The following is a 223397-nucleotide window of genomic DNA, read 5'->3' on the forward strand; positions in this document are numbered from 1 at the left end:
CAGATATCGGCGGGCATCTAACGCAGCGTGTGCAGGGGCGTGTCGAACTGGAGGCGGGGCAAGCCATTCGGCATCGGACCAAAGTTTATGAAATCCGTGCGGCCGATGTTCTGGAGGTCAAAGGCCCGGGCGGCACCGTGCGCATTGACGGCGGCGGGATCACGCTGGAAGGCGTGACGATTCGTACCAAGGGGCCGATCACTCAGCAGACCAGGGGAGCGAGCAATCCCTTCGCCATCACGAGCGCACCGGCGGCCGGCAAGCCGCTTGATCGGCAGTGCGGCCGTCGCCCGGATGGCACCTGCCCACTCGGCGATTGCACGTGTTTGGGAGGTCGAGCGAAATGATCGATCTACCTGTGTCGCCGTTGCTCACATGGCAGCTCCAAGACCTTCCTGCCGATGCATTGCCCGATAGCGCCTTCCACCATCTTCTGCTGATGACCGTGCCCTTGCAGAACTCGGTCTACCGCCCACCTCCGCAGGAGGGGGAGTGGCAGCCGGCCTACGCACCCGGTGCACTGGATCTGGTCCAGGCATGGGACCCGTTTCCGCATCGCGCCTGGCTTTGGCAGCGCGGTTCGCTCGACGATATCTACGACCAGGGCCCCTTGTTGGTGGATGCGACCGCTCAGCCCGCGCTGATGCAGCACGCGCTGTCGGAATGGGCGCCCATTGGCTGTGCCGTGGTCATCGGCGCCGAAGCCGATCTGGATACACTCGCCACCCATCTCAGCAGCCTCGTGCAGATAGACTTGCCGGACCAAAGTCAGGCGAATCTCGACGTCCAGCCTCACCACCTTTTAGCGTGGCTTGATGCCCTCGACGAGGATCAGCGCAACGTATGGCTCGGTCCCGTGACCAGTCTGTTATGGCGTACCCACTGGGGGCCGGTCCAGGCATGGATGCGCCTGGATCGCACGGCCGCGCCCAGCCGTGATGGCAACGACGCGCCGTTCACCTTGCGGTCGCACGAATGGGCCCGCTTCGATGCAAACACCCGCGAGCACTTCCTGCTCAGCCGCAGCTACGACGTCCAGGCGCTGCCGCAGCACGCGCATCGCTCCCTTGGCGATATCCGACAATGGGTAGCCCAACTGCTGGAGGTCGGTGCCCAGCTCTACATCAGCGACGACGAGGTGGCGACACGTTACGTCGACCTGATGGCGCGCCATCCCTGGTTGCTCCAAGACAGACAAGCCGTCGCCATCCTCAACGACCTCACCGAATCCCCGCAGGCGCGGGTGCGCCAGCTCACCGCCTTGGCGAACACCAGGGAGTCCTCCCATGACTAAGCCCACTGCCGGCGGTTCGTCCTCAGCCCCTTCGTGCAGCTCGCGCGTGCCCATCCTGCCGATTCGCTATGCCGTTGTGCCGCGTAACGACAAAGAGCCGCTCTATCGCTATGCCGATGCCGGCTTCACCCTGGAAAAGGAATTCAAGCCGCTCAGACGCTCGGCATACACCTTGCGTGCCCTGCGGCCCGGCTACGTCTACGTGTTCATGAAAGGGGCGAAGGGCGAACAACTGGTCATCCACGAATACGATGGCGAAGGGCACTACAAGGAACTCAAGTACCGCAGCCTCGAGCAGTACCACCGCAAGGACCGCTACAAAACCGGCAACAGCATGGGTTGGGTCTGGGCCGACACCTGCGCGGACACCGCCGAAGAAGTCTGGATCAGCTACAGCCCGCACCTGTGGACCAACGCCATGACTACCAAGGTCTCGTCCGACCTGGCCACACGCAAGCGCCACATGCGCCGACTGGACATGGCTGAACTCACCTCGGGACAGAAGTCACCTTCGCGCCAGCCACATGTGCTGCCCGCCAGCGCGCTGAGCGAGTGGGTGGAAGACTGCAAGCGCAAGAGCAAGCGCTGCGACCTGAACTGGAGCAGCCACGCCAGCAAGGACGACCTGCCCATCAGCACCTTCCTGGCGCAGGGACAGCACTATCGCTTTACCCAGCCGCGGGTGCCCGTGGCGGTCGCGCTCAACGACGCCGAGGGCATCAGTCTGGATCTTGGGTTGTCCGTCGCTGCCTATCAGCATCAACTGCGCGACATTCTGCCGACGCAGCAGCCCCAGGGCGCCAAGGGGCAGGGCAAGGATCAGCCCCAAGCGCCCAGCGTGCCCGCCTGCTTCCGCCTGGATGTGGAAAAACTCAGTGCACAAAGCAAGGACTTCCACGAAAAGAACCTGATCGCCTCGCTGCTGGAGCAAACGCTTCGGGCCATGTACCCCGCCAACAAGCCCAAGCTGGACGACTTGGTCAAGCTGCGCGAGGAGCATCAAAGCAAGCAGGTGGGTGGCAAGCCCCGGGCGACGCCCGCTGAGCTGCGTTACCAGGTGCTCACCGACAAGGGCGTATCGCCCATCGGCCATCGCCTGGACGATCGCATCGATACCACACGGTACTTCGCATTCCTGGCCCAACGCGACGAGCGCGAAAAGGTATTGCGCACGCACCTGGGCACCGCGCTCGAAGCCTGCGACGACCACGACCAATGGCTGGCTACCGCAGAACCACGTCACCGCGACGAGCCCGCCAGCTTGGCGGCCGCTTTGGCCGCCTACGACCGTGACGAGAAGTCGTCCGCCCTGGGTCTGGAAATCACCTTGGCCCTGATGCTCCATCCCATGAGCCAGCCTCTGCCGGGTACAGATGACCATGATGCGCGCTTCAAGCGGTTGAGCGCTTGGCTAGACCAGCGCGACAGTCCCCTCTATCTTGCGCTTGCCCCTTACAACCCGCTCAAGGACAAGGCCGATGCGGTCGGCGTGCTCCTGAGCGGTGCCAACTCCGCCATCGAAGATTTGGCAGGGCGCTTCCCGGCTGCCGCTGGCATCACCGATCTCACTGCCGAAGTGGTCACCACCGTGACGCTCAAGCGCCTGCAGGGCAAGACCCGCTGGGACGCCAGCCGCAACCTGCGTCAGCAGGTGTTGGCCGCCGCTGGCGAAGCCAATGCCGAGAAGGCCCTGGGCCTGCTTGCTGCACGCTATGGCATCACCAAGTCGAAGCCGCTCGAAGACCCCCTCAGCAAAGAGGTGGACAAGTTCGTGAAGTCCGGCATGGCCGACTTCGAAGAGGTCAAGCGAGTGCGAGTCAAGGGCAGCCGCACTGTCACGGTAGAGGAGACGTTAATCCAGCGGGTACGCCCGAACCTGGCGTCGCTGAGGACCACGGCCGCCGGTGGTGGCGTGAACGTCGCCATGCTCTGCTTCAACGTTATTGCCCTCAAGGCTGTTTACGCGCAACTGCGCGATGATCCGTCCTTCGAAAATGCGGCGGGCTTCGCTTCCGCCATTTTGGGTGTGACTGGAGCATTGGTGGCATCGGGTGCCAGCGCGCGCTCCGCATACAAGATCATCGTGCTGCGCTACACCGCTAACGCACCTGGCATGGCGTTCGGTAACGGTGTGATGAGCTTTATTACTGGCAATCTGTTCAGTCGTTTGTTGGGGTATCCGACGATTGTCTCCGGGTTCCTTTCGGACTCTGCGAAGATGGTCCGACAGATCCAGAACGGTGATAGTACCGCTGGCTTCTATACCGCTACAGGTGGAATAGCAGTGGCGGCAGGATCTGCCTTAATCCTAGAGGCCGGTTTGGCTATCGCTGCCCCGACAGCGGTGATTCCGGTAGCTGGCTGGGCCGCTGCCGCGATTGTGCTTTTTGGGGCAGGTGTTTTTGCCGGCGGGATTTGGCTCCACGCGCAAGCAGCGGCGCGCATTCATAGCCCCATCGAACTCTGGGCGGCACGCGGCATTTTTGGAAAGCGCTTGAACGATGGTGAAAAACGCGATGGCATCAATCTGGACGCCAACGGGAAACTGCCGCCGTTTCTCAACGTCCACGAAGAAATCAAGGCCTGGTACGTCACCTATTACGCCCCTGTGCTGCTGACCAAGAAAGACGCCGAGGCCATTGGGATCAAAGGCATCGACAGCATCTGGCATCGCAAACTGTTGGAGTGGTCATATCCGGATTGGGGCAGGCTTGCGACCAATCAGGTACCACAAACCACGACCACTGTGGAATTCGCGGTCCTGCTACGTGGCTATGTCATGGGGCAAAGCCATTGGTCCGAGACCCTGGAGCAAGGCAACATCTGCGTTGTCGGTAACCCGACCTGCTATGACACACGCAGCGGCTTGGTCATCCATTTCAAGAAGGAAGTAACAGAGGTCCACCGGATGGCTTTGCGCATCTACTACAAGCCTAATCAGAGCCTGGATGAAAGCGCGCAGGCCACCGGGCAATTTCAATTGGAGCGTTGAACCGATGGCGATGACATGGCGATGACATGGCGATTTTCCGGACAAACGCGAACCGGTGTGGCGCCGGCTATCCGTGATCAGTTGGTCAGCGTTGATCGGGATGTTCTCTGTCTACGGAATCCGTCGGTGGCGGATTCCGTATTCATGGGAAAGATGTATATCTCAATGACCTTGGCTGGTGTTTTTGTCATTACGTACTTGGTATTTTTTACGGGGAATGTCAGTTCCGACCTGTTGATAGGTTACTCGATACTCATGGTGTTTCCCGCGTTTGTTTGTATTCTTGTTTGGTACCGAATCTTCTTCATCAAGCGGTTGTCCGACTTCTACTTTAACCGCAAGACGCGCAAGGTCTACTACCAGCGCAACAAGACGCTGATCGTATTCGACTGGGCACGGACCGAAGGTGCCGAATTCGTGCGTAACGAGTTCGGCGGCCGATCATTCAGCACGAATTTCGCATTGGCCTTCGGTCCACGGCCGGCGCCCGGGGATGAGAAAGATAGCACCGCCCTTTGGGTCGACAGCAATGCACCCAACGACCCGGACCCGCGCTACATCGCCCAGGTGTGGGAATACATCTGCCAGTTCATGGAGAAGGGCCCCGATCAGTTGCCGCCGCCCGGCGAACCCAACTGGTGGTATGTGCCACTGCACCGCATCTGCTTGACCCCGGCCGAAGCCTGGCGCCACTACGCGCCATGGCGCACAGGTGAGCCGGGCGAGCGGCAGGGTAAGAAGAAGTGGCTGTTGCCCATGTGGCTGATTCTGTTCCCCTACAACCTGTTCTCCGCCTTGTGCTGGTACGTGGTGTGCCGCGTGTTCAACGTGCGCAGCGCACCGCCGCCGGCAGAAGCCTTGGAGCGTTGAACCGATGGCGATGACATGGCGATTTTCCGAACAGACGCGAACCGGCGTGGCGCCGGCCATCCGCGATCAGTTGGTCAGCGTTGACCGAGATATGCTGTGTTTGCGGAATCCGTGGGCGGCAGATTCAGTATTCACATCTAAAATGTATGCATCCCTTAACATTCTGATGTTCGGCTATTTGTGCTGGTTGCTAATAGGGAGAGAAAGGTTCGGGGTACTTTTCTGGACCATGTTGGCTTGCACCATTGGATTTGGTTTATTTGCAATCTTGCTTTCTGGGTACCGCATATTCTTTATCAAGCGGCTATCCAACTTCTACTTTAACCGCAAGACGCGCAAGGTCTACTACCAGCGCAACAAGACGCTGATCGTATTCGACTGGGCACGGACAGAAGGTGCCGAATTCGTGCGTAACGAGTTCGGTGGTCGCTCCTTCAGCACGAATTTCGCGTTGGCCTTCGGCCCGCGGCCCGCGCCCGGTGACGAGCAGGAACGAATTGTTCTGTGGGTCGACAGCAATGCCCCCAACGACCCGGACCCGCGCTACATCGCCCAAGTGTGGGAGTACATCTGCCAGTTCATGGAGAAGGGCCCCGACCAGTTGCCGCCGCCGGGCGAACCCAACTGGTGGTACGTGCCACTGCACCGCATCTGCCTGACCCCGGCCGAAGCGTGGTGCCACTACGCACCATGGCGTACCGGCGAGCCGGGCGAGCGACAGGGTAAGAAGAACTGGCTTCTGCCGATGTGGCTGATTCTGTTCCCCTACAACCTGTTCTCCGCCCTGTGCTGGTATGTGGTATGCCGTCTCTTCAACGTGCGCGGCGCCCCACCACCGGCGGAAGCACTGACGCAGTGAGCGTCAACGTGCTGCGCCGGATGAGACAACGCGGTCATCCTGATTGGAATTCACCATCACCCCATCGGTCTCTAAGCGGCCGACTCACTATGTTAAGGAGTGCGCTGGCATGAATAGCTCCAGCCCCAAAGCGACGACCCATGAAGTCGATGATCGACCTAGCGTGGTTGGCTTTGGCGATCGGCATCTTTGCTGGTATTCGCCTGTTCGCCAGTAAGCGTGAAGAGAGTCAGTCGTAGTCCACATCAAAAGGAGCTTGATATGCGCCCTGTCGTACTCGTCGGTCATCGACACAGCTGTCCCATCCACGGTGAGGGCACCGTCGTGAGCGGTGCATCGTCTGCCACCGTTGGCGGTCGTGCAGTTGCGCGTGTGACTGATCGCGTCAGTTGTGGCGCCGTCATCGAATCCGGCTCGCCTGGCACCAGCATCGAGGGGCAACCCGTGGCGCGCCAGGGCGACACCACGAGCCATGGCGGTACCCTGATCGAAGGCGAAGAGGGTTGGACGGTGGAGTGACTGCCACCGACAACGCAGTCATGGCAAGAGATTGCCTTGCCGTGATCGAAGTCTCTCAAAGAAAGACGAATCGCCCTGCGGTGATGTAGGCAAGGAGACGCAATGAAAAACGATGATAAGCCATCGGTGGGAATGACGCAGTCTGGTGCCGACGGCCCTAAGGACGACCACACCGGCGGCACCAGCTTTCGGCGTATCAGATTTCCAGACGGCAGCTCCGTGTTCGAAGGTCTGAATGGCCTGCAGGTGCTCGTGTCTGAGTCGGGCAGCATGAGCTGGAATGCCACGGAGGCAACGTGGATCCGGGAAGGTAAGGTTGGCATTCTTGGTTTTTTCGATAGTGCCCCCATGTGCATCGCACGCGGCACCGGGCGGCACCGCGCAATCGGCGCATACCGCCGCTCAGCGCATGTACAACCCGCCGTTGATGTCCCAGCACGCGCCGTTCGCGAAGTGCGCGTCGCCCGACGCGAGCAATACGGCTGCATCCGCAACGAATGCCGCCGATCCGAGCTTGCCGCCCGGCAGGCTCGCCAGCACCTGACGCAGCTTTTCCGGCGCGACGCTTTCATACACGATCGGCAGGTCGAGCGGGCCCGGCGAGATCGCGTTGACGGTCACGCCCTGCGCAGCGAGATCGCGTGCGAATACCTTGGTCAGCGTCAGCGTGCCGCCTTTCGCGGCCGCGTAGTGCGCGCCGGTCGCCGAGCCGCCGTTCTGCCCGGCGAGCGATGCGATGTTGACGATGCGGCCCGCGCCACGCTCCGCGAAATACCGGCCGAACACCTGGCAGCCGAACAGCACGCTGCGCAGGTTCACGTCGATCACCTGGTCGAACTGTTCGGCCGTGATCTCCATTGCCGGCACGACCTTCGAGGCGCCCGCGTTGTTGACGAGCACGTCGATCGTGCCCCAGCGCGCGACGAGCGCATCGCGCGCGGCTTCGAAATCGCGTTTCGACGTGACGTCGAGCGGTAGCGCGATCGCGCGTTCGCCACTCGGGTCGAGGTCGCGCGCATGCGCGTGAATGGCGTCGGCGGCGATATCGGCCAGCGCGACGCGGTAGCCGGCCGCATGAAAGCGCTCGGCGATGACGGCGCCGAGCCCGCGCGCGGCGCCGGTGACGAGGACGACTCGATCTGACATGGTGCGTAGTTCCCTGGTTCGCGGGTGCGCGCCGGAGGACGCGGCACCCGCATCGTGATTCATGCGGCGAGTGCCGCCTCGAAGTGCGCCGCGATCGCGCAGACCCGTTCGTCCGCGCCCTTGCGCCCGACGATCTGCAGGCCGGCTTTCAGCGGCGAACCGGCCAGCGGTAGCGGCAGGCTGAGCGCCGGATGGCCGCTCAGGTTGAACGGCCGGATCAGCGACGACATCGCAATGACCGACACGCCGTCGCGTGCCTGTTGCAGCGTGATCGGCAGCGCGGGTAGCGTCGGCAGCACCAGCACGTCCGCGTGTTCGAGCGCGGCATCGACCTGCGCGGTGAAGCGTGCGCGAACGGCTTCGGCTTCCGCGAGTGCCGCGGGTGTCGTCGCCGCGGCCGCGCGCAGGCGCGCATCGAGATCGGCGCCGAGCCGGCCGGTTTCGACCAGATGGCCGAACGCGCGCGACGTTTCCGCGTTGATCACGGTGAGCCCGGCCGCGAACGAGGCCGGCATGTCGTCGAGTACGACGGCGTGCGAATGCAGGCCCGACGCGCGCACGGCCGCATCGAGCGCGGCGGCGATCGCCGGATCGGCTTCAACGGTGACGTGCGCGACGGTACAGCCTGCCGCGGACGCCGCCGCTTGCGCACGATCGAAACCCGGCGCGATCGCGGCCATCACCGCGACGAGCGTGCGGATATCGCGCGCGAACGGCCCGACGCAATCGAGCGTCGTGTCGGCGGGCGCGACACCGCGCCGCGACACGCGGCCGAATGTCGGCTTCAGCCCGGCCACGCCGCAGCACGCGGCCGGCCCGCGAATCGAGCCGCCGGTATCGGTGCCGAGCGCCGCGTCGACCGCGCCGAGTCCGACGAGCGACGCGGACCCGCTCGACGAGCCGCCGGGAATGCGCGTGGCATCTTGCGGATTGACGGGCGTGCCGGTGTAGTCGTTGATGCCCGTCATGCCGAACGCGAGTTCATGCATGTTCGCCTTGCCGGCGATCTGCCAGCCGGCGTCGAGCAACAGGCGGACCACGTCCGCGTGTCGGGCGGCCGGCGGCGCGTCGGCGAGCGAGCGGCTCGCCGCGCGGGTCGGATGGCCCGCGATGTCGATCGTGTCCTTGATCGCGATCGTGGGGCCGGGGCCGCCGAGCGTGAAGGTGTCGATGAAGCCTGTCATGGTCGGTATCGTGCGAAAGCGGTGGAATGCATCAGGACCGTGGCGCGGCGGCGAGCGGCCACGGGCCGTCGAGCACGCGTTCGGTGCGGAAATGACGGATCAGCCATGCGCAGCCGCTGGCGGCCGGCGCGAAATCGACGGTCAGCCGCGCGGCGATCAGTTCGGCCGTGCCGTCCGCGTAGCGCGACGCCTGCAGCATGATCCAGCGGCCGCGCGCGCTTGCGTTGCCGGTGCCGATCTCGATCGACTCCGACGTCAGGAAGTGCAGGTTCGCCGAGAAATGCGGGTCAGGCGGCAGGTAGCGTCCCAGCATCGCGACGATCGCGTCCGTGCCTTCGACGCGGCCGAACTTCTGCGCGTATTGCGGGCCGATGCCTTCCCACACGGCGTCGGCGGTGAACAGCCCGGCGAGCGACGGGCCGTCGCCGGCATTCTCGGGCACGTCGCACAGCGCCATGTAGCGCGTCATCGTCGCGCGCACCGCGCGCTCGGCGTCGAGCGCCGCCATGCGCTGCACGAGCGCGTCGATCGGATCCGGTGACAGGTCGGCCATCGCGTGCCTCACGCCGCGGGCTTCGCGGCCGGCGGCACGGTCAGCGCGCGGCCGACGCGTGCTTCGATCTTGCCGTAGCGCCACAGGTTGTATTCGCCGACCGGCGTCGTGCGGTACAGGTTGCACACGGCGACCGTCGTGTCGAAATCGGCGACGTCGGCCATGATGTAGAACGTCCACGGCGCGCCGTCGGCCTGGCCGACCACGAGGCGGTCGTCGTCCATCACGCCGAGCACGCGCACGCCGGGCATCGCTTCGACGGCCGCGAGCATCGCACCGTACGCCTGCCACACTTCGCCGATTTTCTCGCGCGGCAGGTCGAAGAAGTTCTGCGACACGCCGCAGCAGAACAGGACGCGCAGCGGCAGCGGATTCGAGTCGGACATATCAGGTTCTCCAGGGGAAAGGGTCAGGCGCATGAACCGGCCGGCGACGATGGTTCGGCATCGGCGTCATGCACGTTGAAAAACAATTCGGTCGACGCCGGTTACAGATAGCCGGGAAACGGCGTCACGCCGGTGAACACCGCGCCGGCGCCGTCGAAGTTGCCCTCGCCGAGAAACGCGTGCTGCGTGACGACCATCGCGTCGCGCAGCAGCCGCTGCAGCGGATGCGTGCGATAGATCGCCGCCGTGCCGCCGAGGCGGTACGCGCGTTCGACGACGCTCGCGCCTTCGCGTGCGATCTGCGTTGCCGCGAGCCGCAGCAGGCTGACCTGGTCGGGCGTCACCGGGTTGCCGGCGAGGATCGATTGCCATACGGTGTCGGTCGCATCGTAGAAGAACGCGCGTGCCGAGCGCAGTTGCGCCTCGGCCTTCGCGAGCTCGATGCGGTAGTACGCGCGATCGGCGAGACGCGGCGCACCGGTCGTCGTCTGCCGGCCACCGGACATCCGGTTCACGACGTCGAGCGCGGCACGCGCGAGGCCGAGGTTCACGACGGCCAGCACCTGCGCCGCATACGCGACGGTCGGGTAGCGGTACAGCGGCTCGTCGACGGTCGGTTCGCCGCCGCGCACGAAGGTCCACGCTTCGGGCACGAAGCGGTCGTTCACGCGCAGGTCATGGCTGCCGGTGCCCTGCATGCCGACCACGCTCCAGTTCTCGACGATCTCGACGTCGGCCGCGCGGAACACGGCCGTGCGCGGCTTGTTCGGTGCGGCGTCCTGCGCGCCCGGCACGGCGATGCCGACGCCGAGCCAGTCGGCGCCCTTGCAGCCGCTCGCGAATTTCCACGTGCCGTTCACGCGCCAGCCGCCCGGCGCGGCTGGCGCCGGCTGCACCGGAAACAGGCCGCCCGCGAACACCTGGTCGGGGCCGCTCGCGTACAGCTCGGCCTGGGTCTCGAGCGGCAGCGCGGCGAGATAGACGTTCGCGGAGCCGAAGCTCGCGACCCACGCAGCCGAGCCGTCGGCGGTCGCGATCCGTTCGATCATGTCGAGGAACGCGGTCGGCGCGAGCGCATCGCCGCCGAAGCGGCGCGGCGTGCCCGCGCGATAGATGCCGGCCTGCTTGAACAGCGCGATCACGTCGCGCGGCACGTGCGACAGGCGGTCGAATTCCTCGCGACGCAAGGCGACGGTTTCGAGCACCGCGTCGAGCGGCGACAACTGCGCGGCAGCGGCGCCTGCCACGGGCTGGGAGGACGGCGCGGGTTCGATCGCGAGGGCGGCTTGCGGCATGGTTGTCTCCTGGGCGGATAAGGGTTCGGATGCGGGGCGGCATGCGTGCTGTCCTGGGTGGCAACACGACGATGCGACCAGTCTAGAAACGCCGAAAACACGCAGCAATTGGTGCGTTGGGCCGCGCGACTGGTGAGGTTCCGTGCCGGCCTAAAGAAATCTTCAGATGCGATCGGCGTGCGCCGGTGCTATGTTGGGTTTCCGGCCGCGCGACGCCGCGCGCCTTCATCCGGATCCGATCATGAGTTTCCCCGACGAAGACGATTTCCACCGGCTGCTCGATGCGCTGACGACCTGCGTGCTGCTGCACGACGCGCAGACGAAGGCGATCGTGTGGGCGAATCGCGCCGCGTGCATCGCGCTCGGCTTTTCCGTCGAGGAATTGCTGCCGCTGAAGGCGCCGGACATGACGCGTCCCGAGCCGAAATACCAGCGCGAGATCGCGGTGAGCGCATGGGATCGCGCGCTCGTCGACGGGCCGCAGGTGTACGAATGGTGCTATCGATCGCGTACGGGCGTCGACATGCTGTCCGAGGCCACCGCGACCTACGTGCCGCTGCGCGGGCACGACGTCGTGATGGTGCAGTTTCGCGACATCAGCGCGGAAGAGGCGGTCCGCCAGCAGTTGCGCCGCTACGAGGCGCGGCTGCGCGAATTCATGCAGGATCTCGACGAAGGCATCGCGGTCGTGACGCCGCACGGCGGCGTGCAGTTCATCAGCGAGTCGGGGCGCCGCGTGCTCGGGCTCGCAGCCGACGAACCGCTCGGCGAGGTGCTCGACTACTGCTCCGCGGCCGATCGCGACCGCCTTGTCGCACAACTGCGCGATGCGCCGTCGGCGTACCCGTCCGCGCCGCAGCGCTACCGGATCGTGCGGCGCGACGGCTCGTCGTGCTGGCTGCGCATCCTGTGCCGGCAGGTCGAGATCGAAGGCGATCTCGACGGGCTGCTCGTGCAGTTCCGCGACGTGAGCGACGAAGTCGCGATCGAGGATGCACGCCGCGCCGAAGCGCGCCTGCTCGAACACGCGGGCCGCTACAACGCGATGGGCGAGATGGCGAGCGTGATCGCGCACGAGCTGAGCCAGCCGCTCGCGGCCGTGCGCAACTTTATCGAAGGGGCCGTAAGGCGGCTGAACGGCAATGGCACCATCGACGACGCGATCTGGGGGCTGCGCAGCGCCGACCGGCAGGCCGAGCATGCGGCGCTGATCATCAAGAGCGTGCGCGAGTTCATCGTGAAGCGCGAACCGGTCGTCGCGGTTGCCGACCTGCGGGACATCCTTGCCGATGTCGCTTACTTCATCGAGCTGCGCGCGAAGGAGGCCGGCGTGACGGTCGCGATCGTGCAGGCCGGCACGCCGCTGCCGATCCGCTGCGAGCGCGTGCTGATCGGGCAGGTGATCCTGAATCTCGCGTTCAATGCGATCGAGGCGTTCGCCAGTTGCGAGCGCACGCCGCGTACGTTGACGCTCGGTACGGCCGACATCGCCGGGCACGCGGAGCTGCGTGCGATCGATAACGGTCCGGGCATTGCCGACGGTGCGCACGACCGGCTGTTCGACGGATTCTCGTCGTCGAAGGCCGGCGGCAACGGCATCGGGTTGTCGCTGTGCAAGAGCATCGTCACGCGTCACGGCGGGCGGATCGCGGCGAGCCCGGCCGACGGCGGCGGGCTCGACTGCCGCGTGACGTTGCCGCTCGCCGGCACGCACGCGTAGCCGCTGTGTCGCGTCACGGCCGGGCAGCGACGCGCGGCGCACGATCAGCGCCCCAGCGCCCGCGCGGTCTGGCCGCCGATGCCGAAGTCGGTGTTCGGAATGTCCTTGATGATCACGCGCGTGGCCTGCAGCGGTGCATCGAGCACGTTCGCGCCCGCATCGGACAACGCGGCGATCAGCGCGCGCTTCTGTTCGTCGGTGCGGCCGGCGATCAGGATCGCGACGATCACCGGCAGCGACGGCGGCGCGCCGTTCGCGGCACTGCGGCCGCCGAGGCCGATATGCGTCGCGGGCAGTTCGGTGAGCAGCACGCGTACGGATTCGGTCGGTGCACCGATCGCGTCGACGGTCGCACCGGTCAGCCGCGCGATCAGCTCGGCCTTGCGCGCGTCGTCATGGCCGGCCGGCAGGAAAACTTCGAGTGTGGGCATGGTGGTCCGCAAAGGTGAAGGTCACCGGTTCACCTTTGCACGTGCAGCGGTGAACCGGCCACGGCTTACAGCAGGAAGCCGATCGCGCTGAGTGCTTCGGTCGAGTCGATCAGGCGCACGACCTTCTCGGCGATCCGCATCTCGCCTTCGGCATCGACGTGCAGCTTGTGCGTGACGTCGGCCGCGAACAGCGTCGCGACGCCGCGCTTGTACGCGACGACGACCTGCGCCGATTTCAGCTCGACGGTGTCGGCGCTGCCGCTTTCCAGCGTGAAGCGCGACACGGTACGCACCGTGCGTGCCGCGTCGGCGGCTGATGCCGAGTAGCCGGACACCATCCGCTGCACGCGCTTCTCGCGCATGTCCTGGTCGTCGAACACGTAGTTCAGTGTGGCGGCGAAATCGGTCGTGTCGGGATCGATCGGTACCACGTAGTGGCCGGCCGGATCCCACAGGTCGAGCCATGCGCGGTAGTCGCGGCGGTCGAGCATCTCTGCTTCGCGCCACACGAATTCGACCGCGCGGGCGAAGGTCTGCTCGGAAAAGAGGGCGTTGCGGTCGTCCATTATTGCTGCTCCATCATCTTGCGCCATTGCTGGTAGGCCTCGCGCATGCCGGTCTCGTCGGTCGCATGGGCGGTCTTTTCGCCGTTCGCGGCGGTCGTCTCGCGGTTCAGCCCGCGGTTCACGAGGATCGGCACGTCGGGGCCCGCATGCGCGCCGCGCTGCACGCGTTCCCACGCTTCCGCGTCGTCGGGGCTGCCGAAGCCGAACGGGCCCTGGAAGTGCTCGTGAATGCGCAGCCGCTCGCGGTTCGCCTCGTCGGGGCCGCCGTCCATCGCGAGCGCGACGTGGCGGATCTCGGTTTCGTTCGCGGCGATCGGCCGCAGCACGCGGAAGAACGCCATCGACAGCGCGAGGTTCGGGAACAGGTTCAGGTTGAAGCCGACGCCCATCAGCGAGCGCACGATACGGCGCACTTCCTCCGGCGAATGGCGCTCGGCGAGCTTCGCCGCGAGCGGTGCGAAGCGCTCGGGCAGCGGCGCGCCGTCGTCTTCGTCGAGGTCGATCAGCTCGGGCATCAGCACCGCGAGGCTGTGGCCGTTGCCGAGCCCGCGGCAGAATGCGTCCTCGCTCGTCATGAAGCTCGTGATCGCGGCTGCCGTCTCGTCGTCGATCGACTTCATCCACGATTTGTGCACGACCGGGAAGTGGTAGAGGTCGGTCGTGTTCTCGAGCTGGATCTTCCAGTTGCCCTTGAACTTGAACTTGTGCTCGCCGTTCGCCTTGATCGGGTAGCCGGCGCCCTGTTTCATGAACAGGTCGATCCACGGCTTCGCGCCGCCGAGGAAATCCTCGAGCGATTCGATCGCGTCGTTGAAGCTCGCGAAGATCAGCCCCTGGTACACGCCGACGCGCAGCTTCACGAGCGGCAGGTCGCCTTTCTCGCACACGCCTTCGTAGCCGTCGCCGTACGGCAGCGCGCGCAGCGTGCCGTCGAGCGCGTACGACCAGCTGTGATAGGGGCACGTGAAGCCCTTCGCGTTGCCCTTGTGCGATTCGCACACGGTCGCGCCGCGATGGCGGCAGCGGTTCTGCAGCACGTTGATCTCGCCGGTCTTGTCGCGCACGACGATCACCGGCTGGCGGCCGATCGTCGTCGTGATGAAGTCGCCCGGGTTCGGCAGCTCGCTCTCGTGCGCGACCCAGATCCAGGTGCGGTAGAAGATGCGGTCGAGCTCGGCTTCGAACAGCACGGGATCGTGATACATCGCCGATGCGATGCGGTCGGGTTGCGCGAGACCGTGCAACGCACTGGTGTCGATCGTCTGGTAGGAAATGTCGCTCATCGTCGTCGTGGGGAAAGAGTCGCGAAATCGGGCCGCGTCATGCGCGGTATCGAGTACCCAGTCTCGTCTCCCACTACATATCCGTCAAATTGATCTAAAATTAGCTGGTCAATAAATGCGGCAAATAATGGAGGCAACGATGACGTCGGTCGATCATCTCGATCTGAACCTGTTGCGCGTGTTCCAGGCGATCGTCGAGGAACGCAGCCTGACGAAGGCCGGTGAGCGGCTCGCGCTGTCGCAGCCGGCCGTCAGCTATTCGCTCGGCCGGCTGCGCACGCTGTTCGACGATCCGCTGTTCGTGCGCACGCGCTCGGGCATGCAGCCGACGCCGGTCGCGCTCGAACTCGCGGGGATCGTCGGCAAGGCGCTCGACATGGTGCGCGTCGCGTTGCGCTACGCGGAGCGCTTCGATCCGGCAACCAGCACGCGCACGTTCCGGCTGTCGCTGTCGGACGCGGGCGAGATGGCGTACCTGCCGGCGATCTGCCAGGCGCTGCGCGAGCGCGCGCCGCGCGTGACGCTGAGCGTGCAGCCGCTGCCGGTGGAGGAGATCGAGGAGGCGCTGCGCGCGAGCCGGCTGGATTTCGCGATCGGCAACTTGCCGGAGCTGATGCCGCGCACGCGCCACCAGGTGCTGTTCGAGGAAACCTACGTGTGCATGACGGGCCGTCGGCGCGGGTTGCCGAGCGGGGGCGCGCTGAGTCTCGACCAGTTCGTGCGCGCCGCGCACGTCAACGTGAAGTCGGTCGAGCACAGCCATCACGCGCTCGACGACGCATTGCGTGCACAGGGCGTGGGCCGCAACATTGCGCTGGAAGTACCGCACTTCGTCGCGCTGCCGAGCGTGTTGTCCGTCACGGATCTTTACGCGACGCTGCCGAAGCGGCTCGCGCAGATCCTGAACCGCGACAACGCATTCCGCCTGTACGACCTGCCTGTCACGCTGCCGCCCGCGCCGGTGACGATGCACTGGCACGAGCACTTCCATGAAGACGAAGGCAATGCGTGGATGCGCATGCTGCTGACCGAACTCGTCGAGCGTTTCGACAACGCTTGACCGATGAGGACGCGAGCAACGCGTGGATGCGCGCGTTGCCGGCTCGAACGCGTTGGGCGGTTCAGCGACACGGGACGTCCTGAACGGGCGCTGCTCGTGCAGACAGCATCAGAGATCGAGCACCAGCACCGCCGAGCGCGCCCGCGACACGCAGCAGCAGATCACCGTATTGCTCGCGCGTTCGGCCTTGCTGAGGCAATGGTCGCGATGATCGGGTTCGCCGTCGATGACGGGCACCATGCAGGTGCCGCACACGCCTTCGCCGCATGACGTATCGACTTCGATGCCGATCTGCGCGAGCGCGTCGACGATCGACGTGTCGGGCGTCACGCGCACCGATTGGCCGCTGCGCTGCAGCCGGACTTCGAAGCCGTCGGCCGGGCCGGCGCCGGCTTCGGCGTGGCCCGCATCGGCGGCGGCGGGTTCCGCAGCGAAACGTTCGAGATGGATCGAGTCTTCGGGCAAGCGCGTCGCGGCCGCCGCGACGACCGCGTCCATGAACGGTCCCGGGCCGCACGTATAGACATGCGCGTGCGCATCGATCGACGCGACGCAGCGGTCGAGTTCAACCGCGAGCGCATCGGGCTCGACGCCGTAGTGGAACGTCACGTGCGACGCGAACGGCTCGGCCGACAGTTCATCGATAAAGGCCGCATGCTCGCGGCTGCGTGCGAAGTAGTGCAGTCGGTAGCGCGCGCCGCGCTTGTGCAGCGCGTACGCCATCGACAGCAGCGGCGTGATGCCGATGCCAGCCGCGATCAGCACGTGCTCGCTCGCGTCATCCGTCAGACGAAACAGGTTGCGCGGCGCGCCGATCGACAGCTCGGCGCCGACGGCCACGTCGTCGTGCAGCGACCGCGAGCCGCCGCGCGACTGCGCTTCCTTCTTCACCGCGAACAGGTAGCTGCCACGTTCGTCGGGGTTGCCGCACAGCGAGTATTGGCGCGTGATGCCGGACGGGGCGGTGACGTCGATATGGGCGCCCGGTTCGTACGCATCGAACGGCTGGCCGTCGACGCGCGAAACCCGGAAACAGCGGATGTCCTGCGCCGCGTCGATCAGCGCGTCGATCCGGACCTGGTGGCGGTTCGCTTGCATGGGAAATTCCGTGGGGTACGAGGAAAGCGGCGCGGCAGACACCGCGCCGTCATGCGATCGAGAATAGGGATGGGCATCGCATAAATCAAATCGATTAAAAAGCGATACCTGAATCAGCGGGATGGATAGTGGTAGGATGGTGCAAGTGTGCTCAGCGCGCGGCGATCGCGTCGCCCGCACCGGCTGCCAGCGGTGCCGCTGCCGATGCGTGACCGCGTTCGCGATCGAGGCTGCGGCGATAGTGCCGGCAGCCGGCGGCGAGCAGCAGCGCGGCGAGCGTGGCTGCCGCGACGTTGACGATCGACATCGAATGGCCGACCGCGGCCGGTGCGCCGAATACGCGGTCGGTGAACAACGCGACGACGGTCGTGCCGATCCCGAGCGCGATCAGGTTCGACACGAGCAGGAACAGCGCGGAGATCTGCGCGCGCATCTGGTTCGGCGCGAGCGTTTGCATCGCGGCGGTCGACGTCGGCATCGGGAACGACGCGAAGAACATCGCGACCACGAGCATCGCGAGCGACGCGGGCAGCGAGTCGAGTTGCGTGAACAGCGTCGCGGGAATCACCATGCAGGCGGCGCCGATCGCGCCGGCGCGCATCGGCGCATCGGCACGGCCGCGCCGCAACAGCCAGTCGTTGAGCCAGCCGCCGCAGAACACGCCGGCCGTATTCGCGACCAGCAGCACGATACCGAGCGTGTAGCCGGCTTCGACGGCTGTCATCCCGAAATGTCGGATATAGAACGCGGGCGTCCAGCTCAGCAGGCAGTACAGCGTCATCGCGTAGAACGAGAAGCCGAGGTAGTGGCACGAGAAGGTCGCGCGATGCGTGCCGACGAAGCGCAGCGAATCGCGCATCGACACGCGCCGCACGGCGCCCGAGCGATCCTGCGCGAGCCCCTTGCGCTGCGGGTCGCGCACGGTCACGGCGAACAGCAGTGCAACGAGAATCCCCGGCAGCCCGACGATCAGGAACGTGACCTGCCACGCATGCACCTGCCCGACGACCGGCAGCGTGAACGCGCTCGCATGCTTGAGCAGCGCGATCACGTAGCCGCCGATCAGGAAGGCGACGCCGCCGCCGATGAACGAGCCGAGCGAATACACGGCGATCGCGCGCCCGAGCTTCTCCTTCGGGAAGTAGTCGGCGAGCATCGAATACGCGCCGGGCGACAGCGCGGCTTCGCCGACGCCCACACCCATCCGCGCGATGAACATCTGCACGAAATGCTGGCTGAGCCCGCACGCGGCCGTCGCGACGCTCCACAGCGCGATGCCGATCGAGATGATGCGCGGGCGCGCATAGCGGTCGGCGAGATACGCGACGGGCAGCCCCATCACCGCGTAGAACAGCGAGAACGCGAAGCCGTTGAGCAGGCTGAACTGCGTGTCGGACAGGTGCAGGTCGCGCTTGATCGGCTCGATCATCAGCACGAGGACCTGGCGGTCGACGAACGAAAAGACGTACGCGAGCATGCAGATGACGACGACATACCATTCGTACGTATAGCGCTTGCCGTCGGCAGCGCGGGCCGTGGATGCGGACATGCGGATTCTCCAGGAGCGGGCGGTTGAAAAGCGCGGCAGCGGCCTTGCGGGCCGGGCGCCGTCGCGGCGCGAAAGCGTGCGGGTGACACGATCGGAGACGCAGCGTAGTCGGCCAAATTCGGCCGCCATAGCCGGAGTGACAGCGGCGCCACACGGACATTTACCGACCCGGATAAAGAAAACACCGAGGCCGTGCGCACGGGCCGCCGCGCGGCGCGCGTGCGGCGGGGCGCGCGCGCATCATGCGGCGCATCTATAAGCGTTATAGAGCGCATTGCGTCGACGTCCGAAATTGTCGTTCCTAGACTCGGCCCGTTTTTGATCGGCAGCGTTGGCCGCTTGCGGCGAACGCGCATCACACCACGCGGCGCGACGCCGACCGGCGCCGGCATTTCTACGGGACGACGAAGATGAACCAACCGAACGGGCGGGCCGACCGGCTTGCCGTACCGCTTGCCGCGCTGCTCGCCTGCATCGCGCTGCCGGCCGCCGCGCAGTCGAGCGTGACGCTCTATGGGCGCATCGACACCGCGATCGAATACGCGAACGCCGGGCCGAACCACGTGACGCGCATGGGCAGCGGCAACCTGTGGGCATCGCAGTGGGGGCTGAAGGGTGTCGAGGATCTCGGCGGCGGCTACGCGACGATCTTCAAGCTCGAGGACGGCTTCAACGCCGGCAGCGGTGCGCTGTCGAACAGCAGCGCGCTGTTCGGCCGCGAAGCGTGGGTCGGCATCACGGGGCCGTTCGGCGGCGTGCAGTTCGGCGAGCTTTACACGATCCTGCATACGACGCTCGTCACGTACAGCCTGCCCGGCCTTGGCGCGGGGCTCGCATGGGGCAACGCGACCAACAACTTCGTCGGGCCCGCGTTCCTGCGCGTGCGCAATTCGATGCGCTACACGTCGCCGCGCTACGCAGGCTTCCTGCTGCGCGCGATGGCCGCGCGCGGCACCAACGGTGCGGCCGGGCAGCCGGCGGCGCTCGGCGATACGTACGGCGCGGGCGTCAACTACGTGCACGGCGGCCTGTCGGTCGACGTCGACTACATGCAGCAGAAGTTCAGCCCGGTGGCGGCGGCCACGCTCGGCGACACGAGCCCGGCCGCGAACGGCAACTACACGCTCGGCGCGGTTTCGTACGACTTCAACGTCGTGAAGGTCGCCGCGCTGTACATGCGCCATCGCGGCGGCCCCGACGTCGCGACCGCGATCGACAGCCAGAGCGCGTATCCGCACAGCGACATCATGGAACTGAGCGCGACGGTGCCGATCGGGCGCGCGTCGCTGCTGTTGAGCGTCGGCCATTACCGGAAGGTCGCGGACAGCGACGGCAATGCGGATTCGTACGGCATCCGCTTCGACTATCCGCTGTCGAAGCGCACGGTGCTGTACACGGGCGCCGCGATGGTGCGCAATGGCGCGCATGCGCGCTTCGTCGTCAACGGCGCGGCGGGCGGCGGCGTCGCGGTCGCGAAGCCTGGCGCGACCGCGAGCTCGATCGTCGCGGGCATCCTCACGTCGTTCTGAGCGTGCCGGCGGGCACGCGCCCGTGCGCGGGCCCGCTTGCGCCGCTACGCGCAGGCGGGCGGCTGCGGTGCGAGCCATGCGTCGAACGGCGCCTGCTGCCCGATATTGAACAGTTCGAGCAGCAACGCGCGCAGCCAGCGATGGCCGGGGTCCGCGTCAAAGCGCCGGTGCCAGTACGCGTTGACGGCCCATTCGCCGGCGCTCGCAATCTCGTACAGCACGCACGGCTGTCGCGCGGCGAACGTGATCGCGATCGTCTCCGGCAGGATCAGCGCGTAGTCGCCGTCCTGCAGCAGCGCGGGCACCACCATGAAATCGGGCAGTGCCGCACGCACGCGCGGCATCAGCGCGTGCCGTTCGAGCAGTTGCATCGACTGCGGATGCGACGTGACGGCGACGAAGCGCAGCGCGTCGGGCGCGGTACCGTCGAGCACGAAATCGTCGGACAACCCGACGCGCTGCGCGGTGCGTCGCGGCATCAGCAGCACGCAGCGCTCGTGCAGCAGCGCGGTGCGCTGGAAGTGGCTCGACGCATCGGCGAAATGCCCGAGCGCGAAATCGATGCGCCCCGATTCGAGCGCGACGTTGAGCTGGCACTCGTCGACGTGCAATGTCTCGATCACCGCACCCGGCGCGCGCCGGTCGAACGCGGCGAGCAGCGTCGGCAGGAATGCGCTCGCCGCGAAATCGCTCATGTGCAGGCGGAACACGCGCTGCGTGCTGTCGGGCGTGAAGCGCGACCCTTCGTCGAGCACGTCCTGCAGGATCGCGAGCGCCTTGTCGACCGAGATCGCGAGCCGCTGCGCACGCGGTGTCGGCTCGACGCCGGTGCCGGTACGCACGAACAGTGCGTCGCGGAACATCAGCCGCAACCGGCCGAGCGCATAGCTGACCGACGGCTGCGTGACGCCGAGCCGCAGCGCCGCGCGGCCGACGTGCCGCTCCTCGTAGACCGCGCGAAACGTCTTCAGCAAGTTGAGATCGAGATCCTGCACGCGCAGGCCGTCGAGCGAGTCGGCATCGTGCGCGGAAGGTTCGGGGCGGGCCGGCGTCGCCGGGCGGCCGGGAGCGGAGTGCGTCATCGTGGTTGCCTCGCGGTGACGGAAGGCGCGTGGCCGTAACGCCGCGCATACGCCTTCGCGAAATGGCCGAAGCCATGGATGCCGTGCGCGATCAACACGTCGGTCACGCTGCGTGCGTCGCCACGTTGCAGCGCCGCGTGCACGGCCGCAAGCCGGCGCTCGCGCACGTACGCGGCCGGCGTGGTGTGCAGGAACGCGCGGAATGCGTGCTGCAGCGTGCGCGGGGCGACACCGGCGACGGCCGCCAGTGCGGCCAGCGAAAGCGATTCGCCGAGATGCGCGTCGACGTGGCTGCATGCGCGGCGCACGTGCGCCGGCAACGGCGGCGTGCCGCGCGCGAGCGTGTCGCTGTACGAGTGCGGCAGGTGCGTGAGCAGCAGCGACATCAGCCACGCGGTGAGGTCCGCGCCGAATACGGGCGACGCGGCGCCGATGCCAGGCTGCACGCCGAGCCGGCACAGGTATTCGAAGGTCGGCAGTACGAGCGCGGCGCCCGTGCCGCCGCTTGCGAGTTCGAATTGCAGCGGCCGTGTGAGCGTTGCCTGCAGCAGGTCCTGCAGCTTGCGTTCGAGTGCGCCGCGTTCGAGGCGCAGCACGAGGTTGCGGCAATCGGGGCTCGTGCGCAGGCAGCTCGCGAGCGCGGGCGACGACACGGTCAGCTCGCCGGGCCCCGCGCGTGCGGCGATCCTGCCGGCCTGCAGCTCGCACGTGCCGGCGAGCGTGAGCCTGAACAGGAAGTGATCGGTGTCGTCGCCGAAATCGATACGCGTTTCGCGGCCGTAGCAGAGTTCGAGCAGCGCGCCGTGATGCAGCGGCACTTCATACAGCTCCGCATGAAACGGATCGCGGCCGTACGCGGCCATCCGGTGCGGCCCGAGCCGGTGCGCGACCGCGCGCTCGACTTCGTCGGGCGCCTGCAGCGCGCCGAGCCGGTTCGGCGCATGGCGGGAAAGGGCGATGTCCATCGATAGGCCTCGTAACGGATGCAGGGGCGTGGCGGCATGCGCGTCGCCGCGATTGCGTTGCGCGAACGGGTGTGTCGTTGCGCGTTTTGAAGCGACGCGGCGAAGTCGGCCGGGTAGTCTCGGAAACACTCAATCACCGGGAGAAAACGATGAAGGCATGTGTTCTGGGCGGCGGCCACGGCTGCCATGCGGCGGCGATCGACCTGCTCGAGAAAGGCCACGACGTGACGTGGTGGCGGCGCGACCGCGAGCCGCACGCGCGGCTGCGCGAGCTTGGTGTGCTGAACGTGACCGACTATCGTGGCAAGCGGACGGTGCCGCTCGGCGACGCGCCAGGCGCGATCCGCCTGACGGACGATCTCGCGGCCGCGCTGCGCGGCGCGCAGCTCGTCGTGGTGCCGCTGCCGTCCACGTCGCACGACGCGCTCGCCGCGCAGGTCGCCCCGCTGCTGGAGGACGGTCAGGTCGTCTTCCTGCCGCCCGGCACGTTCGGCAGCTTCGTGTTCGCGCGTGCGGCGGCCGATGCCGGCAATCGTTCGCGCGTCGCGTTCGCCGAAACGGGCACGCTGCCGTATCTCGTGCGCAAGCATGGCGACAACGATGTCGTGATCAGCGCATACGCGACACGTCTGCCGACCGGCGTGTTTCCGGCGAATGCGGCCGGCTGGGCGTTCGACGTGTTGCGCGCGGGCTATCCGTCGGTCGAGCCGGTCGACGACGCATTGTCCGGCGCGCTGATGAACGCGGGCCCCGTGATTCATCCGCCGCTGATCCTGATGAATGCCGGGCCGCTCGAACACTTCGATGCGTGGGACATCCACAACGAAGGCACGCAGCCGTCGATCCGCCGCGTGACGAACGCGCTCGACGCCGAACGCATCGCGGTGCGCGAAGCGCTCGGTTACCGGGCGCCGCATTTCCCGCTCGCCGATCACTACGCGACCGAGGGCGACGAATGGATGTACGGGCGCGGCGCGCACGGCAAGCTGACCGATAGCGGCGACTGGCGCGAGAAGATCGATCTGCGCACGCATCGCTACATGCTCGAAGACACCCGGCTCGGGCTGTCGTTCGTCGTGTCGTGCGGGCGCTGGGCCGGTGTGCCGACGCCGGTCGCGCAGGGGCTGCTGAGCATCGCGAGCGCGGTCGCGGTGCGCGACCTGTACGCGGAAGGTCGCACGCTGGAGCGGCTCGGGCTTGCCGCATTGTCGAAGGACGCGCTGCGCGCGCTGCTCGACGCGGGGTACACGGCATGAAGGCGGCCGCCGATGTGACGCGCATTCACGTGCTCGGCGCGGGACGCATGGGGCAGGGGATCGCACTCGTGTTCGCGTTCGCGGGGCTCGACGTGACGCTGGTCGACTTCAAGCGGCGCGATGTGGCCGGCTGGCAGGCATTCGAAGCGCGCACGCGCGACGAGATCGTGCGGCCGCTGCACGCGCAGGTCGCGCTCGGTCGCATCGATGCCGCGCAGGCCGATGCCGTCGTCGCGCGCATCGTGCTCGTCTCGCGTGACGGCGCGGCGGACGCGGTGCGCCACGCCGATATCGTGTTCGAAGCGCTGCCCGAAGTGCTGGACGCGAAGGCCGACGCACTGCGCTGGCTCGGCGAACACGTCGATACCCATGCCACGATCGCGTCGACCACGTCGACGTTCGTCGTCACCGAGTTGCAGCGTCATGTCGCGCACCCGGGGCGGATGCTGAACGCGCACTGGCTGAATCCCGCGCTGCTGATGCCGCTCGTCGAGATCAGCCGCAGCGACGCGACCGATCAAGCCGTCGTCGACATGCTTGCCGCACTGCTCGAACGCGTCGGCAAGAGGCCGGTGATCTGCGGGCCGGTGCCCGGCTATATCGTGCCGCGCATCCAGGCGCTCGCGATGAACGAAGCCGCGCGGATGGTCGAGGAGGGCGTGGCAAGCGCCGAGGACATCGACACGGCGATCCGCACCGGTTTCGGGCCGCGCTTCGCGGTGCTCGGGTTGCTCGAATTCATCGACTGGGGCGGCTGCGACATCCTGTACTACGCGTCGACGTACCTGGCCGGCGAGATCGGCCCGCGCTTCGCACCGGCCGCGAGCGTCGTGCGGAACATGGAAGCCGGGCGCGACGGCGTGCGTACGGGCGCCGGCTTCCACGACTATGCGGAGGTCGACGTGCCCGCGTACGTGCGGCAGCGGCTCGGCGAATTCGCGCGGCTGCTCGATCACCTGGGGCTGGCGCCGGCCTTCGACAGCGCGCGGCGCGACGCCGGGCGCTGACCGTCGCGCGGTCATGCGGCGTCGCCGCGCGAACCGTCGGCGTGCGTGGTGCACGTCTCGCGCATCACGCACAACGTCGCGACGGTCACGAGGCCGAGCGCGACGAGGAACAGCGAGACGGGCCACGACGCGTGATAGCGCGCGAGCAGCGCGGTCGCGATCAGCGGCGACATCCCGCCCGCGAAGATCGACGCGACTTCATGCCCGAGCGCGACACCCGAGTAACGCACCTCGGTGCTGAACAGCTCGCCGACGAGCGCGGGCAGCGTGCCGATCATCGCGCCGTGGCTCACGGCCGTGCCGACCGTCAGCGCGAGCCAGACGAGCGGCGTCACGCGCGTGTCGAGCAGCCAGAAGAACGGGAACGCGCACGCGACGAGGCTCAGCGCGCCGATCAGGTACACGGGCTTGCGGCCGATCCGGTCGGACAGCCGGCCCCACGCGAGCATCGCGCCCATCTCGACGATCATCGCGATCATCACGCCGGTCAGCATCACGCCGTTCGGGATGCCGACGTATTTGCCGTAGACGAGCGAGAACGCGAGGAAGATGTACGCCCCGCCGTTCTCGGCCACGCGCAGCCCCATCGCGAGCAGGATTTCCTTCGGATGACGGCGGATGCACTCGACGATCGGCAGATGCGTGTGCGCGCCGCGCTTGCCGGCCTGCTCGAAGTCACGGCTTTCCGGCAGATGGCGGCGGATGTAGATGCCGATCGCGAAGATGGCGATGCTCGCGAGGAACGGCAGCCGCCAGCCCCACGCGCGGAACATGTCGTCCGGCAGCGCCTGCGCGGCGAGGAACGCGGCCGACGACAGCACGAAGCCGCCGCCCACGCCGAGCTGGCTCCACGCCGCGTAGTAGCCGCGCTGCTCGGGCGGCGCGTTTTCGCTGATCATCAGCACGCCGCCGCCCCATTCGCCGCCGGATGCGACGCCTTGCAGCAGCCGCAGCACGACGAGCGCCGCCGGCGCCCACAGGCCGACCTGCGCATAGGTCGGCAGCAGGCCGATCGCGAAGGTCGACGCGCCCATGATCAGCAGCGTCCACACGAGCGACGCCTTGCGGCCGTAACGATCGCCGACGTGACCGAACACGATCCCGCCGAGCGGCCGCGCGACGAAACCGAGCGCGAACGCGGCGAACGCGGCGAGGCTGCCGGCGAGCGGCGATGCGCCGGGCGGAAAGAATACGTGGCCGAACACGAGCGCGGCGGCCGTGCCGTACACGAAAAAGTCGTACCACTCCATCGCGTTGCCGGCGACGGAGGCGATGACGATCCGGCGCAGTTGCCGGTCGGCGAGCGGCCGGGCGGCGCTCGGGGATTGCACGGTGTCGGTCGGGTACATGGCGGACTCTGAAGGGGAGGCGGGCGCGTGCCGTCTTGTGCAGCACTGCGGGCTAGTGTTGTCGGCACCGTGCCCCCGGTCAAATCCGCAGAAAAAGGGGAGGGTCATCACTCCCGCAAATGATGGTCCGCGCGCCGCTACGCGACGTTCTCCTGCAGCAGCGCGATCATCCGCTGCGCCAGCGGCGGCACGTACGCGCCCGCGCGGTGCATCGCGCCGATGCGGCGGTCCAGTTCGAGCTCGCCGGCCTTCAGGTCGAGCGCACGCAGCCCGGTCACCTGGTCGAGTGCATCGGCGCCGCCGACGCACAGCAGCGACGTGCCGTGCAGCAGCTGCAACAGCGACGTGTTGCCGAAATCCGTCTCGATGCGCAGGCGCGGCGCCGGCAGCCCGCGCGCGCGGAACGCGTCGTCGATCCGGTGTCGCACCGGGATCGTCGTTTCCGGCAGCAGCCATTCCTGGTCGGCGAGATCCGCGAGCGTGAGCGCGCGCTTGCGCTGCAGCGGGTGGGCGGCGTCGGCGAGCACCGTCAGGCGGTCGTCGAGCAACGCGATGGTGTCGAGTGCGGCGTCCGGTTGCTGCGGTTCGGGCGCGATCACGAGGTCGAGTTCGCCGGCCGCGAGCAGGTCGAGCAGTTCGCGCGCGAGCCGGCAGCGCAGCCGCAGCCGCGCGGCCGGCCGTTCGCGGATCAGCTGCCGGCACGCGCCGAGCACGAACGCGTTGGGCACGGTCGGCGAGTAGCCGATCCGCACGATGCCCTGTTCGCCGCCGCGGATCGCGCGCATCTCCTGCATCGCATCGTCGAATTCGAGCGCGATCCGCTGTGCGCGGGCGACGAAGCGCGCGCCGGCCGGCGTCGGCGTCATCCCGTTCGCGGTGCGCTCGAACAGCGTCACGCCGACCTGCGCCTCCAGCCGCTGCACGGCCTTGGTCAGCGCGGGCTGCGACAACCCCAGCGCCTCGGCCGCCTTGCCGATGCTGCCGTGCCGCTCCACGGCCAGCAGGTACTCCAGATCGCGTGTATCCATCGATGGGATTCCTGTTGGTTATGACTTTATATCCGGTAATGCATTGTGGTGATGCCTCGGCATCTTACAGACTGGCGGCACTGTTCGACCAGGAGATTCGTTTTGAGCTTCGCCTACTTCCTGCGGCGCGCGGCCCGCTACTGGGGCAGCCAGCCCGCCGTGATCCACCGCGACCGCGCCGTCACTTACCGTCAGCTCGACGAGCGTTCGACGCGGCTCGCGAACGCGCTGCGCGGCCTCGGCTTCGCGCGCGGCGAGCGCATCGCCGTGCAGTCGCGCAACTGCATCGAGCTCGTCGAGATCGAATGCGCGCTGTACAAGGCCGGTCTCGTGAAGGCCGCGTTGAACCCGCGCTTCACGGCGGCCGAGGCTGCCGACGTCGTCGGCAACTGCGCGCCCGTCGCGTTCATCGGCGGGCGCGGCTATACGGACTACACGCCCGATTCGCCAGGCTTTGGGGCGGTCGAGCGGTTCGTGTCGCTCGGCGGCGCGGTCGCCGGCTATCTCGACTACGAAACGCTGCTCGCGAAGGGCGGCGATACGCCGCCCGACTACACGCCGGCGGCCGACGATCTCGCGGTGCTGCACTTCTCGTCCGGCTCGACCGGGCGCATCAAGGCCGCGATGCAGAGCTATGGCAACCGGATCGCGTCGCTGCGCAAGATCGTGCTCGGGATGGATCGCCCCGCGCAGCCCGGCGACCGGCTCGCGCTGATCGGACCGATCACGCATGCGTCGGGGATGCTGATGCAGCCGTACCTGTTCTGCGGCGCGACGCTCGTGCTGTTCGACGCGTTCGAGCCCGCGCATTTCCTCGCCGAAGTTGCGCGCCAGCGCATCACGCACACGTTCATGGTGCCGGCGATGGTCAACATGCTGCTGAACGTGCCCGAGCTGGCACAGGCCGACCTGCGCAGCCTGAAGGTGCTCGGCTACGGCGCGGCGCCGATGGCGCCGGCGCGTATCGAGGAAGCCTGGGCGCGCATCGGCCCGGTGCTGTCGCAGGGCTATGGCGCGAGCGAATCGACGTCGGGCGTCACGCGGCTCGGCATCGCCGATCACGCGCATGCGCTGCTGTACGACCGCGAGCAGCTCGCGTCGTGTGGCCGGCCGCTCGGCGAGACCGAGGTGCGGGTGGTCGGCGCCGACGGGCGCGAAGTCGAAGGCGACGCGATCGGCGAGATCGTGATCCGCGGCGCGGACGTGTTCCAGGGCTACTGGAACGCGCCGGAGCTGACGCGCGAGGTGCTGGTCGACGGCTGGCTGTACACGGGCGACCTCGCGCGCACCGACCGCGACGGCTTCATCTACCTGGTCGACCGCAAGCACGACATGATCATTTCGGGCGGCTTCAACGTGTATCCGACCGAAGTCGAAGCGGCGCTGTATCGGCATGAAGACGTGCTCGAGGCGTGCGTCGTCGGCGTGCCCGACGACAAGTGGGGCGAGGCCGTGAAGGCCGTCGTCGTGCTGCGTTCGGGCCGCAGCGCGCAGGCGGCCGATCTTGTTGCGCACTGCCGCGAGCGGCTCGCCGACTACAAGGCGCCGCGCTCCATCGATTTCGTCGTGGAGCTGCCGAAGAACGCGAGCGGCAAGATCGCCCGCAAGCTCGTGCGCGAGCCGTACTGGCGCGGTGTTACGCGCCGCGTCAACTGAAGGAGCCCGCCATGTTCGATCATCTGCAACGCCCCGAATTCGTCGCGCTGCGCGCGGCCGTGCTGCGCTTCGTCGATGACGAACTGCGCCCGATCGAGCGCGAGCTGCGGCTCGACTCGGAAGGCGTCTGGCCGCGCGACGTGCTGCGCCGCGTGTGGCAACGTTCGGCCGCGCTCGGCTTCTACACCGCGAGCCTGCCCGTCGAGATCGGCGGCCAGGGGCTGTCGATCGCCGAGGTCTGCGCGCTGAAGGCCGACCTCGCCGCATGCGGCGCGGCGCTCGCGCCGCACGTGCTCGGCGAACTCGGCGGCCCGCCGCGCATCGGCAACATGCTGAAGTACGCGACGCCCGCGCAGCTCGAACGCTATTTCAAGCCGGTGATGCGCGGCGAAAAATCGACCTGCTTCGCGCTGACCGAGCCGCACTCGGGCTCGGACGCGATGAGCATCCGCACGACGGCGGTCGAGGATGGCGATTCGCTCGTCATCAACGGCACGAAGCACTACATCAGCGGCGCGCCGTTCGCCGATTTCGCGATCGTGATGTGCGTGACCGATGCGACCGCGACGCCGCCGCAGATCACGGCCGTGCTCGTCGATCTCGACCTGCCGGGCGTGAGCGTCGAGCACGAGTACGTGCCGATGTCCGGCCAGCACATCGACGCGGACATCCGTTTCGTCGACGTGCGCGTGCCGCGCGAGAACGTGTTCGGCGGGGTCGGTGACGGCTTCAAGCTCGGCATGTCGCGCATCAACGTGAACCGGCTGCTGCATTGCCCGACGATGCTCGGCCTCGCGATGTCCGCGTATCGCGCGTCGCTCGATCATGCGCGTACGCGCCGGCAGTTCGGCGGGCCGATCGCGCGCTTCCAGGCGATCCAGCACATGCTCGCCGACATGGCCGCCGCGCTGTGGGCGTGCGAAAGCATGATCGCGCACACGGCCGCGCTGGCCGACGCGGGAGCCGACCTGCGGATGACGGCATCGGCATGCAAGCTGTATGTGTCGGAGCGCTGCTTCGAAGTGGCGGACAAGGCTGTTCAGATCCACGGCAACGTCGGCGTGACGCGCGGCCACCCGGTCGAGCAGACGTTCCGCAAGCTGCGGATGTTCCGCATCCTGACCGGCACGAGCGAGATCCAGCGCAACGCGATCGCGAAGGCGATTCTCGAACCGGCCGGCGCGGGGCGCGAAGCATGACGGCGCGCGACGACAAGGAGCGCGCCACCGGCCTGCACGACCCGTGGCCGGCAGGCGACGACCACGCGCCCGCCTGGTCGTGCCTGCACGGCGTGCGGATCATCGATGCCGGCCAGTTGCTGCCCGGGCCGCATGCGTGCGCGCTGCTGCGCCAGCTCGGCGCCGACGTGATCAAGGTCGAGCCGCCGGGCGGCGACGCGCTTCGGCAGTTCGGCGCGGATACGTTCGCGCAGTTCAACCGCGGCAAGCGCTCGATCGTGCTCGATCTGAAAACGCCCGACGGCCGCGCGCGCTTTCTCGATCTCGTGCGCGATGCCGATGCGGTGGTCGAAGGCAACCGGCCGGGCGTGATGGCGCGGCTCGGGCTCGATTACGCCGCGCTGGCCGGCGTGAACCCGCGCATCGTGCTGTGTTCGATCACCGGCTACGGGCAGGACGGCCCGTATGCGAACCGCCCCGGCCACGACCTGAACTTTCTTGCCGACGCCGGCTACTGGTCGGTGCCCGCGCAACTGCATGACGCCGTCGCGCGGCCGCGCGTGCGGCTGGCCGATCATGCGGCCGCCATGCATGCGGCGCTCGCGCTCGCCGTTGCCGTGATGAGCGCACGCGCGAACGGGGTCGGCCAGCACCTGGACGTGTCGATCCACGATGCGATGTTCGCGTGGACCGCACCGGCCGCATGGGCACTGCGCACGGGCCGCGATACGCCCGACACCGCACGCTGGGTGATGCCCGACAACGACCTGTTCGAAACCGCCGACGGGCGGCACATCGTGCTCGCGACGTTCGAGGACAAGTTCTGGGCCGCGTTCGCCGATGCGCTCGGCGACGCGTATCCGGCGCTGCGCGACCCGCGCTACGCCCGGCGCGCAGGCCGGCAGCAGCATCGGCACGCACTCGGCGCGCTGCTGCGTACCACGTTCGCAACCCGCACGCTGGACGACTGGATGCGCGTGCTCGGTGCGCTCGGGTTGCCCGTGTCGCGCGTGCCGGTGGCCGGCGAGGTGTTCGACGATCCGCACGTGCGTGCACGCGGCGTCGCGCGCGAGGTGGCCGCGGACCACACGCTCGCGGTGCGCTTCCCGGTGAAGTTCTCGCTCGGCTTGCCGGACGGCGATGACCGTGTGCCGGCGCCCGGCGAGCACGGCGGCGGGTAGCGCGACGCACCCGGCCGCCGACGATAACGAAACAGGAGACAGCCATGACGAATGGCGCGCAATACCGCCCCGGACGGGCGTGGTCCATCGCGACGATGCTCGCGCTGATGATGCTGGTGAATTTTCTCGACAAGGTCGTGCTCGGCCTCGTGTCGGTGCCGATGATGCGCGACCTGCATCTGAGCCCGACGCAGTTCGGCGTGATCGGCGGCAGCCTCAACTGGCTGTTCGCGGTCGCGGCGGTCGCGGGCGGCATCGCCGCGAACCGCTGGCCCGCGAAATGGCTGCTGTTCGCGATGGCGGCCGCGTGGGCGCTGCTGCAACTGCCGATGCTCGCCGCGAGCTCGATCTGGGTCGTCATCGCGTGCCGCGTGCTGCTCGGCATCGGCGAAGGGCCGGCGTCGCCGGTCGCGACGCACGCGATCTACAAGTGGTTTCCCGATACGCGGCGCAACCTCCCCGTTGCGCTGCTGCACCAGGGCAGCGCACTCGGCCTGCTGATCGCGGGGCTCTCGATCCCGATCATCACGACGCACTGGGGCTGGCGCGCGAATTTCGCGGTGCTGGCGCTGCTCGGGATGGTGTGGTGCATCGCGTGGGCCGTGGCAGGCGAGGAGGGCACGCTGTCGCGGGCGCCACGCACGGCCGGCGGCGACCGCGTGCCGTACGGGCGGCTGCTGACCGACCGCACGGTGCTCGGCAACTTCCTCGGCCATTTCGCGGCGAACTGGATTCTCGCGATGACGCTCACGTGGATGCCGACCTACCTGCAGCTCGGGCTCGGCTTCGGGCCGCACGAGGCCGGCCGGATGTTCGCGTTGTTCGTCGCGGTCACGTCGCCGCTCAGCCTCGCGCTCGCGTGGCTGTCGCAAACCCTGCTCGCGCGCGGGATGCCGTCGCGGCACGGGCGCGGCACGTTCATCGCGGTCACGCTCGCGATCGCCGGCGCGATGCTGGCCCTGCTGCCGGTGCCGGAGATGCCGCGCGCGGCGAAGCTCGTGCTGCTGACGCTCGGCAGCGGGCTGACGCTGACGATGTACTCGATCGGCCCCGCGATGCTCGCCGAAGTGACGCCGGATGCGCAGCGCGGCGGCGTGCTCGCGCTCAGCAACGGCTTCGCATCACTCGCGGGCCTCGGCGCGCCGGTCATTACCGGGATGCTGATCGAGGGGGCCGTCGCGTCGGTCGCGCATGGCTTCGAGCAGGCGAGCATCGTGTGCGGCGTCGTGCTGATCGCATGCGGCGTGCTCGGCGCCTGGTGCCTCGATCCGCAACGCTCGCTGCGGCGCCTCGCCGGTGACGCGGAACACGCCGCGCCACCGGTCGGCGCGTGCGGCCGCTAGCGCCGCATATCGCATCACATCACATCGCTTTCGGCGTGCGACCCGCTTGCCGGGCGGCGGCGCCTTTCGACGGTAGCAGCACCACGATACGCCGCGCGACGACGCGGCAGGAGGAGACATGAAGAAGATGCTTGCAGCGGCGCTGGTCGGCGCGCTGTGCGGGAGCGCGCACGCGCAGTCGAGCGTGACGCTGTTCGGACGGATCGGCGGCGGCGTGCGCTGGGTCAACGGGCTGCCGGGCGGCAGCCAGGTCGGCTTCAACAACAACATCATCGCGGGCAACGAGTTCGGCATTCGCGGCCGGGAGGATCTCGGCAACGGGCTGAAGGCGCTGTTCGTGCTCGACGGCGCATTCAGCAGCGGCACCGGTGCGCTGAAGACGTCCGGCACGCTGTTCTCGCAGGCCGCGTATGTCGGCCTCACGGGCGATTTCGGCCGCGTGACGTTCGGCCGCCAGTTCAACGTCGCGGAGGATCTCGGCATCGCCCTCGATCCGCTCGGCGGGCGTGGGCAGTCGCTCGCGGTCGAGCCGGGCGTGCTGTTCGACGGCAACTTCTTCACGCTCGACTCGCGCTTCAACAACACGATCAAGTATCTCGGGCAGGTGGGCGGCCTGCGCTTCGGCGCGAACTATTCGCCCGGCGGCGTCGCGGGCAGCGCGCACGCGGGCACCAGCTATTCGACGGCCGCGATGTACACGTATTCGGACCTGATGGGCGGCGTGTCGTATGCGAAGACGTACAGCCCGGACGGCTCGCAATCCGCGCAGACGATCCAGGCGGGCGGCACGCTGCAGCTCGGCCGCGCGCGTTTCTACCTGAGCTATGCGTCGCTGAACGTGCGCGCGAACAAGGCCGGCGCGCCGTCGCGGCGCGACGACATCCCGTCGTTCGGCGTCGTCGTGCAGCCGCTGCCGTCGGTGCAGCTGAGCGCGGCCGCGTTCTACGACCGTGCGCGCAATCTCGGCAACGTATCGGGTGCGGACGGCCACAAGCTGACGACCTACGCGATCGCCGAGTACTTCCTGTCGAAGCGTACCGAGCTGTATGTCGAAGTCGATCGCAACGGGATGACCGGCGCGTACATGCGTGACCCGGCGACGATCGCGGCATTGAACCTGCGGCGCGGGGCGAGTGCGACGACCGGCGTGTCGATCGGGCTGATGACGCAGTTCTGAGGTGTTCTTTTCAATGGCTTTCAAGGAGCGTGACACGATTATGCGTACTTCATTCCGACTTGTCGCGGCGCTGCTGACGGCAGCATGCTGGAGCATCACGGCCTGCGCGCAACCCGACGCCTCGAGTGCGGCGGTTCCGTCATCGGCAGCCCCGGTTGCGCGGGAATCGGCGCAAGCGCCGGCATCGGCAAGCCTGTCGCCGGCGCAACGCAAGGCAGCCGACCGCAAGCTGAAGCGTCGCGTCAGCACGGCGCTGGCCCGTACGAAAAACCTGAACGTGACGCGCATCCTCGTGCGCGTGCGCGACGGGAGCGTGACGCTGTCCGGCTCGGTCATGGATACGACCCAGGTGAATCTCGCGGCGACGGTCGCGCGGGGCGTCGACGGCGTGACGTCGGTGTCGAACCTGTTGCGTATCGACGGCCAGCAGCCGTAATGTCCGGGCGTGCCGCCCATTCTCTTTCAACGACGAGGCACTTATCCGATGCGAATCCATCGACGCTTTACGGCTGACCGGCGTCCCCGCCGGCTCGCCGGCACCTTGATGCTGGCCGGCGGGCTCGCGCTCGCCGCGACCGCCGCACCCGCCACCGCGGCCGACGGCGCGACGCCGGCGGGCATGATGCAGGGCTTCCCGCCGCCGGCAGACCAGATCGTCAACAAGAAAAACGTGTTCACGCCGGCCAGCCTGCGCTGGGCGTTGAGCAACACGCGGTTGCTCGCGCCGACGGCCGGTATCCGGCACGCGGCCGCGCCGATGCCGCTCCCCGAGCAGCCGGCGCCCGGCCTCGACGCGCTGCCCGTGACGATCGGCGGCGAGACGCTGACGCTCGACGCGTATTTGCGCGCGACGCATACCGACGGCTTCATCGTGCTGCAGCGCGGCCGGATCGTCTACGAACGCTATTTCGACGGCTTCCGGCCCGACCAGACGCACGCCTGGGCGTCGATGACGAAATCGGTGACGGGGCTGTTGGCCGCGCAGATGATCGAATCGGGCGTGCTCGACGCGGGCGCACCGCTGTCGCGCACGGTGCCGGAACTCGCCGACACGCCGTTCGGCAGCGCGACGCTGCAGCAGAACCTCGACATGGAAGTGCCGACTGCCTATTCGCAGGGCATTGCGCCCGATATCGGCCTGTTCGGCGCGGTCGGGCTGGTGCCGCGCCACGATGGCGCGCCGGCCAGCATCGCCGACTACCTGCTGACCGTGCGGCGCGTGCCGGATGTGGCGCCCGGCAGCACATGGTTCTACCAGAACGGTTCGCCGGAAGCCGTCGCGTGGGCGATGCAGCGCGCGACGGGGCAGTCGTGGAGCGCGCTGGTCGAGCATTGGCTGTGGCGCGATTTCGCGGAAGACGATGCGTACGTCGCGGTCGACCGCAATGCGATGGCAATGGCCAGCGGCGGGCTGTACACGACGCTGCGCGACGCCGCGCGTTTCGCGGAGCGTGTGCGCACGGGGCTCGGCGGCGCGCGTGGCACACTGCCGGCCGCGACGGTTCGCGCGGCATTGCAGCCGGCGCACAACGCGGCGCTGTTCGCGCAGGGCAACGTGATTCCCGGCAAGGACGGTTATGCGTATCGCGACTACTGGTATCAGGTGAACGACGGTGACGGCTCGTTCGCCGCAGCGGGGCGGTTCGGCCAGTCGATCCTCGTCAACCCGAAGACCGCGCTGACGATCGTCAAGTTCTCGTCGTCGCCGGATTTCGCGCCGCGGGCGCTCGATGCGCAGGGCCAGACGACACGGCCGCGCGCGGCGCTCGAACGCGGCGACGCGCTGAGCATGGTGGCGCGCGCGGTCGCGGAGAAGCTGCGGTAACGCAACCTCACCCGCAACCGCACCTGCGCGGCGTTACCGCTCGATCTGCCGGTTCCAGCGCGTATCCCACTGCGCGCGGCGCGCGTTGATCGCGGTCCAGTCGACCACGGTCACCTTGCGCACGAGGTCGTCGACATTGCCGAGGCTCTGCTGCATCGCGGCGGGCATTTTCGCGACGCGGTTGGTCGGAATCTGCTTGCCGGCCTCGGCCGCCTTCGTTTGCGCGGGGGCGGACAGCAGGAACTGCGCGAGCTTCTGCGCGAGCTGCGGATCGGGATTGTTCGCGACCACGCACAGGTCGACGAGCAGCAGCACGGGGCCTTCCTTCGGGTTCGCGTATGCGACGGGGATGCCCTTGTCCTGCAGGTCGCCGACGCCGGTCGGCGTGAGCGGGAACAGGCCGGCTTCGCCGGTCTGCACCATCTCCGAGATCTTCGCCGAGTTCGGGATGTACTCGACGACGTTCGGCCCGACCGTGCTCGCCCACTTGCTGAAGCCGGGCTCGACGTTCTGCTCGCTGCCGCCGAGCAGCCGGTTGATCGCGAGGAAGCCGTGCAGCCCGAACGTGCTGCTCGACGCCGACTGGAACACGACCTTGCCCTTGTATTTCGGATCGGCGAAATCCATCCACGACGTCGGCGGCGTCCAGCCTTTCTCGGCGAACAGCTTCTTGTTGTACGCGATGCCGGTCATCCCGAGCTGCACGCCCGCGCCGACGTCGTCTTTCATCCGCGCGAACGGATACAACTCCTTCAGCACCGGCGAATCGTCGAGCTTCTGGCACACGCCGAGACTGACCGCGCGCGCCATCACGCCGTCATCGAGGAACGCGACGTGGATCTGCGGCTTGTTGCGGTTCGCGAGCAGTTTCGCGAGCACGTCCGACGACGTGCCGGGCACGACGACCACCTTCACGTTGTTCGCTTTCTCGAAGTCGGGCAGCACCTGGCTCGTGTAGGCCTTCTCCATCGGGCCGCCATTCATGCCGACGTAGATCGTCTTGGTTTGCGCGAACGCGGGCGCGCCCGCGCTTGCGACGCAGAGGGCGGCGGCGGCCGCGATCGTTCCGAGCAATTTCATCGTTGGGTCTCCTCTTGACGGAAAGGGGCGGTCGGCTCGGCTTCGCGGAAGAAGCGGCCGATCGAGAATGCATCGAGTGGCGTGGTGGTTTCGCCGGCCGTGACGAGATCGGCGAGCACGTCGCCGACACCCGGCGCGAGCAGGAAGCCGCCGCCGGAAAAGCCGAACGCATGCAGCAGGCGCGGCGTCGTGCGGCTCACGCCGATGATCGGGTTGTGGTCGGGCGTGCAGCCTTCGACGCCGCTCCACGTGCGGATCAGCAGTGCGTCACGCAGCGCGGGCAGCAGCGCGCACGCATCGCGCATCACCGCGCGCGTCGTATCGACCGACGGCTGGCCGAATTCGCCGTCGCCGCAGCCGCGCCCGCCGCCGATCACGCAATTGCCGCGCGCGACCTGCCGCGCATACACGCCGCCGCCGTACACGCCGAGGTTGTGCGTGATGAACGGCGGGAGCGGTTCGGTCACCCACATGTTCGGGTAGATCGGCTCCATCGGCACGGCTTCGCCGAAGCGCTCGGCGATCGTGTTCGCCCACGCGCCGGCCGAGTTGATCAGCCACGTCGCCGTGCAGGCGCGTCCGCCTGCCTGAAAGTGAAAACGTGTGCCGTCGTGGTGAACGTCGTCGACGGGGGTGTGCTCGAACACGTCCGCGCCCGCCGCGCGGGCCGCACGCGCGAACGCGGGCGACACGAGGCGCGGGTTGGCGTGACCGTCGGTCTCGCACAGCGAGCCGCCGAGCGCCGCGCGGCCGAGCCACGGGTAGCGGCGCCGGAACGCATCGCCGCGTATCACCTGCAGCGGCAGGCCGTGTTCGCCGGCGAGCGTCGCGTAGGCATCGAGCGCGTCGAGATCGGTGTTGCTGCGCGCGAGCCGCAGGTGGCCCGACACGACGAATTCGCCGTCGATGCCGATCAGTTCGGGCAGGCGATCCCAGATGCGCCGCGCACGCAGCGCGAGCGGCAGTTGCTCGGCAGGCCGGCCCTGGCAGCGCACGCCGCCGTAGTTCACGCCGCTTGCCTGCGCACCGCAATCGCGCCGCTCGAACAGCCCGGTGCGCAAGCCGCGCCGCGCGAGCGCGAGCGCGGCCGACGCGCCGACGAGGCCGCCGCCGACGATCGCGACGTCGTAATGTCTTATCTCATTCATCGCGCGCCTCGTCGGGAATCGCCGCGACTTCGTCGCCCGCGAGTGCGGCCGAGATCGGGAACGGCTTCACGGGCGGTTGCGCACGCAACCGGCCGACGTCAGCGAGCGGGCGACCGGTTTCGGCGGCCAGCACGAGCGCGGCCGCGTCGCCGCACATGCGGCCCTGGCAGCGGCCCATTCCGACGCGCGTCAGCGCCTTCAACCGGTTCAGCTCGGTTGCGGCACCGTCGCGGACACAGCGGCGCAGCGTACCGGCGTCGATCTCCTCGCAACGGCACACGATCGTGTCGTCGGGGCAGCGTGCGGCCTGCTCGACCGGCGGCGCGAACGCCGCTTCGAGGCCCGCGCGGAATGCGCCGACGCGCGCGAGCGTGTGTTCGAGCGTCGCCGCATCGGGTTTGCCGGATGGCGCGGGCGACGCGACGCCGGCGTCGTCGAGCAACGCGAGCGCCGCGCGCCGGCCCGATGCTTCGGCCGCATCGGCGCCCGCGATACCGGCGCCGTCGCCGGCGACGTAGAGGCCGCGCACCGACGTGCGGCCGACCGCGTCGCGCTCGGGCAGCCACGCGCGATTGAGCGGGTCGAACCCGAACCGGCAGCCGGCAAGATCGGCGAGCTGCGTTTCGGACCGCAGGCCGAAGCCGAGGCCGAGCGCGTCGCAGTCGAGCAGGCGCGGCGGTGCGCCGTCACCGGCGGCGCGCCAGGCGACGCCCGTCACGTGCTGATCGCCGAGCACGCGCTCGAGCGTGACGCCCGTTTTGATCGCGACGCCGTGCGCGCGCAGCCAGCCGACGTAATAGAGCCCCTTCGCGAAGGTCGACGGCATGCGCAGCAGCGCGGGCGCGGCGGCAGCCTGGCGGCGCAGCGGGCTCGTGTCGAGCACGGCCGCGACCCGCGCACCGGCCTTCGCATATTGGTAAGCGACGAGGTAAAGCAGCGGGCCCGTGCCCGCGAACACGATGCGCCGGCCGATGGCGCAGCCCTGCGCCTTCAGCGCGACTTGCGCGCCGCCGAGCGTATAGACGCCCGCGAGCGTCCAGCCCGGCACGGGCAGCATGCGGTCGGTCGCGCCGCTTGCAATGATCAGGTGTGAGTACGGCACCGTTACTTCGTGGCCGTCCTGCAGCGTGTCGACGCGGCCTGCACCGCATGACCACGCGAGCGTATTCGGCCGGTAGTCGACGTGCGGCAGCAGCGCGGCCATCGTCCGGTGCACGGCGTCGGCCTTCTGCGCCTCGAAGCCGTACAGCGCGCGCTTGCCGCGCGCGAATGCGCCGTCGGCCGGCGGTTGCCGGTAGATCTGTCCGCCCCAGCGCGCGTTCTCGTCGATCACGACCGGACGCAGCCCCGCGTCGACCAGCGCTTCGGCCGCGCGCACGCCGGCCGGCCCCGCGCCGACGATCACCGGTTGCAGTGCGGCGCTCACGATGCGTCTCCGGTCGCGGCCGGCCGGGCGGCCGTGAGAATCCGCATGCCTTCGGCGATCGGCGTCGAGCATGCGCGCACGCGTGCGCCGGTTTCGGTGCGCACCCAGCAGTCCTGGCACGCGCCGATCAGGCAGAAACCCGCGCGCGGCTGGCCGCTGAATTCGCTCACGCGCACACGGCGCTGCGCAACGAGGATCGCGGTGAGCACGGTGTCGCCGGTGAGCGCGAGCGCGGGGCGGCCGTCCAGCGTGAACGCGACGGTGGCACGCTCGCGTTCGGCGACGCGCACGAACTGCGCGCCGTCGTCCGCGATGCCGGTGGAACGGGAAACGGAAGTCGTCATCAGTGTTGGCCGATCAGGATGCGGTTCAGGCCGTACACGCGATCGAGCAGCAGCATCGCGCCGGCGGTGATGAAGATGACGAGCGCCGATACCGACGCCATCATCGGGTCGATCGACTCGGTCGCATACATGTACATGCGCACCGGCAGCGTGACCGTCTGCGGCGACGTGACGAAGATCGACATCGTCAGTTCATCGAAGCTGTTGATGAACGCGAGCAGCCAGCCGCCCGTGATGCCGGGCACGATCATCGGCAGCGTGATGCGGCGGAAGGTCGTCCACGGGTCCGCGCCGAGCGAGCATGCGGCCTGCTCGATACTGCGGTCGAGGCCCGCGACGGACGCCAGCACCAGCCGCATCACGAACGGCGTGATGACGATCATGTGCGCGAGCACGAGCCAGACGAACGAGCCGGTCGCGCCGATCAGCGCGAAGAAGCGCAGCAGCGCGATGCCGAGCACGAGGCCGGGAATCACGAGCGGCGACAGCAGCAGCCCGTTCAGGAACGCGCGGCCGGGAAACGTCGCGCGGCCGATGGCGAGGCCCGCCGGCAGCGCGATCGCGAGCGACAGCGTCGCCGACGCGAACGCGAGTTTCACGCTGTTGAAGAACGCGGTGACGAAGTCGGGATAGTCGAGGATCGCGCGGAACCAGCGCAGCGACAACCCGCGCGTCGGCAGCGTCAGCGTTTCGTCGGGCGTGAACGCGACGAGCACGACGATCACGAGCGGCGCGAGCACGAACAGGATCACGAGCGTGTGGAAGGCGAGGGCAACGGGGCCGTTCTTTCTCATCGCGATGCACCTCCGAGGCTGCGCGCGTAGCGGCGTTCGAGCACGCGGTAGTAAGTGAGCATCACGACGAGGTTCGCGACCAGCAGCAGCACCGCGATCGTCGCGCCGAGCGGCCAGTTCAGCGAGCCGAGGAATTCATCGTAGACGGCCGTGGCCGCGACCTTCAGCCGGCGTCCGCCGAGCAGGCCCGGAATCGCGAATGCGCTCGCCGACAGCCCGAACACCATCAGGCTGCCCGACAGCACGCCCGGCATCAGTTGCGGCAGCACGATGCGGCGCAGCGTCGTGAATGGCGATGCGCCGAGCGACAGCGCGGCGTGCTCGGTCTGCGGATCGAGCCGCTGCAGTGCGGTCCACACGGGGATCACCATGAACGGCAGCATGACGTGCACCAGCGCGATCACGATCGCGAAGGTCGTGTATTCGAGCTTGTACGGCCCGAGGCCGGCGAGCCCGAGCGCCTGGTTCACGAGCCCGCTCGTGTTCAGCAACATGCTCCAGCCGAACGCGCGCACGACGACCGACACCAGCAGCGGCGCGAGGATCGCGAGCAGGAACAGCGAGCGCCACGGGTCGCGCATTTTCGACAGCACGTACGCTTCCGGCGTGCCGATCGCGACGCAGATCGCGGTCGTCATCGCGGCGATGCCGAATGTGCGCGCGAAGATCGTGTGGAAGTACGACGAGCCGAGCACTTCCGCGTAATTGCCGAACTGGAACGCGGCGATCGGGCCGGTGGCCGGATCGAAGCGGTAGAACGTCAGCATCAACGTCATCGCGAGCGGCACGAGCACGAGCGCGGCGAACAGCGCGAACGCGGGCGCGCACATCAGCCACAGCGGCGCATGCGCGCGCCACGTTGCACGCATCGTATGCTCGGCGGCGCGTGCCGGCACGGCGTCGGCGGGAACCGCGGCCGATTGCGCAAGCGCGGCCGGCGCGCCATCGGTCGGGAGCGGACGGGCAGGTTGTCCCATTCAGGCCTCCCGGCGCATCACGCGCACCGCGTCGCTGTGCCAGTCGATCCCGACCGGCGCGCCTTCCGCGAGCGGCTCCGCTCCTTCGTTCTGGCAGCACACGAGCACTTCGCCGAGCGCGCTGTCGACGCGGTACAGCCACTGGCTGCCGAGGAAGAAGCGGCTCGTGACGGTCGCGGCGAAGCGGCCGGCATCGGGCGCGCACAGCCGCAGCTTCTCCGGACGAATGCAGACCGACACCGCATCGCCGACGCGCACGTCGCGCTCGCGCGGCGGCAGGTATGCCGTACGGCCCGTCTCGGCGAGGTCGTGCCCGAGGTCGATGCGAATGGCGTCGCCGTCGTGCGCGACGATCGTGCCGGGCAGCAGGTTCGCCTTGCCGATGAACTGCGACACGAAGCGGTTTTCCGGGCGCTCGTACGCGCGGTACGGCGTATCGGTCTGCGTGATGCGGCCGGCTTCCATCACGACCACGCGGTCGCTGATCGACAGCGCTTCCGACTGATCGTGCGTGACCATGATCGTCGTCGTGCCGATCTTGCGCTGGATCGCGCGCAGCTCGAACTGCATGTCCTCGCGCAGCTTCGCGTCGAGGTTCGACATCGGTTCGTCGAGCAGCAGCACCGGCGGCTCGATCACGACCGCGCGCGCGATCGCGACGCGCTGCCGCTGGCCGCCCGACAGCTCGCGCGGGAAGCGGTGCGCGAGCGCGTCGAGACGCACGAGCGCGAGGGCCGCGCGGATGCGCTCGGCGCGCTCGGCCTTGTCGACGCCGCGCATGTCGAGGCCGAAGCCGACGTTCTCCGCGACGCTCATGTGCGGAAACAGCGCATAGCTCTGGAACACGATGCCGAGCCCGCGCCGGTTCGGCTTCAGGTGCGTGATGTCCTGCCCGTCGAGCGCGATGCGGCCGCGCGTGACGTCGACGAAGCCCGCGATCATCTGCAGCGTGGTGGTCTTGCCGCAGCCGGACGGCCCGAGCAGCGATACGAATTCGCCTTGTTCGACCGACAGGTTGACGTCGGCGACGGCGGTGAGCTCGCCGAAGGTTTTCGTCAGATCCGTAAGCGTGAGAAACGACATGGGAAGCTCCGGGTTCGCACACCGTGTGGCCGGTGTACCGATGTGGCGGACTCTAGCCAGCCATATTTCGGAGCGTCAATTTCGAATTCTGCTGAACGAGAGGAATTTCAGAAAAATTCCGGTGAATGGAACGGTTGAAGGAAGCGCGAGCGAATTGTTCCGCTGGATGACGCGTGGCAAAGCCGCGAAACGCACGCGTCAATCCCGTGCACACCCTGATGCCCGTGGAATTTCGGCGCGACGACAATGGCGGCTACCGTATTCCGTTCAATGAAATCATCGAGGAGAGCCGGCATGCAGGAACCCCATTCGACCGGAACGTCGCCGGCCGCACGCGCGCCGCGCCCGGACGAAGACGTCGTGGACCCGGTCGATACGGCCGGCGCACCGGGCGCCGGCATGCTGCAGCGCGCGTTCGCGATCCTGCGCGCGCTGGCCGGCATGCAGCAGGACGGCGTGCGCGTCACGCATCTGGCAAAGGCCGTCGGTCTCACGCAGGGCACCGCGCACCGGATCCTGCAATCGCTGATCGCCGAAGGGATGGTCGAACAGGACGAGCAGTCGAAGCTGTATCGGCTGAGTGTCGACTTCTTCGCGCTCGCCGCGCAGGCCGGCAACCCGAGCAGCATGCGCACGTTGTGCCGTCCCGCGCTGCTGAGGCTGTGCGCGAGCCTCGGCGAGACCATCTTTCTGCTCGTGAAGAGCGGCTTCGACGCGGTGTGTCTCGACCTGTGCGAAGGCCCGTTTCCGATCCGTTCGTTTACCGGTGACATCGGCGGCCGCATCGCGCTCGGCGTCGGGCAAGGCAGTCTTGCGATCCTCGCGTTCCTGCCTGAAGCCGAACGAGAGGAAGTGATCCGCTTCAACGTGCCGCGCATTCGCGGCTACGGCGTGCTCGACGAGGTGTACCTGCGTACCGAGATCGAACGCGTGCGGCAGCTCGGCTACGCGGGCCGCAACAGCGGCGTGCTCGACGGGATGGCCGGCGTCGCGGTGCCGATCCTCGATCGCACCGGCTATCCGGTCGGCGCGTTGAGCGTCGGCACGCTCGCGTCACGCCTTGGCGACGACCGGATGCCGATGGTCGTCGAACTGCTGCGGCGCCAGGCTGACACGATCGGGCCGCGGACCAATCCGTTCGACGCCGCGTTGCGGCGGCCGATGCACGGGCTATCAGGGAAAACCGTATAGCCGCGTCGGGCGTCGCCGTTTCGTCAGCTTGCTTACGCGCGCCATTCACGTCCGATCAAAACGTACCGCGTCCAGCCGGCCTGCGTGCTTTCGTTTCCCTTGCGGGGTCGCGTGATTCCGGCTCATTTTCTCTTCATTGCCTCCCATTCGATTTTCAACTGCCGCCCAGTTGAACATTTCATTTCTTGATGCCGTTACGGCTGGATACCATCCAGCCACTGTCTAGACAAGCCGACCGGCGCGTATGGGCAGGATCAATAAAACACGACATCGATGAGCAGGTTTGGAGAGGAGATGATGGAGATGGTGCGATTGAAGGGTGGGAAGACGGGCGCCGCATTGGGCGCGGCGATCGCAATGCTGTTCGCCGGCGCCGCGCACGCGCAGTCGACGGTGACGCTGTACGGGATCGTCGATGCAGGCGTGACCTATACGAACAACACGACGGGCCATTCGCTGTGGCAGTTCACGGGCGGCAACGAGTCGGGCCCGCGCTGGGGCTTGATCGGCTCCGAGGATCTCGGCGGCGGCCTGAAGGCGAACTTCAAGCTCGAGAACGGCTTCAACGTCGCGAACGGCGCGCTCGGGCAGGGCGGCCGGATGTTCGGGCGGTCGGCGTGGGTCGGCCTGAGCGGCACGAACTGGGGCGCGGTGACACTCGGCCGCCAGTACAACTCGACGCAGGACATCCTCGGTTCGCTGCAGATGAGCAGCTTCCTCGCGCAGTACTCGACGCACCCGTTCGACAACGACGACATCAACAACACGTTCCGCACCAACAACGCGGTCAAGTACATCTCGCCGACGATCGCCGGCCTGCAGGCGAACCTGATGTACGGGTTCTCGAATTCGACGGGCTTCTCCAACGACAACACGTGGAGCGCGGGCGTCACATACGTGAACGGGCCGCTCAACGCGGGCGCCGCCTATGCGCGCGTGAACCACCCGGCGAGCAGCGCGACGGGCGCCGTCGCGTCCGACAACTACTTCCCTGCGTCGGCCTCGGTGTTCGGCGCCGGCCTGTCGAGTGCGGTGCGCCAGCAGATCTGGGGCGCGGGCGGCAGCTACGCGATCGGGCAGGCGACGCTCGGCCTGTTGTACACGGGCTCGAACTTCGGGCAGGCGACGGGCGGCGCACTGCGCTTCAACAACTACGAAGGCAGCCTGCGCTACCTGATCACGCCCGCGCTGATGGCCGCCGGCGGCTACACCTATACGAAGGTCGCGCGTGGCGGCGACAGCGGCCACTACCAGCAGGTGTCGGCCGGCGTGCAGTACCTGCTGTCCAAGCGTACCGACGTGTACGTGAACGGCTTCTACCAGAAGGCGTCGTCGTCGGTGGGCACTGCGTGGATCGAGGGCGCCAACGGCCCGTCGTCGACGACGTCGCAAGTGGCGGTGGTGGCCGGCATCCGCACGAAGTTCTGATGTCCTGACGCGTTTGCGCGTCTTCCGGAGGAGACTCACATGAAATTCAAACTGTTGCTGGCGGCGCTGCCGTTCGTCGGGATGTATGCAGGCGGCTCGCTCGCCGAGGCACGTCCGTTGCTGTTCGGGTTGCCGTTCCTGCTCGTCTGGAACCTGATCTGGATGGCGGCGACCGCCGTGATCCTCGCGATCCTGTTCCATCTCGACGAGCGCGACGCGGCCCGCGACGGCCGCACGGGAGACGCGCGATGAACGCTTCGATCATCATCATCGCGGCGTTCGCCGTGTTCGCGCTGGCGATCGGCGTGATGGCGCGCCGCGGCCGCAAGCTCACGCTCGAACAGTGGGCGGTCGGCGGGCGCGGCTTCGGCTCGCTGCTCACGTTCCTGCTGATGGCCGGCGAGGCGTTCTCGACGTTCTCGTTCCTCGGCGCGAGCGGCTGGACCTACAGCAAGGGCGTGCCGGCGTTCTACATCCTGTCGTACGGCTGCCTCGCGTTCGTGATCGGCTACTGGATGCTGCCGGCGATCTGGCGTTACGCGAAGGAGCGCGGGCTCGTGTCGTTCGCCGATTACTTCGCGTCGAAGTACGACAGCCGCGCGATCGGCGTGCTGGTGTCGATCGTCGCGGTGTTCGCGATGGTGTCGCTGCTGATGATCCAGCTGCGCGGGCTCGGCGTGATCGTGTCGGAGATGTCGTACGGGCTGATTCCGCAGTCGGCCGCGATCTGGATCGCGGCGACGCTGATGGCCGTGTACATGGTCGTGTCGGGCATCCACGGGTCGGCGAGCATCGCGATTTTCAAGGACGTGCTGATCCTCGCGATCGCGATCTTCCTCGGCCTGTACCTGCCGATGCATTACTACGGCGGCCTCGGCGAGATGTTCGCGAAGATCGACGCCGCGCATCCCGAACTGCTGCGCATGCCCGAGCACGGCTTCAACCTGAGCTGGTACAACTCGACGATCCTGCTCACGTCGCTCGGCTACTACCTGTATCCGCACGGCTTCACGGCGATCTACGTCGCGAAGGACGAGCGCGCGCTGCGCCGCAACGTGATCCTGATGCCGCTGTACCAGGTGCTGATCGCGTTCCTGTTCCTGGTCGGCTTCGCGGCCGTGATGACCGTGCACGGGCTCGAAGGCGCGCAGACCGATCTCGCGCTGTTGCGCCTCGTGAAGCAGACGTTCCCCGCGTGGTTCGTCGGCATCGTCGGCGGCACGGGCCTGCTCACTGCGCTGGTGCCGGGCTCGCTGATCATGCTCAACGCGTCGACGACGATCGCGCGCAACATCTACCGCGAGGGCTTCGCGCCGAACGCGACCGACCGCGAAGTGACGCGCGTCGCGCGGATCGCGCTGCCGATCTTCACGCTGGTGGTCGTCTACTTCGTGCTGCGCGGCGGTGCGACCTTCGTGACGCTCGCGATCTTCTCGTCGAGCCTGCTCACGCAACTCGTGCCGATGCTCGCATCGAGTTTCCTGAAGCGGCCGTTCGGCACGCGTGAAGGCGCATTCGCGGGCATCGTCGCCGGCGCGATCGTGATTGCGATGACGAACTACTATGGCGTGACGCTCGCATCGCTGTTCCCCGGCGCATCGAACACGTTCACGTCGATCAACCCCGGGCTCATCGCGCTCGCAGTGAACGCGGTGGTGTTCATCGCGATCAGCGCGGTACAGCGCAAGCTGAAGGCGCGTGTTGCGGCGCCGGTGCGCTCCGCGTGACAGTTGCTTCGCCGTTTCGCGGTCAGGCCGCCGGGCAGCCGCCCGGCGGCTTTGCCGTTTGACGGCGCCCCGACCCATTCGAACGACAACAGGACACCACGTCATGACTACCGAGGACAAGCGCGAAACGATCGATACGCTGATCGTGAACGGCTGCGTGATCACGATGGACCCGCAGCGGCACGTGATCGAGAACGGCGCGGTTGCCGTTGATGGCGACCGCATCGTCGCCGTCGGCAGCACCGATGAACTGCAGGCACGCTACCGTGCGACGCGCACGATCGACGCGCGCCGCAAGGCCGTGCTGCCGGGCCTGATCGATGCGCATGCGCACGCGGGCCACGCGATGCTGCGCACGATCGGCGGCGCGGACGGCGATGCATGGTCGGCCGCGGCCGAGACGATTTACACGCGCGCATCGGACGAGGCGTTCTGGGAAACCGAATCGCATCTCGCCGCGCTCGAACGGCTGAAGGCCGGCGTGACGACGGGCGTGTCGCTGCTCGGCGGCGGCAACTCGATCATGCGCGTCGACGACCCGGTCTATGCGCGACGTCATTGCGACGCGGTCGTGCGCACCGGCACGCGCTCGATCGTCGCGGTCGGCCCGTCGCGTCCGCCCGCGCCGCGCGCGTACACGCGCCACACGCCGGACGGCAGCGATACGCGCGACATCGATTTCGATACGATGTACGACGTGTGCGAGCGCATCGTCGACGAATGCCACGGCGATGCCGACGGCCGCATCCGGATCGCGCTGACGCTGCCCGTGTACGGCCCCGAGCACGACCCGGAACTTGCGCAGTACGAGCAAGACTTCCGCGACCAGGCCGTACGCTACGGCGCGCTCGCGCGCGGGCGCGGGCTGACGTTCACGCAGGACGGCCATCGTGCCGGCACGCTCGCGTTCGCGCATCGCGAGCTCGGGCTGCTCGGGCCGACGTCGTTCATGTCGCACAGCATCGACCTGACCGAAGACGACATCGCGGCATGCGTGGAAACGGGTACGGCGATCGTCCACAACCCGAGCGCGATCATGTCGATCATCGGGCGCTGCCCGGTGCCCGAGCTGATCGATGCGGGCGTGACGGTGGCGATCGCGTCGGACGGTGCGGCGCCCGATCGCGGCTACGACATGTTCCGCCACATGTGGCAGTGCATGCACTACCACCGCCGGCATTTCCGCGACCCGGACGTGCTGCCGCACGGCAAGGTGCTGGAGATGGTGACGATCGATGCGGCGAAGGCGCTGTCGATCGATCACGAAGTCGGGTCGCTCGAAGCCGGCAAGTTCGCCGACATCATCCTCGTCGACCTGTTCCGGCCGCACATGATGCCGATGAACATGCCGGTGTATCGCGTGACGTGCTTCGCGAATGCGGCCGACGTGTGCATGACGATGGTCGGCGGCCGTGTGCTGATGGAGGACCGCCGTGTGCTGTCGGTCGATGAAGGCGAGGTGCTCGAGCGCGTGAACGAAGTCGCGGAAACGATGATTCGGCGCAGCGGCTTGCGTCATCTGCTCGACGAGCCGAAGACGCTGTGGGGGCGTAGCCACTACTGAGTCATCGCGAGAGCGCGACCGGTGAATGGCGCAGCGCCCGTTTGAATGGAGTGGCGTTTTTCGAGGGTTATATGACCTTTGCGCCACCTGCCTCACGTTCCATACTTCAGTCGAAGATCAGGCCGGGAACAGCGCACGAACGCGATGGCGTTTCGAGCTTCCGGCCTGATCCATCACGACATGAAAAGGAACCGAAGATGAGGCTCAGGAACAAGACAGCGTTGATCACGGGTGGCACCAGCGGCATCGGTCTCGCCACCGCGAAGCTGTTCATTTCAGAAGGTGCACGCGTAGCGGTAACCGGCCGCGATGAAGCCGTGTTCGAGCGCGTGAAGGCCGAGCTGGGCGAGAACGCGATCGTCCTCAAGGGCGACGTCCGTTCGCTCGCGGACATGCGGGCGATTGCCGCCGAGGTCAAAGAAAAGTTCGGCGGCCTGGATATCGTGTTCGCCAACGCCGGCTGGGCGTTTCCGTCCGCGGCCAACGACATCGACGACGCACTCTACAACGAGATCATGGACATCAACGTCAAGGGCGTGGTGTTCACGCTTCAGGCGGTGTTGCCGGACTTGCGGGAAGGGTCGTCCGTCATCCTGAATACCTCGTTCGTCGCGCAGACCGGCAAGCACGGCATCTCGTTGACGGCGGCCGCGAAAGCCGCCGTACGATCGCTGGCCCGCAGCTGGTCCTACGAGTTCCTCGACCGGAAAATCCGCTTCAACGCGATCGCCCCCGGTGCGATCGACACGCCGCTGCTCTCCAAATGGGGCATGCCCGACGAATGGGTTCGCGACCGCAAGGCCGCGTTCGCCGAAGCGATTCCGGTCGGCCGCATGGGCAAGGCCGAGGACATTGCCAACGCGGCACTGTATCTCGCCAGCGACGAATCCTCCTACGTTGTCGGCACCGAACTGGTCGTCGATGGCGGTGCGTCGCAGCTTTAGGCCGGCGGCTCGCGATTCCAGAGCCCGATACGTCATCGCGGCTCATCCACACCCTGATCTCACGTCCGCCTCGCCGTTCGTCGTGGCGGTTGTTCAATCCGGCCCGGCCTGGATGCGTTCGCGGCAGGGGCCGCAGTGCAAGGAGAAATCATCTTGACCGACAGTATCGATAGCGACGCTTCCGTAACCCAACTCACCCGGGCCGGTCGTTCGCGGCGCGATGTTCTCAAGCTGGGCAGCGTCGCCACGCTCGGCGCCGTGCTGGGCGGCGGCGCCTTGCTCGGGCATGCCACACCCGCGCTCGCGCAAGCAGGCGGTGACGGCGAACTTGCCCCGAACGATCCGCTCAATATCCTGATCGTCAATTACGACGGCGGAACGCTTCTCGACTTCGCGGGGCCCAGCGAGATTTTTCACCGGCTGCCGAATACGAACGTTCGCTACGCGAGCCTCAATGGCGGCAACGTGACGCTCGAATTCGGCGTCGTGTACGGCAATACCGAACGGCTCGCCGATATCGAGAAGACGGACCTGATTCTGGTGCCCGGCGGATCCGATTTGAGCGTGCCGATGCGACCGGAGTATCAGGCGCAGATCCGGCGTCTGGCACAAGGTGCCAAACACGTGACGTCGGTGTGCAACGGATCGCTGGTGCTTGCCGCAACGGGCGTGCTCAAGGGCAAGCGCAGCGCCTGTCACTGGGCCTTCGTCAACAAGCTGTCGGAATACGGTGCCATTCCCGTTCCCGAGCGCTTCGTCGAAGACGACAACGGCCGCTTCATGAGCGGTGGCGGCGTGACGGCGGGCATCGACTTCGCCCTGCGCGTGGCCGCGAAGTTGCGCGGCCAACGGGCCGCCGAATTCACGCAACTCGTGATCGAATACGATCCCGCTCCGCCGTTCCATTCCGGTCATCCGAGGGACGCACGGCCGGACGTGATCGCGATGGTCGACAAGAAACTGCCGGGCGCATCGAGGGGGCTCGCACGAATCCCCGGCGTTCGCTGAGCGCCTGCAGCCAATGTGCACGAGGCCATCCGCTGGCCTCGATGAACGCCGCAGGCGACGCCGCCTGCGCCATCTGCTCATTCGGGCAACCGCTTCAATTCAAGCCAAAACCGGAAATCACTCGATGCAACAGATTCGCTTTTGTACTGCTGCGCTTGCAGCGTGCGTGTCCTTCTTCGCATTCACCGCGCCGGCTGTCGCCGGTGGTTCGCAACGTCCGCCCGAAGCGGCCATCAAGGCTGAAAATGCGCGATGGGCCGATGCCTTTGCACGAGGGGACTATGAGGCGATCGGCCGCCTCTATACCGACGACGGCGCGCTCTTGCCGCTCGGCGGCGACAAGGTCGCGGGGCGCCGCGCGATCGTGGCGTACTTCGCCAACGGGTATGCCGGATCGAAACCCGGCACCGTCTCGTTCAGCAATTACGAGTTCTACGGTGACGACCGGGTCGTGACGGAGGTGTCGGATGCGGAGGTGCGCGACCACGAAGGAAAGCTCAAGATTCGCGCGAAGCAGATCCTCGTCTTCCTGAAGCAGGGTGGCGCCTGGAAGCTGCATCGCGACATGTGGAACGATTACGCGCCCGTCAAGACCGACGGCCATTGAGCGTCAGGCTATTGGCGCGTCACGCACCGACGCGCTGCCAGCCCGCCAGACGGACGTTGACCGCAAAGCGTGCTGATCGGCCGGCGGTCGATCAGCGTGCCGCGTTCGATCGGCTCTCGCGCCGAATCGCTTGCGGCGGGTGTCCGTGCAGTTTGATGAAGGCCCGCCGCATCCGTTCCGGATCGGTGAATCCCACCGCCAGCGCAATCTGTTCGATCGGTTCGCTGCCACCCTGCAGGCGCAGCCTCGCGGCTTCGACGCGCAAGCGTTCGACCGCCTTCGCAGGTGTTTCACCGGTTTCGCGCCGGAAGGCACGCCCGAACTGCCGCAAACTCAATCGCGCGGCATCCGCGAGTCGTTCGACAGGCAGCGCTTCGGCCAGATGTTCCCGCGCAAAATTCAGCGCGATGCGGATCCGATCCGACTCCGGTTCCATCTGCGACATCGCCGAGAATTGCGACTGCCCGCCTGGCCGACGATACGGAACGACCAGCAGCCGGGAGACAGCGCGCGCAATCTCCGCACCCATGTCTGTTTCGATGATGCCGAGCGCCAGGTCGATGCCGGAGGCGATGCCCGCCGACGTCCAGACGCGGCCATCCACGACATAGATACTGTCGCCGTCGACTTTGATGCGAGGGAAGCGCGACTGCATCAGCGCGGCGTACCGCCAGTGCGTCGCGGCCCTCAAGCCGTCCAGCGAGCCGGTTTCCGCGAGCAGAAACGCGCCCGTGCACACGCTGGCTACCCGCGAGGTCCTGGCAGTCAGTTTTTTGGCCGCGGCGACATTTTCCGGTGTCTGCATCGGCTCGATATCGCCGCCCACGAACACGACGGTGTCGAACGTGCGCCTTCCGACCGGCCTGGTCTCGATCGAGAGACCCGTATTGCCCTGAATCGGGCCGCCGGCTTGCGAGATGACATGAAGGTCATAGGGCATATGGCCGGCCGCCGTGGCCACCTGATTGAAGGCCGACAGCGGCCCGCCAAGATCAAGCGCATCGTAGCCGCGGCAAACGAAGAATCCAATTCGATGCATGACAGGGCAGATACCGGAAACTCGGGAAGGCGTATTTTACCGAGAACCCTCAAATAGTGTCACTCAGCCTGAAACGAGGGAAATACGTCGTTGACGTCACCATCGATTGCCTGCACGGCCGACAAGACGCGACGAGCCGTAAACGCAAAACGCCCCGTCGTTTGCCGGCGGGGCGCGGTTGTCATGCGGTTGCGGAGATCAGCGACGGTAGATGTATTCCAGGTCGGTCGATTCGCCGACGTGGAAATCGTACGTGCCGACCTGCCTGAAGCCTGCCTTCTCGTAGAACGCGATGGCCTTCGCGTTGCCGGACCACACGCCCAGCCATACCGGCCCGGGGCGTTCGTCGGCGAGATAATCCAGCGCGGCGTCGAACAACGCACGTCCGGCGCCGGTACCCTGCGTACCGCGTCGAAGGTAGATCTGATGGATCTCGCCCGACCCTGCCGCGACTTCCGGGTGCGGGAGCTTGCACGGCCCCGCGAGGGCATAGCCGACCAGCGTGCCGTCGTCGCCTTCGGCGACCCACGTACGGCACTGCGGGTCGATGAGCTGTTCGCTGACCGTTGCGACCGAGTAACTGCGGGCCTCGTACGCGGCAAGATCGTTCGGTGGGTAGTCGATGCCGAAGCCGTCCTGCAGAAAGGTTTCGCGAAACGTATCGCGCTTCAAGTCGGCAAGCGGGGCTGCATCGGCCAGTGTCGCAACGCGGATCAACATCGGAAGTGTCTCGCTTCGGTAGTCGGGCGGACAGTGTATCGCGAGCGACAGCCGGCCGGTGCATCGTTACCCGCTAACCGGTGATCGTCGCCGTCGGGCGCACGACGATCTCGTTCACGTCGACATCGGCGGGCTGTGCGATCGCATACGCAATGGCTGCCGCGATCGCTTCCGGTTCGAGCGCGATGCTGCGATACCGCGCCATCGCTTCGGCGGCGACCGGGTCCGTGATCGTGTCGGCCAGCTCGGACGTCACGACACCGGGGCAGATGCTCGTGACGCGCAGCTTGTCGTTCTCCTGGCGCAAGCCGTCGGAAATCGCGCGCACCGCATACTTCGTCGCGCAATAGACGGCGGCCGTCGGCGAGACGCGCAATCCGCCGATCGACGACACGTTGATGATCTGGCCGAAACCCTGGCGATTCATCACCGGCAATGCGGCCGCGATGCCGTATAGCACGCCCTTGATGTTGACGTCGATCATGCGGTCCCATTCGTCGACCTTCAGCGACGCCATCGGCGACAGCGGCATCACGCCCGCATTGTTGACGATGACGTCGATATGGCCATACTCGGCGAGCGCGGCTTCGACGAACGCGTCGTTGTCGTCGCGCTTCGTGACGTCGAGCGCACGCCACGCCGCCGTGCCGCCCTTGGCGCGAATGTTGCCGGCGAGGTCCGCAAGACGCTCGGTGCGACGCGCGCCGAGCATCAGGCGCGCGCCGCGCTCGCCCAGATAGCGGGCCGTGGCCTCGCCGATCCCGCTGCTCGCGCCGGTGATCAGGATCACTTTCTGTTCGATGTTGTGGCTGGACATGTTCGTTCCTCGGTTCAGGGTGAAGAGTCGACAGCATCGCGCGGAAGGGGGCGCAGCCGTTATCCTGCGACTCCGCATTTCTTGCACGATTCTCCGAAAATGCAGCGAAGGCGATACGCGCCGCGATTCAGCATGCGACACTCGGCACGTGGAAAAAATCGATGATCTCGCGGCGCTGATCGCCCGCCATGCGCGGGCGGACGGCGCCGTGGAAACGGCGATTAAGGGTCTGGGCCTGTTGCGTTCGTCGGCTGAAACGGAGCCCGTGCATACGCTCTACGAGCCGTCCTGCTGCATCGTCGCGCAGGGCCGGAAGCGCGCGGTGGTCGGTGGCCGCGCGTATCAGTACGATCCTTCGAACTACCTGATCGTCGGCCTCGACTTGCCGGTGATCGGGGCGGTGATCGAGGCCAGCGTGGCGCAGCCGTATCTCAGTGTGCGGTTGCCGCTGAATCGTCAGGCGCTCGCCGACATGCTGATGCACGATTCGACGAAGCCCGGGCGCGGCGACGCGCGCGGGTCGCCGGCGATCGCGGTGGAAGCCGCGACGCCGCACCTGATCGACGCGGCCACGCGGCTGCTGCATCTGCTCGACACGCCGGACGACATCCCGGCGCTCGCGCCGCTGATCGAGCGCGAGATTCTCTATCGCCTGTTGCGCGGCCCGCATGCGGACATGTTGCGTCAGGTCGCGTATCTGACCGGTCGCATCAACCGGATTCAGCGGGCGATTGCGTTCATCCGCCATCACTTCACGGAAGACTTCGCGATCGACGAGCTCGCCGCGCTGGCGGACATGAGCGTGTCGACATTCCACGCGCAATTCAAGGTCGCGACGCACATGAGCCCGCTGCGTTTTCGTGCGCGGATCCGCTTGCAGGAAGCGCGTCGTCTGATGCTGGCCGAAGGGCTGGGGGCGGCGGAGGCCGGGTTTCGTGTCGGGTACGAAAGCCCGTCCCAGTTCAGCCGCGAGTACGGGCGCCTGTTCAACACGCCGCCGAAGCGCGACACGGCAACACGAAAGGCGCTGGCGAGCGCCTGACCGGTGCGGCAACAATGCCGATGGTTGACCGCCAGCGGACATGCTAGGATTTCCATCAAACAACTTCGGAGACGCCGTGATGCCGTTCATCTGCGAAAACGTTGAATGTCGTGCCGTGCTGGCGCGCGGGCAGGTCAAGACTCACCAGGAGGGCGCCGGGTGGTGCTTCTACTGTCCGGACTGCAACACCAGGAACGAGTTGATGGATATCGGCACGGTGGTTGGCCACGTCGAGCTGGTTCAGCCGGAGCGGGCGAGCCCGCCGCACAAGGTCGTCGCGACCGCCAGGCCGCTGGACGACGGCACGTATGCGGCGCAGTTGCGCGTTCAGCGCGCGCTCGCGGTGAAAGGAACATTCGCGGCCGAAGAGCACTGGGATCAGCTCGGTGTATTCGGCGACGCGCAGGAAGCCGTCGCGCATGCGCGGTCGTTCGCAACGGACCTGTTGCAACGCGCGGCGTAGGATCCGGCCGCACGCCGGGTGGCGCGACATCGCGCCACGCGCGGATCGACGCGGACGTCACGACCGCGGATCCGCGCGCCGGATGTGACTTTCTCCGGTCCTGACATCACGCGTCGGTCTCGTAAAGCAGACCATATTCTCCTTTCGTTCGCGCGATGCGGGCGAAACCGGGTTCTCCTAAATGCATGCCCGCGATCAATAGCCCCTCCGAACTGACCCGGTCCAGCAGCCGTGATCGCGTGGCTGCGGCCTGGGTCGAGTCCTGGTCGAATGCAATCGACACGTCGGGCCGTTTGATCTGGATATGCGGGAAATGCACGATATCTCCCCACACGAGCAGGCCCTGATCGCCGGATTCGACGACGTATCCCGTGTGCCCGTCGGTATGCCCCGGTAGCGGCATCGCGCGGATGCCCGGCAACACGTCGCCCGCATCGAACAGACGAAGCCTGTCGCGATAGCCGTCGAATACCTGGCGCGCGATCAGGAAGTTGCCGCGGGCGCGCTCGCTGGCGCGGCTCAGATTGGCGTCGTCTTGCCAGAAGCCGACCTCCCGCCGATGGACGACCAGCTCCGCATGCGGAAACGTCACGTGTCCGGCGGCATTCACCAGCCCCCCGACATGGTCGGGATGCGCGTGCGTGAGCAGGATCGTGTCGATCGCGGACGGGGCGATGCCGGCCTCCAACAGATTGGCGATCAGGCGGCCGCCCCATTGCCGGATGCCGCCGGCCCCGGCGTCGATGAGGATCGTGCGGCCCGCGCCGCGCACCACGTAGCAATTGATATGGATGGCGGACGGTTCCTGCTGGCCGGCATCGTGCTGCATTCGGGTGGCTTCGGGCGTGTCGATATTCGACAGGACATCGAGGCTGGCGGTCAGGTAGCCGTCGCTGATCGCTGTTACCGTGAAATCGCCGACTCGCTGAAAGGGAAAAGTAACGGTGGACACAAGGCTTCTCCAGGCAAGCTAGTTTCGCGCGTGAATGCTCGGCGCGGCATGGCCAAAACAGCGGATGCGCGCGGTCAGGCCCGTGCGGCGAACGATCGCGTGATCGAGCGCTTCCATGAACCGGTTCATGATGTCGGGCGAACGAAACGCGTCGACGCGATACTGGATTTCCGCGAAAACGGGATGCCCGTGTCCATGCCGAACTTCCATGAAGATCACATGAACGTTCTTGAGTTCTGCATGGAGGACCTCGGTGCACAGGTCGACGCAGTCGCCGGACAGCGCGGCGAGGTCGTCGTCGGGCGGCATGCATCCCGCCTGAATATGAAAAGTCACGTTCGGCATGGCTGGCCTGCCTTGGTCAGTTGCGTGGTGATCGGTGCGTAAAGGTGTAGGCCGGCTGCGGCGTGCCCGGTCAGCAGGGCGTCGCGTCGGGGCAGGACGGCGAGCCAGCGGCGCGCCGGAAACTTCTCCAGCGCGACGGCCTGCATGGCGAGCGGGGTCACGCCCATGCGGATCAGCGGCTCGGGGCCGCTCTCGCACAGCACGAGCAGTTCGTCGGCCGCGACCGCCGGCGCGACGCCGATATCGCTGTAGAGATTGCGGTGCCAGTCGGTAATGTGCTGCTGCCATCTCGCGAAATTACCACCGCCTTTCTGGCGATATTCGTCCCCGGCCAGCACGTCGAGACCGTCGATCGTGTGGATGGCCAGGTAGACGGGGCAACCGTCGCCGATCGCCCTGAAGCGCTGCGACGTATGAAAACCCGTCACCGAGATGAGGGCCGGCAGCTTGTCGAGGCTGTAGAAGTTGTTCCATTCGGCTTCGCTGTCGCGGTCGGCGAAGCTGCATTCCACGGTGTAGATCATCAGATCGTCCTTCGTAACGGAGGGGCATCCTGCGGCGAACGCACGATGTTCAGTGCTGTGACGTAATGCTAATCTGATGTTTTCCGCATAAATATCGACAAAAAGTCAGCCTTCAGTGATGTTTGCTCAAGCTGGCGTCGAATTCCCCCGATCGGCGAGACCTCCATGCGACGCAAGATTCCAAGCAATTCCGCGCTCCTGGCCTTCGAGGCGGCGGCCCGACACGGGAGCTTCGCCCGCGCGGCCGACGAGCTGGCACGCACCGAAGGCGCGGTCAGCCGCCAGATCGGCCGGCTGGAGGCGTTTCTGGGCGTGACGCTGTTCGAGCGCGTCGGAAACCGGGTCCGGCTGGCGCCGAACGGCACGCGCTATGCGGTGCAGGTGCGGGAGATCCTGGACCGGCTGGAGCGCGACAGCCTGTATCTGATGGGGCAGCCCGCCGAGGGCGCGAGCCTCGATATCGCCGCGATCCCGACCTTCGCCACGCGCTGGCTGATTCCCCGGTTGAAGCGCTTTCAGGATCGCCACCCGAACATCACCGTGCATATCGCCGAACGGATGGACCCATTCCTGCTCGCGGGCAGCGGTTTCGACGCAGCCATTCATTTCGAACATCCGGCATGGGCCGGCATGCATCTGCATCCGCTGCTGGAGGAAGTGCTGGTGCCGGTCTGCAGTCCGGCGCTTCTGAAGGGCGCGGGGAAGAACGCGTCGCTGGACGCGCTGCCGCGCCTGCATCGGCGGCAGAATCCCGATGCCTGGCAGACGTACGCGGAAGCGGCCGGTATTGCGCTGACCAATTCGGCGGTCGGCCCCCGATACGATCTCCATTCGATGCTGATCGAGGCGGCACTGGCTGGCCTGGGCGTGGCATTGGTGCCGCGTCTTTACATCGGGGCGGAGCTTGAGCAGGGCCGCCTGGTCGCGCCCTGGCCGGACGGGAAGGCCGTGACCAAGACCTTCTGCCTCGTGCTTCCGGAACCGGTCGAATCGAGCGGGGGGCCGGTACGGGCTTTTGCGACATGGATGCTGGAAGAGGCCGGTGGCGGCGCGCGTTGACGCAGCCACCGATGCGCGTCGCGAATGCGTCGTGATTTGATCTACGATAGGCGCGATACCACCATTCCACGATGCAAGGACGTCATGCACATTGCCATCCTGACTTTCGAGGGCTTCAACGAACTCGACTCGCTGATCGCGTTCGGCCTGCTTAACCGGATCAAGACGCCCGGCTGGCGCGTATCGATTGCAAGCCCGGTGCCGCGGCCGCGGTCGATGAACGGTCTGGTGCTGGACGCACACGTGTCGTTGCAGGAGGCATGCGACGCCGACGCGGTGCTGGTCGGCAGCGGCGCACTGACGCGGGACGTCGTGCGCGATGCCGCGCTGATGGCGCAGTTGAAGCTCGATCCGGCGCGCCAACTGCTGGGCGCGCAATGCTCGGGCACGCTGATACTCGCGAAGCTGGGCCTGTTGAACGACGTGCCGGCCTGCACCGACCTGACCACCAGGCCGTGGGTCGAGGAGGCGGGCGTGGCCGTGCTCGATCAGCCGTTCGTGGCGCGGGGGAATGTGGCGACCTCGGGCGGATGCCTGGCGTCGCACTATCTGGCGGCCTGGGTCATCGCGCGCCTGGAGGGCGTCGAGGCCGCGCGCAGCGCGATTCACTACGTCGCGCCGGTGGGGGAGAAGGAGGCTTACGTGACGCGTGCGATCGGGAACATTGCGCCGTTCCTCTGATCGCGTTCTCGAACGGCATTCAGGAAGGACGATTCGCGAAGGGGCGTTGCGCGCCGATGCGCAACGCCCCTTCATTGATTCCGCGCGCGTCCGTCAGTTGTAGATATCGAACGAGAAATACTTCTTCGCGATCCGCTGATACGTCCCGTCCTGAATCAGGCTCGCGAGCGCCTGGTTGATCTGCGTACGCAGCGCGTCGTCGTCCTTGCGCACGCCGATTGCCGAACCCACGCCGAGCGTCTTCGGATCATGCAGCGCCGGCCCCGCGAATTCGAAATTCGCACCCTTCGCGGTCTTCAGGAAACCGAGGTCGGCCTGCACCGACGACTGCAGCGACGCATCGAGCCGGCCCGACAGCAAGTCCTGGTACACGAGATCCTGCGTCTGGTACGTGCGGACGATCACACCCTTCGGTTCCCAGTACGTGCGTGCATAGGTTTCCTGCGTCGACCCCTGCTCGACGCCGACGCTCTTGCCCTGCAGCGACTCGGCCGTTGGCTGCAGGTTCGACCCGCGCCGCGCGACGAGGCGCGGCGGCACATTGTTGATCTTGTCGGTGAACGCGATCTGCGCGAGCCGCTTCTCGGTCACGCTCATCGACGACAGCACGCCGTCGAACTTGCGTGCCTTCAACGCCGGGATCATGCCGTCGAAGGCGTTTTCGACCCACACGCAGCGCACCTTCATCCGCTCGCAGATCGCGTTGCCGAGATCGATGTCGAAGCCGACGAGCTTGCCGTCGGGTGCGAGCGATTCGAACGGCGCATAGCTGGGATCGACGCCGAGGCGCAGCACTGCCGGGTCTTTCGCGGCGGCGGCGCCTGCCGTCAGCGCGAGCGCGACGGCCAGAACGAGCTTTTTCATGATTGTCTCCATTACCGATTGATGTTGTTTGTCGTGAAGCGAACAGGCGGCCGATGGGCGTGACGACCCGCGCCCGGCCATGCGCGGGCGGCTGGACGGCCGCCGGAAGCGGCGGCGAAACGTCCGGATTCGAAGGGGGTTAGCGGGCGGCGCCGGTGATGCGCGCCATGCTGTGCCGGTAGCCGGCGGGCGAGAACGCGGCGTTCAGCACGGCCATCGATGCGATCACGCCGAGATGCATCCACCACGCGATCGCAAAGCCGCCGCCCGCGTCGCGCAGCCAGCCGATCAGCCAGGGGCTGGCCGCGACGGTCAGGAAGCCGATGCCCTGCACGAACGCGGCGAGCGCGCCGGCGAGCCGCGCATCGGGCAAGTGGTCGAGCGTGACGATCAGGCTCATCGAGAAGAAGCCGCCGAGACCGAGGCCGACGCTCGCGACCCAGAACCATGGCGCAAGCTCGGGCAGCGTCGCGAACCCGGCGAAGCCGGCTGCCTGCAGCGCGAGCGTGAGCCACAGCACGGGGCGGCGGTCGGACGAACGTTTCGCGAGCATCGGCATCGCCAGTGCGCCGGTCGCCTGGAACAGCGCCATCCACGCGAGCAGGTTGCCGCTCGTCTGCGGGCTCATGCCGACGCTGCGGTAGAACGCGGGCAGCCACGCGACGAGGCTCGCATAGCCGCTGTTGCTGAGACCGAAGAACAGCGCGAGCTGCCATGCGCGCGGCACGCGGGCGAACGCGCTGACCGGCGCCGTGGCGGCCGCTGCGTGCACGGCGTCGCGCGGCGCTTTCGCGCGCCACAGCGCGAGCGTGACGAGCGCAGGCACGGCCCACACGGCGAGCGCCAGATGCCAGCCGCCGTGCGCGGCGAGCCACGGTGCGGCGACCGCGCCGAACGCACCGCCGCCGACGAGCGCGGCCGAATAGAGGCCCATCGCGAGCGGCAGCCGGTCGACGAACCAGCGTTTCGCGAGGCCCGGCACGAGCGCCTGCACGACCGCGACGCCGGCGCCTGCCGCGATCGCGGTCGCGATCAGGCCCGTGCTGCCGCCGGTCCACAGGCGCGCCGTGCAGCCGGCCGCGATCAGCGCGAGCGCGGCGGTCAGCGCGCGCCGCTCGCCGATGCGCCGCGCGAGCCCGACGCCGACACCGGCGACGACGCCCATCAGCACGAACGGCAGCGTGGTCAGCAGCGCGGCCGCGCGAAAGCCGAGGCCCGTGTCGGCGCGCACGACGTCGAGCACGGGGCCGAACGCGGTCAGGAACGGACGCAGGTTGAGGCCGGCCAGCACCAGCAGCGCGAGCGCGCCATAGGACACGGAAGCCGCGTGCGGGCGGGTTGCGGCTTGCGCGGTGCCGGGGTCGGTCATCGGAATGCTCCAGGGAGGGGCCGGTGGCCCTGTGATGCGATGCCGAAAGGGTAAGCGCGCGCTACGCCAGGAGAAAATTAAATATTCGACTGGGAATCAGTGCGGAATACGATGGCGCGCGCGGGCCGATGGGGCCGGATGGACGCGGCCCGTCGCGTGCCTATGCAGCCGGTGCCGGCATCGCACCGGCCTGTTCGCGGGCCGCGACGAGCGCCCGGATGCGTGCGCGGTCGGCCGGCGTCGCCGGCGTGAAGATCACGAGGCTCAGGTCGGGGCGGCCGGTCACCGAGAACGCCGAATATTCGAGCGCGATCCGGCCTGCTTGCGGGTGGCGGATCTCTTTCGTCCCTTCGTCATGCGAATGGATATCGTGGTCGCGCCACATCGCATCGAATTCGGCGCTCGTCGCGCGCATCTCGTCGACGAACGCCTGCACGGCCCGCGTCGCGCCGCCGCGCGCGACATCCGCGCGAAACGCGCCGACCGCGAACCGCGCGACGCGCTCCCAGTTCGGCTGCGCGTAGCGCACCCCCGCGTCGACGAAAATCAGCCGCAGGATGTTGCGCGCGGCCGGCGGCAGCGTCGCATAGTCGGTCAGCGTGGCGGCCGCCGCGTCGTTCCACGCGACGACGTCCCACGTCGCGGAGCGCACGATCGCGGGGCTCGCGTCGAGCGAATCGAGCACGTGCTGCAGGCGTGGCGTCACGCTGGCCGGTGCGTGATAGTGCACTTCGGGCGGGTGGCCGACGCCGATCAGGAACAGGTGCTCCCGTTCCGCTTCGTTCAGCATCAGCGCGCGGGCGAGCCGGTCGAGCACGTCGGCCGACGGTGCGCCGCCGCGCCCCTGTTCGAGCCACGTGTACCACGCGGCGCTCACGTGGGCACGCTGCGCGACTTCCTCGCGTCGCAGGCCCGGCGTGCGGCGGCGCGTGGCCGGCAGCCCGAGCGCGGCCGGGTCGAGTTTCTCGCGGTGGTCCCGCAGGTACGCGCCGAGCAGGTTGTCGGGGGCGTCAGCCATATCCTGTTAGTTCGTTTACCGGTAAACCGTCACGACTTCACCGCGCGCGGCCCTCGGCAGATAGTAAGCCTCCATTCCATCCGGAGGTGCTGAACATGCGTGTCTTTGTTACTGGGGCGTCGGGATTCGTCGGCTCGGCCGTCGTCGCCGAACTCGTGGCCGCCGGGCATTCGGTGCTCGGCCTTGCGCGCTCCGATGCGGCCGCCGCGTCGGTCGCGGCCGCGGGGGCCGACTTGCATCGCGGGTCGCTGGAGGATCTCGACAGCCTGACGCGCGGCGCCGAACGCGCCGACGCGGTGATCCACACGGGATTCAATCACGACTTCTCGCGCTTCGCGCAGAACTGCGAACTCGACCGCCGCGCGATCGAGACGATCGGCGCGGTCCTCGCGGGTTCGTCGCGGCCGCTGGTCGTCACGTCGGGGCTCGCGCTCGTCGCGCCCGGCCGCGCGGCGACCGAGGACGATCCGCACGTGCCCGTGTCGTCGGCCTATCCGCGTGCGTCAGAAGCGACCGCGGTCGCGCTCGAGGCGCGCGGTGTGCATGCGTCGGTCGTGCGCCTGCCGCCGTCCGTGCACGGCGACGGCGATCACGGCTTCGTGCCGCGGCTGATTGCATTTGCACGGGAGAAGGGGGCGTCGGCCTTTATCGGCGACGGCGGCAATCGCTGGCCGGCCGTGCACCGGCTCGACGCGGCGCGCGTGTACCGGCTCGCGATCGAACGCGGCACGGCCGGCGCGCGCTATCACGCGGTCGACGATACCGGTGTGCCGTTTCGCGAGATCGCGCAAGTGATCGGCCGGCGGCTGAACGTGCCGGTCGTCGCGAAATCGAGCGCGGAAGTGGGCGAGCATTTCGGCTGGTTCGCGATGTTTGCCGGGATGGATGCGCCGGCAACCAGCGAGCGCACGCGCGCATGGCTCGACTGGGCGCCGACGCAGCCGCGGCTGCTGGCCGATATCGACCGGCCGCGGTACTTCGACAACTGAGCGGGCGGCGTGCGCCGCCCGCCGCGCACGGGTCAGACCGTGACGACGATCTTCCCGACCTGCGCACCGGCTTCCATGTAGCGGTGCGCGTCGGCGATGTCGTCGAACGCGAACGTGCGGTCGATCAGCGGCTTCAGTGCGCCGGTCGCGAGCCCGTCGACGATGAAGCGCTTCGCGCGCTCGAGGCGTTGCGCGTCGCCGGTGATCTCGAACAGCTCGTAGCCGCGCAGCGTCAGGTGGCGCGCGAGCAGGTCCATCACGGGCACCGGGATGTCGCGCGTGTCGAGTGCGCCGTACTGGAAGAACGTGCCGTTCGTGGCCAGCGCGCGCAGCAGGTTCGCCGCATCGGGGCCGCCGACCGGATCGAACACGAGGCGCGCGCCGACTCCGCCGGTGATCTCCGCCACCTGCTGCGGCAGGTCGGCAGGGCTGCCGGCGATCACGTGCTTCGCGCCCGCGTCGAGCAGTGCCTGGCGCTTCGATTCGCCGCGCGTCAGCGCGATCGGCACCGCGCCGATGTGGTTCGCGACCTGGATCGCCGCCTGCCCGACGCTGCTCGATGCGGCGCCGATCAGCACCGCGTCGCCGCGCTGCAGCCCGCCGAGTTCGATCAGTGCTCCCCAGGCCGTGACGAACATCATCCACGTCGCGGCCGCTTCCTCGAACGACAGGCTCTCCGGATGCTTGACCACGGCATGCGCGGGCACGTTGACGACTTCGCCGTACATCCCGTAGTCGGCGAACGAGAACGCGGGTACGACGCTCACCGCGTCGCCTTCGGCGAACGCCGTCACGTGGTTGCCGACGGCCGCGACCACCCCCGACGCTTCATAGCCGAGCGATGCCGGAAAGCGCGGCATGAACGTGTATTCGCCGCTGCGGAACATGACTTCCGCGCGATTGAGGCCGATCGCCTTCACGCGCAACTGGATCTCGTCGGGGCCCGGCGCGGGTACGTCGACCGTGTCGATCTGCAGGACTTCGGGGCCGCCGATGCGGTGAAAACGGACGATGCGGGACATGGGATGCTCCTTCGATGAACGGGTGTCGATGAAGCAGCATCGTAGGCGGGAGATCGCGCCGGATAAACGCGCACTGGAATCATTGATTGTTATTCGAGGAATAACAATCGGCGCGAACCTGTTCTACGCCGGATACCGGCGCGCAAACAGCTCGGTCAGCCAGTCGATGAACGCGCGCACCTTGTCGGACAGGTGCGCGCGGTTCGGGTACAGCACCGACACCGGCTTCGGCACGGCCGGTACGCCGGGCAGCAGTTCGATCAGCAGGCCCGCGTCGATGCTCGGCTGCAGCGCGGGGCGCAGCGCATGCACGACGCCAAGGCCGGCGAGCCCGCAGGACAGCAGCGCTTCCGAGTTGTCGGTGAGCAGGCTGCTCGCGAGCTTCACCGCGACGGTTTCGCCGTGCGGGCGGAACGTCCATTCGAGTATGCGGCGATTGCCGCCGGTGAAAAAGTTCACCGCGCGATGCGTACGAAGTTCGTCGAGCGTGCGCGGCAAGCCGTGGCGCGAGAGATAGGCGGGCGACGCGCACGTGACCATCGGCACCGCGCCGACGGTGCGCGCGACCATGCTCGAATCCTTCAGCGTGCCGACCCGCACGACGCAGTCGATGCCTTCGCCGATCAGGTCGGCTGGCTGGTCGCTCGCGCCGAGCACGAGCTCGATCTGCGGATAGCGCTGCTGGAACTCGGGTAGCGCCGGAATCACGACCGTCTTCGCGAGCGCGAGTGCGATGTCGATCCGCAACCGGCCCTTCGGCACCGCGCGTTGTTTGGGGAACGACGCGAATGCGTCATCGATGCTGCCGAGCAGCTGCACGCAGCGCGCATGGAACGCCTCGCCTTCGGCCGTCACGCTCACGCGGCGCGTGCTGCGGTTCAGCAGCCGCACGCCGAGTTCCTGCTCGAGCTGCTGCACGGCTTTCGTCACGGCCGGCCGATGCAGTTGCAGCGCGTCGGCGGCTTGCGTGAAGCTGCCGCGCTCGACGATCTGTACGTAGATCTGCATCGCTTGCAGGCGGTCCATGGCGTTCCCGGGTGTCGTGGCGAGCGGTCATCTTCGCACACCGCCCGACACCCGTGCGGCGGCGATGCAGCGCCACCCGCCGCGCGTCATTCGGCCGGATGCAGATCCTGCAGCAGCGTCGGCACGAGTTCCGACACGGTCGGGTGAATATGCATCGCGCGACTGATCGTCGTGTACGGCGCGCCGGCGGCCATCACGTCGAGCATCCCGTGCACGACTTCGTCACCGGTCACGCCGAGGATCGATGCGCCGAGAATCGCGTGGCTGTCCGCATCGACGATCACCTTCATGAAACCCTGGCTTTCGCCTTTCTCGACCGCACGGCCGACGCGCGTCATCGGGCGCGTGCCGACCAGCAGCCGGCGGCCCGTCTGCTTCGCTTCCGCGAGCGTCATGCCGACGCGGCCGAGCGGCGGATCGATATACATCGCGTACGCCGTGATGCGGTCGGACACCTTGCGCGGATCGTCGTCGAGCAGGTTGGCCGCGACGATCTCGTAGTCGTTGTATGCGGTGTGCGTGAACGCGCCGCGTCCGTTGCAGTCGCCGAGTGCCCAGATGCCCGGCACGTTCGTGCGCAACTGCTCGTCGACGGCGATGTAGCCGCGCGCGTCGGTGCCGACGCCCGCGCGGTCGAGCCCGAGATCGTCGGTGTTCGGCACGCGGCCGACCGCGAGCAGCAGGTGCGATCCCGCGACCTCGCGGCCGCCGCCCGAGCAATCGAGGCCGACCGCGATGCCTTCGCCGTCGCGCCGCGCGCTCAGGCAGGTCGCGTCGAGCTGCACGTCGATTCCTTCGTTCTCGAGAATCTCGCGCACGGCCTGCGACACGTCTTCGTCCTCGCGGCGGATCAGGCGCGAGCCCTTCTCGACGATCGTGACTTTCGATCCGAAGCGGCGATACATCTGGCCGAATTCGAGCCCGACATAGCTGCCGCCGACGATCACGAGATGCTCGGGCAGGAAGTCGACGTCCATCATCGTCGAATTGGTCAGGTACGGCACCGAGTCGAGGCCCGGCATCGCGGGCACCTGCGCGCGGCCGCCGACGTTGATGAAGATGCGTTCGGCTTCGAGCAGCGCGTCGCCCACGCGCACGGCATCGGCGCGCTCGAATCGGGCATGACCCTGAAACACCGTGGTGTTCGCGAGGCCGCGCACCCATTGCTCGACGCCGTGGTTCGAGCGGCCGGAGATCTGGTCCTTGCGCGCCTTCACGGCTTTCATGTCGACGGTGACGGGGCCGCCGACCGACACGCCGTATTCGCCGGCGCGCCGCGCGAGGTGCGCGGCGTATGCGCTCGCGATCAGCGTCTTGGTCGGGATGCAGCCGGTGTTCACGCAGGTGCCGCCGAAGCGGCCGCGTTCGATGATCGCGACTTTCATCCCGGCGGCCGACAGCCGCGCGGCGAGCGGCGGCCCGGCCTGGCCGGTGCCGATGACGATCGCGTCGAAGTGTTGCGTCATGACGTCCTCCGGTGCAGGTGCAGCGAGGGAAGGCGTGCGGGCGAGCCGCGTGCGATGCCGGCGCACGGTCGCGCGACGGCGAGCGCCTATGGTAGTCCTGTTGGCGCTCGCTCGCGAGTACCGGCCGGCGGGTGACGGGCGGGACGATCGATCCGGACTGCGTGGCGGCGGTGTCAGTCCTTGCGTTTCCACTGACCGAACGACACCGGTCGGTGCGTGTCGGCGCGCGTGACGGTGACGTGGTCGGGCTGGTCGTCGAGCGGGAAGGATTCGGTGACGATCTGGTTCGAGAACAGCCAGCCGTGCGTGCGCGGGTCGTAGCGGAACGTGACGTAGTCGGTCCAGTGCTGGCCGCAAGCGACGAAGTTCTGCACGGTGAAATAGCGACCCTTCACCGAAAAGCCGTTGTCGGCGGCATCTTCGGGATCGAACGGATCGCACTGGCCGCCTTCGTTCGCGCGCAGCACGACCTGGTCGTTGCGCGCGGCGAGCCGGTAGGTGTGATCGGCCTGTTCCTCGTAGATCAGCAGCGGGCGCGGCGACGGCTGTTCGCGCGTATCGACCGCGCGATGCACGACGACCAGAAAGCTGTGCCGCCCGTTGTCGAGATCCGGCCCGGCTTGCGCGAGCAGCGGCTGGTAGCCGGGCGGCAGTTGCGCGGCGATCGACTTCGGCAGGTCGGCCGCGCCGGCGGCGGCAGGCAGTGCCGCGAGCAGCGGGAGCATCAGGGTAGCGAGGCGGAGCGCGCGCATGACGGGAGGTCGGGTCGAAAGGAGGAAAGGGTTGCCGGTCGCGCGGGGTTACAGATCGCGCCCGAGAAATTCGGTGCCCGGCACCGGATTGAACGCGACGGGCGGCGCGGGCGCAAAACCGAGCGACGCATACAGTTGCCGTGCCGCGACGAACTCGGGCAGCACGTCGAGGCACATGCGCGTGTAGCCGGCCGCCTTCGCGTCGTGCAGCAGCCGTTCGACGAGCTGGCGGCCGACGTTCAGCCCGCGCGCCTCGGGGCGGACGTACACCCGCTTCATCTCGCACGCCGTGTCGTCGATTTCGCGAAACGCCGCGCAGCCGACCACGCGCTCGCCGTGCCACGCGAGCAGCAGCAGCCCGCGCGGCGCCGCGTACTTGCCGGGCAGCGCGGCGATTTCCGGCTCGTAGTCCTGGAATGCGAGGCTGACGGTCGGGCTCGCGATGTACTCGCGGAAGATCGCTTCGACGGCTGCGGCGTCGTCGGGATAGCGGGCGGCGCGGATCTCGATCATGGCGGCGGGGCGGGATGACGGGAAAGAGGGCCAGCATAGCAGCGTGCAGCCGCTTTCGGCCACGCGCGAAGCGTGCCAGAATCAGCGGCTCGACCGTCGGAAACGACACGCCGGCGCCGGCGAATCGGCGTCGCTGACCAAGGAGACTTCGATGACTGCATCGGCTGCCGTACTCGCCATCCTGGCTGCGCTGTTTCTCGGCGCGATGATTCCGGGCCCGAGCTTCGTGCTGGTTGCCCGCAATTCGATCGGGCTGTCGCGCCGCGACGGGCTCGCCACCGCGCTCGGCATGGGCATCGGCGGCATCGTGTTCGGTGGCGTCGCGCTGGCGGGGCTCTACACGCTGCTGCAGGCCGTCGAATGGCTGTACGTGGGCCTCAAGGTCGCGGGCGGCGCGTACCTGATCTACATGGCGTCGAAGATCTGGCGCGGCGCCGACCGGCCGATCGAGATGGACGATCCGCAGGCGATGGCCGGCGGCAGCGCGCGCAAGTCGTTCCTGACGGGCCTCACGACCCAGCTCAGCAACCCGAAGACGGCAATCTGGTACGGCAGCATCTTCGCGGCGCTGCTCCCGCAGCATCCGCCGCTGTGGTGCTACCTCGTGCTGCCGCCGCTCGTGTTCGCCGTCGAATTCGGCTGGTACACGATCGTCGCGCTGTGCTTCTCGACGCGCCGCCCACGCGAGCTCTACCTGCGCGCGAAGAAGTGGGTCGACCGCATCGCGGCCGGCGCGATCACGCTGCTCGGGCTGCGGCTGATCCTGAACGCGCCGAAAGCGGGGATCTGACCTGTCATTCCCGATCGGCATCGCACGACGGCCGGCCATTCCGCAGGCTGGCCGCCGGAGCGAACCGCCGGGGCCGCCGCGCGAATGCGCATCGGGTTTCCGGAAACACCTTCCTTTTCCCATGACGCGGCCGTTCACCGGGCCGCGGCCGACGCGCCTCCCGGATCCCGGCCACTGCCCGCCGAGCCTTGCCTGACGGGCGTTCGCGTGTGCCGCACGGCGCGCCGACCGGCGCCGCTTCCCCGATTCTGGCGGCCGACCTCCCGACGACGTGTAAACTGCTGCCTTTTTTGACGGTTTGCAGCATGGTGCAAGCACCTCCGCGCCCGGCGCTGAGCGGTCCGACGCTCGTCCGGCTGCTCGCGCGCCTGGCCGATGCCGACGTCGCGGAATCCCGGCAGACGCTGTCCGACCGGCTGAGCCAGTGGCTCGGCTGGACCGACGCGATCACGTTGTCGTCCGCGCTGACCGCGAGCCCGCCGGGCGTCGCGGCCGGCGTGCGCGGCTACGATGCGGAACGCGACTGCGCGCGCGTGCGCCACGACCTCGCGCAGGCGATCACGGCCACCAACCGGCCGCGTGCGCGGCGCCGGCCCGGCGACCTGCCGCCGCCGGCCGCCGATACGGCCGATTTCGCCGATTTCCGCCAGCGTTACCTGACGCTGCAACAGGATATGGAGACGGCGATCGGCCAGTTGCGCGGCCGCCTGCGGGTCGCGCTCGCCGCGCGCTCGTCCGGGATGGCGCGGCTCGCGACGCTCGACACGATCATGGAGCGCGTGCTCGGCGCGCGTGAGCGCAGCCTGCTGTCGGCCGTGCCCGCGCTGCTCGGCACGCGTTTCGGGCGGTTGCGCGACGCGGAACGGCAGGCGCTGGCCGATGCCGAATCCGCCGCCACTGCGGCCGGCCCGGCCGATCCGGCCGATGACGGCGCGGCGGCCGACACCACGGCCGTCGCGGCGATCGTGCCCGGCACATGGCTCGATACGTTTCGCGACGAGATGCAAAGCATCCTGCTTGCCGAACTCGAAGTCCGGTTTCAAACGGTAGACGGGCTGCTCGCGGCCCTTCGCACCTGCTAATCAACACGCTATGTCCAGAATTCGCCTTGATCTCGTTGTCTTCGTCACCGGTCTGCTCGCAGTGGGCTGGATCGGTGTCGGCTATGTCGCGTCGAACCCGCTGGCGTCGGCCGTGACGCTGCTGATCGGCGCGTGCTACGTCGCCGGCGCATGGGAACTGCTGCGCTACCGCCAGGCGACCGCCACGCTGTCGCGGGCGGTGACCGGCCTGACCGAACCGCCCGCGAAGCTCGACGCCTGGCTCGACACGCTGCCCGCAGGCCTGCGCGGCGCCGTGCGCGCCCGGGTCGAAGGCGCGCGCGTCGCGCTGCCGGGCCCGGCGCTCACACCGTACCTCGTCGGCCTGCTCGTGCTGCTCGGCATGCTCGGCACGCTGCTCGGGATGGTCGTCACGCTGAAGGGCACGGGCGCCGCGCTCGAAAGCGCGACCGATCTCGATGCGATCCGCGCATCGCTGATCGCGCCGGTGAAGGGCCTCGGGTTCGCATTCGGCACGTCGATCGCCGGCGTCGCGACGTCCGCGATGCTCGGCTTGCTGTCCGCACTCGTGCGACGCGAGCGTGTCGACGCGGCCCAGCAGCTCGACGCGAAGATCGCGACGACGCTGCGCGTGCATTCGTCCGCGCATCAGCGCGACGAATCGTTCCGGCTGCTGCAGCGCCAGGCCGACGTGATGCCGGCGCTGGTCGACCGGTTGCAGACGATGATGACGACGCTCGAAGCGCGCAGCGTCGCGCTGCACGATCGCCAGATCGAAAGCCAGCAGGCGTTTTTCGACCGGACCGAGCGCGCGTACGCAGGCCTCGCGTCGAACGTCGGCGACGCGCTGAAGGAAAGCGCCGCCGAAAGCGCACGTGTGGCCGGCGCCGCGCTGCAGCCGGTCGTCGCCGCGACGATGACGGGGCTGGCGCAGGAGATGGCCGCGCTGCGCGACACCGTGACGGGCGCCGTGCAGCGTCAGCTCGACGGGCTGACGGACGGCTTCGAGAAGACCACCGGCAACGTGACGGCCGTCTGGCACCGCGCGATCGACGAACAACGGCAGGCGGGCGACGCCGTCGCGCAGCAACTGCGGACGACGCTCGGTCAGTTCACCGATACCTTCGCGCAGCGTTCGACGGATTTGCTCGACGGCGTCGCGACGCGCCTCGAATCGACCGAAGGCCGCCTGTCGGATGCGTGGCGCGATGCGCTGTCGCGCCAGGAGCAGGTCGGCGAGACGCTCGCGAGCCAGCACGCGCGTGCGCTGGGCGAAGCCGCCGCGACGTTCGAGCGCCATTCGGGCGCGACGCTCGCCGCGATGCGTGAGTCGCACGCGGGTCTTCAATCGCAACTCGCCGCACGTGACGAAGCGCGTTTGTCGGCATGGAACGATTCGCTGGCCGCGCTGGCCGCGAAGCTCGGCGACGAATGGCAGCGTGCAGGCGTGCATAGCGCCGGGCGTCAGCAGGAAATCTGCGACGCACTCGCGCAAACGACGCGCGACCTCACCGCGCAGGCTTCGACGTTCGAACAACGCTCGAACGATCTGCTGTCGACGATCCGTGACTCGCACACGGGCCTTCAATCGCAACTGGCCGCACGTGACGAAGCGCGTTTGTCGGCATGGAACGATTCGCTGGCCGCGATGGCCACGAAGCTCGGCGACGAATGGCAACGCGCAGGCGTGCATAGCGCCGGGCGTCAGCAGGAAATCTGCGACGCACTCGCGCAAACGACGCGCGACCTCACCGCGCAGGCTTCGACGTTCGAACAACGCTCGAACGATCTGCTGTCGACGATCCGTGACTCGCATATGGGCCTTCAATCGCAACTGGCGGCACGCGACGAAGAACGCCTGTCGGCGTGGAACGACTCACTGGCCGCGATGGCCACGAAGCTCGGCGACGAATGGCAACGCGCAGGCGTGCATAGCGCCGGGCGTCAGCAGGAAATCTGCGACGCGCTTGCACAAACGACGCGCGACCTCAGCACGCAGGCTTCGATGTTCGAACAACGCTCGAACGACTTGCTGGCGACGATCCGCGATTCGCACACGGGCCTTCAATCGCAACTGGCCGCACGCGACGAAGAACGTCTGTCGGCGTGGAACGACTCGCTGTCGGCAATGGCCGCGAAGCTCGGCGACGAATGGCAGCGCGCGGGCGTGCATAGCGCCGGCCGTCAGCAGGAAATCTGCGACGCGCTCGCGCAAACGACGCGCGATCTCACCGCACAGGCTTCGACGTTCGAACAACGCTCGAACGACTTGCTGGCGACGATCCGCGATTCGCACGCGGGCCTGCAAACGCAGCTCGCCGCACGCGACGAAGCCCGCCTGTCCGCATGGAACGATTCGCTCGCCGCGATGGCGGCCGCGCTGCGCGACGAATGGGCGCAAACGAGCGCGCAAGCCGCGACGCGCCAGCAGGACATCTGCGACACGCTGACCCGCACCGCGAACGACATCACCGCACAGGCGCAGGTGCACGCCAGCGACACGATCAACGAGATCGCGCGCCTCGTGCAAGCCGCGTCGGAAGCGCCGAAGGCCGCGGCCGACGTCGTCGCCGAGCTGCGCCAGCGCCTGTCAGACAGCCTGGTGCACGACACCGCGATGCTCGAGGAGCGCAGCCGCCTGCTCGCGACGCTCGAAACGCTGCTCGGTGCGGTCAACCACGCATCGACCGAACAGCGCACCGCGATCGACGCGCTCGTCAGCACGTCGGCCGACCTGCTCGATCGCGTCGGCGCACGCTTCAACGATACCGTCGATGCCGAAACGCGCAAGCTCGATTCGGTGGCGGCGCAGGTCACGGCCGGCGCCGTCGAGGTGGCGAGCCTCGGCGATGCGTTCGGGATGGCCGTGCAGGTGTTCGGCGAGTCGAACGACAAGCTGCTGACCCATCTGCAGCGCATCGAGGCCGCGCTCGAGAAATCGCTCGCGCGCAGCGACGAGCAGCTCGAGTACTACGTCGCGCAGGCGCGCGAAGTGATCGACCTGAGCATGATGTCGCAGAAGCAGATCGTCGAGGATCTGCAGCAGCTCGCCGGCCGGCGCGCGCCCGTCGGAGCGTAACGCATGCACGACGAAATCGACGGCGGCGCGGAATCGGCGCCGGTATGGCCCGCGTTCGCCGACCTGATGTCGGTGCTGCTCGGTGCGTTCGTGCTGATTCTCGTCGGCGTGATCGGCATGCAGCTCCAGCTCACGTCGAAGCTCGAGGAAGCCGTGCGGGCGCGCCAGCTCGAAGCGCAGCAGCGCAAGTCGCTCGAACAGGCGCTCGCCGGGCCGCTCGCGGCCGGCCGCGTGACGCTCGTGAACGGGCGCATCGGCATCAGCGGCAACGTGCTGTTCGCATTGAACTCCGACCAGTTGCAGCCCGCGGGCCGTGACCTGCTGAAGACGCTGGCCGTACCGCTGGCCACGTACCTGACGACGCGCGACGAGATCCTGATGATCAGCGGCTTCGCCGACGACCAGCAGGTGCATGCCGGCAACCGCCTGTTCGCGGACAACTGGGAACTGTCGGCCAAGCGCGCATTGACGGTCACGCGTGCGCTGATCGATGCTGGCGTGCCGGCGTCGTCGGTGTTCGCGGCCGCGTTCGGTTCCGAGCAACCGGTCAGCTCGAATGCGGACGATGAAGGCCGCGCGAAGAACCGCCGCGTGGAGATTGCGCCGGTGCCGCGCAAGTCGGCCTCGAACGGAGGGAAGGCGAAGTGACGGACGACGCGACGCACGTCCGCGCGACGCTCGACGCATGGCGCGAGCAGGGCGCCGACCGGTTCGATCCCGTGCGCTTTCATCGGATCGACGCGCTCGAACGGCGCGCGGCCGCGCTCGGCGGCGACGCGCGCGCCTTGCTCGACGCGCGGCTGGCGACGTTGATCGAAGGCTACGCGGAAGTCGTTGCGCGGGCGGAGGCAGCGCCGGCTGTGGGCATTGCGGCACGGGTTGCGTCGCCGCGTGGCGCGCTCTCGGTGCTCGTCGAGCGGCTCGCGCGCGATGCGCAGGCCGACCGGCGCGGGCTCGATCCCGAACTGGTCGACTACTTCCGCACGATGTGGTCGAAAGTCCGCACCGAGCAACAGTACCGGCAGTCGCTCGACCAGGTGCCGCGCAACGCGGGGCCGCTCAATTCGAACAGTCTCGTGCACCGGTCGCTCGCGACGATGCGCGAGCTGTCGCCGGAATATCTGCAGCAGTTCCTGTCGTACGTCGATGCGCTCGCCTGGCTCGAGGATCTCGCCGGCGGCGGCGCGCAGCCCGAGAAGGAAGCGCCGCGTGCGAAGGTGGCGAAGAAGGCCACGCGGAGCAAGAGCCGCTAGCGCGCGAGCGTGCACCGCGGAAGCGGCGGCCGGCTACATCGATAGCTGGCCCGACGCTGCCGCGTGTTGATACCGGGCCGCGCTGATGAATTTCGAAAAGCGTTCGCACCAGATCACGACCGACGTGTATTGTGCGGGATTCACGTCGGCGGGCAGCGGCACGACGAAATTGCCGAAGGTCTTGAGGTCGCCCACGCGCGCGGCACGCGCCTTGATCGCGACGAACGACGCCTGGGTGTCGACGAATTCCGGCACGAGATAGATCTTGTAGTCGGGCCCCGGTGCGACGTCGCCTTCGAACGCGATCGACGTATCGGTGATCGTCAGCTTGCCGTCCGCCCAGTGCAACGCGTCGCTTCCCGGCAGGCCGCGTTCGAAGCGGCCGGTATGCCGTGCGTTTTCCGCGGCCAGTTGCAGTTCGACGGCGCTTGCGCTCTCCGATGCCGTGAGGATCGGCAGCACGTAGATGCCCGCGGCAAACGCCATGAGACCCGTCGCGAGATGCGATGCGATCAGTACCCAGATTCCGGTTTTCATGTCGGACCCTTTGAGCGAGAACAGAGGGTGGCGCAGGGCCACATGCCCGTAGTCGCGCGAGCGGGCGGAATCTGACAGCCGATCGGTTTTCCCTTTCCGTTGAACACGCCGTTTCTGGCGGGCCCGCCGCGCGACAGCTGCATTGCGGCGCGGCGCCGGATTTTTCTCGTCGGCGTGTGTCATCTTTGCGCGCGCGGATCGACTCACTCTCCGTCGACAACATCGTCGATGCTCAGGAGAGATCAAATGAACAAGCTTGCTCTGTATGTTCTTGCGACGGTTGCCGCGACCGCTTCCGTTTCCGCATGGGCCGCGCCGCAGTCCGCCGTGACGCGCGCGGAGGTGAAGGCCGAGCTGGCCGCACTGCGCGCGGCCGGCTACCGCCAGACCGGCGAAGACCCGTACTATCCGGCGCGGCTGTCGGAAGCGCTGAAGAAGATCGGATCGACCGGCGCGTCGACGGCCGATACCAGCGGATACGGAATGGCAGCGCCGGCCGCGAGCGAATCGGGTCCGATCGCAGCCGACCGGCCGATCTATCGCGGACGATGATCCGGGTAGGACGTTGCGTCTGTCGGCGGGCGCAACGTCCAATCAATCCGGACTGCGATGGATTGACGGATACCCAACGTCAGCGCGTCGACCTGCTGTCGGCAATCACCGCGCCGAGCGCGTGCAACGCATCGACCAGTGCCGACGCGAACGGCGGATGCGCGGCGATGCCCGCCGCGTCGAGCTGGCTGCCGAGGATCGGCAGTGCGATCGACGCAGGTTCGACGATGCGAGCCGACATCACCGATAGCGTTTCCCGTAGCGCCGCGTCTGCATGCGTCGCGCGCGGCGACGCATTCAGCACTGCGACCGGCTTGTACACGACGGCCTCGCATCCCACGACCCAGTCCAGCGCATTCTTCATCACGCCCGTCACGCCGTGCGCGTATTCCGGGCTCGCGATCACCACGCCGTCGGCTGCGTTCAGGCGATCGATCAGGTCGCGCACGGCGGAGGGCGACGGAAACTCGGCGTCGGGATTGAACAACGGGAATTCGCCGAGGCGATCGAAGCGCGTGATATGCATGCCGCGCGGCGCGACGAGCGCGGCCGCGTCGAGCAGCGCGGCGTTGTACGACTGCGCGCGGAGGCTGCCGCACAGCGCGACGATGTCGATGTGGCGCTCGGCGTCGGTTCGGGGATCGGTGGTCATCGATGGGTGTGTCGGTTGGCGCGCAGTGCGTAGCCGCATCGCGCGGTCCGGACGGATTATCGCATCGGCGTTCCCGTGGCGTGGCGTGCGCGGCCGACGCTTGCACTCCGCGGTGCCGCGTTGAAAGCCGCCGCGGGGTCGCACCGGGCCGGTTCCGCGTCGCTCATCCCGGCCGCCCGCGCGAATTCCTTCATCGTCCATCCATGGCCGAGCAACAGCCGCCGTGTATGCAGTGCGCCATGCACATCGTCGGCAACGGTATCGCCGAGAAAGCGCAGCGCGCGACCTTCGACATCGACGAAGCCGTGCCGGTAATCGTGCGCGAGCGCTGTCCACAGCTGCGCGGCGCCGATCGACTGGCGCGCGCCGCTGATCAGGCACAGGCCCGCGTCGAGCCCCCAGCGGTACAGCGTCGTCGCGAGGCCCTTGCGTTGCGCCGAGCCGCGCAGCCGCGTATGCGGCGCGCGCAGGTAGCGATCGGCGCGGCGGGGGATTTCGGGCAGGCGGTTGAATACCGTGTAGCCGGCGAGCTGGCGCGCGGCCGGATCCTCGACGTACAGGAAGTATTCGCCGTCCGCTTCGCGGTGGCGGACGATCAGGCCCGAGCGGCCGAGTGCGACGGCCGGCAGGCCGTGCAGGCGGTGGCCCGGCTGGTGGAGGCGCTCATGAAGTGTGTCGAGTTCGTCGTCGATGTCGTGTTGGGAATGCTGTACGTCGATACGCATGGCAAAGGTCGCCCGTCCCGGGCGGTTCGAGAAAGGGGTTCATCGCAAAAGGGAACAGGAATGGGTGCGGCCCCCGTGCTCGGCGAAGCGAGCCGGGGCCGCGAATCAGCTGGGGATGTGCTGGAAACCGGCGGCGATCGCGGCGAGGCCCGCGATGCAGAGTGCGAACAGGATCAGGACTTTGTGGATCACGCCTCTTTCCTCATGAATGCGCGATGCCGGCGGGCGGCATCGCGGAGACGGTGAGCGGCGGGCACGGCCCGCACGGCCGTCGTGCGGGACGACGGTCGGAGTCCGGGCGACGGATCGTGCGCGGACGGCCAGCACCATACGCGACGTGCCGGGGGCGGGCAATCGGACTGGCGGAGAAAAGCGATGAAAAGCGGAGAATCGCACTCTTTCGCGACAATTGGCCGCAAGGGGCCGTGCATCGATGCGTTCGGCGATGCAGGCGGGCATGCGCCGCCAGGCGGTCGAAGGTGTGCGAGGCGCGCCCGGCGTCAGTGCGGGGCTGCTACCACCCGTGCGACGGCCGGAACGGCGTACACCGCCCCCCGGCACCGGTCGCAACCGGAGACGTCACGCCGGCTGCCGCCCCCCGAAAGCCTGCCGGACCCGCGCGAACAGCCCATGCTGCGCGATCCATTCGGCATACGCGCGATAGTCGGGATCGCGCATCAGGTGACGCTCTTCCGTTTTCGCGCGCGTGTAATAGATCAGGTTGACCGCGACGAGCCCGGCGCAGTGCATGAGCCCGATCTGCCAGCCGAGCGGCTCGACGAACGGCACCGACACCATCCAGTACGACAGGTTTTTCGTGATGTACGCCGGATGCTTGGTAAAGCGGTACGGGCCCGACGTGATGATCCCGCGGTTGGTGAGGTTCGAGAACCGCAACCCGAACGAGATCGTGCACAGCGCGTAGGTCAGCAGCAGCAGGATGATCACCGCGCCCCAGATCACGCGCAGCGTCGGCGCCGACAGCAGCCAGTTGTCCCAGAACACCGAACCTTCGTAGCGGATGTAGTTGTTCGAGATCAGCGACCAGAACGGCTGGTAGCAGATCAGTGCGGCCACCCAGCCGAGCGTCGTCGGCTCGACGGTGCGCACGTGGCTGTCGAGGATGCGGAACGTGCACAGGTAGCCGACCGTGCCGAACATCAGGTCCATCGTGAACGACAGGTCGTACATGAACACGAAGGCCGCGATCGACATCGGCGCGTGCATCGCGTTCGCGAGCGACGCGCTCAGGTGATCGGCGTCCTTCGACAGGTAGACCGTCATCAGCGGCAGGAAGAACGCCTTCACGCCCCAGCCGGCGAGCATCTCGCGCACCGGCTTCCAGCTCGCGGGCTGCTCGCGGCGGAACAGGAAGCGGCCCCACAGCAGGTACGCGTCGTCGGTCTCGCGCTGGTGACGGTCCATCCACGCGAAGTAGAACGGCGCGGCGACGATCACGTACGGCGCGAGCGAGCGCAGCAGCGACCAGAACGGCAGGTAGAACGCGCCATGGTATTCGGGCAGCAGCCAGTAGAGGATGCCGATGCCCGCGTAGATCGACGTCAGCGCGCCGAGCCGCGTCGCGACACGCGCGATGCCGAGCGGCCGGACAGCCTGCCGCGACAGCCCCGCGCTCGGGCGCAGGTAGACGCGCGAGATGAAGAGTTCGTGCAGCGCGATCGTGCCGATGATCGCGAGGCTGGCGATGACCGCGCGCGTGGCCGCGTCGAGCGTCGGATGGTCGCGCGTGATCCACAGCGCGAGGAGGCCTGCCGTGATGCCGAGCAGGCCGGCGCGGAAGGGCGTGGCGGAACGCGGTGGGCGGTCCTGGGCAGCGACGATGCCGTCGAGCGTGGAGTTCATGATCGGATCCTCGTACGGATGAGGGCCGGCGCCCCCGCTTGGCGGGTGACGCCGGCCGTCGGCCGGGCTTTGTATGGATGCGCGCCCGGCCATTGGCCTGTCGTTCTGATAGGTGAAGCGTTACTTCTTGGTGCCGCCGCCCAGCAGACCGCCGAGCAGGTTGGTCACCGGCGACAGCAGGTTGCCGGCACCGCCCGCGGCGCCACCGTTCGAGCCGCCGGTCAGGCCGCCAACCACGGAGCCGCCGCCAGCCGGTGTCGTCACCGTGCCGGCTGCGCCGCCGGGGCTGACCGTGCCGGTGGCGCCGGCCGCGCCGGCCGGCGTCGTCAGCGCACCTGTCAGCGTGCCGACCGGGCCGCTCGACAGCAGGCCGCCGAGGGTGCCCGTCACGTTGCCGCCCGGCGTCGTGACCGTGCCCGTGAGGCTCGCGCCGAGCGGCGTCAGCGAGTTGACGAGGTTCGTGACCGGCGCCAGCAGGCCGCCGAGGCCCGCGCCACCGGTACCGCTGGTGCCGCCGGTGCCGCCGGTGCCACTCGTCCCGCCGGTGCCGCTGGTGCCACCGAGGCCGCCGAGCGCGCCCGTCAGCGAGCCGAGCAGGCCCGTGACCGGCCCGAGCGGGCCGCCGCTCGTGCCGCTGGTGCCGCCCGAACCGCTCGAGCTGCCGCCGCCGAGTCCGCCAGTCAGCGTGCCGAGCAGGCCGGTGATCGGGGCGAGCGGGTTGCTGCCGCCCGAGCCGCTGCTGGAGCTGCCCGCGTTGTTGTCGTGGACGAGGCCACCGGCGGACGTCACCGTGTTGCCGAGCTGGGCCACGACGCCGCCGAGGCCCGTGCCGACCGGGTTGTCGGTCGCGCCGCCGACCTTCGTGCCGGCAAGCGCGAGGCCGTTGCCGAGCGCGCTCAGCAGGCCGTTGAGCGGCGTGCCGAGCAGCGTGACGCCGCCGAGCGTTTGCGTCGCACCCGGCGTCGTGACGCCGCCGGTCAGCGTGTTCGTGATCGGGTTGATCACCTTGCCGATCTGCGTTTCGAGCTGCTGGACCGGCGAGCTGTTCAGCGCCGTGTTCAGGCCCGACGCGGTCGAGTTGACGGCGCCGCCGACGGTGTTGACGAGATCGCCGACGAGCGTCGTGACGGGCGACAGCGGCGACAGCGGGCCCGAGCCGAGGCTCTTCACCGCGTTGCCGAGGTTGTTGACCGCGCCGCCGGCGCCGGTCAGCAGGCCGGTGGTCGACGTCAGCGTCGGTCCGAGCGGGTTCGCCGACACGCCGATCGAGCCGAGGCCGGCCGCGACACCGTTGCCGAGCGCCTGCACGCCGTTGCCGAGGCTCGTGACTGCGTTGCCCACGCTGGTGGCCGTCGTCGGGTTCGTGCCGGGGATCTGCACGCCGCCGATCTGGCCGCCGCCGTTCGCGACCGTCGTGCCGAGCGCCGTCACGAGGTTGCCGGATTTCTGGAGGACATTGCCGAGGGGGGTGACGCCGGAGCCGGAGGTGCCGGACGTACCGGAGGTGCCCGAGGTGCCGGAGGTACCCGACGTACCGGAGGTGCCGGAAGTGCCCGACGTGCCGGAAGTGCCCGAGGTGCCCGACGTACCCGATGTACCGGAGGTGCCCGAGGTGCCGGAGGTGCCCGACGTGCCGGAGGTGCCCGACGTGCCGGAGGTGCCCGAGGTGCCCGAGGTGCCGGAAGTACCCGAGGTGCCGGAAGTACCCGACGTACCGGAAGTGCCCGAGGTGCCGGAAGTGCCGGAAGTGCCGGAGGTGCCGGAGGTGCCGGAGGTGCCCGAGGTGCCCGAGGTGCCGGAGGTGCCCGAGGTGCCGGAAGTACCCGAGGTGCCGGAAGTACCCGACGTACCGGAAGTACCCGAGGTGCCGGAAGTGCCCGACGTACCGGAGGTGCCCGACGTACCGGAGGTGCCCGACGTACCGGAGGTGCCCGACGTACCGGAGGTGCCCGACGTACCGGAAGTACCCGACGTACCGGAAGTGCCCGACGTACCGGAAGTGCCCGAGGTGCCGGAAGTTCCCGACGTACCGGAGGTGCCCGACGTGCCGGAGGTGCCCGAGGTGCCCGAGGTGCCGGAAGTGCCGGAAGTGCCCGACGTACCGGAAGTACCTGACGTACCGGAAGTGCCCGAGGTGCCGGAAGTGCCCGACGTACCGGAGGTGCCCGAGGTGCCGGAGGTACCGGAACTACCCGACGTCCCGCCGCCAGACGTCCCACCGCCCGACGTCCCACCGCCAGACGTCCCACCGCCCGACGTACCCGAAGTCCCCGAACTGCCACCCGTCCCGGACGTGCTCGGCTTGATCGTCGGCGGGGTCGTCGGTCCATCGACCGAGCCGCAGCCGTACAGCGCGAGCAGTGACGAGACGGCCATCGTTACCGTCGTCTTCTTGAAGAGTTTGTGCATGTTGGCCTCGACATTGGAAGTGTGTCCATGCCTCCTCTGCAAATTCCGCGCCACGACCGGTTTCCTGAAACGGTGTCGCGCTTTGTTGCATGAATCGGGAATATCGACGCGATTTAAACGGAGTAAAGGTGGTTTCGCGCGGCGGGCATGTACGGTGCCGCCGGCGGGTCGTTGCGATGTTCCCGTAAGCAGACGTAACGCGCGGCGCGATGTTACGTAGCGTTCGACATCGCGCGACACGGGCGGCCGCGAACCGAGGGCCGCGTCTTTGACGAAACGTCCGGGCCCCGGGAACATGGCCCGAAAACGCCCGGCCGCCGGCGATGCCGAAGCGGCCACGACTTCAACCAGGACACGGACATGAGCGAACAGGACAGGGAAGACGGCAAGGCGCGGCGGATCGAGGTGATGGGCGAGGCATTCGTCGAGCGCGCGATGCGCGACCTCGACGGATTTTCGCGTCCGTTGCAGAACTGGCTGAACGAACACGCGTGGGGCAGCACGTGGCAGCGGGGCGGGATCGACCTGAAGACGCGCAGCCTGTGTACGTGCGCGATGCTGGCGGCGCTCGGCCGCGGCACGGAACTGAAGGGCCACATTCGCGGTGCGCTCAACAACGGCGCGAGCCTTGTCGAGATCCGCGAGGTGTTGCTGCACAGCGCGCTGTATGCGGGCGCGCCGGCCGCGGTCGAGGCGTTCCGCAGCGCGCGAGAGGTGATATCGGATCTCGGGCTGTCGGTGCCCGACGAAGAAGCCTGATTCCGCCGCCGCGCCGGCTGCGGGGCGCGGAATCAGGCGTGGCCAAGCAGTCGCGGCTTACGCGATGCGTGCCGTCGGTGCGGCCTCTTCGGCCGGCGCGGCGGCGACTTCGAGCAGCCAGTCGGCCGTCGCATCCGGAATCGTGACCGGCAGCATGTGCCCGCCGTCTACGACCTTCAGCCGCACCCGAGCCGACTTCTTCGCGAGCGCGTCGCCGTGCTCGCGCCAGTTCAGGATCGGATCGGCGCGGCCGTACAGCACGTCGACCGGTAGCGCGAGATCCGCGTAGCGGCGCTCCATCGCGGGCAGGTCGGTGGGCGCCGACAGCAGGTCCGTCGCCGTCGCGTAGAACACGTGCGGGCGCATCCCGAGCAGGCCGCCGCCCTTGACCGGGAAGTCGCGCGGCACGTCTTCCGGCGCGAACACCTGGCGCACGGCCTTGCGGCCGGTCAGGATCGTCAACGGGATCGCGAAGGTCCACGACACGAAGCGGCGCACGAGCGGCGACGGCAGCATCAGCGGCTTGAACGGCGCCGGCGGCTCGGTCTGCTCGTGCGACAGCGGCGCAATCAGCGCGAGCCGGCTCACGCGGTCCGCATGGTTGAGGCCGACCGCCAGCGCGATCGCGCCGCCGAGCGAATGGCCGACCAGCACCGGCTTGTCGAGCCGCAGCGCGTCGATGAACGCGGCGACCGTGCGGGCCTGCGCGTACACGTTCGCCTGCGAACCCGCGCCGCGGATCGACCGGCCGGCGCCCGGCCGGTCGATGAGGATCACGCGATGCTGCTGCGCGAGCCGTGCAAGTGGCAGGTACGCGAAGTTGCGCAACTGCCCGGCGAGCCCGTGGACGAACACGATCGGCGGGCCGTTGCCGTATTCGACGTAATGGATGCGGTCGCCGCCGATGTCGACGAAGCGGCCTTCGGGCGGAAACGCGCGCGTCACGCGCCGGGCCACGTAACCGGTAAACAGCGCGAGCGCGGCGAGCACCGCCACGACGCCGAGCAGCACGTTCTGGATCAGATGGAGCGTATGGGTCATGTCGGCCTCAACGGGTTTCGAGTGCGGGTTCGGCAACCGCCGCCGTGGCGGTCGTGCCGGCTTTCGCGCGGCGTTCGAAATGCATCGCCGAATCGGCGAGCGCGCTGAACTTCAGCGAGGCGAGATCGCGCACGTAGTTCTGGTGGAATTTCCACGGCTTGTGATGGCCCTGTTTCGGCAGGATGCCGGCCGCGCGCTGGATGTAGCCCGAGCTCAGGTTGACGGCCGGCACGTCGCCGAGTTCGCCGGCGCCGAGCCGCGGCACGCACGTGTCGTAGTCGTTCGCGCGCATGTGGTTGAGCAGCCGGCACACGTAGCGCGCGATCAGCTCGGCCTTCAGCGTCCACGACGCATTCGTGTAGCCGAACGACGACGCGAGGTTCGGCACGTCGCTGTACATCATGCCCTTGTACGACACGGTCTCCGGCAGGTCGACCGCGCGGCCGTCAACCGTGACGCGTGCACCGCCGAGCATCTTCACCTTCAGCCCGGTCGCGGTGACGATCACGTCCGCGTCGAGCTGCTGGCCGCTCTTCAGCTTGAGGCCGGTCGGCGTGAAACGCTCGATCTCGTCGGTGACGATCGATGCGCGGCCCGCGCGGATCGACTTGAACAGGTCGCCGTTCGGCACGAGGCACACGCGCTGGTCCCACGGCATGTAGCGCGGCGTCAGGTGCTTCGCGACGTCGAAGTCGGGGCCGAGCTGCTTGCTGGCCGCGCGGATGATGAACTTCTTCGTCTGGTCGGGCTTGCGGCGCGACACGTTGTACAGGTAGATCGTCAGCAGCACGTTCTTCACGCGCACGAGCCGGTGCGCGAGCCGCGACGGCAGCACGCGCCGCAATGCGTTCGCGATCTTGTCGCGTGCGGGCAGCGACACGATGTAGGTCGGCGAGCGCTGCAGCATCGTCACGTGCTGCGCGTCGGCCGCCATCGACGGTACGAGCGTGACGGCCGTCGCGCCGCTGCCGATCACGACGACGCGCCGGTTCGCGTACGACAGGTCCTTCGGCCAGTGTTGCGGATGCACGAGCTTGCCCTCGAACGTGTCCATGCCGGGCCAGTCGGGCCGGTAGCCGGCGTCGTAGTCGTAGTAGCCGCTGCACATGAACAGGAAGCGGCACGTATACACCAGCGTGTCGGTCGTGCCGCCCTGCGTGCGCTCGATGCGTACCGTCCAGCGTGCGCGGTTCGAATCCCAGTCGGCCGCGACGACCTTCTGGCCGTAGCGGATCGTCTTGTCGATACCGTACGTGCGCGCGGTGTCGCGGATGTAGTCGAGGATCGTCTGGCCGTCCGAGATCGCCTTGTCGCTGTGCCACGGGCGGAAGCTGTAGCCGAGCGTGAACATGTCGGAATCCGAACGGACGCCCGGATAACGGAACAGGTCCCAGGTCCCGCCGATCGCGTCGCGCGCTTCGACGATGGCCACGCTCGCATACGGGCAGCGCTGCTTCAGGTGATACGCGGCGCCGATGCCGGACAGGCCGGCGCCGACGATCAGCACGTCGAGGTCGCGGTTGTCGCCACTGTCGCGGCGGGCGCCGGGGGCGGGCGGCGCGTCGCGCCGGTCGGTCGTCGTCGAGGTCATGCGAGGTCCTTGGTCGGCGTGGTCGGGTGCGCGGCCGGAGCGTGCGCGCGGTCTCCCATGGGGACTTCCTTCGGGCGGAGGTTGCGTGCGCGGGCACGGCGCACGTGGCGCAGCATCAGCCACTGGTAACCGGCGCCGAGCAGGCGCGCGATCCGGTCGAGCCGGCGCGCGTCTGCGCCGACGAGCACGCGGCGCGCGTTGCGCTCGACGCCCGCGAGGATCTGCCGCGCGGCGTCGTCGGCCGTCGTTGCGTTGATCAGGCGGTTCGCCTGGCGGCGATGGGTCGCTTCGTCCTGGCCCGTCAGCGCGCGGATGCTGGTGTCGACGCGGCCCGCGTCGACGATGCTGGTCGCGACGCCGCCCGGATGCACGCAGGTCGCGCTCACCGGCGCGCCGTCGAGTTCGAGTTCCATCCGCAGCGCCTCGGTGAAGCCGCGCACCGCGAACTTGGTTGCGTTGTACGCGCTTTGCGTCGGCATCGCGACGAGGCCGAACAGGCTCGACGTGTTGACGACGTGACCGTCGCCCGACGCGCGCAGGTGCGGCAGGAACGCCTGCGTGCCGTGCACGACGCCCCAGAAATTGATGCCGACGATCCATTCGAGATCGGCGAGGCGCGCGGTCTCGGCGCTGGCGGCCAGCGACACACCCGCGTTGTTGAAGATCAGGTTGACCTTCCCGTGTTCGGCGCGGACGAAATCGGCCCACGTGAACACCGCGTCGCGGTCGGAGACGTCGAGCCGCCGCGTGCTCACGCGTACGCCGTGCTGCGCGCAGGCAGCCGCCGTGCCGGCGAGCCCGGTTTCGTTGACATCGGCGAGCGCGACCTCGCAGCCGCGCCGCGCGAGCTCGACCGCGAGGCTGCGGCCCATGCCCGAACCGGCGCCCGTGATCGCGGCAACCTTCCCGGAAAACCCCTTCATCCGTCGTTCCTCCCGTTCCGCTTGCGCTGCATCGGCGGCGCGTCTATTGTGGTGTTGGTCGTCACCACTTTAGTTTTCGGGTGTCCTGATGTCAAATAGCGGAATGGAGAAAGCACTCGAAACGGAAAAAAGGGGCCGGTCGTACGGCGGCGTCGCGCCCGAGGTGCGGGCCGCCGAGCGGCGCGACGCGTTGATCCGCGCGGCGACGCGCGTGTTCGGCACGGTCGGGTTCCGCAAGGCGACCGTGCGGTCGATTTGCCAGGAAGCGAAGCTGAACGATCGCTATTTCTATGCGGCGTTCGACAGCACCGAGGAGTTGCTGCGCTGCACCTACCTGCATCACGCGCAGCAACTGCATGACGCGGTCGCGCAAGCGGTGGCCGCGCGCGGCGGCGATCTGCGCGAGAGCGTCGACGCGGGGCTCGCCGCGTTCTTCGCGTTCCTGCGTGACCCGTGCGCGGCGCGCGTGCTGCTGCTCGAGGTGATGGGCGTGAGCGCGGACACCGACATGACGTACCAGCGCATGCTGATCGACTTCGGCAAGCTGATCATGGCGATCGGCGCGCCGGGTGAAGCGGCGACGCCCGCGGAGCGCACCGAGCAACGACTGATCGGGCTCGCGCTCGTCGGTGCGATGACGAACGTCGGCGCGGCGTGGTTGCTCACCGAATATCGCGATTCGGAGGCGCAGATGATCGCGAGTTGCAGGAAGGTGCTGCTGGGGACGTTGCGGGAGGCGGGGTAGGGAAAGGGACAGTCGGCCCCGCACCGGTGCCTTTCCGTCCAAGGTAAGACTAAATTCGGACTATAATCGGTCTCATCGTGATCGGACAGCGGGCGCTTCGCATGAAATTCTCTACTCAAGTCAAGCCAATCAGCTATCTCAAGAGTCACGCGGCCGAGATCGTCAAGGATCTTTCGGAGAGCCGCGAGCCGATGTTGATTACCCAGAATGGCGAGGCGAAGCTTGTCGTCATGGATGTCAAATCCTATGAGGAGCATGAGGAGACTCTCGCGCTCCTCAAGCTGCTTGCGCTGGGCAACCGGGAAATCGAAAAAGGGCAATTTCGTCCTGTCGAGGACGTGTTCGCGGATCTCGACAAGGACGATGAACAATGACGCTTCGCGCCGTTTTTATTCGGTCTGCAGAAGATGATTTGAAGGCGCTGAAACGCTATGTCGTATCGAACTTCGGGGCGGCGACCTGGCGCTCGAGTTACGACGAGATCAAGAACGCCGTTGCATCGATTCGAGTCCTCCCCGATCAAGGCAGGGTTCAGGATGAACTGGCGAATGTCGGCTTGACGCAGTACCGCCAGATCATCGCGGGAATGAATCGTGTCATTTACGAGGTTCGCGGCGATACCCTGTATGTCCATATCGTCTGCGATACGCGCAAGGACCCGAAGTCCTTGCTGATGCGAAGGCTCATGCTCGCGCATTGAGCGCTCCCGGCCTCCGTATTTCCCCGCGACCTAACGCACGCTTCCGCGCTTTGCCGCCGGGCCCACAGGCCGCGTTTCCGCAATCCTCGCCTTCATCGCATCGATGAACGCCCGCACCTTCGGCGACGGCAGCCGCGTCGACGGATACACCGCATGGATCCCGGCCGGCGCGGTGTGCCACCCCGGCAGCAGCCGCACAAGCCGGCCGGCCGCGACGTCGTCCGCGGTCGAGAAATCCGTCAGCAGCCCGAAGCCGCCGCCCGCGAGCACGATCGCGCGGCATGCGGTCGCGGTGTTCGACACCACCGGCGCGACGCAGCGGACCGCCGCGCTGCCGCCGCTCTCGTGGTCGAGTTCGAGCGTATGCGGGCGCGGCAGCGTCGACAGCATCACGAACGGCAGCGCGGCGAGCGCATCCGTATCGCGCGGCAGCCCGTATCGCGCGATGAACGCGGGGCTCGCAACCAGCCATTTCTCGTAGGTGCCGAGCTGCACCGCACGATAGTTCGAATCGGCGAGGCGGCCGATCCGGATCGCGACGTCGAGGTTGTCGGCGACGAGGTCGACGACGCGGTCGTTCGCGACCAGTTCCACATCGAGCGCCGGATGCAGGTCGCGCAGCGCGACGACGGCCGGCGCGACGACCAGCGCGCCGTAGTCGATCGGCACGCTCACGCGCAGCGTGCCGCGCAGCGGCCCCGCGTCGGACGACACCGCATCCAGCGCGGTTTCGGTCGCGCGCAGGATGTCGCGGCACGCGTCGTAGAACGTGCGCCCCGCATCGGTCACGCTCAGCCGCCGCGTCGTGCGTACCAGCAGGTTCGCGCCGATCTCGGATTCGAGGCGCTGCATGTGTGTACTGACGACCGTCTTCGCGAGGCCGAGCCGCTCGGCCGCGGCCGTCAGCGAGCCGGCATCGACCACCGCGACGAAGATCGCCAGCCGGTTCAGGTTCACGTCGCGCAGATCGGCCATCGTCGATTGTCCTATGAGAGCGGATAATGTTTCAGCGATTATCCGTCTTCTGGCCATGAACGGCGAGCGCTACGCTGGAGCCGTTCGTCGCCGACTCCCGGCGGCGCGAGATTCCGGAGTGTTTCCATGTCTGCCGCCAGCAAGCCCGCCTCGCCGATCCGCGTGTATTCGTTCCTGCTCTCGGGGCACGCGCACCGCGTCAGGTTGTTCCTGTCGCTGCTCGGCCTGCCGTCCGAGACCGTCGACGTCGATCTCGCGGCCGGCGCGCAACGCGAGCCGGCGTTCCTCGCGCTCAATCCGCTCGGGCAGGTGCCGGTGATCGACGACGGCGGCACCGTGATCGCCGATTCGAACGCGATCCTCGTGTACCTCGCGAAGCGCTACGGCGACGCGCACTGGCTGCCCGACGATCCGGCCGGCGCGGCCGTGGTGCAGCGCTGGCTGTCGTATGCGGCCGGCCCAATCGCGTCGGGCCCGGCCGCCGCACGGCTCGTGACCGTGTTCGGCGCGCCGCTCGACCCGGAGGCGGCCAAGCGCACGGCCGCGAAGGTGCTCGACGTGATCGATCGCGAGCTGGTCGGCAAGCCGTTCGCGGCCGGCACGCAGCCGACGATCGCGGACATCGCCGCGTACACGTATATCGCGCACGCCCCGGAAGGCGGCGTGTCGCTCGAGCCGTATCCGCACGTGCGTGCGTGGCTGGCGCGTGTCGAGGCGCTGCCGGGCTTCGTCGGCATGCCGGCGACGCGCGCGGGCCTGCTCGCCGCGTAACGATCACCGAAGCCGCGCCTGTCCAGGGAGAACGCGATGAACGCACCGACCGCCGTCGTACCGGGCTGGGAACTCGACACCGCGCCGTTTCATGCGGGCGAGCTCGCCGTGCAGCAGCGCGCGGGCGTGACGGAGGCCGCGGGTTCGGCCGGCCGGCGCGGAATCCGGCGTTTCATGCCGGACCAGCACCGGACGTTCTTTGCGCAATTGCCGTTCTTCGTGATCGGCGGCGTCGATGCGCACGGCCAGCCGTGGGCGACGTTGCGCGCGGGCGAGCCGGGTTTCGTCGCGTCGCCGGACGCCCGCACGCTGCGCATCGCGGCGCGCGCGCTGCCGGGCGATCCGCTGGCCGGCGCGTGGCAGCCGGGCGCGGCGCTCGGCGGGCTCGGTATCGAATTCGATACGCGGCGGCGCAATCGCGTGAACGGCGTCGTGCGCGCGGTCGACGGCGATGCGTTGACGATCGCGGTCGAGCAGAGCTTCGGCAACTGCGCGAAGTACATCCAGGGCCGCAAGCCCACTTTCGTGGCACGCGAAGTCGATGCCGCCGTCGAGCCCGACGTGTCGGACGCATTGAGCGACGCCGATCGTGTGCTGCTCGCGCAGGCCGACACGTTCTTCGTCGCGAGCGCGAACACGTCTGCAGACGCGGGGGCCGCGCGCGGTGCGGACGTGTCGCATCGCGGCGGGATGCCGGGTTTCGTGCGCGTCGACGATGCACACACGCTGACGACGCCGGATTTCAGCGGCAACCGCTTCTTCAACACGCTCGGCAACCTGCAGCACGATCCGCGCGCGGGGCTGCTGTTCATCGATTTCGACAGCGGCGACCTGCTGGTCGTGGCCGCGCGGGCGGAAATCGTATGGGACGGGCCGCTCGTCGCGTCGTTCGACGGCGCGCAGCGCGTCGTGCGGTTCCATGTGCGGGAAGTGCGGCGCTTGCGCGCGGTGCTGCCGTTCCGGTGGTCGGCGGTCGAACGCGCGCCGCAGTTCGCGGCGATGGCAGCGGGCACGGGTGCGGGTGCGGGTGCGGCGGGCGGCCCGGTGCAGTCCGCATCGGCATCGGCAACGCCACCGGCACCGGCATCAGAATCGCTCTCCGCATCGGCACCCGCATGGCGGCCGCTGCGCATCGCGAAGATCGTCGACGAAGCGCGCGCGATCCGTTCGTTTCATTTCGAAGCGGCGGATGGCGGCGCGCTGCCGGCCTATGACGCCGGGCAGCACCTGACGCTGCGCGTTGCGCTGCCGGGCAGCGATGCGCCGTCGATTCGCAGCTACACGCTGTCCGATGCGCCGGGCAACACGCATTACCGGATCACCGTGAAGCGCGAGGGGCGCGTATCGGCATGGCTGCACGATCACGCGTGGGCGGGCATGACGCTCGACGCGCAGATGCCGCGCGGCCGCTTCACGTTCGATCTTGCGAGCCCGCGCCCGGCCGTGCTCGTGTCGGCCGGTATCGGCATCACGCCGATGATCGCGATGCTGCGCCGCGCGCTGGCCGACGATCAACCGTTGCGCCGCATCGTGTTCGTGCACGGCGCGCGTGAAGCGGCCGACCGGCCGTTCGCGGCGGAACTGACGCGCGTCGCGGCCACCGATCCACGCCTGTCGCTCCACTGGTTCGACAGTCATCCTGACGAAGGCTCGGCAGCGCAGGCCGGCCGCATCGACATCGCGCAGCTGAAGCGGATCCTGTCGTTCGACGACTACGACTTCTACCTGTGTGGGCCGGCGGCGTTCATGCGCGACTTGTACGACGGGCTGCGTGCGTTGAACGTGCCGGACGAACGCATCCGCTTCGAGGCGTTCGGGCCGTCGAGCGTTGCACGCACCGCAACCCGCACGTCTGCCACGCCGCCTGCGGCGAGCGTGCCGGTCGTCTTCCGGCGCACGGGGCGCGAAGCCGCATGGACATCCGCCGACGGCCCGCTGCTCGAGTTCGCCGAGGGGCAGGGGGTTGCCGTGCCGTCCGAATGCCGGTCCGGCTCGTGCGGCACGTGCGCGACGCGCGTGCTGTCCGGTGCGGTCGACTACGAGCAAACGCCCGATGCGCCGGTCGAACCGGGCTGCGCGCTGCTGTGCGTCGCGCGGCCCGCGCAAGGGTCGGAGGCGCTCGTGCTCGACCGCTGATGGCCCCTGCGACATGCCGCCGCAGATGGCCTGCTGCGCGAAAAGCGCGCGCAACTGCTTCTTTTTTCGGATGCCGGTCGGATCGACGATAGCGTCAACCGATTCGATGAAAGGAGCGCAACCATGAAACTGCTCGGCATGATCAAGCTGGTCCTGTGGAGTTTCTTCGGCGTACGCAACAGCAAGGCGCACGCGGCCGATCTCGCGAACGTGAACTACACGTTGCTGCCGTTCGTGGCGATTGTGCTCGCGCTGCTCGTCGGCGCGGTCATCTACGGCGTCGTACACCTGGTCGTCGATCCGACCGCGACGATGCAGGGGTTTTGAGCGGCGGGTGAACCGGCAGCGGGCCGTCATTCCCGCGCCGGTTTTCGCCCGTTCGACCGGCGCGCGACTGCACCGGTTGTCGCGGTTGCGTCGCAGGACGAGCACAGCGATCGCATCGTCGCCGCGGTCGCATCGCCCGCAGTACATTTCCCCCATTCCGCCGTTCCCGCCTCCCGTTCCACCCGATTCCACGGCCATCGTTCCCGCCCGGGGTAAAATGCGCGCCACGCCGCGATGTCGCGCGCGACGGGCAGGCCGCCGTTCCGATGAACGGCCGGCGCAAGCGCCCGCCGCCTGCGCCGGGGCGTTCGAAGCGTCCCCCGCATGACACGACCGCGCGATGCCGCCGGCCGCCCGCCCGCTCCCGACGAATCCGTCGACGGCTGCGTCGGTGCCCGGTGCGTCACCTGTATCCGATGTCCCATCCTGCGTCTTCCTGACCGACCGGCACGCGAGCGTGCCGTATCGTCCGATTCGTCTGATGAATGTCGTGTCGTCGCACGCGTCCGCAGGGGCACGCTTCGCAGCTTCGTAACGTGTTTCGACAGGGTCGAGTGGCGAGTTTTCCATCCAGAACAATGACGGTAAATAGAACAACAGCGACGCCCGCACGGCGGCGGCGCACGAAGGTCGGGCTCGGAGTCGGCCTCGGCATCACGCTTTTCGCGGCGCAGGCCGCCGCGGCACCGGGCGACGCGCCCGCACCGGACGCCGATGCGGCCGGCACCGCGACGCTGCCCGCGATCACGGTGAGCGGCGAGCGCGGCAGCACGCTGCGCGCGCGCGAAGCCTCGGTCGCCGGGCTCGACGACGCGCCGCTGCGCGACACGCCGGCGTCGGTGAACGTCATCACGCGCGCGTTGATCGACGACCAGCAGGCGAAGCGGCTGAGCGACGTCGTGCGCAACGACGCATCGGTCGTCAACGACTATGCGCCGGTCGGTTATTTCGAAGGCTTCGCGATCCGCGGCTTTCCGGTCGATCTCGCGAGCGCGATCCGGATCGACGGGCTGACGGTGTCCGGCGAGCAGAACGTGCCGCTCGAGAACAAGGAGCGCGTCGAGATCCTGAAGGGGCTGGCCGGCATCGACAGCGGCGTGGTCGCGCCCGGCGGCGTGATCAACTTCGTGACCAAGCGCTCCGCGAACGTCGCGAGCGTGACGGGCGGCGTCGACAGCCGCGGCTCGACGTCGGCGGCCGTCGATCTCGGCCGCCGCTTCGGCCCCGACAATCAGTTCGGCTTCCGGATCAATGCCGCGAAGGAGAACATGCACTCCTATATCGACGGCACGAACGGGCGGCGTACGTTCGGCTCGATTGCCGCCGACTGGGACATCAGCCCGCGCGCGAGCCTGCAGCTCAACGCCGAATTCCAGCAATGGATCCAGCGCTCGGCGCCCGGCTACCAGTTGCTCGGCGGCACCGTCGCGCCGTCGGTCAAGACGACGTCGAAGGCGCTCGGCATGCAGCCATGGGCGAAACCGGTGACGACCGATGCGCTGAACCTGAACGCGCGCTTCGACTACCAGTTCAACGACGACTGGAAGGCCTACATCGCCGCTGGCCGCAGCCGCACGATGATCGACGACAACAGCGCGTTCGCGTACGGTTGCTCGTACGCGGCGAGTTGCACGGCCGGCGCAACGTCGCCGTTCTTCTTCGGCGCGAACGGCGACTACGACGTTTACGATTTCCGCAGCCCCGGCGAATACCGGCGCAACGACGACCTGCGCGCGGTCACGACCGGCAAGTTCGCGACGGGGCCGCTGCGGCACGAGCTGACGCTCGGCGTGAGCGTGCAGCGCCGCGTCGTGAGCATGGCCGATGCCGTGTACGACTACGTGGGCAGCGAGAACATCTACGGGCCCGACACGACCTTCTCGCCGTCGCCGAATTCGCCGGGGCCGTCGTACCCGCGCCTCGACGCATGGCAGTACGGCGTGTTCGGGCTCGATCGCATCAGCATCGGCGAACACTGGCAGGTGCTCGCGGGCGGCAAGGAGGTGCTGCTGCGCCAGCGCAGCTGGAGCAGCCTCGACGGCGACACGACGCATACCGACCGCTCGGTGTTCCTGCCGCAGGTCGCACTTGTCTACAAGCCGGTAAACGTGCTGTCGCTGTACGCGTCGTACAGCAAGGCGCTGTCGCTCGGCGACCAGGCGCCCGTGCGTGCGACCAACGCGTATGCGTTCCTGCCGCCCGTCGAATCGCACCAGATCGAGGTCGGCGCGAAATACGACTGGCTCGACCGGCTGAGCCTCACGGCCGCCGTGTTCTCGATCAGCAAGCCGTTCCAGTTCGCCGACCCGGATCCGTCGGGCACGTCATACACGTTCGTGCAGCGCGGCACGCAGCGCCACCAGGGGATCGAGCTCGGCGCGGCCGGGCGCGTGACCGAGCGGCTCGGGCTGACGGCCAGCGTCGCGGCGATTCGCGCGCGCGCGTACGATTCGGGTTCGCCGGCGTACGAAGGGCACCAGATCATCAACGTGCCCGCGCTGCGCGCGTCGGTATATGCGGACTACGCGGTGCCGGGCGTCGCGGGGCTGAACGTGCTGGGCGGCGTCGAGTACAGCGCGGCCCGCAATGCGAACGAGGAAGGCACCGCGCGCGTGCCGTCGTGGTTCGTGTTCAATCTCGGCGCGCGCTACACGACGAAGATCGGCGGGCATCGCACGGTGCTGCGCGTGTCGGTCGACAACCTGTTCAACAAGTTCTACTGGCGCGATGCGGGCGAGCAGCAGGGCGATGCGTACCTGTTCCCGGGTGCGCCGCGCACCGCGCGCGTGTCGTTGACCTATGATTTCTGATCGTCCGGATCCGGCCGCGTGATGCGCGGCCCCGGCAGCCAACCAGGAGAGCACAGACGATGTCCCCACTCGAAATCGCCGGCGTGATCGTCAGCGCGCTCGCGATCTGGCTGACCGCGAAGCGCCGCATGCTGTGCTGGCCGGTCGGGCTCGTGTCGGTCGCGTTGTACGGCTGGATCTTCTTCGATGCGAAGCTGTACTCGGACATGCTGCTGCAGGGCGCGTTCGCGGTGCTGCAGGTGTACGGCTGGCAACGCTGGCTCGCGCAGCGCGCAAGCGTTGCCGACGGCAGCGCCGCGCCGGTGGGCGATGTCGCACCCGTCACGGGCGTGCGGCCGATGCAGATGCTGCCCGACCTGATTGCGGCCGTCGTCGGCAGCGCGTTGCTCGGCGGCATGATGGCGCGCTGGACCGACGCGGCGCTGCCGTTCGTCGATGCGTCGCTGACCGCGTTCAGCCTCGTCGCGCAATACTGGACCGCGCGGCGCTACATCGCGTCGTGGGGGCTGTGGATCGTCGTGAACGTCGTGTACGTCGGGATGTTCGTGTTCAAGGAACTGTATCTGACGGCCGGACTCTATGCGCTGTTCATCGGGCTGGCCGTCGTCGGCTGGCGCGACTGGAGCCGCACGGCCGCGGCGCTGCGCGCGGCGGCCGGCGGTGCGCTGGCAACCGGCGGCAGCGCGCGCTGATCGACGCGCCGATTCGGATTCAACTACGGAGCAACGTCGTTCATGTCATTCCCACTCGAGCCGGACGGATCCCTGTCGCGTGACGTCGCGCCACCGCAATTCGGTGTCGACGGCGAGCAGGCCGAACGCGACTGGCCGCTGATGACGCACGACGAGGTGGCAGCGGTGCTCGCGCGGATCGACGGCGCCGGCGATCCGGCGCGGCTCACGTGGCACAGCCCGCGGCAGTTCGCGGCGGCCGTCCTGGTGCAGATGACGGACGGGCGCGGGCTGTTCGTCAAGCGTCACCACGTCAGCCTGCGCGATGTCGAAGGGCTCGAGGAAGAGCATCGCTTCATCGCGCATCTGCGTGAACGCGGGATACCCGTGGTCGACATTCTCGCGGATCGCGACGGCGCCACCGCGTTCGCGTCCGGCGACTGGACCTACGAGGTGCACGTGCGGGCACCCGGCGTCGATCCGTATCGCGGCGTGATGTCGTGGCAGCCGTTCACGCATCCGTCGCACGCATACGCGGCCGGCCGCGCGCTGGCCGAACTGCATCGCGCGTCGGCCGGCTACGATGCGCCGGCGCGGCCCGTGCGCACGCTGCTGTCGAGCTTTCGCGTGCTGTCGTCCGGCGATCTGGCGGGGGCGCTCGAACGCTGGGTCGAGGCGCAGCCGTTGCTCGTGCGTGCGCTCGGCGCGCGCGACTGGCGCGGCGACGTGGCCGACGCGATCGGCCCGTATCACGCGCGCCTCGCGCCGCTGCTGCCCGCGCTGCCGCCGCTGTGGACGCACGGCGACTGGCATGCGTCGAACCTGCTGTGGACCGAGGCGGGGCCCGGCGCGCAGGTGCGGACCGTGCTCGATTTCGGGCTGTCGGATCGCACTTGCGCGGTGATGGATCTCGCGCTCGCGATCGAGCGCAATACGGTCGACTGGATGGCGCCGGCCGATGCGCGCCGCGTCGAGTACGCGCAGATCGACGCGCTGCTCGACGGGTATGAGTCGCTCGAACCGCTGGGCGACGAAGCCTATGCGGCACTGGTTGCGTTGCTGCCGATCGTGCATACGGAGTTCGCGCTGTCGGAAGTGGCTTACTTCGGCTGCATCATCGATGCGCCGAAGATCGTCGACATCGCGTACGACGGCTACCTGATCGGGCACGCGCGCTGGTTCGGCGAGCGTGACGGTCGGCAACTGCTCGACTGGCTCGTGCAGCGCCGGCGCGCGAAGCAAGGGGGCGTTTGATTCTTGAGAATACCCTGGCAGCTTCACCGGTTCGGCGATCGATATGTTGCTCGAATCGTTATCGAAATCTTACCTGGGTAGATTTGATGGCCTGTCGCACGCGAGTGCCGGAAGCGCTGAGCTCACTGCAAACGCAGCGGCGATAAATGAGCCAACTCTGATGTCAATGGTCAGTGCAGCAGTTGTCGAGACAGCCGGGACTCACTTGCACGGTGACTTCACGGGTTGCGAACGTTGATTCGCTCGCGCTGTTGATCGGATAAATTTGCGTTTTTATCTGAAATGGTGCATTTATCAAGCCATCGTCTATGATGGTCTTTGTCACTTCGGAAGCACGTTTTTTCGCGAGTTGGGTAGGAATAGCTTCATTTTTGGACGCGCTGCCAATTATGTAGATCCAGCTCTGAATAGGGTGCTTGGAATTGATTTCTGACACCCATCGTTCAATTCGTATTTTCTCGGATTCGGTAATCTCGTGGCTGTTGGGTGAAAATGGCACGAACAGTTGTTGTGATGGAAGATTTTGTGATGCCTGGCATTCTGTGGTGGCGTCTGCGGGAAAAATTAATAATCCTGAAATCGCGATGACGAGTGTTGTGATAAAAATTTTCATGTTGATTTGGGATCCTTAATCTGCAAATAAGCTTTCGCCGTAGATCACGAATCCGGTGAGTGTATCCGCATTTCTCAATGCCAGGTCAGGATTGGCCCTTGCCCATGCGGCTGCTGTGGGATCAATCCCGTAACGAGGGTCGCTGCTGCCGAAGGTGTCAATGAAATGTGTTACTTCGTGAATGAGCGTAGACAGCCGGGAATCCCCGAACATATTCTGGTTGCGCAAGCCGGTGCAGAATTTCATGGCGATACTTATAAGTTTTCGCTCCGTATTAGGTCCGCAAACATGAGCGGCCTCGTTATCGATGTCACTCATATTCGGGACGCAGCCTAACATTCGGTCGAGGTTCGGATCGGTTCGGACGAAGTTGTGTGGCGTTAGCGTCTTCAGTACGGAGAGGTGTCGTGAGAAGCCGTTGATAAGATATCGCCGGGTATTCTCATCGCATCGATTGAATCAATAGGTCATTCTATCCTTGATGGTCTTGTCATATCGATTCAGGTCGGTAATCCTTCGTTCGACAAGAATGATGGACCATTTAAGCAGTCGCGCTACCATAATTCTGAATTCCTTATTGGTCATGTTGGGGCAAATTGGCGTTGTGTTGATGTAAACGTCAACCGTTGATCCCGGATTTGTGTTGGTGACTGCTCCGGAGTGAACGAGAAACCAATCTTTGTCTTCGTTGGCATCAAAATTGTATTGATTGTTGTCAGAATAATTGTTCATGGCTTCAAGGTCCCGTCGTTTAGATCTTCAAGGATGTTGTCGCATCAGTAACGAAGCTTCACATTTGCTCGGCGCAATCAGTGTTGCAGGTGAAGATCTGTGCGGTCTCCGTTACGCTTCCATAGTCATGGAGCGGTATGGTTACGTTCGTGTCTCCGGAACCTCGAACAATCGTCTTTTCAAGTGAACGTGTCTATAGAACTAGTTCGAAATTTCGGAATGCAAAGAGGTTTTTTTGATTTGTACGTGATCGAATTGAATGATCGAAATTAATTCGAACGGTCTGGCGAACTTTGATGGCTTCGCTGGATCGCACGCGATCGCTCGGACGCCGCGTACAGATGGCCGTCTGGGCAGATACGCACGCTGGTTGGGCGAGTACAACGCACCCAACATGACGGAAATATCATCTTCGCCTCATGTTCGCACTGCGGCCCGACCGTAGCATCGGTCGCAAACCGTTACCGCAGAACCGAACATGCTCAAGCTCTCTCTCGCCGTGGCCGTCGCCTTCGCGACGGCCGCGACGGCTTATGCGCAGCCGTCGCTGTCGCCGGGGTCGACTCCGGCTGCCTCCGGCAGCGCCGCACCGATCGGCGCATCGCCCCCCGACGCACTCCCTTCCACTTCGTTGACGCTTCCCGATGCACTCGCCGTCGCGGCCCGGAACAACCCTGCGCTGCGCGGTGCGCGCGCGGACGTCGATGCATCGGCCGGCGCGCTGATGCAGGCCGGCGCGCGCCCCAACCCCGAAGTGTCGTTCCTGCAGGAAGGCTTTCGCCGCGCCGAACGCACGTCGACCGCGCTGATCAACCAGACGATCGAACTCGGCGGCAAGCGCAGCGCGCGGCTGGACGTCGCGTCGTACGGCAGGGAAGCGGCCAATGCATCGCTCGACGAGCAGGGCGCCGTCGTGCGCGCCGGCGTGATCGCCGCGTTCTACGGGCTGCTCGCCGCACAGCGCCAGCTCCAGGTCACCGAGGAATCGGCCGCGATCGCCGCGCGCTCGGCGGATCTCGCGAGCCGCCGGGCACAGGCCGGCAAGGTGTCGCCGGTCGAGGCGACCAAGGCGCATGTGGCGGCGGCCGGCGTGCAGATCGAAGTCGTGACCGCGCGCGGCCGTGTCGAGGTCGCACGCGAGAAGCTGAACGCGGTGATGGGCGAAGCGCGCGACGGCCGGCTCGCGGTACTCGGCGACCTCGAAGTCGTGCCGCCGGTCGAGTCGTTGCCCGCGCTGACCGCGCAGCTCGACGACGCGCCGCTCGCGCGGGTCGCGCGCGCCGAGATGCTGCGCTCGAACGCGGCCGTATCGCTCGAACGTGCACGGCGCATTCCGGACGTGACGATCAGCGCGGGCGTGAAGCGCGTGACCACGGGCGGCGTGCCGGACAACCAGGCCGTGGTCGGCGTGTCGTTCCCGATTCCGCTGTTCAACACGAACAAGGGCGCGCTGCTCGAAGCGACGCACAAGGCCGAGCGGGCGAACGCCGATCTCGATCGCGAACGCACGCGCCTGCGGCTGGAGCTCACGCAGGCGTACGCGAATTTCGAAGCCGCCGCGCAGGAAGCGCAGCGGCTGAAGGCCGACATCCTGCCGGCCGCGCGCCTCGCACTCGATGCGATGTCGCGCGGCTACGAGCTCGGGAAGTTCAGCTTCCTCGACGTGCTCGACGCGCAGCGCACGCTGTTCCAGGGCCAGTCGCAATACGTGCGCGCGCTCGCCGATGCCCATACGGCGCGTGCCGACATCGGCCGGCTCGTCGGTACGCCGCTTGCACCGCACGCACCTGTCACGCAATAGCGCAACAGACGCCTCCATTACCTGAAGGATCATCATGTCACGCAGCAGAATCCTGATCATCGCGGCGGTCGTGCTCGGCAGTGCCGGGATCGTCCTCGGCGCACTCGGCGTCACGCGCAATAGCGGCGGCAACGGCACGTCCGTGTCGGCGGCGCCCGACGCCGCTTCATCCGCTGCAGCCGTCGGCGAGCGCGGCGGTGTCGTGCTCAAGCGCGGCAAGCTGTCCGTCGAAATCGTGATGACGGAGAAGCCCGGCGACGCGCGCCTCGTCGTCTATCCGTTCGTCGACGGCAAGCCGGCCGACAAAGGCGTCACCGTGTCTGGCACGCTGGTGCGATACGACCGCACCCACGAACCGTTGCGTTTCGACGCGGCCGGCCAGAAGTTCGTGTCCGCGCAGTCGATTGCCAAGCCGCATGTGTTCGATGCGACGATCGACGTGAAGGCGGGCAATGAAGCCGCCTCGTTCCCGTTCGCACGCGCCGACGGTGCGATCGCGTTGACCGACGCGCAACTCGCTACCTCGAAGATCGCACTCGCGAAGGCCGGCCCCGCGCAGATCGCGACGCCGTTCCAGTTGCCGGGCGAGATCAAGTTCAACGAGGACCGTACCGCGCACGTGGTGCCGCGCGTGGCCGGCATCGTCGAGCAGGTGTCGGTGTCGCTCGGGCAGAACATCGCGAAGGGGCAGGTGCTCGCGGTGATTGCAAGCACCGATCTGGCCGACCGCCGCAGCGAGCTGCTGACGGCCGAGCGCCGGCTGTCGGGTGCGCGCGCGACCTACGAGCGCGAACGCACGTTGTGGAAGGAGCGCATCTCCGCCGAGCAGGACTACCAGCAGGCGCAGGTGCAGTTGCGCGAAGCCGAGATCGCCGTGCAGAACGCACGGCAGAAGCTCGCCGCGCTGAACGCGCCGGTCGGTGCGGGCGCGCTGAACCGCTACGAACTGCGCGCGCCGTTCGCGGGCACGATCGTCGAAAAGCACGCGACGCCCGGCGAGGCGATCGCCGCCGATGCGAGCATGTTCGTGATCTCCGATCTGTCGACCGTGTGGGCCGAGATGGCCGTGCCGGCACAGCGGCTCAACGACGTGCGCGTCGGCCGCGATGCGACGGTCGTCGCGACGGCGTTCGAGTCGCGTTCGAGCGGCCCGATCGCGTACGTCGGGTCGCTGCTCGGCGAACAGACGCGCACCGCGCCGGCGCGTGTCGTGCTGCCGAACCCGAACGGCGTGTGGCGCCCGGGGATGTTCGTCAACGTGTCGGTCGATGCGGGCAAGCAGGGCGTGCCGCTGGCGGTCGCGAGCGACGCGCTGCAGGACGTCGACGGCGCGCCGTCGGTGTTCGTGCGCTCGCCGAAAGGCTTCGTCGCGCAGGCCGTCGAGACGGGGCGGCGCGACGAGCGCGCGACCGAGGTGCTGAAGGGGCTCAAGCCGGGCCAGGAATACGCGGCGTCGAACAGCTTTGTGCTGAAGGCCGAGCTCGGCAAGGGGAGCGCGGAACATGAATGAGCGATACGTGTGCGCCGTTACGCGGCTCGCAGCCCGATATGCGGCCCGCTTTCCGGCCCGTCGCGTGACCGGCCGGGCGGCCCGTCCGGTGCGAGCGACCGTTCCCCGTTTCAAGGAATCCCGACATGTTTGAGCGCCTGATCCGCTTTGCGATTGCGCACCGCTGGCTCGTGATGCTGGCGATCGCGGCCGTGGCCGCGCTGGGCGTGTTCAGCTACCAGAAGCTGCCGATCGACGCGGTGCCCGACATCACGAACGTGCAGGTCCAGATCAACACGTCCGCGCCCGGCTACTCGCCGCTCGAGGCCGAGCAGCGCATCACCTATCCGGTCGAGACCGTGATGGCCGGGCTGCCCGGGCTCGAGCAGACGCGCTCGATCTCGCGCTACGGGCTGTCGCAGGTCACCGTGATCTTCAAGGACGGCACCGACATCTACTTCGCGCGGCAGCTCGTCAACGAGCGCATCCAGGAAGCGAAGGACAAGTTGCCGGCCGGCATCGCACCCGCGATGGGGCCGACGTCGACGGGCCTCGGCGAGATCTACCTGTGGACCGTCGAGGCCGAGGCCAACGCGCGCAAGCCCGACGGCGCGCGCTATACGGCGGCCGACCTGCGCGAGCTGCAGGACTGGGTCGTGCGGCCGCAGTTGCGCAACGTGCGCGGCGTGACCGAGGTCAACTCGATCGGCGGCTACGTGAAGGAATACCGCGTCGCGCCGAACCCGGCGAAGCTGATGTCGTACGGGCTGACGCTCGCCGACGTCGTGCGCGCGCTGGAACGCAACAACGACAACGTCGGCGCGGGCTACATCGAAAAGCGCGGCGAGCAGTATCTCGTGCGCGTGCCGGGCCAGGCGCGCACCGTCGACGATATCGCGAACATCGTGCTGACCAACGTCGGCGGCGTGCCGGTGCGGATGAAGGACGTCGGCGTCGTCGACATCGGCCGCGAACTGCGCACCGGCGCCGCGACGGCGAACGGCGAGGAAGTGGTGCTCGGCACGGTCTTCATGCTGATGGGCGAGAACAGCCGCACGGTCGCGAAGGCCGTCGCCGCGAAGATGGAGGACGTGAACCGCACGCTGCCGGCCGGCGTGAAGGCGATTCCCGTTTACGACCGCACCGTGCTCGTCGAGAAGGCCGTCGCGACGGTGAAGAAGAACCTGCTCGAAGGCGCGATCCTCGTGATTGCCGTGCTGTTCCTGTTCCTCGGCAATATCCGCGCTGCGCTGATTACCGCGCTCGTGATTCCGCTGTCGATGCTGATGACCTTCACCGGCATGGTCAACGCGAAGGTGAGCGCGAACCTGATGAGCCTGGGTGCGCTCGATTTCGGGATCATCGTCGACGGTGCGGTGGTGATCGTCGAGAACTGCGTGCGGCGGCTCGCGCATGCGCAGGCAACGGCCGGCCGGCCGCTCACGCGCGACGAGCGTTTCGCGGAGGTGTTCGGCGCGTCGCAGGAGGCGCGGCGCGCGCTGATCTTCGGGCAACTGATCATCATGGTCGTGTACCTGCCGATCTTTGCGCTGACGGGTGTCGAAGGCAAGATGTTCCACCCGATGGCGATTACCGTCGTGATGGCGCTCGCGGCCGCGATGGTGCTGACCGTCACGTTCATTCCGGCGGCAGTCGCCTTGTTCATCGGCGAGCGTGTCGAGGAAAAGGAAAACCGTCTGATGGGCTGGGCGCGGCGCGCGTACGAACCGGTGCTCGCCGCGTTCATGACGCGCCCGGCGCGCGTGATGATCGGCGCGGGCGCAATCGTGCTGGTCACGCTCGGGCTCGCCACGCGGCTCGGCAGCGAGTTCATTCCGAGCCTCAACGAAGGCGATCTGGCCGTTTCCGCGCTGCGGATTCCCGGCACGAGCCTGTCGCAGTCGGTCGAGATGCAGAAGTCGATCGAAAAGACGCTGAAGTCGCGCTTCCCCGAGATCGAACGCGTGTTCGCGCGCACCGGCACGGCCGAGATCGCGGCCGATCCGATGCCGCCGAACCTGTCGGACGGCTACATCATGCTGAAGCCGGCCGACCAGTGGCCCGACCCGAAGAAGCCGCGCGACCAGCTCGTGCGCGAGATCGAGGCGGCGCTCGCCGAGCTGCCGGGCAACGCATACGAGTTCTCGCAGCCGATCCAGCTGCGCTTCAACGAGCTGATCTCGGGCGTGCGCAGCGACGTCGCGGTGAAGATCTTCGGCGACGACATGGCCGTGCTGAACCAGACCGGCGAGCAGATCGCGGCCGCCTTGCAGAAAGTGCCGGGCGCATCGGAGGTGAAGGTCGAGCAAACCACCGGCCTGCCGGTGCTGACCGTCAACCTCGACCGCGACAAGCTCGCACGCTACGGCGTGAGCGTGGCCGACCTGCAGGATTCGGTGGCCGCGGCCGTCGGCGGGCAGAAGGCCGGCACGCTGTTCCAGGGCGACCGCCGTTTCGACATCGTCGTGCGGCTGCCCGACGAGCTGCGCTCGGACATCGAGGCGATCAAGCGGCTGCCGATCGCGCTGCCCGCGCCGGCCGCCGGCGCCAGCGCGCCGCTCGCGGCGGCGCCGTACGTGCCGCTCGCGGAACTGGCGACGATCGACGTCGCGCCGGGCCCGAACCAGATCAGCCGCGAGGACGGCAAGCGGCGCGTCGTCGTCAGCGCGAACGTGCGCGGCCGCGATGTCGGCTCGTTCGTCGCCGATGCGCGCGAGCAACTGCAGCAGGATGTGCGCGTGCCGGCCGGTTACTGGGTGTCGTGGGGCGGCCAGTTCGAGCAGCTGCAAAGCGCGAGCGAACGCCTGAAGCTCGTCGTGCCGCTCGCGCTGTTCATGGTGTTCGTGCTGCTGTTCGTGATGTTCAACAACGTGAAGGACGGGCTGCTAGTGTTCACCGGTATCCCGTTCGCGCTGAGCGGCGGCGTGGTGTCGCTGTGGCTGCGCGGGATTCCGCTGTCGATCACGGCGGCGGTCGGTTTCATCGCGCTGTCGGGCGTGGCCGTGCTCAATGGTCTCGTGATGATCTCGTTCATCCGCAACCTGCGCGACGAAGGGATGCCGCTCGAGGCGGCCGTGCATGACGGCGCGCTCACGCGGTTGCGGCCGGTGCTGATGACCGCGCTGGTCGCGTCGCTCGGCTTCCTGCCGATGGCGTTCGCGACCGGCACCGGCGCCGAGGTGCAACGCCCGCTCGCGACGGTCGTGATCGGCGGTATCCTGTCGTCCACGGCGCTGACGCTGCTGGTGCTGCCCGTGCTGTACCGCGTGAGCCATGCGGTGTCGTGGCGCGCGGCATTTCGCGGCGGCCTCGGCGCAGGCGTGCTGCGCCGGCTGGGTTTCTTCAAGGGTAATGCGTGATGCGAATTCTGATTGTCGAGGATGAACCGAAGACGGGCGCGTACCTGCGCAAGGGTCTCACCGAGGCCGGCTACGTCGTCGACTGGGTCGAGGACGGCATCACGGGCCAGCACCAGGCCGAAACCGAGGAGTACGACCTGCTCGTGCTCGACGTGATGCTGCCCGGCCAGGACGGCTGGACGCTGCTGCAGAACCTGCGGCGCAGCAAGTCGACGCCCGTGCTGTTCCTCACCGCGCGCGACGACGTCGGCGATCGCGTGAAGGGGCTCGAGCTCGGCGCCGACGACTATCTCGCGAAGCCGTTCGACTTCGTCGAGCTGACCGCGCGCATCAAGTCGATCCTGCGGCGCGGCCAGCCGCGCGATTCGAATACGCTGCGCGTGGCCGATCTCGAGCTCGACCTGACACGCCGCAAGGCCACGCGGCAGGGCGACACGATCCTGCTGACCGCGAAGGAATTCGCGCTGCTGTGGCTGTTGATGCGTCGCGAAGGCGAGATCCTGCCGCGCGCGACGATCGCGTCGCAGGTGTGGGACATGAACTTCAACAGCGACACGAACGTCGTCGATTCGGCGATCCGGCGGCTGCGCTCGAAGATCGACGACGCGTACGAACCGAAACTGATCCACACGGTGCGCGGCATGGGCTATGTGCTCGAAGCGCGCGGCGGCGCGGCCGCATGATCGCGCGCCTGCTGCCGCGCACGCTGCGCGGACGCCTGACCGCGCTGATCATCCTGTCGACGTCGGTGATCCTCGCGTCGAGCGGCGTCGCGCTTTACAAGGCGTTGAGCAACCGTGTCGAGATGACGGCCGCCGAGCAGATGGCCGGCATATCCGCAGCGCTGGGCACGCACCTGGGCGGAGCGGACACGACGGTCGACGTCGCGCGCAACCCCGGCATCTGGATCGACCAGTTGCACGGCCATCCGAACATGGATCTCGCGATCTTCGACGCTACGGGCACGCGCCTCGTCGGTACGCCCGGATTCCGTCCCTATGCGCCGCTGCTGTCGCTGGATGCGGGGCGCGTGCCGGTCGCCGTCACACCGCCCGGCGCGCGGCACCAGTATCTGGTGACGACCGTGCCGCTCGCGGGCGGCACCAGCGCCGGTGCGCCCGTGGTGCGCGTCGCCGTGCAGTACGACCGCAGCGCCGACGTGCTGCTGCTGCGCACGCATGCTTATACGATCGTCGTGATCGAGGTGTTCGGCGTGGTGCTGGCGGCCGCGATCGCGTACGGCATCGCGGCGCTGGGCTTGAGCCCGCTGAGGCGCTTCGCGGCACGGGCCGAGCAGATGTCGACGAGCCGGCTGGCGCATCCGCTGCCGGAACTCGATACGTCCGGCGAGCTGAAGGAACTCGAGCATGCATTCAACGGGATGCTCGAACGGCTGAACGAGTCGTTTACGCGACTGAGTCAGTTCTCGTCGAATCTCGCGCACGACATGCGCACGCCGCTCACGAACCTGCAGGCAGCCGCGCAAGTCGTGCTGTCGCAGCCGCGCAGCGCGGATGAATACCGGAGCGTGATCGAGTCGAGCATCGACGAATACCAGCGCTTGTCCCGGATGATCGAGGACATGCTGTTTCTCGCGCGCTCGGAACAGGCCGGCACGTCAATCGGCGTGCGGCGCCTGAATGCGGCGGAGGAGGCGGAGCGGGTGGCCGGCTACTACGAGCCGCTTGCGGAAGACGAGGGCGTGACGGTGAAGGTCGACGGCCACGCGTGGGTCGATGCGGACCTGACGCTGTACCAGCGTGCGCTGAGCAACCTGCTGTCCAATGCGCTGACCTATGCGCCGCGCGGCAGCGTCGTGACGATCGATTGCGTCGAGCAGGGCGGCGCGACGACGATCGCCGTGTCGGATACGGGGCCCGGCATCGCCGCGGAGCATGTCGGGCGGATCTTCGAGCGCTTCTATCGTGTCGATCCGTCGCGGCACAATTCCGCGTCGGGCACGGGGCTCGGCCTCGCGATCGTCCGGTCGATCATGGACAATCACGGCGGCGAATGCGGTGTCGACAGCGATCCCGGCCGGCGCACGACGTTCTGGCTGCGCTTTCCGCGCCGGCCGGCCGAGCCGAACCGGCCGGCGGCCCTCAGCACCTGACACCGCGGGCGGGCACGCTCGCGCGTTCGCCATGAGGCGGCCGCGCGCGGCGCGTTGCCCGCGGTCGTGCGGCCGAGCGTCATTGCCGCGCGGTCAGGTTGTCGTGATTGTCGGCCTGCGGCTTCTTCTCGCCGCCATGCACCGAAATCCCGTGAAGCTCCTTGTTGCGCGCGACCATCTCGCCGGTCGGCGGGTATTGCGTCTTGCCCGTCGGCACGACGCCGTCGTGCTGCGCCTGCTTCAGTTCGTTGACGACCTGCGTGCGGGTCTTGCCCTGCGTTTGCGTTTCCGCGAATGCGGCCTGCGTGGCCATGCCGAGCGACAGCGTGGCGGTGACGAACAGTGCTGCGAGTTTTGCCGTTTTCATCGAGTGCTCTCCTTGATCAGGTCGCCGGGTGGCGAACCATGGACCCAGTATGCGAAAGCAGCCGTGCGTGATCGTGATCGCGAGATGAAAAAATCGTCAGATTGCGCAAGCAGGTGGCGCATCGTTGGGACCCGACCGACATGACGCAACCGTCATGTTCTCGTCATGGGCGCGATGAGCGGGAAGCGGAACATGAAGTCTGCCGTTGGCCGACAGGGCCGAAGGCATTCGCGCCGTTCGCAACAGCAGCATGGAAAGCGGGCGGCCCTGTTCAGCCTCCCATTCCGGACCGAAAAGTGCATCGTCCCGCCATTCGTTTAGCCTTGATCGCAGTCCTGATCGTCCCGCTGTTCGCGGGCTGCGCGTCGACTCGCTCCGGCACCTCCGCGGCCACGCCTGCCGCCACGTCTTCCGCCGCACGCAAGCCGATGCCGGCCGACCTGATGCCCGGCGAGCAGATCGACTATGCCGGTCACCGCTGCGGCAATCCGAACCTGTATGTGAAAACGCACACGTGCCTGTTTCCGCAACGCAATCCCGCACAGTGATCGTCCGGTATGCGAAAAAAAGGCCCGGCACTCGACGAGTCCGGGCCTAACGCGTGATCGTGCCGTGCGACAACGACCCGCTGCGTGGGTGGGAACGGGCATGGCCCGTTACCGTTCCGATCGTAGCGACATCACGCATCGCGAACCTGATCGCAACATGAAATTTTCGTCACGCAGCGCGGAGTGGGCCGTCGCGATCAGAACCGGTGGCGCAACCCGAGATTGACGATGCCCTGCGTGCGCGTGCCGCCGTAGCCGTAGGAACCGATCGATGCCTGCGCCGTTTGCGTGCCGCCGTCGAGCGTGCGCTGCTCGCCGTTCGCACGCTGCCAGGCGCCGACCGCATAGAGATCGGTGCGCTTCGACAGCACGTAGTCGGCGCCGGCGGACACCTGATGGTAGGTTGCGCCCGTATCGCCGCGGGCACGCGTGTAGCTGTAGCCGAGGCCGACGAGCAGGCTCGGCGTTGCCTGATAGTTGAAGAAGCCGCGCGCGGTGTCGTACTTCTGCGTGCTGCGGAACGCGGACATCGCGTCGGCCTTGTACAGCGCATTGCTGTAGTCGATACCGATCGCGAAGGGCGCGAAGTTGTAGCGCAGCGCACCGCGCGCGATGCCGATCGATTTCGCGGAGATGTAGCCGCCGTTGACCAGCGACCCGTCGAACGTGCCGTCGGACGTACCGTTCCAGCCCGTCCGGATCCCGTTGGCGAGCGATGAACGATTGGCCGCGTAGTAGTAGCCGCCCGCGACGTCCACCGGGCCGTTGCTGTACGACAGGCCGGCCGACCAGGTCTGGCCCGCGCCGCTTTTGCCGGCCACGCCGCCGAGCGCATACATGCCGACGAACTGGAATCCGCTGATCACGGGGGATGTGTACTTCACCGCGTTGTCGGTGCGCGACGACGTGTCGTAGTTGTCGACGTCGCCGGGTGTCGCGTACACGCTGCCGAAGTAGAAGTCGCCGGTGACCGGCCATGCGACGTCCGCAAGCGCGTCGTACTGGCGGCCGAGCGTCAGCGTGCCCCAGCGGGCGCTTTCAAGGCCGACGAACGCCTGCCGGCCGAACATCCGGTTGCCTTGCCCGAGCGCGCCGGTGTTCGGATTGAAGCCGTTTTCCAGCGTGAAGACCGCTTTCAGCCCGCCGCCCAGGTCTTCCGCGCCTTTCACGCCGAAGCGGTTGCCGAGCAGATTGCCGTTGCCGAGGCCGACGAGGTTCTTGCCGTCCGCGTTGGCGTTCCACACGTACGTGAGCGACGTATCGAACAGGCCGTACAACGTGACTTCCGTCGCATGTGCCGCGTGGGTGGCCGCGAGCAGCGTACCCGACATCATGACGAGCCGAACTGGAGTTTTCATGGTGTGCCCCTGAGGTTCAAGAAGATCATTTCGTGCATCGCTCGATTCCGGTGCGGCGCCTTGTGGTGGCGGGCCGGAATATCGCGATCGCGCTGGCGATTCTGGAAAGCGTTCGGATCGTGGAGGTGAGGGACAAATGAGAAAAATGTCATCGCCGTGTCATGTGCGCAAAATTACGTGGGGAATTTCATTCGTACTGCGATGCAGAAGATGCCCGGACGGTGACGAAACCGTCATGCCGCGATCACGATTTCGCACCGGCGTAGGCTCAAAGTGAACGCTCCCGTCACGGATTTCCAGCAAGGAGCCAACAACATGAACATTCCGCGACCGATGATCGCCATCGCCGTTGCCGCACTGTCGATTGCGGCTTTCTCACAGGCGGTCGCCGCCCAATCGAAAACCCGGCAGGAGGTGCGTCAGGAACTGGTGCGCGCGCGGCACGACGGCGTGATCCCCAGCCCGAATCACGATTACCCGGCGAGCCCGGCTGTTGTCGCGCGGAATCAGGAAATTCATCGCTCGACCGTTCATCGCGGCGAGCAGGCACCGATGGTCGATGCGCACGACAACCGCTTTGCGGTGCGTTGATCGTTCATTCATGGCCGGGCGGCGCGATGCCCGCCGGCTGGATTCACCCGTGTAGAGGAGCGTGCCATGCGTACTATCGCGAAAGGAATCGTGCTTGCGGTGTGCCTGATGTCGACGGCCGCGATGGCGGCCGGCTGGCCGGAACGTGCGCTGTCGCACGCGCCGGCGCATGACGTCGGCAGCCGTGCAAACGAGCGGATGCGCTGCGAATTCGCGGCCGTGCCCGCTGGTGCGTGGACGGCGACGTTCACGCGAGGGCAATGCGAAGTCGACAACGGCCGGCTGACGTTCGTGCCAGCCGACGCGGGAAGCGGGGCGACGATGACGGAGAAACGGATCGTGCTCGGCGACGTCCGTACCGCGTCGCATCAGTCGCGCAAGTTGAAGGAACAGCTGCAACTGACGACGCGCGACGAAGTGATCGCACTGAACGTGCTGACCGACGACGGCAGCCGCAAGTCGCGCGAACATGCGATCGACCTGTGGGCTGCGTTGCGCAACGAAGGCGTCACGCCCGTGAACGGCACGCGGATCGTCGACACCTATCCGACAGGCGCGACGACGTGGTAGCCGCCGCGTCCGGCTTATCCGGCCTTGACCGACCCTTCGATCAGGAAGAACACGATGAAGCCGATGAAGAACGCGGCCGTCGCGAACGGCGTTTCGGGCACCTCGTGCGCTTCGACCAGCAGTTCCTCGGTCACGAGGTACAGCAGCGCGACGGTGCCGAGCCCCAGCAGCGCCGCGTAGATATTCGTCGGCAGGCCGGCAAACGCCGCATTGCCGGCAACGGCCGCGATGCTCAACAATGCGGCCAGCCCGACCGGCACGACGATCGACAGCATCCGGCCGATCCCTGCGGCGGCAAGCGCGGCGCTGACCGACAGCGCGAGGAACAGCACTTCGAGCGTCAGCGCGACGGTCAGGATGATGCCGCTTTCGTCGCTGGCCGAGAAGGCGATGCCGAGCACGAGGCCGTCGACGACAAGGTCGATCGCGGTGACGACGATCAGGCTCACGGGCAGCCGCGCTTTCTCGAAGCGCGTCTCGATCGCGCCCGACAGCGCGCGGATCGCGAGCATCAGCGCGATGCCGAGCACGAACCCGACGACGACCGGAAACAGCGCATGCGCGCGGTCTTGCGGCAGCAGTTCGAGCGCCGCGGCCGCGAACACGATGCCGCCGGTGAAATGCTGGATGACGCTCGACGTTTTGGGGCCGGGCGCACGCCACGCGGCCGCGAGGGCGCCGAAACAGGCCGCCAGCACGGGCGGTAACGTGAGCAGCGCAAGCTTCGCGGTCGGTGTCATGTGGCCTCGGGCAGTTGGCGTGCCGCAGCGGGCGCTGCATTGCACGGTTCGTACGCGCCGGGCGGTGCCCCGGCATCAACCGGGGATTGAACACCTTGAAGCCGCTTCAGGGTCAAGGCATTTGATGCAGGGCGCACCGGCCGGCCGGCGCGCCCGTTTCCGTCAAAGTTGCGCGAGCGCCTGATCGAGGTCGGCGAGCAGATCGTCGATATGCTCGATGCCGATCGACAGCCGCACCGTTTCTTCCTTCACGCCGGCCTTCGCGAGCTCGGCCGGCGACAGTTGCCGGTGCGTCGTCGATGCGGGGTGCGTCGCGAGCGATTTCGTATCGCCGATGTTGACGAGCCGCGTGAACAGCTTCAGCGCGTCCTGGAACTTCGCACCGCCGTCGCGGCCGCCCTTCACGCCGAACGTCAGGATGCCCGGCGCGCGGCCCGACAGGTAGCGTGCGACGAGCGCATGGTCGGGGTGATCGGGCAGGCCCGCATAGTTCACCCACTCGACGTGCTCGTGGCGCGCGAGATGCTGCGCGATCTTCAGCGCGTTGTCGCTGATCCGCTCGACGCGCAGCGCCAGCGTCTCGATGCCCTGCAGGATCTGGAAGGCGTTGAACGGCGAGATCGCCGCGCCCATGTTGCGCAGCGGCACCACGCGCGCGCGGCCGATATACGCGGCCGGCCCGAACGCTTCCGTATAGACGACGCCGTGGTAGCTGACGTCCGGCTCGTTCAGCCGCTTGAAGCGGTCGGCGTGTTCGGCCCACGGGAACTTGCCCGAATCGACGATCGCACCGCCGAGGCTCGTGCCGTGCCCGCCGAGGTACTTCGTCAGCGAGTGCACGACGATGTCCGCGCCATGCTCGAACGGACGCAGCAGGTACGGCGACGGCACCGTGTTGTCGACGATCAGCGGGATGCCGTGCCGATGCGCGACTTCCGCGAGCGCGGCGATGTCGGTGACGTTGCCGAGCGGGTTGCCGACCGATTCCGCGAAGATCGCCTTCGTGCGCGCATCGATCAGCGGTTCGAACGATGCGGGGTCGCGCGGATCGGCGAAGCGCGTGGTGATCCCGTATTGCGGCAGCGTATGTGCGAACAGGTTGTAGGTGCCGCCGTACAGCGAACTCGCGGACACGATGTTGTCGCCGGCTTCGGCGATCGTCTGGATCGCGTACGTGACCGCGGATTGCCCCGATGCAAGCGCAAGCGCGCCGATGCCGCCCTCGAGCGCGGCGATCCGCTGCTCGAGCACGTCGGTGGTCGGGTTCATGATCCGCGTGTAGATGTTGCCCTGGACCTTCAGGTCGAACAGGTCGGCGCCGTGCTGCGTATCGTCGAATGCGTACGCAACGGTCTGGTAGATCGGGACGGCGACCGCACGCGTGGTCGGGTCGGGACGATAACCGCCGTGCACGGCGATGGTTTCGAGACGCCAGTTCGGATTGGCCTGATCGGTCATGGGTGCTCCGTTTGTTGTTGTGAAGGTCGAGGGGTCCTGCCGTCCGGCGATTATAGGAGCACGTGCGCTGCTGCCCTTAGAACGAATGGTTTGTTGCTTATGGGGACGCCGCGCATAGAATGCCTCTTTCCGCAGACGAAAGGTGCGCGATGGATCAGGATCAGTGGAACCAGGTGGATGCGTATTTCTCCGCGACGCTCGTGCCGTCCGACGACGCGCTCGATGCCGCGCTGGCGGCGAGCGACGCGGCCGGGCTGCCCGCGATCAACGTCGCGCCGAACCAGGGCAAGCTGCTGCAGCTGCTCGCGACGATCCGCGGCGCGCGTCGCATTCTCGAGGTCGGCACGCTCGGCGGCTACAGCACGATCTGGCTTGCACGCGCATTGCCGCCCGGCGGCACGCTCGTGACGCTCGAACTGAACCCCGAGCATGCGAAGGTCGCGACGCAGAACATCGCGCGCGCCGGGTTCGCGGAGGTCGTGTCGGTGGTGGTCGGCAGCGCGAAAGACAGCCTCGCGCGGCTCGTCGACGCCGATGAGGCGCCGTTCGATTTCATCTTCATCGATGCGGACAAGGACAACAACGCGGTCTATCTCGACGCGGCGCTGAAGCTGTCGCGGCCCGGCACGGTGATCGTCGTCGACAACGTCGTGCGGCGCGGGCGCGTGGCCGACCCGGACAATCGCGAGCCCGACGTGGTCGGCGTGCGCGACGGGTTCGCGCGCCTCGTGGCCGAGCCGGCGCTCACGACGACGGCCGTGCAGACGGTCGGGCAGAAGGGCTGGGACGGGTTCTCGATCTCGATCGTCGGCGCGTGACGTGATGCGTCAGTGCGCGCTTGCGCTCGCGTCGGCGCGGCGATACAGGCGCGGCCACTGATCCTGGAACAGGCCGTTGCAGGTGCCGTGCGTCGAGATGTCGGCGAGCAGGAAGCGCCGGCCGTCGAAGATCCACGACGCGGTCGAGCCGCAATCGCCGGCACTGCGCAACCGGACCTTGCTCGACAGCATCGCGCTCGACGGATCGTAGCCGGCGTCGGTGAGTTCATTCGGAAACGATGCCGAATCGAGGCCCGCATTCGCGTTTTCGCCGAAATTCATGGCCGTCGGCGCGTACGGTGCGGTGCGGCGGATGCGATACCACAGGTCGGTGTGGTTATACATGCTGCTGGTCTGGCACGGGATCGCGACGAGCGCCTCGTCGGCCGAGATCGCGACGGCGGTCGACGCCTTCCGGCGATCGCTTGCCGACATTTCGTCTTCGACATCGGCCGCGCATTGCTTCACGTCCGTGCCGAATTTCGCGAGCACCGCGTCGACGAGCGGACGCTGTTCTGCTGCCGACAGGCTGGCGACGGGCGGCGGCGCCGGCGTGACGGCGGGCGGCAGCGCCGGTGCGGCCGGCACCGACGACGCAGGCTTGGTACCGGGGCGCAGCAGCGCGGTGACGGTGCCGACACGGCCCTGCGTATCGTCGATCAGCAACAGCGCGGCATTCAGCCCCGACAACGGCGTACGCGCGGTGTGCGCCGACGCCGGATCGCCGAAACTCAGCAGCTGTGCGTTGCGCGACGCGGCAAGCCAGGCGGCAATCGTTGCCGGATCGCTCGTGCGGACCCGGAACGGGTGTGCTTCGTCGTCGGTCTTGTCGCCGAACGCATGCCATTGGGCCGCCACCGCATCGAACGGGCGGCCGTCGACGCGTGCGGTGCGCAGGTCCAGCGGCACCGACGCGTAGAGGTCGAGCGACGGTTGCGCATCGGGGCCGGCATCGCGCGTCACGCGCAGGATGAGGCTGGGGCGTGCATCGTCGATATCGTCCGAATGGCTTTCGGCGACGCAGCGATTGCCGTTGTCGCAGACGACCGACCAGTTCTTGAAATCGCGCTCGACCGGCGGCCGCGCGAGCGGACGGGCCTGTGCGGCGAATGGGGAAACGGAGAGGAGGACGGCGAGGGCAAGCGAAAAACGGTGCGACATGACGGTTCGTATCGACGGTGAAAGGGCGGGCGGAAGATGCCGGACTGCAAGCGCATCGTCAGCAAGCGGTGCAGGTCGAGTGCAGCGGCGCGAACGGTGTCAAGTATACCGCTGCAACGGGAGGCGTCCGATGTGGCGACCCGTAGTGCACGCGTTCGAGCGTTGCTGGCCGCGCGGAGGCCGCCGCGGATGGACAAACGGCGCGATGCCGCCAGGCACCGCGCCGTTTGCTTGTCATCGACCTTCGATGATGTCGCACGGGAACGTGTCGGGCATCGACACGCCGCCCCATGCTATCCCTTCACGCACACCACCTGGCGTAGCGTGTGCACCACTTCGACGAGGCTGCGCTGGGCCGCCATCACCGCGTCGATGTCCTTGTAGGCCATCGGGATTTCGTCGACGACGCCCGCGTCCTTCCGGCATTCGACACCTTGCGTGGCTTGCGCCTGGTCGTCGGCCGTGAAGCGGCGCTTCGCTTCGGTGCGGCTCATCGTCCGGCCCGCGCCGTGGCTGCACGAGCAGAAGCTTTCCGGGTTGCCGAGCCCGCGCACGATGAAGCTCTTCGCGCCCATCGAGCCCGGAATGATCCCCAGTTGCCCCTTCTGCGCGGACACCGCGCCCTTGCGCGTCACGAGCACGTCTTCGCCGAAATGGCGTTCGCGTTGCACGTAGTTGTGGTGGCAGTTCACCGCGTGCTCGTCGACCGCGAACGGCTTCGCTATCACGCCGCGCGCCGCGGCGATCACCGCGTCCATCATCGCCTGCCGGTTGCGCCGCGCATAGTCCTGCGCCCATCCGACCGCTTCGACGTAGTCGTCGAAGTGCCGACTGCCTTCGGTGAAATACGCGAGGTTGCGATCCGGCAGGTTCGCGATGTGCTGACGCATGTCGGCCTGCGCGAGTTCGATGAACAGGCTGCCGATCGCATTGCCGACGCCGCGCGAGCCGCTGTGCAGCATGAACCACACGTGGTCCGCTTCGTCGATGCACACTTCGATGAAGTGATTGCCGGTGCCCAGCGTGCCGAGATGCGCGTAGTGGTTCGTCTTCTCCAGCTTCGGATACTTGTCGACGATCCGCTGGAAGCCCGGCAGCAGCGACTTCCACGATTCGGTCACGGCGGCCGGCGTGCGATCGCCCCACGCGCCCGGATCGCGACGGCCCGGCGCACGGCCGTGCGGGACCGCGCGCTCGATCGCGCCGCGCAGCCCCGCGAGCGAATCCGGCAGGTCGGACGCCGTCAGCGTCGTGCGTGCCGCCATCATCCCGCAGCCGATGTCGACGCCGACCGCGGCCGGGATGATCGCGCCCTTCGTCGGAATCACGCTGCCGATCGTCGAGCCCTTGCCGAGGTGGACGTCCGGCATCACCGCGATGTGGCTGAAGACGAACGGCATCTGCGCGGTGTTGCGCAGCTGCGCGCGCGCTTCGTCCTCGACGGCGACGCCTTGCGTCCACATCTTTACCGGCTTGCCGTTCGCCAGTTCCATCACCTGGTAACCCATGTCATTCATTTGCTTCACCATTCATTCCGTTGTCCGGCGCGGCACACGCGTGCCGCGCCGTGTCCTGCATTACGTGCCCTTGATGCTGACGAGTCCGTTGAGCACCTGGTCGAGACCGCCGAACACCGAGATGCGGTCGATCCGTTCCGCGACGCGCTCGAGCGTTTCCAGCTCCTTGAGCCGCAGCGCGGTCGGGTTTTCTTCCATCACCTTCGCGGTGTTCAGCAGCGAACGCGTGGCCGCCGTTTCCTCGCGGCGGCGAATCACGTTCGCCTGCGCGGATTTCTCCGCCTCGACCACCTGCGCGAGGATCGTCTTCATGTCGCCCGGCAGCACGATATCCTTCACGCCGACGCTGCGCACGTCCACGCCCGAATCGCCGAGACGGGCACGCACCTGCGCGATCACGACCTCGTCGATCGACTGCTTGTCCTCCAGCAGTTCATCGAGCGAGCGCGTGCCGACCGCCGAGCGCAGTGCGAACTGCAGCTCGCGATACAGGTGCTCGACCGGCCTCTGCAACTGGCCGAATGCACGCAGCACGTCTGCATAGCACCACGTCGCCGACAGGTTCAGCCGCAGCGCGACCTTGTCGCGCGTCAGGATTTCCTGTCCGCCGACTTCGATTGCCTGCAGGCGCAGGTCGACGAGTTCGACCGCGACGTCGCGGTTGAAGCGCCAGAACGCCGACGTACCCGCGTCCAGCAACCGCTCGATCTTGCCGTCGATCTTCAGCACGCCGACGTGGTACGCCGGCACCTGCGCCAGCAGCACGCCCGTCAGGCCCGCCACGCCGCGCGCCCGCAGCGCCGGTTGCGCGATGCGCTTCACGAGCGCGGCCGGCAACATGCTGTCCTGCGCGAGGTCGACGCGTTCGAGGCGGTGGGCGGTCAGGCCGCGCCAGTACAGCCGGCGCGTGCCCGGCGCCAGGATCTCGACGAGCACGTCGTCTTCATAGCGCAGGCCCGCTTCGTCGTCGGCGAGATCCATCGCGACGAAGTATCGCGCGAGCACGTCCGGTGCGTCGTGACGCAGGTAGTCGGCCAGCGCGGCGTCGGCGAGCGGCGCGTCGAGACGCGCGGTCTGCACCGACAGACGCTTGAACGGATCGAAGGCCTTGAACACGCCCGGTTCCAGCACCTTCACGAAATCGCCTTCGCTCATCAGCAGCGCGCGCTCGTTCTTTTTCACTACATGACGCTTCCACATATTTTTGTCCTTTTTTTCAACGGCCGCCGGGTGACGCGCATCGTGCGAATCGGGGTGCGACGCGATCGGGCGGGCGGCGCGCTGGCCGGCGTCGAAGCACACGGCGACGCATCCTGCATCGCGTCGTCGTGCGCATTCGCGCGGGCCGTGCGGCCGCCCGGCCGATCGCGCGGAACCTTGACCGGTCCGACGCGCGGCGGGCCTGTCGGCCCGCACCGGCGGGTACTGCTTTCATCACAAGACTGTCTTTACGGACAGTGTTCGAGCGGGATTTGAACCCGCCACCGGCCGGCTTTCGCCGGCTGCTCCACCTGGCTGAGCTTCCGAACAATGGGCGCTCCGGGATTCGAACCCGGACGAGGCATCCTGGCGCGCGCCCCTTTGCCTTCATCTGTCCATGGCGGCATGCGCTACCGCGACGAACGAGGTTCGGCGGCGGCGCACCAGCAGGGCTTGTTGAACCCTGACTCGCGGGCCAGCGGGACATCCGGCGTGTTCTATTTAGCGAGGAGCGTGCCAGTGGGCGTGTTTGCGCTCGGGATATTTTTTAATTCATTGAAAATAAAGGGATTTTGTTTGGTTTGCTTCATTGGGCGTCGGTGCACCCCGTCTCGCGTCATTGCTAAATTCCGATATAATCGGATCGTTTTTTATCCGATGAGATAAACATGCGAAAGACCGTTGCCATCGGTTTTCTCGGTATCGTGCTCGATCAGGGCGATCGCACGGCCCGGCGCTACCCGAAATGGCGGCCGACGATTTCGCTGTGCGAGCATCCCGGCCAGCCGATCGACCGGCTCGAACTGCTGTATCCGCAGGAGTACCTGCGTCTCGCGAGCCACGTGCGGGAGGATCTCGCGCAGCTGTCGCCGCATACCGACGTGCGGCTCACGCCGGTCTCGATCCACGATCCGTGGGATTTCGAGGAGGTCTACGCGACGCTGCACGACTTCGCACGCGCATATCCGTTCGACCTCGAGCACGAGGATTACCTGATCCACATCACGACCGGCACGCACGTCGCGCAGATCTGCTGGTTCCTGCTGGCGGAAGCGCGCTACCTGCCCGCACGGCTCGTGCAGACGGGGCCGCCGCAGCGGACCGACGAGGGCCCGAGCGGGCCGGGCACGATATCGGTGATCGATCTCGACCTGTCGCGCTACAACCGGATCGCGCAACGCTTCACGCGCGAGCGCGACGAAACGGTGTCGTTCCTGAAGGCCGGCATCGCCACGCGCAACGCGCGTTTCAATGCGCTGATCGAGCAACTGGAGCGCGTGGCCGTACGTTCGCGCGCGCCGATGCTGCTGGTCGGGCCGACGGGCGCCGGCAAGTCGTTTCTCGCGAAGCGCGTGTACGAGCTGAAGCGCGGCCGCCATCGGCTCGCGGGGCCGTTCATCGAGATCAACTGCGCGACGCTGCGCGGCGACGCGGCGATGTCGACGCTGTTCGGGCACGTGAAGGGCGCGTTCACGGGCGCGCAGACGGCGCGCGCGGGCCTGCTGCGCGCGGCGGACGGCGGGCTGCTGTTTCTCGACGAGATCGGCGAACTCGGGCTCGACGAGCAGGCGATGCTGCTGAAGGCGATCGAGGAGAAGCGTTTCCTGCCGGTCGGCGCGGACGTCGAGGCGACCAGCGATTTCGAGCTGATCGCGGGCACGCATCGCGACCTGCGGCAGATGGTGGCGGCCGGCACGTTCCGCGAGGATCTCTATGCGCGGATCAATCTGTGGACGTACGAACTGCCGGGGCTCGCCGAACGCCGCGAGGACATCGAGCCGAATCTCGAATTCGAACTCGATCGCTTCGGCCGCGAGCAGGGCGAGCAGGTGCGATTCAACGTGGAGGCGAAGCGGCGCTATCTTGCGTTCGCGGCGTCACCGCGCGCGGCGTGGGCCGGCAACTTCCGCGAACTGTCGGCGTCGGTCACGCGGATGGCGACGCTGGCCGATGCAGGGCGGATTACCGAGGCGCTTGCCGAGCAGGAAGTCGAGCGGCTGACGCGCACGTGGTCGTCGCCGGGCGGCGCGGGTGTGTCGGAATCGTGCGTCGACGCGGTGTTCGGTACGCGCGCGGCGGAACTCGACCTGTTCGACCGGGCGCAGCTCGAACGCGTGCTCGACGTGTGCCGCACCTCGGCGAGCCTGTCGGAAGCGGGGCGCACGCTGTTTGCAGTGTCGCGGCAGATCAAGAAGCAGCCGAACGATGCGGACCGGCTGCGCAAATATCTCGCGCGGTTCGGGCTCGATTGGGAGGCGGTGAGGCAGGCGCTCGACGGGGCATGACGAGCGCCGCGGCGCGGGCGGCGTGATCGGTCAGGCCGCCGCAGTCGCCGCGTCGTGAAACGGCGCCAGGAATCCCCAATCCGGGTGAGCCGCCGCGACATCCGCCAGCCCGTGCGCAAACGCACGCGCCGGCAGCCACGGATACCCGAGTGCCGCATGCAGCGCGTCGAGCTTCAGCGATTGCGGATCGTCGACCGTATCCATCCGCGCGATATGAATGTGCAGTGCGGCGATCCGCGCAACGTCGCGGCGGCGGTCATCTCCCGCGAACTGCCAGCGATACGTGCCATGCCCGATCCGCAGCGCGCCGCTGTCCTTCTGCCGCATCACGACGAGCCACGGCATGTTGCTGACGCCATGGTCGTCGACATCCGGTTCCGTACAGACGTAATAGGTGCGGCACCGCTCGAACCGCTCGCCGAATTCCTCGACCAGCGTACGCGCAATGGCGGCCGCACCCGTCACGCGCGGCGGAAAATCGATATCGTCGTTGGCGAGCGAAAAGCTCAGCTCGGCATCGGCCGCGAAGCAGTCGGCGATCAGTGCGGGCCGGTTCAGGTCTTTCGCGCGCAGATAGCATTCGAGCAGCGCGCGAACCGTCGCGGGATGAAGCGGGAAGGGCATGGTCGAACCTCCAGTGGCGGAAAATCGGGCCGCATGCGGGCCGCCGGACCTGGCCGGGGGTGCATGTGCCTTTGCCGTATAATTTCGTTTCAAAGCTAAATTCGCATGACTGCACGGAGCGTCGACGTCATGGCCAAGCAGCAAGAGGAGTCCGTTCTGACCATTACCAACCCGGCCTGCCTGATCGACGGCACGGACACGGAATTCCGTCACCTGATCAACGGGCTGTTGCCGTTCGCGGCGCGCCTGCTGTCGGTGCGCGACGGTTTCGGCTCGATCGCCGGGCTGACCGGCATCCAGTATTCGTTGCTCGTGTCGGTCGCGCACCTGTCTCACGACGACGTCGTGACCGTCAACCGCCTGGCCGATCACCTGCACCTGAGCGGCGCGTTCGTGACGATCGAAACCGGCAAGCTCAAGAAGCTCGGCCTGATCGACAAGCGAGCGGACCCGGACGACAAGCGCAAGATGCGGCTCACGGTCACGTCGGCCGGCACGAAGCTGCTTAAGGCGCTGGCGCCCACCCAGCAGCGGATCAACAACGTGCTGTTCGAGGGCGTGACCAAGACCGAATTCAAGGTGATGTGCTCGGTGATCGACCGCCTCGTCACCAACGGCGACCGCGCGACGCTCGATCTCGCGCACATGATCGCGCGCCAGGAAAAAAGCTGACGCACGCCGGCCGTGGGCCGGCGTGGCGCCTCGGCCACGCTCAGTGCGCGGCCCATTCGATCGTGTTCAGGTCGACTCCTTCCAGATGCATGTCCCACAACGGGCTCAGCGCGCGCAGCTTGCCGACCGTGTCGCGCACCTGTGCGATCACGCTGTCGACTTCGGCTTCGGTCGTGAAGCGGCCGAGCGTGAAGCGGATCGAGCTGTGCGCGAGTTCGTCGCTGCGGCCGAGCGCACGCAGCACGTAAGACGGCTCCAGCGACGCCGACGTACACGCGGAGCCTGACGATACCGCCACGCCCTTGATCCCCATGATCAGCGATTCGCCTTCGACGAAGTTGAAGCTGACGTTCAGGTTGTGCGGAATCCGCCGCGTCAGGTCGCCGTTCACGTAAACCTCGTCGAGCGTCGACAGCCCGGCCAGCAGCCGGTCGCGCAATGCGCCGACGCGGCGGCTTTCTTCTCCCATCTCTTCCTTCGCAAGCCGAAACGCTTCGCCCATCCCGACGATCTGGTGCGTCGGCAGCGTGCCCGAGCGCATCCCGCGCTCGTGGCCGCCGCCGTGCATCTGTGCTTCGATGCGCACGCGCGGCTTGCGGCGCACGTACAGCGCGCCGATCCCCTTCGGGCCGTACACCTTGTGCGCGGTCACCGTCAGCAGGTCGACATTCAGCGCATTGACGTCCACCGGAATCTTGCCGGCCGCCTGCACGGCGTCGCAGTGGAACACGATGCCGCGCGCGCGACACAGCGCGCCGATCTCGGCAACCGGCTGGATCACGCCCGTTTCATTGTTCGCGAGCATCACCGACACCAGGATCGTGTCGCCGCGCAGCGCCTGCCGCAGCGCATCGAGATCGACGAGGCCGTCTTCCCGCACGTCGAGGTACGTGACGTCGAAGCCCTGCCGTTCGAGTTCGCGGCACGTATCGAGCACGGCCTTGTGCTCGGTCTTCACCGTGACGAGATGCTTGCCGCGGCCCTGGTAGAAGTGCGCGGCACCCTTGATCGCGAGGTTGTTGCCTTCGGTCGCGCCGGATGTCCACACGATTTCGCGCGGGTCCGCGCCCAGCAGTGCGGCGACGTGCGCGCGCGCTTCCTCGACGGCCTGCTCGGCATCCCAGCCGTAGCTGTGGCTGCGTGAAGCGGGGTTGCCGAACCGCTCGTGCAGGAACGGCACCATTTTGTCGACCACGCGCGGATCGACGGGTGTCGTCGCGCTGTAGTCCATGTAGATCGGACGAGATGACATCGAAAGGGCTCCGGAAAGCGGGTCTCTCGCGGGTCGCGAAAGCCGGGGAATACGGTTGCCGCAGTGTACGTGGACATTCACGGGCGCCGCGCAACATCCATCACGCCAGTAGGGTTGTCTTTCAAACAAAGCTTTCAAGATCAGGGTTTACGACAGCTTGAACCCGCCTTTGTGTTTGCATTTAATAAAAGCTAAATAACAAAGCTAAATAACGGTGCTTTGTTGGGCCGGATTCCACGGCGGGATCCGGCGATGCAACCCATGGAGGACGAGATGAGCGAGAACCATGCCGGAGCCGGCGCGGGCGCTGACGAGCAGCGGCGCTTTCGCAGTGCGTTGTCGATGTTCGCGACGGGTGTCGCGGTGATTACCGCGCCGCGCAAGGAGGGGATGCCGGTCGGCATCACGGTCGCGTCGTTCAATTCGGTGTCGCTGGATCCGCCGCTGATCCTGTTCTCGGTCGATCGCCGCAGCCTGAGCCTCGGCGACCTGGCCGGCGCGCGCGGCTACGCGGTCAACGTGCTCGACGAGACGCAGCAGCACCTGTCGAACTGCTTTGCGAAAGCGAACGGCGACAAATGGGGCTGGCGCGCCGGTGCGCCGGACGACGACGGCGCGGTGCTGCTGCCCGACGCACTCGCGACGTTCGAATGCGAACCCTATGCGCAGTACGACGGCGGCGACCACGTGATCTTCGTCGGCCGCGTGACGCGGCACCGCGCGCGCTCGGAAGGGCGCCCGCTGATCTTCTTCGGCGGTCGCTACCGCGCGCTCGACGGCGCGCACGCGCCGTCCGTGTGAACGCAACCCACGATTCATTCCACCCAGGAGGACATCATGATCAAGAACGGGACTCAGCACATCGCGTCGCTGCGCGACGGCCGGCAGGTTTACCTGAACGGCCAGCCGGTCGGCGACGTGACCGCGCATGCGGCATTCCGCAATTCGATTCGCAGCTACGCGAGCCTGTACGACTACCAGGCGCGCGACGAGAACGTCGAGAAGATGACGTTCGTGTCGCCCGACACGGGCAACCGTGTGAGCCGGATCTGGCAACTCCCGACATCCTATGACGAACTGCTCGAACGCCGTACCGCGCTGGAGGCATGGTCGGAGCTGCATTACGGCTTCATGGGCCGTTCGCCCGACCACGTTGCGTCGTGCCTGTCGGGCATGTATATGGGCGCCGACGTGTTCGAGCAATACGATCCGGCCCGTGCAGGCGCGCTGCGCGACTACTACCGTTACGCACGCGACAACGACCTGTTCCTGACCTACGTGATCGTGAATCCGCAGGCGAACCAGTCGAAGAGCGCACACGAGCAGGAAGACAAGTACCTCGCGGTCGGCATCGTCGATCAGGATGCCGAAGGCATCACGGTGCGCGGCGCGAAGATGCTCGCGACGAGCGGAATCATGGCGAACGAGGTGTTCTGCAGCTGCATCCAGCCGCTGCGCGAAGGCGACGAGATGTACGCGCTATCGTTTGCGGTGCCGATGAACGCGAAGGGCATGAAGATCATGTCGCGCAAGTCGTACGAGGAAAACGCGACGTCGGTGTTCGACAACCCGCTGTCGAGCCGCTTCGACGAGAACGACGCGGTGCTGTACTTCGACGACGTGAAGGTGCCGTGGGAACGGATCTTCGTCGCCGGCAATACGGCGATGTGCGCGAAGCAGTTTCACGCGACGCCTGCCCACGTGTACCAGAACTATCAATGCCAGGTGCGCCTGATGACGAAGCTGCGCTTCCTGGTCGGGCTTGGCTTGAAGATCTCCGAGGTCAACGGAACGAACACGTTCCCGCAGGTGCGCGAGACGCTGGGCCAGCTCGCGGCCGAAGCGTCGATGGTCGAGGCGTGGGTCTACGGGATGGAGGCGAAGGGCACGGTCGTCAACGGCTTCTACGTGCCTGACCGCAACATGCTGTACGGCTCGCAGGTCGTCACGCAGCAGCTGTATTCGAAGGTGCTCAACACGCTGCGCGAGCTCGCCGGCGGCGGAATGATCATGCTGCCGTCCAGCGTGCGCGATTTCGAGAACCCCGACCTGCTGCGCATCATCGAGAAGACGCAGAAGTCGCCGGTGTGCTCGTCCGAGGAGCGCGTGAAGTTCTTCAAGCTCGCGTGGGATGCGGTCGGCTCCGAATTTGCGTCGCGCCACAACCAGTACGAACTGTTCTATGCGGGTGCGTCGTTCGTCACGAAGGGGCATGCGTACCGCACGTACGACTGGCAGCGCGCGTCGCATCTCGTCGATTCGATGCTCGGCAGCTATTCGCTGAACCAGGAACTGTCGACGCCGCGCGCCGCTTGACGCGTCCGGTTGCGTCCAACTTCACCCGCTATCGCATTCAGGAGAGACAGATGGCCATCAACAAGCTTCACGACGAATTCCATGCGCTGGACATGCAGCGCGACTGGCAACTGCCGGAAGGCTATGACCCCGCATCCGGCGCGCAGGAGCTGATCCTGTCCGGCGCGCTCGATACCGAGCGCAAGCGCGGCAGCCGCACGCGCCTGCTGCGCCTGCCGGCCGGGCTGCATACGAAGAAGCCGTTCGTGCACGACTACTGGGAAGAAGTGTTTCTGGTCGAAGGCGACCTGACCGTCGGCAACGACGAGCACGGCGACGGCGGCACGCCGTTCAACGGCTACACGTACGCGGTGCGTCCGCCCGGTGCATGGCACGGCCCGTTCAAGTCGAACGGCGGCTGCGTGCTGCTGGAGATCCACTACTACGACCCGGCATAAGCGCGGCCATTCACGACACATCGTGGGCAGCGCCGTATCGTGCTCTGCCTGCCACGAGGAGCATTCGATGAAAACCATTACGTTCGCGATCGACGGTCGCGACGGCCGCACCGAGCGTGCGATCGCGATCGACACGCTCGTGATCGCGGGCTGGACCGGACGCGACACGGTCGCCATGGAGAAGCACATCCGCGAGCTGGAGGAACTGGGCGTCAAGCGTCCGGCGACGACACCGGTGTTCTACCGCGTCGCGGCCGATCGCCTCGATCCGTCACCCGCGATCCAGGTGTCGGGCGGGCAGAGCAGCGGCGAAGCGGAATTCGTGCTGGTGCGCGACGGCGGCGAGACATTCGTCGGCATCGCGTCCGATCACACCGACCGCGAAGTCGAGACGTACGGGATCACCGTCTCGAAGCAGATGTGCGGCAAGCCGTGCGCGAGCACGCTGTGGAAGTTCGACGACGTGGCCGGGCACTGGGATCAGCTCGTGCTGCGCGCGTACGCGACGATCGACGGCGAGCGCGTGCTGTACCAGGAAGGCAAGGTGACCGCGATGCGCGCACCGGACGACCTGATCGCACAGTTCGCGCACGATGACGGCCGCTTCGTCGACGGCACCGCGATGCTGTGCGGTACGCTTGCGGCGATCGGCGGCATCCGGCCGGCCGAGCGCTTCGAGGTCGAGCTGGAAGATCCGGTGCTGGGCCGCACGATTCGCCATGCGTATGCGGTCGACGCGCTGCCCATTGCGGGCTGACGTCGTCGACGCTCGCGCACTCAAGTGCACTCAAGCGCGGCAGATCGCGATGATCTCCGCGCTGGCCGCTTCATCGAATGGCGCATGCTGCCAGTCGCCGTACCAGTCGGCCGACGCGAATCCGGCTGCCGCCACGCGTGCCTGCAATTCGGGTTGCGCGATGAAACGCAGCCGGCTCGTATTCGTCAGCGCCGTATCGTCGCGGTGGAAGCGGTAGTACGTGTCGAACGTCACGATCGCGCGATCGACCGCACGCACGGCGTGATGGAGATCGACGCTGCCGAAGTCGCGCGATTCGACGCGGCGTGCCGAATGCGTGGGTGTCCACGCGCGCCACGGCTCGATGCGTGGGTTGCGGGTGTCGAACAGGAAGCGGCCGCCATCGGCGAGTACGCGTCGCACGCCGTGCAGCACGCCATCGATTTCGTCATCGGTCAGCAGGCACTGGAACGCATGCCCGGTCATCACGACCGAATCGAACGGCGCGTCGGGCGGCAGGCTGCCGAGTTCGCACGCGAACCAGCGCACGGTGTCGGCGCGCGGCTGGCGTCGAGCGTATTCGATCATTGCGGGCGCCGGATCGATCGCGACGACGTCATGCCCGGCTGCCGCGAGCCGGCGCGCGAACGTGCCGGTGCCGCAGCCGAGATCGAGGATGCGTTGCGGCGAGGTGCCGATCACGGATGCGTAGAACGCGAAATCCCGATCGCCTGCGTTGAACAGGTCGTAGAGTGCGACAAGGCGTGGGTCGGTGTAGAGGCGATCCGGGTCGGCAGGCGTCATGCGGCCGCGCGTATCAGCGCTGCTGCACGGCCACGCGCAGCCCGAGTGCGATGAAGATCGAACCGATGATCTTGCCCTGCCAGCGCGTGAGCCACGTGAGCCGTTTCACGATGCGGCCGAGCGGGCGGATCGAGCACGCGATCAGCGTCGTGTAGAGCGAGCTGAGCACGACGAAGATCAGCCCGAGTACCGCGAACTGCACGAACGTCGAGCCGCGCTCCGGATGCACGAATTGCGGCATGAACGCGAGAAAGAACAGCGCGGTCTTCGGATTCAGCACTTCGGCGGGAATGGCCTGCAGGTACGCCTTGAGCGGCGTGACGGGCGACACTTGCGGCAGCGACGGATCGGACGCCTTCTCCAGCAGCGCACGCACGCCGAGATAGATCAGGTACGCGGCGCCGACCAGTTTCACGACATTGAACGCGAGCGCCGACGTCATCAGCAGCGCGGACAGCCCGACGGCCGCGAACAGCGTGTGCACGAAGTCGCCGCTCGCGACGCCGAGGCCGGTCAGGATGCCGGTCTTGCGCCCGCCCTGCACGGTGCGGCTCAGCACGAGCAGCACGGCGGGGCCGGGGATCAGGAACAGGCCCAGAACGACGGCCGTGAAGGTGGTCAGCGTGGTCAGGTCGAACATGGCGGCTCCGGCAGGTTGGCGCAGCGGCGGGGATCGGGGCATTGTATTCGGTTCGGCGCACGGCCGCTGACGCGCCGTTGAACGACCCGGCCGCACGGGCGCCTTTCTGGTATAAGCACGAAAGGACGCGCAGCAGGGCGTCCGGCTTCTTCCACCGCCCATCGTTTCATGCGCGAGCTTCCACCGACCACCGATCCCGCCGCGGACGCCGACGTCTATCACGTGCCGCGTCCGCTCGTCGTGTTCGGCGGCTCGGTCGTCGAGCCCGAATGGCGGCTGGAGCGGCACAGTCATCGCCAGGCGCAGTTGCTCTACACGCTGAGCGGCGTCGTCTATTGCGAGATCGACGGCGGCGTGTGGAGCGCGCCGCCGCAATGCACGGTATGGATTCCCGGCGACGTTCCGCACGCCGCGCGCGGCTCGGCCGGTGCGACCTTCTATGCGGTGCTGGTCGAACCCGACGCCGCGCTCGACCTGCCTGCACGCTGCTGCACGCTGTCCGTGTCGCCGCTGCTGCGCGAGCTGCTGCTGAAAGCCGCGAGTTTCCCGAACCTGTACGACGTCGACGGGCCGCAAGGGCGGCTGATGGCGACGCTGCTCGACGAACTCGTTGCAGCGCCGGTCGAGGACCTGTACCTGCCGATGCCGACCGACCGCCGGCTGCGCAAGCTGATCGACCATCTGCTCGACGATCCGGCCGACAAGTCGCCGCTGCCCGAACTCGCGCGGCGCGCGGGCGTCAGCGAGCGCAGCCTCACACGGCTCGCGACGAAGGAGCTCGGAATGAGCCTCGGCGACTGGCGCCGGCGGCTGCACGTCGCGCTGTCGCTGCGGATGCTGACGACCGGCCGCCGCGTGCACCAGATCGCGATCGACCTCGGCTACGAGAGCGCGAGCAGCTTCGTGACGATGTTCCGCAAGGCGACCGGCAAGTCGCCGACGCAATTCCTGACCGACCGGCAGCGCTGAACGACCGGGCCGCACTGGCGTTCACGCACGTTTGGCCGGAATGAAAAAGCAGTTGGCCGGGATGAGAAATGACGTGTTTGGCCTCGATCCATAAAATGAGAATCGTTCTCATCTGGAGGTCGACATGCAAATCACCACGACTGAATTTCCGTTTGTCTGGCTGCGTTACAGCGGTTCGACGCACCTCGAACCGACCCAACTGATCGCCGAGCTCGATGCGCTGCTGGCGCGCGGCGAACGCTTCGTTCTTCTGACCGACGATGCGCCGTCCGGAGACGATCGCGGCGACACCGATCACGAGATGCGCAAGCAGCTCGCGAAGTGGAGCAAGGCCAACCGCGCGCAGTCGCGCGAATGGATCCCCGCGATGATCGCGATCGAGCCCGATGCGGCACGGCGTGTCGCGCTCGATGCATTTTCTGGCACGTTCGAGAAGGTCTGGGGCTATCCACTGCACGCGGCGGCGACCCGCGACGACGCGCTGGCGCTCGCGCAGCGGCTGCTTGCGGAACCCGCGCGCAGCATGGCGGCGGCGAACGCCTGAATCGGCCGCCGCGCGAGCCGCGCGGCTCTCGTCGACAACGACACACATGCACGGCGCGCATGCGCGCCGCGGCGTGTCGCAACCACGCAGGGGTGACCGGTGGACAATCCGATCCGCGCGATGCGCATCTTTACGCGCATCGTCGAAATGAAGAGCTTTACACGCGCGGCGCTGGCGCTCGGCATCTCGCGCGCCACCGCGACGCGGACCGTGCAGGAACTCGAAGCGGCGCTCGGCACGCCGCTGCTGGTGCGCACGACGCGCGCGCTGCGGGCGACGTCCGAAGGCGACGCGTATTACCGACGCTGCGTGAGCATCACGGCGGACGTCGACGAGCTCGAAGCCAGCATTCGCGGCGCCGCGCGGCACCCGAGCGGGCCGCTGCGCGTCGAGGTGCCGGCGTCGGTGGCCGGCGCGATCGTGCTGCCGGCGCTCGACGCGTTTCATGCACGGCATCCCGATCTCGTACTGATGCTGGGCGTGGCCGGGCGCGCGGGCGATCGCGACGCCGACGCGATCGACTGCCGTATCCGGCTGGGTGCGCTGCCCGATTCGTCGCTCGTCGCGCGCCGGCTCGGCACGCTCGAGCGCGTGACGTGTGCGAGCCCCGCGTATCTCGACCGCTTTGGCGTTCCGCGCACGCTCGACGCGCTGACGGCCCACCGCGCGGTCAGCGGCACGCCGGTGTCCGGCCAGCGCACGGCCGAACTCGATTTCGTCGCGGACGACGTCGTGCGCAAGATCCGGCTCGACAGCATCGTCAGCGTGGACGACGAGCAGGCGTATCTGGCCTGCGGCGTGCATGGCCTCGGGCTGATCCAGCCGACGCGCATCGCCGCGCAGCCGCTGATCGATGCGGGGCGGTTGCGGGAAGTGCTGCCGCGCTGGCGGCCCGAGGCGGCTGCCGTGTCGGCGGTCTATGTGAAGCGCCCGCATGTGTCGCCCGGCGTGCGTGCATTCGTCGACTGGATCGCGGAGCGTTTCGCGCAGGCCGCGCACGAACACGAAGGGATGGCGGCGGCGGGGGCGGCAGGGTGGCGGCCGGTGCCGGAGGCAATCGCCACCTGCGATCGCGATAGCAGGCTGGCCGAACTGGCGTGACGGCATGACGCAGCCTGATGTGAATTCAGGCGTCCGCGAGGTGGAACGCCCCAGCCATGCGCTCCTGTTCGCGGGTGGTAACGACGATGCGCAGAAGATCTGCGCAATTAGCGTCGGGTCCGGACAATCATGGCAAGTCGGTTGCGCACTGATGTAATTATTTTGGTGATTCAGTGGGATTTTCGCCAAAATAATAGCTTCTTCGATATGGCGCCGCCTACGCCGCCTTCAACCGCCCCAGCTCTTCCGCCAGGAAATCGACGAACGCGCGAATCCGCGTGGACATCTGGTGACGCTGCGCATACACCGCGTAGATATCGGCGCTCGGCGTCTCGTGATCGGGCAGCACGACGACCAGCCGCCCGTCGGCGAGATAGTCGCGCAGGTCCCACTCCGCGCGCATCAGGATCCCGTGTCCGTCGAGCGCCCACTTCACCGCGATCTCGCCGTCGTTCGTCGTCAGGTTGCCGTTGATCCGCACGGCTTCCGTGTGGCGCGCCGCGCCGCGGCCGCTCGTCAGGCGCCAGACGCCGTACCCTTCGTCGCCTTGCCGGATGCCGATGCAGTTGTGCCGCGCGAGGTCGTGCGGCGTGCCGGGCGTGCCGTGCCGCGCGAGATAGGCGGGCGCCGCGCACAGCAGCCGGCGGTTCGGCGCGAGCCGCCGCGCGACGACGCGCGTGTCGGGCGGCTCGCCGAAGCGGATGCACACGTCGAATGCATCGTCGGTGAGCGGCGGCGGCATCACCGACAGCTGCAACTGCACCGACACTTCCGGGTAGCGCGCGACGAAGCGCGAGATCGCGGGGCCGATGTGGCTGCGCCCGAACCCGAGCGTCGCGTTCACGCGCAGCAGCCCTTTCGGCCGCTGCTTCGCGCTGCCGAGCAGTTCGCCGAGTTCGCCCATCTGGTCGAGGATCCGGCGCGCGTAGTCGAGATACACGTCGCCTTCGGGTGTCAGCATCATCCGCCGCGTCGTGCGGTTGACGAGCGTCACGCCCGCGCGCCGCTCCATCTGCGTGAGCCGCTTGCTGACGGCCGCCGCGGTCAGCCCGAGTTCGCGCGCGGCCGCGCTCAGGCTGCCCGACGCGGCCAGCGTCGAGAAGAAGCCGAGATCGGCCGGCTGGACGGTATCCGCCATGACGGGATTTGTGAATTGAAGTTAAAGATGCTTTGAGTATAGCCCCGGTTTCTGCACTTCTGGTTCGGTAAAGTGCGTTCACACTCACGATCAATCGAGGATGTCCGCATGAAGACCTACCGTATCGCAACGATTCCCGGCGACGGCATCGGCAAGGAAGTGGTGCCGGCCGGCAAGCAGGTGCTGGAAGCGCTGGCCCGCGGCAGCGACCGCTTTGCCTTCGAGTTCGAGGATTTCGACTGGGGCGCCGATTACTACCGCGAGCACGGCGCGATGATGCCGGCCGACGGTCTCGACGCGCTGCGCGGCAAGGACGCGATCCTGTTCGGCTCGGCGGGCGATCCCGACGTGCCCGACCACGTGACGCTGTGGGGGCTGCGCCTGAAGATCTGCCAGGGCTTCGACCAGTACGCGAACGTGCGCCCGACGCGCATCCTGCCGGGCATCGACGCGCCGCTGAAGCGCTGCGGGCCGGACGACCTGAACTGGGTGATCGTCCGCGAGAACTCCGAAGGCGAATACGCGGGCGTCGGCGGCCGCGTGCACCAGGGCCATCCGATCGAGGCCGCGACCGACGTGTCGATTCTCACGCGCGCCGGCGTCGAGCGCATCATGCGCTTCGCGTTCCGGCTCGCGCAGTCGCGCCCCCGCAAGCTGCTGACCGTGATCACGAAGAGCAACGCGCAGCGGCACGCGATGGTGATGTGGGACGAGATCGCGAAGCAGATCGCGCAGGAATTCCCCGACGTGACGTGGGACAAGGAGCTAGTCGATGCAGCGACCGCGCGCATGGTCAACCGGCCGGCGTCGCTCGACACGATCGTCGCGACCAACCTGCACGCGGACATCCTCAGCGATCTCGCCGCCGCGCTGGCTGGCAGCCTCGGCATCGCGCCGACCGGCAACATCGATCCCGAGCGTCGCTACCCGTCGATGTTCGAGCCGATCCACGGTTCCGCGTTCGACATCATGGGCAAGGGGCTCGCGAATCCGGTCGGCACGTTCTGGTCGGTCGTGATGCTGCTCGAACATCTCGGCGAAACGGACGCCGCCGCGCGCGTGATGCAGGCGATCGAGGCCGTGACGGCCGACCCGTCGCTGCATACGCGCGATCTCGGCGGCAGTGCGACGACCGCGCAGGTGACGGCGGCCGTGTGCGAGCGCGTCGCGCACGCGGCGGTCGCGGCCTGACGAACGGGCTGGCGGCGCGCCTGCGCAAGTAGCAGGCGCGCGCCGTCCGCTTATCGCCCCGGATTTTCCTGCCCGGGACTCGCGCATCCGACGCGAGCCGGGCGCCGGCCGTCGCCCGCTTCATCCCGGCGCCGCCGAACATTCACAGACAGAGCACGGCTCGACCTCGAAGGAGGAGACACATGCAAGCGGATCTGGAAACCCGCGTCGCGCGGAAACTGATGTGGCGCATCATTCCGTTCGTGATGCTGCTTTACTTCGTCAGCTTTCTCGATCGCGTCAACGTCGGCTTCGCCGCGATGACGATGAACAAGGCGATCGGCCTGTCGCCGACCGCGTTCGGGTTCGGCGGCGGCCTGTTCTTCATCGGCTACTTTCTGTTCGAAGTGCCGTCCAACCTGATCCTCCATCGTGTCGGTGCGCGCATCTGGATCGCACGCGTGATGATCACGTGGGGGATCGTGTCGGCCGTGTCCGCATTCGCGGCCGGGCCGACGAGCTTCTACGTGCTGCGCTTCCTGCTCGGCATGGCCGAAGCCGGTTTCTTCCCCGGCATCATCCTGTACCTGAGCCTGTGGTTCCCCGCGAAGCAGCGCGCGGTGGCCGCCGCATGGTTCATGGCGGCCGCGCCGATCTCGACCGCGATCGGTTCGCCGCTGTCGGGCGCGATCATGCAGATGCCGCCGATGTTCGGGCTCGCCGACTGGCAGATGCTGTACATCGTCGAAGCGCTGCCGGCGGTCGTGCTCGGCTTCGTGGTGCTGAAGTGCCTGACCGATTCGCCGTCGAAGGCCGCATGGCTGCGCGCCGACGAGCGCGACTGGCTGATCGCGAAGCTGAAGGCCGAAGCCGACGCGCGGCATACGCACGCCGGGCACACGGCCGGCGCGTGGCAGGCGCTGCGCGATCCGCGCGTGCTGGCGCTCGCGCTGATCTACTTCGGCACGTCGGCGGGGTTGTACACGCTCGGGCTGTGGGCGCCGCTGATGGTCAGGCAGTTCGGCTTCACCGCGTTGCAGACGGGCTTGCTGACCGGCATCCCCAGCATCGCCGCCGTCGTCGCGATGATCGTGTGGGCGCGGCATTCGGATCGCACCGGCGAGCGCACGTGGCACGTCGTGATTCCGTGCGTGCTCGCGTGCATCGGCTTCGTGTTCGCGGGGCAGGCGAGCACCGCGCTGCTGACCGTGCTCGCGCTGGTCGTCGTCAACATCGGGATCAGCGCCGCGAAGGCGCCGCTGTGGGCGATGCCGAGCGCGTTCCTGTCGGGGGCCGGTGCGGCGGCGGGCATCGCGATGATCAACTCGATCGGCAATCTCGGCGGGTTCGTCGGGCCGTTCGCGATCGGCTGGCTGAAGCACGCGACGGGCGGGTATGCGGCGGGGCTGTACGTGGTGGCTGGCACGCTCGCGGTGTCGGCGATCGTCACGCTGATGCTGAGCCGCAAGAGCGCGCGGGAAGCGGTCGTGCCGGGCGTGCGGCATCACTCGTAAGCGGGGCATGCGCGCGGAAAAACCGGGCGGGTGCGCGTTGCATGCCCGCCCGGCTTCGTGCGTCGTGACGCGCGAGCCTCTTCAGCTGTGCGTGAGCGTCAGCGCATAGAACTTCACGACGGTGCCGGGCGTCGTGAGCGGCGTGCCGGACACGGCCGTCTGGTCGTAGTCGCCCGCCTTGAAGTAGAAGCTCTCGCCGTCGAAGCTCGAATCCATCGTGAAAGTCTTGGTCGTGCCGTTCGCGGTGACGGTGATCGTCGTGCCGCTCAGGCTCAGCGCATAGCTGAACGTCTTGCCGACGCCGACCGTCGTGATCGGCGTGGTCGTCGACTTGCCGCCCTGGTTGGTGCTTTCGAGCAGCAGCTGCACGACGCCGCCGGACGTGAACTGCAACTCGCACAGCGGTTTGCTCGGGCCGGTGCCCTGGAAGATCTGGCCGATCGTCGTGTGATCGGGCACTTGCGTGACGGCAACCGTCGCATTCAGCCGGTTGGTGCCGGACGTCGGCCAGATCGCGTTCTCGCGTAGTTCCGTGCGCGGATGCAGCGAGCCGGACGTCGTCCAGCCCTGCGTCGGGTCCATCATCACCATTGAGCCATCGCTGCCGTCCGTGTAGAAATACGTCGGGTTCACGTAGCCGCCCGCGAGCGACGAGCCGCTCACGGTGGTGACGTTGCCGGACGAGCCGGTCGGCAACTGCAGCGTGAACGGCGCAAGGTTGAAGTTCGAGCCGGGCGGATTCGACGGGCTGAGCGCCATGACGGTGGCCTGCTGGCGCGCGGCGGCGGCCGGGCTGGCCGGGTCGTCACCGCCGCAGGCGGACAGGAACGCAACGGACAGGACAGCGGCGACGCACGGGATGATCCGGTTCTTCATGATGTCTCTCTCTCTCTCTGATGGTCCGTGGCTGGGCGCCACGTTGTGGATAACGTTTTCCTTTTTTGGCATGAGATCGCCGCGAAGGCGGTCGGCAGCCGGTAGAAAGCACTCCAAAATACAGAAAGCAGGTAAGGCGCGGGCACGACTGGGGAAACTGGACGTTTAAAGCGGGGAATGCTGAAATTCTTGCAGCTTGCAATCGGCTTTCCGGGTGGTTTGGTCAGCCGATCGGGGACGATGCTAGCAAGAAGCCTTGGAAGAGTAAACGTTTTCCTTCGTCAAAAGATGAAGCCGGTTGCCGCCGAGCCGCAGCGCGCGTAATCCGCGTTTCGGTACCGAGGCGGGCGTGCCGGCGCGGGCGTTACAACGCCGCCGCAGCAACGTGCTGCGCGATGCGCGCCGCACAGGCATCGGGCGTCGCGCCCGACGTATCCAGCACCATTTGGCTGAACGGCCGCGACGCATAGCCTTCGCGGTACATCTCGGCGATCCGGTTGCGCTCCCAGTCCGTCAATGCGCGCGAGCCGCGATTCGACGCGGCAATCGCCTCGGGCGGCGCAAGCGTGACGACGAACAACCGCGCGTCACGCCCGTCGCAGGCCGCGCGCAGCCGTTCGTGTTCCGCTTCGCCGATCGGATAGGCGATCACCAGATGGCGTTCGCGCGCGGTCGCGATCTGCGTGACGAGGCGTTCGAGCGCGATCGCCCACTGCACGTCGAACGGCGCATCGTCAGGGGCATCGTGATCGTCGCCGTCGATGAAGCGCGCGTTGGGCAGCACGCGCGCGAGTGCGAGGCCGATCGTCGTCTTGCCGCTGTTGATCGGGCCGTTCAGGTGGATAACGGTAAGGGTGGTCATGAGCCGAGGCGGAGAATCGAACGACTCGCAGCTTGCCATGACGGGCGCGGCGATGCATCGCCGTGGGTGTGCCACGCGACGTGATATGAATATGCAGGGAAAGCGGAAAGGCAGGGAGAGGGAGCGGCAGGCTGCGTGCGCGATGATGTGCCGCACATGCAGCCTGCCCGACCGTGCCGCATGCAGCGATGCGGCACGGCGTCGAGCGAAACGACTTACTTGTCGTCGCCCTTGATCTGCGGCAGCGCCGTGTTTTCGCCCGGCGTCAGCAGCCCGACTTGCGAGTACACGCGCAGCTTGTCGCGCGTATCGGTGATGTCGAGGTTGCGCATCGTCAACTGGCCGATCCGGTCGCGCGGCGAGAACGTCGATGCAACCTTCTCCATCGACAGGCGTTCCGGCTGGTACGTGAGGTTCGGCGACTTCGTGCTCAGGATCGAGTAGTCGTTGCCGCGGCGCAGTTCGATCTTCACTTCGCCGGTGATCGCGCGCGCGACCCAGCGCTGGGCCGTTTCACGCAGCATGATCGCCTGCGGGTCGAACCAGCGGCCCTGGTACAGCAGGCGGCCGAGGCGGCGGCCGTTCTCGCGGTACTGCTCGATCGTGTCTTCGTTGTGGATGCCGGTGACGAGACGTTCGTACGCGATGTACAGCAGCGCGAGGCCCGGGGCTTCGTAGATGCCGCGGCTCTTCGCCTCGATGATCCGGTTTTCGATCTGGTCGCTCATGCCGAGGCCGTGGCGGCCGCCGATGCGGTTCGCTTCCAGCAGCAGCTCGACCGGATCGGTGAACTCGACGCCGTTCAGCGCGACCGGCTGGCCGGCTTCGAAGCGCACCGTCACTTCTTCCGCGGCGATCTTCACGTCGTCGCGCCAGAACGCGACACCCATGATCGGGTTCACGATCTTGATGCCGCTTTCGAGGCTTTCGAGATCCTTCGCTTCGTGCGTCGCGCCGAGCAGGTTCGAGTCGGTCGAATAGGCCTTCTCGGCCGACATCTTGTACGCGAAGCCCGCCTGGTTCATGAATTCGGACATTTCGGCGCGGCCGCCGAGCTCGTCGATGAACGTCTGGTCGAGCCACGGCTTGTAGATCTTCAGATCCGGGTTCACGAGCAGGCCGTAGCGGTAGAAGCGCTCGATGTCGTTGCCCTTGTACGTGCTGCCGTCGCCCCAGATGTTGACGCCGTCTTCCTTCATCGCGGCGACGAGCATCGTGCCCGTCACGGCGCGGCCGATCGGCGTCGTGTTGAAGTACGTGACGCCGGCCGTCGTGATGTGGAACGCGCCGCTTTGCAGCGCCGCGATGCCTTCGGCGACGAGCTGCGCACGGCAGTCGATCAGGCGGGCGCCGGCTGCGCCGTATTCGATCGCGCGTTTCGGGATCGCGTCGTAATCGTCTTCGTCGGGCTGGCCGAGGTTCGCCGTGTATGCGTACGGGACGGCGCCCTTGAGTTTCATCCAGTGCAGCGCTGCGCTGGTGTCCAGGCCGCCGGAGAAGGCGATACCGACCTTCTGGCCGGTCGGGAGGCTTTCGAGAATCGTGCTCATAGGAATAACCGTGGATTGAAGCCGGTGGGATCGTATTTCGCGGAATATGCGAGTATCGGCTGTCCGGGAAGTTGGGGCAAGGGCTGATTTTCGCGCGAAATCGTCGTCCGGCCCGTCGGGCGGGCCTGGCGGGCGGTTAACCAGGCGGAGAACGTGGTGCCGAAAGGCGCGAAATCGCGGCCGAAACGGGCTCGGGCGAGTGCGGTTGCGGCCGAACTCGCGGGGCCGGATCGGCCGAAAGGCACGGCAACAGCCGCCAGGGTGCCGGTCGATCGCAAAGAAAGGAATATGAAAGACTGGCGCTCGAAACCCGGAACCCGTCAGCCCCTCAGATATTCCACGCCTGTGCGGTATCCAGCAGCTTCTCGCGCAACTGATCGACTTCGCCGGCCAGCTTGGCCGTGATCGACACGTAGCCGGACAGCTGCGGCGGCGGCGCGTCGTGCGGCGGCTCGGCCGGGCGACGGCGCGGCGCGAGCCGGCTCGGCGTGCCGAACTTGAGCGCGCGGCTTGCGCCGACCAGTGTGTCGCGGATACGCCGGTTCACGGGCTTCATTTCGACGCGCACGTATTCGCGGGCCGTCACGTCGTCGCGGGCCGGCACCGCGCTCGACAGGATCTCCAGATAGCCGATGCACAGGCGCAGGCTGCGCTGGATCGCCTCGAGCTGCGTCATCGACGTCTCGCATTCCTTCGACACCGACGGCATCAGCGAACGCAACTGCACGAGCAGTGCGCTCAGCGCGGCCATTTCCTTCAGGTGCGCGTCGTCGCTGACCTGGCGGTCGCCCGCGAGCCGTGCGTGCACGGCCGCGCACGCACGCAGCGCGTCGGCGAGCTTGTAGCGCCACGAGTAGGTCGCATAGAGCGGCAGCGCGAACGAGAACGCCAGCGCGATCGCGATGCCGGTCAGCACGTTCACCGCGCGCCACAGGCCGTCGACGATCTCGTTGTCGCCGTGCCCGGCGACGATCACCATCGTGATCGCCGACAGCAGCGCGATGTAGCCGGCCTTGCCGATCGCGTGATACGCGCAGAAGCCGCACGCGACGGCCATCAGCAGGTAGATCGCGACGGGCGCATGCGACACGGAATACAGCACGATCAGCCCGAGCCCCGCGAGCGCGCCGATCGACGTGCCGAGCGCGCGCTCGGCCGCCTTCTTGCGGATGTTGCCGTGATGCTGCAGCCCGCCGACGACGATCAGCACGGTGATCGTCGACCACTCGCCGTGCGGCACGTGCAGGCCGGTGGACAGCGCGATCGACACGAGAATCGCGAGCGCGACGCGCGCCGCATGGATCAGCTTCGCGTGCCGGTAGCGGCGGTACGGGTCGAGCAGCGGGCGGAGCGCATTGCGCAGCAGGGGCGGCAGCCGGGTAGGGAGCGGGGTGGTCATGACGGAGCGGGGGTGGCCGGAACGCGCACGGCGGCGTGCGCGGGCTGGCGCCGCGCCGCTTGCGCAGCAGACGTCACGCTAACCGAACACGCGCGGGCTGTCCACGGCGCGGGCGCCGCGCCCGGTCGCGACGCGTCACGCGTCGGCCGTGGTCGGCGGCGCTTCCAGCACGCGGTTGCGGCCGCCTGACTTCGCGCGGTACAGCGCTTCGTCGGCGCGCCTGAGTAGCGTCGCGGCGTTCATCCGGCCGTCGGCGGTGGTTGCCGTACCGATACTGGCCGTGACGCACCCGTACGGGCTCTTCACGTGCTCGATGCCGAGCTCCGCGATCGCGTGCCGGATGCCTTCGGCGACCGTGGCCGCGCCTCGCGCGTCGGTATCGGGCAGCGTGACGACGAATTCCTCGCCGCCGTAGCGCGCGACATGGTCGCTGTTGCGGCGCAGGCAGCCCGAGGCGGATTGCGCGACGCGGCGCAGCACGTCGTCGCCCGCCGGGTGGCCGTAGAAGTCGTTGAATGCCTTGAAGTGATCGACGTCGACGAACAGCACGGACAGCGGCCGGCCGCTGCGCGCCGCGCGCTGCGTCTCTTTCGCGAGCACCGTGTCGAACGTGCCGCGGTTGTCGAGGCCCGTCAGCGAATCGGTGTGGGCGAGCCGGTACAGCTTCGACTCGGCGACCTGCCGCCGCTTTAGTTCGCGCGACAGCGCGAGCGATCCCCACGCGATGAATCCGGTGAACAGGCACATCAGCACGACGGTCCAGACCGCGCGGTGGTGCCACGACGCGTAGATGTCGATCTCGGCCGGCGCGACGTCGACCACCAGCGGCAGGCCGGCGAGATGCTTGTAGACATAGATGCGCCGGACGCCGTCGATCGCGCCGGTACCGGTCAGCTCGCCGTTGCGGCTGCGCTGCGACTCGATGAACAGCGGCGAGTCGCGCAGGTCGAGGCCGACCACACGCGTGTCGTACGGCAGGCGCGACACAAGCGTGCCGTTGTCCTCGACGATCGCCGCGCTGCCGTGCCGGCCGACCGCGAGGCCGTCGAGCAGCGCGCGGAAGTAGTCGACGCTGAGCGTACCGACGACGATGCCGCCGAAACTGCCGTCGGAAAGGGTGATCCGGCGGCTGAGCGCGATCGTCAGTGCGCCGCCGCGCAGCCGGGAAGCGTAGGGCCGGCTGATGTAGAGGGCCTGCGCGAGCCGGTCGCGATGCACGGCGAAATAGTCGCGGTCGGCGAAATTGCCTTGCCGGGGAGGCGACGCACTCGAATCGATCACGATATTGCCGTGCGGGTCCATCACGAAAATCGAGCCGAGATACTCGCCGGTCGCGGCGCGGTCGAACAGCAGCCGGTGGCGCTGGCGCGGCGGCAATGTCATCAGTTCGGGATCGGTGACGCCGTCGACGACGTTTTGCAGCGACAAATCGTAGAGCTCGATATTGCGCGCGATATCGCGTTCGATCAGCAGCATCAGGTTGCGTGCATTTTCGACCGCATGGTCATACGCGTCGCGCCGTGCCTCGATTAATAGCGACGTGGAAAGTCCCCAACTGAACATCAGCAGCAGGATGCCCGCAACGAGCACGCCGCGGGGCGACAGAATGCGTGCCACGATCGACGCGGTATGGCGGCGCAGCGTGGCGGGCAGCGGGAGTGACTTCATCCTCGGGAGTGGCGGGGCGGCGGATATTCGCGTGGCTGGCGATTCCGCGCGCTGATTATTTCGAATTAATCGACATTATCTCGCGAATTTCTGATTTTCGCGTGCGCATGCAAAACATGCATGCGGAAACGGTGATTCGAAACTGTTACGCATCATTACCGCATCGCACGAGGGCGATTTGATTTGAATCAATTATCAGTTCCGGTCGTTTTTGTCTGATTAATAGCGAGAGGGCCGGTCGATTTTGCATATCCGCGCGGTATTTGGCGGATCGCGACAGGGTTGCCTGCATTCAGACTGGAACGGAAAACCGAATAACCCCGAATAACGTATGGTTTTTGTGCCGACATGCGATGGTGGCCGCGTCGACGCAGCCAACTCCTTGATTCTGCGAAATCTCCCCGCGATGGCGGGCGCGCCGACCCGAGCTGTCCCCTTGGCGAATCAGGTAGAATCCGCGCTTCGCCGCAGGCGCCCACCGCGCAACGCGTATCGGGGCCGCATCGAATGCATCGCAGGACGCGCACCGCGCTCCGATTCCGCATGCGCCGGCTACGGATGCCGGCCCGCTCAACGTTCGTCTCGTTTATGTCAGCAATTCCGAATTCCGACCAACCCGGTTCGTCCGCGAACCCACCCAAGCTTCATCGCGCGCTGAAGGCGCGCCACCTGACGATGATCGCCATCGGCGGCTCGATCGGCACGGGCCTGTTCGTCGCGTCCGGCGCGTCGATCTCGCAGGCCGGCCCCGGCGGCGCGATGGTCGCGTATATGCTGATCGGCCTGATGGTCTACTTCCTGATGACGAGCCTCGGCGAAATGGCCGCGTTCATGCCGGTGTCGGGTTCGTTCGCGACCTACGGCGCGAAATACGTGGACGAAGGCTTCGGCTTCGCGCTCGGCTGGAACTACTGGTACAACTGGGCCGTGACGATCGCGGTGGAACTCGTCGCCGCGCAGCTCGTGATGCACTACTGGTTTCCCGACGTGCCGGGCGTGTGGTGGAGCGCGGCCTTCCTCGGCGTGATGTTCCTGCTCAACGCGCTCACCGTGCGCGGTTTTGGCGAAGCCGAATACTGGTTCGCGCTGATCAAGGTCGTCACCGTGGTCGCGTTCATCGGCGTCGGCCTGCTGATGATCTTCGGCATTCTGAAGGGCGCGCCGAGCAACGGCTGGGGCAACCTGACGATTGGCGACGCACCGTTCGCGGGCGGCCTGCCGGCGCTGATGGGCGTCGCGATGATCGCGGGCTTCTCGTTCCAGGGCACCGAGCTGATCGGCGTCGCGGCCGGCGAATCGGAAAACCCGCGCACGACGATTCCGCGCGCGGTGCGCCAGGTGTTCTGGCGGATCCTGCTGTTCTACGTGTTCGCGATCTTCGTGATCGGCGTGCTGATTCCGTACACCGACCCGAACCTCCTGAAGACGGACGTGACCGACATCGGCGTGAGCCCGTTTACGCTCGTGTTCCGCCACGCGGGCCTCGCGTTCGCGGCCGGCGTGATGAACGCGGTGATCCTGACGGCCGTACTGTCGGCCGGCAACTCGGGCATGTACGCGTCGACGCGGATGCTCTACACCCTCGCGACCGAAGGCCGCGCGCCGAAGATCTTCGCGAAGCTGTCGGCGGGCGGCGTGCCGCGCAACGCGCTGTACGCGACCACCGCCGTCGGCGCGCTGTGCTTCTTCACGTCGCTGTATGGCGACAAGACCGTGTACCTGTGGCTGCTGAACACGTCGGGGATGACGGGCTTCATCGCGTGGCTCGGCATCGCGGTGAGCCACTACCGCTTCCGCAAGGGCTACGTGAAGCAGGGTTTTGCGCTCGACCAGCTGCCGTACCAGTCGAAGTGGTTCCCGTTCGGCCCGCTGTTCGCGTTCGTGCTGTGTCTCGTGATCGCGCTCGGCCAGGATTACCAGGCGTTCCTCGCGAACCGGATCGACTGGGCCGGCGTCACCGCGACCTATGTCGGCATTCCGCTGTTCCTTGTCGTGTGGCTCGGCTACCGGTTCCTGAAGAAGAGCCGCTTCGTGCGCTACGAAGACATGGAGATCGCGCCGTGGATCGCCGCGAGCCGTGGTGCGCAGGGGCAGCCGGTGGCGAACCGCGAAACCGCGGGCTGACGCGGGCGCGGCAAGCGGCCGCGCGACGCACGATGAAACGGGAAGCCGCGTGCTTCCCGTTTTTTTTGCCCGGCTTTTGCCTGCACGGGGTCAAAGCCGGTTATATTGCCCGACCCTACCGGGCCACGGCCCGGCCGGCGCGACAGGCGCAGCGCGGATCGGCATCCGGCGTGCGCGGCGCGCGGCGGCCGGCGCGATGCCCGGCGTTTTCATCGTTCCATCCGGGCCGGCAGGGCCCGCGGAGCGCGCAACCCAGAGGAATCCATGAGCGCATCACCCGCCGAGCGGAAGGCCGGACCCGTTTCCATCGTGCGAATCGAAGCCGCGATCAACGCGTGGCGCGAAGTGTACCCGCCCGCGCCGGACGGCGAGGACGGCTACGCGCTGGACGCCGGCAGCAACTGCCTCGCCGAGCTGTACGGCACGATGATCTGCTACCAGCTGCCGGACGTGCCGCTCGACTCGCTGAGCCACGAGCAGCGCGATGCGCTCTATGCGACCGAGGTGTGACGCGCGGTCGTGACGTCATCGCCACACGGCGTCGATGAAGCAACGGGAAGCTCGCGGGCTTCCCGTTTTGCTTTGGGCGGCGCGTGGCGGCTGGCGCCGCCTGCGGTATCGTGACGACATCATCCGGCTGTGGATTGCGCCGGAACGCTGTCCGGGAGACATCAAAATGGAGTTGAGACACCTCCGCTACTTCGTCGCGGTGGCCGAAGAGCGGAATTTCACGCGGGCGGCGGAACGGCTGCATATCGCGCAGCCGCCGCTGAGCCGGCAGATCCAGCAGCTCGAGGAAGCGCTCGGCGTGCCGCTGTTCGAGCGCAACGCGCGGCCGCTGAAACTGACCGACGCGGGACGCTTCTTCTACTCGCACGCGGTGCAACTGCTCGCGCAGACGACCGAACTCGAATCGATGACGAAGCGGGTCGGCAAGATCGAGCGCAGCATGTCGGTCGGTTTCGTCGGCTCGACGCTGTACGGGATGCTGCCGAAGATCATCCGGCGCTTTCGCAGCGAGTATCCGGCCGTCGAGCTGAGCCTGCACGAGATGTCGACGATGGACCAGATCAAGGCGCTGAAGGAAGGGCGCATCGACGTCGGGTTCGGGCGCATCCGCCACGAGGATCCGAGCGTGCGGCGCGTCGTGCTGCGCGAGGAACGGATGATCGTCGCGCTGCCGGTCGGCCACGTGCTCGACAGCGCGAAGCCCGTGCTGTCGCTGCACGATCTCGTGAACGATACGCTGATCATCTTCCCGAAGGCGCCGCGCCCGAGCTATGCGGACCAGGTGCTCGCGGCCTTCCACGATCGCGCGTTGCAGCCGCGCAAGATCTACGAGACGCGCGAACTGCAGATCGCGCTCGGCCTCGTCGCGATGGGCGAGGGCGTATCGGTCGTGCCGCACAGCGTGTACGGGCTGAAGCGCGACGACATCAGTTACAAGCCGCTCGACGATCCGAACCTCGTGTCGCCGATCATCATGAGCATGCGGATGCTCGACGAATCGGAGGACATTCGCGCGATGCAGGCGCTGATCTACCGGCTCTACGACGAAGCGCAGATGGAGTACCTGCCGCCGCAGCCCGAATGAGCGCGCGGGCGGTAGGGGCTTGCTTGACGCTGCGCGCGCCGGCAGGCCACCATGTCCGGATTCGATGCGGCCGCCGGTGTGCGGCCGCTTTCACGCAGACGACAGACACATGACCGATATCGTGACCGAGGAGACTACCGTCGAGACGCCGCAAGGGCGTCTCTTTGCGAAACGCTGGCGCGCGGGCCCGGCGCAGGATGTGGCAGCGCCCATCGTGCTGCTGCACGATTCGCTCGGTTGCGTCGACCTGTGGCGTGACTTTCCCGAGCAACTCGCGCGTGCCACGCAGCGTGACGTGATCGCATACGATCGCCTCGGCTTCGGCCGCTCGGATCGTCATCCGGGAACGCTCGGCACGACGTTCGTGCGCGACGAGGCCGATCACGCGTTCGCCGCGGTGCTCGAGCAACTGCGCGTCGATGCGTTCGTCGCATTCGGGCACAGCGTCGGCGGCGGGATGGCGGTGGGTTGCGCCGCCGCGCATCCCGATCGCTGCCGCGCGCTCGTGACGGTCGCCGCGCAGGCGTACGTCGAGGATCGCACGCTGGACGGCATTCGCGCGGCGGGGCAGCAGTTCGACGAACCGGGTCAGCTCGACCGGCTCGCGCGCTATCACGGCGACAAGGCCGACTGGGTGCTGCGCTCATGGGTCGATACGTGGCTGTCACCGGCGTTTCGCGGCTGGAATCTCGACGAAGACTTGCCGCGCGTGCAATGCGCGACGCTCGCGATTCACGGCGACGACGACGAATACGGGTCCGACGTGCATCCGAAGCGGATCGCCGCGCGTGTCGCGGGGCCGTCGTCGTTCCTGCTGCTGGCACGATGCGGGCACATGCCTCACCGCGAGCGGACGGACGACGTGCTGGCCGCCATCGCGACGTTCCTGCGCGACGCGGGCGCCTGAGCGCCTGGCCGCCCGGCAACCGGCGGGCCGCGCCCGCCGGCCGTCAGAACGACAGCTGGATCGCGAGATCGATCGCGAGCAGCGCGATCGAGCAGCCGATGCCGAGGATCACGTTCGGCAGCCGGTGCTCGAAGTCGCGATTGTCGCGGCGCATCGCGGCGCCGAGCAGGAAGATCGCCTCGACGACGATCTGCAGCCCGACGAACAGCAGCATCAGCAGGTACTCGTAACCCATCTGCTTGAACGCGGCGAATTGCATCCCGTGATCGCGGATCCACTGGCCGACGCGCAGCAGTTCGTAGACGAACAGCAAGGCGGGGAACAGGTAACTGATGAAGTAGGTCGGCGCGGTAGCGTGCCGTAGTTCGAGGTGGAAGTGCTGATGCGTGGTAGCCATCACAACCCTCCTTGCAACGCGTGATTGCAGTCGCGACGGCGGCGCGATCACGTGCGAACGAAGGGATTACCCGATGCACAGTGCGCAGCCGTACGACACCAGCATACTGCCGCGCGGGAAATTTGGCTTGCGGCGCGTGCGTTCGTCGTAAAAATGTGTGTGCTGCGCGCGACGCATCTACCGCGCCGTACTGGCCGGATGCGGTGCATCATCCCGCCGCGTGGCGCCTGAACCGTTCGGCAGCAACCATTCCGGATGCTGCTCCAGATCGTCCGCCAGCGCGCGCAGCGTGCTCGATGTGCGCGCGAACTGCGTCAGCGTGCAGCGGACATTCGATGTGTTCGCACCCTCTTGCCGAAGCATGGCCTGCGCTGTCGTGAATGCCTGACGTGCAGCGCCCAGCGCATCGTGCGTTTGCGGCGCCAGTTCGGTATCGAGTTGTGCGAACAGCGCATCGGTGTTCACGAGCGCGGCGTTCAGGTGTGCGCCCATTCTGTCGAGCGGCAATCGGGAAACGGTACCGACGATGTCGGCAATCTGGTCGCGCAGTACGTCGAGCGTGCCGGGCACGGTCGGGAGTGCAATTGGCTCGCGATTCGTGTCGACCGACGCGGGCGGCGCGTGCGGGAACATGTCGAGCGCGACATACGAGCGGTTCGCAATCGGATTGCCGATGCGCAACTGGCCGCGCAAACCGCGTGCGACGAGCGTGTGCAGCAGCGCCCTGCCTGCATTGGTGTCGCCGTTGCCGAGCACGGCGCGGTAGCGTTGCCCGAGACGATCGGGGTAGAGCGCCATCGTCACGCGCATCGTGACGTCGCCGCGTGTTGCGTCGTATTCGGTGCCGACTGCCGTCACGTTGCCGAGTTCGATCCCGCGAAAATCCACCGGCGCACCGACCGCAAGGCCGCGCAGCGAGCGGTCGAAACGCATCACCACCGGCGCGGCCGGCGCGTTCGGCGTGCGCATCGCGTCGATCTCGTTGTCGGCCACGCGAAAGCGCGTGCCGTCCGGCGCAGCCGTGATCGATGCGTGCCCGGGCGGCGATGCGAATGCCAGCGCGCCGGCGAGCAGCGCGGCAATCGACGGCGTGTCGAGTTGCATGCCGCCGGCGTCGAGTCGCAGGCCGAGGCCGCCGGCCTGCCACCAGCGTGCATCGACGTCGACATAGCGATCGAACGGCGCGGCGATGAACACGTCGATCGACACGCCGCGTCCGTCCTCATCGAGCGCAAAGCCGGTGACCTGGCCGACGCGTGCGCGCCGGTGGTAGACCGGCGAGCCGATCGCGACCGAGCCGAGCGATGTGGCGCGCAACGTGTAGTGCCGGCCGCCGTCCCCGGTCATGGGCGGCGGCGCATCGAGCCCGGTGAAATGCGCGCGCGGTTCGTGCGAACTGCCGAGCGCGGCCGCGATGTACGAACCGGACAGCGCCGCATCGAGACCCGAGAGGCCACCGGGCCCGATGCGCGGCCGCACGATCCAGAAACGCGTGTCCGCCACTGCCAGCGCGCGTGCGCTGGTGTCCAGCCGCACGTCGATCAGCACGCCCGGTTGCCCGTGCAATGCGTGAACACGCGTGACGCGGCCGATTTCGACGTTGCGCAGCCTCAGCGTCGACCGGCCGGCTTCCAGTCCGTCGGCGGTCGCGAATGCGATCGTGACCGTCGGCCCGCGACTGCCGAGCAACGATACGCCCCATGCGAGACAGCACGCAGCGGCCGCGAGCGGAACGATCCAGAAGATTGCCGCCCGCGGCCACCCGGCACGCATCTGCGTAACACGTGCCGACGTACGCCGGCAGGCTTCAGTCGAATTGCGCGACGAGCGCATCGGCACCCTTGTCGATGCCGGTCTTCGCCGCGCTGAGCGCGCCGAAACTCGCGCCGATGTTCATCGCGTTCGGATACTGCTTCGTCACGTAGGCGTTGATCAGCCGGTTCGTCGAGGCGTCGCGGATCTCCACCGCGTAGATGACCGAACCCGTGAACGCACCTTCGCGGCCGCGGATCGCTTGCACGCCGTTGTAGACGTTGCCCGCGAGATCGAAATGCGCGAATGCGCCGGCAAACGTCGTCGTCGTGACGGCGCCCGTCAGCGTCAGCTTCACGCGCAGCGTGTCGGGGCCCGGCGTGCTCGTCAGCTCGAAGCGCTTGCCGAGCTTCTTCGCGAACGTGTCGCCCATGTACGCGGCGAGCGTCGACTTGTCCTGGTCGGTCAGGTCGCCGAACTGATGATCGGTGCCGCGATAGACGGCGACCGGGTCGAGGATCAGCTTCCGGTACGCGTGCCAGTCCGCCGGCAGCGCGTAGCGGTAGGGCACGCGGCCCGACTTGTCTTGCGGATCGCTGCGCAGGTACGGCGACGATTCGATGCCGCTGTAGCGGGCGGGCTGGACACCGGCGCATCCGGCGAGTGCGACGAGTGCGGCGCAAAGCGCGGCGTTGAGCAGGTGGCTGGGCTTGATCGTTCGGTTCATCTGACTCTCCGGGTCGGGATTCGCGCCGGTGGAGCCGGTGCGAAGGGTGGGGCAACAGAGCGGCATCGCCACTCGGGTTCATGAAAAAAACCAACCAGACGGTTTGTTTTTAAAGCGCAATAGCCGCATGACGATCGGTGACGGATGGGCCATCCAGCAGCGGTTATCGGCCGGAAAGCCAGGCCACAGGCGGCCCTTGCGTCGCACCATGCGTTGCGTGAGGCGCCCGTCATCCGGCCGGGGTCGATGCGGGAGCCGATCGTAGCACCGCCATTTCTGGATGTAAACCGACCAGGCGGTTTGTTTGTGATAGACTCCGCGCACTTCCTTCATCCGATCGCATCGGTACGGCGCGGTCGCATGGCACCACTCCATTCCGGGGACAGTACATGGATAACCCGACGCGTTCCGAGCGAACGCGCACTGCCGCGATCCAGGCGGCGCTCGCAATCCTCGAGCGCGACGGTCCGGGCAAGCTCACGTTCGATGCGATTTCGCGCGAAAGCGGGATCAGCAAGGGCGGGCTGATGCATCAGTTCCGCACGAAAGGCGATGTGCTGAACGCGCTGATGGAACATCAGCAGGACACCTACCAGCGCTTCCAGCGCGACTATCTGGCCGCGCGCGATCCGCGCGAAGCGCAGCCGACACTGTCCGCGCAGATCGCGACGATGCGCGAAGTGATCAACCAGCAGCCGTCGGCGGCGCTCGCGATCATGGCGGCGCTCGTCGAGGATCCCGCGCCGCTGCAGACGGTGCGCGAGACCGATGCCGCGAACGTGAAGCGCATGGCGGCCGAATCCGGCGATCCCGATCTCGCGCTGCTGCGATGGAAGGCCGCGTGGGGGCTCGCGCTATCGGCGATGTTCGGGCTGTGCCCGCTGTCGGCCGATGAGCGCGCCAGGTTGTTCGACCGGCTGCTCGACGAGACGCAATGGCCGTCGGGCGGTGACGCCGTCGCGCAACACGGTGCGCCGGCGGCGAGCGCGTCGCGGAAAAAATGAGGCGCGCATGGGTCGCATGCGGTGCAGCGGTCGCCCGTTTCGGGCGCTCGTTGCTCGCGGTCGTACTTGGGCGCTTGTAAGCGCAAGCGCGTGTGAATGCGCGATGCGAAGGCGGGCGTTGCTCAGTTTTTCGCTTCAGCGCCTTCGACAAACAGCTTCGCAATCGACTGAAACTCCCGTTTCAGCGACAACCCCGGCACGGTCAGCCAGCGCAGCATCGCCGCCAGATACAGGTGGTGGAACCAGGTGGCGAGCTGATCGGCTTGTAGCGTGCCGTTCAGTTCGCCGGCCTGCTGCCCGGCGACGATCAGTTGCCGCCACACCAGCGCGATATCGCTGCCGTTCTCTCCCCCAATATCCGGTTCAACCGCTCCGATGCTCAGAAGTCGGTGCCGCAGGTACGCAAGCAGGTATGCGGGATGCGCTTCGCACCACGCGGCCGACGCGTCGAGCACGCAGCCGATGCGCGATGCGAAGGTCCTGCGCCGTGCGACGTCGCGCTGCAGATGCGCGAGATCGCGAGCGAGTTCGCCTTCGAGCCAGTGCGCGAGCACGGCTTCCTTCGTCGGAAAGTGGTTGTACAGCGTGCGTTTCGCGACGTCGGCCTCGGCCGCAATCTGCTCCATCGTGACGGCATCGTAGCCGTGCGCATCGAACAGGCGCGCGCCGGTGGTGGCGAGATGCGCGAGCATCTGGATGCGTTTGCGTGCGCGGCGGCCCGGATCGTCGGTCGGAATCGGCATGGCGGGGGATTGACTGAAAGTGCACAAGTTGCATTAGTATACGACGTGCATTTTTGTGAATCCACCCGTTTCCATCGGGCACGAGGAGTTACGCATGAAGCTCGTCATCGCCACCTACGGCACCGAAGGCGACACGCGCCCGCTCGCGGCGCTCGGCCGTGCGCTGATCGATGCTGGCCATGACGTCCGGTTGCTGGCCGACGCGGCGACGCTCGGGTCGGCCGCCATGCTCGGCGTGCCGTCGGCGCCGTTGTCCGGCGATATCCGCCGCGCGATCGCGCCGGATGGTGCGCTGGCCGATGCGGTGCGCGGGCGCGGCGGTTTCAACGACACGTCGAAGGCGCTCGCGGCAATCGCGAATGCGAACACGGCCGCGTGGATGCACGAAGTCGCGGACGCGTCGGACGGTTGCGACGCGATCCTCGTGTCGGGGCTTGCGTCGTTCGTCGGGCTGTCGGTCGCCGAGTATCGCGGTGTGCCGGCGATCGGCGCCGGCATGATCCCGATCACGCCGACTGCCGAATTCGCGTCCCCGTTCCTGCCACCGGGGAAGTTGCCGTGCTGGCTGAATCGCGCAAGCCATCGGTTCGTGAATGCGCTGTTGTGGCAGGCGTTCAGGAAGTCGACGAACGCGGCGCGCGCCGATGTGTGCGGGTTGCCGCCACGCAAGCACGTGTGGACCGATCATCCGATGCTGTACGGTGTGTCGCCGGCGCTGCTGTCCGGCCCGACCGACTGGCCGTCGAATGTGCAGGCATGCGGCCAGTGGCGGATCGATGCGCGTGGATGGGCGCCGCCGCCGGATCTTGCGGCGTTTCTCGAATCGGGCGATCGGCCCGTGTACATCGGATTCGGCAGCATGGCCGGCTTCGACCGGGCTGCCATGGTCTGCGCGCTGACCCATGCGCTTGCCGGCCGGCGCGCATTGTTCTATCCGGGCTGGAGCGGTATCGACGCGTCGATGCTGCCGGCTCACGTCCGCGTGATCGGCGACACGCCGCACGACTGGCTGTTCCCGCGCGTATCGATGGCGATTCATCACGGCGGGTCGGGCACCACGCATTCGGCTGCGCGGGCCGGGATTCCGTCGGTCGTCGTGCCGTTTGCGGGCGATCAGTTCTTCTGGGCGAACCGGTTGCAGCGACTCGGTGCGGCCGATGCGCCAGTGGCGGGGCGGCGCATGGATGCGGCGGCGCTGGCGCGGGCCATCGCGTTTGCCGATCGCGGCGAGACCCAGGCGCGTGCCACGGAACTCGGTACGCGCATCGCGCAAGAGGACGGTTTGACGCTCGCCGTCAGTGCGATCGAGCGATGGGGGCGCGCCGCAGCGCGGTGAACCCGCGCCGCGGGATCAGAAATGCCCGGTGAACCGGTAACGGCTGCCCGGGTGCCACAGATTGGCGACCGACGCGACCAACCCCTGCGACCACGTGCGCCGATGCAGCAACAGGCACGGCTCGCGGTCGTCCATCGTCAGGTGGCGGCGCGTTTCGGCGTCGGGCATGGCGGCCTCGATCCGGTATTCGACGCGCTGCAGCGGCGCGACGCGCGTCAGGTACAGGTTCGGCGTGGTCGTCGTGAAGTCCTGCAACGCATATTCCGGCGCGCACGCCGGATTGACCCAGCGTTCCTCGAGCTGCACGGGCGTGTCGTTCTCGAAATGCAGCACGCGCGAATGGAAGATCGGACTGCCCGTATCGAGCTGCAGTTCATCGGCGAGCTTCGCATCGGCGACGGCCGCGCCGACCTGCAGCACCTGCGCGCGATATCCATGGCCGCGCGCGGCGACTTCATCCGAGATGCTGCGGATCGCGACGAGTGTCGATTCGTACTTCGGCGATGCGACATACGTGCCCGAACCGCGCGTGCGCGTGAGCACCTGTTCGGCCGTCAGTTCGCGCAGCGCGCGGTTCACGGTCATCCGTGCGACGTTGAATTCGCGCGCGAGTTCGTTCTCCGAGGGCACCTGGTCGCCTTCCGCCCACTCGCCGGCATGAATGCGTGCGAGGATGAAGTCCTTGATTTCCTGATAGATCGGTGTGGTCATGGGATCGCGATTCCAGAGTCGGCGGCGCCCGCTGCCGAATGCCGATCCGGCGCGTGCCCGGCGCCGAGTGTACCGGTTTCGCGGGCGAGCGGGCCCGGATTCCCCGAATGATCCCTGTTCGGCCGGCGCGCGTCCATGCGGGATTGCACAGAGCGGCCGGCCAACGACCGCCGGCGCGTGGTCAGAACCGATGCCGGATGCCGATCGTCGCGACGACCTGCGTGTTCGTCGACGAAGCCGCGAGCCCCGTCACGTTCGCGAACCCGAGCGTCGCGCCGGACGGCACGCCGAACTGGTGCTGGTACACGGTTTCCGCATACACGTCGGTGCGCTTGCTCAGCGCGTAATCGGCCATCAGCGTCACCTGGTGCCATTTCGGCCGGTGGCTGCCGGTTGCGTCGTCGTAGTGGCCGTCGGTGAACGTATAGGCGCCCGCGAGCGAGACGGCCGGCGTCAGCGCATAGCGCGCGTTGACCTCGTAGTTGTCGAAGCGCAGCGCATTCAGCGCGCCGGGCAGCGACGACGCAGCCGTTTCGTCGAACATCGAATGCGTCCACAGCGCGCCGACCGTCAGCCGGTCGAACGCGTAGCTGCCGCCGGCGCCCATGACACGCTGGCGCACCGCCGGGAAGTTCGCGCCGTCGTTCGTCGACAGCGCACCGCCGGCCGTCAGCCCGCCGCGATTGAGCTGCAGGTACGCGCCGCCGAGGCTGACCGGCCCGTTCGCATACGACACGCCCGCGCTGTACGCGCGGTTGTTCGCGAAGCCGCCCGCCGCGTTGCTGAACCCGTACAGGCCGCCGAACTGCCAGCCGGCGAGCGTCGGGCTCGTGTATTTCACCGCGTTGTCGATGTAGAACGAATCGTCGAGGTTGTCGTTGTCGAACGGATGCGACGCGAGGTTGTTGCCGTCGCCGTTGTTCGCCATCGCGAGCGGGCCGAGGTAGTCGACCACGGCATCGTACTGGCGGCCGAGGGTCAGCGCGCCGTACCGGTCGCTTTGCAGGCCGACGTACGCGCGGCGGCCGAACATCGTGTTCTTGTAGGACTGCGTGCCGTTGTTCAGGTTGAAGCCGTTCTCGAGGCGGAACAGCGCGTGCAGGCCGCCGCCGAGATCGTCGTTGCCGCTCAGGCCGAAGACGGTATTCGACAGCAGGCCGCTGCCTTGCTGCCATGCGCTTTTGCCTGACTGGTTGTTCGTATAGGCGATACCGGCATCCAGCATCCCGTAGAGCGTGACGCTGCTTTGCGCATGCGCGGCGGCGCCGAAGAAGGCGAGGGAGAGGGTACCGACGACTGCTTTTTTCATTGCGTGTGCTTCCTGGAAAGGCCCGTCGCGACGGGAACGGCGATTCGTCGCGCGTATCCGTGCGGATCCGCGCGTTCGAACCGATGAAAGGGAGGCGCGCGTGACGCGGGTCACGCACGGCGGCGGCGAATGCCGGCTAGTGCTGCAACAGGCGGATCGTGCCGAATTCGGCGGCCGGCAGCAGACGGAGGATCGACAGGATCGCAGGCGATGCCTGCGAGCGCGCGACTTCGAGTTCGATGCATGCGCGCCCGGTGCGCCTGTCGATCGCGGCCGTGTAGAAATTCAGCGCGGCGCCGACGGCCTGATGCAGCCGGCGTCGCACGGCCGCAAGGTTGTCCGATTCGACTCGGATCGACAGCAGCACGAGGTCGTCCGCGGGGGAGCGACGCCGCGAACGCACGCGCGGCAGATCGTGTGAAGCAGCGGATTCGGTTCTGGTCGGTTTCATGCTTTCTTCCCCTGGTCGCATCGTGCTTCGCACCGCGAAAAGCGCGTTCTGGACATGGTGCCCATTTTAAGAATCGCGGTCGCGATACGGTGTATAGACTCGCCCCGGCCCTGAAAAGAACGCATAAAAATGCAGTGCGCACCGGTTTTCGTCTTTACAGCTTTTTTATTCCATGCAAGGAAATTGAACACCGCTTTGATACGCGGATTTCTACACTGTCGCATCCCATTCGCCAGATGAGCATGGGGACGTCACCGGGGTTTGTGCCGACAGGGCACGGCCCGCTACGCCGACGGTCGCGCGGCGTTGCCGCGCATACGAACAAAAGGGGAAAGCCATGTTGTGGATCACCGGCGCGCTATCGCTCGCGCTCTTTATCTATCTGTTTCATGCGTTGATCAAGCCCGAGCGGTATTGATCGGCGCGATTCAACAGGAATTCGAAAATATCGGTGAATGTCATGAGCGATCTTCTTTTCATTTTCTTCACGCTCGCGTTCTTTGCCTTGACGGCCGGTTTCATCACTGGCCTCGACCGGATCTGAGCGAGCGTCGACATGTTCAACAATCTCATTCAATTCGCGATCGTTCTCGCGATCATGCTGGCGCTGGTGCCCATCGTCGGGAAATGGCTTGCGCACGCCTTCACGAGCCCGCGCCATGCGTGGGTCGAACGCCGGACCTATGCGCTGCTCGGCGTGAACCCCGACGAAGCGATGTCGTGGCAGCGCTACGGCATGGTGCTGCTGCTCAGTAACGCCGGGATGATGCTGCTCGGCTACCTGCTGCTGCGTATCCAGGACGCGCTGCCGTTCGATGCGCTGCAGCGCGCGTCGCAAAGCCCCGACCTTGCGTTCAACACGGCCGCGTCGTTCATCACGAACACGAACTGGCAGGCGTACGCGGGCGAGAGCAGCCTGTCGAACTTCTCGCAGATGGCCGTCATCACGTTCCTGATGGTCGTCAGCGCCGCGACCGGCGTCGCGGCCGCGGGCGGCTTCATCCGCGGGCTGAGCCGCAAGAGCGCGGCCGACATCGGCAACTACTGGGTCGACTTCACGCGCGTGACCTATCGCGTGCTGCTGCCGCTCAGCTTCGTGATGGCGCTCGTGTACGTGTGGCAGGGCATGCCGCAGACGCTCGCCGCCGACGCGTGGGCGACCACGCTCGAAGGCGCACGCCAGCAGATCGTGATGGGGCCGGTTGCCAGCCTCGAATCGATCAAGCACATCGGCACGAACGGCGGCGGCTTCTTCAGCATGAATGCCGCGCATCCGTTCGAGAACCCGACACCGCTCACCAACACGCTGCACATGCTGTCGATGCTGCTGATCCCGTCCGCGCTGACCTATACGCTCGGCACGATGATCGGCCGGCGCCGCCAGGGCTGGGTGCTCCTCGGCGCGTTCGTCGTGATGTTCGTCGGCTTCCTCGCCGTGATCTATTCGGCCGAGCAGCACGGCAATCCGCTGTTGACCGGGCTCGGCGTCGACCAGCAGATGAGCGCCGCGCAGCCGGGCGGCAACATGGAAGGCAAGGAAATGCGCTTCGGCATCGCGCAGACGAGCCTGTTCGCCACCGTCACGACGGCTGCGACCACCGGTTCGGTCGATGCGATGCATGACTCGCTGACGCCGCTCGGCGGGCTCGTGCCGATCGCGCAGATGATGCTGAACAACGTGTTCGGCGGCGACGGCGTCGGGCTGATCAACCTGTTCACGTTCGCGATCCTCACGGTGTTCCTCGTCGGGATGATGATCGGCCGCACGCCGGAATTCCTCGGCAAGAAGATCGAGGCGCGCGAGATGAAGCTCGTCATGCTCGCGGTGCTCGCGCATCCGTTCAGCATCCTCGGCTTCACCGCGCTGGCCGCGATGCTGCACTCGACGATGGACAGCCTCGCGAACCTCGGCCCGCACGGCTTCAGCGAAGTGCTGTACGCGTACACGTCGGGCACGGCCAACAACGGCTCCGCGTTCGCGGGCCTGAACGCGAACACGCCGTTCTTCAACACGACGATCGGCTTCGCGATGCTGATCGGCCGCTACCTGACGCTGCTGCCGATGCTCGCGGTCGCGGGCAGCCTCGCCGCGAAGAAGGGCGTGCCGGAAAGCGCGGGCACGCTGTCGACGTCGACGGGCCTGTTCACCGGCCTGCTGGTTTTCGTGATCCTGGTGGTCGGCGGTCTCACGTTCCTGCCCGCGCTCGCGCTCGGCCCGGTCGTGGAGCACCTGCTGATGTCGGGCGGCCAACTGTTCTGAGGGAAACATCATGATGCAAGGCAATCGCCAGGCAGCGGCCGCCGCCGCGCCGGCACCCGGTTCTTCGTTCGGCGCGGCGACGCGCGGCCTCGTGCGGCCCGTGATCGCATCGTCGGTGCTGTTCATGCTCGTCACCGGCCTCGTATATCCGCTGCTCACCACGGGCGTCGCGAACGTGCTGTTCCCGGCGCAGGCGCGCGGCGGCCTCGTGCAGCGCAATGGCACGACGGTCGGCGCGGCGGTGATCGGGCAGCAATTCACGCGCGCCGGCTATTTCCACGGGCGCCCGAGTGCGACGACGGGCACCGATCCGGCCGATCCGTCGAAGACGGTCGACCAGCCGTACAACGCGGCCGGCAGCGGCGCCAGCAACCAGGGTGCGACCAGCAAGAAGCTGCTCGCCGACATCGCGCAGCGGGTGCGCGCGTACCGGCAGGACAACGCGCTCGCCGACGGCACGCCGGTGCCGGTGGACGCCGTTACCGCATCGGCGTCGGGGCTCGATCCAGAAATCTCGGTCGCGAACGCGCGGTTGCAGGCGGCACGCGTCGCCCGTGCACGCGGTGTCGATGCCGCACAGGTGGCAACGCTCGTCGATCGCATTGCCTCGCCGCGCCAACTCGGCGTGCTTGGCGAGCCGCGCGTGCGCGTGCTCGACCTGAACCTCGCGCTCGACCGCTCGTTCGGCCATGCGGCCGGCGTGAAGTAATGGCAGGAACCACGGAGTCACTCATGTCCCATATCGAAACCCCGATCAATCCGGCGGCGATGCCGGTCGGCGCCGTGCCGCCGATGCGCTGGACGGCCGTGCTGCGCGAGGCGTTCCGCAAGCTCGCGCCGCGGGTGCAGTTGAAGAATCCGGTGATGTTCGTCGTCTATCTCGGCAGCATCGTCACGACCGTGCTGTGGCTGCAGGCGCTGACCGGCACCGCCGACGCGCCGGCCGGCTTCATCTTCGCGGTCGCGTGCTGGCTGTGGTTCACCGTGCTGTTCGCGAACGCGGCCGAAGCGCTGGCCGAAGGGCGCGGCAAGGCGCAGGCCGATGCGTTGCGGGCGGCGCGCAAGCGCGTGTACGCGAAGGTGCTCGACGAGCCGAAGCAAGCTGGTAGCACCAGCCATCGCGTGCCGAGCGACGAACTCGCGGCCGGCAGCATCGTGCTCGTCGAGGCCGGCGACACGATTCCGGCCGACGGCGAAGTCATCGACGGCGTCGCGTCGGTCGACGAGTCGGCAATCACCGGCGAATCCGCGCCGGTGATCCGCGAGTCGGGCGGCGATTTCTCGTCGGTGACGGGCGGCACGCGCGTGCTGTCCGACTGGATCATCGTGAAGATCACCGCGCAACCAGGCGAAGCGTTTCTCGACCGGATGATTGCGATGGTCGAAGGCGCGAAGCGCGGCAAGACGCCGAACGAGGTGGCGCTGACGATCCTGCTCGTCGCGCTGACGATCATCTTCCTGCTCGTCTGCGTGACGCTGCTGCCGTTCTCGCAGTTCAGCGTGCTGCTGAACGCGTCGGGCTCGGCCGTCAGCCTGACCGTGCTGATCGCGCTGCTCGTGTGCCTGATCCCGACGACGATCGGCGCGCTGCTGTCGGCGATCGGCATCGCGGGGATGAGCCGCATGATGCGCGCGAACGTGCTCGCGACGTCGGGCCGCGCGATCGAGGCGGCCGGCGATGTCGACGTGCTGCTGCTCGACAAGACCGGCACGATCACGCTCGGCAACCGCGAGGCCGTGCAGTTCCGTCCGGCCCCCGGCGTGGACGAGCGCGCGCTGGCCGAGGCCGCGCAACTGTCGTCGCGCGCGGACGAAACGCCAGAAGGGCGCTCGATCGTCACGCTCGCGAAACAGCGTTTCGCGCTGGACGTGGCGGCGGCCGACGGCAGCATCACGGTGCCGTTCAGCGCACGCACGCGGATGAGCGGCCTCGACATCGGCGAGCGCAAGGTGCGCAAGGGCGCGGCGTCCGCGATCCGCGCGCATGTCGATGCGCTCGGCGGCGTGTTTCCCCAGGCGGTCGAAACGGCCGTCAACGACATCGCGCGGCGTGGCGGTACGCCGCTCGTCGTCGCCGATGGGTCGACGGTGCTCGGCGCGATCGAGCTGAAGGACATCGTCAAGCACGGGATCGCCGCGCGCTTCGCCGAGTTGCGCAAGGTTGGCGTGAAGACGGTGATGATCACCGGCGACAACCGGCTCACCGCGGCCGCGATCGCGGCGGAAGCCGGTGTCGACGACTACCTCGCCGAAGCGACGCCCGAAGACAAGCTGCGGCTGATCCGCGAGCACCAGGCGAAGGGTCATCTCGTCGCGATGACGGGCGACGGCACCAACGACGCGCCGGCGCTCGCGCAGGCCGACGTGGCCGTCGCGATGCACAGCGGCACGCAGGCGGCGAAGGAGGCGGCCAACATGGTCGACCTCGACAGCAACCCGACGAAGCTGATGCAGGTGGTCGAGGTCGGCAAGCAGATGATCATGACGCGCGGCGCGCTGACCACCTTCAGCGTCGCGAACGATCTCGCGAAGTATTTCGCGATCATCCCGGCCGCGTTCGTCGCGACGTATCCGGCGCTCGGTGCGCTGAACGTGATGGGGCTGCACAGCCCGACGTCGGCGATCCTGTCGGCGGTGATCTTCAACGCGCTGATCATCGTCGCGCTGATTCCGCTCGCGCTGAAGGGCGTGAAGTATCGCGCGGAGCCGGCCGAGAAGCTGCTGGGGCGCAACCTGCTGATCTACGGGGTGGGCGGGATCGTCGCACCGTTCATCGGCATCAAGCTGATCGACATGCTGTTGACGCCGTTTATCTGACCGAACGCGCCGTCGCGGCCCCGTTCACGCCTTCGCGGCGTGCGCGGGGCCGTTCGGCGTTTCAATTGCCGGAAGCGATCATGGATGTGAATGTGAACGTGAACGAAGCGAATCGGCGGACGAGGGTGCCGCCGGAACCCGCCGCGGGCGGCGAGCGCTGGCGCGGCATGCTGCGAGCCTGTGCGGCGATGGCCGACCGCATCGCGGGCGCCGGGCCCGATACGCGGCCCGCGCTGGCCGTGAGCGAAGCGCGCCCGCGCACGCACCTGTGGGTGTCGCGGTACGCGGTGCCGCTGCTGCTGGCCACGCTCGTCTGCGCGCTGGCGACGCTCGCGGCGAGCGCGCTGCTGCGCGTATTCGACCTGTCGAACGTCGTGATGCTGTTCCTGATGACCGTCGTGCTGATCGCGCTGCGGCTCGGCCGGCTGGCCGGCGCGTGGGCCGCGTTCGTCTGCGTCGGCTGCTTCGACTTCTTCTTCGTCGAGCCGAGGCTGTCGTTCGCGGTGTCCGATACGCAGTACGTGTTCACGTTCGCGCTGATGCTCGCCGTCGCGCTCGCGATCGGCCAGCTCGCGGCACGCCTGCGCGCGGAGGCGCGCGCCGCGCGTGCGAACGAGAAGCGCTCGGCCGCACTCGCGCGTGTCGCGCACGATCTGTCGGCCGCGATCGAGACCGACCAGATCGCATTGATCTGCACCGGGACGATCGCGCCGCTGCTCGGCGTGCGCGTCGCGCTCGTGCTGCCCGATGCGGACGATCACCTGATGCCGGCGCGGCACGCACGATTCGTCGACGTGCCGACTGCACGCTGGGTCTACGAGCATGCCCGCGCGGCCGGTTGCGGAATGCCGCCGTTCGAGCGCGCGGCCGCGCAGTACCTGCCGCTGAAGGCGCCGATGCGCGTGCGTGGCGTGCTCGTGCTGTTCGGCGATGCGCAGCCGGTGCCGACCGATCCCGACGATCGCCGCCTGATCGACGCGCTGTGCTCGTCGATCGCGATGGCGCTCGAACGCGTGCACTACGTCGGCGTCGCGCAGCACACGCTGGTCCGGATCGAAGGCGAACGGTTGCGCAATGCGCTGCTGGCCGCCGTGTCGCACGACCTGAAGACGCCGCTCACCGCGATCCGCGGGCTCGCCGAAACGCTGGAACGGCCCGAGCGGCTCGCGAGCGGGCAGCCGGCCGCGCTCGCGCACGGCATCCGCAACCAGGCCGAGGCGCTGCACGGGCTCGTCGTGAACCTGCTCGATCTCGCACGGATGCAAAGCGAAGGCGTGCGGCTCAACCGCGAGTGGCACATGCTCGACGAGATCGTCGGCAGCGCGCTCGCGCATTCTGCCGGCGTGCTGGCCGGCCGCGACGTGAGCGCCGACCTGCCGGCCGACCTGCCGCTGATCGACGTCGACGCACTGCTGATCGAGCGCGTGCTGATGAACCTGCTCGACAACGCCGCGAAATACGCGGGCGCGGAGGCGGCCGTGTCGGTCCGCGCGCGCGTGTTCGGCGAAACGCTGTACGTGTTCGTCGAGGACGACGGGCCCGGGTTCATCGCGCGCAACACCGAGCCGCTGTTCGAGCCGTTCGAGCGCGAACGCAAGGAATCGTCGATCAGCGGCGTCGGGCTCGGGCTCGCGCTGTGTCGCAGCATCGTCAACGCGCACGGCGGCTCGATCCGCGCGGTGCCGCTCGATCCGCACGGCGCGCGGTTCGAGATTCGTCTGCCACTGGGCGCGCCGCCCGACATCGAACACGAGAGCCGGACATGATCAGATCACGCGTACTCATCGTCGAGGACGAAGCGGATATCCGCCGCTTCGTGCGGATGGCGCTGGAACAGGAGGGGCTCGACACCTGCGAGGCGTCGACGGCCCGCGAGGCGCGGATGTATGCGTCGAGCAGCAAGCCCGATCTCGTGATCGTCGATCTCGGGCTGCCGGACGACGATGGCAAGACCTTCATCCGCGAGTTGCGCGAGTGGTCGACGGTGCCGGTGATCGTGCTGTCCGCGCGGCAGCAGGAGGTGGAGAAGGTCGCGGCGCTCGATGCGGGCGCCGACGATTACCTGCCCAAGCCGTTCGGCGTGCCCGAACTGCTCGCGCGGGCGCGGGCGCAGTTGCGGCGCGCGGCATTCGTGACGGCCGACGGGCAATCGTCGTCGATCGTGCGGTTCGGCGACGTGACCGTCGATCTCGGCCGGCACGAAGTGGCCCGCGGCGGCGAGCCCGTCCATCTGACGCGCCTCGAATTCCGGCTGCTCGCCGCGCTGATCCGCGCGCGCGGCGGCGTGGTCGCCGCGCGGCAGTTGCTGGCCGAGGTGTGGGGCATTCATGACGCCGATCGCGCGCACTACGTACGCGTGTACATGACGAACCTGCGGCAGAAGCTCGAACCGGTGCCCGCGCGGCCGAGGCATCTGGTGACGGAGTTGCAGTTCGGCTACCGGCTGGTCGGTCTGGAAACGGTCGGCTTGCCGCGGGAAGTATAGACAGGCGCCACACCCCATCCGGCTGCCGCCTTACGCCGCGAGAAAGCCGGAATTCAGCATCATGTAATCGATAATTAATTGAAAATTAAGGAAAATCGCAGCTCACGGCAAGAATCCACCGACAATTAGAGATAAACACGGATTGCTGGCCCTATCCGGGAAAAGGCAAAGTTGTATGTACAACTTGGGGTGTCGCCGAAAAAGAGCGATTCCCGGGTTGGAAGGGTTCACGGCGGGCAATCCGACCGGAACCCGGCCCAGTTCGCCTCTGACAGGAACGCCATGAAGAAACTCGCGCTCAGTATTGCCCTTGCCTGCATCGCGGTCGGTGCCCACGCCAAGGATTGGTCGACGATCCGGTTCGGCGTCGACGCCAGCTACCCGCCGTTCGAATCGAAGGACGCAAGCGGCAAGGTCGTCGGCTTCGACGTCGATCTCGGCAACGAGATCTGCGCCCGCCTGAAGGCGAAATGCGTGTGGATCGAGAACGACTTCGACGGGATGATCCCGGCGCTGAAGGCGAAGAAGTTCGACGGCGTGCTGTCGTCGATGTCGATGACGCCGGCGCGCGCCGAGCAGATCGCGTTCTCCGACAAGCTGTTCAACACGCCGACGCGCCTCGTTGCGAAGAAGGGCGCGAACCTGCAGCCGACGGCCGAATCGCTGAAGGGCAAGTCGGTGGGCGTCGAGCAGGGCACCATCCAGGAAACCTACGCGAAGGCCTACTGGGCGCCGAAGGGCGTGCAGGTCGTGCCTTACCAGAACCAGGACGGCGTGTACCAGGACCTGATGTCCGGCCGCCTCGACGCGGCGCTGCAGGACGCGGTGCAGGCCGATATCGGCTTCCTGAAGACGCCGCGCGGCGCGAACTTCGAATTCGCCGGCAAGGACATCGACGATCCGAAGACGCTCGGCAACGGCGCGGGCATCGGCCTGCGCAAGGACGATGGCGACCTGAAGGCGAAGATCGATCACGCGATCGCCGACATCATCAAGGACGGCACGTACAAGAAGCTCGAGAAGAAGTACTTCGCGTTCGACGTCTACGGCGGCTGACCCTCCATGCGGCGCGCACCGGCTGGGCGCGCGCCGCGTCTGTCGTGGGTGCAACCCGCTTCGCGTGATGCGTCCGACTTGATGAGCAGCCTGCATCAGGTAGTGCGCAGATATCGTTTGATGCGCGGCTAATGGCTATTGACAATCCAGCCACCTCGTTCTGGATCCCTCATATGATCTTCCAAGGATTTGGCCCGCTGCTGTGGGCCGGCACGGTCGAGACCGTGAAGCTCGCGGTGCTGTCGCTCGCCGCGTCGCTCATTCTGGGCCTCGTCGGTGCGAGCGCGAAGCTGTCGACGAACCGCGTGCTCAAGTCGATCGGCACCTTCTACACGACGCTGATCCGCGCGGTGCCGGATCTCGTGCTGATGCTGCTGCTGTTCTACGGGATCCAGATCCTGCTGAACAACTTCACCGACATGCTCGGCTGGGACCAGATCGACATCGACCCGTTCGTGGCCGGCGTCATCACGCTCGGCTTCATCTACGGCGCGTACTTCACCGAGACGTTCCGCGGTGCGTTCCTCTCGGTGCCGCGCGGCCAGCTCGAAGCGGGCTTCGCGTACGGGATGAGCGGCTGGCGCGTGTTCCGCCGCATCCTGTTCCCGCAGATGATGCGCTTCGCGCTGCCGGGCATCGGCAACAACTGGCAGGTGCTCGTCAAGGCGACTGCGCTGGTGTCGATCATCGGCCTGGCCGACGTCGTCAAGGCGTCGCAGGACGCCGGCAAGAGCACGCTCGATTTCTTCTTCTTCACGCTGGCTGCAGGCGCGATCTACCTCGCGATCACGACGGTATCCAACCTCGTGCTGCATCACCTCGAGAAGCGTTATTCCGTCGGTGTCCGGAGGCTCGCACTGTGATCGAACTCGTCAGCCAGTACTGGCAAAGCTATCTCTATACCGACGGCTACCGCTTCAGCGGCCTCGCGATCACGCTGTGGCTGCTGGTCGTGTCGATCGCGCTCGGTTTCGCGCTCGCCGTGCCGCTCGCGATCGCGCGTGCGTCGTCGAACCGCTGGATCTCGGGCCCCGTGTGGCTCTATACGTACGTGTTCCGCGGCACGCCGCTCTACGTGCAGCTGCTGATGTGCTACACGGGCATCTACAGCCTGCAGGTCGTGCACAACCACGTGCTGCTCGACACGTTCTTCCGCAACGCGATGAACTGCACGTTGCTCGCGTTCGTGCTGAACGAATGCGCGTATGCCACGGAGATCTTCGCGGGCGCGATCAAGGCGACGTCGGCCGGCGAGATCGAGGCCGGCATGGCCTACGGGATGTCGCGCTACAAGCTCTATACGCGCATCATCCTGCCTTCCGCGCTGCGCCGCTCGCTGCCGAGCTACAGCAACGAAGTGATCCTGATGCTGCACGCGACGACGCTAGCGTTCACCGCGACCGTGCCCGACATCCTGAAGGTCACGCGCGACGTCAATTCGGCGACGTACATGTCGTTCCAGGCCTACGGCATTGCCGCCGTGCTGTACGCCGTCGTCGTGTTCACGCTCATCTGGGCGTTCCGCAAGCTCGAGACGCGCTGGCTCGCGTACCTCTCGCCGCGCGGCCATTAACGCATTCGCAAGATTCGCAAGGAAGGACCCAGCATGTACAAGCTTACCGTTGACAACCTGCACAAGAAGTTCGGCGACAACGAGGTGTTGAAGGGCGTGTCGATGAAGGCGAAGGCCGGCGACGTGATCAGCATCATCGGCTCGAGCGGCTCAGGCAAGAGCACGTTCCTGCGCTGCATCAACTTCCTCGAGCAGCCGTGCTCGGGGCAGATCACGATCGGCAGCGAGCCGATCCAGACCACGCGCGACCGCAACGGCTCGCTGCGCGTGGCCGACCAGAAGCAGCTGCAGCGGATGCGCACGAAGCTGTCGATGGTGTTCCAGCACTTCAACCTGTGGGCGCACATGACGGTGCTCGAGAACGTGATCGAGGCGCCGATGGCCGTGCTCGGGATCGGCAAGGATGAAGCGATCGCACGGGCGCGCAAGTATCTGGAGAAGGTCGGCCTCGCGCCGCGCGTCGAAGGCATGTATCCGTCGCATCTGTCGGGCGGCCAGCAGCAGCGTGTGGCGATCGCACGCGCGCTCGCGATGGAGCCCGAAGTGATGTTGTTCGACGAGCCGACGTCGGCGCTCGATCCGGAACTGGTGGGCGAAGTGCTGAAGGTGATGCAGAAGCTCGCCGAGGAAGGCCGCACGATGGTCGTCGTCACGCACGAGATGGGCTTCGCGCGCAACGTGTCGAATCACGTGATCTTCCTGCATCAGGGGAAGATCGAGGAGGAAGGGAATCCGCAGGAGATTCTCGTGAATCCGAAGAGCGAACGGCTCGGGCAGTTCCTGTCGGGGCGGTTGAAGTAAGCACGCGGGTGGTGGTGCAGGGTGGAACGCTAAATGCTTGTCACGCGTGATCCTTTCGATGAAGGAGCACGACGATGAGCACACCGACCACCACCGCCTTTTCCCACGTCCGGCCGCAGGACACCGCATATCGCGGCGAAGGCCTGCGCGACTTCTTCCTGTATCGCGATCTCGGTATCGCGGCCGCGACGAACGGCAAGGTCGTCGCGCAACTCGTCAGGGCAAATCATGCACCGGTGGCGGGCACCGGCTGGCACCGTCACGAGGCCGAGTTCCATATCGTGATCATGCTGAAGGGCTGGGCGCGCTTCATGTACGGCGAACAGGAGACGCTGGTGGCCGCCGGCGACTGCGTGCATCAGGCGCCGGGAATCGTCCACTACCTGTTCGACTACTCGCCGGACATGGAGTACCTGGAGATCGTCGGGCCCGCCGATTTCAAGTCGATCGACGTCGACGGGCCGTGCGCGGTGCCGCCGCCGACACCATGGGGCGACGCGGGCGCGTAGCCTTCGCGCGCCTGCATACGCTTTCGACAAACCGCCTTCGGGCGGTTTTTTGTTGATTCATCGACACCCGCGACCTGCTTCCTTCGCTTCAACGTGTTCCTTCGAATGCCGAAGGATCGGGAAGCTGAAGATCCGGAAAGAAAAGAAAGATATTCGTCAGCTTCGACCGCCGATTGGCGATGCGATGTCAAAGATCGTCAATTGCACGCATGCCCGGTGCACGGCCTGTCGACGACCGGCGTTAAGGAGGTACCAGCCGGATCACCGGCTGACCTATCCGGGAGAGTTCCACCATGAACCGCATCGCGAAGATCCTGACGGCAACTGCACTGGCTTGCGCCGTGCTCGTACCGGCACTGGCCGAAGCGCATTCGCACCGCGTGTGCCATTTCGATCATCACCACCATCGCGTGTGCCGCTGGGTGCGGTAACCGTGGGTTTTCCCGGGGACGCCCCGGACGCTTTCATCATTCAGGCAAATCAGGAGAGGACTATGAAAAAGACGATGTTGATCGCCGCGCTGGTCGCCGGCATGGGTGTGTCGATCGGTGCGTTCGCGCAGGTTCCGGCCAGCGCGCCGGCCGGCACGACCGGTCTGTGCAAGGACGGCTCGTTCTACTCGGGCGCGTCGAAGAAGGGCGCATGTGCAGGCCACAAGGGCGTGAAGACGTGGTACGGCGCATCGGCCGCCGCCGCGGCGAGCGCACCGGCCGCGGCACCGGCCATGGCGGCTTCCGCTGCGCCGGCATCGGGCGCCGCTCCCGCGAAGAGCGCCGCCGCGACGACGGCAGCCGCGCCGGGCGGCGGTGCAGGCAAGGTGTGGGCGAACGACAGCACGAAGGTCTATCACTGCTCGACCGACAAGTACTACGGCAAGACGAAGCACGGCAGCTACATGTCGGAAGCCGACGCGAAGGCGAAGGGCTACCACGCGTCGCACGGCAAGGCCTGCTCGTAACGCGCAGGGCCGGCGCGCGAGTGCATGCGCTCGCGCGTCATCCGAATGCTGCAACACCTGAATCGCCCCGCCTGTCCGGCGGGGCGATTCATTTGTGTCGTCACCCGCGTTCAGTACGCGTGATTGGATCGTATTTCCGTCGTCGCATCGCTCCCGGTTGTGCGCGCATCGAGCAGGGCACGCAGTGTGACGTAGTGGGTGCCGCTCGTGTCGCCGTCCGCGGCCGCGGTGCGATCGTACGGCTCGTTGTCATGGATCGTCGCCCGCACGATCGGGTAGATCTGCGTTTCCCACCGGCTGCCGTTGAACACGCCGTAGTGCCCCGCACCCGTCTGTACATGGTGCGTCTTCAGATACGGCGGTAACCCCGAACACAGTTCCTGCGCGGCCACCGTCTGGCCCACCGCGCAGATATCGTCTTTTTCGCCTTCGATCGTCAACAGCGCGGTGCGATGAATCGCCGCCGGTTCGACGAGCCTGTCGCCGACCGTCAGCTCGCCGCGCGCGAGCGCGTATTGCTGGAACACCTTCTCGACCGTTTCCAGGTAGAACTCCGCGGTGAGGTCGGCCGTCGCGAAATATTCGTCGTAGAAGTGCCGTAGCGTGTCCGCTTTCGCGGGGTCGCCTTTCGCGCGCTCGTAATACAGATCGGCGAACGACGCCGCATGCCGGTCCGGGTTCATCGACATGAACGCGCCGACCTGCACGAAGCCCGGATACACGCACCGCTGCGCGCCGACGAAGCCCGCCGGCACGACGCTGATCAGGTTGCGCGCGAACCATTCGATCGGCTGGCTCGTCGCGAGCGCGTTGACCTTCGTCGGATTCACGCGGCAATCGATCGGGCCGGCCATCAGCGTCAGGCTCGCGGGCTGCGCCGGATCGCCGCCGGCCGCCATCAGCGCCACTGCCGCGAGTGCGGCGACGGTCGGCTGGCAGATCGCGAGCACGTGCGCGTCCGGGCCGATCTGGCGGATGAAGTCGATCACGTGTTCGACGTATTCGTCGAAGCCGAAGCGCCCGGCCGTCAGCGGAATGTCGCGCGGGTTGTGCCAGTCGGTGATGTACACGTCGTGATCGGCCAGCATCGTGTGCACCGTGCCGCGCAGCAGCGTCGCGAAGTGCCCGGACATCGGCGCGACGATCAGCACGCGCGGCTGGCGCGCGACCGGCCGCGCCTTGCGGAAATGCAGCAGCGTCGCGAACGGCGTGACGGCCGCCGCTTCCTCGACGATCGGCACCGTGTCGCCGTCGACCACGATCGATTCGATCCCGAATGGCGGGCGCCGATGCGAGAACGCGCAGCATTCGAGCAGTTCGCACAGCGCGTCGAGCATGCGGCCGGTCGGCGTCGACGTCGCGGGTGGCCACAGCGACATCGTCGCGCGCGTGGCGGCCGCCCATGCACGCGCCGGGCGCAGGCATTCGGCAGACCATTGATAAAACGGATAGGCAAGCAGGTTCATGACCGTCGCTCGTTGCGCCGCGTTGTAGGGAACGAGGCAAGCCGTGTGCCAGCGTGCGGCTGGCACGCGCGTTGCACGCGGTTCGGGAACGCGGCGGCGCAGGCGGCACGTGACGACGGGTGGGCGAAGGCGATGCGCTGCCGCGCCGGTCTCGCGTGTGATGCGTGCCGCGCCACAGTGCGGTGCTGCGCCAGTTCGGCGAATGGGCCGCACAGGCGTGGTGCGGATAACGGCGTGATGCGTCCGTTTTCGGTGCAGGGGCACGAACGGCAACCAGCAGGGGAGCGACATGGAATCCACCGGACAGACGACGCTGACCATCAGCAGCCGCAATTACTCGTCGTGGTCGATGCGCGGCTGGCTGCTCGCGAAGCTGAGCGGGCTTGCGTTCGAGACGGTCAGCGTGCCGATCGATGCCACGTCGCGCGCGGAATTGCTGCTGCTGTCGCCGTCGATCCTCGTGCCGTGCCTGACGCACGACGGCAGCACGGTGTGGGACACGCTCGCGATCGCCGAATACCTGAACGAGATCCGGCCCGAGGCGCGGCTGCTGCCCGACGACCGGCATGCGCGCGCGCATTGCCGGTCGATCTGCGGCGAGATGCATTCCGGTTTCAGCGCATTGCGATCCGCGCTGCCGATGAACCTGCGCGCGCATTTCCCCGGCTTCCGGATCTGGTCGCGCGCGCAGCACGACATCCAGCGGATCGTCACGATCTGGCGCGAGTGCCTGGCCGCTTACGGCGGGCCCTGGTTGTTCGGTGCGGAGATCGGCATTGCCGATGCGATGTACGCGCCGGTCGTCACGCGCTTCCTGACTTACGACGTGAAGCTCGAACCGGACGTCGCCGAATACTGCATGCGCGTGCTTGCGCATCCGTTCGTCGCGGAGTGGATCGAAGCGGCGAAAGCCGAGCATGAAGACATCGACGAACTCGACATGGAGTTCTGACGCACGCGATCGCCGCACACTTTCAATTTCACTACATGCGCAAGGGGCGAAACGAACGTTCGATGCGCTCGCGCAACTCGCAAACGTTTTACCTTGATTTCGGTTCGAAACGAGGATGAATTCCCTAAAGGATGTTGAGCCCGCTGACGTAAACGAGTCACGGGGATGACTCGTGATCGCACGCTTTCGACGTGCGACGCGCAGTCCGCAATAACCAGCGCAGCAGGGGAATCGACTTGAATCGTCAGCAATCGTGGACGCGTACGGCGGCGCCCGGGGAAATCATTTATTCCGAGGGCTTCGCCGGCGAGCCCGTCATCTTTCTGATTACCGACGGCAAGGTCGAGCTGTCCACGCGATGCGACGACAAGCGCGTCATCGTCGCGACGCTCGGCCGCGGCGAGTTCTTCGGCGAATCGGCGTTGCTCGCGGCTGAGCCACGTGCGCATACCGCGAAGGCGCTGTCGTTCTGTCAGCTCACTGTCGTGCCGGCCGGCATGCTCGATGACGAAATCGAGCGCGTGTCCGCGCTGCTGCGCCATATCGTGCGGACGATGATCCGCCGCGTGAAGCGCAAGGACGACCAGCTTGCCACCTATACACATGCGGACTTCATGCCGGGCGTGCTGTCGTATGCGCACCTGCTGGCGCTGATGGCGAACGCCGATGCACGCGAAGCGAGCGACTCGTGGGCGCGCCGGCCGATGCAGGCCCATGCGGCCGAAACCTCGGTGCCGCTCGCCGAAGTGATCCGCAAATGCCGCGCGATTGCCGGCCACTCGCGCCCGCACGTGCTCGCGATGCTGCGACGCATGGAGAAGCTCAATCTCGTCTCGATCGAAGCCGCGCAGGCCGATGCCGCGGGTGGCTCAATCGACTACGCGGCTTCGTCGGATGCGCGCCAGGTCGTCACGTTCGACGCCGCACGCGTGATCGATCGCGCGCAGCAGGTAGCCGATCACGATCTCGACCTGTCGATCAACAGCGAACTCGAACTCATCGAGCTGGCCGATCTGGAATCGCTGATCGGCGTCGACAAGACGCTGCTGCTCAACAAGCTGTCGAACGGCGAGATCGCCGACGAAGTCTTCGCGTTCCGCAAATCGAAGGTGCTCAGTTACGTCGAGCAGAAGGGCGTGGCGTACTTCTCGCGACGCAACGCGCGTCGCGGCGGCGAGGTGCGCGCGCTGGAGGATCTCGTGTGGGTCGACCAGCGCACGCTGTTCGACGTGATCAGCGCGTTCGATACGTACGATCTCGCGAAGCTGATCGCGAACCTCGACGATCGCGCGGTGGCCGACAAGCTGTTTTCCGTGATGACCGAGGCGCGGCGCAACGAGGTGTCGTGGGTGATGCGCCGCGAGATCAAGCTCGATCCGATCGAGGTCGAGGAGATCGAGCAGCGCGTGCTCGATGCCGTGCGCGCGGCAAAGGCGCCTGCGGCGGGCGTGGCGCCGGTGGCGTCGACGTCGTCGTCGGATGCGTGAAACGGAGAGGCATATGGATCTGTTGACCCTGGCCGGTGTGGTGCTCGGCGGCGCGGCGATCGTGTTCGGTTTCGCGCTCGAAGGCGGACATTTCTCGATGCTGTTCCAGTTCGAGGCGCTCGTGATCGTGCTCGGCGGCACGCTCGGCGCGGTGATGATCCAGAACACGTGGGCGCGTTTCTTCGACGCGGTGAAGCAGTTGCGGCTCGCGTTCGTCCGGGCGCGCGAGGTCGATCGCAAGAACCTGTCCGACCTGCTCGAATGGGGCGATCGCGCGAAAGTCGACGGGCTGCTCGCGTTCGAATCGATGGACGTGAGCGGGATTCATCCGTTCGCGCGCCGCGGGCTCGAACTGCTGGCGAACGGCGTGTCGACCGCCGTGCTCGAGGATGCGTTGCAGCGCGAACTCGACGCGTACGAGCGCAGCCGGCTGGCGGCCGTGCGCGTGTGGCAGCAGGCCGGCGGCTACGCGCCGACGTTCGGCATTCTCGGTTCGGTGCTCGGGCTCGTGCAGGTGACGAGCCATATTCTCGAACCCGCACAGCTCGGGCCGGGCATCGCGGTGGCATTCGTCGCGACGCTGTACGGCCTCGCGTTTGCGAACCTCGTGTTCCTGCCGCTGTATGGGAAGCTGCGCGCGCAGATCGATAGTGAGATGCGGTTCCGCAAGCTGTATCTCGACGGCCTGCTCGCGATTTCGCGCAAGGAATCGCCGCATACGATCGAAACGCGCCTGACCGGCGATGTGCGCGGGCGTGCAGCCGAATCGCTTGCTTGATGGGCGTGTGCTTGTTCAGGCGCCAGCGCCGTATGACGAACCGGGATTCTCGACCGCATGACAGCTCGAACTGACGGCGCATCCGCTGCCGATCGCGACGATGACGAACTCGAAGGCGCGCAGTCCGGGCGCTGGCTGATTTCGTACGCGGATCTCATCACGACGCTGATGGTGCTGTTTCTCGCGCTGTATGTGCTGCAGCTCGCGAAATACAACGCGCTCGATGCGCGATACCAGACGCTTGCGCGGCAGGCTGGTGGTGCGAGTGCTGCCGATGCCGCCACGCCCGACCATGCGCCGCCGTGGCTTGCACTGCTCGATTCGTTGAAGTCGAACGGACGGATTTCGCTGGTGAAGGCGCCGCACGGCGTCGAGATTGGCATCGACGCGAAGATCCTGTTCAATGTCGGCGATGCACGCTTGCTGCTGGATTCGTCGCCGGTGCTGAACCAGATTGCGCAGGCGCTGAGCGATCATGCGACCGGCGACATCCTCGTCGAAGGCCACACGGACAGCGTGCCGATCGCGAACGCTAAATACGAATCGAACTGGGAGCTGTCGTCGGCGCGTGCGGGGAGTGTCGTGCGCTATCTGACCGAGCGCGGTGTGGCGCCGCATCGCCTGGCGGCGATCGGGCGGGCAGATACGCAGCCGCTTGTGGCGGGTGATGATGCGGCTTCAAGAGCGAGGAATCGGCGGGTGACGATTTTCGTTGCTTACTGACTGGCGTTGTATTTCTGTTGTTCCAGCAGATATAGGTGGCCGTATATGCCCGCCTGTCACCAACATAACGAATTTCGCATGATTGGTATCTGAAATCAGCGATGCGGTTCCGCGCGTGCATGCCGATAACCCAAACTGGCTCAGACCGAGCGGTTATCGAGGGTTCCCCATGCATTTCTGGCGCAAGCTTTCCATTCAGAACAAGCTGATTCTCAGCATGACGAGTTGCCTGCTCGTGTTCGTCGCGATTTCGAGCGGGCTCAGCGTCCGCCTGATCGGCAACGCGGTGCGCGATCGCGTCGTCCGCGAAGAACTGCCGACCGCCGTGAACGGCATCCGCGCCGACGTGCAGCGCCAGATGGCCGGGCCGATCGCCGCATCGCGGATTCTCGCGCGCGATGCGTTCCTGCTGCAATGGGAAGCCGACGGCGAACCCGATGCCGGCACGCGCAACTGGATCCAGTTGGCGAAGAACGTGAAGGACGAGCAGAAGGCCGCGTCCGTGCAGTGGGTGTCGGTGAAGAGCGGCAACTACTACAACGAAGCCGGCCTGCAGCGGAAAGTCACCGACAAGGATCAGTGGCTGACGAGTTTCCTGTCGTCCGGCAAGGCGTTCGACGTGAACATGGACCGCGAGGTGACCGTCGGCGGCTACATGATGTTCATCAACAGCCGCGTGGAACTCGACGGCGTGCCGATCGGCGCGGCGAGCATGAGCCTGTCCGTGGATGCGCTCGCGAAGGGTATTTCGGCGTACCGGATCGGCCAGACCGGGTTCGCGTATCTCGTGCGTCCCGACGGCGCGTTCATGATGCATCGCGATACGTCGCTGATCGACGGCAAGCATTTCCTGAAGGATCAGCCGGGGTTGCCGGGCGATGCGTCGTCTACGCTGCTCGCAGGTAAGCCGTACGCGTACCTGAGCTACGAAGGCGACGGCGGCGCGCGCTTTATCGCGACGTCGTTCATTCCGGAGCTGAATGCTTATGTTGTCGTCGAAGTGCCGCAGGCTGAATTGCTCGGGCCGGTGACGCGTGCTATTCGCAGCGCGGCGCTGGTTGCGGCGGTGGTGGGCCTTGGGGTCGCGCTGCTCGTGATTTGGTTTGTGGGGCGCGCGATTGCTGCGCCGATCCGCCGCGCGGCGACGCTGCTGTCGGAGATCGCCAGCGGCCAGGGTGATTTGACGCGCCGGATGACGGTCGAGAGCCAGGACGAGATCGGGCAGTTGTCGGATGCGTTCAACCGGTTCGTGTCGTCGCTGTCGACGCTGGTTCACCGGATTCGCGCGGCTTCGGCGTCGATTGCTACGGGTTCGGCGCAGATTGCGTCGGGGAATGCGGATCTGAGCGAGCGGACCGAAGGGCAGTCGAGCAACCTGGAGCGGACGGCTTCGTCGATGGAAGAGATCACGGCCGTGGTGCGCAATAACACCGAAACGGCGACGACGGCCGCGAAGATGATTAATGGCGCGTCGGATACCGCGGCGCGCGGCGGGCAGGTGGTGGGCGAGGTCGTGACGACGATGGAGCAGATCAGCGACGCGTCGCAGCGAATCTCCGAGATCATCGTGATGATCGACAGTATTTCGTTTCAGACGAATATTCTGGCGCTGAATGCTGCGGTGGAGGCGGCGCGGGCGGGGGAGCAGGGGCGGGGGTTTGCTGTTGTTGCTTCGGAAGTGCGGAATCTGGCGCAGCGTAGTGCGCAGGCGGCGAAGGAGATCAAGGCGTTGATTGAGCACAGCGCAGGGACGGTGAATACCGGGTCGCGGCTGGTGAGTGAGGCGGGGAAGGTGATGAGTGATGTTGTCTCGCAGGTGCAGGGTGTGAGCGCGATGATGAGCGAGATTGCCGAGGCGAGCCTGGAGCAGAGTGCCGGGATCGATCAGATTGGGGATGCAGTGCAGTCGCTGGATCAGATGACGCAGCAGAATGCGGCTTTGGTCGAGGAAAGCGCAGCGGCGGCGGCGAGTTTGAAGCAACAGGCGGCGGAATTGACCAAGCTGGTGTCGGCTTTTAAGGTGGATGAGTAAGGGGTGATTTGCGGTCTGGGGTTGGGCGGTTCTGAGGGACGGCTGCCGTGGGTTCATGGCAGCCGTTTTTGCATGTTGACGCGGGATTTGGCGGAAATGATAGAAATGAAACGCAATTCCAGAATGAAGGGTTGGGGCGGAGACGGCGGTGCTTGTCACCGTCATTGCTGCGGTGGCGGCGGAGGTTGTCGGGGCTCCGACAAATTCTTATCTGGCTTATCGGGAGAAGGTTGCTGCCGAGGTTGGCGCGGCCAGGATGAAAGATCAGACGGAGCTGAACAAGAAATATGCTGCTGAGGTGAATGCGAGGCTGGTTAAACTCGTCGGGACGGTCAAGGTGAAAGGGTTTTCTGCGACGGCGGGGAGTAACGTGCAAGGCGTTGTTCCCGGTGACGTGGAGGTGAGTCTGCTTGTTGCGACGGTTCCGCTTTTGAAGGTTTGGGCGAAGAGGGCGGATGTGGGGCTCAAGTCGACCGATGATGTTGCCGTTATCTTTGTTAACGAGACTTTTTATACGGATGTGTTCGATGATGATGCTGCGACGTGTCGGTTTGCAGAGTTGCTGGTGAAGCGGAAGCCGGCTGATGCGGTGGTGAAGGCGTTGCTGCTCTGGGATGCCGGAGGCGCCGAATACGTTGGCCGTTTCCGTCAAGTAAGGGGGGAGGGTTTATGCCCTCTGGCTGGAGGTGAAGGTGCTGGGGAATGCCGCTTGTGGGGTGAGTGATTGACGAGAGGCGGCGGGATTGTTTTGCCGGTACAGATGGCCTATCCGCAGATCGTTGTCGAGACTCAAGCAATAATGGATGACGATGTTCTTCAATAGGGTATTATCGTCCGGGCGTAGTATCGTTAGACAATTCCGGAATCACCGCTGACAATCGGCGGCTGAAAGTCAGATCGGCGTAGATGCTGATCGTTTTTTTCGCCACCAGTTGCTTCAAATTCTTTTTGCCTCGCGCTCTTCAGCCATGGACATTACTTGTGAGTCGCCTGATCAGCCCGGCGTGACCGCACTCATCATCGATCTGGATGCCTACCAAGACACCCTGTACCCGCCGGAGAGTCGGCACGCGCTGGATCTGCATCGTTGAAGCGATCCAATGTGCTGTCTGCTGTTGCTCGGGACAGTGAGGGTGTGGCAATCGGGTGTAGTGCGATTGTCCTCTATCCTGAATTCGGCGAATTGAGGCGCATGTACGTCAGCCCACGAGGTCGGGGCAGGGTGTCGCCAGGAGACTTATTTCTACACTCGAGTCGCGTGTAATCGACATGGGTCGCTCGGCGCTGAAGCTTGAACCCGGCCCCTACCAACATGCGGCACTTGCGTTGTATACGTCTGCTGACTTTCGACGTCCGGGACCGTTCGGCGATTACGCGGACGACCCGTTGAATGTATTCATGCAGAAAAATACATTGCGGACTAAGACGCTGGCTCGCGGGACATGGGATGCGCGCACGGGTCTTTCGGTATCAACGTCCCATGTCAACCTACTGCTCTTCATCAGGAACGGTGGTTCGTTGGAGGTGGCAAGAGGCTGGCATAGCGAATAGGCGGGTCAGCAATAGTCCATCGACACGGGTGCGCAGATTCTGGACTGCAGCGCTGAAGCGGGCAAGAAGAGCCGCCAGAAGTGATGGTTTTTGTAGATATCTGATGCCTGCAAGTGTTTGGTTCAGATGCTGGGAACCCTTCGGGTAGAATTCGTTGGTCTGGAGTAGGCAAACAAAATCAATAAACCAGCGCCTCAGGTAGGCTGACAGTCAGCCGCCGGTACGGCCGGGAGATCCTAAATGAACGATCAAGAAAAAACCCTCAAAATTCACTTTTTCTATTGCGTGGTCATGCTGAGCATCGCAATTATTGTGATCGCAACTGACCGTTGGACAGCACAAAAAGACTTCACGACTTATCTAAGCAACGCTGCAACGATGACGTCGTTGATGCTTGGCCTGGTGGCGATTTTCTATTCATTCATCGCGAATGATGGGCTGTCGAAGAGTCTTGGAAATATATCGACCGTGGCTGATGAGGTTGGAAAAAGCCGCGATCAGATATCGCAATTTGTGACACATACAACTACGGCAACTGAAGCAGCTGAGCGGAATGCTGAAGCAGTCGAGCGTGTGACGCGGGAAGTTGCCACTTCGATTTCAGGTTTACATGTCACTCTTGAGTCGATTCGCAACCAAAGTCAAAGCTTGCAGGCCACGCTTGGAGCAATTCCTACGCGATTGGATCAGCTTGAAATGAATGTAGTCGACGCAGCGAAAGCTGCGTCAAAAGAGAAGGTTGGAAAAGATGAGCTTAATCGGAAATTAACTGGTGCGCATGAACTGTCCGATGCTGTGGTTGATAGATTTCTTGCGCGCTCTCCATTTATATATAATTTGCTAACATATGCACTGGTGCAGGCGAATCGATCGAGAAAAGATGTTTCAATCAAGGATGTTGGGTTAATAATTGATTACGATGTCGCGACAGCTAATTGGGCATTCGTGACGTGTATGTCGGCGGTGGGATTGGTTGGGATTGATTTCACATCTGAGTATCCGATTTGTCGGGTAAGTGAGGTTCACAAAAGACTTATCGATAATACGCGATCGTATATTGAATCTTACGTTGGTCGGGCAAAATCTATGAGTGACAATGATAAGGAAAAGGCGAGAAGCCAAATTCAGCGTATCGATGAACTCTTCGTCTAGTTGGGTCGCCGCGTTTAATCGCGTGGTGGAATTAATGTCGGATTTTCAGAAAGAAAGTCGGTCGGCCAGCTCTGATTCGGACCTATGGGTATCGGATTGGTCAAGTGCTCCGCATGTTTGCAGAGGGAGTTCTTGCTCAATCAGAAATTGGTCATCCAGTCAAAAGGTGAGGCACTTATTCCGGCGAGCGCACTAGGCTACGTTAATATTTTCCCGATCACGTTAACCTACTCGGCGTTCGAGGCGACTGACACATTTGGCCTTTAATGGTTGATTCTGGGAGGGGACGCTTCCCAAGCGTGGCTGGCCGTACCTGCCGTGGATGAAGGCGATCGATATCAATTTCAAGATCTTCGGCTTCAAGCCGGGCGATCGCGTGTACCTCAACGTCAACGACGTCACCCGGACGATCACGATCACGCCGGACTACAGCCAGTTGGCGCTGCGAGAGCAGCCGTACCACGTCCTGATTGGGAACCGTCGCCGCTATAACACCTGCAAGGGCCGCTTGATGCGGCTCTAGCGAGTGGAATGCGAGCGTTTCCGGGCCTGTCAGGAATTTCGTGTTTAAGGCATAACATGCTCTCAAGGAGAGTGTATGCCTCGCAAACCGCAAGCCTAGCCGGCGGCTCTGCCGGCGATTCCGGCCGAGCTGCTTGAGCAGTTCGGCAACGGTCCGATGACCGCTGAAGCCATCAATGCCGCGACACTGGCACTCAAGAAGGCGCTGATCGAACGGGCGTTGGGCGGCGAGATGAGCCATCATCTCGGCTACCCTGCCGGTGCAGCCAAGCCGACCAATGCCACGAATCAGCGCAACGGCAAAGGTGCCAAGACGGTCCTGACCGAAGACGGTCCGATTCGCATCGAGGTGCCTCGCGACCGCGACGGCAGCTTCGAACCCATCCTGATTCCCAAGCACGAACGGCGCTTTACTGGCTTCGACGACAAGATCGTCGCCATGTATGCCCGGGGCATGACCGTGCGCGAGATTCAAGGTTTCCTGCTGGAGCAATACGGCACCGAGGTTTCGCCGGACTTCATCAGCTCCGTGACCGATGAAGTCATGGCCGAGGTGACGGCCTGGCAGGCCCGACCGCTTGAGCCGATGTATCCGGTGGTGTTCTTCGACGCGCTGCGGGTCAAGATTCGCGAAGACGCCGTCGTGCGCAACAAGGCGGTGTATCTGGCGCTGGGCGTGCTACCCGACGGCACCCGGGAGATCCTGGGTCTGTGGATCGAGAACACCGAGGGCGCCAAGTTCTGGATGAGGGTGTTCAACGATCTGAAGACGCGCGGCGTTCACGACATCCTGATCGCCGTGACCGACGGTCTGAAGGGCATGCCCGAGGCCCTGGCGGCAGTATTTCCGGCGACGACGCTGCAAACCTGCATCGTCCACCTGATCCGCAATAGCCTCGATTACGCCAGTTGGAAAGACCGCCGCGGGTTGGCTGCGGCGATCAAACCGATCTACGCAGCCCCCAGTGCAGAAGCCGCTCAGGCTGAACTCGATGCATTTGCAGCGGGTCTCTGGGGCCAGAAATTCCCGACCGTCAGTGGCGCGTGGCGCAACGCCTGGGATCGCGTCATCCCGTTCTTCGCGTTTCCTCCGGGCGTGCGCAAGATCATCTACACGACGAACGCGATTGAAAATATCAACTCGCAACTGCGCAAGATCATCAAGACCCGTGGCCACTTCCCGACCGACGAGGCAGCCACCAAACTCATCTGGCTGGCCCTGCGCAACATCACGGCGAATTGGGGCAGTGCCGCTCATGACTGGAAGACGGCCATGAACCAGTTCGCTATCCTTTACGCAGATCGATTCGTTCGACCTTCCGTGTAGTTACTCAACCCGCCTTGAACACGGAAATCCTGACACCCCCGCGTTCCCGAACGCGACCGACCGCCGGGGCGACACCGCCCTGGCCATTGCCGCGAACGCCGCGATTCACACCCACTGCCACCTTCAACAACTGTCACGACCGCAAGGCCCGCGAGGCCGCACCGCGCCCGCCGAAATAGCCGCATGCCTCCACATCAACGCCCGCTGTCGCGCCGTTTCACAATCGCTCCCCGCTGCAATACATACTCGACCCGAGCGCCTTCATCGGCCACCACCCCGATATCCTCGAGCGGATTGCCATCCAGCACGACGAGATCAGCGATCGCTCCTACCGCAACCACCCCAAGCAGCCCCTCCATATTCACAATCTCCGCCGCCACCGTCGTCGCTGACCTGAGCGCTTCCAGATTCCCGAGCACTTCCGCCCGAATCCGGAACTCACCCGACTGAAACGCATGCATCTCGCCGAGCAGATCCGACCCGAACCCCATCTTCACGCCGGCCTTCGCATAGATCTCAAGCGACTCGCGACCTTTCTGCTGCACGGAAGCCACCTTCGCGACGGAGTCCGCAGGCATCCCGAACTCCGCGCCATGTTTGGCCAGCGCGTCATAAGTCACCAGCGTTGGCACCACAAACGCCCCATGCTCATGCATGATCTTCGCGGCCGCTTCATCCACGAGATTCCCGTGCTCGATTGTCCGCACACCGCAACGCACGGCCCGCGCAATCGCCCGCCCTGTATACGCATGCGCCATCACATAAGTATTCGCAGCCTCGGCCTCATCGACGATCGCACGAATCTCATCCTCCGAATACTGCGTGTTCGCAATCGGATCAGTCGGCGAAGCGACCCCACCTGAAGCCATGATCTTGATCTGCGTCGCGCCTTTCTGAATTTCCTCACGCACGGCGAGCCGCACACCTTCGACACCGTCAACGACCCGCGCAATCGCCCCCGTCCGAAAGCAACAAGAACAGGGTTCCAGCAAATCCCCCCGAGGCCGAAAATCCCCATGCCCGCCGGTTTGCGACAACGCTTTCCCCGACGGAAAAATCCTCGGCCCTGAAACCAGCCCCGTCTCGACCGCTTGCATCAAACTCCAATCCGCGCCCCCCGCATCCCGCACGCTGGTAAACCCACGCGACAACATCGCATTGAGAATCGGCAGCGACCGAATCGCCGCGAGAATATTCGGCTGCGTTGCATTCGCACCAAGGTTCGCATTCGAAGCCAGCACATGCACATGGCAATCGATGAACCCCGGCATCACGGTCTTGCCGCGTACATCGATCACCTGCGCATTCGGAAAATCCACCGGCCGATCGGTGACTTCGACGATCCGTTCGCCTTCGATCACGACATGATGATGTTCGAGCAACACGCCTCGTTCGAGGTCGAGCACGTTGCCGCCTTGAAGCACGGTAATGGTCATGGAGAAATTTCCTTATCGAGTCATGGAGGCCGCACGCTTCGCATCCTTCACGAAGCGCGTCCCAACGAAACTGACTGCCGCCGCGAGAATCACGTAGAAAGCAGGCGCCATGTTGCTGCCCGTGCGGGCGATGAGCCACGTAATCAGAAACGGCGCGAACCCGCCGAAGGTCGTCACCGCGAAGTTGTACGCAACCGAAAGCCCGGTCGACAGCACCTTGGTCGGAAACAGCTCCGCGAATGCCGCGAGGATCGGCCCCGTGTAAGTCGCAATCAGCACGCCGAACACGGCCTGGAATACGATCAGCGACGCGAACCCGGGTGCATGGTTGATCCACGCGAACATCGGCCACGCCAGCACGAGGATCGCGAGCGCGGAGCCGGACAGGAACACGCGCCGTCCCCACACGTCGGCGAGCCGGCCGACGATCGGCGAGCAGCACATGATCATCAGCCCGCCGACCATGCCGGCCGCGAAACCGGTCGATTGCGGCAGATGCAGCGTGCGCACGGAATACGTCGGCATGTAGAACAGCAGCACGTATGTGCAGACGGTCCACAGAATGACCATCGAGAAACTCGCGAACGTTTCGCGCGGGTAGGTCGACAGCACCTCCTTCAGCGGCGAGCTTTCCTTCGCCTGCGATTCGACGGCGCTGAACGCGGGCGTCTCGTCGATATGGCTGCGGATGAAGTAACCGACCGGCCCGACGATGATCCCGAGCAGGAACGGCAGCCGCCAGCCCCAGCTATGCAGCGCTTGCGTATCGAGCGACGTGGTGACGAACGTGCCGGTCGCCGCGCCGAGCAGCACCGCGAAACCGATGCTCGACTGGATCCAGCTGGAGTAATACGCGCGCTTCTCCGGCGGCGCGTATTCGGTGAGGAACGCGGTGGCGCCGCCCATCTCGCCGCCGGCCGAGAAGCCTTGCAGCAGCCGCGCGACGACGATCAGGAGCGGCGCGGCGATGCCGGCCTGTTCGTAGGTTGGCGCGATCCCGATGAGCGCGGTGCCGGCCGCCATCAGCAGGATAGTGAGCGACAGCGCGGCCTTGCGTCCGACCTTGTCGGCATAGACGCCGAGCACGATGCCGCCCACCGGCCGCATGAAGAAGCCGACGCCGAACGTCGCGACGGTGAGCAGCACGGAGGTCAGTTCGTTGCCGGTCGGAAAGAACAGCTTCGCGATGATCACCGCGAAGAAGCTGTAGACGGTGAAGTCGAACCATTCGAGGCCGTTGCCGATCACGGTCGCGACGATGGCGCGGCGGCGTTGCTGCACGGCCGCATCGACGGCAGGCGCGGCGCGCGGGGAAAGCGTTCCTTGCATGGTCTCTTCCTTTGTCAGAACACAGGACGGCTGCCCCGCGTGAATCCCATGCTACGGACAGCCGGATTTTTTTCTGAAACGAAAGATTCGCATGCACGCATGCGCTACACGCATGCATCGCACTCAGGGCATTCAGGGCGCGGTCTGTTTCTCCGCCTGTTCGAACAGCCAGCGCGTGAACAGGCGGGCTGCCTGGTTCTGCGCGCGGTCGTTGGGCGAGATCACGTAATAGCCGCCGCCGTGGCTCGCGGACGCATCCGTCACGCGCACGAGCAGCCCGGCTTCGATGCACGCGTCGATCATGTAGCGCCAGCCGAGCGACACGCCCTGGCCGAGAATCGTCATCTGCACGATCTGGGGATACGAGTTGATCATGATGTCCTGCGGCTGCTGCTTCTGCCGGTCGACGTCGTTCATGTCGAACCATTCGGGCCACGACATCCACTGGCGCTGGCCGTCTTCGAGGCGCAGCAGCGTTTCGTTCGCGAGGTCGGCCGCGTTCAGCGTGCGGCCGGCCAGATAGCCCGGCGCGCAGACGGGAAACACTTCCTCGTCGAAGAGCTTGCGCACGGTGTATTCGGCCGGTGCCTGCTGGCGCACGTAGTAGACGCCGACGTCGAATTCCGCCGGCGACATCGACGCAAGGCCGTCGCGCACGATCAGGCGCAGCTTGATGTTCGGATACGCGGCGCGAAAGTCCGGCAGCCGCGGCGTCAGCCACAGCACCGCGACGCCGGACGAGCACGCGATCGTCAGTTCGAGATCGCCGTACGGTTTCATCACGTCGTGCGTGGCTTCCGCGCATTGCGTGAGCAGATGGTGGACCTGCGCCGCGTATTGCTCGCCGGCGATCGTCAGCCGCAGCGAGCGATGCTCGCGCACGAACAGCGAGCGGCCGAGGAATTCCTCGAGTTGCTGGATCTGGCGGCTGATCGCGCTTTGGGTCAGGTGCAGTTCGGCGGCGGCTTTCGTGAAGCTCGCGTGCCGCACGGCGGCTTCGAACGCGACGAGGCACTGCAGGGGCGGAAGCGGCGTGATGCGCATGGCGGGCGGGAAATCGGGGCGGGGGCTGCCGACATGATACGGGCGGATCGAACGGAAATCACAAGGCGGGAAGGGCCTGGCCGATTGGCGTACTCGTGCGCACGCGTGCCCGGCCAGGCAATGCGCGCTGCCTGTTGGGGCCGTATCGATTCGTCCGAAAAACGGATCGCGAGGTAAAACAGTTACAAGTTAGCTGTTGACGCACACCAGCCCGGCGGTTAGTGTATGCGCCGAAGTCCAAGAAGTCCGATTGCTGTTCATCAATTGCTCGCTGTCCTCAGCGGTATTCGTTGTCCTCTCCCTCCTTGAAACTTCAGGCGCTCTCCAACAGGGCAAATCTTCATATTTTTTTCTCAAGGAATCTTCATGGATACCGGTATCGTCAAGTGGTTCAACGACAGCAAAGGCTTTGGCTTCATCACGCCGGACAACGGCGGCGACGACCTGTTCGCTCATTTCTCGGAAATTCGTGCCGACGGCTTCAAGACGCTGGCTGAAAACCAGAAAGTGAGCTTCGAGACGAAGCAAGGCCCGAAGGGTCTGCAAGCGGCCAACATCAAGCCGCTGTAAAGTTTGAAGGGCCCGGCCTCCCACGATGGGCGCCGGGTCGCAGCGACATCCTCACGGAGCTTTGTCTCCTACAGTTGGCGCGATTGATCCTGGCTGCGTCTGTTCATTCAGCAGCTAACCAAGCGCCACACGCCTCGTTGCACTTCATTCCCCCCTCCGGCCACAGCGCCTTATTTTCGCTTTCCGACTGCTTCAGATTCAGCTCGCAATGGCTTTGAGTCGGCGCATCCGTGCACATTTCGCATGGCAAGCGCGCAGTCGAACATTATTAAAATTAAAAATTCAAAACATGCAAAATCATCAGTACAACGGCTATGCCGTCCAACCCTCGGCGCATCGTTTGCCCGACGGCAGTTTTTCAGCCAACCTGCAGCTCGAACGCATCGATAACGCGTCCGCCGAAGGCCGCTACCGGTTCTTTTCGCTCGATTACTTCGCGAGTGAAGCGCAGGCACTGCGGCACTCGGCCCGCTGGGCCCGCAACTGGGTCGATACGCGCGGTTAAAAACACCGTGGTGCCGGGCACCTAGCGCATGTGAGTCACCCGGGGGCGCGCAACATCGCGCGCCCGAACCTCGCGTGCGGTCGATTCTCTACCCATCCGACCGGATGGCCGAACGATGCGGCCAACCTCCGCATTCGTGCGAAGATTGTGCACACATCACACTCGCCCGAGAACGACGTGACCCTATCCAATCCTGAGCGCAACCCGGAGGCCGCCCATCCGCCGTGGATGCCCGTCGCACTGGCCGAACTCGGCATCCGTCGCCATCCGCCCGGCAGCATCAACCCGCGCATCGTCGAATACAACAATCAGACGAACCTGGTCGGTTATGACGACAAAATTTCCTGGTGTTCGTCCTTCGTCAACTGGTGCATGAAACACGCCGGATTCCACGGCACGGGCTCCGCACTGGCACGCTCATGGCTCGAATGGGGCCGCCCGCTGGACCGCCCGGTCTACGGCTGCATCGCGATCCTGACGCGTGACGACCCGACGAGCTGGAAAGGGCACGTCGGTTTCTACCTGCGTCACGACGCCGAACAGGTGTACCTCTTCGGTGGCAACCAGCTGGAAGAAGTCCGCGAACTCGCGTATCCGTTGAACGAAGTGATCGGATACCGCTGGCCCGCCACCGCATGACCACGCGGCGGCAGCACACACAAAACAGCAAACAATGCGGTTCCCGCCGCTGCTAATCTGTCGAACACACCGCATTGACCATCCGGAGCCCGTCGGCGCGCCAACCGGCAGTCGCCGATCTCCGCACCCCCAAGGAGCCTGCAGTGCAAACCGGTAATCTCCGTCTCTACGCGGATGCGCAATACACGAGCCCTTACGCGATGTCGGTCTTCGTCGCGCTCGAGGAAAAGGCACTCCCTTACGAACTGGTGACCGTCGATCTCGGCAACCGCGCGCATTTCGCGCCGGACTATGCGGCGACGTCGCTGACGCAACGCGTGCCGACGCTCGTGCACGACGATTTCGCGCTGTCGGAATCGTCGGCGATTACCGAGTATCTCGACGAGACCTTCCCGGGCACACGGCTCTATCCGGCCGAGCCGCGCCAGCGTGCGCGGGCGCGGCAGGTGCAGGCGTGGCTGCGCAGCGACCTGATGCCGATCCGCACGGAACGGTCGACCGAAGTGCTGTTCTACGGCCCGTCGAGCGAGCCGATGTCGAGTCTCGCGCAGGCCGCCGCGCAGAAGCTGTTCGCGGTTGCCGACAAGCTGCTCGCGCCCGGTGCGGTGAACCTGTTCGGCGAGTGGAGCATTGCGGATGTCGATCTGGCGGTGATGCTGAACCGTCTGGTGCTGAATGACGATCCGGTGCCGCAGCGCCTCGCCGACTATGCGCACGCGCAGTGGGAGCGGGCGTCGGTGCAGCGCTGGGTGAAGCTGAAGCGGCCGCCGCTGTAATTCGCGATGAATGTGATCGGGCCGATCCTCATGGTGCTCCTGCTGGCGGCAGGCGTGTTCGTTGCGGTCCGGTTCTGGCACATGCTCGTCACGCGTATCGTCACCGTGATCGCGGGGCTGGGAATCGCGTGGTTGGCGGTCTACTTGATCGCCTTGTCATCGGTCCAATGTCTCGGATCGTGCGGCTGAAGTGCGGGGCGGGGCGCCGGCAAGTGTTGAAGCCGGCACCGTATCGTGACTGCGCCTAGTTCTTCGCCACAGCCTCCACCTCCGGCCCACCGGCCGCGTCATTCCTGCTCCACCCGCCCCCAAGCGACCGATACAACGCCACCGCCGCGAGCGCATGCTCCCGCTTGAGCTGATTGAGCGAATCCGAATCCCGCAGATAAACCTCCTGCGCCGACAGCACATCCAGAAAATCCGTCGCGCCACCCTTGTAGAGCTGATTCGCCAATCCAAGCGCCTTGTCCGATGCAGAGAGCGCGCTACCCAGCTTCCGCGTCGCCTCGTCGGAACTGACGAGATTCGCGCGCGCATCCTCGACTTCGCGCAACGCTTGCAGCATCGTCTGCCGTAACCCGAGTTCCGACTCGCGCATCCGGCTTTCGCTCTGCGAGATATCGGCGGTAATCCGCCCCGCGTTGAAGATCGGGCTCGTCGCACTCAACGCCGCGCTGAACAGGTTATCGGTCAACGTCGGCAACCCGAGATACGAAGCCGCCAGAATCCCGTCCGTCAGGTTCAACGAAAACTTCGGATACCGCTCGGCTTTCGCCACGCCCACTTGCGCCGCGCGCCGCTCGACCTGCGCATAAGCCGTCAGCACATCGGGCCGCCGCAACAACGCTTGCGAAGGCAGCGTTCCCGGCGCGCCAACCGGCGGCGCCGGAATCTCCCCGGCCTGCGCCAACACGAGCCGATCGACCGATTCCGGCGTGCGCCCCGAATACACGGCGATCAGATTGAGCTGATGCGAGATCTGCGCCTGGGTCGGCGGAATCCGCGCTTCGAGCGCATCGAGCTGGTTCTGCGCACGGGTAACGTCGAGTTCCGTCGACAACCCGAACGCCTGCCGCTTGCGCGTGAGTTCGAGCGCGTGCTGCCGGATCTTCGCGTTGTCCTGCAGGATCTTCAACTCCTGCTGCGCCCAGCGCAGATCGACATACGCGGATGCCGCATCGGCAGCAAGCGCGAGCCGCATCGCATCTTCCGCATGTTTCTGCCCGACGAGTTCCGCCTGCGCGGCAAGCAAATCGAGCCGTTCACCGCCGAACACATCGGGCGACCAGCTCAGCGCAAGCCCCGCGCCAGCCTGTCGCACATACCCGAGCGGCGGCGGCGTGTTCTGCCGCGCGTCGGCCGCATGCGCGGTCGCGTCGAGTTCGGGCAGCAGCACCGCACGCTTCTGCACGGTCAGCGCCTGCGCCTGTTTCACGCGTTCGGCGGCCGCCTGCAGATCGAGGTTGCCGTCGAGCACGGTGGCGATCAGCTGGTCGAGCACAGGATCGTGGAATTGTGCCCACCATGCGGCGGCGTCGATGCCCGCGCGCGGCACGTCCGTATCCCAGGCAGTGGGCGCGAGCGTCTGAACGGATTCGGGCAGCGCCGGATGCTGCGCGGGCTGCACCGCGCACCCGGCGGCGAATGCACTGACAGCCAGCGCGAGAAGTAGCTTTTTCATGATGAAGATCTCAGTGCGCGTCCGGCGGCGGCGCGTTCAACGTAATGGGTTTGGAAAACACGACGGCAAGCAGCGCGACGACGAAGCACAGCGACAGCGCGTAGTACGCATCGGCATACGTGAGCGTCAGCGCTTCGCGATAAATCAGCCGATGCAGGTTCGCGAGCCCGGCCTGCGCGGTATTCAGCGTATTGCCTGCCACCGAGCCCCAGTAGGCCGCCTGACGATCGAGCAGCGACGCGATCTGCGGTTCGCCGGCGCTCACGTGCTCGTTCAGCCGTAGATAGTGAAAATTCAGCCGGTCGTTGAGCATCGTCGCGCTCACCGCGATACCGATCGCGCCGCCGAGGTTGCGCATCAGGTTGAACAACCCGCTCGCCGATTTCAGCCGCGATTGCGGCAGCGAGCCGAGCGCCATCGTCACGATCGGCGGTACGCTGAATTGCTGACCGATGCCGCGCAGCGCCTGCGGCAGCAGCAGTTCCTTCCAGCCCCAGTCGTGCGTGATCGGCGTGTACAGGTAGCAGCCGAGGCCGAAACAGATCAGCCCGAACACCAGCAGCGCACGCATGCTGAAGTAGCGCGCCGCGAACGCATACGCACACAGCGCGAGCAACTGGAACGCACCGACCGACAGCAGCGCGATACCGATCTGCAGCGAGCTGAAAGCACGCACCTGCGCGAGAAACAGCGGCGTCAGGAACACGGTCACGAAGATCCCGATGCCGGTCACGAACGACAGCAGGCTGCCGATCCCGAAGTTGCGCACGGCGAGCGCGCGCAGGTCGACGATCGGATCTTTCGCGGTGAGCGCATGCACGAGGAACAGGAAGCCGCAGATGCCGGAAATCCACGCGCAGATGACGATCGCATCGTCGCCGAACCAGTTCTTGCGCGGGCCTTCTTCGAGCACGTATTCGAGGCAGCCGAGGAAGCCCGACATCAGCACGATGCCGAGATAGTCGCCGCGCTTGATGAGGCTGAGGTCGGGCTCGTCGATATGCACGTAGCGCGGCACGAGCGCGGCCACCGCGATGCCCGGCACGAGGTTCAGGTAGAACAGCCAGTGCCACGACCACTGGTCGGTGATCCAGCCGCCGATCACGGGGCCGATCGCCGGTGCGAGCGACGCGAGCGCGCCGATGGTCGTCGACGCGATCAGCCGCTGCTTGCCGGGGAACAGCACGAACGCGGTGGTGAACACGGTGGGGATCATCGCGGCGCCGAGCGCGCCCTGCAGCCCGCGAAACAGGATCATCGAGTTGATGTCCCACGCGAGCCCGCACAGCATGCTGGTGATCGTGAAGCCGACGGCCGATGCGACGAACAGCCAGCGCGTCGACATCACCTTGGACAGCCAGCCCGACATCGGGATCACGATGATCTCGGCGATCAGGTAGGCCGTCTGCACCCACGACAGTTCGTCCTGGCTGGCGGAAAGCCCGCCGCCGATGTCGCGCAGCGACGACGCGACGATCTGGATGTCGAGCGTCGCCATGAAGAAGCCGACGCACATCAGCGCGAACGCGAATACGCGCTGCTTTGTCGGTTGCGACGCGGGGTCGCCGGAAAACGCGGTGGTCATCGTGTGCTCCCGCTCAGTTCGCGTGATCGGTATGCACGGTCACGACCGCGGACAGGCCGGGGCGCAGCACGTGTTCGACGCCCGGCTGCGGATCGAGGTGCACGCGCACGGGCACGCGCTGGACGATCTTCGTGAAGTTGCCGGTCGCGTTCTCGGGCGGCAGCACGCTGAAGGTCGCGCCGGTCGCGGGCGCGACGCTGTCGACGCGGCCGTGCAGCCGCGTGCTCGATGCATCGAGCGCGACGTCGACGCGATCGCCCGCGCGCATCTTGCGCAACTGGTCTTCCTTGAAGTTCGCGTCGATCCACAGCCCGGAAGCCGGCACGACCGTCAGCAGCGGCACGCCGACGTTCGCGAGCATGCCGACGCGGCCCGTGCGGTTGCCGACGTAGCCGTCGACCGGCGAGCGGATCGTCGTGTATTCGACGTTGAGCGCGGCGACGCGCTGCGCGGCCAGCGCGGTATTCACGCGGGCTTGTGCATCGGCGAGCTGCGCACCGAGCACGTCGAGTTGTCGCTTCGCTGCGAGCAGCGCGGCGTCGCTGCGTTCGACGGCCGCGCCGGCTTTCGAGTAATCGGCGTCCGCGCGCTCGACGATCTGGTTCGACACGGCGTCGGATTTCACGAGTTCTCGGTAGCGCACGCGGTCCGAGGCGGCGCGCGTGAGCTCGGCCGCCGATGCGTTCTTGTCCGCCGCGTGCTGGCCGATTACCGCGAATTGCAGTTGCTGCTTCGCTTCGAGTTCGGTCACGGCGGAGCGCGCGCTGTCGACTTCGGCGCTCGCCTGTGCGAGCTTCGCGTCGTAGTCGCGCGCATCGAGCTGCACGAGCACGTCGCCGGCCTTCACGCGCTGGTTGTCGGTCACGAGAATCCTGTCGACGAAGCCGTTGACCTTCGGCGCAAGCACGGTCACGTCGCCGCCGACATACGCGTCGTCGGTGCTCTCCTGGAAACGCAGCACGAACAGCCAGTCGAGCACGGCCGCGGCCACGACGACGACGGTGACGCCTACCGCGATGCGCATCCACGGCACGCTGCGCTGCTTCGCGAGCCGCTCGGTTGTGGCTGCTTCGCGCGTGGCGGCAGCGGCTTGGGTCGTTTCCATCGTTTCACCTATGTATATGCACTAATCAAAGCGATCGACGGCATTGCGTCGATCGGGGAAGGGGCTAGCGTTCCTGCAGGTTGTGCGTGATCCGGAACAATTCGTCTCTCAGGCGGGCCGCCCGCGTCGGCCCGAAGCGCCGCTCGAACGCTTCCTGCGCGGCGAGCCAGTGCACGTGCGCGTCGGCGACCTTCGTTTCGCCGTCGGCAGTCAGCGTGAAGGTCTGGCGGCGGTACGGCGGCTCGATCATGCCCGTCACCAGCGCGGCGCCGACGAGCGGCTTGAGCGCGCGCAGCAGCGCCGTGCGCTCGATCACCAGCACACTCGACAACGTCGCCATCGTCAGGCCCGGCCGGTCGCGAAGCAGCGCGAGAATGCTGTACTGCGACGGCGTCACACCGGCCTGCGACAGATAGCGCTCGTAGAACTGCGAGATCCGGCGGGCGGCTTGCCGGACCGCAAAGCAATCGTCGTCGGTGAGGGTGATCTTGTGCATGTGCACATGTTAGGGCGCAGGGCGTCGCGAAGCGATGGGCGGGGCAGGATCAGATTGGTGTCGTGGCTGTACCAATCGCCATCAGGCGGCCGCCGGGACGATCCAGCCTTCGCGGTCGCAATAGGCGGCCGTGTAGTCGATGAACGCCTTGACCTTCGCGGGCAGCAGCACGCGGTTCGCGTACGCGAGCTTGATCTCGACGAACGCGTCGACGAGGTCGGCGTCCGCCAGCAGTTGCACGAGCGCGCCCGACGCGAGTTCGGCCTGCACGAGCGTTTTCGGGACGACGCCGATGCCGAAGTCGTGCATCACCATTTCGCGGTTGAAGACGGGGCTGTTCGACGAGATGTCGAAGCGGAACGGCACGGTCAGCAGGTCGCCGTCGACGCGAAACGACAGCGCGGGCCGGCGCAACGACGGCGACAGCGGCACGAACGGATGCTCGGCGAGATCGGCCGGCGTCTCGGGGCGTGAATGTTCGCGCAGATAGGTGGGCGTCGCGACGATCACGACCGGAATGCGCTCGACCAGTCGCACGACGGTCGATTCGCTCGTCAGCATGTACGGCACCACGATGCCGATGTCGTAGCCTTCGCCGACAAGATCGACCGGGCGCTCGGTCAGCGTGACGTCGAGGCGCACCTTCGGATGCGCGCTCTTGAAGCCGGCGATCAGCGGCACGAGCCGGTTCAGCGCGGCCGTCGTGTGCGCGACGAGGCGCAGCAGGCCCTCGGGTTCGCGCGTCTGCGTCTGCGCTTCGACTTCGAGCGCGTCGAGTTCGTCGAGCACGGCCGCGCAGCGCTCGTAGATGCGCTCGGCCGTTTCGGTCAGCGACACCTGGCGCGTGGTCCGGTGCAGCAGCCGGCTGCCGAAGCGCGCTTCCAGATCCGCGACGGCGCGCGACACGACCGGCCGCGCGAGGCCGTGCATGTCGGCGGCGCGCGTGAAGCTGCGCATCTCCACCACCGACCGGAAAATCCGCAGCTTGTCGATGTAGTCCATGTCCGTCTCCTTGATGCGATGGCCGGCCGCCGGCCTGGTTACGGCGGAGTGTACATTGACTTTATGCATATGCACATATAAATTGACGAACATGAACGACATCTCGATTGCCCAAGCGTGCAACTGCCTCGCGCTGCGTCAGGCGGCGCGCTTCGTCACGCAACTGTACGAACGCCATCTGGCCCCGGTCGGCGTCACGCCCGCGCAGTTCTCGATCATGGCGAACCTGACGCATCGGCCCGGCCTGTTGATGAGCGAACTCGCCGACACGCTCGTGATGGATCGCACGACGCTGCTGCGCGCGCTGAAGCCGTTGCAGCGCGACGGTTTCGTCGCGACGGCCGCGTCCGAGCACGATGCGCGCGCACATGCGCTGCACCTGACGAAGCTCGGCGAGCGCACGTTCGCGCAAGCAAAGATCGCGTGGCAGGCAGCGCAGGACGAATTCGAGACACAGTTCGGCAGCGAGCGCGCGAAGGCGTTGCGCGGCGAGCTGTTCAGCCTGACGGCGGAACGTTAGGCGAACTGGAGCGGAATTCGAGCCATCGATCGCTTCGGTGGCCTTTCATGGTGGAAATTGGTATTGAATCTGTCCGGATCGATGCCGATCTGGACAGTTTTTATTTCCAGTTGTAGAGTCCTCTGACGGATTTCACGGGCCGGCGCACTGCCGGATACGAGTCACGAGGAGCAACCGATGCTGCAGTTGAGTGACCGCGACGACGCGATGTTGCGCGGGGATTTCGGCGATGGCGTCGCGCGCGCGATGCGGATCGTCGCGCGTACGGCGCAGGTGATGTCCGCGCCGCACCTGATCGACATTACGTCTGCCCATATCGACGGCTGCCTTTATCACGGCCAGACGAGCCTCGACTTCGTCGAGTATTTCGTCGACACCGGCGCAAAGGTCGCGGTGCCGACCACCTTGAACGTCGGGTCGCTCGACCTGATCCATCCCGAGCTGTATCACGGCGACCGCACGATCCAGCGCGATGCGCAGCGCCTGATGGACGCGCATCTGCAACTCGGCTGCGAATCGAGCTTCACGTGCGCGCCGTATCAACTGAAGAACCGTCCCGCGAAAGGCGAGCAGATCGCATGGGCCGAATCGAATGCGATCGTGTTCGCGAACTCGGTGCTCGGCGCGCGCACCAGCCGGTATGGCGATTTTCTCGACCTGGCCGCCGCGATCACCGGGCGCGCGCCGTATGCGGGCCTGCATGTCGAAGCGAACCGCGCCGCGCGGATCGTGTTCAATGCGCCGGATTTCAGCGGCCTGGCGTCGCGCGACATTTATTTCGCCGCGCTCGGTCTGCTGATCGGCAAGATCGCGGGCGCGGTCGTGCCGGCGATCGTCGGGTTGCCGGCGGACACCACCGAAGACGAACTCAAGGCGCTCGGCGCGGCGGCCGCGTCGAGTGGCGCCGTCGCGCTGTTTCATGCGGTGGGCATCACACCCGAGGCGCCGACGCTCGACGCCGCGCTGCACGGGCAAGCGGCGCAACGCAGGGTCGACGTCGCGATGGCCGATCTCGACGAGATTCGCCGCACGCTGAACCACGGTGCGGCCGGCGACGCGCTCGTCGCGGTGGCGCTCGGCACGCCGCACTTCTCGCTGGCCGAATTCCACACGCTCGATACGCTGCTCGACGCGTTCGACGGCAAGCCGGCGTGCGATTTCTACGTGAACACGAGCCGCTTCATCCTGTGGGAACTGGAGGAAACCGGCCTCGCCGGCAAGTTCGCGGCGCGCGGCATCCAGATCGTCGTCGACACCTGCACGTACATCACGCCGGTGATGAAGCAGTTGTCGGGGCTGGTGATGACCAACTCGGGGAAATGGGCGTCGTATGCGCCCGCGAACATCGGCGTGACGGTCGCGTACGGCAGCATGCGCGAATGCGTGCGCTCGGCGTACGAAGGAAAGGTGCGATTCGATGACTGAAGCGACGGGCAAGGGATTGACGGGCGACACGCTCGTGCCGGGCAGCGCGTGCGCGCGGCCCTTCGTGCTCGACAAGCCGCTCAGCTTCTGGGGCGGTTACGACTCGGGCGCGGGCAGGATCGTCGATCGCGGGCATCCGCAGGCCGGCGCGAGCCTCGCCGGCAAGGTGATGGTGATGCCGCACGCGAAGGGCTCGAGTTCGAGCAGCAGCGTGCTCGCGGAAGCCGTGCGCAACGGCACGGGGCCGGTCGGAATCGTGCTGAAGGAGCGCGACCTGATCATCTCGATCGGCGCGATCGTGGCCGCCGAGCTGTATGCGATCGCGGTGCCGGTGGTGTGCGTGAGCGACGCCGTGTACGACGCGATCGTCGCCGCGTCGGGCGATGTGCGGATCGAGGCGGGCGAGAGCGATGGTGGCGCGCGGATCTACCTCGGTGACGCAGGCCCCGACGCCGGTTCCCCCAACCCGCCGGCTGCCTCACGGTAAGCACTCGGCGTCTGCCCGGCCCAGCGCCGGAATGCGCGCGTGAAATTCGCCGGGTCGGTGAATTGCAGCCGCTCGGCGATCGTCTTCAGGTCGAGATCCGACGCGGCGAGCAACTGCTTCGCGTCGCGAAACCGTGCTTCGTCGAGCAACTGCCGATAGCTCGCCCCGGCTTCTTCGAGCCGGCGCCGCAGCGTGCGGGTCGACACGAGCAGCGCATCGGCGAGCGTGTCCGGCCCGGGGTAATCGCCTGCAGCGCGCGCCAGCTCCGCGCGCACACGTTCGACGAGATCACCTTCCTCCTGACGCACCTGCGCATACTCGCGCTCGACCTGCACGAGTGCCTGCCGGTGCGCGACTTCATCGGCGAGCGGCAGCGGCCAGTCGAGCACGTCGCGCGCGATCCACAGCGCGTTGGCCGCGCAGCCGAATTCCACCGGCGGCAACTCGTCGCGATAGCGTGCGAAATACGCAGGCTCCGGCCACGCGAACCGCAGCTCGATCGGCGGCGACGCGCGCCCGGACCATTGCGAGATGTTCTGCGCGAGCCCCGTCAGCACGAACTCGAACATCACGTGATGCTGCAGCACGGGGCTGGCCTGCACGCCGTGCAGTCCGAGCGTCGCGCCGCGTTCGTCTTCCGCATAGGTCAGCCGGTACTGGCGATTGCGCATCCGGAAGTAGCGTTGCGTGACGGACAGCGCGTCGCGGATGTCCCGCGCGGTCAGCGTCGCATAGCCGAGAAAGCCGTGCACGGTCGGCTTCAGCAGCAGCCCGAACGCGAGCCCGATGCCAGGATCGCCGCCGATCTCGATCGCATTGAGTACGAGCCGCCCCCATTGCGACGGCGCGACGCGCGCGTCCGGTTCGGCCAGTACCGCGTCGCGCAGGCCGGTGCCGGCACGCACGGCGGCCAGGTCGACGCCGCGGGCGGCCAGCGCCTGCAGCAGCAGGCGCGTATAGGCAACCGGAATCGTCGGCCGGCGCAGCCCGAGGCGGTCCTTGGCGAGTGGCGAAGTCATGTCGTTTTGGCCGGAAATGACAAGCATTATGGCTGTTTGCCCCCTCACGCTCAAGGCGGCGCGCGCCTACGATGGCAGGCATCGCTTATGGGCTCGACCATCATGAAAACCACCTTTCCCCACCTGCTCGCGCCGCTCGACCTGGGTTTCACGACGCTGAAGAACCGCGTGCTGATGGGCTCGATGCATACGGGCCTCGAAGACAGCCGCAAGACGCTGCCGCGGCTTGCCGAATATTTTGCCGAACGCGCGCGCGGCGGTGTCGGCCTGATCGTCACGGGCGGCTTCGCGCCGAACGTGGCCGGCTGGACCAAGCCGTTCGGCGGCACGCTGATGACGTCGGCCGCCGCGCGGCGGCATCGCGAGATCACCGACGCCGTGCATGCGGAAGACGGCAAGATCGCGCTGCAGATCCTGCATACGGGCCGCTACGGGTACCACCCGTTCGCGGTCGCGCCGTCGAAGATCAAGTCGCCGATCTCGCCGTTCGCGCCGCATGAGTTGAGCGCGCGCGGCGTCGAGCGGCAGATTCGCGCGTTCGTGCGGTGCGCGAAGCTCGCGCGCGAAGCCGGTTACGACGGCGTCGAGATCATGGGCTCCGAGGGCTACCTGATCAACCAGTTCATCTCGATGCATACGAACAAGCGCACCGACCAGTGGGGCGGATCGTACGAGAACCGCATCCGCCTGCCGATCGAGATCATCGAGCGCACGCGCGAAGCGGTCGGCCGCGATTTCATCCTGATCTACCGGCTGTCGATGCTCGACCTGATTCCCGACGGTAGTGACTGGAGCGAAACCGTGCAGCTCGCGAAAGCCGTCGAGCGCGCGGGTGCGACGATCATCAACACGGGGATCGGCTGGCACGAGGCGCGTGTGCCGACGATCGCGACATCGGTGCCGCGCGGCGCGTTCGCGTGGGTGACGAAGAAGATGAAGGGCGAGGTCGGCATTCCGCTCGTGACGACCAACCGGATCAACCGGCCGGAAGTGGCCGAGCAGATCCTCGCGGACGGCTGCGCGGACATGGTGTCGATGGCGCGCCCGCTGCTCGCCGATGCCGAATTCGTCGTCAAGGCCGCGCAAGGCCGCGCCGATGAAATCAACACCTGTATCGGCTGCAACCAGGCGTGTCTCGATCACGCGTTCAAGAACAAGGTCGCGTCGTGCCTGCTGAATCCGCGCGCGTGCCACGAGACGGAGCTGAAATACACGCCCGCGCAGCAGCCGAAGCGTATCGCGGTGGTCGGTGCGGGGCCGGCCGGGCTCGCCTGCTCGACCGTGCTCGCGCAGCGCGGCCACCACGTCGACCTGTTCGACGGTGCGTCGGAGATCGGCGGCCAGTTCAACATGGCCAAGCAGGTGCCGGGCAAGGAAGAGTTTCAAGAAGCGCTGAGCTACTTCGGCCGCCAGGTCGAGCTGACCGGCGTGAACCTGCACCTGAACCGCCGCGTCGATGCGAGCGACCTGATCGCGGGCGGCTACGACGAGATCGTGCTCGCAACGGGCGTCGCGCCGCGCGACCCGAAGATTCCGGGGCAGGACGGGCCGAACGTGCTCAGCTATATCGACGTGCTTGCGGGCAAGCGGCCGGTCGGCCGGCGCGTCGCGGTGGTCGGCGCGGGCGGGATCGGCTTCGATGTCGCCGAATATCTGGTGCAGGACGGCGAATCGCCGGCGCTCGATCTCGAAGAGTGGAAGGCCGAGTGGGGCGTGACCGACCCGGCCGCGACGCGCGGCGGCGTGACGCGTGCACAGGTGTCGGCCCCGGCGCGCGAGGTGACGCTGCTGCAGCGCAAGGCTGCACCGCTCGGCAAGGGGCTCGGCAAGACGACCGGCTGGATTCACCGCGCGACGCTGAAGATGAAGCAGGTGAAGATGATCGGCGGCGTGAACTACGAGCTGATCGACGCGCGCGGGCTGCACGTGTCGTACGGCGAGCAGCGCACCGATCACGAGCTGATCGAAGCCGACACGATCGTGCTCTGCACGGGGCAGGAACCGCAGCGCGCGCTGCTCGCGCCGCTGCAGGCGGCCGGGCGTTCGGTGCACCTGATCGGCGGTGCCGAACTGGCCGCCGAACTCGACGCGAAGCGCGCGATCGATCAGGGCGCGCGCCTCGCGGCGCGGCTGTAGCGGTACGGCGCGCGAGGCGCCGCCGTCACTCCATCTCGACGCGTTGCGTCTCGCGCTCTTCCGCTTCCAGCATCGCCTTGACGATCAGATAGACGGCGGGCAAATCGTCGTCGTCGCGCTTCCAGTCGACGGATTCCTCGACGTCCGCGGCGACCATCCGGCTGTCGCGCAGCCGGATGAAGGCGTCGACGACCATCGGATCGTTGCGGTTCAGGAAGCCGGAGTTCGAGAACGCCAGCTCCTCGACATTCAGCAGCGCCTGCCAGCTCATCGTGCGGACGGCGGCCGGATGGCTGCGGCGCCGCAAGCCGAGCGCCCGCTGCGCGGGGCCGCCGACGACACGCTGAAGATCGACGACCGCCTGCCGCGCGGCGCGCTCGAAGTGGACGGGGTTGAAGCCGGGTTGCTCGGGATCGAATGCGGATGACTGGAACATGGTCGCCTCACTAAAGACCGTCTCGGGGACGGAATTCGGGTCAAATGACGCAGAAACACTGTAAATATATACAGTGATTGGCGCACTTTCAAGCCCCCGATGACAGCAGATGGCAGCCGTCCGGCAACCGGGCCGTTTCAGACCGCTGCTGCGATGGTCTCCCGCAGCCACCGATGCGCCGGATCGCGATGCACGCGTTCATGCCACAGCATCGACATTTCATAGCCGGGCACCTCGACCGGTGCGTCCACCACGCGCAGCGCGGGCACGTCGCGCACCAGCCGCTCGGGCAGCATCGCGACGAGATCGGTGCTCGCGACAGCCGACATCACGAACAGGAAATGCGGCACCGACAGCACGACGCGCCGCGCCGCGCCGACTTTCGCGAGCGCTTCGTCCGTCACGCCGAAGAAGCCGCCGCCGTCGGGCGACACGATCACGTGTTCGAGCGTGCCGAACTGCGCGAGCGTCGGGCGCCGCTTCAGCTTCGGATGTCCGGCGCGGCCGATGAGCACGTAACGTTCGACGAACAGCGGCAGGCGCCGCATGCCCGCTGGCGACCCTTCCGTCGTGTGGAACGCCAGGTCGATGCCGTTCCGTTCGGCATCCTGCTCGATGCGCGGCGGCACGAGCTCGACGACGGCCAGCCGCGTGCCGGGCGCGGCCGAGCGCAGCATGTGCAGCGCGGGCAGCACGATCGTCGATTCGCCGTAGTCGGTCGCGGCCACGCGCCACGTGTTCGTCGCGGTCGCCGGATCGAACGGGGTGGCCGGAACCACCGCGCGTTCGACGGCTTCCAGCGCGTCCCGCAACGGCTCGCGCAGCGCTTCCGCACGCGCGGTCGGCCGCATTCCGCGCGGCCCCGGCAGCAGCAGCGGATCGCCGAACACGTCGCGCAGTTTCTGCAACTGCACGCTGACCGACGGCTGCGACATGTTCAGCTTCTCGGCCGCGCGCGTGACGTTGTGCTCGGCGAGCAGCACGTCCAGCGTGACGAGCAGGTTCAGGTCGAGTCGTCTGAGATTGTTCATGGCTATACCTGGAATATCAGGAATTCATTTCAAATATACCTTCGGCGGCGGCATCCTGCAGTCATTCAATCAACGGAGTGACGAACATGAATGTGCTGATCGTTTATGCCCATCCCGAACCGCGTTCGCTGAACGGCGCGCTGCGCGACTTTGCCGTCGAGCATCTCGAAGCGGCGGGCCACAGCGTGCAGGTGACGGACCTGTATGCGATGAACTGGAAGGCGGCGTTCGACGCGAACGACGTGACCGGTCGCGCGCCCGACGCGCGATTCGATCCGTCGCTGGACTCGAAGCATGCGTTCGCAACGGGCACGCAAAGCGAAGACATCGCGCGCGAGCAGGACAAGCTGAAGTGGGCCGATGCGGTGATCCTGCAGTTTCCGCTGTGGTGGTTCTCGATGCCGGCGATCATGAAGGGCTGGGTCGAGCGGGTGTATGCGTACGGGTTTGCGTATGGCGTCGGCGAGCATTCCGATACGCACTGGGGCGATCGCTACGGTGAAGGCTCGTTTGCCGGCAAGCGGGCGATGGTGATCGTCACGACGGGCGGGTGGGAATCGCACTACAGCCCGCGCGGCATCAACGGGCCGATCGACGACATACTGTTCCCGATCCAGCACGGCGTGCTGTATTACCCGGGGTTCGACGTGCTGCCGCCGTTCGTGATCTACCGCACGGGCAAGATGAACGACGCGCGCTTCGAGGAAACGCGTGCGGCGCTTGGCCGGCGTCTCGACGATCTGTGGACCGAGCAGCCGATTCCGTTCCGTCGGCAGAACGCAGGTGATTACACGATCCCGGCGCTGACGCTGAAGGACGGGATCGCGCCGGGGAAGGTCGGGTTTGCGGCGCATCTGGCGCATGAGTATTGATCGCGGGTCGCGCGGGCATGTCGACACGTGCGGCCGAATCAAGTAGTTTCCGGAGATCGACGCGATTCGTCTGCACAATGGGCCGGCACGGCCTGTACGGCGAATCGGTCTCGACGGAGAACAACAATCATGCCTTTCGAACCAACGGGCCAAACGGAGCCGGCCGAACACGACGATCGCGCCAGCCTGCTGATGGCACTCGAAGCAGGCGGCTATCTCACCGAGGAACACGCGGGGCGCGTCACGCAGCGTCTGAAGGACGCCCCGGCCGAGCTTCCCGATACCGATTCCGCCCGCACACTGCTCGACTGGCTGATCGCCGAGGGCTACACGACGTCGGACGCCGAGGCGAAAGCGACGCAGGCGCTGCTGGACGGCCACGCCATGGACGTCCGCGCGAAACTCATCCTGATGCAGATGCTGGAGGAGATCGATCCGCCCCGGTTCGAGCAGCGCCTGAACGAAACGGTCGCATCGATCCAGCGCGAGCAAAAGAAGAAGCAGATGCTGATCGGCTTCGGCGGCCTGGCTGCCGCGCTGGCCGTTGGCGCTTACCTGTTGTGGCCCGCATCGGCGCCCGCGTGCAGTGCGTCAAGCACGGTCAAGACGCTGAATTCGCTGATGTTCGACGCGCGCATGGACATGATGCGCAAGAACCCGATGCAGATGCTCGACAAGGGCAGCACGCCTTTTCCGCGCATCAGCAACCACCGCGAAGTCGGCTATGACGAAACCAACCAGGCGCGCGGCTGCCTGGCGGACCTGACTGTCGCCGACGAGCACACGACGCTCGGCTATGTGGTCCGGCACGACGACAAGGACAAGAGCGATTTCGTCGTGCAGACGTTCCCGGCGGAATACGTGACGGCCCGCTATAGCGCGCAGGGCCTCAATCCGAAGCTCGGCGCGCCGCTCGGGCGCGACGTCATCAGCACGGCGTTCATGACGGGCGTCGCGCAACTCGACAAGAGCGTATCGGAGCGCTCGCCGAGCTACGGCAAGCCGATGCCCGGCAGCGACGAACCGACGACACTGACGAGCAGCGTGCTGGGCGTTATACCGTCCGCCGATTGCAAGCAGATCGACGGCGACCATGTGTCGTGTCCGTTGCTGATCGATTATCGCGACCGGTTGCTCGGCGCGATCGGCGCGCCGTCGATGCTGCAGTTGAAGGGGGATTTCACGTTCGTCAAGGACGGCACCGGCTGGAAGACTGCCGACGATTTCGACAAGACGTTGATGCAGGCGATCGTCGCGCGACGTATCGCCAAGGTGTATGGCGACGAAGTCGCCGACAAGATGGATGCGCAGAAGTAAGCCGCGCAGCGGCATGATCCGCCGCCGCGGATGACGAAGTGAAACGGGCGGCCTGCGATGCAATCGCTGGCCGCCCGTTTCGTCAGTGCTCGACCGCGAGCTTACCGGTCGTCGTCCCGCACCGACGACGGATGCCGGCACAGCGCCCGCACTTCCATCTCCATGTACGGGAACAGCGGCAACTGGCTCAGCAGGTCATGCAGTTGCTGCACGCTTTCGACGTCGAAGATGCTGACGTTCGCATACTGCCCGGCGATCCGCCACAGATGACGCCAGACGCCTTCGTTCATCAGCCGCTGGCACATCGCCTTTTCTTCCGCCTTCAGCGTTGCCGCCTTGACCGGATCCATGTCCGCCGGCAGGCGAACGGTCATTTCCACATGAAACAGCATCCTGCACTCCTTGAGTTGTCGATTCGTCGAACGGGAAGGGCGCTCAGGCCTGTGCGCGTGCCCGGTCGACTTCGCTGCCCGGTACGTCCTGCTTTTCCTTGAGCAGCGAGAAGTCGAAGTCGATCAGCGCGAACTGCCCGTCGACGCCATACGGCTTGCCTTCCGCGCCTTCCGCCTGCTTGACCGGCGGGATCAGTCCGTCGCGCGTCGCGAACGCGAAGTCGTCCCACAGATGCGGATCGCCGTCGATGTTGATCTGCGTCGTCAGCTTACGATAACCGTCGGCCGAAACGAAGAAGTGAATATGCGCCGGACGATGGCCGTGGCGGCCGAGCTGGTCGAGCAGTTGCTCGGTCTTGCTGCCCGGCGGCACGCTGTAGCCCACCGGCAGCACGCTGCGGAAGCTGTAGCGGCCGTCGGCATCGGTGCGGATCGAGCGGCGCAGGTTGAACGCGGGCTGCGACTGGTCGAAGTACGAATAGTTGCCCAGATGGTTCGCGTGCCACACCTCGACCAGCGCGTTCGCGAGCGGCGCGCCGTCGTGGCCGAGCACCTGGCCGCGCATGATCAGCGTCTGGCCGGGATCGGTGCCGTCGTCGAGACGCGCATGGCCGACCGATTCCGGCGCACCGGCGACATACAGTGGGCCTTCGATCGTGCGCGGCGTGCCGCCCTGGATGCCGGCCCGTTCCTCGGCTTCGTCCATCCGCACGTCGAGGAAGCGCTCGAGGCCGAGGCCCGCGGCGATCAGCCCGAATTCGCGGCCGGCTTCGTTCAGGTAGTTCAGTGCCGTCCAGAACTCGCTCGGCTGCACGTCGAAATCCTCGATCGTGTAGCAGATGTCCTTCACGATCCGGTTGACGATCGCGCGCACGCGCGGATTGCCCGGCTTCTCGGCGGCGTCGTCGAAGGTCTTCAGCAGTGCGTCGATGGCTTGCTTGTTCATCTGTGTCTCCGGTTTCGGTAGTCGTGTGGGGATCAGCGGGCGTCGCGTCGCATCCGTTCGATGCGGGCCCAGTCGAAGGTGATGCCGAGGCCGGGCGTCGCCGGCAGATGCAGCTTGAAATCCTGGTAGCGCAGCGGCTCGACGAGGATTTCCTCGGTGAGCAGCAGCGGGCCGAACAGCTCGGTGCCCCATTTCAGCGAGTCGAACGTGCTGAACAGTTGCGCGGACGCCATCGTGCCGGCCGCGCCCTCGAGCATGGTGCCGCCGTACAGTTCGATGCCGGCCGCCGCCGCGATCGATGCGACGCTCGCCGCGCCCTGCAGGCCGCCCGATTGCGCGATCTTCACCGCGAACACGTCGGCCGCGCGATCCTGCGCGAGCGCGAACGCATCGACGGGGCCGTGCAGCGCCTCGTCGGCCATGATCGGCACCTGCGCGAGCTGCGTGAGGCGTTTCAGCCCCGCGCGGTTGGTCGCGGCGATCGGCTGCTCGACGAGGCTCACGCCGGCTTCGGCGAGCCGCGCGCCGGCCCAGATTGCGTCGGTTTCGCTCCATGCCTGGTTCACGTCGACCCGCACGTCGCCGCGCTCGCCGAGCGCGCGCTTGATCGCGACCACGTGCGCGACGTCGTCCGCGACGGCGTTCGAGCCGATCTTCAGCTTGAACGCACGGTGGCGGCGCGCGTCGAGCATCGCTTCGGCTTCCGCGATGTCGCGCTGCGTGTCACCGCTCGCGAGCGTCCAGGCGACATCCACCGCATCGGTGCGGCGGCCGCCGAACAGCTCGGACAGCGGTACGCCGAGACGTTGCGCCTGTGCGTCGAACAGCGCGGTCTCGATCGCGCACTTCGCGAAGCGGTTGCCCTGGAACAGCTTGCGGGCGCGCGCCATCGCGGCGCCCGGGCGTGTCGCGTCCATGCCCTGCAGCAGCGGCGCGAAGTAGGTGTCGATGTTGACCTTGATGCTTTCGGGGCTTTCCTCGCCGTACGCGAGGCCGCCGATGGTCGTCGCCTCGCCGACGCCTTCGATACCGTCCGTGCATCGAATACGGACCAGTACGAGGGTCTGGCAATTCATCGTCGCGACCGACAGTTTGTGGGGCCTGATCGTCGGCACGTCGACGAGCAGCGTCTCGATGCGTTCGATGGTGGCGGCAGTTGCTATCATGCGATTCCTCCTGTTGGTGCACATGGTAGGAATTCCCGCCCCGCGTCGTCCAACACTCTTTCCGACTACTTCCATACCTTTGAGGCATGAAATGGAATTGCGTCAGCTCCGCTACTTCATCGCCGTCGCCGAGGAAATGAACATCACGCGGGCCGCGGAGCGCTTGCACATGACGCAGCCGCCGCTGAGCCGCCAGCTCCAGGCGATCGAGGACGAGATCGGGCTGCCGCTGTTCGAGCGCGGTGCGCGGCCGCTGAAACTGACGGATGCGGGGCGGGTGTTCTACGCGCAGGCGAAGCGCCTCGTCGACCAGGCCGACGAGCTCGGTCCGCTGACGCGGCGGCTCGCGCAGCTGTCGGAGCGGATCGTGATCGGCTTCGTGCCGTCGACGCTGTATGGCGCGCTGCCGGACGTGATCCGCGCGTTTCGCGAGGCGCAGCCGGAAGTGGAACTGTCGCTGATCGAAATGTTCACGCTGGAGCAGCTCGGCGCGCTGAAGGGTGGGCGGATCGACGTGGGCTTCGGCCGGCTGCGCTTCGACGACGACCAACTCGTGCGCGAGGCGCTGATCGAGGAAAAGCTGATCGCGGCGCTGCCGGTCGGGCATCCGCTCGCCGATCCGGCACGGCTTCTGACGCTCGCGGATATCGCGAACGAGACGCTGATCGTCTATCCGAGCACGCCGCGGCCGAGCTTCGCCGATCAGCAGCTGTCCGCGCTGCGCGACGGCGCGCTGGTGCCGGCGGCCGTGCACGAGGTGCGCGAACTGCAGACGGCGCTCGGGCTCGTGGCCGCGCAGGTCGGTGTGTCGCTGGTGCCGGAGAGCGTGGAGGGCGTGCGCGTAAAAGGCGTGGTCTATCGGCGGTTGCCGGAGCCGGCCGCGACTTCGCCGATCATCATGAGCCGCCGGTTGCACGGTGAAAGTGCGGCGACTGCCGCGTTCTGCGCGATTGCGCGGGAGATGATCGGGGCGTCGGCCTGATGGGTGTCGCCGCTCTCAAATATCGCAACTAACGGTCTGTTTCGGCAGGCGCCAGTCAATGCGGAGGAGGTGTCGCAATGTCCCGCACGGCGATGCAAGCCGCGCGCCGGTCGTACAGGTTGCGGGCCGCAGGTTGCGCCAGCGAATGCGTCGCTATCGCTTCGCGTCGAGCGTTTCCGACGGCGATTCCCCGAACTTTTCCCGATACGCGATCGCGAATCGCCCGAGGTGGGTAAACCCGCAATCGAGCGCGACATCGGCAATCCGCCGGTCGGACATCGCGCCGCGCAACAGTTCACGCGCATGGTCGAGCCGCGTCGCGCGCAGGTATTGCATCGGGCTCATTCCACGGAACTGCAGGAACGCGTCGCGCAGCGTCCGCTCCGGCACGTTGGCGGCCTGGACGATATCGGCGAGCTGCAGCGGCTGAGCGTAGTGCGCGTTCACGAACTCCTGCGCGCGCCGCACGAAGCCCGGCGCCGGGTCGCGATGTGACGCGTGCAATACCGAGGGCGGGTGGCCCTCGATCAGCAGGTCGATCAGCAGGTGCTCGAGCTGCGACGCGACGCGCGGGTTCGCGTTCGCGCGTTCGAGCAGTTCGGGCGAGCGCGCAACGAGCATCAATTGCTGGCGCCACGCGGCGAGTGCGGCGTCGCTGACGTGCAGCACAGGATCGAGCGTCGCGCGCGGGTCGCCCGTGAGCGAGCCGACCGTTGCCGCGTCGATGCGCAGCACGAACTGCTCGCAATCGGCGGACAGCACTGCGTCGAAGGGTTCCCCGGGCGCGCACAGCACGCCGGTCTGGCCGTCGACGCCGAGCTGCCGCCCCATCGCGCGCACCTCGGCGTGGCCGGACAGGCAGAACATCAGCAGGTAGTAGCCATCGACCGCGTCGACCTGCACGCGCATCGCGTCGCCGAATGCGATCGTGCCGATCCCGAGCCCGCCGAGCCTGACGAAATCCATGTGCGACGCACCATGCGTGCGGCCGTTCGGCAGCAGCGCATGCGGCTGCATCACGCGCGAGATCCGCTCGCGCGTCTCGTCGAGATCGCGGGATTCGAACAGCCGGTGCGCGCGTAGCGCGAGCGGCTCGAACGACGTTGGGGACATGGGCCTCAGCCTTTGTATGGGCGACGCGCGCTTCGATCCGATGAATGGGTCGCGATCGTGCGCAGGGTCGTGTGTGCCGCCATGCTAGCGCAGAAATCCGCCGAAAGTGGATATTGCGCCGCCGCAATCGCACTTTCCGGATAGACGGCGAATATTAGCCTTTCAAAAATGGACTCCATCTTGTCAATGAAACGGAACCACAAGGAGTCCGACATGGAGCAGACAGAATCGCCCGTCGTGTTCGCCCCGCGCGACGACGCGTCCGCCGTGAGCTTTCCGCACGACGACGGCTCGCGCGTGCCGTACAAGGTGTTCAGTTCGCAGGCCGTCTACGAACGCGAACAGGAACGCATCTTCCGCGGCCCGACGTGGAACTTCGTCGCGCTGGAAGCGGAAATCCCGAACGCCGGCGACTTCAAGAGCACGTTCGTCGGCGATACGCCGGTGGTCGTCACGCGCACCGAGGACGGCACGCTTTCCGCGTGGGTGAACCGTTGCGCGCACCGCGGCGCGCAGGTGTGCCGCAAGTCGCGCGGCAACGCGAGCTCGCACACGTGCGTGTATCACCAGTGGAGCTTCGACAACTCGGGCAACCTGCTCGGCGTGCCGTTCCGGCGCGGCCAGAAGGGGATGTCCGGGATGCCGGCCGACTTCGACCCGAAGCAGCACGGGCTGCGCAAGCTGCGCGTCGACAGCTATCGCGGGCTCGTGTTCGCCACCTTCAGCGACGACGTGATGCCGTTGCCCGACTATCTCGGCGAGCAGATGCGCCCGTGGATCGACCGGATCTTCCACAAGCCGATCGAGTATCTCGGCTGCACGCGCCAGTATTCGAAGTCGAACTGGAAGCTGTACATGGAGAACGTGAAGGACCCGTATCACGCGAGCATGCTGCACCTGTTCCATACGACCTTCAACATCTTCCGCGTCGGGATGAAGGCGCGCTCGATTCCGGATGCGAATCACGGGCTGCACAGCATCATCACGGTGACGAAGACGGGCGACGATACGTCGGCCGCGTACAAGCAGCAGAACATTCGCTCGTTCGACGAAGGCTTTCATCTGGAGGACGAATCGATTCTCGATCTCGTGTCGGAATACGACGAGGACTGCACGAACCATATCCAGCCGATCTTCCCGCAGCTCGTGATCCAGCAGATCCACAACACGCTGGTCGCACGCCAGATCCTGCCGAAAGGCCCCGACAACTTCGAACTGATCTTCCATTTCTTCGGTTACGCGGACGATACGCCCGAGCTGCGCGCGCTGCGCATCAAGCAGGCGAACCTCGTCGGGCCGGCCGGCTATATCTCGATGGAGGACACCGAGGCGACCGAACTCGTGCAGCGCGGCACGGTGCGAGACGGCGACGCGACGTCGGTGATCGAGATGTCGCGCGGCAATCCGGACCAGCAGGACACGGTGATCACTGAAAGCCTGATCCGCAAGTTCTGGGTCGGCTACCAGAAGCTGATGGGCTATTGAGGCGGGAGCGCGAAATGACGGAAGACATGAAGACGTGGTTCGAGATTTACATGCTCCAGAACCGCTATATCGGGCACCTCGACAACAACCGGCTCGAAGCATGGCCGACGATGTTTACCGAGGACTGCACGTACGAAATCGTGCCGAAGGAGAACGCCGACCTCGGGCTGCCGGTCGGGATCGTCCACTGCACGAACCAGCGCATGCTGCGCGACCGCGTGGTGTCGCTGCGGCACGCGAACATCTATGAAGAGCACACGTACCGGCACATGACGTCGGGCCTGACGATCGTCGCCGAACGCGACGGCGAGATCGACACCGAGAGCAACTACGTCGTCGTGCAGACGCGCAGCAACGGCGAGTCGAACGTGTACCAGGCCGGCAAGTACTACGACACGGTCGTGCGCACGCCCGACGGGTTGCGCTACAAGACCAAGCGCGTGATCTACGACACGTCGCGCGTGCAGACGCTGCTCGCGACGCCGATCTGACGAAGCAAGGAACCGACATGACCGAAGCAACGCTGGCCGAGTGGCATCCGCTCGGCGCTTTCGACGAATTCTCCGAAGACGAACCGGCGGCGCGCGTCGCCGGCCAGAAACCGATCGCCGTGTTCCGGATCGGCGACGAACTGTTCGCGATGCACGACCTCTGCACGCACGGCCATGCGCGGCTGTCCGAAGGCTATGTGGAGGACGGCTGCGTCGAATGCCCGCTGCACCAGGGGCTGATCGACATTCGCACCGGCGCGCCGAAATGCGCGCCGATCACGGAGCCGGTGCGGACTTATCCGATCCGGATCGTCGACGGGCAGGTGGAAGTCAATGTCGGCTGATCCGTTCGTGATCGTCGGCGCCGGCCACGCGGCGCGGCGCACGGCCGAAGCGCTGCGCGAACGCGATGCGGCGGCGCGCATCGTGATGATCGGCGCGGAGCGCGAGCTGCCGTATGACCGGCCCGCGCTGTCGAAGGATGCGCTACTGACGGACGGCGGCGAGCAGCGCGCGTTCGTGCGCGATGCGGCGTGGTACGACGCGCAGCGCATCGAGTTGCGGCTCGGCACGCGCGTCGATGCGATCGAGCGTGCGGCGCAGCGCGTGCGGCTCGACGACGGCGCGACGTTACCCTACGCACGGCTCGTGCTCGCGACGGGTTCGCGCGTACGTACGTTCGGCGGGGCGGTCGACGAAGGCGTCACGCCGCACTACGTCCGCACGGTCGACGATGCACGTGCGTTGCGTGCGCGGCTTGCGCCGGGACGTCGCGTGGCGGTGCTCGGCGGCGGTTTCATCGGGCTCGAGGTGGCGGCTGCCGCGCGCCAGCTCGGCTGCGACGTGACGGTGATCGATCCGGCGCCGCGCGTGTTGCAGCGTGCGTTGCCGGAAGTCGTCGGTTCGTATGCACGCCAGCTGCACGATGGGCGCGGTGTGGTGTTCCAGATGGCGACGCTGCCGCGCGCGATCCGTCGCGCACCGGGCGGCGGCGCGATCGTCGAGACTGATCGCGGCGATGTGCCGGCCGATATCGTCGTGGTCGGCATCGGCGTGGTGCCCAACGTCGAGCTGGCACAGGCGGCCGGGCTCGACGTCGACAACGGGATACGCGTCGACGCGGGTTGCCGCACGACCGACGCCGCGATTTTCGCGACGGGCGAGGTGACGATGCACTTCAACCCGCTGCTCGGGCGCCACGTGCGGATCGAATCGTGGCAGGTCGCCGAAAACCAGCCGGCCGTCGCGGCCGCGAACCTGCTCGGCGCGGACGAAACCTATGCCGAGCTGCCGTGGCTGTGGTCCGATCAGTACGACTGCAACCTGCAGATGCTCGGGCTGTTCGGCGGCGAACGCACGATCGTCGTGCGCGGCGATCCGGCGAGCGGGCCGTTCACGGTGTTCGGGCTGGGCGACGACGGCAGGATCGTGGCGGTGGCCGCGGCGAACCTGGGCCGTGACATCGGCGCATCGCGCCGTCTGATCGCGGCAGGGGCCGTGCCCGATCCGGCGAAGCTGGCCGATCCGGCGGTGAACCTGAAGTCTTTTCTGTAACGGCGAGAGCGACCTGCGGCCGATCGTCCGGCCGCAGGTCGCTCGCTTGCGTTACGCGGCGTTGCCGTACCCCTGGAATACGCTCAGGTCCGGATAGGCGTGGCGGATCTTCTGCCATTCGTTCGCGTCGTAGAACTCGCATGCGCCGGCCGTGAAGCGCTTCGCGACTTCGACCGAAAAGCGCACGGCCTCGGCGAGATCGACTTCGTGGCTCGCGCTCGAATCGCTGCCGCCGACGACCGCGCGTGCGGTGATCGCGACGCCGACGACCGGCTTGTCGGTGCCGACGTGCGGCTGCATGATGCTGTTGAAGTGCGACAGCCCGTTGTCGTACGGCGTGATGTCTTGCAACGAGATCGGGAACGTGACGGCCGGCATGCCGGTCGTCGATTCCATGATCGATACGAGGTCGGGCGCCATCCGCAGGATGTAGCCCTGCATCGCGGTCGGCGACAGCGCGAAGCCGCGCTGTTTGACGATCCGGTTGCCCTTCGACGCGTCGAGCGACAGGATCGCATCCATGTCGGGCGTCACTTCGTAACAGTTCATCGTTGCAGACGAAACGGGCATGCCCATGAACGGCACGCCGTTGTTCTCGCTCATCGACACGTCGGTCGACAGGTGCGTCGTGACGATCACGTCGCCGGGCAGCACGTCGCCGTTAGCCTTCATCTGCGCGAGCTTCAGCGCGGCCGCGAGCGAGCCGATCGGGCCGTCCGCGTCCGACACCATCCCGAACTTCGCGGGCCGCGCGCCGATCGCGCCGTTGCGGCCGACGATGCCGAGCGAGCGCGCGTTGCCGCCGGCCGTCTTGCCGCGCGAGCCGGGGATCACGATCGTGATGAAGTCGGTCGTCTTCGCCGTGTCTTCCGGCGGCTCGTTGTTGACCGTGGTGACCTCGACCGTCACGCCGTGTGCCGCATACGGCGCGAACAGCGCGGCGATGTGCTGCCCGTCGACGGTCGCGCCGTCGAGCGCGTCGAAAATGACGAGGGTCTGCTTCAGTGCCATCGAATGCCTCTTGATTCAGGTTGCCGATGCGGCGGTTGTGCGCCGCGCCGCGGGCCGCATCGGTCGAATGCGCGGTGGATCAGAAGAAGTGCCGCAGGCCGAGCAGCACGGACAGCTGCTCGTTGCGGCCGTTGAGTGCGGAGCCTTTCGCGGCTGCCGCGTTGGTCGTCGTGTTGCCGAACAGGCCCGACCAGCCGCCGCGCGTCCATTCGTACGACGTCGCGACATAGACGTCGGTGCGCTTGCTGAGGCTGTAGTCGGCGACGCCGTACACGGTGCTGCGCGCGCCGTTGAATCCGTCGGCGAGCGTGCGGTTGTGCATCCCCGCGACGACGAAGTTCCACACCGGCGTCGCACGCCAGTTCGCGCCGACCGTGAAGAAGTCGTCACGGCGATGTGAGTCGAACACCGAGTTGATCGTGACGGCGGCGGTCGGCGAGCCGGACGCCATGCTCGTGATCGACGCGGTGTCGGTGCCGCCGTTCGACGAATCGAAGCCCGCGTCGCGATCGCTGTGCAGGTAGTTCGCGAACACGTTCACGCTGCCGATCGCGGCTTTTGCACCGGCGAGGTAGATCCGCGCGCGGCGGCTTTGCGTGTCGCGCGTTTGCTGCGCATCGCCGATCAGTGTGACCGGACCCGATTCGTACTTGACACCGAGCGACATCGACGAACGCGCGCGCGTATCGCCTGCGATCCCGCCGAACGCGTACTCGGCGATCACCTGCATCGGCCCGTAGGTGCCGGTATAGCTGACCGCGTTGTCGTAGCGCTGGCCGACCAGGTAGACCTGCCATGAATTGGTCGGCGCGGCGCCGACGCCGAGCGGGTCGACGTAGTACAGCATCGTGTTGCCGGTCGTGTATTGCCGGCCGAGCGCGAGCTCGCCCCAGCGTTCGTGACCGAGTTTCACGAATGCCTGCCGGCCGAACAGCTGGCCCTGCTGGTCGAGCTTGCCGTTGTTCGCGAGAAAGCCGTTTTCCAGCGTGAAGCCGGCTTTCCAGCCGTTGCCGAGCGCCTCGTTGCCTTTCAGCCCGAAGCGGCTGCCGGACAGAAAGCCCTCGTTGCCCTGCTGCAGGCCGATCGTGCGATCGCCGGACGGGTTGGTGTGCGTCTGATAACCGATCGCGACGTCGATGACGCCGTACAGCGTCACGGTGGACTGGGCATGCGCGATACCCGTCGCGCCGGCCAACAGCGCAAGTCCGGCAAGCTGCTTCTTCATGACAAGGTCTCCTAACCGATATGGAAATGTTTTTTTAAAAGACGTATCTGGCGCTTATTGCCGGAACGCGGGCCATTGGTCGACGTCGGACGGGCCGGTGATCGACGCGAGCGGGAACGTCGCGTTTTCCGCGAGCGTGCGCACGTCGGTCTTGCTCGCGAAATGCAGCGCGCCGCGCTCGCCGAGTACGGTGCCGGTCGTGCCGTCGGACAGCAGCGCCGAGCCCTCGGGCAGTGCGAACACCTGTTCCGGCGCGTTGATGTCGAGGAACTCGCCGAGACGTTCCTCGCGGCTCTCGCCGTTGTGCCCGGCCGGCTTGCCGCTGATGAAGTGCGGGTTGATCTGGAACGGCACGAGGCCGAGCGCGCGCAGCGTCGGCGGCTGCACGATCGGCATGTCGTTGGTCGTGCGGACCGTCGGGCACGCGACGTTGCTGCCCGCACTCCAGCCGACGTACGGCACGCCTGCGTGCACGCGTGCGCGGATCGCATCGACGATGTTTGCGTCGTACATGCGCTTGAGCAGCGCGAACGTGTTGCCGCCGCCGACCGCGATCGCGTCGGCATTCTCGATCGTCTTGCGCGGGTCGCTGCTGTGATGCAGCGATTCGAGCGCATAGCCGAGCTTGTCGAACACCGGCTTCACGATTCCTTCGTAGGTGTCGAAGCTGAACGACACGCCCGCATACGGCACGAAGACGATCTTGCGCGCTTCATGGCGGAACAGCGCGTGGATCTGTTCGGTCGCGTGTTCGAGATAGCCGAGCGCGTCCTTGCGGGAGCTGCTCATCAGCAGAAAGCGTTGGTTCATGGTGGCTCCTGTATCGGTAGTCAGGTAGGGGTCAGCGAGCCGCCGCGCGGATCAGCGCGGCGACGCGGTCGATTTCTTCGCGGGTATTGAAATAATGCAGCGACACGCGCGCCATCGTCGACACGCCGTAGCGTGCGAGGATCGCGTCGGCCATGAAGTTGCCGGCCTCGATGATGCAGTGCTGTGCCTCGAGCGCCGCGACGATCGTCGCGGGATCGATGCCGCGCAGGTTGAACGGCACGATGCCGATGCGGCGTGCCGCGTCGCGCGGGCCGTACAGCTCGAAGCCGGGCAGCGTCGCGAACGTGTCGACCGCGTAGGCCGTCAGGTCGCGCACGCGCGCCTCGATCTGCGCGACGCCGATGCACTGGGCATAGTCGAGCGCGGCGCCGAGGCCGAGGATCGCCGGTACGATCGGGCAACCGGCTTCGAAACGCTTCGCGCCGGCGACGAACGACAGCGCGCCGGTCGTACGGTCGTACGCGCCGTTCCACCAGCCGGCGAGCACCGGTTCGAGTGCGTCGATGCGCGCGCGCTGCACGTACAGGAAGCCCGAGCCCTCCGTCGCGCGCAGCGCCTTGCGGCCACAGCCGGCAAGGAAGTCGCAGCCGAGCGTGCGCACGTCGGTCTCGACCATCCCGACGCTTTGCGATGCGTTGACGAGCGACAGCACGCCGTGGTCACGCGCGACTGCGCACAGCGCGGCGGCGTCCTGCAGCGCCCCCGACGAGTTCGGCACATGCGAGAACGTGAGCAGGCGCGTGCGCGGTGTGATGGCCTGCGCGAACGCGTCGGGTGCGAGCAGCCCCTCGTCGTTCGCGGCGATCATCCTCACGACGATGCCGTGCGTCGCTTCGAGTCGCTTCCACGGCAGCAGGTTGCTGAGCATCTCGGTATCGGCGACGAGCACTTCGTCGCCCGGCTGCCAGCGCAGGCCCTGCGCGACGAGCGAGATCGCCTCGGTCGCATTCTTCGTGAACGCGATCTCGTCCGCGTGTGCGCCGAGGAACGCCGCGAGCTGCTTGCGCACGGCATCGACGCGTGCATAGGTGGCCTTGCGGAACGCGGGCAGGTAGATGCCGACGCGGCCGGTGTCGCGCAGATAGTCGTTGACGGTGTCGAGCACGGGCTCGGGCGGCAGCGACGCGGCGGCCGTATCGAGGTAGATCGTCGATGCGGTCAGCGGCGTATCGGCGCGGATTGCAGTGATGTCCATCTGAAGTCCTGTCGGTGAAACGGATTACTTGAGCTTGATGAGCGAACGCGTGAAGCTGAAGAGCGCATCGCCGGCGATCACGCCGCCTGCGAACGCGCTCATCTCGGCGATGTCGCGTTCACCGCGCGTGCGCAGCAGGATGAAGCGGATCGCGAGGCCGGTCAGCACCGCGAAGCCCGCGAGCGGCGACGTGAGCAGCATGCCGGTCGACAGCAGCACGCCGAGCTGGCGCTTGGCGCCGCCGAGCCACTGCAGCAGCGCGCCGGGCACGGCCCAGATCGCGAGGTCGCGAGCGATGTCCCAGGACGAACCGGCCTTGATCGACGCCGCATAGACGCGGTCGACCGGCGGCAGCATGTCGCGGCTGAAGAAGCCGTGATGGAACAGCACGACCACGATGCCCGCGACGACGAAGCCGAGCGTCGCCGCGAGGAACTGCTGGCGGCGGCCGGCCATTTCGAGCGCCGGGTCCTGGCCCGAGCCGCGCAGCAGGAAGCCGGTCTTCAGGTCGTAGCCCATGTCGGCGAACGCGGGTCCCGTCGCGGCCGAGAAGCCGACCAGCACCGCGAGCGCGGGCGCCGGGAAGCCGATCAGGATGCCGATGGTCAGCGTGATCAGCGCGACCGCGAACGCCGGGAACCAGCCCGAGTGCATCGCGGCGATGCCGACGATCAGCTCGTGGATGTAGGCCGCGAAGGCCGCATACAGGACGAATACGATCAGCATGCCGGTCGACATCTCCGAGAAGCCGCCGGTGCAGCCGACGATCACGAGCGCGATCAGCATGTAGACGACGTAGCCGAGGCCGAGGATGCGGCCCGCGCGCAGCGGCGATACGTCGCCGGTGCCGGCTTCGTCGACCGGTGCGCGGCGGGCGCGGCGGATCTCGGTCGACACCTGCAGCATCGCGACGATGCCCGCGCCGATCATCACGCCGTGCGGGATGTACGCCTTCGCGATGTCGACGCCCGTCAGCGCGACCGAGTAGCCGCGGATCAGCAGGCCGAGGCCGAACATCGTGAGCGCGGCGAGGTTGCCGAGAAACGCCGCGCCGAACGCGGACATCGGGATGCCGAGCCATGCGCCGGCCACGCCGACCGCGACGCCGATCCCGAGGAACGCGGCCTTGCGGCCGCCGCGGTCGCCGGCCCAGATCGCTTCGGCGGTCGCGACGCCCGACGGCCAGCTGCCGGTGGCGGGGAAGATCCGGCTGCCGAACAGCAGGTACAGCATCGTGCCGTCGACGAGCATCGCGGCGAGCGCGCCGATCAGCATCGGCGTCGCGAGCTCGGGCATGCCCATCGCGTACGGCACGCCGATCGGGATCATCAGCGAGTTGGCCGCTCCGAACGTGGCCGACGAAATGGCCGTCTGCACGAGGTTCTGGCGTTCGAGCACGCGGAAGCGCCGCGCGAGTTCGAGCGGGATGCGCGAGAACACGATCGCGATCAGCGCGCCGATGATCGACGTGTTCGCCGAGATGCCGAGCGACACGATCAGCTGCATGCCGATGATCGCGCCGAGCACGGACAGCACGACCGACACGATCAGCAGCACGGGTTCGGCGAAACGGACGCGCGGGGCGCCGGACGGGGCGGCGGGCGCGGCGGGGTCGCCGGCCGGCGCGTCTTGCAGGGCGTTCATGGGTATCTCCTCTTGATGCCGGTAGCTTGTTCTGGTGTGTCGGTATCGGTCGCCGTGGCGCTCAGCGCATCAGGCTGAGCACGCTTTCGATCTTGCGACGCGCGTCATTCAGCGCGTCGAGCAGGCGCGGCACGGCCGATTCGTCGAGGCGCTGCATCGGCCCGGAGATCGCGAGCGACCCGGCGACCGAGCGGCTGCCTTTTGCGGTGAGCGGTACCGCGAGGCCTGCGACGCCGGTCGCGGCTTCTTCACGCGTATAGGCCCAGCCGTTCTCGCGGATCACGTCGAGGCGTGCCTCGATGGCCGCACGGTCGACGGCCTGGCCGGACTTCGTCGCACGCGCGAAGACTTCGTCGCGCATCGAATCGGGCTGGAACGCGAGGATCGCCTTGCCGTGCGCGCCCGCATGCAGCGCGAAACGCTGGCCTTCCTCGATCGAGAAGCGCAACTGCTGGTCGCCGTGCGCGATGTCGAGACACAGCCCTTCGTAACCGTCGAGCAGCGACAGGAACACGGTTTCGCCGCTTTGCTGCGCGAGCCGGTGCAGCGCGGGTTCGACGACCTGCGACGGCGACAGCGAGCGCCGCACGATCTCGCCCATCTCGAACCAGCGCAGGCCGAGCGCGTAGCGGCCCGCACCGTCCTGCACGAGATAACCCTCGGCCGCGAACGTCGCGAGCACGCGATGGACGATCGCGTGATGCACGCCGCTTTCCTTCGCGAGTTCGCGGACGCCCCAGACGGCTTGCTGGGCGGTGAAGTACTGCATCAGTTGCAGTGCGCTGCTGAGTGTCTTGAGCATGATGTTCGTCTCTATATGAGAGACAGTGTCTCGAAATGTGAATACAGTCTGAGCGGACGCGACGACGTCGTGCTATCCGGGTAAACACGACATTGAGAGACAGTCCGGCTGGCAAGGCTGAGCGGGCGATTCGACGGGCCGGAACGGGTTGAAAGGCGGGATGCGCACGGCCGGGCCGGTCAGCCGGCTGCGGCGACAGGCCGCCCGTTAAAAGGGGCCGGGCATTTGTCGGCGGCCTCCGACTCGGTGCATATTGGCGGCATCGCCTGCCTCGCCGTTTGCCCATGACACCCGACAAAGCCCTCGAACTGAAACGCAGCAAGCGCCGCGCGCTGTGGCTGCTGCTGGCCGCCGTCGCGGTGTTCGTCACGACGATCCTGCTGCCGCGCGGCCCGTGGGTCGACGGCGTCAAGGCCGTGGCCGAAGCCGCGATGGTCGGCGCGCTCGCCGACTGGTTTGCGGTCGTCGCGCTGTTCCGCCGCGTGCCGATTCCGTTCGTGTCGCGCCATACCGAGATCATCCCGAAGAACAAGGACAAGATCGCCGACAACCTCGCGGTGTTCGTGCGCGAGAAATTCTTGGGCCCCGACGCGCTCGCCGCGCAGATTCGCCAGCACGATCCCGCGCAGAAGCTCGGCGCGTGGCTGGGCGAACCGCGCAACACCGACGCGCTCGGCGGTTACGTGACGAAGCTGATGAGCTTCGCGCTCGACATGACGGACGACGCGCGAATCCAGTCGTTCGTGCACGACGCGTTCCGCGCGGTGATCGACCGGGTCGACCTGTCGCAGTCGGCCGGCGCGATCCTCGATACGCTGACGAAGGACGGCCGCCACCAGGCGTTGCTCGACGACGCGATCGAACAGGTGGTCGACGTGCTCGACAAGGAGGAGAACCGCGAGGTGATCGCGGGCTTCATCGTCGAATGGCTGAAGACGCAGTATCCGAAGGTCGAGAAGATCATGCCGACGCAGTGGTTCGGCGAGAACGGCGCGCGGATGCTCGCGAGCGCGGTGAGCCGCGTGCTCGAAGGCGTGGCGGCCGACCCCGAGCACGAACTGCGGCAGCGCTTCGACCGGACGGTCGCGCGGCTGACCGAGAAGCTGAAGCACGATCCGGCGTTCGTCGCGAAGGGCGAGGAGATCAAGCGCTATATCCGCGACGGCGATGCGTTCAACGAGTATGCGCGCGACTTGTGGGATCAGTTGCGCGCGTGGCTGAAGGCCGATCTCGCCCGTGCCGATTCGGCGCTGCACCGGCAGGCCGCGACGCTCGGCGGCTGGCTCGGCGCGCGGCTTTCGGAGAGCCCCGCGCTGCGCGCATCGCTGAACGAGCACGTGGAGAAGGCCGTGCACGAGATGGCGCCGGATTTCGCCGATTTCCTGATGCGCCACATTCGCGATACGGTGCGCAACTGGGATGCGCGCGAGATGTCGCGGCAGATCGAGCTGAATATCGGCAAGGACCTGCAATACATCCGCATCAACGGCACGCTGGTGGGCGGGCTGATCGGGCTCGGGCTGTATCTGGTGTCGCTGGTGCCGCGCTGGGCGGCCGGGTGGCTGCATTGACGCGGCAGAAGGCATCGCGCGCGACGCGCGACACCGGCCGCGCGCGCATCACGCGTGCGCTTTCGAGCCGTGCAGCTGCAGGCCAAGCGCCTTGATGACTTTCAGGATGGTGCCGAAGCTCGGGTTGCCGTCGTGCGACAGCGCCTTGTACAGCCCTTCGCGCGACAGGCCGGCATCGCGTGCGACCTGCGACATGCCGCGTGCGCGTGCGATCACGCCGAGCGCGTGCGCGATGAAGGCCGGATCGTCGCCGGCCTCCTGCAGGCAGGCCTCGAAGTAGTCGGCCATGTCGTCTTCGGTTTTCAGGTGTTCGGCCGAATCCCACGGCCGGGTGCTGATCTTGTCCATCGATCACTCCATGTCGAGGTGCACGAGCATCGCGTGCGCGGCGCGTATGTCGGCCTGTTGCGTCGACTTGTTGCCGCCGCAGAGCAGGATGACCCAGATCGGCCCGCGCCGGACGTAGTAGACGCGGTAGCCGGGGCCATGGTCGATCCGCATTTCGACGACCGGCGAGCCGGCGGACTTCCAGTCGCCCGGATTGCCCATCGACAGCCGGTCGATGCGTGCCTGGATGCGTCGCTTCGCGACGCGATCCTGAAGGCCGGCAAACCAGGCGTCGAAGACGTCGGTGGTCCGGATGCTGAACGTAGGCGCACTGTAGGACATCGATTGCGATATGTCAACCATGGTTCACAGGTGAGGTGGCGGGTGGCGGGTCGTTTCGTGGCCCTACGGTAGGGCAGCCCGCTGCGTTCGTGTGCGGATTGGCCGTTCGGCCGAAGTCGAAATCTTTCGAATCCGTCTACAATCAAACACGTCTTTGCCGCCCGTGCGCGCTTGCCGCGCACGGGCGGGTCCGTTCGTCCTCCGGCATCCGGAGGCGCCGCCGTGCATCGTTCGTTGCGCGGCGGGAAGTGTCGTGGTCTGTGTCCAGTAGGTAGAGCGTCCGCGTGCCGTAGGCCGGCGCGCGTCATGAACGCCGCGTGTCCGTAGGCCGGGCAGGCGGCATAACCGAGAGTCCCCCATGAAAGCATCGGATCTGTTCGTGAAGGCGCTGGAAGCCGAAGGCGTCGAGTACGTGTTCGGTATTCCCGGCGAAGAAAACCTCGATCTGCTCGAATCGCTGCGGCGATCGAAGATCAAGCTCGTGCTGACCCGGCACGAGCAGGCGGCCGGGTTCATGGCCGCCACCTACGGCCGCCTGACGGGCCGCACCGGCGTGTGTCTCGCGACGCTCGGGCCCGGCGCGACGAACTTCGTCACGGCCGCCGCGTATGCGCAGCTCGGCGGCATGCCGATGCTGATGATCACCGGGCAGAAGCCGATCAAGTCCAGCAAGCAGGGCCACTTCCAGATCGTCGACGTGGTCGACATGATGCAGCCGCTCACGAAGTTCACACGGCAGATCGTGTCGATCGGCAACATCCCGTCGGCCGTGCGCGAGGCGTTCCGCCGCGCGGAGGAAGAGCGCCCGGGCGCCGCGCACCTCGAACTGCCGGAAGACATCGCGCACGAGGAGGGTGACGGCAAGCCGATCCCGCGCAGCTACAGCCGGCGGCCGGTGGCCGAGGAGAAGGCCGTCGCGCACGCGGTCGACGCGATCCAGGCCGCACGCCATCCGCTGCTGATGATCGGCGCGGGCGGCAACCGCAAGACGACCCGCAAGATCCTCGTCGAATTCGTCGACAAGACGGGCATCCCGTTCTTCACGACGCAGATGGGCAAGGGCGTGATCGACGAGACGCACCCGCTGTGGCTCGGCAACGCAACGCTGTCCGACGGCGATTTCGTGCACCGCGCGATCGAGCACGCCGACTGCATCATCAACGTCGGCCACGACGTGATCGAGAAGCCGCCGTTCTTCATGCGCGCGGACGACAAGACCGTGATCCACGTGAACTTCCTCGGCGCGCAGGTCGATCCCGTCTATTTTCCGCAGATCGAGGTGGTCGGCGACATCGCGAACGCGGTGTGGCAGATGACTGAGGCGATCGCGCCGCAGCCGCACTGGGATTTCGCGCGCTTCGCGATGATCAAGGAGCATTTCGACGCGCACCTGGAGAAGGGCCAGCACGATCCGCGTTTCCCGATGTACCCGGTGCGCATCGTCAACGACCTGTACAACGCAATGCCGGTCGACGGCATCGTCTGTCTCGACAACGGGATGTACAAGATCTGGTTCGCGCGCTACTGGCGTGCGCACGAGCCGAACTCGCTGCTGCTCGACAATGCGCTCGCGTCGATGGGCGCGGGTCTGCCGTCGGCGATCGCGACGAAGATCGTGCATCCGCAGCGCAAGGTGATCGCCGTATGTGGCGACGGCGGCTTCATGATGAATTCGCAGGAGCTCGAAACGGCCGTGCGGCTGAAGCTCGATATCGTCGTGATGATTCTGCGCGACGACGCGTTCGGGATGATCCGCTGGAAGCAGGAGAACATGAATTTCCCCGATTACGCGATGACGCTGCAGAACCCCGATTTCGTGTCGTATGCGCAAAGCTATGGCGCGCACGGGCATCGCGTCGAGTCGGCTGACGATCTGGAGCCGCTGCTGCGCGAGTGCTTCTCGTCGCCGGGCGTGCACGTGATCGACGTGCCGATCGATTACTCGGACAACGAGCGCGTGCTGAACCGCGAGATCAAGCGCCTGTCGGCGCAGCTCTGAATTCCCCGTTCACAGGAAGGAGTCGTTCCATGTTGAAGGAAACCTATCCGTACTACCTCGCCAACGAAGCCGTCTACGCGAATACCGATCTGGACGTGACGGACAAGTTCAGCGGCAAGGTCGCGACGCGCGTCGCGCTGGCCGACGCGAAGGCGATCGATGCGGCGATTGCCGCGGCGGTCGACGCCGCGAAGCCGATGCGCGAGATGCCGGCCTTCAAGCGGCAGGCCGTGCTCGACCATTGCGTCGCGCGCTTTCGCGAGCGCTTCGACGAGCTGGCCGAGGCGCTGTGCATCGAGGCCGGCAAGCCGATCAACGATTCGAAGGGCGAAGTGACGCGGCTGATCGATACGTTCCGCGTCGCGTCCGAGGAATCGGTGCGCATCGACGGCGAGATCATCAACCTCGAAATCTCCGCGCGTGCGCAGGGCTACACGGGCTATACGAAGCGCGTGCCGGTCGGCCCGTGCTCGTTCATCTCGCCGTTCAACTTCCCGCTGAACCTCGCCGCGCACAAGGTCGCGCCCGCGCTCGCGGCCGGCTGCCCGTTCGTGCTGAAGCCCGCGAGCCGCACGCCGATCGGCGCGCTGATCATCGGCGAGGTGCTCGCGGAAACCGACTTGCCGAAGGGTGCGTTCTCGGTGCTGCCCGCGCATCGCGACGGCGCCGACCTGTTCACGACCGATGAGCGTTTCAAACTGTTGTCGTTTACGGGGTCGCCAGCCGTCGGCTGGGCGCTGAAGGAGAAGGCCGGCAAGAAGAAAGTCGTGCTGGAACTCGGCGGCAACGCTGCCGCGATCGTCGATGCGGACCAGCGCGACCGGCTCGACTACGTGGTCGAGCGTCTCGCGTTCGGCGCGTACTACCAGTCGGGCCAGAGCTGCATCGGCGTGCAGCGGATCCTCGTGCACGCCGATCTCTACGACGCGCTGCGCGAGAAGCTGATCGCGAAGACGCGATCGCTGAAGATGGGCGATCCGAAGGATCCGTCGACGTTCGTCGGCCCGATGATCTCCGAATCGGAGTCGCGCCGGCTGTCGGGCTGGATGGACGCGGCTGTCGCGGCGGGCGCGAAGATCGTCGCGGGCGGCAAGGTCGACGGCGCGATGTTCGAGGCGACGCTGCTGGAAAACGTCGGGCATGAGCAGGACCTGTACCGCAAGGAGGCGTTCGGCCCGGTCGCGATCCTCGAGAAGTTCGATCGCTTCGACGACGCACTCGCACGGGTGAACGACAGCGACTTCGGGCTGCAGGCCGGCGTGTTCACCGATTCGCTCACGCATGCGCAGCGCGCGTGGGATGAACTGGAAGTCGGCGGCGTCGTGATCAACGACGTGCCGTCGTTCCGTGTCGACAACATGCCGTACGGTGGCGTGAAGGATTCGGGCCTCGGCCGGGAAGGGATCCGCTACGCGATCGAGGACATGACCGAACCGCGGTTGATGGTCGTGCGGCGCCGGTAACGCGCAGGCACGCGGCGCGGTTCCGCAACGGCACGCAGGCCGGCGATCAGGCCGGCCTGCGTGCCGTTTTCATTGCGGTGCCCGCATCGGGCCGGCACGGTGTGTGCGCTGAATGACGGCCCGCCCGACGCACGCTCGACTGCGGGCCTCGCCTCGTGATGTAATCGCGCCAAACTGCCGACCGGGGTGCGACACCGGAAGGCGCGAATTCATTCTTCACGAGGTCGATTCATGTCCCCCGTCTCGGCATTCAAGCTGGTTCTGTTGTCATTCCTCGCGATCGTCGCGCTCGAATGCATCGCCAAGCGGCTGCGGCTGCCGCCCGCGGCCGCGCTGCTAATCGGCGGCATCGGCATCGCGTTCATTCCCGGCCTGCCGCCGATCAACCTCGATCCCGAGCTGGTGCTGCTGGTGTTCCTGCCGCCGCTGCTGATGGACGGCGCGTACTTCTCCGTGTGGGAGGAGTTCAAGCGCAACGTCGGCGGCATCCTGATGCTCGCGATCGGCGCGGTCGTGTTCACGACGTTCGCGGTCGGCTTCGCCGTGCACTGGGTCGTGCCGGCGCTGCCGTGGGCCGCGTGCTTCGCGCTCGGCGCGATCGTGTCGCCGCCCGACGCGGTCGCCGCGAAAGCCGTGCTCGAACGCGTCGCGCTGCCGCGCCGGCTGATGGTGCTGCTCGAAGGCGAGAGCCTGCTGAACGACGCGGCCGGCCTCGTGCTGTTTCGCTTCGCGGTCGCGGCCGCGCTCACCGGGGCGTTCAGCCTCGAGCATGCGGTCGTGCGTTTCGCGGAGCTCGGGCTCGGCGGCGTGGTGGTCGGCTTCGTGGTCGGCAAGCTCGTCGTGTGGTTCCTGAAGCTGCTCGACGACGACTATCTCGTGATCACCATTGCAGTGATCGCCGGCTGGATCGCGTACATCGCGGGCGAAATGCTCGAGGTGTCGGGCGTGATCGCGACCGTCACGGCCGGCATGATCATCGGCTGGCATCAGCACGAGGTGTTCTCGGCGGCAGTGCGCACGCGCGGCACCGCGTTCTGGCAGGTCATCGTGTTCCTGCTCGAATCGATGGTGTTCGTGCTGATCGGGCTGTCGCTGCGCGGCGCGATTCACCGGCTCGGCGGTTTCGAGCAGGTGCTTGCCACGATGGTGCCGCCGGTGGCCGCGGTGCTGGCGGCGGTGATCGTGTCGCGCTTCGTGTGGATCTATGCGGTCGAGGCGCTGAAGTGGCCGGTGCGCGGGTTCGCGCGGCGCGGCGAGGCACCCGACTGGAAGGCCGCGACGATCATGAGCTGGGCCGGGATGCGCGGGGTCGTGACGCTCGCGATCGCGCTGTCGCTGCCCGAGGCGCTGCCCGGTCGCGACGTGATCCTGGTCGCGTCGTTCGCGGTGATCCTCGTCACGGTGCTCTTGCAGGGCACGACGATCGGGCCGCTGATCCGGCTGCTGCGCCTGCCGCAGCGCGAGGAGCGCGCCGCGCATCACCTGACCGAGCCGCAGACGTGGGCGCATGTCGAGGCCGCGCAACTCGCGGCGATCCAGCCGCTCGTGCGCGACGAGAACGGCGTCGTGATCCATCCGCGCCTGCTCGAGCAGTACACGTATCGCGCGGAGTTGACCGAGCGCGCGAAGGACGAGCCCGAGTACCCGGCGGAAGTGCGCACCGCGCACTACGACGTCGTGCTGGCCGCGATCCGTGCCGGGCGCGCGGAACTGTTGCGCCTGCATCGGTCGGGGCGCATCCACGACGAAATGCTGCATACGCTCGAACGCGATCTCGACCTGCAGGAAGTGTCCGCGCAGCACGCACGCGGGTAAGCGGGCGCGACCTGCCATCACACGGGCCGGCGTCCTGCCGGCGCCGAACGGCGCGCGGGCCGACCCTGGCCCGTCGCGCGATTTTTGCTCCCGCCTGCCGGCCGATGCGACGTATCGAAATCCGTCCCTCAATACGTCCGGCAAACACCCTTGCAGCCCATGCAAACCTTGTGGCGCCGGTCTCGCAAACGTTATCGTCTTTCGAATCCGGAAATGATCTGATTTATCTGAATCCGTCTCTTTCTGCATATTTGGCAAAACTAAACCGGAAGGAGATAGATGCTGTGTTCTAATTTCATTTAGAATCAGCCGGTTATGTTTATTGAGAGAAAGAATGCGGAGGTAATGCGGTCGCCAACGGGGAAAGAATCGGCGTCCGAAGCCCTGCAAGGCAGTGCCGACAGGCTAAATCGGCGGAATCAGGCGGGTTTTTCAACCGCCAAAATAAGATAGCGTCCAAGTCGGATAAACAACTCCTATGAAAGAATCGATTGGAGATTCGGCGTTTGAAACTGTATTTATGAAAGAATCGAGCAGTGATAATGCCTCGGATTGTCTTGAATCGGGGTTATCGGTCCTCCTGGTCGACGATCAACCGTTCGTCGGCGAGGTGATCCGTCGCGCGCTGCGCAGCGAACACGACATCGACCTGCACGTGTGCACCGACGCGCACCGGGCGATGGCGGTCGCGCGCGACGTGAAACCGACGGTGATCCTGCAGGACCTGGTGATGCCGGAGATCGACGGCCTCGATCTCGTTCGCGCGTGGCGCGCGGACGCCGGCACCGCACGCGTGCCGATCATCGTGCTGTCCGCGAAGGAGGAACCGATCGTCAAGCGCGAGGCGTTCATTGCCGGCGCGAACGACTATCTGGTGAAGCTCCCCGACGCGATGGAGCTGACCGCGCGCATCCGCTATCACTCGAATTCGTACCTGATGTCCCGGCAGCGCGACGAGGCGCTCGATTTCCTGTCGCACGACATGCGCTCCCCGCAGACGTCGATCCTCGCGCTGCTCGACGTCTACCGCACCGAACACGGCGACATGCCGGCGATCATGGAGCGCATCGCCGGCCATGCGCGGCGCGCGCTTGCGCTCGCCGACGGCTTCATCCACCTGACCCGCGCGCAGTCCGAGCGTCGCGCGCACGAGGTCGTGAGTCTCAACGAGATCGTGCTCGATGCCGTCGACCAGCTGTGGGAGAAGGCGGCCGGGCTCGGCTGCCGGGTCGTCGCGCACGTGCCCGACACCGAGTGCGTGACGATGGGTGACCGCATGATGCTCACGCGCGCGGTCGCGAACCTGATCGACAACGGGCTGAAGTACGGCCCGGCCGGCATGGACGTGCACTGCACGCTGAGCGGCGAGGACGGCGCCTGGCTGATCGGCGTCGAGGATACCGGCGCCGGCATCGCACCGGAGCAGCGCACGGCCGCGACCGAGTCGTTCGTGCAGCTCGAATCGGCGCATGGCGCGGCGCGCGGCGGCTTCGGCCTCGGGCTCGCGTTCGTTCGCGCGACGGCGGCGCGGCATCGCGGCCAGATCCTGATGCGCAATACGGCGCGCGGCTTCATGGTCGCGCTTCGGCTGCAGGCGCAAGCGGAGCGGTGATTTCGCGGCGCGGCCTGCCGGCGCCGCGTCGTCCGCATCCGACCCCGATGCGCTCGTGGCGCGCCTTCCGGCGCGCAGGCGGGCGCGGATTTTTTCAACGCTGATATTAGAAAGCCCATAACGAACATGGCCACCGTGACGCCCCGCGCGACCAATGAAAGCCTGCATCCGACGATCGGCGCTGCCCGGCTGACGCTCGGCAATCGCATCCTGCTCAGCTTCGGCGTGTTGTTCGTACTGATGCTGGTGACAGCCGGCGTGTCGTACGAGCGACTGCGCGCGATCAATACCGAAGCCGTCAGCATCGAGCGCGACTCGCTGCCCGGCGTCTACCTCGCGTCGTCGCTGCGCGGTTCGGTCAACGAATCGTTCATGCTGCTGCAGCAGGCGACCTTCGCCGACACCGAGTCCGAAACCGTGCAGCGCGATCTCGCGAAGATCTCCGATGCGCTGAAGGACGTCGAGTCGCTGTCGGTCGACTACCAGAGCACGACGTTCCGCGACGACGACCGGCAGCGCTTCGCGGCGTTCCGCGGCGCGTACGACCGCTACGTGCCGCTGCTGAACGATGCCGTGCAGAAGAGCCGCGTGTCGCGCGAGGAGGCTGTCGCCGCGTACGCGAAAGCGCTGCCCGCGTGGACCGAGGTCGTGCGCAACGCGAACGTCCTTGTGCAGGAAAACCGCAAGTTCGCGGAACAGTCCGCGAAGCTGATCCGCGAATCCGTGCAGGACACCGAGGTCGTGCTCGCGACCGCGCTCACGGTCATGCTGCTGTCCGCGCTCGGGCTCGGCTACGTGCTGTACCGTTCGGTGACCGTACCGATGGCGCGGCTCGTCGAGGTGCACGACGTGATGCGCACCGGCAACCTGACGCGCCGCCTCGACCTGCGCCGCCGCGACGAATTCGGCACGCTCGAGACGGGCTTCAACCGGATGGCCGACGAGCTGACCGAGCTGGTCGCACGCGCGCAGCAGTCGTCGCTGCAGGTGACGACGTCGGTGGCCGAGATCGCGGCCACCTCGCGCGAGCAGCAGGCAACCGCGAACGAAACCGCCGCGACGACGACCGAGATCGGCGCGACCTCGCGCGAGATCTTCGCGACCTCGCGCGACCTGCTGCGCACGATGAACGAGGTGGCCGGCGTGGCCGAGCAGTCGGCGACGCTCGCGGGCGTGAGCCAGAGCGGGCTCACGCGGATGGGCGAGACGATGCGCAGCGTGATGGACGCGGCCGGCTCGGTGAATGCGAAGCTCGCGATCCTCAACGAGAAGGCGCTGAACATCAACCAGGTGGTCGCGACCATCACCAAGGTGGCCGACCAGACCAACCTGCTGTCGCTGAACGCGGCGATCGAGGCCGAGAAGGCCGGCGAGTACGGCCGCGGCTTCGCGGTCGTCGCGACCGAGATCCGCCGCCTGGCCGACCAGACCGCGGTGGCGACCTACGACATCGAGCAGACGGTGAAGGAAATCCAGTCGGCCGTGTCGGCCGGCGTGATGGGGATGGACAAGTTCTCCGAGGAAGTGCGCCGCGGCATGCTCGACGTGCAGCAGGTCGGCGGGCAGCTGTCGCAGATCATCGCCGAAGTGCAGACGCTCGCGCCGCGCTTCCAGATGGTCAACGAAGGGATGCAGACGCAGGCGAACGGCGCCGAGCAGATCACGCAGGCGCTGTCGCAGCTGTCGGAGGCCGCGCAGCAAACGGCCGAGTCGCTGCGCCAGTCGTCGCAGGCAATCGACGACCTGACGCTGGTGGCGAACCAGTTGCGTACCAGCGTGTCGCGCTTCAAGGTCGACGCGTGACGCGCGCCGATCCGCAGAGCGGCGCACATGCGCTGTTCCTGATGTTCGAGCTCGACGGAGAGCGCTATGCGCTCGACGCGGCCGGCATCGAAGAGGTGTTGCCGCTCGCGGACACGAAGGCCGTGCCCGGCGCACCCGACTGGATCGCCGGGCTGCTGATGCGCGGCGGCCAGCCGGTGCCGGTGATCGACGTGCCGATGCTGGCGCTCGGGCGGCGCGCGCATGCGCTGCGCTCGACGCGGCTCGTGATGGTCCGCTACCGCACGGGCGAGGCCGGCGTCGAGCGCACGCTCGGCCTGATCGTCGAACGTGCGACGCAGACGATGCGGATCGACCGCGCGGCGTTCCACGCGAGCGGCATCTCGACCGCGCGCACGCGCTGGCTCGGGCACGTCGCCAATACGCCTGACGGCGTCGTGCAGCAGGTGTCGGTGTCCGACCTGATCGACGATGTGGCGCGCCTGTATCTGTTCGACGGCCTGCCGGGCCACGGGGAGGAGTTCGCATGAAAGCGTCCGAATCGCGATTTCGCGACTGGCTGTTGCGCGAGACCGGCATCGACCCCGATTCGCTCGGCAACGATTTCCTGACGCGGGCGCTGACGGAGCGCGTGCAAACGCTGCAGGCGGACGGCGAGCGCCTGCCGTCGGCGGCGCGGCTGCCCGTCACGCCGGAGGCGCTCGACGCGTACTGGCAGCAGCTGAACGCATCGGCCGACGAGCGACGTGCGCTGA

The 223397-nt window shown here is 66.7% G+C and carries 214 protein-coding genes, 1 tRNA gene and 1 pseudogene (1 of these 216 running past the window's edge); 119 read left to right on the forward strand and 97 right to left on the reverse strand.

Going from position 1 to position 223397, the window contains the following annotated elements; translation table 11 throughout:
- The 6 genes and pseudogenes from U5809_RS09790 to U5809_RS09815 form a co-directional block, all read left to right on the forward strand.
- Positions 1 to 347, forward strand: a pseudogene (locus tag U5809_RS09790) (type VI secretion system tip protein VgrG); the annotation flags it as partial.
- Positions 344 to 1294: a DUF4123 domain-containing protein gene (locus U5809_RS09795; RefSeq protein WP_322086329.1), complete on the forward strand. Its 951-nt coding sequence runs from the start codon at positions 344 to 346 to the stop codon at positions 1292 to 1294. The pseudogene U5809_RS09790 and the gene U5809_RS09795, both read left to right, overlap by 4 nt.
- A complete protein-coding gene (locus U5809_RS09800; RefSeq protein WP_322086330.1) occupies positions 1287 to 4286 on the forward strand; it encodes a T6SS effector BTH_I2691 family protein in 3000 nt (999 codons plus the stop codon). Before U5809_RS09795 ends, U5809_RS09800 begins: the two co-directional genes overlap by 8 nt.
- 15 nt (positions 4287 to 4301) lie before the next feature.
- Positions 4302 to 5156 carry a DUF6708 domain-containing protein gene (locus U5809_RS09805; RefSeq protein WP_322086331.1) on the forward strand — a complete coding sequence of 285 codons (855 nt, stop codon included), beginning with the start codon at positions 4302 to 4304 and terminating at the stop codon, positions 5154 to 5156.
- Between the two features lie 4 nt (positions 5157 to 5160).
- On the forward strand, positions 5161 to 6015 hold the full coding sequence (locus tag U5809_RS09810) for a DUF6708 domain-containing protein (RefSeq protein ID WP_322086332.1): 855 nt from the start codon (positions 5161 to 5163) through the stop codon (positions 6013 to 6015).
- A 261-nt stretch (positions 6016 to 6276) separates the two neighbouring features.
- Positions 6277 to 6534 carry a PAAR domain-containing protein gene (locus tag U5809_RS09815; RefSeq protein ID WP_322086333.1) on the forward strand — a complete coding sequence of 86 codons (258 nt, stop codon included), beginning with the start codon at positions 6277 to 6279 and terminating at the stop codon, positions 6532 to 6534.
- Positions 6535 to 6936: 402 nt separating this feature from the next.
- On the opposite strand, the gene U5809_RS09820 is transcribed toward U5809_RS09815, so the two are convergent.
- The 5 genes from U5809_RS09820 to U5809_RS09840 form a co-directional block, all read right to left on the reverse strand.
- A complete protein-coding gene (locus U5809_RS09820) occupies positions 6937 to 7680 on the reverse strand; it encodes an SDR family NAD(P)-dependent oxidoreductase (RefSeq protein ID WP_282507659.1) in 744 nt (247 codons plus the stop codon).
- 59 nt (positions 7681 to 7739) lie between these two features.
- Entirely contained in the window at positions 7740 to 8864 is a 1125-nt protein-coding gene (locus U5809_RS09825; protein ID WP_322086334.1) for an amidase, read from the reverse strand.
- 31 nt (positions 8865 to 8895) lie between these two features.
- Positions 8896 to 9417 carry a nuclear transport factor 2 family protein gene (locus tag U5809_RS09830; RefSeq protein WP_322086335.1) on the reverse strand — a complete coding sequence of 174 codons (522 nt, stop codon included), beginning with the start codon at positions 9415 to 9417 and terminating at the stop codon, positions 8896 to 8898.
- Between the two features lie 8 nt (positions 9418 to 9425).
- On the reverse strand, positions 9426 to 9803 hold the full coding sequence (locus U5809_RS09835; RefSeq protein WP_011356094.1) for a hypothetical protein: 378 nt from the start codon (positions 9801 to 9803) through the stop codon (positions 9426 to 9428).
- A 101-nt stretch (positions 9804 to 9904) separates the two neighbouring features.
- The gene (locus U5809_RS09840; protein WP_282507656.1) at positions 9905 to 11098 is read right to left on the reverse strand and encodes an acyl-CoA dehydrogenase family protein; all 1194 of its coding nucleotides are present in this window, start codon (positions 11096 to 11098) and stop codon (positions 9905 to 9907) included.
- 166 nt (positions 11099 to 11264) lie between these two features.
- Here U5809_RS09840 and U5809_RS09845 point away from each other — a divergent pair, with 166 nt between their 5' ends.
- Positions 11265 to 12818 (forward strand): sensor histidine kinase, encoded by a 1554-nt coding sequence (locus tag U5809_RS09845; RefSeq protein ID WP_322086336.1) that lies wholly within the window; start codon positions 11265 to 11267, stop codon positions 12816 to 12818.
- 44 nt (positions 12819 to 12862) lie between these two features.
- On the opposite strand, the gene U5809_RS09850 is transcribed toward U5809_RS09845, so the two are convergent.
- The 3 genes from U5809_RS09850 to U5809_RS09860 form a co-directional block, all read right to left on the reverse strand.
- Positions 12863 to 13249 carry a 2-hydroxymuconate tautomerase family protein gene (locus U5809_RS09850; protein ID WP_322086337.1) on the reverse strand — a complete coding sequence of 129 codons (387 nt, stop codon included), beginning with the start codon at positions 13247 to 13249 and terminating at the stop codon, positions 12863 to 12865.
- Between the two features lie 65 nt (positions 13250 to 13314).
- Positions 13315 to 13818, reverse strand: coding sequence for an aromatic-ring-hydroxylating dioxygenase subunit beta (locus U5809_RS09855; protein ID WP_322086569.1), 504 nt, complete (start codon positions 13816 to 13818; stop codon positions 13315 to 13317).
- Positions 13815 to 15098: an aromatic ring-hydroxylating dioxygenase subunit alpha gene (locus tag U5809_RS09860; RefSeq protein ID WP_322086338.1), complete on the reverse strand. Its 1284-nt coding sequence runs from the start codon at positions 15096 to 15098 to the stop codon at positions 13815 to 13817. Before U5809_RS09860 ends, U5809_RS09855 begins: the two co-directional genes overlap by 4 nt.
- A 139-nt stretch (positions 15099 to 15237) precedes the next feature.
- Between U5809_RS09860 and U5809_RS09865 the strand changes: the two genes are divergently transcribed.
- A complete protein-coding gene (locus U5809_RS09865; RefSeq protein WP_322086339.1) occupies positions 15238 to 16158 on the forward strand; it encodes a LysR family transcriptional regulator in 921 nt (306 codons plus the stop codon).
- Between the two features lie 108 nt (positions 16159 to 16266).
- Here the strand turns inward: U5809_RS09865 and U5809_RS09870 are convergent, their stop codons facing one another.
- Together U5809_RS09870 and U5809_RS09875 are read right to left on the reverse strand one after the other, a co-directional pair.
- Positions 16267 to 17256, reverse strand: coding sequence for a PDR/VanB family oxidoreductase (locus U5809_RS09870; RefSeq protein WP_322086340.1), 990 nt, complete (start codon positions 17254 to 17256; stop codon positions 16267 to 16269).
- Between the two features lie 151 nt (positions 17257 to 17407).
- Complete coding sequence (locus U5809_RS09875) at positions 17408 to 18805, reverse strand: MFS transporter (protein WP_322086341.1); 1398 nt, start codon at positions 18803 to 18805, stop codon at positions 17408 to 17410.
- A 410-nt stretch (positions 18806 to 19215) separates the two neighbouring features.
- Between U5809_RS09875 and U5809_RS09880 the strand changes: the two genes are divergently transcribed.
- Positions 19216 to 20334 (forward strand): porin, encoded by a 1119-nt coding sequence (locus U5809_RS09880; protein ID WP_322086342.1) that lies wholly within the window; start codon positions 19216 to 19218, stop codon positions 20332 to 20334.
- Positions 20335 to 20378: 44 nt separating this feature from the next.
- Here the strand turns inward: U5809_RS09880 and U5809_RS09885 are convergent, their stop codons facing one another.
- Both U5809_RS09885 and U5809_RS09890 read right to left on the reverse strand, forming a co-directional pair.
- Positions 20379 to 21416, reverse strand: a complete 1038-nt coding sequence (locus tag U5809_RS09885) for a LysR family transcriptional regulator (protein ID WP_322086343.1) — start codon at positions 21414 to 21416, stop codon at positions 20379 to 20381.
- Entirely contained in the window at positions 21413 to 22381 is a 969-nt protein-coding gene (locus U5809_RS09890; protein ID WP_322086344.1) for an AraC family transcriptional regulator, read from the reverse strand. The genes U5809_RS09885 and U5809_RS09890 overlap by 4 nt, the downstream gene beginning before the upstream one ends.
- Before the next feature lie 149 nt (positions 22382 to 22530).
- Between U5809_RS09890 and U5809_RS09895 the strand changes: the two genes are divergently transcribed.
- On the forward strand, positions 22531 to 23637 hold the full coding sequence (locus U5809_RS09895) for an NAD/NADP-dependent octopine/nopaline dehydrogenase family protein (protein ID WP_322086345.1): 1107 nt from the start codon (positions 22531 to 22533) through the stop codon (positions 23635 to 23637).
- Positions 23634 to 24644, forward strand: a complete 1011-nt coding sequence (locus U5809_RS09900) for a 3-hydroxybutyryl-CoA dehydrogenase (protein ID WP_322086346.1) — start codon at positions 23634 to 23636, stop codon at positions 24642 to 24644. The genes U5809_RS09895 and U5809_RS09900 overlap by 4 nt, the downstream gene beginning before the upstream one ends.
- A gap of 11 nt (positions 24645 to 24655) precedes the next feature.
- On the opposite strand, the gene U5809_RS09905 is transcribed toward U5809_RS09900, so the two are convergent.
- On the reverse strand, positions 24656 to 25993 hold the full coding sequence (locus U5809_RS09905) for an MFS transporter (RefSeq protein ID WP_322086347.1): 1338 nt from the start codon (positions 25991 to 25993) through the stop codon (positions 24656 to 24658).
- 137 nt (positions 25994 to 26130) lie between these two features.
- Positions 26131 to 27021, reverse strand: coding sequence for a LysR family transcriptional regulator (locus U5809_RS09910; protein ID WP_322086348.1), 891 nt, complete (start codon positions 27019 to 27021; stop codon positions 26131 to 26133).
- A 102-nt stretch (positions 27022 to 27123) separates the two neighbouring features.
- On the opposite strand from U5809_RS09910, the gene U5809_RS09915 reads away from it, so the two are divergent.
- The 7 genes from U5809_RS09915 to U5809_RS09945 all read left to right on the forward strand — a co-directional run bounded on the left by U5809_RS09915 (position 27124) and on the right by U5809_RS09945 (position 35381).
- Entirely contained in the window at positions 27124 to 28677 is a 1554-nt protein-coding gene (locus U5809_RS09915) for an AMP-binding protein (protein ID WP_322086349.1), read from the forward strand.
- A gap of 11 nt (positions 28678 to 28688) precedes the next feature.
- The gene (locus U5809_RS09920) at positions 28689 to 29876 is read left to right on the forward strand and encodes an acyl-CoA dehydrogenase family protein (RefSeq protein WP_322086350.1); all 1188 of its coding nucleotides are present in this window, start codon (positions 28689 to 28691) and stop codon (positions 29874 to 29876) included.
- On the forward strand, positions 29873 to 31036 hold the full coding sequence (locus U5809_RS09925) for a CoA transferase (RefSeq protein ID WP_322086351.1): 1164 nt from the start codon (positions 29873 to 29875) through the stop codon (positions 31034 to 31036). Before U5809_RS09920 ends, U5809_RS09925 begins: the two co-directional genes overlap by 4 nt.
- Positions 31037 to 31080: 44 nt before the next feature.
- A complete protein-coding gene (locus tag U5809_RS09930) occupies positions 31081 to 32379 on the forward strand; it encodes an MFS transporter (protein WP_322086352.1) in 1299 nt (432 codons plus the stop codon).
- A 118-nt stretch (positions 32380 to 32497) separates the two neighbouring features.
- Positions 32498 to 33556, forward strand: coding sequence for a porin (locus U5809_RS09935; protein ID WP_322086353.1), 1059 nt, complete (start codon positions 32498 to 32500; stop codon positions 33554 to 33556).
- Between the two features lie 40 nt (positions 33557 to 33596).
- Positions 33597 to 33992 carry a BON domain-containing protein gene (locus U5809_RS09940; protein WP_322086354.1) on the forward strand — a complete coding sequence of 132 codons (396 nt, stop codon included), beginning with the start codon at positions 33597 to 33599 and terminating at the stop codon, positions 33990 to 33992.
- 48 nt (positions 33993 to 34040) lie between these two features.
- Positions 34041 to 35381 (forward strand): serine hydrolase, encoded by a 1341-nt coding sequence (locus U5809_RS09945; RefSeq protein WP_322086355.1) that lies wholly within the window; start codon positions 34041 to 34043, stop codon positions 35379 to 35381.
- Between the two features lie 33 nt (positions 35382 to 35414).
- Here U5809_RS09945 and U5809_RS09950 read toward each other — a convergent pair whose 3' ends face one another.
- Genes U5809_RS09950 through U5809_RS09980 form a run of 7 tightly spaced genes read right to left on the reverse strand, consistent with a single transcriptional unit; the run spans position 35415 to position 42233 of the window.
- Complete coding sequence (locus U5809_RS09950; protein ID WP_322086356.1) at positions 35415 to 36461, reverse strand: ABC transporter substrate-binding protein; 1047 nt, start codon at positions 36459 to 36461, stop codon at positions 35415 to 35417.
- Positions 36458 to 37609 carry an FAD-binding oxidoreductase gene (locus U5809_RS09955; RefSeq protein ID WP_322086357.1) on the reverse strand — a complete coding sequence of 384 codons (1152 nt, stop codon included), beginning with the start codon at positions 37607 to 37609 and terminating at the stop codon, positions 36458 to 36460. The genes U5809_RS09950 and U5809_RS09955 overlap by 4 nt, the downstream gene beginning before the upstream one ends.
- Positions 37602 to 39035 carry an NAD(P)/FAD-dependent oxidoreductase gene (locus tag U5809_RS09960; protein WP_322086358.1) on the reverse strand — a complete coding sequence of 478 codons (1434 nt, stop codon included), beginning with the start codon at positions 39033 to 39035 and terminating at the stop codon, positions 37602 to 37604. The genes U5809_RS09955 and U5809_RS09960 overlap by 8 nt, the downstream gene beginning before the upstream one ends.
- On the reverse strand, positions 39032 to 39379 hold the full coding sequence (locus U5809_RS09965) for a (2Fe-2S)-binding protein (RefSeq protein ID WP_322086359.1): 348 nt from the start codon (positions 39377 to 39379) through the stop codon (positions 39032 to 39034). Before U5809_RS09965 ends, U5809_RS09960 begins: the two co-directional genes overlap by 4 nt.
- Positions 39379 to 40173, reverse strand: a complete 795-nt coding sequence (locus tag U5809_RS09970; protein WP_322086360.1) for an ABC transporter permease — start codon at positions 40171 to 40173, stop codon at positions 39379 to 39381. Before U5809_RS09970 ends, U5809_RS09965 begins: the two co-directional genes overlap by 1 nt.
- Positions 40170 to 41150 carry an ABC transporter permease gene (locus U5809_RS09975; RefSeq protein WP_322086361.1) on the reverse strand — a complete coding sequence of 327 codons (981 nt, stop codon included), beginning with the start codon at positions 41148 to 41150 and terminating at the stop codon, positions 40170 to 40172. The genes U5809_RS09970 and U5809_RS09975 overlap by 4 nt, the downstream gene beginning before the upstream one ends.
- Complete coding sequence (locus U5809_RS09980) at positions 41151 to 42233, reverse strand: ABC transporter ATP-binding protein (RefSeq protein WP_322086362.1); 1083 nt, start codon at positions 42231 to 42233, stop codon at positions 41151 to 41153.
- 294 nt (positions 42234 to 42527) lie between these two features.
- Here U5809_RS09980 and U5809_RS09985 point away from each other — a divergent pair, with 294 nt between their 5' ends.
- The 8 genes from U5809_RS09985 to U5809_RS10020 all read left to right on the forward strand — a co-directional run bounded on the left by U5809_RS09985 (position 42528) and on the right by U5809_RS10020 (position 50702).
- Entirely contained in the window at positions 42528 to 43424 is an 897-nt protein-coding gene (locus U5809_RS09985; protein ID WP_322086363.1) for an IclR family transcriptional regulator, read from the forward strand.
- Positions 43425 to 43727: 303 nt separating this feature from the next.
- The gene (locus U5809_RS09990; protein WP_415877940.1) at positions 43728 to 44852 is read left to right on the forward strand and encodes a porin; all 1125 of its coding nucleotides are present in this window, start codon (positions 43728 to 43730) and stop codon (positions 44850 to 44852) included.
- 39 nt (positions 44853 to 44891) lie between these two features.
- On the forward strand, positions 44892 to 45104 hold the full coding sequence (locus tag U5809_RS09995; protein WP_322086364.1) for a DUF3311 domain-containing protein: 213 nt from the start codon (positions 44892 to 44894) through the stop codon (positions 45102 to 45104).
- Positions 45101 to 46579 carry a sodium:solute symporter gene (locus tag U5809_RS10000; protein ID WP_322086365.1) on the forward strand — a complete coding sequence of 493 codons (1479 nt, stop codon included), beginning with the start codon at positions 45101 to 45103 and terminating at the stop codon, positions 46577 to 46579. The genes U5809_RS09995 and U5809_RS10000 overlap by 4 nt, the downstream gene beginning before the upstream one ends.
- A 103-nt stretch (positions 46580 to 46682) precedes the next feature.
- Positions 46683 to 48143 carry an amidohydrolase family protein gene (locus tag U5809_RS10005; RefSeq protein WP_322086366.1) on the forward strand — a complete coding sequence of 487 codons (1461 nt, stop codon included), beginning with the start codon at positions 46683 to 46685 and terminating at the stop codon, positions 48141 to 48143.
- A 197-nt stretch (positions 48144 to 48340) separates the two neighbouring features.
- Positions 48341 to 49087 carry an SDR family oxidoreductase gene (locus U5809_RS10010; protein WP_322086367.1) on the forward strand — a complete coding sequence of 249 codons (747 nt, stop codon included), beginning with the start codon at positions 48341 to 48343 and terminating at the stop codon, positions 49085 to 49087.
- A 153-nt stretch (positions 49088 to 49240) separates the two neighbouring features.
- Positions 49241 to 50095 carry a DJ-1/PfpI family protein gene (locus U5809_RS10015; protein ID WP_322086368.1) on the forward strand — a complete coding sequence of 285 codons (855 nt, stop codon included), beginning with the start codon at positions 49241 to 49243 and terminating at the stop codon, positions 50093 to 50095.
- A gap of 124 nt (positions 50096 to 50219) precedes the next feature.
- Positions 50220 to 50702 carry an SgcJ/EcaC family oxidoreductase gene (locus tag U5809_RS10020; RefSeq protein ID WP_322086369.1) on the forward strand — a complete coding sequence of 161 codons (483 nt, stop codon included), beginning with the start codon at positions 50220 to 50222 and terminating at the stop codon, positions 50700 to 50702.
- 91 nt (positions 50703 to 50793) lie between these two features.
- On the opposite strand, the gene U5809_RS10025 is transcribed toward U5809_RS10020, so the two are convergent.
- The 3 genes from U5809_RS10025 to U5809_RS10035 form a co-directional block, all read right to left on the reverse strand.
- Entirely contained in the window at positions 50794 to 51741 is a 948-nt protein-coding gene (locus tag U5809_RS10025; RefSeq protein ID WP_322086370.1) for a GlxA family transcriptional regulator, read from the reverse strand.
- Positions 51742 to 51939: 198 nt separating this feature from the next.
- A complete protein-coding gene (locus U5809_RS10030; RefSeq protein WP_322086371.1) occupies positions 51940 to 52461 on the reverse strand; it encodes a GNAT family N-acetyltransferase in 522 nt (173 codons plus the stop codon).
- Between the two features lie 73 nt (positions 52462 to 52534).
- The gene (locus U5809_RS10035) at positions 52535 to 53278 is read right to left on the reverse strand and encodes an SDR family oxidoreductase (RefSeq protein ID WP_176046211.1); all 744 of its coding nucleotides are present in this window, start codon (positions 53276 to 53278) and stop codon (positions 52535 to 52537) included.
- A 148-nt stretch (positions 53279 to 53426) separates the two neighbouring features.
- Here U5809_RS10035 and U5809_RS10040 point away from each other — a divergent pair, with 148 nt between their 5' ends.
- Positions 53427 to 54320, forward strand: a complete 894-nt coding sequence (locus U5809_RS10040) for an AraC family transcriptional regulator (RefSeq protein ID WP_322086372.1) — start codon at positions 53427 to 53429, stop codon at positions 54318 to 54320.
- Between the two features lie 79 nt (positions 54321 to 54399).
- Entirely contained in the window at positions 54400 to 54783 is a 384-nt protein-coding gene (locus tag U5809_RS10045) for a hypothetical protein (protein ID WP_322086570.1), read from the forward strand.
- 106 nt (positions 54784 to 54889) lie between these two features.
- On the opposite strand, the gene U5809_RS10050 is transcribed toward U5809_RS10045, so the two are convergent.
- From U5809_RS10050 to U5809_RS10060, 3 genes are read right to left on the reverse strand one after another with little or no spacing between them, the layout of a single operon-like run.
- Positions 54890 to 55735, reverse strand: coding sequence for an MBL fold metallo-hydrolase (locus tag U5809_RS10050; protein WP_322086373.1), 846 nt, complete (start codon positions 55733 to 55735; stop codon positions 54890 to 54892).
- Between the two features lie 18 nt (positions 55736 to 55753).
- On the reverse strand, positions 55754 to 56080 hold the full coding sequence (locus U5809_RS10055) for a hypothetical protein (protein ID WP_322086374.1): 327 nt from the start codon (positions 56078 to 56080) through the stop codon (positions 55754 to 55756).
- Positions 56068 to 56604 carry a sugar ABC transporter gene (locus U5809_RS10060; RefSeq protein WP_322086375.1) on the reverse strand — a complete coding sequence of 179 codons (537 nt, stop codon included), beginning with the start codon at positions 56602 to 56604 and terminating at the stop codon, positions 56068 to 56070. The genes U5809_RS10055 and U5809_RS10060 overlap by 13 nt, the downstream gene beginning before the upstream one ends.
- Positions 56605 to 56769: 165 nt before the next feature.
- Here U5809_RS10060 and U5809_RS10065 point away from each other — a divergent pair, with 165 nt between their 5' ends.
- Positions 56770 to 57663: a LysR substrate-binding domain-containing protein gene (locus U5809_RS10065; protein WP_322086376.1), complete on the forward strand. Its 894-nt coding sequence runs from the start codon at positions 56770 to 56772 to the stop codon at positions 57661 to 57663.
- A gap of 84 nt (positions 57664 to 57747) precedes the next feature.
- Positions 57748 to 58344, forward strand: a complete 597-nt coding sequence (locus U5809_RS10070) for a DJ-1/PfpI family protein (RefSeq protein WP_322086377.1) — start codon at positions 57748 to 57750, stop codon at positions 58342 to 58344.
- A gap of 93 nt (positions 58345 to 58437) precedes the next feature.
- Here U5809_RS10070 and U5809_RS10075 read toward each other — a convergent pair whose 3' ends face one another.
- The 3 genes from U5809_RS10075 to U5809_RS10085 form a co-directional block, all read right to left on the reverse strand.
- Complete coding sequence (locus U5809_RS10075) at positions 58438 to 59208, reverse strand: ABC transporter substrate-binding protein (protein WP_282507623.1); 771 nt, start codon at positions 59206 to 59208, stop codon at positions 58438 to 58440.
- A gap of 139 nt (positions 59209 to 59347) precedes the next feature.
- On the reverse strand, positions 59348 to 60577 hold the full coding sequence (locus U5809_RS10080; protein ID WP_322086378.1) for a cyanate transporter: 1230 nt from the start codon (positions 60575 to 60577) through the stop codon (positions 59348 to 59350).
- Between the two features lie 160 nt (positions 60578 to 60737).
- Positions 60738 to 61595: a helix-turn-helix transcriptional regulator gene (locus U5809_RS10085; RefSeq protein ID WP_322086379.1), complete on the reverse strand. Its 858-nt coding sequence runs from the start codon at positions 61593 to 61595 to the stop codon at positions 60738 to 60740.
- Positions 61596 to 61690: 95 nt separating this feature from the next.
- Here U5809_RS10085 and U5809_RS10090 point away from each other — a divergent pair, with 95 nt between their 5' ends.
- Positions 61691 to 62584, forward strand: a complete 894-nt coding sequence (locus U5809_RS10090; protein ID WP_322086380.1) for an SDR family oxidoreductase — start codon at positions 61691 to 61693, stop codon at positions 62582 to 62584.
- 32 nt (positions 62585 to 62616) lie between these two features.
- Here U5809_RS10090 and U5809_RS10095 read toward each other — a convergent pair whose 3' ends face one another.
- From U5809_RS10095 to U5809_RS10115, 5 genes are all read right to left on the reverse strand, one after another.
- Complete coding sequence (locus tag U5809_RS10095; RefSeq protein WP_322086381.1) at positions 62617 to 63606, reverse strand: zinc-dependent alcohol dehydrogenase family protein; 990 nt, start codon at positions 63604 to 63606, stop codon at positions 62617 to 62619.
- A gap of 123 nt (positions 63607 to 63729) precedes the next feature.
- Positions 63730 to 64632, reverse strand: coding sequence for a LysR family transcriptional regulator (locus tag U5809_RS10100; protein WP_322086382.1), 903 nt, complete (start codon positions 64630 to 64632; stop codon positions 63730 to 63732).
- Between the two features lie 86 nt (positions 64633 to 64718).
- Positions 64719 to 66098 carry an FAD-containing oxidoreductase gene (locus tag U5809_RS10105; RefSeq protein ID WP_322086383.1) on the reverse strand — a complete coding sequence of 460 codons (1380 nt, stop codon included), beginning with the start codon at positions 66096 to 66098 and terminating at the stop codon, positions 64719 to 64721.
- 173 nt (positions 66099 to 66271) lie between these two features.
- Positions 66272 to 66850, reverse strand: a complete 579-nt coding sequence (locus U5809_RS10110) for a hypothetical protein (protein ID WP_322086384.1) — start codon at positions 66848 to 66850, stop codon at positions 66272 to 66274.
- Between the two features lie 48 nt (positions 66851 to 66898).
- Complete coding sequence (locus tag U5809_RS10115) at positions 66899 to 67363, reverse strand: GNAT family N-acetyltransferase (protein WP_322086385.1); 465 nt, start codon at positions 67361 to 67363, stop codon at positions 66899 to 66901.
- Positions 67364 to 67514: 151 nt separating this feature from the next.
- Between U5809_RS10115 and U5809_RS10120 the strand changes: the two genes are divergently transcribed.
- The 5 genes from U5809_RS10120 to U5809_RS10140 all read left to right on the forward strand — a co-directional run bounded on the left by U5809_RS10120 (position 67515) and on the right by U5809_RS10140 (position 73546).
- Complete coding sequence (locus U5809_RS10120) at positions 67515 to 68153, forward strand: LysE family translocator (RefSeq protein WP_322086386.1); 639 nt, start codon at positions 67515 to 67517, stop codon at positions 68151 to 68153.
- Between the two features lie 305 nt (positions 68154 to 68458).
- A complete protein-coding gene (locus U5809_RS10125; RefSeq protein ID WP_322086387.1) occupies positions 68459 to 69235 on the forward strand; it encodes a DUF3348 domain-containing protein in 777 nt (258 codons plus the stop codon).
- A 10-nt stretch (positions 69236 to 69245) separates the two neighbouring features.
- Positions 69246 to 72293 carry a DUF802 domain-containing protein gene (locus tag U5809_RS10130; protein ID WP_322086388.1) on the forward strand — a complete coding sequence of 1016 codons (3048 nt, stop codon included), beginning with the start codon at positions 69246 to 69248 and terminating at the stop codon, positions 72291 to 72293.
- 3 nt (positions 72294 to 72296) lie between these two features.
- Positions 72297 to 72941, forward strand: coding sequence for an OmpA family protein (locus U5809_RS10135; protein WP_322086389.1), 645 nt, complete (start codon positions 72297 to 72299; stop codon positions 72939 to 72941).
- Complete coding sequence (locus U5809_RS10140; RefSeq protein ID WP_322086390.1) at positions 72938 to 73546, forward strand: DUF2894 domain-containing protein; 609 nt, start codon at positions 72938 to 72940, stop codon at positions 73544 to 73546. Before U5809_RS10135 ends, U5809_RS10140 begins: the two co-directional genes overlap by 4 nt.
- Before the next feature lie 33 nt (positions 73547 to 73579).
- On the opposite strand, the gene U5809_RS10145 is transcribed toward U5809_RS10140, so the two are convergent.
- Positions 73580 to 74083: a DM13 domain-containing protein gene (locus U5809_RS10145; RefSeq protein WP_322086391.1), complete on the reverse strand. Its 504-nt coding sequence runs from the start codon at positions 74081 to 74083 to the stop codon at positions 73580 to 73582.
- Positions 74084 to 74329: 246 nt separating this feature from the next.
- Here U5809_RS10145 and U5809_RS10150 point away from each other — a divergent pair, with 246 nt between their 5' ends.
- Positions 74330 to 74635 carry a DUF4148 domain-containing protein gene (locus tag U5809_RS10150; RefSeq protein WP_322086392.1) on the forward strand — a complete coding sequence of 102 codons (306 nt, stop codon included), beginning with the start codon at positions 74330 to 74332 and terminating at the stop codon, positions 74633 to 74635.
- A 79-nt stretch (positions 74636 to 74714) separates the two neighbouring features.
- On the opposite strand, the gene U5809_RS10155 is transcribed toward U5809_RS10150, so the two are convergent.
- From U5809_RS10155 to U5809_RS10170, 4 genes are all read right to left on the reverse strand, one after another.
- Positions 74715 to 75287, reverse strand: coding sequence for an NADPH-dependent FMN reductase (locus U5809_RS10155; RefSeq protein ID WP_322086393.1), 573 nt, complete (start codon positions 75285 to 75287; stop codon positions 74715 to 74717).
- 56 nt (positions 75288 to 75343) lie between these two features.
- Positions 75344 to 76012 carry a histone acetyltransferase gene (locus U5809_RS10160; RefSeq protein ID WP_322086394.1) on the reverse strand — a complete coding sequence of 223 codons (669 nt, stop codon included), beginning with the start codon at positions 76010 to 76012 and terminating at the stop codon, positions 75344 to 75346.
- A gap of 579 nt (positions 76013 to 76591) precedes the next feature.
- Positions 76592 to 77875 (reverse strand): isoprenylcysteine carboxylmethyltransferase family protein, encoded by a 1284-nt coding sequence (locus U5809_RS10165; protein ID WP_322086395.1) that lies wholly within the window; start codon positions 77873 to 77875, stop codon positions 76592 to 76594.
- A 120-nt stretch (positions 77876 to 77995) separates the two neighbouring features.
- Positions 77996 to 80284, reverse strand: a complete 2289-nt coding sequence (locus U5809_RS10170) for a collagen-like triple helix repeat-containing protein (RefSeq protein ID WP_322086396.1) — start codon at positions 80282 to 80284, stop codon at positions 77996 to 77998.
- A gap of 360 nt (positions 80285 to 80644) precedes the next feature.
- On the opposite strand from U5809_RS10170, the gene U5809_RS10175 reads away from it, so the two are divergent.
- Positions 80645 to 81043, forward strand: coding sequence for a carboxymuconolactone decarboxylase family protein (locus U5809_RS10175; protein ID WP_322086397.1), 399 nt, complete (start codon positions 80645 to 80647; stop codon positions 81041 to 81043).
- A gap of 57 nt (positions 81044 to 81100) precedes the next feature.
- On the opposite strand, the gene U5809_RS10180 is transcribed toward U5809_RS10175, so the two are convergent.
- Genes U5809_RS10180 through U5809_RS10190 form a run of 3 tightly spaced genes read right to left on the reverse strand, consistent with a single transcriptional unit; the run spans position 81101 to position 84598 of the window.
- A complete protein-coding gene (locus U5809_RS10180) occupies positions 81101 to 82084 on the reverse strand; it encodes an alpha/beta fold hydrolase (RefSeq protein ID WP_322086398.1) in 984 nt (327 codons plus the stop codon).
- Positions 82085 to 82091: 7 nt separating this feature from the next.
- The gene (locus U5809_RS10185) at positions 82092 to 83675 is read right to left on the reverse strand and encodes an NAD(P)/FAD-dependent oxidoreductase (protein ID WP_322086399.1); all 1584 of its coding nucleotides are present in this window, start codon (positions 83673 to 83675) and stop codon (positions 82092 to 82094) included.
- Positions 83672 to 84598 (reverse strand): SDR family NAD(P)-dependent oxidoreductase, encoded by a 927-nt coding sequence (locus tag U5809_RS10190; protein ID WP_322086400.1) that lies wholly within the window; start codon positions 84596 to 84598, stop codon positions 83672 to 83674. Before U5809_RS10190 ends, U5809_RS10185 begins: the two co-directional genes overlap by 4 nt.
- 88 nt (positions 84599 to 84686) lie before the next feature.
- Here U5809_RS10190 and U5809_RS10195 point away from each other — a divergent pair, with 88 nt between their 5' ends.
- From U5809_RS10195 to U5809_RS10205, 3 genes are all read left to right on the forward strand, one after another.
- On the forward strand, positions 84687 to 85343 hold the full coding sequence (locus U5809_RS10195) for a TetR/AcrR family transcriptional regulator (protein ID WP_322086401.1): 657 nt from the start codon (positions 84687 to 84689) through the stop codon (positions 85341 to 85343).
- Between the two features lie 101 nt (positions 85344 to 85444).
- Positions 85445 to 85717, forward strand: coding sequence for a type II toxin-antitoxin system Phd/YefM family antitoxin (locus U5809_RS10200; protein WP_322086402.1), 273 nt, complete (start codon positions 85445 to 85447; stop codon positions 85715 to 85717).
- Positions 85714 to 86043, forward strand: a complete 330-nt coding sequence (locus U5809_RS10205; RefSeq protein WP_322086403.1) for a type II toxin-antitoxin system RelE/ParE family toxin — start codon at positions 85714 to 85716, stop codon at positions 86041 to 86043. The genes U5809_RS10200 and U5809_RS10205 overlap by 4 nt, the downstream gene beginning before the upstream one ends.
- Positions 86044 to 86073: 30 nt before the next feature.
- On the opposite strand, the gene U5809_RS10210 is transcribed toward U5809_RS10205, so the two are convergent.
- Positions 86074 to 87018 (reverse strand): LysR family transcriptional regulator, encoded by a 945-nt coding sequence (locus U5809_RS10210; protein ID WP_322086404.1) that lies wholly within the window; start codon positions 87016 to 87018, stop codon positions 86074 to 86076.
- Between the two features lie 126 nt (positions 87019 to 87144).
- On the opposite strand from U5809_RS10210, the gene U5809_RS10215 reads away from it, so the two are divergent.
- The 6 genes from U5809_RS10215 to U5809_RS10240 all read left to right on the forward strand — a co-directional run bounded on the left by U5809_RS10215 (position 87145) and on the right by U5809_RS10240 (position 94987).
- Positions 87145 to 87789: a glutathione S-transferase gene (locus tag U5809_RS10215; RefSeq protein WP_322086405.1), complete on the forward strand. Its 645-nt coding sequence runs from the start codon at positions 87145 to 87147 to the stop codon at positions 87787 to 87789.
- Positions 87790 to 87825: 36 nt separating this feature from the next.
- On the forward strand, positions 87826 to 89925 hold the full coding sequence (locus U5809_RS10220; protein WP_322086406.1) for a pyridoxamine 5'-phosphate oxidase family protein: 2100 nt from the start codon (positions 87826 to 87828) through the stop codon (positions 89923 to 89925).
- A 123-nt stretch (positions 89926 to 90048) separates the two neighbouring features.
- Entirely contained in the window at positions 90049 to 90252 is a 204-nt protein-coding gene (locus U5809_RS10225; protein WP_021164122.1) for a DUF2970 domain-containing protein, read from the forward strand.
- A 578-nt stretch (positions 90253 to 90830) separates the two neighbouring features.
- Positions 90831 to 93062, forward strand: coding sequence for a TonB-dependent siderophore receptor (locus U5809_RS10230; protein WP_322086407.1), 2232 nt, complete (start codon positions 90831 to 90833; stop codon positions 93060 to 93062).
- A 59-nt stretch (positions 93063 to 93121) separates the two neighbouring features.
- Positions 93122 to 93754: a nicotinamide riboside transporter PnuC gene (gene pnuC, locus U5809_RS10235; protein ID WP_322086408.1), complete on the forward strand. Its 633-nt coding sequence runs from the start codon at positions 93122 to 93124 to the stop codon at positions 93752 to 93754.
- A gap of 42 nt (positions 93755 to 93796) precedes the next feature.
- The gene (locus tag U5809_RS10240; RefSeq protein WP_322086409.1) at positions 93797 to 94987 is read left to right on the forward strand and encodes a phosphotransferase enzyme family protein; all 1191 of its coding nucleotides are present in this window, start codon (positions 93797 to 93799) and stop codon (positions 94985 to 94987) included.
- Between the two features lie 163 nt (positions 94988 to 95150).
- On the opposite strand, the gene U5809_RS10245 is transcribed toward U5809_RS10240, so the two are convergent.
- From U5809_RS10245 to U5809_RS10255, 3 genes are all read right to left on the reverse strand, one after another.
- Positions 95151 to 95600: an OmpA family protein gene (locus tag U5809_RS10245; protein WP_322086410.1), complete on the reverse strand. Its 450-nt coding sequence runs from the start codon at positions 95598 to 95600 to the stop codon at positions 95151 to 95153.
- A 15-nt stretch (positions 95601 to 95615) separates the two neighbouring features.
- Positions 95616 to 95918, reverse strand: a complete 303-nt coding sequence (locus U5809_RS10250) for a M35 family metallo-endopeptidase (protein WP_322086411.1) — start codon at positions 95916 to 95918, stop codon at positions 95616 to 95618.
- A 141-nt stretch (positions 95919 to 96059) separates the two neighbouring features.
- Complete coding sequence (locus U5809_RS10255; protein ID WP_322086412.1) at positions 96060 to 96332, reverse strand: hypothetical protein; 273 nt, start codon at positions 96330 to 96332, stop codon at positions 96060 to 96062.
- 478 nt (positions 96333 to 96810) lie between these two features.
- Here U5809_RS10255 and U5809_RS10260 point away from each other — a divergent pair, with 478 nt between their 5' ends.
- The 5 genes from U5809_RS10260 (at position 96811) to U5809_RS10280 (ending at position 105094) form a co-directional block, all read left to right on the forward strand.
- On the forward strand, positions 96811 to 98133 hold the full coding sequence (locus U5809_RS10260; RefSeq protein WP_322086413.1) for a TolC family protein: 1323 nt from the start codon (positions 96811 to 96813) through the stop codon (positions 98131 to 98133).
- A 34-nt stretch (positions 98134 to 98167) separates the two neighbouring features.
- Positions 98168 to 99643: an efflux RND transporter periplasmic adaptor subunit gene (locus tag U5809_RS10265; protein WP_322086414.1), complete on the forward strand. Its 1476-nt coding sequence runs from the start codon at positions 98168 to 98170 to the stop codon at positions 99641 to 99643.
- A 125-nt stretch (positions 99644 to 99768) separates the two neighbouring features.
- Complete coding sequence (locus tag U5809_RS10270) at positions 99769 to 102981, forward strand: CusA/CzcA family heavy metal efflux RND transporter (protein WP_322086415.1); 3213 nt, start codon at positions 99769 to 99771, stop codon at positions 102979 to 102981.
- Positions 102981 to 103664: a heavy metal response regulator transcription factor IrlR gene (gene irlR / locus U5809_RS10275; protein ID WP_006490455.1), complete on the forward strand. Its 684-nt coding sequence runs from the start codon at positions 102981 to 102983 to the stop codon at positions 103662 to 103664. The genes U5809_RS10270 and irlR overlap by 1 nt, the downstream gene beginning before the upstream one ends.
- Positions 103661 to 105094: a heavy metal sensor histidine kinase gene (locus U5809_RS10280; RefSeq protein ID WP_322086416.1), complete on the forward strand. Its 1434-nt coding sequence runs from the start codon at positions 103661 to 103663 to the stop codon at positions 105092 to 105094. Before irlR ends, U5809_RS10280 begins: the two co-directional genes overlap by 4 nt.
- Before the next feature lie 79 nt (positions 105095 to 105173).
- Here U5809_RS10280 and U5809_RS10285 read toward each other — a convergent pair whose 3' ends face one another.
- Entirely contained in the window at positions 105174 to 105461 is a 288-nt protein-coding gene (locus U5809_RS10285) for a DUF4148 domain-containing protein (RefSeq protein WP_282507566.1), read from the reverse strand.
- Between the two features lie 140 nt (positions 105462 to 105601).
- Between U5809_RS10285 and U5809_RS10290 the strand changes: the two genes are divergently transcribed.
- A complete protein-coding gene (locus tag U5809_RS10290) occupies positions 105602 to 106009 on the forward strand; it encodes a hypothetical protein (protein ID WP_322086417.1) in 408 nt (135 codons plus the stop codon).
- A gap of 197 nt (positions 106010 to 106206) precedes the next feature.
- On the opposite strand, the gene U5809_RS10295 is transcribed toward U5809_RS10290, so the two are convergent.
- Positions 106207 to 107367 (reverse strand): porin, encoded by a 1161-nt coding sequence (locus U5809_RS10295; RefSeq protein WP_322086418.1) that lies wholly within the window; start codon positions 107365 to 107367, stop codon positions 106207 to 106209.
- 315 nt (positions 107368 to 107682) lie between these two features.
- Between U5809_RS10295 and U5809_RS10300 the strand changes: the two genes are divergently transcribed.
- The gene (locus tag U5809_RS10300) at positions 107683 to 107958 is read left to right on the forward strand and encodes a DUF4148 domain-containing protein (RefSeq protein ID WP_322086419.1); all 276 of its coding nucleotides are present in this window, start codon (positions 107683 to 107685) and stop codon (positions 107956 to 107958) included.
- 66 nt (positions 107959 to 108024) lie between these two features.
- Positions 108025 to 108528 carry a hypothetical protein gene (locus tag U5809_RS10305; protein ID WP_322086420.1) on the forward strand — a complete coding sequence of 168 codons (504 nt, stop codon included), beginning with the start codon at positions 108025 to 108027 and terminating at the stop codon, positions 108526 to 108528.
- Between the two features lie 14 nt (positions 108529 to 108542).
- Here the strand turns inward: U5809_RS10305 and U5809_RS10310 are convergent, their stop codons facing one another.
- Entirely contained in the window at positions 108543 to 109268 is a 726-nt protein-coding gene (locus U5809_RS10310; protein ID WP_322086421.1) for a hypothetical protein, read from the reverse strand.
- 162 nt (positions 109269 to 109430) lie between these two features.
- Positions 109431 to 110726, reverse strand: a complete 1296-nt coding sequence (locus U5809_RS10315) for an O-acetylhomoserine aminocarboxypropyltransferase/cysteine synthase family protein (protein ID WP_322086422.1) — start codon at positions 110724 to 110726, stop codon at positions 109431 to 109433.
- A 149-nt stretch (positions 110727 to 110875) separates the two neighbouring features.
- Here U5809_RS10315 and U5809_RS10320 point away from each other — a divergent pair, with 149 nt between their 5' ends.
- The gene (locus tag U5809_RS10320) at positions 110876 to 111544 is read left to right on the forward strand and encodes an O-methyltransferase (RefSeq protein ID WP_322086423.1); all 669 of its coding nucleotides are present in this window, start codon (positions 110876 to 110878) and stop codon (positions 111542 to 111544) included.
- Positions 111545 to 111553: 9 nt separating this feature from the next.
- Here U5809_RS10320 and U5809_RS10325 read toward each other — a convergent pair whose 3' ends face one another.
- The 4 genes from U5809_RS10325 to U5809_RS10340 form a co-directional block, all read right to left on the reverse strand.
- Positions 111554 to 112705, reverse strand: coding sequence for a DUF1176 domain-containing protein (locus tag U5809_RS10325; protein ID WP_322086424.1), 1152 nt, complete (start codon positions 112703 to 112705; stop codon positions 111554 to 111556).
- A 293-nt stretch (positions 112706 to 112998) separates the two neighbouring features.
- Positions 112999 to 114222: an RtcB family protein gene (locus tag U5809_RS10330; RefSeq protein WP_322086425.1), complete on the reverse strand. Its 1224-nt coding sequence runs from the start codon at positions 114220 to 114222 to the stop codon at positions 112999 to 113001.
- Positions 114223 to 114282: 60 nt separating this feature from the next.
- Positions 114283 to 115422 carry a slipin family protein gene (locus tag U5809_RS10335; protein WP_322086426.1) on the reverse strand — a complete coding sequence of 380 codons (1140 nt, stop codon included), beginning with the start codon at positions 115420 to 115422 and terminating at the stop codon, positions 114283 to 114285.
- Between the two features lie 257 nt (positions 115423 to 115679).
- Positions 115680 to 115752 (reverse strand) — tRNA-Phe (locus U5809_RS10340).
- A 338-nt stretch (positions 115753 to 116090) separates the two neighbouring features.
- Between U5809_RS10340 and rtcR the strand changes: the two genes are divergently transcribed.
- Entirely contained in the window at positions 116091 to 117707 is a 1617-nt protein-coding gene (gene rtcR / locus U5809_RS10345; protein WP_322086427.1) for an RNA repair transcriptional activator RtcR, read from the forward strand.
- Between the two features lie 30 nt (positions 117708 to 117737).
- Here rtcR and U5809_RS10350 read toward each other — a convergent pair whose 3' ends face one another.
- Positions 117738 to 118331 (reverse strand): nuclear transport factor 2 family protein, encoded by a 594-nt coding sequence (locus tag U5809_RS10350; protein ID WP_322086428.1) that lies wholly within the window; start codon positions 118329 to 118331, stop codon positions 117738 to 117740.
- Between the two features lie 129 nt (positions 118332 to 118460).
- Here U5809_RS10350 and U5809_RS10355 point away from each other — a divergent pair, with 129 nt between their 5' ends.
- On the forward strand, positions 118461 to 119003 hold the full coding sequence (locus U5809_RS10355) for a MarR family winged helix-turn-helix transcriptional regulator (protein WP_176046152.1): 543 nt from the start codon (positions 118461 to 118463) through the stop codon (positions 119001 to 119003).
- A 40-nt stretch (positions 119004 to 119043) separates the two neighbouring features.
- On the opposite strand, the gene U5809_RS10360 is transcribed toward U5809_RS10355, so the two are convergent.
- Complete coding sequence (locus U5809_RS10360; RefSeq protein WP_322086429.1) at positions 119044 to 120255, reverse strand: IscS subfamily cysteine desulfurase; 1212 nt, start codon at positions 120253 to 120255, stop codon at positions 119044 to 119046.
- A gap of 273 nt (positions 120256 to 120528) precedes the next feature.
- On the opposite strand from U5809_RS10360, the gene U5809_RS10365 reads away from it, so the two are divergent.
- From U5809_RS10365 to U5809_RS10380, 4 genes are all read left to right on the forward strand, one after another.
- A complete protein-coding gene (locus U5809_RS10365) occupies positions 120529 to 121056 on the forward strand; it encodes a flavin reductase family protein (protein ID WP_322086430.1) in 528 nt (175 codons plus the stop codon).
- A 36-nt stretch (positions 121057 to 121092) separates the two neighbouring features.
- Positions 121093 to 122571, forward strand: coding sequence for a 4-hydroxyphenylacetate 3-hydroxylase family protein (locus U5809_RS10370; protein ID WP_282507549.1), 1479 nt, complete (start codon positions 121093 to 121095; stop codon positions 122569 to 122571).
- A gap of 50 nt (positions 122572 to 122621) precedes the next feature.
- Entirely contained in the window at positions 122622 to 123008 is a 387-nt protein-coding gene (locus U5809_RS10375; RefSeq protein WP_322086431.1) for a cupin, read from the forward strand.
- A 67-nt stretch (positions 123009 to 123075) separates the two neighbouring features.
- Entirely contained in the window at positions 123076 to 123765 is a 690-nt protein-coding gene (locus tag U5809_RS10380; RefSeq protein ID WP_322086432.1) for a DUF2848 domain-containing protein, read from the forward strand.
- A 30-nt stretch (positions 123766 to 123795) separates the two neighbouring features.
- Here the strand turns inward: U5809_RS10380 and U5809_RS10385 are convergent, their stop codons facing one another.
- Both U5809_RS10385 and U5809_RS10390 read right to left on the reverse strand, forming a co-directional pair.
- Positions 123796 to 124548, reverse strand: a complete 753-nt coding sequence (locus tag U5809_RS10385) for a class I SAM-dependent methyltransferase (RefSeq protein WP_322086433.1) — start codon at positions 124546 to 124548, stop codon at positions 123796 to 123798.
- Between the two features lie 13 nt (positions 124549 to 124561).
- Positions 124562 to 125188, reverse strand: coding sequence for a LysE family translocator (locus U5809_RS10390; protein WP_059237464.1), 627 nt, complete (start codon positions 125186 to 125188; stop codon positions 124562 to 124564).
- Positions 125189 to 125356: 168 nt separating this feature from the next.
- On the opposite strand from U5809_RS10390, the gene U5809_RS10395 reads away from it, so the two are divergent.
- The 3 genes from U5809_RS10395 to U5809_RS10405 all read left to right on the forward strand — a co-directional run bounded on the left by U5809_RS10395 (position 125357) and on the right by U5809_RS10405 (position 127802).
- Positions 125357 to 126157 carry an AraC family transcriptional regulator gene (locus tag U5809_RS10395; RefSeq protein WP_176046144.1) on the forward strand — a complete coding sequence of 267 codons (801 nt, stop codon included), beginning with the start codon at positions 125357 to 125359 and terminating at the stop codon, positions 126155 to 126157.
- Positions 126158 to 126281: 124 nt separating this feature from the next.
- Positions 126282 to 126701, forward strand: coding sequence for an ATP--cob(I)alamin adenosyltransferase (locus U5809_RS10400; RefSeq protein ID WP_322086434.1), 420 nt, complete (start codon positions 126282 to 126284; stop codon positions 126699 to 126701).
- A gap of 99 nt (positions 126702 to 126800) precedes the next feature.
- Positions 126801 to 127802 carry a LysR family transcriptional regulator gene (locus U5809_RS10405; protein WP_322086435.1) on the forward strand — a complete coding sequence of 334 codons (1002 nt, stop codon included), beginning with the start codon at positions 126801 to 126803 and terminating at the stop codon, positions 127800 to 127802.
- A gap of 217 nt (positions 127803 to 128019) precedes the next feature.
- Here U5809_RS10405 and U5809_RS10410 read toward each other — a convergent pair whose 3' ends face one another.
- On the reverse strand, positions 128020 to 128940 hold the full coding sequence (locus U5809_RS10410; protein ID WP_322086436.1) for a LysR substrate-binding domain-containing protein: 921 nt from the start codon (positions 128938 to 128940) through the stop codon (positions 128020 to 128022).
- A gap of 108 nt (positions 128941 to 129048) precedes the next feature.
- Here U5809_RS10410 and U5809_RS10415 point away from each other — a divergent pair, with 108 nt between their 5' ends.
- Together U5809_RS10415 and U5809_RS10420 are read left to right on the forward strand one after the other, a co-directional pair.
- A complete protein-coding gene (locus U5809_RS10415) occupies positions 129049 to 130131 on the forward strand; it encodes a tartrate dehydrogenase (protein WP_322086437.1) in 1083 nt (360 codons plus the stop codon).
- Between the two features lie 182 nt (positions 130132 to 130313).
- The gene (locus U5809_RS10420) at positions 130314 to 131624 is read left to right on the forward strand and encodes an MFS transporter (protein ID WP_322086438.1); all 1311 of its coding nucleotides are present in this window, start codon (positions 130314 to 130316) and stop codon (positions 131622 to 131624) included.
- An 81-nt stretch (positions 131625 to 131705) separates the two neighbouring features.
- Here the strand turns inward: U5809_RS10420 and U5809_RS10425 are convergent, their stop codons facing one another.
- From U5809_RS10425 to U5809_RS10445, 5 genes are all read right to left on the reverse strand, one after another.
- Entirely contained in the window at positions 131706 to 132500 is a 795-nt protein-coding gene (locus tag U5809_RS10425) for a polysaccharide lyase family 7 protein (protein WP_176046137.1), read from the reverse strand.
- A gap of 364 nt (positions 132501 to 132864) precedes the next feature.
- The gene (locus U5809_RS10430) at positions 132865 to 133362 is read right to left on the reverse strand and encodes a shikimate kinase (protein ID WP_322086439.1); all 498 of its coding nucleotides are present in this window, start codon (positions 133360 to 133362) and stop codon (positions 132865 to 132867) included.
- A gap of 215 nt (positions 133363 to 133577) precedes the next feature.
- Positions 133578 to 134912: an argininosuccinate synthase gene (gene argG, locus U5809_RS10435; protein WP_176046135.1), complete on the reverse strand. Its 1335-nt coding sequence runs from the start codon at positions 134910 to 134912 to the stop codon at positions 133578 to 133580.
- Between the two features lie 328 nt (positions 134913 to 135240).
- Positions 135241 to 136311: an FUSC family protein gene (locus U5809_RS10440; RefSeq protein WP_322086440.1), complete on the reverse strand. Its 1071-nt coding sequence runs from the start codon at positions 136309 to 136311 to the stop codon at positions 135241 to 135243.
- A 135-nt stretch (positions 136312 to 136446) separates the two neighbouring features.
- Positions 136447 to 137979 carry a sensor domain-containing diguanylate cyclase gene (locus tag U5809_RS10445; RefSeq protein WP_322086441.1) on the reverse strand — a complete coding sequence of 511 codons (1533 nt, stop codon included), beginning with the start codon at positions 137977 to 137979 and terminating at the stop codon, positions 136447 to 136449.
- Positions 137980 to 138567: 588 nt separating this feature from the next.
- Here U5809_RS10445 and U5809_RS10450 point away from each other — a divergent pair.
- The 4 genes from U5809_RS10450 (at position 138568) to U5809_RS10465 (ending at position 142604) form a co-directional block, all read left to right on the forward strand.
- Positions 138568 to 140103 carry an amino acid permease gene (locus U5809_RS10450; RefSeq protein ID WP_322086442.1) on the forward strand — a complete coding sequence of 512 codons (1536 nt, stop codon included), beginning with the start codon at positions 138568 to 138570 and terminating at the stop codon, positions 140101 to 140103.
- A 264-nt stretch (positions 140104 to 140367) separates the two neighbouring features.
- The gene (locus U5809_RS10455) at positions 140368 to 140613 is read left to right on the forward strand and encodes a DUF3717 domain-containing protein (protein ID WP_012338561.1); all 246 of its coding nucleotides are present in this window, start codon (positions 140368 to 140370) and stop codon (positions 140611 to 140613) included.
- 166 nt (positions 140614 to 140779) lie between these two features.
- Positions 140780 to 141697 carry a LysR family transcriptional regulator gene (locus tag U5809_RS10460; protein ID WP_021157347.1) on the forward strand — a complete coding sequence of 306 codons (918 nt, stop codon included), beginning with the start codon at positions 140780 to 140782 and terminating at the stop codon, positions 141695 to 141697.
- 109 nt (positions 141698 to 141806) lie between these two features.
- Entirely contained in the window at positions 141807 to 142604 is a 798-nt protein-coding gene (locus U5809_RS10465; protein WP_322086443.1) for an alpha/beta hydrolase, read from the forward strand.
- A 43-nt stretch (positions 142605 to 142647) separates the two neighbouring features.
- Here the strand turns inward: U5809_RS10465 and U5809_RS10470 are convergent, their stop codons facing one another.
- The 3 genes from U5809_RS10470 to U5809_RS10480 all read right to left on the reverse strand — a co-directional run bounded on the left by U5809_RS10470 (position 142648) and on the right by U5809_RS10480 (position 145480).
- Complete coding sequence (locus U5809_RS10470; RefSeq protein ID WP_124455866.1) at positions 142648 to 143001, reverse strand: hypothetical protein; 354 nt, start codon at positions 142999 to 143001, stop codon at positions 142648 to 142650.
- 177 nt (positions 143002 to 143178) lie between these two features.
- A complete protein-coding gene (locus U5809_RS10475) occupies positions 143179 to 144774 on the reverse strand; it encodes an intermembrane transport protein PqiB (protein ID WP_322086444.1) in 1596 nt (531 codons plus the stop codon).
- 34 nt (positions 144775 to 144808) lie between these two features.
- Positions 144809 to 145480 (reverse strand): DUF3313 domain-containing protein, encoded by a 672-nt coding sequence (locus tag U5809_RS10480; protein WP_322086445.1) that lies wholly within the window; start codon positions 145478 to 145480, stop codon positions 144809 to 144811.
- 389 nt (positions 145481 to 145869) lie between these two features.
- Here U5809_RS10480 and U5809_RS10485 point away from each other — a divergent pair, with 389 nt between their 5' ends.
- Complete coding sequence (locus U5809_RS10485; protein ID WP_322086446.1) at positions 145870 to 146484, forward strand: TetR family transcriptional regulator; 615 nt, start codon at positions 145870 to 145872, stop codon at positions 146482 to 146484.
- Positions 146485 to 146606: 122 nt separating this feature from the next.
- Here U5809_RS10485 and U5809_RS10490 read toward each other — a convergent pair whose 3' ends face one another.
- Entirely contained in the window at positions 146607 to 147227 is a 621-nt protein-coding gene (locus U5809_RS10490) for a helix-turn-helix domain-containing protein (RefSeq protein ID WP_322086447.1), read from the reverse strand.
- Between the two features lie 94 nt (positions 147228 to 147321).
- Between U5809_RS10490 and U5809_RS10495 the strand changes: the two genes are divergently transcribed.
- The gene (locus U5809_RS10495) at positions 147322 to 148563 is read left to right on the forward strand and encodes a glycosyltransferase (RefSeq protein ID WP_322086448.1); all 1242 of its coding nucleotides are present in this window, start codon (positions 147322 to 147324) and stop codon (positions 148561 to 148563) included.
- 15 nt (positions 148564 to 148578) lie between these two features.
- Here U5809_RS10495 and hutC read toward each other — a convergent pair whose 3' ends face one another.
- From hutC to U5809_RS10510, 3 genes are all read right to left on the reverse strand, one after another.
- Positions 148579 to 149274, reverse strand: coding sequence for a histidine utilization repressor (gene hutC, locus U5809_RS10500; RefSeq protein ID WP_322086449.1), 696 nt, complete (start codon positions 149272 to 149274; stop codon positions 148579 to 148581).
- Between the two features lie 181 nt (positions 149275 to 149455).
- The gene (locus U5809_RS10505; protein ID WP_322086450.1) at positions 149456 to 150583 is read right to left on the reverse strand and encodes a porin; all 1128 of its coding nucleotides are present in this window, start codon (positions 150581 to 150583) and stop codon (positions 149456 to 149458) included.
- 136 nt (positions 150584 to 150719) lie between these two features.
- Entirely contained in the window at positions 150720 to 151034 is a 315-nt protein-coding gene (locus tag U5809_RS10510; RefSeq protein ID WP_282511315.1) for a hypothetical protein, read from the reverse strand.
- A gap of 337 nt (positions 151035 to 151371) precedes the next feature.
- On the opposite strand from U5809_RS10510, the gene kdpF reads away from it, so the two are divergent.
- Positions 151372 to 151452, forward strand: a complete 81-nt coding sequence (gene kdpF / locus U5809_RS34665) for a K(+)-transporting ATPase subunit F (RefSeq protein WP_063623159.1) — start codon at positions 151372 to 151374, stop codon at positions 151450 to 151452.
- On the opposite strand, the gene U5809_RS10515 is transcribed toward kdpF, so the two are convergent.
- Positions 151422 to 151592 (reverse strand): hypothetical protein, encoded by a 171-nt coding sequence (locus U5809_RS10515; RefSeq protein ID WP_322086451.1) that lies wholly within the window; start codon positions 151590 to 151592, stop codon positions 151422 to 151424. The two genes, kdpF and U5809_RS10515, sit on opposite strands and share 31 nt — an antisense overlap.
- On the opposite strand from U5809_RS10515, the gene kdpA reads away from it, so the two are divergent.
- The 12 genes from kdpA to U5809_RS10575 all read left to right on the forward strand — a co-directional run bounded on the left by kdpA (position 151591) and on the right by U5809_RS10575 (position 163493).
- Positions 151591 to 153294 (forward strand): potassium-transporting ATPase subunit KdpA, encoded by a 1704-nt coding sequence (kdpA, locus tag U5809_RS10520; RefSeq protein WP_322086452.1) that lies wholly within the window; start codon positions 151591 to 151593, stop codon positions 153292 to 153294. The genes U5809_RS10515 and kdpA overlap by 2 nt on opposite strands.
- Before the next feature lie 10 nt (positions 153295 to 153304).
- A complete protein-coding gene (gene kdpC, locus U5809_RS10525; RefSeq protein ID WP_322086453.1) occupies positions 153305 to 154003 on the forward strand; it encodes a potassium-transporting ATPase subunit KdpC in 699 nt (232 codons plus the stop codon).
- Between the two features lie 59 nt (positions 154004 to 154062).
- Positions 154063 to 156111 (forward strand): potassium-transporting ATPase subunit KdpB, encoded by a 2049-nt coding sequence (gene kdpB, locus U5809_RS10530; protein WP_322086571.1) that lies wholly within the window; start codon positions 154063 to 154065, stop codon positions 156109 to 156111.
- Between the two features lie 80 nt (positions 156112 to 156191).
- A complete protein-coding gene (locus U5809_RS10535; protein ID WP_322086454.1) occupies positions 156192 to 157877 on the forward strand; it encodes a DUF4118 domain-containing protein in 1686 nt (561 codons plus the stop codon).
- Positions 157874 to 158596, forward strand: a complete 723-nt coding sequence (locus tag U5809_RS10540; RefSeq protein WP_322086455.1) for a response regulator — start codon at positions 157874 to 157876, stop codon at positions 158594 to 158596. Before U5809_RS10535 ends, U5809_RS10540 begins: the two co-directional genes overlap by 4 nt.
- Positions 158597 to 158878: 282 nt before the next feature.
- Positions 158879 to 159652, forward strand: a complete 774-nt coding sequence (locus U5809_RS10545) for an ABC transporter substrate-binding protein (RefSeq protein ID WP_176046121.1) — start codon at positions 158879 to 158881, stop codon at positions 159650 to 159652.
- 173 nt (positions 159653 to 159825) lie between these two features.
- Entirely contained in the window at positions 159826 to 160515 is a 690-nt protein-coding gene (locus U5809_RS10550; RefSeq protein WP_014900182.1) for an ABC transporter permease, read from the forward strand.
- The gene (locus U5809_RS10555; RefSeq protein ID WP_282511303.1) at positions 160512 to 161225 is read left to right on the forward strand and encodes an ABC transporter permease; all 714 of its coding nucleotides are present in this window, start codon (positions 160512 to 160514) and stop codon (positions 161223 to 161225) included. Before U5809_RS10550 ends, U5809_RS10555 begins: the two co-directional genes overlap by 4 nt.
- A 33-nt stretch (positions 161226 to 161258) precedes the next feature.
- Positions 161259 to 162026: an ABC transporter ATP-binding protein gene (locus tag U5809_RS10560; RefSeq protein WP_042973307.1), complete on the forward strand. Its 768-nt coding sequence runs from the start codon at positions 161259 to 161261 to the stop codon at positions 162024 to 162026.
- 74 nt (positions 162027 to 162100) lie between these two features.
- On the forward strand, positions 162101 to 162535 hold the full coding sequence (locus U5809_RS10565) for a cupin domain-containing protein (protein ID WP_322086456.1): 435 nt from the start codon (positions 162101 to 162103) through the stop codon (positions 162533 to 162535).
- A 293-nt stretch (positions 162536 to 162828) separates the two neighbouring features.
- The gene (locus U5809_RS10570) at positions 162829 to 162966 is read left to right on the forward strand and encodes an HHHH-motif protein (RefSeq protein WP_006488624.1); all 138 of its coding nucleotides are present in this window, start codon (positions 162829 to 162831) and stop codon (positions 162964 to 162966) included.
- Positions 162967 to 163028: 62 nt separating this feature from the next.
- The gene (locus U5809_RS10575; RefSeq protein ID WP_282511296.1) at positions 163029 to 163493 is read left to right on the forward strand and encodes a hypothetical protein; all 465 of its coding nucleotides are present in this window, start codon (positions 163029 to 163031) and stop codon (positions 163491 to 163493) included.
- 110 nt (positions 163494 to 163603) lie between these two features.
- Here the strand turns inward: U5809_RS10575 and U5809_RS10580 are convergent, their stop codons facing one another.
- Positions 163604 to 164959 carry a polyhydroxyalkanoate depolymerase gene (locus tag U5809_RS10580; protein ID WP_322086457.1) on the reverse strand — a complete coding sequence of 452 codons (1356 nt, stop codon included), beginning with the start codon at positions 164957 to 164959 and terminating at the stop codon, positions 163604 to 163606.
- Positions 164960 to 165248: 289 nt separating this feature from the next.
- On the opposite strand from U5809_RS10580, the gene U5809_RS10585 reads away from it, so the two are divergent.
- From U5809_RS10585 to U5809_RS10625, 9 genes are all read left to right on the forward strand, one after another.
- The gene (locus tag U5809_RS10585) at positions 165249 to 165911 is read left to right on the forward strand and encodes a glutathione S-transferase family protein (RefSeq protein ID WP_322086458.1); all 663 of its coding nucleotides are present in this window, start codon (positions 165249 to 165251) and stop codon (positions 165909 to 165911) included.
- A gap of 236 nt (positions 165912 to 166147) precedes the next feature.
- Positions 166148 to 167398, forward strand: coding sequence for a Crp/Fnr family transcriptional regulator (locus U5809_RS10590; RefSeq protein ID WP_322086459.1), 1251 nt, complete (start codon positions 166148 to 166150; stop codon positions 167396 to 167398).
- Positions 167399 to 167411: 13 nt separating this feature from the next.
- Positions 167412 to 168176 (forward strand): flagellar motor protein, encoded by a 765-nt coding sequence (locus U5809_RS10595; protein WP_059237425.1) that lies wholly within the window; start codon positions 167412 to 167414, stop codon positions 168174 to 168176.
- Between the two features lie 57 nt (positions 168177 to 168233).
- On the forward strand, positions 168234 to 168899 hold the full coding sequence (locus U5809_RS10600) for a flagellar motor protein MotB (RefSeq protein WP_322086460.1): 666 nt from the start codon (positions 168234 to 168236) through the stop codon (positions 168897 to 168899).
- Positions 168900 to 169068: 169 nt separating this feature from the next.
- Entirely contained in the window at positions 169069 to 170931 is a 1863-nt protein-coding gene (locus U5809_RS10605) for a methyl-accepting chemotaxis protein (protein WP_322086461.1), read from the forward strand.
- Between the two features lie 148 nt (positions 170932 to 171079).
- Positions 171080 to 171655: a hypothetical protein gene (locus U5809_RS10610; protein WP_322086462.1), complete on the forward strand. Its 576-nt coding sequence runs from the start codon at positions 171080 to 171082 to the stop codon at positions 171653 to 171655.
- Positions 171656 to 172722: 1067 nt separating this feature from the next.
- On the forward strand, positions 172723 to 173634 hold the full coding sequence (locus tag U5809_RS10615) for a hypothetical protein (RefSeq protein ID WP_322086463.1): 912 nt from the start codon (positions 172723 to 172725) through the stop codon (positions 173632 to 173634).
- Between the two features lie 322 nt (positions 173635 to 173956).
- Entirely contained in the window at positions 173957 to 174157 is a 201-nt protein-coding gene (locus tag U5809_RS10620; protein WP_322086464.1) for a hypothetical protein, read from the forward strand.
- Positions 174158 to 174265: 108 nt separating this feature from the next.
- Positions 174266 to 175483 (forward strand): IS256 family transposase, encoded by a 1218-nt coding sequence (locus U5809_RS10625; RefSeq protein WP_322086572.1) that lies wholly within the window; start codon positions 174266 to 174268, stop codon positions 175481 to 175483.
- Positions 175484 to 175677: 194 nt separating this feature from the next.
- On the opposite strand, the gene U5809_RS10630 is transcribed toward U5809_RS10625, so the two are convergent.
- The 3 genes from U5809_RS10630 to U5809_RS10640 form a co-directional block, all read right to left on the reverse strand.
- Positions 175678 to 176919, reverse strand: coding sequence for an amidohydrolase family protein (locus U5809_RS10630; RefSeq protein WP_322086465.1), 1242 nt, complete (start codon positions 176917 to 176919; stop codon positions 175678 to 175680).
- A 12-nt stretch (positions 176920 to 176931) separates the two neighbouring features.
- Entirely contained in the window at positions 176932 to 178248 is a 1317-nt protein-coding gene (locus tag U5809_RS10635; protein ID WP_322086466.1) for an MFS transporter, read from the reverse strand.
- A gap of 132 nt (positions 178249 to 178380) precedes the next feature.
- Positions 178381 to 179292 carry a LysR substrate-binding domain-containing protein gene (locus U5809_RS10640; protein WP_322086467.1) on the reverse strand — a complete coding sequence of 304 codons (912 nt, stop codon included), beginning with the start codon at positions 179290 to 179292 and terminating at the stop codon, positions 178381 to 178383.
- A 366-nt stretch (positions 179293 to 179658) separates the two neighbouring features.
- On the opposite strand from U5809_RS10640, the gene U5809_RS10645 reads away from it, so the two are divergent.
- The 5 genes from U5809_RS10645 (at position 179659) to U5809_RS10665 (ending at position 181971) form a co-directional block, all read left to right on the forward strand.
- Positions 179659 to 179862 carry a cold-shock protein gene (locus U5809_RS10645; RefSeq protein WP_006485974.1) on the forward strand — a complete coding sequence of 68 codons (204 nt, stop codon included), beginning with the start codon at positions 179659 to 179661 and terminating at the stop codon, positions 179860 to 179862.
- A 280-nt stretch (positions 179863 to 180142) separates the two neighbouring features.
- Positions 180143 to 180367, forward strand: a complete 225-nt coding sequence (locus tag U5809_RS10650) for a hypothetical protein (protein WP_322086573.1) — start codon at positions 180143 to 180145, stop codon at positions 180365 to 180367.
- Positions 180368 to 180595: 228 nt separating this feature from the next.
- Positions 180596 to 181006: a TIGR02594 family protein gene (locus tag U5809_RS10655; RefSeq protein WP_322086574.1), complete on the forward strand. Its 411-nt coding sequence runs from the start codon at positions 180596 to 180598 to the stop codon at positions 181004 to 181006.
- A 143-nt stretch (positions 181007 to 181149) separates the two neighbouring features.
- A complete protein-coding gene (gene yfcF / locus U5809_RS10660; RefSeq protein ID WP_322086468.1) occupies positions 181150 to 181782 on the forward strand; it encodes a glutathione transferase in 633 nt (210 codons plus the stop codon).
- A 6-nt stretch (positions 181783 to 181788) separates the two neighbouring features.
- Positions 181789 to 181971 (forward strand): hypothetical protein, encoded by a 183-nt coding sequence (locus U5809_RS10665; protein WP_322086469.1) that lies wholly within the window; start codon positions 181789 to 181791, stop codon positions 181969 to 181971.
- Positions 181972 to 182026: 55 nt separating this feature from the next.
- Here U5809_RS10665 and U5809_RS10670 read toward each other — a convergent pair whose 3' ends face one another.
- The 5 genes from U5809_RS10670 to U5809_RS10690 form a co-directional block, all read right to left on the reverse strand.
- Positions 182027 to 183463: an efflux transporter outer membrane subunit gene (locus U5809_RS10670; protein ID WP_322086470.1), complete on the reverse strand. Its 1437-nt coding sequence runs from the start codon at positions 183461 to 183463 to the stop codon at positions 182027 to 182029.
- Positions 183464 to 183473: 10 nt separating this feature from the next.
- A complete protein-coding gene (locus tag U5809_RS10675; protein WP_322086471.1) occupies positions 183474 to 185048 on the reverse strand; it encodes a DHA2 family efflux MFS transporter permease subunit in 1575 nt (524 codons plus the stop codon).
- A 13-nt stretch (positions 185049 to 185061) separates the two neighbouring features.
- Positions 185062 to 186153 (reverse strand): HlyD family secretion protein, encoded by a 1092-nt coding sequence (locus U5809_RS10680; RefSeq protein WP_322086472.1) that lies wholly within the window; start codon positions 186151 to 186153, stop codon positions 185062 to 185064.
- A gap of 64 nt (positions 186154 to 186217) precedes the next feature.
- Positions 186218 to 186649, reverse strand: coding sequence for a MarR family winged helix-turn-helix transcriptional regulator (locus U5809_RS10685; protein WP_322086473.1), 432 nt, complete (start codon positions 186647 to 186649; stop codon positions 186218 to 186220).
- Between the two features lie 81 nt (positions 186650 to 186730).
- Positions 186731 to 187651 (reverse strand): LysR family transcriptional regulator, encoded by a 921-nt coding sequence (locus tag U5809_RS10690; RefSeq protein WP_282511223.1) that lies wholly within the window; start codon positions 187649 to 187651, stop codon positions 186731 to 186733.
- A gap of 91 nt (positions 187652 to 187742) precedes the next feature.
- On the opposite strand from U5809_RS10690, the gene U5809_RS10695 reads away from it, so the two are divergent.
- The 3 genes from U5809_RS10695 (at position 187743) to U5809_RS10705 (ending at position 190083) form a co-directional block, all read left to right on the forward strand.
- Positions 187743 to 188171 carry a MarR family winged helix-turn-helix transcriptional regulator gene (locus tag U5809_RS10695; RefSeq protein WP_322086474.1) on the forward strand — a complete coding sequence of 143 codons (429 nt, stop codon included), beginning with the start codon at positions 187743 to 187745 and terminating at the stop codon, positions 188169 to 188171.
- 177 nt (positions 188172 to 188348) lie between these two features.
- Positions 188349 to 189596 (forward strand): aconitase X, encoded by a 1248-nt coding sequence (locus U5809_RS10700; RefSeq protein ID WP_322086475.1) that lies wholly within the window; start codon positions 188349 to 188351, stop codon positions 189594 to 189596.
- The gene (locus tag U5809_RS10705) at positions 189589 to 190083 is read left to right on the forward strand and encodes an aconitase X swivel domain-containing protein (protein WP_322086476.1); all 495 of its coding nucleotides are present in this window, start codon (positions 189589 to 189591) and stop codon (positions 190081 to 190083) included. Before U5809_RS10700 ends, U5809_RS10705 begins: the two co-directional genes overlap by 8 nt.
- On the opposite strand, the gene U5809_RS10710 is transcribed toward U5809_RS10705, so the two are convergent.
- Positions 190023 to 191129, reverse strand: a complete 1107-nt coding sequence (locus U5809_RS10710) for an AraC family transcriptional regulator (protein ID WP_322086477.1) — start codon at positions 191127 to 191129, stop codon at positions 190023 to 190025. The genes U5809_RS10705 and U5809_RS10710 overlap by 61 nt on opposite strands.
- Before the next feature lie 75 nt (positions 191130 to 191204).
- On the opposite strand from U5809_RS10710, the gene U5809_RS10715 reads away from it, so the two are divergent.
- Entirely contained in the window at positions 191205 to 193238 is a 2034-nt protein-coding gene (locus U5809_RS10715; RefSeq protein WP_322086478.1) for an NADPH-dependent 2,4-dienoyl-CoA reductase, read from the forward strand.
- A gap of 25 nt (positions 193239 to 193263) precedes the next feature.
- Here the strand turns inward: U5809_RS10715 and U5809_RS10720 are convergent, their stop codons facing one another.
- The gene (locus U5809_RS10720) at positions 193264 to 193674 is read right to left on the reverse strand and encodes a DUF2471 family protein (protein WP_322086479.1); all 411 of its coding nucleotides are present in this window, start codon (positions 193672 to 193674) and stop codon (positions 193264 to 193266) included.
- A 137-nt stretch (positions 193675 to 193811) separates the two neighbouring features.
- Complete coding sequence (locus U5809_RS10725) at positions 193812 to 194705, reverse strand: LysR family transcriptional regulator (RefSeq protein WP_282511212.1); 894 nt, start codon at positions 194703 to 194705, stop codon at positions 193812 to 193814.
- 86 nt (positions 194706 to 194791) lie between these two features.
- Between U5809_RS10725 and U5809_RS10730 the strand changes: the two genes are divergently transcribed.
- Both U5809_RS10730 and U5809_RS10735 read left to right on the forward strand, forming a co-directional pair.
- Entirely contained in the window at positions 194792 to 195577 is a 786-nt protein-coding gene (locus U5809_RS10730) for an NAD(P)H-dependent oxidoreductase (protein WP_322086480.1), read from the forward strand.
- A 129-nt stretch (positions 195578 to 195706) separates the two neighbouring features.
- Positions 195707 to 196894: a hypothetical protein gene (locus U5809_RS10735; RefSeq protein ID WP_322086481.1), complete on the forward strand. Its 1188-nt coding sequence runs from the start codon at positions 195707 to 195709 to the stop codon at positions 196892 to 196894.
- Positions 196895 to 196995: 101 nt separating this feature from the next.
- On the opposite strand, the gene catC is transcribed toward U5809_RS10735, so the two are convergent.
- Genes catC through U5809_RS10750 form a run of 3 tightly spaced genes read right to left on the reverse strand, consistent with a single transcriptional unit; the run spans position 196996 to position 199398 of the window.
- A complete protein-coding gene (gene catC, locus U5809_RS10740; protein ID WP_212061932.1) occupies positions 196996 to 197286 on the reverse strand; it encodes a muconolactone Delta-isomerase in 291 nt (96 codons plus the stop codon).
- A 43-nt stretch (positions 197287 to 197329) separates the two neighbouring features.
- Positions 197330 to 198232, reverse strand: coding sequence for a catechol 1,2-dioxygenase (gene catA, locus U5809_RS10745; protein ID WP_322086482.1), 903 nt, complete (start codon positions 198230 to 198232; stop codon positions 197330 to 197332).
- A gap of 32 nt (positions 198233 to 198264) precedes the next feature.
- Positions 198265 to 199398 (reverse strand): muconate/chloromuconate family cycloisomerase, encoded by a 1134-nt coding sequence (locus tag U5809_RS10750; RefSeq protein ID WP_322086483.1) that lies wholly within the window; start codon positions 199396 to 199398, stop codon positions 198265 to 198267.
- 91 nt (positions 199399 to 199489) lie between these two features.
- On the opposite strand from U5809_RS10750, the gene U5809_RS10755 reads away from it, so the two are divergent.
- On the forward strand, positions 199490 to 200380 hold the full coding sequence (locus U5809_RS10755) for a LysR family transcriptional regulator (protein WP_322086484.1): 891 nt from the start codon (positions 199490 to 199492) through the stop codon (positions 200378 to 200380).
- 153 nt (positions 200381 to 200533) lie between these two features.
- Here the strand turns inward: U5809_RS10755 and andR are convergent, their stop codons facing one another.
- Positions 200534 to 201493, reverse strand: a complete 960-nt coding sequence (andR, locus tag U5809_RS10760) for an anthranilate 1,2-dioxygenase regulatory protein AndR (protein WP_322086485.1) — start codon at positions 201491 to 201493, stop codon at positions 200534 to 200536.
- Positions 201494 to 201706: 213 nt separating this feature from the next.
- Between andR and andAc the strand changes: the two genes are divergently transcribed.
- Genes andAc through andAa form a run of 4 tightly spaced genes read left to right on the forward strand, consistent with a single transcriptional unit; the run spans position 201707 to position 205023 of the window.
- On the forward strand, positions 201707 to 202978 hold the full coding sequence (gene andAc / locus U5809_RS10765) for an anthranilate 1,2-dioxygenase large subunit AndAc (RefSeq protein WP_176046080.1): 1272 nt from the start codon (positions 201707 to 201709) through the stop codon (positions 202976 to 202978).
- 14 nt (positions 202979 to 202992) lie between these two features.
- Complete coding sequence (gene andAd, locus U5809_RS10770) at positions 202993 to 203469, forward strand: anthranilate 1,2-dioxygenase small subunit AndAd (RefSeq protein ID WP_166954302.1); 477 nt, start codon at positions 202993 to 202995, stop codon at positions 203467 to 203469.
- 17 nt (positions 203470 to 203486) lie between these two features.
- Positions 203487 to 203813: an anthranilate 1,2-dioxygenase ferredoxin subunit AndAb gene (andAb, locus tag U5809_RS10775; protein WP_006479527.1), complete on the forward strand. Its 327-nt coding sequence runs from the start codon at positions 203487 to 203489 to the stop codon at positions 203811 to 203813.
- On the forward strand, positions 203803 to 205023 hold the full coding sequence (gene andAa / locus U5809_RS10780; RefSeq protein ID WP_322086486.1) for an anthranilate 1,2-dioxygenase system ferredoxin--NAD(+) reductase: 1221 nt from the start codon (positions 203803 to 203805) through the stop codon (positions 205021 to 205023). Before andAb ends, andAa begins: the two co-directional genes overlap by 11 nt.
- A 51-nt stretch (positions 205024 to 205074) precedes the next feature.
- Here the strand turns inward: andAa and U5809_RS10785 are convergent, their stop codons facing one another.
- From U5809_RS10785 to U5809_RS10810, 6 genes are all read right to left on the reverse strand, one after another.
- Positions 205075 to 206034 carry a DUF1177 domain-containing protein gene (locus U5809_RS10785; RefSeq protein WP_322086487.1) on the reverse strand — a complete coding sequence of 320 codons (960 nt, stop codon included), beginning with the start codon at positions 206032 to 206034 and terminating at the stop codon, positions 205075 to 205077.
- A gap of 79 nt (positions 206035 to 206113) precedes the next feature.
- Positions 206114 to 207259 carry a porin gene (locus U5809_RS10790; RefSeq protein WP_322086488.1) on the reverse strand — a complete coding sequence of 382 codons (1146 nt, stop codon included), beginning with the start codon at positions 207257 to 207259 and terminating at the stop codon, positions 206114 to 206116.
- Between the two features lie 54 nt (positions 207260 to 207313).
- Positions 207314 to 208069 carry a dipeptidase PepE gene (gene pepE / locus U5809_RS10795; RefSeq protein ID WP_322086489.1) on the reverse strand — a complete coding sequence of 252 codons (756 nt, stop codon included), beginning with the start codon at positions 208067 to 208069 and terminating at the stop codon, positions 207314 to 207316.
- Between the two features lie 31 nt (positions 208070 to 208100).
- On the reverse strand, positions 208101 to 209285 hold the full coding sequence (locus U5809_RS10800) for an aminotransferase class V-fold PLP-dependent enzyme (RefSeq protein ID WP_322086490.1): 1185 nt from the start codon (positions 209283 to 209285) through the stop codon (positions 208101 to 208103).
- Positions 209286 to 209309: 24 nt separating this feature from the next.
- A complete protein-coding gene (locus U5809_RS10805) occupies positions 209310 to 210929 on the reverse strand; it encodes an OPT/YSL family transporter (RefSeq protein ID WP_322086491.1) in 1620 nt (539 codons plus the stop codon).
- Positions 210930 to 210990: 61 nt separating this feature from the next.
- Positions 210991 to 211731, reverse strand: coding sequence for an IclR family transcriptional regulator (locus tag U5809_RS10810; RefSeq protein WP_322086492.1), 741 nt, complete (start codon positions 211729 to 211731; stop codon positions 210991 to 210993).
- Positions 211732 to 212015: 284 nt separating this feature from the next.
- Here U5809_RS10810 and U5809_RS10815 point away from each other — a divergent pair, with 284 nt between their 5' ends.
- The gene (locus U5809_RS10815) at positions 212016 to 213302 is read left to right on the forward strand and encodes a DUF445 domain-containing protein (protein ID WP_322086493.1); all 1287 of its coding nucleotides are present in this window, start codon (positions 212016 to 212018) and stop codon (positions 213300 to 213302) included.
- Between the two features lie 48 nt (positions 213303 to 213350).
- Here the strand turns inward: U5809_RS10815 and U5809_RS10820 are convergent, their stop codons facing one another.
- Together U5809_RS10820 and U5809_RS10825 are read right to left on the reverse strand one after the other, a co-directional pair.
- A complete protein-coding gene (locus U5809_RS10820) occupies positions 213351 to 213650 on the reverse strand; it encodes an addiction module antidote protein (RefSeq protein WP_124446336.1) in 300 nt (99 codons plus the stop codon).
- A gap of 3 nt (positions 213651 to 213653) precedes the next feature.
- Entirely contained in the window at positions 213654 to 213971 is a 318-nt protein-coding gene (locus tag U5809_RS10825) for a type II toxin-antitoxin system RelE/ParE family toxin (protein WP_322086494.1), read from the reverse strand.
- Between the two features lie 358 nt (positions 213972 to 214329).
- On the opposite strand from U5809_RS10825, the gene U5809_RS10830 reads away from it, so the two are divergent.
- The 7 genes from U5809_RS10830 to U5809_RS10860 form a co-directional block, all read left to right on the forward strand.
- Positions 214330 to 215970 (forward strand): acetolactate synthase large subunit, encoded by a 1641-nt coding sequence (locus U5809_RS10830; RefSeq protein WP_322086495.1) that lies wholly within the window; start codon positions 214330 to 214332, stop codon positions 215968 to 215970.
- A 29-nt stretch (positions 215971 to 215999) separates the two neighbouring features.
- Positions 216000 to 217433, forward strand: a complete 1434-nt coding sequence (locus U5809_RS10835; RefSeq protein ID WP_282511188.1) for an aldehyde dehydrogenase family protein — start codon at positions 216000 to 216002, stop codon at positions 217431 to 217433.
- Between the two features lie 231 nt (positions 217434 to 217664).
- On the forward strand, positions 217665 to 219248 hold the full coding sequence (locus U5809_RS10840) for a Na+/H+ antiporter (protein ID WP_322086496.1): 1584 nt from the start codon (positions 217665 to 217667) through the stop codon (positions 219246 to 219248).
- A gap of 478 nt (positions 219249 to 219726) precedes the next feature.
- Positions 219727 to 220860, forward strand: a complete 1134-nt coding sequence (locus tag U5809_RS10845; protein ID WP_322086497.1) for a hybrid sensor histidine kinase/response regulator — start codon at positions 219727 to 219729, stop codon at positions 220858 to 220860.
- A gap of 126 nt (positions 220861 to 220986) precedes the next feature.
- Positions 220987 to 222663, forward strand: a complete 1677-nt coding sequence (locus tag U5809_RS10850) for a methyl-accepting chemotaxis protein (RefSeq protein ID WP_322086498.1) — start codon at positions 220987 to 220989, stop codon at positions 222661 to 222663.
- Positions 222660 to 223172 (forward strand): chemotaxis protein CheW, encoded by a 513-nt coding sequence (locus U5809_RS10855; protein ID WP_322086499.1) that lies wholly within the window; start codon positions 222660 to 222662, stop codon positions 223170 to 223172. The genes U5809_RS10850 and U5809_RS10855 overlap by 4 nt, the downstream gene beginning before the upstream one ends.
- A protein-coding gene (locus U5809_RS10860) for a CheR family methyltransferase (RefSeq protein ID WP_322086500.1) crosses the window boundary here: on the forward strand, positions 223169 to 223397 show its beginning. 1172 nt of this gene lie beyond the right edge of the window; only the first 229 of its 1401 coding nucleotides appear in the window; its start codon is at positions 223169 to 223171; its stop codon lies beyond the right edge, outside the window. Before U5809_RS10855 ends, U5809_RS10860 begins: the two co-directional genes overlap by 4 nt.

It is taken from the genome of Burkholderia sp. BCC1999 (assembly GCF_905339975.1).
In the GTDB taxonomy this organism is placed as follows: Bacteria; Pseudomonadota; Gammaproteobacteria; order Burkholderiales; family Burkholderiaceae; genus Burkholderia.

What these genes read in the sequence shown, in the direction of transcription:
- U5809_RS10030 (WP_322086371.1), bottom strand. Translation starts at nt 52,461, where the DNA reads ATGTTGATCCGCGTTGCGACACTGGCCGATGCAGCCCCGCTTGCCGAC.
- U5809_RS10645 (WP_006485974.1), top strand. Translation starts at nt 179,659, where the DNA reads ATGGATACCGGTATCGTCAAGTGGTTCAACGACAGCAAAGGCTTTGGC.
- U5809_RS10320 (WP_322086423.1), top strand. Translation starts at nt 110,876, where the DNA reads ATGGATCAGGATCAGTGGAACCAGGTGGATGCGTATTTCTCCGCGACG.
- U5809_RS10505 (WP_322086450.1), bottom strand. Translation starts at nt 150,583, where the DNA reads ATGAAAAAAGCAGTCGTCGGTACCCTCTCCCTCGCCTTCTTCGGCGCC.
- U5809_RS10165 (WP_322086395.1), bottom strand. Translation starts at nt 77,875, where the DNA reads ATGAACTCCACGCTCGACGGCATCGTCGCTGCCCAGGACCGCCCACCG.
- U5809_RS10100 (WP_322086382.1), bottom strand. Translation starts at nt 64,632, where the DNA reads ATGGACCGCCTGCAAGCGATGCAGATCTACGTACAGATCGTCGAGCGC.
- U5809_RS10110 (WP_322086384.1), bottom strand. Translation starts at nt 66,850, where the DNA reads ATGCGCGCGCTCCGCCTCGCTACCCTGATGCTCCCGCTGCTCGCGGCA.
- U5809_RS09995 (WP_322086364.1), top strand. Translation starts at nt 44,892, where the DNA reads ATGAAATTCAAACTGTTGCTGGCGGCGCTGCCGTTCGTCGGGATGTAT.
- U5809_RS10060 (WP_322086375.1), bottom strand. Translation starts at nt 56,604, where the DNA reads ATGATCTACACCGTGGAATGCAGCTTCGCCGACCGCGACAGCGAAGCC.
- U5809_RS09840 (WP_282507656.1), bottom strand. Translation starts at nt 11,098, where the DNA reads ATGCCGCAAGCCGCCCTCGCGATCGAACCCGCGCCGTCCTCCCAGCCC.
- U5809_RS10185 (WP_322086399.1), bottom strand. Translation starts at nt 83,675, where the DNA reads ATGACCTCGACGACGACCGACCGGCGCGACGCGCCGCCCGCCCCCGGC.
- U5809_RS10825 (WP_322086494.1), bottom strand. Translation starts at nt 213,971, where the DNA reads ATGTCCTACAGTGCGCCTACGTTCAGCATCCGGACCACCGACGTCTTC.
- U5809_RS10065 (WP_322086376.1), top strand. Translation starts at nt 56,770, where the DNA reads ATGCGACGCAAGATTCCAAGCAATTCCGCGCTCCTGGCCTTCGAGGCG.
- U5809_RS09890 (WP_322086344.1), bottom strand. Translation starts at nt 22,381, where the DNA reads ATGGACATCGCCCTTTCCCGCCATGCGCCGAACCGGCTCGGCGCGCTG.
- U5809_RS10410 (WP_322086436.1), bottom strand. Translation starts at nt 128,940, where the DNA reads ATGGCGGATACCGTCCAGCCGGCCGATCTCGGCTTCTTCTCGACGCTG.
- U5809_RS10175 (WP_322086397.1), top strand. Translation starts at nt 80,645, where the DNA reads ATGAGCGAACAGGACAGGGAAGACGGCAAGGCGCGGCGGATCGAGGTG.
- catA (WP_322086482.1), bottom strand. Translation starts at nt 198,232, where the DNA reads ATGAACAAGCAAGCCATCGACGCACTGCTGAAGACCTTCGACGACGCC.
- catC (WP_212061932.1), bottom strand. Translation starts at nt 197,286, where the DNA reads ATGCTGTTTCATGTGGAAATGACCGTTCGCCTGCCGGCGGACATGGAT.
- U5809_RS09795 (WP_322086329.1), top strand. Translation starts at nt 344, where the DNA reads ATGATCGATCTACCTGTGTCGCCGTTGCTCACATGGCAGCTCCAAGAC.
- U5809_RS09850 (WP_322086337.1), bottom strand. Translation starts at nt 13,249, where the DNA reads ATGCCCACACTCGAAGTTTTCCTGCCGGCCGGCCATGACGACGCGCGC.
- U5809_RS09985 (WP_322086363.1), top strand. Translation starts at nt 42,528, where the DNA reads ATGCAGGAACCCCATTCGACCGGAACGTCGCCGGCCGCACGCGCGCCG.
- U5809_RS10130 (WP_322086388.1), top strand. Translation starts at nt 69,246, where the DNA reads ATGTCCAGAATTCGCCTTGATCTCGTTGTCTTCGTCACCGGTCTGCTC.
- kdpC (WP_322086453.1), top strand. Translation starts at nt 153,305, where the DNA reads ATGATGCAAGGCAATCGCCAGGCAGCGGCCGCCGCCGCGCCGGCACCC.
- U5809_RS09975 (WP_322086361.1), bottom strand. Translation starts at nt 41,150, where the DNA reads ATGGGACAACCTGCCCGTCCGCTCCCGACCGATGGCGCGCCGGCCGCG.
- U5809_RS10090 (WP_322086380.1), top strand. Translation starts at nt 61,691, where the DNA reads ATGCGTGTCTTTGTTACTGGGGCGTCGGGATTCGTCGGCTCGGCCGTC.
- U5809_RS10735 (WP_322086481.1), top strand. Translation starts at nt 195,707, where the DNA reads ATGCCTTTCGAACCAACGGGCCAAACGGAGCCGGCCGAACACGACGAT.
- U5809_RS10585 (WP_322086458.1), top strand. Translation starts at nt 165,249, where the DNA reads ATGGAATCCACCGGACAGACGACGCTGACCATCAGCAGCCGCAATTAC.
- U5809_RS10215 (WP_322086405.1), top strand. Translation starts at nt 87,145, where the DNA reads ATGTCTGCCGCCAGCAAGCCCGCCTCGCCGATCCGCGTGTATTCGTTC.
- U5809_RS09810 (WP_322086332.1), top strand. Translation starts at nt 5,161, where the DNA reads ATGGCGATGACATGGCGATTTTCCGAACAGACGCGAACCGGCGTGGCG.
- rtcR (WP_322086427.1), top strand. Translation starts at nt 116,091, where the DNA reads ATGCGAAAGACCGTTGCCATCGGTTTTCTCGGTATCGTGCTCGATCAG.
- andAc (WP_176046080.1), top strand. Translation starts at nt 201,707, where the DNA reads ATGGAGCAGACAGAATCGCCCGTCGTGTTCGCCCCGCGCGACGACGCG.
- U5809_RS10615 (WP_322086463.1), top strand. Translation starts at nt 172,723, where the DNA reads ATGAACGATCAAGAAAAAACCCTCAAAATTCACTTTTTCTATTGCGTG.
- U5809_RS10725 (WP_282511212.1), bottom strand. Translation starts at nt 194,705, where the DNA reads ATGAACAATCTCAGACGACTCGACCTGAACCTGCTCGTCACGCTGGAC.
- U5809_RS10400 (WP_322086434.1), top strand. Translation starts at nt 126,282, where the DNA reads ATGCAAATCACCACGACTGAATTTCCGTTTGTCTGGCTGCGTTACAGC.
- U5809_RS10705 (WP_322086476.1), top strand. Translation starts at nt 189,589, where the DNA reads ATGACTGAAGCGACGGGCAAGGGATTGACGGGCGACACGCTCGTGCCG.
- U5809_RS09880 (WP_322086342.1), top strand. Translation starts at nt 19,216, where the DNA reads ATGAACCAACCGAACGGGCGGGCCGACCGGCTTGCCGTACCGCTTGCC.
- U5809_RS10255 (WP_322086412.1), bottom strand. Translation starts at nt 96,332, where the DNA reads ATGAACAATTATTCTGACAACAATCAATACAATTTTGATGCCAACGAA.
- U5809_RS09830 (WP_322086335.1), bottom strand. Translation starts at nt 9,417, where the DNA reads ATGGCCGACCTGTCACCGGATCCGATCGACGCGCTCGTGCAGCGCATG.
- U5809_RS10640 (WP_322086467.1), bottom strand. Translation starts at nt 179,292, where the DNA reads ATGCGCATCACGCCGCTTCCGCCCCTGCAGTGCCTCGTCGCGTTCGAA.
- argG (WP_176046135.1), bottom strand. Translation starts at nt 134,912, where the DNA reads ATGAGCACGATTCTCGAAAGCCTCCCGACCGGCCAGAAGGTCGGTATC.
- U5809_RS09875 (WP_322086341.1), bottom strand. Translation starts at nt 18,805, where the DNA reads ATGTCCGCATCCACGGCCCGCGCTGCCGACGGCAAGCGCTATACGTAC.
- U5809_RS10395 (WP_176046144.1), top strand. Translation starts at nt 125,357, where the DNA reads ATGCGCGAGCTTCCACCGACCACCGATCCCGCCGCGGACGCCGACGTC.
- U5809_RS10150 (WP_322086392.1), top strand. Translation starts at nt 74,330, where the DNA reads ATGAACAAGCTTGCTCTGTATGTTCTTGCGACGGTTGCCGCGACCGCT.
- U5809_RS10700 (WP_322086475.1), top strand. Translation starts at nt 188,349, where the DNA reads ATGCTGCAGTTGAGTGACCGCGACGACGCGATGTTGCGCGGGGATTTC.
- U5809_RS09820 (WP_282507659.1), bottom strand. Translation starts at nt 7,680, where the DNA reads ATGTCAGATCGAGTCGTCCTCGTCACCGGCGCCGCGCGCGGGCTCGGC.
- U5809_RS10790 (WP_322086488.1), bottom strand. Translation starts at nt 207,259, where the DNA reads ATGAAGAAGCAGCTTGCCGGACTTGCGCTGTTGGCCGGCGCGACGGGT.
- U5809_RS10010 (WP_322086367.1), top strand. Translation starts at nt 48,341, where the DNA reads ATGAGGCTCAGGAACAAGACAGCGTTGATCACGGGTGGCACCAGCGGC.
- U5809_RS10285 (WP_282507566.1), bottom strand. Translation starts at nt 105,461, where the DNA reads ATGAAAACGGCAAAACTCGCAGCACTGTTCGTCACCGCCACGCTGTCG.
- U5809_RS10730 (WP_322086480.1), top strand. Translation starts at nt 194,792, where the DNA reads ATGAATGTGCTGATCGTTTATGCCCATCCCGAACCGCGTTCGCTGAAC.
- U5809_RS10290 (WP_322086417.1), top strand. Translation starts at nt 105,602, where the DNA reads ATGACGCAACCGTCATGTTCTCGTCATGGGCGCGATGAGCGGGAAGCG.
- U5809_RS09940 (WP_322086354.1), top strand. Translation starts at nt 33,597, where the DNA reads ATGCGTACTTCATTCCGACTTGTCGCGGCGCTGCTGACGGCAGCATGC.
- U5809_RS10695 (WP_322086474.1), top strand. Translation starts at nt 187,743, where the DNA reads ATGAACGACATCTCGATTGCCCAAGCGTGCAACTGCCTCGCGCTGCGT.
- U5809_RS10095 (WP_322086381.1), bottom strand. Translation starts at nt 63,606, where the DNA reads ATGTCCCGCATCGTCCGTTTTCACCGCATCGGCGGCCCCGAAGTCCTG.
- U5809_RS10210 (WP_322086404.1), bottom strand. Translation starts at nt 87,018, where the DNA reads ATGGCCGATCTGCGCGACGTGAACCTGAACCGGCTGGCGATCTTCGTC.
- U5809_RS10220 (WP_322086406.1), top strand. Translation starts at nt 87,826, where the DNA reads ATGAACGCACCGACCGCCGTCGTACCGGGCTGGGAACTCGACACCGCG.
- U5809_RS10620 (WP_322086464.1), top strand. Translation starts at nt 173,957, where the DNA reads ATGAAGGCGATCGATATCAATTTCAAGATCTTCGGCTTCAAGCCGGGC.
- andR (WP_322086485.1), bottom strand. Translation starts at nt 201,493, where the DNA reads ATGTCCCCAACGTCGTTCGAGCCGCTCGCGCTACGCGCGCACCGGCTG.
- U5809_RS10355 (WP_176046152.1), top strand. Translation starts at nt 118,461, where the DNA reads ATGGCCAAGCAGCAAGAGGAGTCCGTTCTGACCATTACCAACCCGGCC.
- U5809_RS09920 (WP_322086350.1), top strand. Translation starts at nt 28,689, where the DNA reads ATGTTCGATCATCTGCAACGCCCCGAATTCGTCGCGCTGCGCGCGGCC.
- U5809_RS09950 (WP_322086356.1), bottom strand. Translation starts at nt 36,461, where the DNA reads ATGAAATTGCTCGGAACGATCGCGGCCGCCGCCGCCCTCTGCGTCGCA.
- U5809_RS10160 (WP_322086394.1), bottom strand. Translation starts at nt 76,012, where the DNA reads ATGCGTATCGACGTACAGCATTCCCAACACGACATCGACGACGAACTC.
- U5809_RS10260 (WP_322086413.1), top strand. Translation starts at nt 96,811, where the DNA reads ATGCTCAAGCTCTCTCTCGCCGTGGCCGTCGCCTTCGCGACGGCCGCG.
- U5809_RS10105 (WP_322086383.1), bottom strand. Translation starts at nt 66,098, where the DNA reads ATGACGCAACACTTCGACGCGATCGTCATCGGCACCGGCCAGGCCGGG.
- U5809_RS10430 (WP_322086439.1), bottom strand. Translation starts at nt 133,362, where the DNA reads ATGACCACCCTTACCGTTATCCACCTGAACGGCCCGATCAACAGCGGC.
- U5809_RS09870 (WP_322086340.1), bottom strand. Translation starts at nt 17,256, where the DNA reads ATGCAAGCGAACCGCCACCAGGTCCGGATCGACGCGCTGATCGACGCG.
- kdpF (WP_063623159.1), top strand. Translation starts at nt 151,372, where the DNA reads ATGTTGTGGATCACCGGCGCGCTATCGCTCGCGCTCTTTATCTATCTG.
- pnuC (WP_322086408.1), top strand. Translation starts at nt 93,122, where the DNA reads ATGTCCCCACTCGAAATCGCCGGCGTGATCGTCAGCGCGCTCGCGATC.
- pepE (WP_322086489.1), bottom strand. Translation starts at nt 208,069, where the DNA reads ATGAACCAACGCTTTCTGCTGATGAGCAGCTCCCGCAAGGACGCGCTC.
- U5809_RS10510 (WP_282511315.1), bottom strand. Translation starts at nt 151,034, where the DNA reads ATGAAACCGACCAGAACCGAATCCGCTGCTTCACACGATCTGCCGCGC.
- U5809_RS10360 (WP_322086429.1), bottom strand. Translation starts at nt 120,255, where the DNA reads ATGTCATCTCGTCCGATCTACATGGACTACAGCGCGACGACACCCGTC.
- U5809_RS10495 (WP_322086448.1), top strand. Translation starts at nt 147,322, where the DNA reads ATGAAGCTCGTCATCGCCACCTACGGCACCGAAGGCGACACGCGCCCG.
- U5809_RS10440 (WP_322086440.1), bottom strand. Translation starts at nt 136,311, where the DNA reads ATGACCACCCCGCTCCCTACCCGGCTGCCGCCCCTGCTGCGCAATGCG.
- U5809_RS10035 (WP_176046211.1), bottom strand. Translation starts at nt 53,278, where the DNA reads ATGTCCAGCCACAACATCGAACAGAAAGTGATCCTGATCACCGGCGCG.
- U5809_RS10135 (WP_322086389.1), top strand. Translation starts at nt 72,297, where the DNA reads ATGCACGACGAAATCGACGGCGGCGCGGAATCGGCGCCGGTATGGCCC.
- U5809_RS10540 (WP_322086455.1), top strand. Translation starts at nt 157,874, where the DNA reads ATGATCAGATCACGCGTACTCATCGTCGAGGACGAAGCGGATATCCGC.
- U5809_RS09910 (WP_322086348.1), bottom strand. Translation starts at nt 27,021, where the DNA reads ATGGATACACGCGATCTGGAGTACCTGCTGGCCGTGGAGCGGCACGGC.
- U5809_RS10020 (WP_322086369.1), top strand. Translation starts at nt 50,220, where the DNA reads ATGCAACAGATTCGCTTTTGTACTGCTGCGCTTGCAGCGTGCGTGTCC.
- U5809_RS10115 (WP_322086385.1), bottom strand. Translation starts at nt 67,363, where the DNA reads ATGATCGAGATCCGCGCCGCCCGCTATCCCGACGACGCCGCAGCCGTC.
- kdpA (WP_322086452.1), top strand. Translation starts at nt 151,591, where the DNA reads ATGTTCAACAATCTCATTCAATTCGCGATCGTTCTCGCGATCATGCTG.
- U5809_RS09895 (WP_322086345.1), top strand. Translation starts at nt 22,531, where the DNA reads ATGAAGGCATGTGTTCTGGGCGGCGGCCACGGCTGCCATGCGGCGGCG.
- U5809_RS10305 (WP_322086420.1), top strand. Translation starts at nt 108,025, where the DNA reads ATGCGTACTATCGCGAAAGGAATCGTGCTTGCGGTGTGCCTGATGTCG.
- U5809_RS10005 (WP_322086366.1), top strand. Translation starts at nt 46,683, where the DNA reads ATGACTACCGAGGACAAGCGCGAAACGATCGATACGCTGATCGTGAAC.
- U5809_RS09860 (WP_322086338.1), bottom strand. Translation starts at nt 15,098, where the DNA reads ATGAGCGACATTTCCTACCAGACGATCGACACCAGTGCGTTGCACGGT.
- U5809_RS10425 (WP_176046137.1), bottom strand. Translation starts at nt 132,500, where the DNA reads ATGAAGAACCGGATCATCCCGTGCGTCGCCGCTGTCCTGTCCGTTGCG.
- U5809_RS09970 (WP_322086360.1), bottom strand. Translation starts at nt 40,173, where the DNA reads ATGAGAAAGAACGGCCCCGTTGCCCTCGCCTTCCACACGCTCGTGATC.
- U5809_RS10755 (WP_322086484.1), top strand. Translation starts at nt 199,490, where the DNA reads ATGGAATTGCGTCAGCTCCGCTACTTCATCGCCGTCGCCGAGGAAATG.
- U5809_RS10325 (WP_322086424.1), bottom strand. Translation starts at nt 112,705, where the DNA reads ATGTCGCACCGTTTTTCGCTTGCCCTCGCCGTCCTCCTCTCCGTTTCC.
- U5809_RS10300 (WP_322086419.1), top strand. Translation starts at nt 107,683, where the DNA reads ATGAACATTCCGCGACCGATGATCGCCATCGCCGTTGCCGCACTGTCG.
- U5809_RS10830 (WP_322086495.1), top strand. Translation starts at nt 214,330, where the DNA reads ATGAAAGCATCGGATCTGTTCGTGAAGGCGCTGGAAGCCGAAGGCGTC.
- U5809_RS10785 (WP_322086487.1), bottom strand. Translation starts at nt 206,034, where the DNA reads ATGGCACTGAAGCAGACCCTCGTCATTTTCGACGCGCTCGACGGCGCG.
- U5809_RS09805 (WP_322086331.1), top strand. Translation starts at nt 4,302, where the DNA reads ATGGCGATGACATGGCGATTTTCCGGACAAACGCGAACCGGTGTGGCG.
- U5809_RS10480 (WP_322086445.1), bottom strand. Translation starts at nt 145,480, where the DNA reads ATGAACCGAACGATCAAGCCCAGCCACCTGCTCAACGCCGCGCTTTGC.
- U5809_RS10265 (WP_322086414.1), top strand. Translation starts at nt 98,168, where the DNA reads ATGTCACGCAGCAGAATCCTGATCATCGCGGCGGTCGTGCTCGGCAGT.
- U5809_RS10455 (WP_012338561.1), top strand. Translation starts at nt 140,368, where the DNA reads ATGAGCGCATCACCCGCCGAGCGGAAGGCCGGACCCGTTTCCATCGTG.
- U5809_RS09925 (WP_322086351.1), top strand. Translation starts at nt 29,873, where the DNA reads ATGACGGCGCGCGACGACAAGGAGCGCGCCACCGGCCTGCACGACCCG.
- U5809_RS10570 (WP_006488624.1), top strand. Translation starts at nt 162,829, where the DNA reads ATGAACCGCATCGCGAAGATCCTGACGGCAACTGCACTGGCTTGCGCC.
- U5809_RS10385 (WP_322086433.1), bottom strand. Translation starts at nt 124,548, where the DNA reads ATGACGCCTGCCGACCCGGATCGCCTCTACACCGACCCACGCCTTGTC.
- U5809_RS09835 (WP_011356094.1), bottom strand. Translation starts at nt 9,803, where the DNA reads ATGTCCGACTCGAATCCGCTGCCGCTGCGCGTCCTGTTCTGCTGCGGC.
- U5809_RS09865 (WP_322086339.1), top strand. Translation starts at nt 15,238, where the DNA reads ATGACGTCGGTCGATCATCTCGATCTGAACCTGTTGCGCGTGTTCCAG.
- U5809_RS10080 (WP_322086378.1), bottom strand. Translation starts at nt 60,577, where the DNA reads ATGACCGACCCCGGCACCGCGCAAGCCGCAACCCGCCCGCACGCGGCT.
- U5809_RS10045 (WP_322086570.1), top strand. Translation starts at nt 54,400, where the DNA reads ATGCCGTTCATCTGCGAAAACGTTGAATGTCGTGCCGTGCTGGCGCGC.
- U5809_RS10445 (WP_322086441.1), bottom strand. Translation starts at nt 137,979, where the DNA reads ATGAAGTCACTCCCGCTGCCCGCCACGCTGCGCCGCCATACCGCGTCG.
- U5809_RS10670 (WP_322086470.1), bottom strand. Translation starts at nt 183,463, where the DNA reads ATGAAAAAGCTACTTCTCGCGCTGGCTGTCAGTGCATTCGCCGCCGGG.
- U5809_RS10465 (WP_322086443.1), top strand. Translation starts at nt 141,807, where the DNA reads ATGACCGATATCGTGACCGAGGAGACTACCGTCGAGACGCCGCAAGGG.
- U5809_RS10475 (WP_322086444.1), bottom strand. Translation starts at nt 144,774, where the DNA reads ATGCGTGCCGGGTGGCCGCGGGCGGCAATCTTCTGGATCGTTCCGCTC.
- U5809_RS09815 (WP_322086333.1), top strand. Translation starts at nt 6,277, where the DNA reads ATGCGCCCTGTCGTACTCGTCGGTCATCGACACAGCTGTCCCATCCAC.
- U5809_RS10710 (WP_322086477.1), bottom strand. Translation starts at nt 191,129, where the DNA reads ATGCTTGTCATTTCCGGCCAAAACGACATGACTTCGCCACTCGCCAAG.
- U5809_RS10250 (WP_322086411.1), bottom strand. Translation starts at nt 95,918, where the DNA reads ATGAGTGACATCGATAACGAGGCCGCTCATGTTTGCGGACCTAATACG.
- U5809_RS10665 (WP_322086469.1), top strand. Translation starts at nt 181,789, where the DNA reads ATGAATGTGATCGGGCCGATCCTCATGGTGCTCCTGCTGGCGGCAGGC.
- kdpB (WP_322086571.1), top strand. Translation starts at nt 154,063, where the DNA reads ATGCCGGTCGGCGCCGTGCCGCCGATGCGCTGGACGGCCGTGCTGCGC.
- U5809_RS10270 (WP_322086415.1), top strand. Translation starts at nt 99,769, where the DNA reads ATGTTTGAGCGCCTGATCCGCTTTGCGATTGCGCACCGCTGGCTCGTG.
- U5809_RS10815 (WP_322086493.1), top strand. Translation starts at nt 212,016, where the DNA reads ATGACACCCGACAAAGCCCTCGAACTGAAACGCAGCAAGCGCCGCGCG.
- U5809_RS10420 (WP_322086438.1), top strand. Translation starts at nt 130,314, where the DNA reads ATGCAAGCGGATCTGGAAACCCGCGTCGCGCGGAAACTGATGTGGCGC.
- U5809_RS09965 (WP_322086359.1), bottom strand. Translation starts at nt 39,379, where the DNA reads ATGACGACTTCCGTTTCCCGTTCCACCGGCATCGCGGACGACGGCGCG.
- U5809_RS10240 (WP_322086409.1), top strand. Translation starts at nt 93,797, where the DNA reads ATGTCATTCCCACTCGAGCCGGACGGATCCCTGTCGCGTGACGTCGCG.
- U5809_RS10375 (WP_322086431.1), top strand. Translation starts at nt 122,622, where the DNA reads ATGGCCATCAACAAGCTTCACGACGAATTCCATGCGCTGGACATGCAG.
- U5809_RS10845 (WP_322086497.1), top strand. Translation starts at nt 219,727, where the DNA reads ATGAAAGAATCGATTGGAGATTCGGCGTTTGAAACTGTATTTATGAAA.
- U5809_RS09955 (WP_322086357.1), bottom strand. Translation starts at nt 37,609, where the DNA reads ATGAATGAGATAAGACATTACGACGTCGCGATCGTCGGCGGCGGCCTC.
- U5809_RS09990 (WP_415877940.1), top strand. Translation starts at nt 43,728, where the DNA reads ATGGTGCGATTGAAGGGTGGGAAGACGGGCGCCGCATTGGGCGCGGCG.
- andAd (WP_166954302.1), top strand. Translation starts at nt 202,993, where the DNA reads ATGACGGAAGACATGAAGACGTGGTTCGAGATTTACATGCTCCAGAAC.
- U5809_RS10595 (WP_059237425.1), top strand. Translation starts at nt 167,412, where the DNA reads ATGGATCTGTTGACCCTGGCCGGTGTGGTGCTCGGCGGCGCGGCGATC.
- U5809_RS10145 (WP_322086391.1), bottom strand. Translation starts at nt 74,083, where the DNA reads ATGAAAACCGGAATCTGGGTACTGATCGCATCGCATCTCGCGACGGGT.
- U5809_RS10075 (WP_282507623.1), bottom strand. Translation starts at nt 59,208, where the DNA reads ATGAAAAAGCTCGTTCTGGCCGTCGCGCTCGCGCTGACGGCAGGCGCC.
- U5809_RS10750 (WP_322086483.1), bottom strand. Translation starts at nt 199,398, where the DNA reads ATGATAGCAACTGCCGCCACCATCGAACGCATCGAGACGCTGCTCGTC.
- U5809_RS10835 (WP_282511188.1), top strand. Translation starts at nt 216,000, where the DNA reads ATGTTGAAGGAAACCTATCCGTACTACCTCGCCAACGAAGCCGTCTAC.
- U5809_RS09800 (WP_322086330.1), top strand. Translation starts at nt 1,287, where the DNA reads ATGACTAAGCCCACTGCCGGCGGTTCGTCCTCAGCCCCTTCGTGCAGC.
- U5809_RS10085 (WP_322086379.1), bottom strand. Translation starts at nt 61,595, where the DNA reads ATGGCTGACGCCCCCGACAACCTGCTCGGCGCGTACCTGCGGGACCAC.
- U5809_RS10515 (WP_322086451.1), bottom strand. Translation starts at nt 151,592, where the DNA reads ATGTCGACGCTCGCTCAGATCCGGTCGAGGCCAGTGATGAAACCGGCC.
- U5809_RS09825 (WP_322086334.1), bottom strand. Translation starts at nt 8,864, where the DNA reads ATGACAGGCTTCATCGACACCTTCACGCTCGGCGGCCCCGGCCCCACG.
- U5809_RS10380 (WP_322086432.1), top strand. Translation starts at nt 123,076, where the DNA reads ATGAAAACCATTACGTTCGCGATCGACGGTCGCGACGGCCGCACCGAG.
- U5809_RS10560 (WP_042973307.1), top strand. Translation starts at nt 161,259, where the DNA reads ATGTACAAGCTTACCGTTGACAACCTGCACAAGAAGTTCGGCGACAAC.
- U5809_RS10685 (WP_322086473.1), bottom strand. Translation starts at nt 186,649, where the DNA reads ATGCACAAGATCACCCTCACCGACGACGATTGCTTTGCGGTCCGGCAA.
- U5809_RS10690 (WP_282511223.1), bottom strand. Translation starts at nt 187,651, where the DNA reads ATGGACTACATCGACAAGCTGCGGATTTTCCGGTCGGTGGTGGAGATG.
- U5809_RS10800 (WP_322086490.1), bottom strand. Translation starts at nt 209,285, where the DNA reads ATGGACATCACTGCAATCCGCGCCGATACGCCGCTGACCGCATCGACG.
- U5809_RS10550 (WP_014900182.1), top strand. Translation starts at nt 159,826, where the DNA reads ATGATCTTCCAAGGATTTGGCCCGCTGCTGTGGGCCGGCACGGTCGAG.
- U5809_RS10450 (WP_322086442.1), top strand. Translation starts at nt 138,568, where the DNA reads ATGTCAGCAATTCCGAATTCCGACCAACCCGGTTCGTCCGCGAACCCA.
- U5809_RS10170 (WP_322086396.1), bottom strand. Translation starts at nt 80,284, where the DNA reads ATGCACAAACTCTTCAAGAAGACGACGGTAACGATGGCCGTCTCGTCA.
- U5809_RS10580 (WP_322086457.1), bottom strand. Translation starts at nt 164,959, where the DNA reads ATGAACCTGCTTGCCTATCCGTTTTATCAATGGTCTGCCGAATGCCTG.
- U5809_RS10485 (WP_322086446.1), top strand. Translation starts at nt 145,870, where the DNA reads ATGGATAACCCGACGCGTTCCGAGCGAACGCGCACTGCCGCGATCCAG.
- U5809_RS10715 (WP_322086478.1), top strand. Translation starts at nt 191,205, where the DNA reads ATGAAAACCACCTTTCCCCACCTGCTCGCGCCGCTCGACCTGGGTTTC.
- U5809_RS10055 (WP_322086374.1), bottom strand. Translation starts at nt 56,080, where the DNA reads ATGCCGAACGTGACTTTTCATATTCAGGCGGGATGCATGCCGCCCGAC.
- U5809_RS09930 (WP_322086352.1), top strand. Translation starts at nt 31,081, where the DNA reads ATGACGAATGGCGCGCAATACCGCCCCGGACGGGCGTGGTCCATCGCG.
- U5809_RS10070 (WP_322086377.1), top strand. Translation starts at nt 57,748, where the DNA reads ATGCACATTGCCATCCTGACTTTCGAGGGCTTCAACGAACTCGACTCG.
- U5809_RS10635 (WP_322086466.1), bottom strand. Translation starts at nt 178,248, where the DNA reads ATGCAAGGAACGCTTTCCCCGCGCGCCGCGCCTGCCGTCGATGCGGCC.
- U5809_RS10195 (WP_322086401.1), top strand. Translation starts at nt 84,687, where the DNA reads ATGTCAAATAGCGGAATGGAGAAAGCACTCGAAACGGAAAAAAGGGGC.
- andAa (WP_322086486.1), top strand. Translation starts at nt 203,803, where the DNA reads ATGTCGGCTGATCCGTTCGTGATCGTCGGCGCCGGCCACGCGGCGCGG.
- U5809_RS10295 (WP_322086418.1), bottom strand. Translation starts at nt 107,367, where the DNA reads ATGAAAACTCCAGTTCGGCTCGTCATGATGTCGGGTACGCTGCTCGCG.
- U5809_RS10225 (WP_021164122.1), top strand. Translation starts at nt 90,049, where the DNA reads ATGAAACTGCTCGGCATGATCAAGCTGGTCCTGTGGAGTTTCTTCGGC.
- U5809_RS10535 (WP_322086454.1), top strand. Translation starts at nt 156,192, where the DNA reads ATGGATGTGAATGTGAACGTGAACGAAGCGAATCGGCGGACGAGGGTG.
- U5809_RS10155 (WP_322086393.1), bottom strand. Translation starts at nt 75,287, where the DNA reads ATGACCACCGATCCCCGAACCGACGCCGAGCGCCACATCGACATCGTC.
- U5809_RS09905 (WP_322086347.1), bottom strand. Translation starts at nt 25,993, where the DNA reads ATGTACCCGACCGACACCGTGCAATCCCCGAGCGCCGCCCGGCCGCTC.
- U5809_RS10470 (WP_124455866.1), bottom strand. Translation starts at nt 143,001, where the DNA reads ATGGCTACCACGCATCAGCACTTCCACCTCGAACTACGGCACGCTACC.
- U5809_RS10810 (WP_322086492.1), bottom strand. Translation starts at nt 211,731, where the DNA reads ATGCTCAAGACACTCAGCAGCGCACTGCAACTGATGCAGTACTTCACC.
- U5809_RS10230 (WP_322086407.1), top strand. Translation starts at nt 90,831, where the DNA reads ATGACGGTAAATAGAACAACAGCGACGCCCGCACGGCGGCGGCGCACG.
- U5809_RS10805 (WP_322086491.1), bottom strand. Translation starts at nt 210,929, where the DNA reads ATGAACGCCCTGCAAGACGCGCCGGCCGGCGACCCCGCCGCGCCCGCC.
- U5809_RS10180 (WP_322086398.1), bottom strand. Translation starts at nt 82,084, where the DNA reads ATGACCCATACGCTCCATCTGATCCAGAACGTGCTGCTCGGCGTCGTG.
- U5809_RS10120 (WP_322086386.1), top strand. Translation starts at nt 67,515, where the DNA reads ATGACTGCATCGGCTGCCGTACTCGCCATCCTGGCTGCGCTGTTTCTC.
- U5809_RS10675 (WP_322086471.1), bottom strand. Translation starts at nt 185,048, where the DNA reads ATGACCACCGCGTTTTCCGGCGACCCCGCGTCGCAACCGACAAAGCAG.
- U5809_RS10390 (WP_059237464.1), bottom strand. Translation starts at nt 125,188, where the DNA reads ATGTTCGACCTGACCACGCTGACCACCTTCACGGCCGTCGTTCTGGGC.
- irlR (WP_006490455.1), top strand. Translation starts at nt 102,981, where the DNA reads ATGCGAATTCTGATTGTCGAGGATGAACCGAAGACGGGCGCGTACCTG.
- U5809_RS09935 (WP_322086353.1), top strand. Translation starts at nt 32,498, where the DNA reads ATGAAGAAGATGCTTGCAGCGGCGCTGGTCGGCGCGCTGTGCGGGAGC.
- U5809_RS09885 (WP_322086343.1), bottom strand. Translation starts at nt 21,416, where the DNA reads ATGACGCACTCCGCTCCCGGCCGCCCGGCGACGCCGGCCCGCCCCGAA.
- U5809_RS10335 (WP_322086426.1), bottom strand. Translation starts at nt 115,422, where the DNA reads ATGTGGAAGCGTCATGTAGTGAAAAAGAACGAGCGCGCGCTGCTGATG.
- U5809_RS10600 (WP_322086460.1), top strand. Translation starts at nt 168,234, where the DNA reads ATGACAGCTCGAACTGACGGCGCATCCGCTGCCGATCGCGACGATGAC.
- U5809_RS10330 (WP_322086425.1), bottom strand. Translation starts at nt 114,222, where the DNA reads ATGAATGACATGGGTTACCAGGTGATGGAACTGGCGAACGGCAAGCCG.
- U5809_RS09980 (WP_322086362.1), bottom strand. Translation starts at nt 42,233, where the DNA reads ATGTCGTTTCTCACGCTTACGGATCTGACGAAAACCTTCGGCGAGCTC.
- U5809_RS10125 (WP_322086387.1), top strand. Translation starts at nt 68,459, where the DNA reads ATGGTGCAAGCACCTCCGCGCCCGGCGCTGAGCGGTCCGACGCTCGTC.
- U5809_RS10850 (WP_322086498.1), top strand. Translation starts at nt 220,987, where the DNA reads ATGGCCACCGTGACGCCCCGCGCGACCAATGAAAGCCTGCATCCGACG.
- U5809_RS10200 (WP_322086402.1), top strand. Translation starts at nt 85,445, where the DNA reads ATGAAATTCTCTACTCAAGTCAAGCCAATCAGCTATCTCAAGAGTCAC.
- U5809_RS10245 (WP_322086410.1), bottom strand. Translation starts at nt 95,600, where the DNA reads ATGAAAATTTTTATCACAACACTCGTCATCGCGATTTCAGGATTATTA.
- U5809_RS10310 (WP_322086421.1), bottom strand. Translation starts at nt 109,268, where the DNA reads ATGACACCGACCGCGAAGCTTGCGCTGCTCACGTTACCGCCCGTGCTG.
- U5809_RS10025 (WP_322086370.1), bottom strand. Translation starts at nt 51,741, where the DNA reads ATGCATCGAATTGGATTCTTCGTTTGCCGCGGCTACGATGCGCTTGAT.
- U5809_RS10460 (WP_021157347.1), top strand. Translation starts at nt 140,780, where the DNA reads ATGGAGTTGAGACACCTCCGCTACTTCGTCGCGGTGGCCGAAGAGCGG.
- andAb (WP_006479527.1), top strand. Translation starts at nt 203,487, where the DNA reads ATGACCGAAGCAACGCTGGCCGAGTGGCATCCGCTCGGCGCTTTCGAC.
- U5809_RS10545 (WP_176046121.1), top strand. Translation starts at nt 158,879, where the DNA reads ATGAAGAAACTCGCGCTCAGTATTGCCCTTGCCTGCATCGCGGTCGGT.
- U5809_RS09945 (WP_322086355.1), top strand. Translation starts at nt 34,041, where the DNA reads ATGCGAATCCATCGACGCTTTACGGCTGACCGGCGTCCCCGCCGGCTC.
- U5809_RS10490 (WP_322086447.1), bottom strand. Translation starts at nt 147,227, where the DNA reads ATGCCGATTCCGACCGACGATCCGGGCCGCCGCGCACGCAAACGCATC.
- U5809_RS10630 (WP_322086465.1), bottom strand. Translation starts at nt 176,919, where the DNA reads ATGACCATTACCGTGCTTCAAGGCGGCAACGTGCTCGACCTCGAACGA.
- U5809_RS10350 (WP_322086428.1), bottom strand. Translation starts at nt 118,331, where the DNA reads ATGCCCTTCCCGCTTCATCCCGCGACGGTTCGCGCGCTGCTCGAATGC.
- U5809_RS10655 (WP_322086574.1), top strand. Translation starts at nt 180,596, where the DNA reads ATGCCCGTCGCACTGGCCGAACTCGGCATCCGTCGCCATCCGCCCGGC.
- hutC (WP_322086449.1), bottom strand. Translation starts at nt 149,274, where the DNA reads ATGACCACACCGATCTATCAGGAAATCAAGGACTTCATCCTCGCACGC.
- U5809_RS10565 (WP_322086456.1), top strand. Translation starts at nt 162,101, where the DNA reads ATGAGCACACCGACCACCACCGCCTTTTCCCACGTCCGGCCGCAGGAC.
- U5809_RS10605 (WP_322086461.1), top strand. Translation starts at nt 169,069, where the DNA reads ATGCATTTCTGGCGCAAGCTTTCCATTCAGAACAAGCTGATTCTCAGC.
- U5809_RS10820 (WP_124446336.1), bottom strand. Translation starts at nt 213,650, where the DNA reads ATGGACAAGATCAGCACCCGGCCGTGGGATTCGGCCGAACACCTGAAA.
- U5809_RS10280 (WP_322086416.1), top strand. Translation starts at nt 103,661, where the DNA reads ATGATCGCGCGCCTGCTGCCGCGCACGCTGCGCGGACGCCTGACCGCG.
- U5809_RS10190 (WP_322086400.1), bottom strand. Translation starts at nt 84,598, where the DNA reads ATGAAGGGGTTTTCCGGGAAGGTTGCCGCGATCACGGGCGCCGGTTCG.
- U5809_RS10415 (WP_322086437.1), top strand. Translation starts at nt 129,049, where the DNA reads ATGAAGACCTACCGTATCGCAACGATTCCCGGCGACGGCATCGGCAAG.
- U5809_RS10000 (WP_322086365.1), top strand. Translation starts at nt 45,101, where the DNA reads ATGAACGCTTCGATCATCATCATCGCGGCGTTCGCCGTGTTCGCGCTG.
- U5809_RS10365 (WP_322086430.1), top strand. Translation starts at nt 120,529, where the DNA reads ATGAGCGAGAACCATGCCGGAGCCGGCGCGGGCGCTGACGAGCAGCGG.
- U5809_RS09900 (WP_322086346.1), top strand. Translation starts at nt 23,634, where the DNA reads ATGAAGGCGGCCGCCGATGTGACGCGCATTCACGTGCTCGGCGCGGGA.
- U5809_RS10205 (WP_322086403.1), top strand. Translation starts at nt 85,714, where the DNA reads ATGACGCTTCGCGCCGTTTTTATTCGGTCTGCAGAAGATGATTTGAAG.
- U5809_RS09845 (WP_322086336.1), top strand. Translation starts at nt 11,265, where the DNA reads ATGCGATCGGCGTGCGCCGGTGCTATGTTGGGTTTCCGGCCGCGCGAC.
- U5809_RS10680 (WP_322086472.1), bottom strand. Translation starts at nt 186,153, where the DNA reads ATGGAAACGACCCAAGCCGCTGCCGCCACGCGCGAAGCAGCCACAACC.
- U5809_RS10720 (WP_322086479.1), bottom strand. Translation starts at nt 193,674, where the DNA reads ATGTTCCAGTCATCCGCATTCGATCCCGAGCAACCCGGCTTCAACCCC.
- U5809_RS10575 (WP_282511296.1), top strand. Translation starts at nt 163,029, where the DNA reads ATGAAAAAGACGATGTTGATCGCCGCGCTGGTCGCCGGCATGGGTGTG.
- U5809_RS10315 (WP_322086422.1), bottom strand. Translation starts at nt 110,726, where the DNA reads ATGACCGATCAGGCCAATCCGAACTGGCGTCTCGAAACCATCGCCGTG.
- U5809_RS10370 (WP_282507549.1), top strand. Translation starts at nt 121,093, where the DNA reads ATGATCAAGAACGGGACTCAGCACATCGCGTCGCTGCGCGACGGCCGG.
- U5809_RS10840 (WP_322086496.1), top strand. Translation starts at nt 217,665, where the DNA reads ATGTCCCCCGTCTCGGCATTCAAGCTGGTTCTGTTGTCATTCCTCGCG.